We start from the raw sequence: 219,078 nt of genomic DNA on the forward strand, positions 1-219,078 counted from the left end.
TCGCGCCCCTCGAGCGCGAACCGGCGCGCGTCCACCTGCACGCTGCCGCCCCGGCCGCTCAGCTCGCAGCGCCCGCCAAGGTCCCTGACCGCCATCTCGACGAGGTTCATCGGCGGTGTGCCGATGAAGCCGGCCACAAAGGCCGAGCGCGGCCGTTCGAAGATCTCCTTGGGCGAGCCCACCTGCTCGATGCTTCCGTCGCGCAGCAGCACGATGCGGTCGGCCAGCGTCATCGCCTCGTGCTGGTCATGCGTCACGTACACGGTGGTGGTCTTCAGTGCCTGGTGCAGCCGGGCGATCTCGATGCGCATGTGGTTGCGCAGCTTGGCATCGAGGTTGGACAGCGGCTCGTCGAACAGGAAGACCTTGGGCGTCTTGATCATGGCGCGCGCAATCGCCACGCGTTGCTGCTGGCCGCCCGAAAGTTCCGCCGGCTTGCGCTGCAGATAGCGCTCCAGCCCGAGCGTGTCGGACACCTCCTTGATGCGGCTGTCGATCTCGGCCTTGGGCACCTTCAAGCGCTTGAGGCCGAAGGCAATGTTGTCGCGCACCGTCATGTGCGGATAAAGCGCGTAGTTCTGGAACACCATGGCAATGCCGCGCTCCTGCGGCGGCAGGTCGTTCACGCGCCGGCCGCCGATCAGCAGGTCGCCGTCGCTGATTTCTTCCAGCCCCGCCAGCATGCGCAGGATGGTCGACTTGCCGCAGCCCGAAGGCCCGAGGAACACGACGAACTCGTTGTCCGACACTTCCAGGTCGAACTGGTGCACGACCTGCGTGTCGCCGTAGCGCTTGATGATGTTGTTGCAGCTGATCGCGGACATGGTCTGCCTTCCGGAAAGTTGATCGGCCCGGCTCATGCGCCGTCCCTTTTGCGCTTGAACGCGGCGTTGAGAAAGCCGCTGAGCACCCCGACCATCAACAGCGGCGGCAGCGACAGCAGGATGACGGAGGCATTCAGAATGCCCCAGGGCACGTCGCGCCCCAGCTGGCTGAGCTCGAGGCGACGATGGGCAGCGTCTTGGCGTCCGAGGTGGTGAGCATCAGCGCAATGAGAAACTCGTTCCACACCAGCACAAAGCCGAAGGCAATGGCCCTGATGAGTGAACGAGCTGCAATCGGCAGCGACACGCGAAAGAAGATGGCGTAAGGCCCGTAGCCGTCGACCCTGCCGGCCTCCTCCACCTCTTTGGGCACCGCCTTGAAAGCCGGAATCGCCAGCCAGATCACGGTGGAGAGCGTGAGCAGCGTGTAGGTCACGATGAGCGCAATGCGGGTGTCGTAGAGCTCCAGTTGCAGCCAGATCACCATCAGCGGAATGGCGACAGCCACCGGCGGCAGGAATCGCATCGACAAGACGAAGAACTGGATGTCGTTGGCCCAGCGCAGCGGATAGCGCGCCAGCGCATAGGCGGCAGGCAGCCCCAGCACTGCGCCAATGACCACAGCCGAGCCGACCACCACCAGCGAGTTGACCAACCCGCTGGCCACGGAATCGCGGCCAAGCACGTAGAGGTAGTTTTCGAGTGTCGGCGTGAAGACGAACTTGGGCACCGCCGAGACGATGTCCACCCGGTTCTTGAACGAGTTGATGAACGTCCACAGCACCGGCACCAGCGCCGAGAGCCCCGCGCCCACCAGCACCAGGCGCGCGAGCAGCGTGCCAAGGGAGAACGGCTTCTTCTTGTTCACGAGGGTCGCGTCCATTTCCAGATGTAGGTGAATGCCACGGTCGAGGCGACCATCATCAGCACCGCCATGCTCGAGGCGTACGAAATGCGGCCCGACTCGATGAAGCCCTGCGAGAACGCGTACATGTCCAGCGTTTCTGTGGAAATGCCGGGCCCGCCGCGCGTCATCACGTAGATCAGGTCGAACGCGCGCAGCGACTCGACCATCTTCACGAAGGTCAGGCTGATGAGCGGCGCCTTCAGCATCGGCAACGCCACGTAGGCGTAGACCTCCCACGTCTTCGCATGGTCCATGCGCGCGGCCTCGAAAGGTTGCGGCGGCAGCGTTTCGAGCAGCTTGAGCACGATGACGGCAAAGAACAGCCCCCACTGCCACACGTCCACGAAGGCCACGGTCAGCAGCGCCGTCACCGGGCTGGCAAGCAGGTCCAGCGGCTCGCCGGTAATCGCCTTGTACGGCCAGGTCAACAGGCCGAACAACGGATGGAAGGCAAATTTCCATACGAAGGCGGCCGACACGCGCGGCAGCAGCACCGGCACGATGAACAGCATCGACAGCACGTTGCGCCAGCGCGGTGTCGCGCATTGGAAGAGCAGCACGCCCAGCAGCACGGCCAGGCCCATGGTGGCGCTGACGGTCAGCACTTCCCACGTCAGCGACACACCCACCGAGTTCAGGAAGCGCCGGTCCAAAAACAGCTGGACATAGTTCGACAACCCCACCCAGCTCGAATCGGCCTGCCCCAGCTCACGGTCCTGCAGCGAGATGACGATGGCAAACAGCGTGGGAACCAGCGCCAGAACCGCCAGCACCAGCAGCCCCGGCCCGATGAAGACGGCCGGGAGCCTTGTCTTGTTGCGCCTTGTCTTCTTCACTTCTTGCGTCGCGCGATCAGCTGCCTGGCGTAGGCGTCGAGTTCGTCCAGCCCGCCCTTGATGTCGCTGCGCGAACCGGTGATCAGTTCTTCGAGAATGATTCCCCAGCGGTCGCCCAGGTCGGGCCAGGCCGCGTCCTGCCAGAAGTTCACCGCCGTGAGCTTGCCGGTGTCCGCCAGCGCCTTGCCCAGGTCGGCGCCGTAGCGCTTGGCGAACTCGGGGCTGCCGAGCACGCTGGTGCGGTTCAGTTCGCCGAACTGGCCTTCGGCAAGGCGACGCTGCTCGTTCTTCTTGGAGGTGGCCCAGGCGATGAACAGGCCCGCGCACTTCTTCGCCTCTTCTGTCTTGTTGGCCTTGGTGCCGATGGCCAGCCCGTGGCCGTAGCCGCCGCCGGTCAGCGGCGAAGGCGGCGGCAGGTAGGCCACCTTGCCGATCACGGTAGACATCTTCGGGTCGAGCGCGTTGCCCGCCAGCGGTGTCGATTCGATCAGCATCGCCACCTTGCCGGCCAGGAATGCGCCCGTGGACTCGTCCCATCCACCGGTCTTCGTGCCCGGCGCCGAATACTTGAACAGTTCGAGATAAGTCTGCGTGGCCTTCACCGCCGCAGGCGAGTTGAACACCGGCTTGTCGCCGTCGAACCACTGGCCGCCGTTGCCGCGGAAGAACGGCATCCAGCGCCATACGTTGGCGCCCGAGCCGCGCTGGCCGCGCAAGGCCACGCCGTAGATCCCGTTGGCGGGGTCGTTGAGCTTCTTCGCGGCGGCGACAAATTCCTCCAGCGTGGCCGGTGGCTTGATGCCGGCCTTTTCGAGCAGGTCCTTGCGGTACACCAGCAGGTCGCCGCCACCGGTGAGCGGCGCGAACCAGGCCTCGCCGCCGAAGGTGGCCACCTTCTGCCGGCCGGGGTCGAAGTCCGCGTAGTCGTAGTCGGCCGGGTAGTACTTCGCTAGCGGCGCAATCCATTTCGACTGCGCGAACAGCGGCACATTGGCCTCGTCGACGTAGTACACGTTGTACTTTCCGACAGTGGAAGCGTCGGCGCGCGTCTTGGTGCGGCGGTCGTTCTCGTTGAGGTTGTCGATGCTGAAGGAGGCGCCGCTCAGGCTCTTGAACTCGTCCTTGTACTTTTCGAGCAGGGTCAGGCCGTCGCGGGGCTGCGACAGCACGCGCACGTCTTCCTTGCAGACCTGGGCCTGCGCCTGACCCCAGGTGGCCAGCGCTGCCAGCAGCATGGTGCCGGCCGTGATGCGGCGTGTGGTTCGAGTCGACATCGTTCGTCTCCTAGTGGCTTGTTGTGGATTGCCGGCAACTTGCCGGCGCGTGGACGGCAGAAGCAGGAGGGACGAAGCGTATGCAGCCGATGCCCGGCGCTGCGTACACGCAGACCGGTTGACTGATATTTTTATGACCAGCCGGCTCGGGGTTTTGCCGGGGGTCAGGGTTGTATCAGGCGAGCAGTTCCGCCATCTTCGACAACGCCGCCTCGGGCGTCGGCGCAATGTGGATCGAGCAGGCCAGCATGAGGTTCAGCGGCTGTCCGAAGTCCTCGACCGCAATGCCGCTGCCGTTTTCGCGCAGCACGCCGGCCGGATCGACCGCGCATGGCAAGGCGGACCTGGCGCGGTCCGCATAGCTGCCTTCCGGAACGCCGTAGATGCGACCGGAATGCCGAGCGCCACCGCGGCGCCAACCTCGAACACCGTGCCCGAATCGGGCTCCAGTCCACGAAAGCACGCCAGATTGGCCACCACGCCGTCGGCACCGCGAAGGCGCAGCATGTTGGCCTCGTAGATGCGCTTTTCGGGAGCTTCGGCGCTCAGCTCCTCGTTGCCGTCGGCCGGCAGCAGGGCCGCAAGCCCCAGCGCCTCGCAGGCCGCTGCAAGCCGCACGAAGTGGTCCCGCGCGTCGGGGCGAAAGACGTCCGGCCCCGCCAGGTAGATGCGCGGGCGTGACGGGGGTTGAGGGTCTTCTTTCATGGACTGCGCATTTTCAAGCCACGGCAGCAACCGGCGTGTTCTGCGCCGTGCGAAGTCCGAACCGGTCTTGCGCCTGGTGCCGGTAAGCCGAGGGTGTCATGCCCTTGAGCTGAAGAAAACGCCGGTTGAAATTGGCGAGGTTCGAAAAGCCCACCTCATAGCAGATGTCGCTCACCAGCCGGTCGGACACTTGCAGCATCTCGCAAGCTTTCGAAATGCGCAGACGGGTGACGAAGTCGGTGAACGTGCTGCCCATGTGCTTGTGAAAGTAGCGCGAGAAGCTGCTTTCGGCCATGTTGGCCACCGCGCACACCGCCGGCAGCGAGAGGTCTTCGGTGAGGTGCTGGTCGAGGTAGTCGAGCACGCGGCGCATGCGCGAGTTGGCGCTCGGGTCTTCGCCCAGCGGGCCTGCGGCACTCGAAATCTGGCGATAGTCTTCCCAGTTGGCGAGCTCGTGCAGCAGGCCGATGAACTCCGACAGCCGGGCCAAACCCTCCTGCGCCTGAACACGCGCAAAGCGCTCCCGCACACGCTCGCCGACACCGAAGAACTCGACGCCGAGCTTCGCGCGGTCGAGCATCGGCAGCACCGCCTCCAGCTCGGGGAACAAGCCCACGCCCTTGCGCAGCGGCTCGTCGCGAAAATGAATGACCATGCTGCGATCGGCAATGCCCTCGGGCGGCACGCCGTCCGAGATCCAGGTGTGCGGCAGGCGCCCGCCCACAAGCGCCACGTAGCCGGGCTCGAAGCGTCCGATGTGGTTGCCGACATAGGCATCGCCGCTGCTGCGGTTGATGATCTGCAGTTCGTACTCGTCGTGGTAGTGCCAGCAGTCGAACGGCCAGGGCACGCCGTGCTGCAGGCAGCGCACGGAGCTCCCGCCCGCCGGCTCGAATCCGAGCCGCGGATCGCGCATGAGTTCATGTTCGAGTTCCGGCTTTCGCGCGGTGTGGTGTCTGCTCATGGCATCTCTCGGGGGTGGCTTGCTTGCCTGTCAGGCCCTGTCGCCTTGCCAAGCCCGGCATCGGCCTGGCTGCGAAACTGCCGCGGCGTCACGCCGTTGCGCAACCTGAACCGGCGGCTGAAGTACACCGCGTCGCCAAAGCCGCACTGCCGCGCGATGTCGGCAATGCGCGCGTTCGACGTCAGCAGCAGTTCCTTCGCGCGCTCCAGGCGGCGTTCGGTCACCAGTTCGGTGAAGGTGCGGTGGGTCTGCTTCTTGAGCAGGTGCGCAAGGTAGTTGGGCGACAGCATGGCGGCCGCGGCGGCATCGTTGAGCGACATCTCTTCGCCCAGGTGCTCGCGCACATAGCGCATCACGCGCTGGAGCGCATCGCGGCTCGAGCAGCGGCCGGTCCGCAGCGCGGCCTGCGCGAGCAGCTGCGCCTCGTGCCGGCTGCAGGCCAGGCCCATCAGCTGCAGCAGAATGCCGCGGATCGCGCCCACGCTGCCGAAGCGCCGCTCGCGGTTCAGCACGGCAAGCTCTTCGAGCCAGCCGAGGATGCGCGCGAAATCGGCGTCGCCGAAATGAAAGTCCATGTACTCCTGGAACAGGAAGGGCGCGAGCTCGGGCTGGCGCGACACGGGCACCTCTTCGAGGTCGAGCGCCTCGACCGGCAGCTCGGGCCAGAGAAACCCCTGGTCGAAGTTCACGATGGCATAGCGGGCGCCGGGGGGTGCGGCACCACGTGCACGCGGTAGGGCAGCACAAAGCTCAGGTGCCCGGCAGTGAACGGGCGCACCGCCCCGCCCACCACCTGCTGCGAGCCGCCATGGATGCTGACCTGGATCTGGAAATACTCGTGCCGGTGCGGCCGCGCCAGCACGTCCCGCGCGCCTTCGAAGCGGATGTCGAAGTCGAGATGGTTCGCGCGCTCCTGCATGCCGTAGAGGCGAAGGCTGGATTGAAGGGCCGACATGGCGCGATGGTAAGCCTTTGCCCCGGGCCTGCCGAGCGGCGGCGGGTGTTGTTTGCGTCCTGTTTTTGCGTAGATGCGTGCGGTAGCGCCGCGCCAGCGCGCTCCAGAATGGCCCGGCTGGCCTCGGCCGGTTTTCATCGCCCAACAAAAGACTCAGGAGACAAAAATCATGTCCAGTTCACGACGCGGGCTGCTGGCCGGCTCTGCCGCCATGGCGGCCGGCGCAGTTGCCGGTTGCGCCCTGCCGGCCGGCGCATCGCGGGCGCCGCAAACGCCCTTCACGGTTGCGCAGACCACGGTTCCGATCGTCGGCAGCGAGCAGGCGTTTCCGGTGCGGCGCATCTACTGCATCGGCCGCAACTATGCGGCCCACGCGCGCGAAATGGGCTCCGACCCGACCCGCGAGCCGCCGTTCTTCTTCCAGAAGCCGGCGGACGCGATCCAGGTCGTGATGCCCGGCACCGTGGCCGACCATCCGTACCCGACGCTCACCAAGAACTATCACTACGAGGTGGAACTGGTCGTGGCCCTTGCCAAGGGCGGCCGCAACATCGCGCCCGCGGATGCGCTGGGGCTGGTCTACGGCTATTCGCTCGGCCTGGACATGACCCGCCGCGACCTGCAGCGCGAAATGGGCGACCAGAAAAAGCCCTGGGAAATCGGCAAGAGCTTCGACCATTCGGCGCCCATCGGCCCGATTCATCCGGTGGCGAAGGTCGGGCACTACACCGACGGGTCGATCTGGCTCAAGGTGAACGGCCAGACCAAGCAGAACGCCACGCTCAAGCACATGATCTGGTCGGTGGCGGAGCAGATCAGCCGCCTGTCGCAGGCGTTCGAGCTGATGCCCGGCGACATCATCTATTCGGGCACGCCGGAAAACGTGGGCCCTGTGGTGCGCGGCGACGTGATCGAGATCCACATCGACGGGCTGCCGAACCTTTCGGTCCGGATCGTCTGAGGAATTGGCCGGCTCAGCTGCCGGCCACCTTCATGCGGTTGACCAGCACCGAGCCCGTGGTCTTGGCGCCGAAGGTGTAGGCATCGGCGCCAATGGCCTCGATGCCCATCAGCATGTCCTTCAGGTTGCCGGCGATGGTGATCTCCTGCACCGGAAAGGCGATGCGCCCCTTCTCGACCCAGAAGCCGCTGGCACCGCGCGAATAGTCGCCGGTCACGTAGTTCACGCCCTGCCCCATCAGCTCGATCACGAAGAGGCCCGTGCCCAGCTTGGCGAGCATGGCGTCCAGGTCGTCGCCGGCCTTGGTGAGGCGCGAACTCAGCGTGAGGTTGTGCGAGCCGCCGGCGTTGCCGGTGGTTTTCATGCCGAGCTTGCGGGCCGAATAGGTCGACAGGAAGTAGCCTTCGAGCCGGCCGGCATCCACCACCTTGCGCGCGCGGGTTTTCACGCCTTCGTCGTCGAACGGCGAGCTGCCCTTGCCGCGCGGGATGTGCGGGTCTTCGGCCACGTCCACGTGCTTGGGCAGCACCGGTTTACCGAGCGAATCGAGCAGGAAGGTGCTCTTGCGGTAGAGCGCCCCGCCGCTCACGGCCTGCACCAGCCCGCCCAACAGGCCCACGGCCAGCGGCGACTCGAACAGCACCGGGCATTCGGTGGTCTTGATCTTGCGCGACTTCAGCCGGCTCAGCGCCCGCTCGGCGGCGTAGCGGCCCACGGCTTGCGGGCTGGCCAGCTCGTCGGCCGAGCGCATGGAGCTGTACCAGGAGTCGCGCTGCATGTCGTCGCCCTTGCCGGCGATGGGTGCAACCGAAATCGAATGCCGCGAACTGGCGTAGCCGCCGCGAAAACCGTGCGTGTGGGCGCTGAAGAAGTGGCTCTGCTGGGCCGAAACGCCCGCGCCTTCGCTGTTGGTGATGCGCTTGTCGGTCGAAAGCGCCGCGGCTTCGCATTCCAGCGCCAGCTTGGCGGCCTGCTCGCTCGTCACGTCCCAGGGATGGAACAGGTCGAGTTCGGGGTGGTCCTTGGCAATGTCTTCCTCGTCGGGAAGGCCGCTCACCGGGTCTTCGGCCGTGAAGCGGGCAATGTCGTAGGCCGCTTGCACGGTCTGGGCGATGGCGGCCTCCGAAAAGTCGGAGGTGCTGGCGTTGCCGCGGCGGTGGCCCACGTAGACCGTGATGCCCAGCGACTTGTCGCGGTTGCGCTCCACGTTTTCGAGCTCGCCTTTGCGGACCGAGACGCTGAGGCCGCAGCCCTCGGAGGCCTCGGCGCCGGCATCGGTTGCACCGAGCTTTTTGGCGTGGGCCAGGGCCGAGTCGACCAGGTTTTCGAAGAAGGAGCGGCTGTAGGCGAAGCCGGAATCGGCGCGCGAGGAAGATGTCGTCATGTGGTGGCTATGATACTTGCGCCCCCTATTTTCCGTTTCCCCGGCTCGCCCATTTGCATTGCACGCGTTGCAACGCTGCACGTGGCGGCCCAGAATCCACCCCATGTCCCGCAAACCCAAAAAGGCTATTTCGTCCGTGGCCAGTTCGTTGCCGAAGGCAGCGAGCTCGACCTGGAGCTCAAGCGCGAGCTCAAGGGCACCGACGAAGCCAGCCGTACCGACCTGAAGCGCGAAAGCGACGAACTGCAAAAGCTGGGCACCGAACTTCTCGGCCTGCGCGCCGGCCTGTTCGACGCGCTGCCGCTGGACGAAAAGCTGATCGACGCCGTGGCCGAGGCCAAGCGCATCACCAATTTCGAGGGCAAGCGCCGCCAGATGCAGTTCATCGGCAAGCTGATGCGCAAGCTCGAGCCCGAAGTGCTGGAGGCCGTGAAGCAGGCCCTGGCCGAGCAGAACACCGTGCCCGCGGCCGAAGCCGCCGCCCTGCACGAGGCCGAACGCTGGCGCGACCGGCTGATTGCCGACGACGACGCGCTGGGCGGCTGGATCGAAACCCACCCCGGCACCGATTCGCAGCAGCTGCGCGCCCTGGTGCGCCAGGCCCGCAAGGACCTGAAGGCCGGCCCGCCGGGCGAAGCGCCGCGACAGGGCAAGGCTTACCGCGAGATCTTCCAGCTGGTGCGTGCGCAGCTGGCGGTGCATGGCGGTGCGGACCACGCTGCGGCGGCCGCCGCGCAGGACCGGGAAGAGGACGCATGAGCCACTTGCCTTTCTCCCTCCCTCCCGGGGAGGGCCGGGGTGGGGGCAAGCGGCGCATCCATCAGGCACCCTGGCTGCCCCCATCCCAACCTTCCCCGGAAGGGGAAGGATCAACACCATGAGCACACCTGACTCCATCCGCATCGGCATCGTCTCCATCAGCGACCGCGCCTCCAGCGGCACCTACGAAGACAAGGGCCTGCCTTCGCTGAAAGAATGGCTCGGCCGCGCGCTGAAGAACCCGATCGATTTCGAAGCGCGGCTCATTCCCGACGAGGCGGCGCTCATCAGCGCCACACTGATCGAGCTGGTGGACGCCGGCTGCTCGCTGGTGCTGACCACCGGCGGCACCGGCCCGGCCCTGCGCGACGTAACGCCAGAAGCCACGCTGGCCGCGGCCCACAAGGAAATGCCCGGCTTCGGCGAACAGATGCGCCAGATCAGCCTGCGCTTCGTGCCCACGGCCATCCTGTCGCGTCAGGTGGCGGTCATCCGCGACAAGAGCCTGATCATCAACCTGCCGGGGCAGCCGAAGTCGATTGCGGAAACGCTCGAAGGGCTGAAGGATGCCGACGGCAAGCAGCTCGTGCCGGGCATCTTCGCGGCGGTGCCCTATTGCATCGACCTGATCGGCGGGCCGTACCTGGAGACCGACGATTCGGTCTGCAAGGCCTTCCGGCCGAAGTCGGCCATCAGGAACTGAGAACCCGGGCTTCGCGCCCGGCTTCCTCGTCGCGCCGGTGCGCCATGCGGTACAGCAGCGGCAGCACCAGCAACGTCAGAGCAGTCGACGACAGGATGCCGCCGATCACCACCGTCGCCAGCGGCCGCTGCACCTCGGCGCCGGTGCCGGTGGCAATCGCCATCGGCACGAAGCCCAGCGAAGCCACCAGCGCTGTCATCAGCACCGGCCGCAACCGCGTGAGCGCACCTTCGCGAATTGCCGCATCGAGCGGCAACCCGCCCTCGCGCAGGTTGCGAATGAACGAAATCATCACCAGCCCGTTGAGCACCGCCACGCCCGAAAGCGCGATAAAGCCCACCGCCGCCGAAATCGACAACGGTATGCCGCGCAGCCACAGCGCCACGATGCCGCCCGTGAGCGCGAACGGAATGCCGGTGAACACCAGCAAGCCGTCCTTCAGGTTGCCGAACATCGCGAACAGCAGCGTGAACACCAGCAGCAGCGACACCGGCACCACCACCTGCAGCCGCTCGGTGGCCGAGGCCAGGTTTTCGTATTGGCCGCCCCATGCGGTCCAGTAGCCCGGCGGAATGCTCACCTTGCGCATGGCCTCTTCGGCCTCGGCCACGAAGGAGCCGAGGTCGCGGCCACGCACATTGGCGCTCACCACGATGCGGCGCTTGCCGTCCTCGCGGCTCACCTGGTTGGGGCCCGGCGCAAGCTCCAGCGTTGCCACCTCGCCCAGCGGAATGAAGCTGGTGCGCTGCTGAGCCTCGGCGCCAGCGCCCCTGGGCAGTGCGATCGGCAAGCGCTTGATCGCCTCCAGGTCGGTGCGCAGGTTTTCGGGCAGGCGCACGAGGATGTCGAAGCGCCGGTCGCCCTCGAACAGCGTGCCCGCCTCGCGGCCGCCCACTGCAATGGAAATCGCCTCTTGCACCTCGCCCACGTTGAGGCCGTAGCGCGCGGTCTTGTCGCGTTCGATGTTCACGGTGAGCATCGGCAGGCCGGTGGTCTGCTCGACCTTCACTTCTGCGGCACCTGAGATCTTGCTCAACGTTTCCGACACCTCGGCCGCCGTCTTGTCCAGCACCGCCATGTCGTCGCCGAAGATCTTCACGGCCACGTCGCTGCGCACACCCGAGATCAGTTCGTTGAAGCGCAGCTGGATCGGCTGCGAGAACTCGTAGTTGTTGCCCGGCAGCTTTTCAACCTCTTCCTGCACTGCGGCCAGCAGCTCGGCGCGAGTGCGGCGAGATGCACCTTGAGGCGCCGGCCACTCGCTCTCGGGCTTCAGCATGATGTAGCCGTCGGAGATGTTCGGCGGCATGGGGTCCGACGCAATCTCGGCCGTGCCGGTGCGCGCGAACACGCGCTCGATCTCCGGAAACTTTTCTTTCAGCGTGCGTTCGATCTGCTTTTGCATTTCGACCGACTGCGTGAGGCTGGTGCCCGGTATACGCAGCGCCTGCACCGCAAAGTCGCCCTCGCCCAAGCTCGGCACAAACTCCGTGCCCAGCCGCGTGGCCAGCAGGCCCGAAAGCACCACCGCGACACAAGCCATGGTGATGACCAGCGGCTTGGCCGTCATCACGCGCGCCAGCAGCGGCTCGTAGCCGCGCCTGGCCCACTGCATCAGGCGGTTTTCCTTCTCGCTCACCCTGTTGCCGATGAAGAGCGCCACGGCTGCCGGAATGAAGGTGATCGACAGGATCATCGCGCCCAGCAGCGCAATCACCACGGTGAAAGCCATCGGGTGGAACAGCTTGCCCTCCACGCCCGTGAGCGCAAAGATCGGCAGGTACACGATCATGATGATCAGCTGGCCGAACAGCAGCGGTCGGCGCGCCTCCTGAGAGGCCGCGAACACTTCATGGAAGCGCTCGCTGCGCGTGAGCGGCCGCCCGAGCTTTGCCTGCGCATGCGCGAGGCGCCGCACGCAGTTCTCCACGATCACCACCGCCCCGTCGATGATGATGCCGAAGTCCAGCGCGCCCAGGCTCATGAGGTTGGCGCTGACCTTCTGGTTCACCATGCCGGTGAAGGTGAACAGCATCGACAGCGGAATGACCAACGCCGTGATGAGCGCCGCGCGGATGTTGCCGAGAAAGAGAAACAGCACCGCGATGACCAGCACCGCGCCTTCGAAGAGGTTCTTCTTCACCGTGGCAATGGCCTTGTCGACCAGCACGGTGCGGTCGTACACCGTGACCGCCTTCACCCCGGCGGGCAAGGTGCGGTTGATCTCCTGCATCTTTTTATCGACCGCCTGCGACACGGTACGGCTGTTCTCGCCGATCAGCATGAACACCGTGCCCAGCACCACCTCGCGGCCGTTGTCGGTGGCGGCGCCGGTGCGCAGTTCCTGGCCGATGCCCACTTCGGCCACATCCCGCACGCGCAGCGGAATGCCGTTGGCGTTGCCCAGGATCACGTTGCCGATGTCTTCGGCCGACTTGGCCTGCCCCGGCACACGAATGAGGTACTGCTCGCCGCGCTTCTCGATGTAGCCCGCGCCCACGTTGGCGTTGTTGCGCTCCAGCGCGGTGACCAGCTCGGTCATGGTGAGGCCGTGCGCCAGCAGCTTGGCGGGATCGGGCGCAACCTGAAACTCCTTGGCGTAGCCGCCGATGGAGTTGATCTCGGTCACGCCCTTCACGTTGCGCAGCTGCGGCTTGATGATCCAGTCCTGGATCTCGCGCAGGTCGGTCGGCGTGTAGGGCGTGCCGTCGGCCTTCCTTGCGCCCTCGTCTGCCTCCACCGTCCAGAGATAGATCTCGCCGAGGCCGGTCGAAATGGGCCCGATCACCGGCGAGATGCCGGCCGGCATGCTCTCGCGCGCCGACTGGATGCGCTCGTTCACCAGCTGGCGCGCAAAGTAGATGTCGGTGCCGTCCTCGAAGATCACCGTCACCTGCGAAAGGCCGTAGCGCGAAAGCGAGCGCGTCTGCTGCAGGCCGGGCAGGCCGGCCATCACCGTCTCGATGGGATAGGTCACGCGCTGCTCGGCCTCGAGCGGCGAATAGCCCGGTGCGGCCGTGTTGATCTGCACCTGCACGTTGGTGATGTCTGGCACGGCGTCGATAGGCAGCTTCTGGTAGCTGAAGATACCGAGCGCGGCCATGCCGAGCACGGCCAGCAACACCAGCCAGCGCTGTTCGATGGAAAACCGGATGACTCGTTCGAACATGCGGCGTCCTCAGTGGGTGTGCGTGGCAGAGCTCTTGCCCTGCTGCGACTTGACGACGAAGCTGCCGCTGCCCGCATGGGCTGCGCCGGGCGCAAGGCCACCCACGATCTCGATGCGCTGGCCGTCGCTGCGGCCGGTCTGCACATGCTGGGGCACAAAGCCGCCTGGCACTCGCAGGAACACGGTCGGTTTGTCTTCCACCGTTTGCACGGCTTCGGCCGACACCGCCACTGGGGCGTTCGCTTCGGACGAAACCAGCTCCACGTTCACGAACAGCCCTGGCCGCCACATGCGCTGCGGGTTGGTCAGGGTGACGCGCGCAGTGGCCGTGCGCGTTTGCGCGCCGATGAGCGAGCCCACGTACGACACCGTGCCGCTGGCCGCCTGCTCGAAGGCGCTCGATCGAATGGTCGCCGGCTCGCCGATGCGCACCAGGTTCAGCTGGTTGGCGGCCACGCTGATCTCGGCCCACACGGTCGAAAGATCGGAAATGGTGAACACGCTGGCGTCTTCCTTCACCGCTTCGCCGAGCGAGATGTGCTTTTCGACCACCATGCCGTCGAAGGGTGCGCGCAGCTCGTAGCGGCCCAGGGCCGACGAGGCCGGCGTGGCGCCCAGCGCCAGCAGCTTCTGGTTGGCGTTGGCCACGGCAATCTGCGCCTCCTGCATGGCCTGCTCCGCCTGCAGGTAGTCCTGCTGGGCAGAAATCTTTTCTTCCCACAGCTTCTTCTCGCGCTGGTAGGTGGTGCGGGCCAGCTCGAGCCGGCGCTGCGCCGTCTGCAGCTCGCTGCGCTGCTCCGACAGCGCCGGGCTGGAGAGCACGGCCAGCACCTGGCCGCGCTTCACTTCCTGCCCAAGGTTGGCCGATACGCTTTCGACCACGCCGCCCACGCGCGGCACCACGTGGGCGAGTCGGTCCTCGTTGAACTTGATCTCGCCCGGCAGTTGCAGCAACGACTTGATGCGCGCGGGGCCGGCGTTCTCCACAGCCACGCCCGCGGCCTTGATCTGCTCGTCGGTGAAGGCGATCTTTCCCTCCTGTTCGTTGCGCCCTTCCTTGCGCCCTTCCTTGCGCCCTTCCTTGTGCTCTTCCTTGTGCCCTTCCGTGTGCTCGCCCTTCTTCTCTTCCTTGCCGTCCTCGCCGGAGGCGTGGCCATGCCCGTGGTCATGGTCATGGCCGTGGTCCTTCTCTTCTCCCTTGCCTTCTTCCTCATGGTGCTCGCCCTCGGCATGCTCGGCCGCTTCCGAATGCCCCAAGCCTTCAGGCTTGGCCGGCGCGGTACGCAAGATCAGCGCGCCTGCGGCGATGCCGGCGACCAGCACGACCACGATCGCCATCCATTGCTTCTTGCCGATGCGCCCCGCGGGCGTGTTTCGCTCTTCCGTATTCATGATGTGGTTTCCTTGTCAGCGTGCGGCATCCGCCGTACGCGGGGTTTCGTCGGCCTCGGTGCCCAGCAGCCGGTCTAGCTCGCTGGCCGCGCGATGCGCGTCGGCCACGGCCATCAGGTACTGGTTGCGCACCTGGAAGTGCGTGCGCTGCGCATCGAGCGCTTCGAGAAAGCTGAACTTGCCGAACTCGAAGCCCTTGGCGGCAGCCTTGTAGGCGGCCTCGGCGCCGGGCAGTGCATCGCGCTGCAGCGTCTCGGCGGCGGCGCGCGCCGAACGCAGGCGCTCGGTGGCTTGCGCCACATCGGCACCCAGCTGCAGCTCGGCCGCGGCAAGGTCGTCCCGCGCCTTCTCTTCGCGGCTCAACGCCTCGGCCACGTTGCCGCGGTTGGTGTCGAAGATTGGCAGCGGTACCGACACGCCCACCACCACCTGGTTGCGGCCGTTGCTGCTGCCCATGCCTTCGTCGGCCGGCACACGCTTGGCGCCGAGCGACACGGTGACGTCGGGCACGCGCCGCGCCTGCTCCAGTTGCGAAAGCGCCTGGCGCCGCTCGACCTCGAGCCGTGCCTGGCGCAACATGGGCGCCGCGGCAAGCCGCCTCTCCACGTCCTGCGCCAGTGCAAGCGGCGGCGGCCGATCGACCGCACCCTCTGCCTGCGTGAAGCGCGGATCGGGGTTGCCCCACAGCGCGGCGACCTGGCGGCGCGCCGAGCGCAATGCGCCCTCGGCCTGCTGCAGTTCGACCTGGATGCCGGCCTCTGCCACGCGCGAGCGCGTCTCTTCGAGCGGCGGAACCTTGCCCGCCGCCACGCGGTTGGCGGCTGCGCGGGTGGCCGCTTGCGCAAGGCCCAACGAATCCTGCATCAGCCGCAGGCGCTCCTGCGCAGCCAGCACGTCGAAGAACAGCGTGATGGTCGATGCACGCAGCTCCGAACGCCGCGCAAGCAACGCCGATGCGGCCTGGTCGCGCGCACGTTCGGCCGCCGCCACGCGGGCTGCGCGCTTGCCGCCCAGCTCGACGGGCTGGCTCAGCAGCAGCGTGGTGGTGCGGTTGCCCCGGCGCAGGTCTTCCACCTGCGCCTCGAGCACGGGGTTAGGCCATGCGCCCGCCTGCAGCACGGCGGCATCGGTGGCCTCCTGCTCGCGCGCGGCGGACGAAAGCCCGGGGTTGGCCCGTTGTGCGAGCGCGATGGCGCTGCGCAGGTCCAGCGGGCCCGCGGGCTCCACTGTTCTTGCAGCAGCCTGCCGCAGCAGCGGCGAAGGATTGGAACCGGCATCGGTTTGTGAAAATGCCGGGGGCGCCGCCAAGGCCATGACGGCCAGCGGCACGAAGAGCGTGCGCATCGAATTCTCCTGGGTTGCAAAACAACGGGCGAGGGAATTCGGCGAGAGCTCAGCTGATGCGGGGTATCAGGGGTAAGGGTTGTCTCTCGCCGAATCAAGCGGCGAGAGGTCTTGCAGGGCGCACAGGCACTTCGGAGATATGCGAGACAAAGTGCTCCGCTCGCATGACACGCAATGCCCGCGCGAGCGCAGGCAGGCCTTGCCCCTGCTCTGCCGCTGACGGCAGATGCTGCGCATGGCCCAGGTGGCAGGCCGCGCAGTCGCCGAGCACGGCGTTGGGTTGCGTGCCCGGGCTCTTCTGCGTGTCGTCGGCACGGGTACCGCCGTGGCTGCCCGCCTCGGACGGGTGCTCATGGTGGCCCCAATGGCGGGGCTGCACATCGCGCTCGTGCTGGCAATACGCCGCAGATGCCGCCCAGCTGAACTGGAACGGCAGCAGGAACAGCAAGAAGATCTGGAGCCAGCGGCGCATGGTTCCAAAAAGTATATCGGCGGCACGTGGCACGGCTCCTGCATTGCCCCTTCGAGTCGCAGGCCCGCGGCGCAATGTATGACACGGGGCCGGCGCCCAGTCCGTCGTTCGAAACGACAGGTTCGCACCCGCCTTCCACCCACCCCCAACTAACATCCGTCGATGCGAATTCTGGTCATTGAGGGCGAGCCCCAGCTCGGCGATGAGCTGAAGAAGGGCCTGGAGGAAAACGGGTACGCAGTCGACATTGCGCGCGATGGCGCCAAGGGCCGCTACCTTTCCGCGCAGCACGACTACGCGTTGATCCTGCTCGACGCGGTGCTTCCCGGTGCCGACGGCTTTGCGCTGCTGCGCGCGCTGCGGCGGACCAGCACCGTGCCCGTGCTGGTGCTCACGGCGCGGGACAAGGTCGAAGACCGGGTGAACGGCCTGCGGCTGGGCGCAGACGATTACCTGGTGAAGCCCTTCGCCTTGCCGGAGCTGCTGGCGCGCGTACGCATCCTGGTTCAACGCGGCAAGCCGAACGAGCCGACCACCTTCCGGCTGGCTGACCTGGAACTCGACCTTGCAAGCGGCAAGTGCGTTCGCAACCACCGGCGCATCGAACTCACGGCAAAGGAGTCCGCGCTGCTGGCGGTGCTGCTGCGCAACAGGGGGCATATCGTCTTGCGCAGCACGCTCGCCGAAGAAGTGTGGGACAGCACGCTCGACAGCGACACCAACGTGCTCGAGGTGGCCATTCGCAGGCTGCGCGCCAAGATCGACGACCCTTTCGACCTGAAGCTGCTGCACACGGTGCGCGGCAGCGGCTACGTGCTCGAAGACCGTTCCTGGCCTTGAACACGCATGCTGGGCCGTACCCGCTGTTGACTAGGGCTCTGCGCGGGCCGGCGTTTCGTCTGCGGCGGCGGGCGCCTTGGTGCGGCCCATCACCAGGTTGATCAGCGGCCCCGTCATCGCGGTAGTCACCAGCGCCATCACCAGCAGCATGGTGAAGAGCTCGGGCCCGATCAAGCCGGCGTCCAGGCCGATCTTCATCACGATGAGCTCCATCAGCCCGCGCGCATTCATGAGCGAACCGGTGGCAAGGCTGTCGCGCCATCCGTAGCCCGCCATGCGCGCGCCGATGGCCCCACCGGCCAGCTTGCCGATGGTGGCCACGCCGACGATCAGCAGCATTGCGCCCACGCTCGCGCCCGTAAAGGCATTGGCGGTGGTTCCCAGCCCCGCCAGCGCGAAGAACAGCGGCATCAGCACCACGATGGAAATCGGCTCGATGCGCTCGGTGAGCGAATTCAGCAAACGGTCGTCGCGCGGCAGGCAGGCGCCGAACAGGAAGGCGCCGAACACGGCATGCAGGTGCAGCCATTCGGTTGCCAGTGCGCACACCAGGAGGCCGATCATCAGCGAGGCCATCATGGTGGTCGAAGGCTCGCCGTTGGGCGCGCGCGTGCGCAGCAGCCATGCGAAGGCCGGCTTCATGCCGAAGAACAGCACAGCCAGCAGCACGACCACGCCTGCCGTGGTCTTGAGCAGGCCGGTGTAGCCCTCGCCCGCGCCCGCGAGGGCCACCACCAGCGCCAGCAAGATCCACGCGAACACGTCGACCACCGCCGCCGCGCTCAGCGAAAGCTGGCCGAATGGCGTGCGCGTGAGCCCGCGGTCTTTCAGGATGCGCGCCATCACAGGAAACGCGGTTATCGAAAGCGCCGCTGCCATGAACAGCGCAAACGGCCAGAAGCCCACCCCCGCCGGCGCCAGCGACGGATGCAAGGCCGGCGAGATTGCAATGCCCAGCACCATCGGCACGGCAACGCTGAGCGCCCCCACGTAGCCGGCGGCCTTCAGCTGCGCGCGCACGCCCTGCGCGGCCCGCAGTTCGAGCCCCACCACGAACATGAAGAGCACCAGGCCCACCGTCGAAAGCGACGACAGCCCCTCGAGGTGGCTCTTGGAAAAGCTGCGCATGCAGCGAAGGAAACAGCGCCCCCATGACGACCGGCCCGAGCATGAGGCCGGCCGCCATTTCGCCGACCACGCTCGGCTGGCCCACGTGGCGAAGCACCCAGCCGCAGATGCGCGCTGTGCTCAGGATGACGATGAGTTGCAGCAGGAGAGAGGTGGCGGACATGGACCAGAGCGCGGGTGAAGGGGAATACGCGATGTTAGTTTTGTTCAGACGCTTCGAACCAACGATCGGCCCATTGATTGAGCGGCTTGAGCCGCTTGACGAGTTCACCGCCCGATTCGGTCAGCACGTAGCCCGCGTCGGCCAGCGCAACGATGCCGCCCGCGCGCAGTTCCTTGAGCCGGTCGTTCAGCACCGAGGGCGACATGTCACCCGTGCTCACACGCAAGGCCCTGAAGCTTTGCGGCATGCCATCGCGCAGTTCCCACAAGATGCGCAGCGTGCCCTTGCGGCCCAGTTGCTCGAGCAGCCGCATCACCGGTCGGCGCGATGCAGCAGGGGCCATTGGTTCATGCGGGGCTTCGGCTTTGCTCATGAGGCGAGTTTCAAAAAATCAGGTCCTGGGCTTCTCTTGCGCTACGCATTTCGTAGCGATAGACTGCAAACGTCGCTACGCTTTTCGTAGCGATTTGAACCGCATTCTACGAAGGATTCGACCATGACGACCCTCGCGGCAACAGACAACAGCGCGCCCCGCATCCGGCCGCTCGAAGCGCCTTACCCCGAACCGATTGCCGACCTGCTGGCGCGAATGAACCCGCCCGGAAGAGCAGAAGTTCTAGCGCTGTTCCGCGTGCTGGCCATCAACCCCGAACTGGCCGAGCGCACGCTGGGACTCGGCCGCTATCTTCTCGGCCGCAAAGCCGCAATCGACCTGCGCGACCGCGAGGTGGTGATCACGCGCGTGTGCGCGCGCTGCGGCGCGGAGTACGAATGGGGTGTGCACATCGCGGCGTTTGGCGATGCAGCCGGTTTCAGCGCCACCGACAGGCGCGTGATGGCCTCGGTCACCGAAGACCTCGAACTGCTCGCACCCCGGGACCGCCTGCTGGTTCAGCTGGTCGATCAGCTGCACGACACCAGCCATGTGGACGACGCGCTGTGGGAGGCTCTGGGCGCCCACTGGAGCCCACCGCAGCTCATCGAGCTGATGATGCTTGCGGGCTGGTACCACGCCGTGAGCTACGTGTGCAACGCGGCGCGCGTGCCGCTTGAAAAATGGGCCGCACGCTGGTGAGGCCAGGCTTTCGATCGCCTGCTCCCCGGTAGCCTCAGCCGCCGTCACTCGCCTTCGGCATGCGCATCAACCGCAGTCCGTTGGCCACCACCAGCAGGCTCGCCCCCATGTCCGCGAACACCGCCATCCACATGGTGGCGCTGCCGAACACCGCAAGCACGAAGAACACGCCCTTGATGCCCAGCGCCAGCGTGATGTTCTGCCACAGCACCGAGTGCGCCCGGCGCGACAGGCGAATGGTCTCGGGCAGGCGGCGCAGGTCGTCGTTCATGATGACCACGTCCGCCGCCTCCATGGCCGTGTCGGTGCCGGCGCCGCCCATTGCAAAGCCGATGTCCGCCTGGGCGAGCGCGGGCGCATCGTTGATGCCGTCGCCCACCATGCCGGCCACGCCGTGGCGCTGCTGGAGCGCCTTGACAGCGTCGAGTTTTTCTTCGGGCAGCAGGTTGCCACGCACGTCGTCGATGCCCGCATGCGCGCCGATGGCCCGGGCCGTGGCGGCGTTGTCGCCGGTCAGCATCACGGGCGTGACGCCGAGCGAGCGAAGCTCGGCCATGGCGGCCTGCGAAGAGGGCTTGATGGTGTCGGCCACCGCAAACAGCGCGAGCACCTCCTGGCCGGAGGCCAGCAGCGTGACGGTGCGCCCGGCTTCTTCATGGCGCTTCAGCTCGGCTTCGAGCGCCGGGGTGCACAGCCCCCGCTCCTCGATCAACCGATGGTTGCCGAGCACATAGGCTTGGCCCCCGTGCGTGGCCTGTACGCCGCGCCCCGGCAGGGCCGTGAAGTCTCCGACCTCCAGCGCTTCGATCTCCAGGCCCTCGGCAATGGCCTTGGACACGGGGTGATCAGAACGGCTTGCGATGCTTGCCGCAACCGCAAAGACCGCATCCTTGTCAGCCGCGGTCCCGATCAGGCTCGACTCGACCAGCCGCGGCTTGCCTTCGGTGATGGTGCCCGTCTTGTCGAGCGCCACCGCCTTCAGCTTGCGCGCCTCTTCGAGGTAGGTGCCGCCCTTGATCAGAATGCCGCGCCGCGCCGCCGAAGCCAGCGCGCTCACCACGGTGACGGGCGTCGAAATGACGAGCGCGCAAGGGCACGCGATGACCAGCAGCACCAGCGCCTTGTAGACGGCCTGCAGCCAGGTCCAGCCCATGAGCCAGGGCGTGAGCACCGCCACGGCAATGGCCAGCACGAAGACAGCGGGCGTATAGACCGACGCGAACTTGTCGACGAAGCGCTGCGTGGGCGCACGTGAGCCTTGCGCCTCTTCGACCGCATGGATGATGCGGGCCAGCGTGGTGTTGGCTGCCACCGCCGTCACGCGGAATTCAAGCGCGGCCGTCTGGTTGATGGTGCCCGCGAACACCGCATCGCCAGCCGACTTGTCGACCGGAATGCTCTCGCCGGTGACGGGTGCCTGGTCGATGGCGCTGGTTCCCTGGGTGACGACGCCGTCCAGCGGCACGCGCTCGCCGGGGCGGATGCGCACAACGGCGCCCAGCGCCACGGTGTCGGCCTTCGCCGTATTCCAGCTGCCGTCGGGCTGCCGCACTCGGCCTGCTCGGGCGCCAGCGCCAGCAGCCCCTGGATGGCATTGCGCGCGCGATCGACGGCACGGGCCTCGATCATTTCGGCAATGGCATAGAGCGCCATCACCATCGCGGCCTCGGGCCATTGGCCTATCAGGAAGGCACCCGTCACGGCCACGGCCATCAGTGCATTGATGTTCAGCCGCCCGCGCACCAGTGCCGCAAAGCCCTTCTTGTAGGTATCGAGCCCGGCCAGGCCGATGGCTCCGAGCGCAAGCGCCATCTCCATCGCAGTGAACCCGGCGCCCTCCGGCGCGAGAAAGGAAATCGTCTCGGCCGCGATGGCCAGCACCAGCGCGGCAACCAGCCGCATAAGTTCCGGCGTCATGAAGCCGGTGGCGCGCGCCGTTCCGTCGGCGGCAGGCTGCCCGCCCGCCACGTCGTTCAGCGGCTCGGGCTTGAACCCCGCCTTGCGAATGGCGGCCAGCGCATCGGGCAACGTGGCCTCATCGGCCGTAATGGCCATGGTGCGTTCGCCGAGCCGGAAGCGCAGCCCGCTGATGCCCTGAACGGGCTCGAGCGCGCGCCGGATTTCCGACTCTTCCACGGCGCAGTCCATCGTGGGAATACGAAAGAGCAAGGCGCCCTTCGGAACATCGGCGGTGTCGACAGCTGCGATGGGGGCGGCGGTCGTTGATCCACACGCGGAGTTGCCGCAGCAGGCCGTTTCGGCAGGCGCGTGGGCGTGCGGCGCCAAGGGTTTCAGGGCATTCTGGTTCGTCATGAAGACAATTGGAAACCCTGAAGCAGGTGTAGAGTCAAACGACAAATTCCTTCACTTCGTTCTTGCCGCATCATGAAAATCGGAGAACTGGCCAAGGTCGCGAACACGCCGGTCGAAACCATCCGCTATTACGAGCGCGAGCAGCTGCTGCCCGAGCCGGCGCGCACCGAAGGCAACTACCGCATCTACGACGACGAGCACGCGCAACGGCTGGGCTTTATCCGCCGCTGCCGTTCGCTGGACATGACGCTCGATGAAATCCGCAGCCTGCTGCGGTTCCGCGATGCGCCGGGCGAAGACTGCGGCCAGGTCAACCAGCTGCTGGACGACCACATCGGCCACGTGGCCGCCCGCATCTCGGAACTGAAGCTGCTGGAAAAGCAGCTGAAGGCGCTCCGCCAGCAATGCTGCGGGGCCGAGTCGGCGCAGAACTGCGGCATCCTGCAAGAGCTGGACACCGCCACGCTCGCCACGGAGCCCTTCGGGCAGCACGCGGGGCATGTGCACGGCTCGCTGCACAGCACATCCGCCAAACGCTCGTCTTGATATGCCCTGACGTGATCCAGGGCGCGATCACATCGACCGCGTGCTCACACGCGAAGCAACCCGCGAAAGCCTCTTGCCGCGTAGTAAGACTGGGCACCGTTGTGATACACGAACACCTTGCCATAGCGGTAGTCGCCGAAGAGCGCTCCGCCAAGTGAGCGAACGTCAGGCGGCGTCTTGATCCAGCTGGAAGTCTTCGCATCGAACTTGCCGAGCTTCTGCAGCTCCCGGTACTGCTCTTCCGTCAACAGCTCGATGCCCATGGCGGCCGCCATGCCGAGCGCGTTGTCCTGCGGCTTGTTTTCCTTGCGCGCGTCGAGCGCCTCACGGTCATAGCAGAGGCTCCGGCGGCCTGTCGGGCTCTCGGGGGCGCAGTCGCAGAACACGATTTGCCCGGTTTTCTTGTCCTGGCCGATCACGTCCGGCTCACCGCCGGTTTCTTCCATGGCGCCAATCGACTTCACCGCAGCGGGGTTGCTTTCGAGCCTTGCCTGAACGTCGGCCCATGCGACGCCCTTGTGGCGTTGCATGTGCTTCTCGAAGCGGGCTTGCAATGTCTGGAGCAGTTCTTGCGTCTTCATGGTTCTGCTATTTGCCTATGAGCTGGGTGAGCTTCTCCGCCTCGAAGCTCTCGTCGCGCGCCGCGTCGCAGGGCACGCAGTCCTTGGTGCCGGGGTGCGCGGACAGCTTCTCGATGGCCTGCCAAAGCAGCGCGATCTGGTGCTCCTGCCCCGCGGCACTGTCGATCAACCCGCGCATGGCCTGGCTGAGCGGGTCGTCCTCCTGCGTGATGCCGTAGGCCGAGAACTTCTGCGGCGCAGCGACATCGGCGCTCTCGCCCGCCTTCGACGGAATGATGCGCGCGGGAATGCCCACCGCCGTTGCCCCGGCAGGCACCGGCTTAATGACCACCGCGTTGCTGCCGATCTTGGCGCCGTCGCCAACCTCGAAGCCGCCCAGCACCTTGGCGCCCGCGCTCACCACCACGTTGCGCCCCAGCGTCGGGTGGCGCTTGGCGCCCTTGTAGAGCGAGGTGCCGCCCAGCGTCACGCCCTGGTAGATGGTGCAGCCGTCGCCGATCTCAGCGGTTTCGCCCACCACCACGCCCATGGCATGGTCGAAGAACACCCGCTCGCCGATCTTGGCGGCCGGGTGAATCTCGATGCCCGTGAGCCAGCGGGCCACATGCGCGATAAAGCGGGCCGGCCACTTGAAACCGTGCGTCCAACAAGCGTGCGCCCAGCGATGCAGCACCACGGCATGAAAGCCGGGGTAGACCGTGATCACTTCCCAGGCGCTGCGCGCGGCCGGGTCGCGTTCGAGGATGCACCGGATGTCGGCGCGCAAACGAGAGAACATCGCTGCCTTTGTTGTCGTTATATCGATAGGGGCCGCGCAGTCTAAAGCCGGCAGTCTTTCGCGCACGCGCGATGGGGTTTTAGCCCTTGCGCGGGCCGTTTGCGGCGTCGGCCATGGCCTTGGCGATGCCCCGCAGGATGTGGATCTCTTCGGGCGTGGGCTGGGCGCGGTTGAAAAGCTGCTGAAGCCGGGGCATCAGCTTCTTCGGCGCCTCGGGGTCCAGAAAGCCGATGTCCACCAATGAGCGCTCCCAGTGCTCGAGCATGCCCGCCACCGCCTTCGCATCGGCCGCCTGCACCGGCGCCGTGGCGTCGCGCACCGCGTAGCCGCCCAGCGCAAGGCGCCATTCATAGGCAATCACCTGGATGGCCGCCCCCAGGTTGAGAGAGCCGAACTTCGGGTCGGTGGGAATGCTCAGGGCCACGTTGCAGCGGTAGACGTCTTCATTGCGCATGCCAAAACGCTCGGAACCGAAGAGAAAAGCCACATGCTGGTCGCCCTGCTGTGCCAGCGGCTCCAGGTGTTCCCGCGGGGTGCGCGTGGGCGGGCCGAAGTCGCGCGGCACCATGGCGGTGGCGCACAGGTGGGTCACCCCGTCGAGCGCCTCGTCCAGCGTTTCGACGATGCGGGCGTTGTTCAGCACGTCGAGCGCGCCGCTGGCCCGCTGGATGGTTTCTTCCCGCCGCAGCACGTTGGCCCACCGGGGCGTTACCAGCACCAGGTCGTCGAAACCCATGGTCTTCATGGCGCGGGCGGCGGCGCCCACATTGCCTGCGTGGCTGGTCTGGATCAGGATAAAACGGGTGCGCATGGAGGGTTTGGAGGCACGAAACGGGCGGAGCCGGTAAAATGACCGATTCTCGCCGCCCGCATCGCCGGGCCGCAGGGTCGCCTCCAGGGGACCTCCTCCACCGTTCTTCTCACAATCCAGAATGTCGTCCCCCAACCTGCATCCCATGCTCAATGTGGCCGTCAAGGCCGCACGCGCCGCCGGCGCCATCATCAATCGCGCCGCACTCGACGTCGAAGCCGTGCGCATTTCGCAAAAGCAGGTCAACGACTTCGTCACCGAAGTCGACCACGCCAGCGAGCAAGCCATTATTGAAACGCTGCTTGGCGCATACCCGGGGCACGGCATCCTGGCCGAAGAATCGGGCACCCAGCACGGTGCAAAAGATTCCGACTACGTCTGGATCATCGATCCGCTCGACGGCACCACCAATTTCATCCACGGCTTTCCGGTCTACTGCGTTTCCATTGCGCTGTCGGTGCGCGGCAAGATCGAGCAGGCGGTCATCTACGACCCGAGCCGCAACGACCTGTTTACCGCCACCAAGGGCCGAGGCGCCTACATGAACGAGCGCCGCATCCGCGTCTCGAAGCGCACCAAGCTCAGCGAATGCCTGGTTTCGACCGGCTTTCCGTTTCGCACGGGCGACAACTTCAAGCAGTACCTGGCCATCATGGCCGACATGATGCCCCGCATGGCGGGCCTGCGCCGCCCTGGCGCAGCCGCTCTCGACCTGGCCTACGTGGCCGCCGGCTTTACCGACGGCTTCTTCGAAACCGGCCTCAACCCCTGGGACGTGGCCGCGGGCTCGCTGCTGGTCACCGAGGCCGGCGGCCTGATCGGCAATTTCACGGGCGAGCCCGACTTTCTGGAGCAGCGCGAATGCCTGGCCGGCGCCCCGCGCATCTACGGCCAACTGGTGCCGCTGCTTGCCAAGTATTCCAAGTTTGCCGGCATCGATGACAAGATGCGCGCCAGCGACCGCGTGCGCGCCGTGTCGGCCGCAGCGCGCCCCAACGCCGACGAATCGGTCGACCTGTATGCGCGCAGCACGGTGCCCGACCTGCCCGCCGCATCGCTCGACGGCGAAGCGCCCGCTCCCGCGGCCGCGCCGGCAGCACCGGTGTCGCGGAAACTCACGCGCATTCGCCGCGACGCGCCTGCCGACGGCAGCCCCTCCGAAGGCGACGCTTCCGCCAAGTGATGCAGGGGCCCGGTGCCGCCCTTCGCTTTCGTGCGGCGCTGCGTGTTGCGCTGAGCCAGTACGTCGCCAACGGCTTCAGCGTTGCGCTCGGCCTGCTGGTCATCTCGGCCGGCGCGCATTTTTGGCTCGGCACCATTGCCGCTTCCGCAGCCGCGGTGGGCGTGATCGTCACCGCCCCGCCCGACCTGCCCGGCCCGCGCCGCGGCAAGTTCTTCCAGATGCTGCCGGCCCCGCTGATCGGGCTGCCGCTCTTCTTTCTGGTGCAGCTGCTGCACACCGCGCCCATTCGCCTTGGGCTGGTGCTGGTGCCCGCCACCTTCGTCGCCTTTCTGGCCATGGCATGGGGCAAGCGCGGCATTCCCATTGCCATTGCGGTGATGTTCTCGATGGTTTTCTCGATGGCCACGCCCGCGCCGAGCGGCATGGCCGAGGCGTTGGAGCGCACCTGGCACTTTGGCCTTGGCGCCGGCCTCTACGTGATCTGGGCCAACCTGGCCAACCATGCGCTTAACGGGCGCTACCGGGTGCAGTCGGTGTCGGACGTGCTGTATTCGCTGGCCGCGCTAATGCGCACCGAGGCCACGCAGTTCACGCCGCGCGACGACACGAGCGACATCCGCGAAACCCCTGCACCCTTGCTCGGCCGGCTGCTGCGCGAACAGGCCGCGCTGGCCGACCAGCTGCAGGCCACGCGCGACATCGTGCTCGAGTCGCCGCGCACGCCGCGCCGGCAGCGGCTGGCCGCCATGCTGGTGATCGTGCTCGAAATGCGCGACCAGCTGCTTGCGAGCGAGCTCGACCTGGACGCGCTCAAGAGCCACCCCGCGCATGCCGAGGCACTCATCGAGATGCGCCGCGTGCTCGAAGAGCTGGCCGACGAAACCACCGCGCTCGGCGACTCATTGCTCATGGGCCGCCACCCCGAGCCGGTGGCCGACCGCCGGCCGCGCCTTGCATCGATTCACCTTCCCGCCGAAGAGCACGCGGCAAGCCACGGCATGCCCGGCCCCAACGCCGCCATGCTCGCGCGCGGCCTGGCAAGCCGCATCGGCCACATCAACGACGAGGTGCTGCGCCTTTCGGCCATGGCGCGCGGCGATGCCGAGCCCAACCTGGCCGTGGTGCGGGCCAACTGGCAGATGTTCGTGAGCCCGACCGACTGGTCGCTGCGGCCCTTTCTCACGCTGTGGAGCTGGGACGCGCCGCCGCTGCGGCATGCCATTCGCGCCGCGCTGGCCATTGCGGCCGGTTACGCCATTGCGGTGTCGCTGCCCTGGGGTTCGCATGACTACTGGATCTTGCTGACCATTGTGGTGGTGCTGCGCGGCAGCCTTTCGCAAACGCTGGAGCGGCGCAACAGCCGCGTGGCCGGCACGCTGCTGGGCTGCGTGCTGGCGGTGGGCCTGCTTTCCGCGCACCCGTCGCCGCTGCTGCTGCTGGCCTTCGTTACGGTGTCGCAGGCCATTGCGCACAGCTTTGCGGTGCGGCGCTACCTGATTACGGCAGTGGCGGCCACCGTGCTCGGCCTGTTGCAGGCGCACATGCTCAACACCGGCGCCGCGCCCATCTTTGCGCTCTTCGAGCGCATTGCGGATACGCTCATCGGCGCCGCGCTGGCATGGGGCTTCTGCTATGTGCTGCCGTCATGGGAGCGCGGGCAGATTCCGGCGCTGGTGGCGCGCACGCTCACGGCGCAGGCACGCCATGCACGCCTGGCGCTGGGCCTGGGCCAGCTGCAGGCAGTCGACAGCAGCCCCGAGCTCGAATGGCGGCTTGCGCGCCGCGAGGCCTACGACAGCCTTTCAGCGCTGGTGCAGGCCACGCAGCGTTCGCTGTCAGAGCCGCGTGCGGTGCAGCCGCCGCTCGAGCCGCTGGAGCACCTGCAGGCGCACAGCTACCAGTTGCTCGCGCAGCTCAGCGCCGTAAAATCGATGCTCGTGCTGCGGCGCGACCGGCTCACCCCGGGCGAAATCGAAGGCCCGCTCGCGCGCACTGCACAGCGCATCGAAGCAGCCATCGGCACCGCGCCCACCACCGGTCCCACGCTGCCCGAAAGCCCCGGCTCCACCACCGTGGGCGGCCCGATTCCCCTGCCAGACCCCTTCGACAACGACATCAGCCCCTGGCTGCTGCGCCGCCTCGATCTGGCCACGGCACTCGCTACGCAGCTGCGCGACGACGCGGCGCGCATTCTTCAACCCCTGGAGACACAAGCCACGACCACCGCTCAATGACCGAAGAGATGCTTGCCCACCCCTGGTTCGGCACCTGGCTCGCAGCCGTGATTGCCGTTCCGCTCGCGCTGCTTGTTCACCGTCTCGGCGGCCTTGTGCTGATGCGAATCACCCGTCCGGCGCCCGCGCTGCATTCGATGGTGATCAACTGCAAACCCGTGGCGCGGGTGGTGCTGCCCCTTTTGGCGCTGCTGCTGGTGTTCCAGGCCGCGCCGAGCGATCTTCGCTTCATAGGCAGCGTGCGGCACCTCAACGGCCTGCTGCTGATTGCCGCCACCACGTGGCTGGCGGTAAAGGCCATCAGCGGCTTTGCGGACGGCGTGCTCGCGCAGCACCCGTACGACGTGGAAGACAACCTGCACGCGCGCCGCGTGCTCACCCAAACCCGCGTGCTTGCGCGCACCGCCATGTCGATGGTGCTGGTGGCCGGCGGCGCGATGATGCTGATGACTTTTCCGGGCGCGCGGCAGGTGGGTGCGAGCCTGCTGGCCTCGGCGGGCGTGATCGGCATCGTGGCCGGCCTGGCGGCCAAGCCGGTGTTCAGCAACCTGATTGCCGGGCTGCAGATTGCGCTGGCCCAGCCCATACGCATCGACGACGTGCTGGTGGTCGAGGGCGAGTGGGGCCGGGTCGAAGAGATTACCGGCACCTTTGTGGTGGTGAAGATCTGGGACGACCGGCGCTTGATCCTGCCGCTGAGCTACTTCATTGAAAAACCTTTTCAGAACTGGACGCGCAGTTCGTCGCAGCTGCTGGGCGCGGTTTTCGTCTATGCCGACTACGGCATGCCACTGCAGCCGCTGCGCGCAGAGGTCGAGCGCATCGTGAAATCGGCGCCCGAGTGGGACGGCCGGTTTTTCAACCTGCAGGTAACCGACGCCACCGAGCGCACCATGCAAATTCGGGTGCTTTGCACCGCCGGCAATTCCAGCCTTGCCTTCGATTTGCGCTGCAAGGTGCGCGAAGGGCTCATCGACTTCATGCAGCGGGAGTACCCGCAGTTCCTGCCCCGGATGCGCATCGAAAGCGATGGCAAGCCGGGCCGGCAAGACACTCAGGACATGCAGCGTCAGCCCGTGCCGTCGCCGCGCTGACCCGCAGCGTGGCTGCGGCGGCGCAGCGGCGGCAGCTGCAGGTTGGTGAACGCCCGCAGCAGCCACTCCGCGGGGCCATACGCAAAGTTTTGCATCCACCAGCGGCTCAGAACCAGGTTGCCCGCAAATATGGCCAATGCGACGCCAAAGGTTGCCAGCGGCCCGATGGTGCCGATCCACCGCAGCCCGTAGGCCAGAAAGATCCACGCGCAGACCAGCGATTGCAGCAGGTAGTTGGACAGCGCCATGCGCCCCGCAGGCGCCAGCCATTGCGCCAGCACGCGGCCAGGCCCGGTCTGGAACACCAGCAGCATGCCGGCTGCATAAGCGGCCGCCAGGAACGGTGCCGTCAGCAGCGTGGCCGCCAAGCCCTGGATCTGGCGCGCCACATCGTTCAGCCGCATGGCAGGCAAGGCATAGACCAGCGCACCCGGCACGCCGACGAGCAAGCCCCAGAACAACACCCGCCGCAGCAGCTTGCCATGCGCCTCTGCATGCGCGAGCAACCCGCGCTTGCCGGCAATGAACCCCGCAAAGAACATGGCCAGCGCCTCGGGTGCCTGTACCAGCGCGGTGATCCACCACACCTGCGACAGGTCGCGCAGGTGCTGCACCATCACCATGGTCGGCGAGGCACGGTAGGCGGCCAGCGCCCTGGCCGCGTCGGCGTAGGCGGCTTCGTTGGCCAGCCGCATGTCCGCATGCGTTACCAGATAGCCAACGGCGGCCCACGCCAGCGACACAAGCAGCACCAGCCCGATGGCCGCGCACGCCATGAACACATCGCCCCGTCGCCGCAGCAACAGCAGCACCGCGCCCAGCACCGCATATGTGGTGAGGATGTCGCCGTAATAGAGCACCACGGCATGCAGCACGCCGATGACCCACAGGCCCACCAGCCGCCGCACCATGCGCGGCGCAAAGCGCTTGCCGTCGCGCTCCGCCGCCCGCATCTGCAGCGTGAAGCTGTAGCCGAACAAAAACGAGAACAGCAGGTAGAACTTGGTCTCGAACACAAACGCCCGCACGAACGAGGCGCTGCGGTCGGCCAGCGAAACAGCGAGCGGATCGGGAATGCCCAGGCCGTAGTAGGTAGATGCGAAGCTTGCGATGTTGACCACCAAAATGCCCAGCAGCGCAAAGGCCGCGCAGCGCATCGACCAGGTGCTGGCGCTCGTTCGTCGTTTCTTTCGGGGCAGGCGTCATTCAGGCTTTCTTGGCTTCAGGGGTAGATTGGCGCCACCCGCGCCGCGGCGGCCGCGGTCTGCCTTGGGCAGCACCGCCTCTTCGACCATGCGCTCCGCCCGGGCGTGCAGGCGGTGCAGCGACTCGTCGAGCCGCGCCGCGTCGTCGTCGCTCAACGCGCCCAGCAGCTCGGTGTTGATTTGCGTGACCAGCGGAAACAGCTCTTCATACAGCGCCTGCCCGCTTTCGGTGAGCCCCAGCCGCACCTGCCGCCGGTCGCCCGGCCGCACCACGCGCGACACCAGGTGCTTGGCGACCAGCGAACCGACCGCCTTGGAGGTGCGGGCCCGGTCCAGTTGCGCATGCTCGGCCAGCTCGGAAGAACTGAGCTCGCCGCGGCTTGCCAGCACCGCAACCAGCCGCCATTCGCGCCGGGTAATGCCAAAGCGCCCCTCGCACAGCCGGATGACCATGCTGCCCGCCACCGACAGCAGGCGCGACAGCCGGTACAGCAGCAAATCGTCCAGCGGGCGGCGCGGCGCGGTCATTGGGGGTTAGTCCGGGGGATGGTTGATTAGATCAATCGAATGTAGCGTCTCTAAAGTCGTTCGCAGCCGCGGCACCTGGGCCGAGCGGCGCCACCGAACGAGAACCGGAGACATCGACATGCCCTGCCCTGATTTCGACCGCCGCCAGATCGTTGCCGCCCTGGGCGGCCTTGCGCTGGCTCCGCTTGCACCATTGGCCAACGCACAGGCGTTTACGCCCGGCCAGCCCATCAAGGTGCTGATTGGCGTGCCCGCCGGCGGCACGCAAGACGTGCTGACCCGCGCCATTGCAGAGCAGGTGCGCGACACGCTCGGCCCGCTCATCGTGGACAACCGCTCGGGCGCGGCGGGCCGCATTGCGGTGGAAGCGGTAAAAACCGCGGCGCCCGACGGCCGCACCCTGCTGTTGGGCACCGCCAGCATGATGACCATGTTTCCAAGCGCCTACCGCCAGCTGTCGTACGACCCGATCAAGGACTTTGTGCCCATCATCAATGCGGCGCGCTTCGAGCTGGCGCTGGTCGTGCACAAGGACGTGCCGGCCAACACGCTGGCCGAGTTCATCGCCTGGGCCAAGGCGCAGGGCGACAAGCTGAGCTTTGCTTCTTACGGCGCCGGAACGCCTTCGCACTTCTTGGGTGAAATGCTCAACCGCGCGGCCGGGCTCAAGATGGTTCATGTGCCGTACCGCGGCTCTACGCCGGCACGGCAAGACGTGATGGGCGGCTCGGTGCCCGTGTACTTCGACACCATTGGCGGCGCGCAGCAGCTGCTGCCTTCGGGCCGCGTGAAGGTGCTGGCCACCAGTGGCGACAAGCGTTCTCCGCTGATGCCCAACCTGCCCTGCTTTGTAGAGAGCGGCTACAAGGACGTGGTGGCCACCGCCTGGTTTGCCTACTACGCGCCCCTTAAGACGCCGCAGCCCATCGTCGACAAGCTGCGCGCCGAATTCACCCGCGCCATCAATTCGCGCGAAGTGCGCCAGCAACTGCTGCAGAACGGCATGTACCCCGTGGGCGACAACAGCGACGCACTCTTGAAGACCATGCGCGAAGACACGGCACGCTGGGCAGGCATCATGAAGGCCGTGAACTTTCAGGCCAACGATTGACTGAACGACTGAACAACCAAACGACTGATCGACTGAACGAGGAGGAACCCGACATGCTGAACAACACCCCCACCAACACCCCCATCACCCGCCGCCTTGCCGCGCTGCTTGCCGCAGCCGGCCTCATGGCCTCCATGGCCGCCGTAGCGCCCCAGGCAAGCGCGCAAGCGCTCGACAGCCCGCTGCACATCGTGGTCGGCTACGCACCGGGCGGTGCCACCGACCGCGTGGCGCGCATCGTCGGCGACAAGCTGGCAGCGCGCCTGGGCGTGCCCGTGGTGGTCGACAACAAGCCCGGCGCCGGCGGCCGCCTTGCGGCCCAGCAGGTCAAGAACACCCCCGCCAGCCAGAACGTGCTGATGCTTGCCAACCCCGCCGTGATGGTGGTGGCGCCGCTCGTCTTCAAGGACAACAACTACGACCCCGAGCGCGACTTCGTGCCCGTGTCGCACGTCAACGCCTACGACTTTGCGCTGTCTGTGTCGCCCCACCTGCCGGTGCGCGAACTCAACCATTTGCTCGCCTGGATGCGCGCCAACCCCAACCAGGCCAACGTGGGCGTGCCCGCCACCGGCAGCCTGCCGCACTTCTTCGGCCTGATGGTGGGCGAAAAAGCCAAGGTGCAGACGCAGATCATCGGCTACCGCGGCTCGGCCCCGCTGCTGAACGACCTCATCGGCGGCCAAGTGCCGATTTCGGTCGACACCGAAGACGTGGTGCTGCCGCAGCACAACGCCGGCAAGCTGCGCATCCTGGCCCTTTCGGGCGCCAAGCGCTCGCCCTTTGCGCCCAACATTCCCACCTTCAAGGAAGCCGGCCTCGACCTGGCCGCCACCGGCTGGAACACCTTCTTTGCGCCCGCCAGCATGCCCAAGGACAAGGTCGAACGCCTGTCCAACATGATTCGCGACGTGATGCAAGACGCCGACACCCAGCGCAAGTTCAAGGACGCTGGCATGACCCCCGTGGTGAGCACGCAGGCGCAAACCGCCGCAATGCTCAAGGCCTACAAGGCGCAGTGGGCGCCCGTCGTTCAAAAGTCTGGCTACCAGCCCTGAACAACCGCCTCGCTTCAGACAGACCGACAGACAGACACATGAAAAGACCCAACATCATCTTCATAGTGGCCGACGACCTCGGCTACGCCGACCTTGGCTGCTATGGCGGCCGCGACGCCGCATTCGGCCCCGTGTCGCCCGTGCTCGACGGCCTGGCCGCCAACGGCTTGAAGCTCACCCAGGGCTACTCGAACTCGCCCGTGTGCTCGCCCACCCGCTTTGCCATGATTACCGCGCGCTACCAATACCGCCTGCGCGGCGCGGCCGAAGAGCCCATCAGGAGCAGCAGCCGCGGCAGCACCACGCTCGGCCTGCCCACCGACCACCCCACCCTGCCGTCATTGCTGAAGGCCGGCGGCTACCAGACCGCCCTCATCGGCAAATGGCACCTGGGCTACCCGCCCCACTTTGGCCCGCTGCGATCGGGGTACGACGAATTCTTCGGTCCCATGTCGGGCGGCGTCGACTACTTTACGCATTGCGACTCCACCGGCCAGCACGACCTGTGGTTTGGCGAAGAAGACAAGAAAGAAGACGGCTACCTGACCGACATTCTTTCGAAACGCGCAGTCGACTACGTCGAATGCATGGCCGCCAAACAGAAGCAGCAGCGAAGAAGGAAAAGAAGCCCCCTTCTTCTTGAGCCTGCACTACACCGCCCCCCACTGGCCGTGGGAAACCCGCGACGACGCAGACAAAGCGCCCACCGTCAAAGACAACCTCTTCGACCTGGCCGGCGGCAACATTCATGTGTACCGCCGCATGATCCATCACATGGACGAAGGCATCGGCTGGATCATGGCCGCGCTCGAAAAGCACGGCATGGCCGACAACACCCTGGTGGTGTTTACCAGCGACAACGGCGGCGAACGTTTTTCAGACAACTGGCCCCTGGTCGGCGGCAAGATGGACCTGACCGAAGGCGGCATCCGCGTGCCATGGATCGCGCACTGGCCCGCAGTGATCGCCAAGGGCAGCGAGAGTACGCAACTCTGCATGACCATGGACTGGTCCGCCACCATGCTCGACGCGGCCGGCGTGAAGGCCGATGCGACCTACCCGCTCGACGGCGTGTCGCTGATGCCTGTGCTGAAGGATGCGAAGCACAGCTTCCGCAGGCCGCTGCACTGGCGCATGAACCATCGCGGGCAGGAAGCGATGCGCGACGGGGACTGGAAGTACCTGAAGGTGGATGGGAACGAATACCTGTTCAACATTCCGGCTGATGAGCGCGAGCGGGCGAATCTGGGGAAGAAGGAGCCGGAGAGGCTGGCTGCGATGCGCGAGGAATGGGCGGCTTGGAACGCGACGATGCCTGGGATTCCGGAGGATGCGACTGTTAGTTTGGGGTATTCGGTTAAGGATATGCCGCAGAGGTAGGACGGAGTGGGCATGGGTCGGTGGCTGCTTAAGACTAAAAACAGTCGTTGACGTCCAAGGTTCGAGCGACCGGTATTCGTGAGACCGGGCATCTGCGCCGCTAGCATTGCCGTCGTCAACCGCTTGCGGCGATGCGGAGCAGGACCACCCGGATAGTTTCGTGCCTCGCAACCGCGGCATCCTGGCAACGACAACCCTAGACGCTCGGCAAAGTTCTGCCGCTGCAAATGATCGTCAACGACTTCGCTCCCCTGGTCATGGCGACATAAAGGTCTTTGGTACCGAGCGAGTCGGCGTCCAAGATCACCGCATGGTCGTACTCGAGCCCCTTGACCAGCAACGTCGTGCCAATGAGCTTCTGGTGCCTGATCGGCCTGCCCGTGTGCCGCATTTCCCTCTGGTACAGGTTCGCCGCTTCAAGGAACGTCGCCCCTGCCCCGTCTATGTGCAGCTTCAGGACGTTCATGAAGCGGTAGAGCAAATCCCGACGGTAGGCCGCAGTCTCAGGGTTGTCCCTCAGCAGCAAGACAAAGGCTTTGAGGTTCTTGCTCGTCGGAGTCGTGAGATACAGGTTCGCCGCCGCCAGCAACTCGGGATACTTCGTGGCCTTCGTCTCCTTGGCAAGGCGCTCTTCTCGTTCGTTAAGAAGCTTGACTCGGCGAAGACCACGAAGGCCAGGTTCCTGCACGTCGTGGACTTCGCCAAGGACTGCTTCACCGCCGTCGACAAGGCGCTGACCGCTGGCACCAAGCTTGGCAACATTGGATCCGCGAAAGCAGGCGTCAACGTCTTGAACCACTGATCACCGCGGGTTGTGTCTTTGAACCAACCTGCCTTCTTCGCCGCCAACCCAATGTCGGCTCGCAGCTTGGCACTCTCAACCCACTTTCCAATGTCTTGATCCAAATCGGCCATAAACCGCGAGCGCACCTGGTCGTATGCGGGGAAACTCAACACATCCTGCGCAAGCTCGACGCTATCGATCACGCTGGCCCACGGCAAATCCTGAAAAGCCCGTTCCTCCAACGACAACTTGCCGTCCCATACCGTCACGGGAATGCCAAGAGCAACGAGCTCGGCCACGTCAGCCGGTGAGAACTGGTCGTCAGCGTCGGCGTCGGCAAGAACCGCCACTTCATAGCAGAGCGACTTGAAGGCTTTCGCCAGTGCCCTGACCTTGTTGCCGCTGGCCGCATTGAGCAGGGACAGGCCGTGGTACGAAAACGGATCTTTGCCCTTGCCTAGCTGGTAGTCGTCAAAGCCCCTCAAGAAGCCCACCTCCGTGGCCCCCTCGCAAACGAGAACCTTCTTTGCCAAGAACGCTTCCGTGCTGGACCGAATCTTCCCCTGAACTTCGTGCTCTTTGAGACTGTCGGATGCGGCCGAAATGATCTGAACACTTCCGTCCTTGCTGTGGACTATGTAGAGCTCGCCCACGGTGAGTTCACGAAGCACGACAGGTGAATGGGTCGTCAGGAAATACTGACCCCGCTTGTCCTCTCGCACGTGCTTCAAGAGCCGAGAAATGCGGTGAGGCTCAAGCCCGAATTCAACCTCGTCAAAGAGCGTCACATGGCCTTCTTCAAGGCCCATTTTCTGAATGCCGCACAACAGCATTCGCCGTGACCCCAGACCCAACTGGCGAAGCGGAATGTCGCCGTCATGAAGAGCGAGGCCCCCGACCTTCAGGTTCACCGAACTCAGATCCAAGTGGGCCTTATAGGCGTCCACAACAGGCACCCCCAAAATCTTTGCCACCTCCTGAGACTTCACCGCAGCAGCGTCAAAGTTCTTCAAGGTGTTGGGCCTGTCAGCGTCAAGTGAGGTCCGGGCCGTTCTTGAAGCATTGGCAAGCAACTCGTTCAAGCTCTGGGCTTCAGTAAGCTTCGCCACGGTTCGTGACCCACCAAGCTATGCCGTGCTGCTTGGTCGTCTTGTCGGCCTTGCCGGTGTCAATGTGATAAATCTTGGCCGTGCCGTAGCCGGGCACTTCAACGTCCACAATCGAGAGGGACGACTTGCTGATGTCGGCAAACGAAATGGGAGTGCCGTTCAGGCTGACCTTGAAGGACGGGTTAGCAAGGAACCGACCACCAAGGAGCTCTCTGGCCTGTTCAACCGTGAGGTTGGTCTGACGGATTTCGCCTTCGCCTGTGATCGTCGTGCCATGCCCTTCAACACCCTTCTCAACGAACTCCACGAGTTCAGTGATGAGGGGCTTGTTGGCCGTGCGGCTGACCTTGTAGACGATCTTTTGGCCGTCCTTGACAGAGGTGACGACGTAGTTCTTGGTGAGGCAGAAGCTAGCGAAGCGGCCCTTGCCGTTCTTGCCGAAGACGAAGCGTGGAAGACCTTCTACACCTGGTGGGGGTGCCGCCGTGAGTCCGGTCTTGGCGATACGGTCATAGGACATGGCACGCCAGATGTAATCGAACTCGGCCTTGGTCATTCCCTTACCGTTGTCCGAAATGGAGAACTGCTTGTTCTTCTTCGAATCGGGCCAGCTTATGTCGACCTTCGTCGCATAGGCGTCCCAGCAGTTGGCAACGAGCTCAACGATGGCCGTGCTGGGGTTGGTGATGATGGAGCCAGCCCAGCTTTCAAGAAAGCGGTTTTCATAAAAAATGTCTTCCTGCTGCACAGACCGCCCCCATTTTTATTGCAATGAGATCCATCCGACGCCCACACCTTCGCTAAGCTGATGGCGGCTAGGGCCAAAGGCTAAGGTTCAATCACGAACCAATGGTTCGTCTTGTCATAGTGAGCGTATTCTCCGCCACCCACGTGTAATTCGCACTTCGGAGAACCATGCGTGGAATTTCTCGTCGGAAAAATAGCTGCTGCTCTCGGCAAGCAAGCTGTTGGCCGTGGCTCGTTCCAAGCTTGTACTGAAGTAGCTGATCTCTTGTTGCGAGATAGATCCCGCCGAACTTGAGCGTGTTTTTGCCCCTCGACATGTTTAGGAGCGTATGCACGCCATGAGCAGCAAAGCTGCTTCCCAGCCATTCGGGCGAGTGGGCCGGTCCGTTGAAGAAAGCTGCCGTTGGCGGCCCGGGATCGAAAGACGGTTCACGCTGCATACCGGACTTCGAGCCCGTCACCTCGACGCACAGCTGGGTACATGCCTCGATATATGACACACGCCAAGGCCCGCATGACGCCTCCGCGCTCCGCACGCACATGAGAGAGGAGAGGGGCAGGTCGGGACCTTCGCCGCCTTGTTCGACGTAAATGTCCATTGCCCCTCAATCCTCCCGAACCAGCACATCTCCCTCAAACCGATACCGAAAATAGAACCACTTCTCAATCTCCGACTTAGTCTCGATCCGAAAAGCCGTAATCAGCCTTTCTCCATCCGTCTTCAGATAGATCGCGCCATACACCTCGACGTTGCTGCGCGCGAGCTGTTTCACATCGGCCTTCAACTGCGCAACCTTGTCTTGCGAGAGCGTGCCGGCGGCCAGCTTGTCGATGCCGGCCATCAGCGCGTCGACGGAGCTCTTGTTCTCCATGGCGCGCGAAGAGCGCTGGAGCTCGGTCGAAAGAATGACGGGCGCGCCGCCGCGGCCGAAGCGGCCCAAGCGGCCGAGCAGGTCGGGCCTGGGGTGGATGTGGCCCTCTTCGTCTCCTGACGAAATGATGAAGGCGGCAGGGTTCACGGCATCCAGAAACGCATCGGTCACCTTTTCGGAGCCGTGGTGGCAAGACTTCATGATGTCTGACCTGAAGATGTCTCGCGCCTTGGTCACCATGTCGTCGTAGGCGGGCGTGCCTGCTTTCGGAAACTTGTTATCTACGGTGCCGGTGTAGTGCTGCAGCAAGAATTTTTCGGCGCCTTCGTTCAAATCGCCGCCGAACAACACGCTGAACTTGCCGTACTGCAGGCGCAAGATGACGGAGTGGCCGTTCTTGGTTTCGTTGTACGAGCCCAGCTGCCGCAGCGCGGGGGTGCTGTCTGGGCCTTCTTCAACCACGGGCGCAAGCACGCGTATGGTGTAGCCGCGGTCGTCCGACGGGGCAAAGCCGGGCATCCAGGCGGTGTCGTCTTCTATCGTCGCGTGCTGGGCCGAGAGCATGCAGATGTCCTGGATCTTCGGGTTGCTTAGCGCGGCCTTCATGACTTGCGGAAAGAGGTGGGTGGTGCCCGCGTTTCCGAAGATGGTCTTCACGGTGGCGTAGTCGGCGGCAAGGTCGCCAATGTAGGCAACCGATGCGCCGTTTTCCTTCACGGGTTTGCCGCCGAGCTTTTCCCACGTGCCGCTCACGGGCCGCTCGACAAGGCCGCTGTGATACACGGTGCCAAAGCCGATGCCTGGGTCGGCAAAGATGTCCTTGAAGCCCAGGTAATGGTCGCTGTCGGGGTGCGTCATTACCGCGGCGGCAAAGTCGAAGCCGCGGTAGGTCTGAAACCTGGCGGCAAGAAAGGCGCGCATGTTGCCGCCCTCTCCGGCGTCGATGACGACGATGCGTTCATCGCCGCCGGTCTCGGGCGAAATGAGCACGGCGCCGTCGCCCTGGCCCACGTCGACAAAGATGATTTCGAGCGGTCGGCGGGCGACTGTGTCTTCTTTGGGGATGTAGAGGGTGCGCCGCTTGGCGGGCGAGCGGGCGGCCCAGTCGATTTCCAGCCAGCCGTCGCCAAGATCTTTCTTGACCTTGAGGAAGTCGCCCCAGATGACTTCGCGGATCTTTTTCTTCTTGTCGTCGAAGAGGTGAACGGGGCTTCCGTCCGCGCGCAAATTGACGAATCGGTGTGCTGCCATGCGCCCGCTCCCTCTTTTTGACGAATCCCGCACTTTTAGCAGCGCGGGGGTGCAGGCGCATCACTCAAAAGCGGTATGGCAATAGGCAGGCGGCTCCGGACAATGGCGGCTGTGTTGCTGGAAGTCTGCATTCGGACTATGGGAGTTGACCCGATCCCTGAAGACATCAACATGTAACACTATAGTTGCAGCACAATTCCGGGCAGCGAAAACTACAGCCTGAGATCGCCATGACCCTGGACGAACTGTTTGCCGAAAGCCATTTGCTTCCCACGGTGCCCAAGGTGGTGTTCGACTTGATCGAGCTCTTGCGCAACGAGGACGCCTCTATTCCCGTGGTTGCACGCAAGGTCGAGCTCGACCAGGTGCTGACGGCGCGGGTGCTGCGCATGGCCAACTCTCCGTACTTCGGGCTGCGCCGCAAAATCCTCTCGATCCAAGACGCGATCCAGCTGCTGGGTTTCTCGTCGATCCGCTCGCTGGTGGTGAGCTCCGGCCTTACGGGCACGTTCCGCAAGGTCGAGGGGGTGCATCTGCCGTCTTTCTGGTCGCACAGCCTGCGCGTGGCGGCGGTGGCGCGCTACCTTGCCGGCAAGACCCGCAGCGTGGACCAGAGCCTTGCGTTCACCGTGGGCAGCATGCACGCCATCGGCCACCTGATCATGGCCGGCGCCATGAAGGAGCAAATGGCCAAGCTCAACGCCGTGCACCCGTTCGACATGATGGGCCGGCTCGAGGTCGAACGGCAGAAGTTCGGCTTTCACTACGGCGAAGTGGGCGCCCGGCTGGCTGCCCGCTGGGAGTTTGCGCCCGAGTTCATCAGCGCCCTCTCTTGCTTTGCCAACCCGATGGAGGCCGAGCAGGTCGACCCGTTGGCCAATGTTCTGCACCTTGCCGTCTGGCGCGTTGCGCTGGAGCGCGAAGGCCTGCGCATTGGCGACTCGCAGCACGTGTGGCCGGCCCAGTCGGCGGATGCCATCGGCATTTCTGAAGACGTGATGCAAGACATGCCGGCGCCCCGCGAGCTGGCGTCCGATCTGGAATCGATGATCGCCTGATCGTCGTTTGACCGTGCGTTGAGGGTGGCGCCTGCCGCCCCGTTTTGCCTGGCTTCGGCCAGCGCCTCCTTCTTTCCCTCCCCTCTGATCGAGCCTTGAACGGTGCCGCACGACGATGCGGCAGGCACAGTCGTTTGACTTTTTTAGATATATCGAAAATAATTTCGACATACTTCGAGAGGACATCGATATGCGACACCCCCACTTCGGCCACCACCATCACCACCACTGCCACACGCCCCGTGGCGAGCACGAAGACGGCCTTTCGGGTGGCCGTGGCGGGCGCGGCGGCGGGCGGGTGTTCGGCCATGGCGGCCTGCGTTTTGTGCTGCTGCGGCTCATTGCCGACAAGCCGGCCCACGGCTACGAACTCATCAAGGCCATTGAAGACCGCCTGGGCGGCAGCTATGCGCCGAGCCCCGGCGTGGTGTACCCCACGCTCACGCTGCTCGAAGAAATGGGCTACCTGAGCGTGGAAACTGCCGACACCGGCGGGCGCAAGCGCTACAGCATCACGGCCAGCGGCCAGGAGTTTCTGGCCGCCAACAGCGACACGGCCGACGCGATGATGGCCCGCATGAACGGCGGCGTAGACGGTGCCGGCCCGCGCGGCGGGCGCCCGCCGCAGGTGACGCGCGCTATTGAGAACCTGAAGCTCGCCATGCGCATGCGCCTTTCGGGCCCGCCCCTCACAGAACAACAAGCCCACGATTTCGCCGCGGTGCTCGACAGCGCCGCCCAGCAACTGGAACGCATCTAGAAAGCTTTTTCTGAAATGACCGACTTCTCGACCGACACATCTCCCGCTTCTTCTTCCCCGCCCGACCGCACGCCGCGCCGCGTGCGGCACGAGCTTCGTTTTCGGCAGCTCACGGTAAAAACGGTGCAGCGCGTCACGCCGCACCTGATCCGCGTCACGCTCACCGGCGATGACCTTGCGGGCTTTACGAGCCTGGGCTTCGACGACCACGCGAAGATCTTTTTTCCCGATGCCGCAACCGGCAAGCTCACGCTGCCTACCGTGGGGCCTGACGGCCCGGTGTGGCCCGCAAGCGGCCGGCCGACCATGCGCGACTACACGCCGCGCCGGTATGACGCACAGGCCAACACGCTGGAGCTCGACTTTGCGCTGCACGAAGCCGGCCCGGCCACCCAATGGGCCGAACGGGCCAAGCCGGGCGACATGCTCGGCGTGGGCGGGCCGCGCGGCTCGTTCATCGTGCCGACCGATTTCGACTGGCACTTGCTCATCGGCGACGACACCGCCCTGCCCGCGATCGCACGGCGCCTGGCCGAGTTGCCGGCCGGTGCGCGCGTGGTGGTGCTGGCCGAGGTAGACAGCGAGGCGGACCAGGTGCCGTTCGAAACGCAGGCCGAGCTCACGCTGCAATGGGTGCACCGCAAGGGCGCTGAACCGGGGCTGAGCCCGGTGCTGCTCGATGCACTCAAGGCAATGAAGCTGCCGGCCGGCGACTTTCACGCCTGGGTGGGGTGCGAGTCGGCCATTGCGAAGGCCCTGCGCGCGCACCTGGTGGGCGAGCGCGGCGCCAATCCGAAGTGGGTTCGCGCGTCAGGCTACTGGCGCCGCGGTGCCGTGGCTACGCACGACACGCACGACGAGTAAGCGCCTTGGTTTTGCTCCTTCCCCTTCCGGGGAAGGTTGGGATGGGGGCACGTGGCATATCAAGCGTTCGCTGCTCTCGATACGCCGCCTGCCCCCACCCCTGCCCTCCCCGGAAGGGGAGGGAGAAAGAAATTCAGAGCCAGCCGGCGCGCCTGAAGCGGTAGTAAAGATAGCTGCAGGTGCCGCCCATCAGCACCAGCGCGGCCGCATAGCCGTAGCGAAGTTTCAGCTCTGGCATGTGCTCGAAGTTCATGCCCCAGATGCCGGCAAACGCGGTGCACACCGCAAAAATGCTGGCCCAGGCGGCAAGCCGCTTGGTCACTTCGCTCTCTTCGATGGTGACCATCGACAGGTTCACCGAAATGGCCGTACCAATGGTGTCGCGCATCGCGTCTATGGAGCCGTTGATGCGCACCAGGTGGTCGGCCACGTCGCGAAAGTATTCCTGCGAACTCACGCAGATCTGCGGCACGCGTCCGCCGTGCAGCTTGCCGGCCGCCTCGGTCAGCGGAGCCACCGCGCGCTTGAGGATCATGCTGCGCCGCTTCAGGTCATAAAGCTGCTTGATCTTGTCGCGCGCCGCGCCGCCCTGGGTAAAGATCTGCTGCTCGATGGATTCAAGCTCCACCTCGAGCGCGTCGATCACCGGAAAGTAGCGGTCGACCACCGCATCCATCAGCGCATAGAGCACAAAGCCCGCGCCGTTGCGGAGCAAGTCGGGCTCGCGCTCGCAGCGCTCGCGCACGCCCAGAAAGCCCTGCTGGCTGCGGTTGCGCACTGAAAGCACGTAGTTCTTGCCGACGAACACGTCGACCTCTCCCACGTTCACGCAATGAGCGCCTTCGGTAGAGGGCTCGACGAGGTGCATCACCACGAAGAGCGAGTCGCCGTACTCCTCGACCTTGGGGCGCTGGTGGCCGTGATGGGCGTCTTCGACCGCCAGCGGATGCAGGTTGAACTCGTCCTTCATCTGCGCCAGCTCTTCCGGCGTGGCGTCGCTCAGCGCCACCCACACAAAGCAGCCGGGGCGGGTGATGTATTCGCTGATGTCCTCGACCGGGATGTCGGCGAGCTTGGCGCCGTTTTCGTAGGCCACGCAGTTGATCAGCATCGGTACTCGTCCATGGTCAATCTTTGAATCGGAGTCAGGCCGCCGCGGCCGGATTCGAAGCGGCCGCCAGCGCCGCGGTGGCGGCCAGCGAAGCTTCGATGGCCTGCGTCTCGCTCTTGAGCAGCGCCAGGCCTTTCTCGGCCAACGCAGAGTGGCTTGCAACGTCGGCCCACAGGCTGGCTGCGGCTTCGGCGCAGGTCAACGATGTGAAGCGGATGCGGCCCTTTGCCAGTTCCGTGAAGCGCTTCTCGCGCAGGGGGTCGGCCCGGTCCCAGGCGCCGCCGATGAGCACTCGCCTGCCGCGCTTGACGCGGGGTTCCAGCTCGGCAAAGAACGGCAGCTTGGCGGACACCCAGCCCAGCATTCCGGAGTTCAACGCGGTGTCGAACGCCGTTGGGGCGGTGTGGGCCTTCGCAAAGCTGCGCAATGTGCCGAGCGTGTAGAGCAGCGGGTCTTTCGGCCCGGCTGCACCGCCTTCCACCGGCCTGATGACGGGCGGGCCGTTGCCTGCGCGCCCGTCGGGCCGCTTCGATTTGCGCAAGTCGGCAAGCTGGGCAGGCGACATGCAGAGGTACAACGCGGCAAACTCTGCGGGCAAGGTGGCGGTGTCGGGCAGCGCGTCCGCTTCAGGGCCTTTGAATTCATCCGGGTGAGCCATGGGCGCCTTGTTCTTCACGCGGGGTTTGCGTCGGCGGATTTTAGAGCGGCGGGTGCGCGCCGGCCGGCCGCAACCGCCGCAATGTGCACCGGCTTGCCGCTCGCTCGTCCCCGATAATCGCCCGAGTGAAAACGACGACTGCCCAACCCTCCCCCTCGACCAGCGACTTCTCAGGCCACACGCCCATGATGGCGGGGCGTTTGCTCTAGGGAAAACCGAGAGGTCGGGCGAAAAGCAACGCTAGAAGTTACGCCGAATTGCATCGGCCAAATGCGAGCGATCAGCCGAGTTTCGGCAGTCCAAAACCGAAGCCGAAGACAGGTCCGCTCTTCTTCGTTTTGACGTGCTCGGGCTCTTCCTCGCGCGGTCCCACGTCGAGGTCGTCGATCATCTTCTGCAGCTCAAGCAGGCCGGCGGCCATGGCGGCTTTGTAGGTGCCCATCGACCTCGATTGCTGCTTGAGCACGTGCCAGTCCTCGCCGTACTGTTCGATCAGACGCCAGCGGTAGGCGCCCTCTTCTTCCTCGACGACGGTGACGGCGATTCTGCGGAGGTCAGGCATGGCCGCATGCTCCGGCAGCTTTCGACGGATCGGTGTCGGACAGGCGCGAAAGTCTGCGCCGCTGCCAGCAAAAAAATGCCCGGCGCACAGCCGGGCGGAATCGTCGTGTGTCGCAACATCAACGGCCCCAGCAATGAACGAAAAACCCCTGGGGCACCGACACCCTAAAAGGCGAAACAGGTCCCACGTGTCAGACGCGGCCGGCTTCTTCGATCATCGCCCTTGGCGAGCCGATGGCCAGCGCGACGTAGGAGAGCCACTGTCAGGAAGAAACGGCAACTGGTTACGGCCCCAGTGCTTCGACGGGGCGATTGTGCGTACAGCGCGCCCCGTTTGGCGCTGCGCCATCAGGAGCAAAACATGGCTGACGACCCGAAAAAGACCGGACTGGATCGCAAACTCATCTCCCTCGACGAGCCGCACGAGGTTCGTTCATGGACCGATAGCCTCGGCTGCACGGAAGATCAACTTCGATTCGCCGTGCAGACGGTCGGCAACTCTGCAGATGCCGTGCGGAAGTACCTCGCCGAGAGGCCAAAGTGACCCACCTCCGACGAATCGCCCTCCACGTCGACGAACCCGACCCCGGCCACTTTTATTGGGTGCTCATGGAGGAAGGCGACGACGCCAGCCAATGGTTAGAACTTGAATCGGCTGATGAGCCCACCGAGATGTGGATCGACGCGTTCCAGGCCGGCACGGCAGCACTGCTGGGCTATGTGCCAGACGAACGCATCGGCCCGCGGACTGCAGACGACGACGAAGATGCGAGCCCAGTGGGTTGACCATGTGGAAGCCGGACAACCCCATCGTCATCGCCGGCGACGTCCTGACGGACCAAGAAGCGTGGTGGCTCGAATTTTCGAGAGAGTTTCAGGAGCTGTGCGAAGGGATGGTCGACCATGAATGGCTCGCTGGATTTGCCGCGACCCTCTACCCATTGAACAGCGATCGCCCGCCGCGCGAGTCGGCTCTCGTGGCGTTCGCGACGCTGAGCTATGAGTTTCCGGAAACGGAAGCGGAGCCATCCGAGGGGCCGGCACTGGACCCCAAGACCGGCTTGCACTGATCCGACCGGCTGCTCACAGCAGCAATTGATCTTCTGGAGGCTCAGCGGCGGCCTTCTTGGGTGGGAGAGGCTCTGGAGTCATAACCAGGCGCTCGGCCGGGTACTGGCGCATGAACTCGAAGGATTCCTGCGGCGTGGCGTCGAGCCAGGGCTCGAACTGAGCCGGCGGCAGGATCACGACCATGCGCTTGTCCTGCATGTGGGGTGGCCGCTTCGGGTCTGGCCGGTGCATGTGCATGAAGAGCGGGTGCGTATCGGCGTTGATCGTGAGCATCGTGAAGCTCGACTCCCATTCACCTGTCGCCGGGTTCTTCCACGGCGACCAAAGGCCGGCCACGCCGATGGCGTCGTCGTTGGCGGCGGTGAACCGCGTGGGGATAGCTTTGCCAGGCCGCCAATCCGGCTCATAGATTGCCTCGCAGGGAATGATGCAGTGCCGCGGCTTCGCCCACGCGTTCTTGAAGCTTGCCAGCTGCGCGACCGTCTCGGTGCGAGCGTTGTATGTCCGCAGGCCGTATTTCGCGTCCTTGGCGAAGCCAGGCAACAGGCCGAAGCGTCCATCGACCAGCTCCAGATCCGGCACGGCCTCGTCGCCTGACGCCCGCTCGGGTGGCCGACGGATGAACGGGGCCATCTGAGTTGGATAGATGTGCATGCCGCCCGGCGGCGGCACCCAGTGGGGCGGCAACTTGACGCCCATTTTCTCCAGCTGGCGGCGTCGCTTTTCGGCTTGGTAGTGGGAGCACATGGCGCATTTTGGGCGTGGCGAGCTGCCGATGTCCACGTCGCCACGTAGTTCAAAGTACTGTATATTTATCCAGCATGAGAGTCCGAGTTGAGCTGCGCCGACAGGCGGGCCGTTTCATCGCCCGCTTCCGAAAGACCGAGGGGTTCACTGGCGACCTGACGACCATGCGAAAGATGGTCTGGGACCGCCAAGTACCGTATCTCACGGTCCATTTGGAGCCTCGGCAAGGCCACCCGGGACTTCACTTTCCGGGGCCCGAGCTTTTCGAAGCCAGGGTGACGGAGGTCTCGGGCGACGTGATCCGCTTCATGGGCTGGGAAATCACGCCCGAGCTGTGCTGGTGTGTGCAGGAGTGGGATTGCACGCTGTTGGATGTCCACCGGAGATGACGATGAGCAAAATGAAGGTGCTGCGCCAGGACTGGTTCGACAGGTACGTCGCCGCGATGCTCGAAATTGAGCCGCGGCTCGCCGCTGATGACATCTGGGATGAGGCGTGGGAACTCTACGAGAGCAGAGGTCACGAGGACCCGGCCGCGGTCGCGCAGGAGGTCGCGCGCGTCGATGAAGCACCGCAGGAGGAACTCGTCCTCGGCGTGAACACGCCGGCGTGGATGACGCCGGGGGCTACGGTCCCGCCCGGCTGGAGGTTCGAAGATGGGCGCTGGCGCAACGATTGAAGACGAGTTGCTCGAAATGGCGCGAAGGGTCGGTGAACTCGGCCCCGGCGAGCCGATGCGCCCTTCTCTTCGGGAGTTTGCCGACTGCGTGGCGGGCCGCTGTGCACGCATCGGCGACCTCTATGGGGACTGGGACCGCAACGCCGGCGACCACATCCGGGCGGTCATGCACGAAATGCCAGAGCTGCTGCCGGCTTCCGCAGAGGACACACCATGCGAGTGAGCATGAGGCCTCGATATCGCGGCGGCACGCGTTTGAGCAAGCGTGAGTTCTTCGACCAGCCGTGTGTGTGCGGCATGCTGACCATGCAGACAGTGGAAGGCAGGGTTCAACTCGGCCTATGGGAGGCACGCCCAGACACTTTTCCGCCACCGCTGGGCATCCTTTGGCGCCCCGAAGTGGTCGCCTGCGCATTGGGCACCATCAGCTTTGCAGGGACGGAGTTCGTTAACGGGCGCTGGTGCTATCAAGTCTGGTACTGCGAGGTGCACAGCCTGCCCGACTCCCTCGCGCAAAAGTTGCTGGAAGCGGCCGCGACAATAAACCATGAGCCAAACTGAATTTTTCCCCGAGCCCGCCACCATCCTGCGCACGCCATCTTGGCTGGGCAGCAACGTGCACGAAGACCGCGAGCTGCCAATGGCACCCGGCGACTACAAGGTGACGCCCGGCGACCGCTGGACAGTCACCTCGCTGAAGACCAACGAGATCGTCTACAGCGGCATCGGCCCTGTCGAGATCCTGCGCGAGCGCGCAGCCACCTGAGTCGAAACGATGGCAAATCTTTACCTCTCGATGACCGATGCGCTCATCAAGCACTGGAAGGCAAACGGCAACGCTTACCCCAAAAAATTCATTATCACGTCGGCACAGCACAAGGCATACGTCGAGAGCCGCCTCATGGGCATTGGCGGCCACAACGTGGACGGCAGCGTCCACATGGACGTGCCGGTCGAGATCGCTGAGGGCACGCCTGGCGTGATGGTCAATGGCGACGGTTCAGAAGTTTCGCTGCAGTAAGAGCGCCCCGCTGCCGGCAGGCTCGCAGAGCCGACTGCGCACTCCGGTATCTATTGGAGAACGCATCAAATCCAGAAGGGCGAAAAAGCGCGAGCCGAATAGCGCTGAATCTTGACTCCAATCACGAGCCTGCAATCGTGCTGCGCGCCGTAGTCACGCTCTGGCGAAGGCGGCGCCAAGAGCCGGTCAGTTGTAATCGAGATGTTGCCGACCAGCCTATCGTCTTCCATGAGACAAAAGAATGGCCTCTCGTCTTGGTCCGGTTCCAAATAGCGCCCCAACTCTTGCCTCTGGGTAGGACGCCGCAAGGCGTCAAGCAGAGTTTTCAGTCGGTTGTCCAGATCAGCGTGTTGTACGACCTGGCCCGGGTCGCCGGCCCGTAGCATCAAAATATCCAAGGACAACACCACGGCGAACGACTCAGCGACTAGCGGGACAAATCTATAGTTGTCCAACGGAAACCTCTCCCCGAGCTGTTCTATCCTGGAGTGCGGTGGGGAAAGGTTCTGTCCCTCCAAATCCCAGCTACTTAGGTCCGGGGAAATCTGCCAAAGCCTCTTCAGTTGGGCGTGAAACACCTTCCGTATCTCATGCTTGTGGTTCGCATCACTGCGATGCTTCAGCTCACCCTCATACGTAAGTCGGAACTCCATCGAATCCTCCAGGTCCAGCGTTGGGCCGGGTGGGACACGGTGTCTTCGGCCGAGAGGGTCATAGCTTATCCTCGGCGGCGCTCAGGTGCGCCAAATGCAATCTGACTTTTCTCAGGGGCGCGCTTCGCCGCCTCTCGGTGCAGACGTCTGCACGAGCTCGGCGAAGGTCACTCCGGCGCCGAGGTCGATGGCGTCACAAACAATTGCTATGGAGTTTTCCTGCACTTCGGGCACGTAAAGGGACGTGCGGACGACCTACCAGCGCTCGAAAGTAAGCCTGCTCGAAAGCCACAGTGCCCACATTCGAAATTTGCAACAACCGTAGTTTCTACGCCCGTTTGCCCAAGATTGGGGACAAGTTGGCCCGAACACATTGGGCAGCGGTTGGACGCTCGAGTCGACGCATTCACACCCACCACTGTTTTGCAGCGGGGGCAAAAACTTCCAAAGGTCAATGACGCGGCCGTCGTCATCTCAACCAATCCGCATCCCAGTTACTGATCCAGATCCATGCGAAGTCGCGGAAACTTTGGTTCCGGGTTTGATCTGGATGTTCTTCGCGTCAGGACTGATGTCCAGGCCAGTAACGGAGCCCGAACCATGGCCGACTGCCTCGATCAAGCCATCCAGAGAGATCCCCTTTTCGCTTGACTCTCGGAGCGCACTAGAAATTGCCTCGTCGATCTTGCAGAGCAAATCCAAAGCGATGTCTTGCTTGATCCGGCCCTCCTCCGCTTCCAGCGCTTCACCACGTCCCAAGAACAACTTCCCCAGTGCGCCGACCGGGTCTGAGAATACGCCCGCGAAAGCAACCCAGGCATTGCGATTCAAGACCTTCTTGCTACGCGCTTCCAGCGTTGTTGAAATTGCCTCTTGCAGTTCCAGGTTCAGCATATCTTGACTCCTTGAGACCGAATTTCAGTGTGAACTTCGGGACCAAAGCATACGCTCTAAAGGGAATCTCAAAGCGCGGGCGACACGGGCGATGGGTGCGCCCACCGTTCATCTGAACAGTCAAATGTTCTGCGGTCAGGCGAAACATTCGTGCCTTCGCGGCACATGCCGTGCGCGGCCGTGAAAGTCTCGGGCCGAGACAGCGCTCTCGCGGACCGCACGTAGTTCGGCGGTGTGGGTCATAGGTTTCACATTGAAGTGACCCCCGGTGGCGCGACGTTTCAAAGAGATGACCGTGCCGCAGCGCAAATTAGATCGACTGCTTTCGCCGTACCTGAAGCTCAAGCACGACGCGCAAAAGAGCACACAAATCCGTAAAAGCTCGTAACAAAACACCCCCATGGCGCGCCGCCACGCCAGAGCTGGCGCGGGGCGACACTCGCCGACCAAGTCGTAAAAACAACTACCCGAAGCGCGCGGGCTCGGTGGGGGTTAGACCGCGCGCCGGCGGGCGCAGGCAGCGTCGGGCCGACGGGCCGACGGGCAGGGTGCCTCGGCCTTGCGGGGAGGCGGCAAGGGGCTTAGCCGGCCCGTGGAGACGCTTTGGACACGCCGGCAAGGGCGGGAGCACTGGACGACGATCCGGTCAGGAGAGGCTGAAAGTAGACAGCCGAGCCGAAGCGTTCAATACTCTCCCGTCTTCGGCACTGAGGAGAACGGGATGAGGAAAGCGCTGGTTCTTGCCACGTTGGTCATCGCGAGCGCTGCTCAGGCGCAAACCAGACCCAGCGTTCCTTCTACGTCTGGCACATACCCCGGGTTGGTAGTCGTGCCAAACAAGCAAGGCACTCGCTTTGGCTACTACGTGAATGGCAAGCTCGTAGGCGTAGGGGCGGAGAGCCCTTGGGCAAAAGACAAGGACCCCGAGCCGGACCCTCCGCCAAAGCCCTGGCCAGATCCGCCTATGCCCCCCCGCCGCCTCCGCCTCCGCCGCCGCCGTCGTGTACGCTGCCAATGTGCTGTCGGCCGTTTTGCGACTTCGATGCCAAGCTAATGAATCCTGACATGCCTGTCGTTCAGTTTCCATCGACTCTTGATAGTCTCGCGAAGAAACATGGGCCCAGCGGACCAGTCGGGCCTATAAGGCCCGCGCCGCCACCGACGCGATAGATGGAAGACCACCCAGGAAAGGCTGAGGTCGCGCCTAGAGTCAGGCTTCGGCCGCCGCCGGCGGATCGGTGAACCGCACCAGTTCGTCCCCTGCCCAGGCGTTCAACTCACGGAATCGCTGCATCAACGGTCGGATCTCGTTGTCGACGAACACGCGCAGCGCGTCGGGTGCGTTGCCGAAGCCGCCGGCGTTGGTGGGCACGATGCCCAGCAGTCCAGGCGGCACGCGATGAGCAGCAAGCACGTCGTCTTTGCTGACGTTCTTGATCGCCGCGAAGTCGTCCTTCGCCGCCACCTCGCTGACCGGAATCAGCTTCAACCCGTCGGACTTGCCACCGGGCATGTGCAGAAACAGATTGCGAAAATTACCCGGCCCTTTCGAGTCCTTCAGTGCCTTGCGCAACGCCTCGGCATCGTCGTTGTCGACCTGGCCCTCGGTCAGGTACAAGATGAATCCGGCATGCGAGCCGTTCGCGTAATACTTGCGCCGGAACATCGTCGCGGCCTCGTTCAACCAGGCGGACTGCAGCGCGCTCAGGTACTCGGGCAGGCCGTAGATCTCCTGATTGATGTCGTCCTCGCGCAGATGGAACACCGACCCCTGCCGGAATTCGTGCTCTTCCTGCCAGCTGCGCACAAAGAAATAGCGCCCATCCTCCTGCCCGCGCCGCGTGTACTTGGCCAGCGAGTGCTGCAACGCCATGGCCCGGCCGGTGAAGGCGCGCGGCTGTTCGAGGTAGCCATTCCCGAAAACAAGAAAGTCCAGCGCCCAGGCCCCAAACGTCGCGCTAGACAGCCGCGGGTGCGGCACGAACATCGACTTCAGAAGATTCCGCTTCAGGAAGATCGCCGAACCATGGTGCGGCGATGCCCGGAACGCGTTGGCCAACCCCTCCCAAGGCAGAGGCGGCTCGTACCAGCGGCCATTGAACATGCTCTCGACATAGTCGAGCAGCTGCAGCCGGCTCACGGGCTCGGGGTCGCCGAAGCTGAACGCCTCGACCGCGCCGCCATCGCCTTGCGTCATCAACGCGGTCGACGGCACCACGGGTGGCGTGCGAGTGAGGGCCACCGCGCGCCCTTGTGTGACCTTGCTGGCCTTGCGTTTGCTCATTCAAAAATCTCCATGCGGGAACTGCCGCCGACCACGTCGCCGGCCAGCGTTTCGTTATCCAGCGCGTGCATCGTTGCCCACGCCAGGTCTGCGTGGCCGGTCTCTTCAGATCGGCCAGAGTCATAGGTCACGTTCCGGCCGCTGGCGGTCATCACGCGCTTGATCGCCATGAAGGCCGCGGCAATGTCGGTCCATCCGGCATCGAACTCGAGTCGCCCCTTGTGGATCACCTGCTGTGCTTTCAGCACCAGGCGTTGCTTCACCTCGATGCTGTATTGGTAGCCCTTCACCTGCGGAAAGAACTTCTTCACGATCTGGTGCACACCTTCGCCAAGGCCTGTCTTGTCGATGCCGATGTGAACCACGTTGTATTGCTGCGTGATGCGGCGGATCGCCTCGGCCTGCGCCTCGAAGTCCGACCCCTTGAACTGCTCGCGGTGCAGGATGCGGAACTTGCCGCCAGGCACGCGAGGCGGGGCCACTACCACCAGCGCCGCCGCGTCGCCTTTGTCCGAAGGGTCATAGCCGACCCACACAGGGTTATGCGCGTAGGGCCGCAGCCACAGCGGCTTCACGTCGGCCCAGGTCTCCCAGCTGTCGACCATGCAGGCCTGCATCTGAGCCAGCGTGAACAGCGACAGGCTGTCGTCGATGAACTGGCACATGAACAGGTTCGCGAACTCGTCGAGGCTGTATTCCTCGCGCAGCTCGGCGATGTCGAACAGATCGAAGCCCATCGCGACCGCGTCTTCCACGGTGACGATGTCGCGCCACTTCCGATCCAGGCCAAGCACGCCGCCTCGCAGCGCCTTGTGGCTCGTGTTGATGCGCACATGGTCGCGCTTCGCACGGCCCTTGTTCCGGTCGTCACCGGTCCAAAAGCCATAGGCCTCGTGCGACATCGCCGATGGCGTGCTGAAGTACGTCTTTCGCCAATGCTTGTGCGAGGCCATCGCGCTGGCCAGCTTGTTGATGGTTCTGAAGCGAGGAACCCAAAAGAATTCATCGAAGTAGAAGTCGCCGTGATACGACTGGGCCGTCATCGCGTTGGTGCCCAGGAAGATCAGCTCGGCGCCGTTCCACAGCTTGAGGTTTTCGCCCTTCAGCTCAACATCGGCTTCCTTCGCAAAGTCGACGATGTAACTGCGGAACTGGTGAGCCTGCGCCTTCGAGGCCGAGAGAAAGAGCTTGTTGCGCCCCTCCCGCGCCGCCGACAACAGGGCCTCACGCGCGAAATAGAAGGTGGCTCCGATCTGCCGAGACTTGAGCACCAGGCGCGTGCGCTGCAGCTGCTGATCGAACCAGTTCTGATGAAACGGGAAGTTGGACTCGCGCAGTTTTTCTTCCAGCAACGCGACCTGCTCGTCGCTGAACTCGTTGCGCTTGGGTTTGCGCTTCGGGCCCGCATTGCGTGCCGCAATCGCTGGATTCAGGTCACCCTCTTTGCCGGTCTGCTGGTACTTCTCGACGCGTGCGGTGCGCTCCAACTGCCGGCCCAGCAGGTCGATTTCTTTGTAGTCGCCGCCGGTTTTTTCCGTCTTCAGGATCAGCTGAATCAGCCGCACCTCAAGCGCACCATTGACGCGGTCGAGCGGCTGCGCGTCATCCCACTTGTCCGCTTCCTTCCAGCCGTACACGGTCGACGCGGGTATGCCCAGGTGCTCGGCGATCTGCTTGACCTTCCAGCCTGTCCAAGCGAGGAAGCGCGCCGCGGTGCGGGGTTGCGCCGCGGGCGTCAACGTGGCAATCTGCCCCGACTCAGTCGCCGTCACGCTGCCTGACACGGCAGCAGGTTTCGCCACCACATGAGCGCCAGCAGCTCGCACACGCTTGCGCGGCGCGACTTTCTTGGCAGCAGAAACGGCCCGGCCAACACGACCGGGCGCAGCGGATTTGATGGGCATGCCGCCGAGGTTGCCCGCGCGCGCGAAGCGTCGCCATCACCCTCAACAGTCCCCGCCACTGCCACATTCGGCGCGGCTTGAGCGCGCACGGCACCGCGGACACCATTGGCTTGCACGTCGCAACACCCTGCGGCAACCCATCAACCAGCAGCGAGCCAAGCCAATGACCACCACCGCGAAAAAGCCGGTTTCCAAGTTCTTCCGTGTTGCCGTCGAAGGCGCCACCAGCGACGGGCGCGTCATCGACCGCGCAATGCTGGAACAGATCGCCGCCACCTACGACCCGAACGTCTACGGCGCTCGCATCAACATGGAGCACATCCGCGGATTCAGTCCAAGCAGCGAGTTCGGTGCCTACGGCGACGTGCTGGCGGTGAAGACCGAGCAAGTCGAAATCGGCGGCACGAAGAAGCTGGCGCTGTTCGCGCAGATCTCCCCCACCGACGAACTGATCGCCATCAACAAGAAGCGGCAGAAGGTCTATTCGTCGCTCGAAGTCCGGCCGAAATTCGCCGACACCGACAAGGCCTACCTGATCGGCTTGGCCGTCACCGACAACCCGGCGAGCCTGGGCACGGAAATGCTGGAGTTCGCGGCCAAGAACCCGAACGCCAACCCCTTCGCCGCGCGCAAGGACCAACCCGATGACCTCTTCACCGCGGCCGAAGAAGTCACCCTCGAATTCGAGGAAGCACAGGACGAAGGCGCCGTCGCCAAGTTCCGCGCCGTCATTGCTGGCGCCCTGGCCAAGTTCGGCGCCAAGACCGCGACCGACGACGCGCGCTTCGCGGCCGTGGGCGAGGGATTCACCCAGCTCGGCGACGCCTTCGCCGAGCACGTCACGGCCACCACGGCGAAGCTGTCCGCGAGCGACCAGGTCATCGCTGAGCTGCAAAAGCAGCTCAAGGACATGCATGACAAATATGCGGCGCTCGACACCACCGCCGCCGATCCGAAGCGTCCGCCGGCCACCGGCGGCAGCGCCACCGTCAAGACCGATTGCTGACCCGCACGGCCAGCGCCTTCAACCCTTCCAGCAACACCACAGGCAGCAACCATCATGCGTAAAGAAACCCGCCTCGCACTCACCAGCTACTTCGCTCAGCTGGCCACGATCAACGACGTTTCCAGCGTCACCGAGCGCTTCAACGTCGTCCCGCGCGTGCAGCAGACCCTCGAAACCAAGATGCAGGAGTCGAGCTCGTTCCTCCAGAGCATCAACCTGATCGGTGTGACCGAGCAAATCGGCGCCAAGGTCGGCGTCGGCGTCTCGGGGCCCATCGCCAGCCGCACCGACACCAGCGTCAACGGCACCCGCCAGCCGCGCAACGTCGTTGCGCTCGACAGCAACGAATACCGGTGCGTTCAGACCAACTTCGACACCTTCATTCGCTACGCCACGCTCGACGCATGGGCCGGCTTCCCCGACTTCCAGAACCGCGTGCGCGACGCCATCATCCGTCGCCAGGCGCTCGACCGCATCGCCATCGGCTTCAATGGCACCAGCGTCGCTGCAACCACCAATCTCGCCAACAACCCGCTGCTGCAGGACGTGAACAAGGGATGGCTGCAGCAGCTGCGTGAAAGCGCGCCGCAGAACGTCGTCGCTACCGGCGACACCACGCCCGGCAAGATCATCGTCGGCACAGGCGGCGACTACGCCAACCTCGACGCCGTCGTCTTCGATGCCATCACGCTGCTCGACGAATGGCACCAGCAAGACCCCGGCCTCGTCGCCGTGGTGGGCCGCAGCCTCATGCACGACAAGTATTTCCCGATGGTCAACGCCGAAAACGCGCCGACCGAAATGCTGGCGGCCGACATCGTCATCAGCCAGAAACGCGTGGGCGGCATCAAGGCCGTCACGGTGCCCTTCTTCCCGGCCAACAAGGTGCTCATCACCACGCTCGACAACCTGTCGATCTACTGGCAGCGCGACGCCCGCCGGCGCAACCTGAAAGACGTGCCCGAGAAAGACCGCATCGAAAACTACGAGTCGAGCAACGACGCGTATGTCGTCGAAGACCTCGGCCGCGCGGCGCTGGTGGAAAACATCGAGCTGCAAGCCTAAGACACGCCCACGCTGACGCCAAAAGGCAGACATCCGTCTGCCGCGAAGCCGCCGCGCGGGCCATCACCGGCCCGCGCCTTAGCAACATCAGATCAGGACACCGACCATGCGCCCACTCAGCCCCGCTCAGCGCCACCGCGCACGCATCCTGCAGGAGCAATCCCAGCAGGCCAGCCCCTACGGCACCGAACTCACAGGCGACGCCTATGGCCTCATGCGCGTCAAGCTCTCGCAAGACAAGAGTCGCATCGGGCAGGTTCAGTCGCACGAGCGTCGCGCGGAACTCAAGGCCAAGCTGCTGCCCGAATACTTCGACTGGATCGAAACGGCCATCACCAAGGGCACCGGCGCCCAGGATCAGGTGCTGACCACGATCATGGTCTGGGCCTTCGACGCCGGCGTCTACGAACTCGGCTTGCAGATAGCCGAATACGTCATCCGCCACCGCATGCCCATGGCCGACGACTACAAGCGCAGCCCGGCCGCCATCGTCATCGACGAACTGTCCAACGCCTACCTCAAAGGCCAATGGGCGCCGAGGGCATTGCAAGTCGACGCGGACGGTACACGGCAGCTTGCCACCGTCGACGCCGCGGCCGACCCAGCTGCTGCGCGTGCGCACGCGGCGGCCCTGCTCATCGAGGCCGACAAGCTCACCGAAAGCCAGGACGCACCCGACCAGGCGCGCGCCAAGCTGCAAAAGGCCATCGCCTATGCGGCCCTCGGCAAAGTGCAGACCGCAGAAGACCCTGACCTCACCGCCATCGAGCCCGCTGCTCTGCAGGTAGCGCTCGCGCGGTTGCAGCGCGCGCTGGAACTCGACAGTAATGCCGGCGTGAAAAAGGACATCGAGCGCATCGAACGTGCGATTGCCAAGGCCGACAAAGCGGTCGACACCGAACCGCCTGCCGAGCCGCCGGCAGCAGCCACCCAACAACCCGCTACGAAGACAGCCCGTTCCACCGCCGCAGGCAAGGCCAGCGCCAAGCCACGCAGGACGGCGGCCCGCAAGTAGCGCAACCGAGCACCCCACGTGCAGGGCGGCCCGTGGCGCAACGTGAAAGGCTGACGCCTCACCACTCGCGCCACGGCCACCGCCCACCTACACACACACCGAGCCACCATGTCCCTCATCGCCGCCGCCCCGCCGCTCGTGCGCACCACGCCCCCCAGCGACCCTGCGCCGCTGGGCACGGTATCGGCGGGCGATTGGTGGCCCACGGTCGACCTCGCCGCCCTTCGCGACGCCATGCGCCTCGACGGCACCATCACGCCGCAACGCCTGTTGCCTGCTGTGCAGGAGGCTGTCGCCACCACTGTCGGCCTGCTCGCTACCTGGGCGCAAAGCCGCCAGGACGAAGGGCGCGCCAGCTTGGCCGCGGTGCCCGCGTTGCAGGTCGATGGTGAGTCCGTCAACGTCCAGCGCTACCGCCGCGCCGTGTACTGCCACGCCAAGGCCAACCTCATCGAGCGCTACAGCGACTACGACACCACCGGCCGCGCACGAAAAGACGATCAGGAAGAGTCGCGCGAGACCCAGGCCGAGCAGTACCGCCGAGATGCCACATGGGCCGTGCGCGACATCCTCGGCCACACGCGCCTCACCGTTGAGCTGATCTAGCCATGCCACGCACCGTCATCGCCCAGCAGAACGACACGGTAGATCTGCTCTGCCTACGCCACCTGGGCGCGACGGCCGGCGTCACCGAGGCCGCCTATCGGATGAATCCCGGTCTTGCCGACCTCGGCCCGATCCTGCCGCTCGGCCGCGCGGTCATCCTGCCCGACCTCCCCACCAACACCGCGCGCATCGAAACGGTGCAGCTCTGGGATTGACTCACCCATGCCAGAAGCCACCACCGCCCTCGCCATCGCCGACGCCGCGGGCTCCAAGTTCGGCCCTATCGGCTACGTCGTTGTCCTGCTCATCCTGGGCCTGGGCACCGGCATCTACTGGCTTCTCGCCCGCAATCAGCAACGCCTATCCGGCGCCGATGCCGACGGCCAGATCGAAGCCTTGTCTGTCTACAAGGAAATGCTCAAGACCGAACGCGAAGCGCGGATTGCCGCAGAAACGCGGGCCGATCAATTCGCACGAGAACTACGGGATGCCGTGCAGACGCTCGGAAAACTCGAAGGGCAGCTGCAGGCCATGACAGCCGAACTAGGACGCGTGCGGCACGAGCTTGAACTCATGAAGGGGCAGATCAATGGCAACCATCACGGATAGCCAGCTCGCCAGCCTCGAAAAAGAGGCCCGCCGCGCGCGCTGGATCGACCGGAACAAGCACGTTCTGATGCTCGTCGTCGTCGCATGCTTCGGCCTGGCTGGCGCAGTTGCAGGGATGGGCGTCGGACACTGGCTCGGCGTGCAGCAGGAACGCGCCGAGCGCGTGACCGAGATCCAGCGCCTGCAGGGGCTGCTCGACAAAGCGATTGGCCGTCTCGGCCCGATTGCGAACCAAGTGGAAGAGGCGGTCGAGACCGCGCAGCAGGCCGCGAACACCGCGAGCCAGGCCGCGGGCAAGGTCGACGACGCCGCCGTGCGTGCCGGTAGGGCCGCGGACAAAGCCTCTACCGCCGCAGCGAAGGCAGGCGCAGCAGCCAGCACCGCGCACCAGGCGGCACGCCCAGCGCCGGCGCCGGCACCGGCCACTCTCGCCACCCGCGAGGTTCTGGAAACCAACCGCCGATTGAAGGAGAACCGGAAATGAAGCGCCTCGCCGTGGCCGCCCTGCTGGCCTTTCAGCTTGCAGGCTGTGCCACTCACTCGCCGCGTTGTCCCCTGCTGCCCGAACCACCGGCACGGCCGACCGCCCAGCAACTCGACGCATACACCGCGCAGCTCGTGCGCCTCTACGGCCAGTGCGCTGGCGGCACCCCATGACCATCACACTCGCTCAACTGATCGCCACCGGCATCACGCCGGCCGTCGCGCGCGCCTTCTTGCCGTACATGGCCACCGCCTTCGAGCGCTTCGACATCAGCACCCCGCGCCGCATGGCGGCTTTCATCGGCGAGTGCGGCCACGAGTCCAGCGCCTTCACTCGGCTCGAAGAAAACCTCTACTACACCGACCCCACCCGAATCGCGAAGATGTTTAGCGCCCTGCGCCAGGTTGAGCGCGCACGCGCCTACGTCCGCCAACCCAAGGCGTTGGCCAACCTCGTCTATGCCAACCGCAACGGCAACGGCAATGCGGATTCCGGCGACGGGTGGACCTACCGCGGCCGCGGCCTCATTCAGATCACCGGTCGCGGCAACTACCGCAGCGCCGCGGCGGGCACGGGCCTGCCATGCGAAGACCAGCCCGATATCGTGGCCGAGCACGCCGGCGCCACGCTCACCGCTGCGTGGTACTGGCATGCCAACGGCCTCAACGACCTGGCTGACCGCTGGAACCTCGACGCCATCACCCGCGGCATCAACGGCTCCGCCATGGCGGGGCATGCGGATCGCGTCGAGCGTTGCAACCGCGCCCTTGAAGCGCTGCTCTCCATGCCTTCGATCCCATGAACACGCTCACCATGGCCGCAGTGGCCGTCCTCATCGCCGCCGCTGCGGGCGCGGTTGGCTACGGCACAGGGCACAGCGCCGGTGCCGCCGGCGTCCAGCAGAAATGGGACAACGCAACCACCCAGCAGGCCCAGGCCGAGACGGCCCAGGTCACCACCAGCCGCACCGAGGAAACCGCCCATGCCAATCAGATCACCAATGCCGTCGACAACTACCAAACCTCGCGTGCGCCTGCCGTTGCTGATGCTGCTGAGCGCATCGCTCGTGCTGAGCGCTTGCAGCGCACCGCCGAAGGCCGCGCCCTTCAATACCGCGCTATGTCCAAGGCCGGCGAAGCTGAGCGTGATCGTCTCGCAAGCCATGCGGCCCGACTCGATGCCAGCCTTGCGGATGGCAGACGAGTGGTTGAACAGCTCCGCTCAACTGTTGTCGAGCGAGACCAGCAGCTCCAGCTACTCGCCGATGTCATCCGAGCCGACCGAGCGCTTGCCGACGGCGACGCCAAGACCGAGCCCTGAGCGATGAAGAAGCCGCAGCTGCTGCGCGACTACATCACCCGCGCCTGCCCAGACCTCGCCACCAACCCGGAAAGACTCACGGTCTTTATCGAGCGTGGCCAGATCGTCCACACCGGGACGCCGGCGCTGTCCTTCGAATACCGATACACGCTCAACATCGTGATCACCGATTGGACCGGCAGCACCGACGTGCTCGTGGTCCCCGTCGTCGCGTGGCTCAAGCGCTTTCAGCCCGACATCTTCGACAACCCTGCGCGGCGGGAAAGGGCGTTCCGATTCGAGTCCGAAATCATCGACCACAAGACCGCCGACATCGGTATCGAGATCGACCTGACCGAAACGGTCGCGGTGAAGGGCGAGACCGTCGGCGGCGTCAACAGGCTGACCACGCGCCATATCGGCGAGCCGCTGCTGGCCGTGCCAGGCGAGTCGGAGACCATCGCCGATCTCGCCGCTGAATGGCGCATCGAAACCATGGACGATTGAGCATGTCCGACGACCTCAACCGCTTGGCCACATGGGCGGCCCCGTTGCTCGCTGGGCTCGGGCCGGCTCGGCGCCGCGCTGCGATGGTGCAGGTCTCCACCTACCTGCGCCGCAGCCAGGCCGAGCGCATCGCCGCCCAGCGCAACCCGGACGGCACGCCCTACGAAGCGCGCAAGCCGCGGTTGCGCAACAAGAAGGGCGCCATCCGCCGCACCATGTTCGAAAAGCTGCGACAAGCCAAGCGCCTGCGCAAGACGGCCACCGCCGACAGCGCCACTGTCAGCATCGGCGGCCGCAGCGCACGCATCGCGCGCGTGCACCAGTACGGCCTGCGCGATAAAGTCGACTGGCGCCGGCCCGAAACCATCAGCGTCAAATACGCGCGCCGAGAACTGCTGGGCTTCACAGCGGCCGACGAAGACGCCATCATCGACCTCGTGCTGCACCACATCACCGCCGGCGGTTGACGCCAAGCCACACAAGCCGAAGGCGCAACAGTCCCCGCCACCCGCACCCACGCCGCCGCTCGCGCACACGCGGACCCTTCGGCACAGTGGCTGCATGCCCGGTCCCGTCGATCCCGTTCAACAATTTGCCGATCTGAAACGCCAGATCGAGAACGTCGTGCGCGTCGGCACCATCTCGGCCGTCGACCACGGCGCCACGCCTCCAATGGTGCGCGTCAAGCTGTCCGAAACGGCCACCTCCGACTGGCGCCCCTACATCGAGCAGCGCGCCGGCGACACCGGCACGTGGAACCCGCCCACCGTCGGCGAATGCGTCCTGCTCTTCTCGCCCGGCGGCCTCACCGAAGGCGGCTTCGTGCTGACCGGCGTGCCGACTGCGAACCGCCCGGCGCCGAGCGCGGACCCGAACAAGACCGTGACGAAATACCCCGACGGCGCCGTCATCGAATACGACCACGTCGCGCACGCGCTCAAGATCACGCTGCCCGGCAACGGCACTGCGGATATCACGGTCCCCGACGCAATCACCGTGAAGTGCAAGACGGCCGACGTGACCGCTGACGACAGCGCCACCGTGCACTCGCAGCAAGTCACCGTCGAAGCGCAACAGATCACGCTGGACGCACCGCAAACCACCGCCACCGGGATGCTCACGGTGCAGGGCCTGCTCACCTGGCAGCAGGGAATGGTTGGCTACGGCGTCGGCCCCGGTGGCAAGGGTGCGCAGATCAACTGCGACATGGATTTCATCAACGGCCATGGCATCGCCACGGACGGGGGCGACATCGTTGCAGGCGCGATCAGCCTGCAGAACCACCGGACATCCGAAGTCGTCAAGGGCGGCGATATCAGCGGGGGCCTGTCCCATGACCGGCATTTCCAGAACCACCGGGCGAATGCTCACGCGTCGTGAACACATTCGCCAATCAATCGACGACATCCTCACCACGCCCATCGGCTCGCGCCTGATGCGTCGCAACTACGGCAGCTTTCTGCCGCAGCTGGTCGACCATCCGGCCACCGGGGCCAATCGGCTGCGCCTGATCGCAGCGACCGCGCAGGCCATCATGAAATGGGAGCCGCGCACCCGCGTGAGCCGCATCGCGATTCGTTTCAACGCGCAAGGCCGGTGCGAGATCTCCATCGCGCGCCGCGACACCCACAGCACCGAATCGGTCACATCCAGCGTCATCGTGGGAGCACAGGCATGACGATGGACATGACGCTGTTGCCGCCGCCGGCAGTCATTGAACTGCTCGACTTCGAGGTCATCCTCCAGCAGCACAAGACCCAGTTTCAGGAGCTTTGCGCAGAGGCCGGCGTCGACTACCCGCTGCTGCTCGAATCCGATCCGGTCAGCAAGCTGTTGGAACTCGGCGCCTACCGCGAAATGCTGATGCGCCAACGCATCAACGACGCCGCGAAGGCCTGCATGCTGGCCTATGCCGTCGACACGGACCTCGACAACCTGGCCGCGAACTTCAAAGTGAAGCGTCTGCTGGTCACGCCGGCCGACCCGACCGCCATCCCGCCGGTGGCCGCCGTCTACGAAAAAGATGACCGCCTGCGCGAGCGCGCACAGCTTGCGATGGAAGGCATCACGACTGCTGGCCCGAAAGAGAGCTACCGGTATCACACCCTCACCGCCAGCGCCCAAGTGGCTGACGTTGGCGTCGACAGTCCCGCGCCCGGCACCGTCCGCGTCACGATCCTGTCTGAAGCGGCGAATGGTGTGCCCGATGAGCCCTTGCTGGCGACGGTACGCAACGCGCTCAGCGCCGAGGAAATCCGACCGCTTTGCGACACGGTCATTGTTCAGGCTGTCGAAATCATCGAATCGCCCATCGTTGCCACGATGTACCGCCAACCGGGCGCCGCCGGCGAAGTCGCCGCAGCGCAGGCTCGCAAGGAACTTGACACTTGGCTGCTAAAGGTGCGGCGCCTCGGCGCCGGCCTGCCCCGCTCGGGCATCGACGCGGCGCTGCACCAGCCAGGCATGGATCGCATCGACATCGACGTGCCGCCCGCCGACATCCTGTGCACGAAAACCCAATGGGTCCGCGTCACGGGCATCACCCTGACCGAGGTTGTCGTCGATGAATAACCTCACCCCATCGCAGCGCCTGCTACCGCCTAATCGCACACCACTCGAGGCGGTACTTGCCGGCGTCACGGATCTGGAACTGTCCACCGATGGCCTGCGCCATTTGTGGAGCGCGGCGCACTGCCTTGCCGAGGCGTTGCCCTGGCTGTCGTGGACCATGTCGGTCGAAGCCTGGCATGAAGCCAAGTCCGACGACGCGCGGCGGGCGTTGATCCTCAACAGCATCGAGATTCACCGTCGCAAGGGCACCCCTGGGCGATTCGCTTGCTCATTCGTTCGCTCGGCTTCGGCGAGGTCGACATCATCGAGCGCGTCGGCGGCAGGACGCACAACGGCACGATCTACCGCGACGGCGTCTATCCGCACGCCACGCTGGAAACCACTTGGGCGACCTACATGGTTGCCTTCCAACGCCCGATCACCAACGTGCAGGCCGAGCGCCTGCGCAAGTTACTGCCGTCCGTCGCACCCGCACGCTGCCATCTGGTCGCATTGCGGTACGCGACGGTTGCCAACAGCCACAACGGCGCCACGCGACGCGATGGCGCCTTCAACCACGGAAGCGCCTGACATGGCAAACCTCAACGAAACCGACCAATGGGAAGCTGGCATCTACCAGCTGGAGGAAGATGACCCCGTCCTCGGCGGCCCCACGGGCATCGACAACCTGGCCCCGCGACAGCTCGCGAACCGCGCCCGCTATCAGCGCCTGCGCAACGTCACGCCATGGGACGCCACGCTCACCTATCCGGCGAACGTCGCCTATGTGAGCTATGGGGGCACCACGTGGAAAAGCGTTGGAGAAAGCATCAACGTGGTGCCCGGCGAGGACGCTGCGAAGTGGGTGCGCTGGGGGTTCACCGCGGCGGAACTCGATGATGCCCTGGGCGACTCGGTTGCTGCTCATGAGGCAAAGGCAAATCCACATCCACAGTACGCCACCGATGCAGATCTCGCGGCACACGTCGCCGCCGCGAACCCCCATCCAGGCTACGCCACCGATGCCGACCTTGCGGCGCACGTGGCCGCGACCGATCCGCATCCACAGTACGCGTCGGATACCGACCTGGCGAATCACGCGGCCGCAGCAAACCCTCATCCGCAGTACGCCACGGACGCCGATCTCGCGGCGCACGTCAACGCAGGCGACCCGCATCCGCAGTACGCGTCGGATACCGACTTGGCCAATCACGCCGCCGCGGCGAACCCTCATCCGGTGTACGCGCGCTTGGCCCAACTGAACCCGCCGATTGTGGCGACCCATTTCATCGCCGGCGCCAACCAAACGGTTCATGCAGAGGTGGTCTTTACCGTGCCCGGCCCGGGCCGGCTGATCGCGTTCGGCATCCGCAACAACAGTCAGCAAGCAGCTGGGACCAATGCCTGCACTCTCTATATCAATGGCGTGGCGATGCAAACCGACAACACCATCACAACCATGGCGCACATGGCCACGATGGCGGTACAGGGCGGTGCGGTCTCCGCCGGTTACACGGTGGCCGCGCAGGTGGCGTTTTCGGCCTGCGTGATGCTGATGTTCATCCCCAACATTTGAAGAAAAAATGACCGCTCAAAAATTTCTTATCTTGGATGCCGACGGCAACGTCAAGGGCACCGGATCGACGCCGGACGGGACCATTCCGCAGAGTGCGGTTGCTTGCACCGAAGAACAAGCAGCGGCCTGGCACGAGCTTCGCGTTGTCGACGGTCAGATCGTCCAGCTGGACGGCGCCGTCATGTTGGATCGCCTCAAGAAGAAGCTGATCGCCGCCGCGACAGCGCGCCGCTGGGCGGTCGAGACCGGCGGCATCACCCTGCCCAACGGCGTCCGGGTCTCCACCGGAAAAGACGATCAAGACCGCATCACGTCAGTGCTCGTGAACGCACAAGCGGCAGGCGTGGAATCCATCGAATTCAAGGCCACGTCAGGCTGGGTGAGTCTCACGCTGCCTGAGCTGCAGGTCATCGCCAACGCCATCGCCCTGCATGTTCAGGCGTGCTTCTCCGCAGAGCGCGCGCACCACGAGGCCATCGCCGCGCTGTCGTCTTCCGCTGCCGTTCAAACCTACGACCTGTCGGCCGGCTGGCCGCAGGCGTCGCTCGCCGCCCTGCCCGAGGCCTGACCTTTCACACCCTCCTAGGAGTCATCCACCATGTCCACCGAATACCACCACGGCGTACGCGTTTTTGAAGTCAACGAAGGCGGCGCCACCATCCGCGTCGTCAGCACGGCCATCATCGGCCTCATTGCCACGGCGCCCCTGGCCGACGATGACGCGTTCCCGTTGAACACGCCGGTGCTGCTCACCAATCCCGGCGGCAGTATCGGCAAGGCCGGCGCGACCGGCACGCTGGCCACAGCACTCAAGGCCATCGCACAGCAGGCGCAGACGTTCACCATCGTCGTGCGCGTCGAGCCCGGCGCCGACGATGCAACGACCACCAGCAACGTCATCGGCACCACCACCGCCAGCGGCCAGAAGACCGGCCTGCAGGCGCTGCTCGCCGCCCAGGGTCAGCTCGGCTACAAGCCGCGCATCATCGGCGCGCCTGGCTTGGACACCGAGCCGGTGGCCATCGAAATCGGCACCGTCGCCGAAGCGCTGCGTGGCTTCGGCTACGTCGCGGCGCGCAAGCCCGACGGCATGGCCTACGCGACCACCAAGGAAGACGCCACGCTGTACCGCGCAAAGTTCGGCAAGCGCGAGCTGATGGTGATCTGGCCCAACTTCCTCGCGTGGAACACCATCACGAGCGCGGCCGAGGTCATTCCGGCCACGGCCTACGCGCTGGGACTGCGCGCCAAGCTCGACCAGCAAATCGGCTGGCACAAGACCCTCTCCAACATCGTCGTGAACGGCCCGCAGGGCATCACGTCGGACGTGTTCTTCGACCTGCAGAGCCCGAGCAGCGACACCAACTACCTGAACAGCCTCGAAGTCACCACCATCATCAACCGCAGCGGCTACCGCTTCTGGGGCAACCGCACCACCGAAGCACAGGGTGGGAAGTTCTTCTTCGAGAACTACACCCGCACCGCGCAGGTGCTGGCCGACACCATGGCCGAGGCGCACTTCACGTTCGTCGACAAGCCGATGCACCCGAGCTTGGTGAAAGACATGCTCGCGAGCATCAACGCCAAGGGCCGCGATCTCGTGACCGGCGGCTACCTGATCGGCTTCGAAGCGTTCCTCAATCCCGACCTCAACCCGAAGGAAGAGCTGGCGGTGGGCCGCCTGCGCATCAGCTACCGCTACACGCCGGTGCCGCCGCTCGAAGACCTGGGCTTCATGCAGACCATCACCGACGACTTCCTGGCCAACTTCGCCGCCGCCGTTCAGGCCGCGTGAAGCGCCCATCCGCAACGCACACCGCATAGGAGCACACCATGGGCCTCCCCAAGAAACTCAAGAACTTCGCACTCTTCGGCGACGGCGAAAGCTGGATCGGCGAGATCCCGAGCGTCACCCTGCCCACCATCACCAAGAAGATGGAGGAATACCGCGCCGGCGGCATGCATGGCTCGGTCGATATCGAGCTGGGCCATGACAAGCTCGAACTGGGCATCAAGGCCGGCGGACTCAAGACCCAGCTGATTGCGATGCTCGGCGCCCAGACGGTGGGTGCCAATGTCTGGCGCTTCGCCGGCGCCTATCAAGACGACGCTACCGGGCTGGTCAGTGCCGTGGAAGTCATCGCCCGCGGCCGGCTCAGCGAGTGGAACCCCAACGATGCCGAGGCCGGCGAGAACAACGAACACGAGTTCAAGGCGAGCCTGAGCTACTACAAGGTCACCGTCGACGGCGCCGAGCTGATCGAAATCGACGTGCCCGGCATGGTGTTCAAAGTCGGCGGCTCCGACATCTACAGCGCCATCCGCTTCGCCATCGGGCTCGGCGCCAGCTTCTAAACCGCTCCGCCACGTTCGCCCATCACGCCTTTTCACTCACCACAGAACGAGCCATCACCATGAACAACGCCCCAACGCCCGAGATCAACACCGAAGACACTGCACCCAGCGCCATCGTGCCGAACACCATCGTGCTCGATACGCCCATTCAACGGGGAAGCACCAGCATCACCGAGATCACCCTGCGCAAGCCCAACTCCGGCGAGCTGCGTGGCCTCTCGCTGCAGCGGCTGCATCAGGCGGACGCCGAAGAAATCATGAAGCTGCTGCCGCGCATCACATTGCCCTCGCTGACGCCGCCCGAATGCGCCCAGCTCGACCCGGCCGACCTGTCCGAGGCCGGGGGTCACATCATCAGTTTTTTGCTCAAGAAGTCAGTGAGGGACGCGGTCTTGCAGAACGCGTAGAGGACGCCATGGCGGATCTGGCGCTGGTCTTCCACTGGCGGCCGGCCGACATGGAGGGCATGGCCATCGGCGAACTCATGGACTGGCGCGAGGCCGCCCGCAAGCGCTACGCCCCCAACAAGCACGACGACTGACCGACACACCGAACCATGGCCAACCCGCTCACCCTCAAGCTGATCCTGGCAGGCGCCGACAAGGCCGTCGCCGCGCTCAAGCCGCTCGACGCGCAGAGCCGGGCGACGGCCGCGGGCCTGAAGCAATCCCGCGATGCCCTCAAGCTGCTCAACAGCCAGATGGCCCAGGTCGACGGCCTGCGGAAACAGCAGTCCGCGCTGGCTCAGCAAGGCAACGCCCTCAAGGTGTTGCGCGCGAACCTCGACAGCGTCACCCGCACCTACGGCGCCAACAGCGCCGAAGCCGGCAAAGCTGCGCGGCCAGGTGGACAAGGCGACCGCGGCATACGACAAGCAGCGGCAGGCGCTGGTTCAGCTGCGCACCGCTGCCACAGCGAGCGGCATCGGCAAGCTCTCGGTCGATCAATCGCGCCTGAAATCAGAGATCGAGTCGACGAACGGTGCTATTGCTCAGCAAAAGGCGCGGCTCGAATCGCTGGCCAAGGTGAGCGGCCGGCGCGCCTCGCTGCGGCAGGGACTGGACCACGGCCGTGCCACGGCGGGCCACATGGCCATGGCCGGCGTCGGTGCAGTGGGCACCGCGTACGGCATTCGCCGTGCTGTCACCGAGCCGCTGCACCAGGTGCGCGATTACGAGACCACCACCGCGCGCATCGAATCGCTCGGCCTGGGCAAAAAGGAAACCGACCAGGCCGTCGCCTACGCGAAAGGCATGAAGACCTTCGGCACCAGCATGAATGACAACCTGGGCCTGATGCTTGACGCCACCACAGCCTTCGCCGACGTGCACCATGCCGAAATGGTCATGCCCACGCTGGCCAAGATGAAGTTCGCCAACAAGGCCATGTTCGGAGCGGAAAAAGGCGAAGACAACGAACGCAAGTTCCTCGACATGCTCAGGGTCATCGAGTTGCGCGGTGGCTTGTCCAGCGAACAATCGTTCAAGGGCCAGGCGGACATGGTGCAGCGTGTCATCACCGCGACCGGCGGCCGCGTCGGGCCCGAGGAATGGCTCAACTTCATCAAGACCGGCGGCGTCGCGGCCAAAGGCCTCAACGACTCCGCCATGTACTACCAGCTCGAAGCGCTGGTCAGTGAAATGGGCGGCAATCGCGTGGGTACGGCGACCATGTCGGCCTACCAGAATCTCTACCAAGGGCGCACGACAAAGCGCGCCGCCAAGAACATCGAGGCGCTGGGCCTGATCGGCGACCCCTCGAAGGTCACGCACGACAAGGCGGGGCAGATGTCCTTCCTGAACCCCGGTGCGCTCAAGGGCAGCGAGCTTTTCCGCTCCAACCAGTTTGAATGGATGGAGCAAGTCCTGTTGCCGGCGCTCGCCGCCAAGGGCATCACGGACAAGGAACAGATTCTCGATTCCATCGGAAGCATCTTCAGCAACCGCACGGCCTCGAACCTGTTCTCGCAGATGTACCTGCAGCGCGATCAGATCCACAAGAATGCCAAGCTCAATGCGGGCGCCTTCGGAATCGAATCGCTCGACGCCAGGGCGCGCACGAGTCTCAGCGGACAGGAAGGGGCCGCGCTCTCCAAGTTTCACGACACCATGCGTGAAGCAGGCGAAGCACTGATGCCGGCCTACATCAGCCTGCTCAACACGGTCTCCAGCGCTCTGGAGGGCATCACGGCGTTCGCGCGCGAGAACCCGGTGCTGGCGTCGTACATCGGCAAGGCGGTGCTATGGGTCGGTCTGCTCGCCGCAGGCTTCGGCGCCCTGTCGCTTGGCGCGGCGGCGCTGCTGGGGCCATTCGCCATCGTGCGCTATGGCATCGGCCTGTTCGGCATCAAGGCGGCTGTGCTTTCTCCGGTGCTCACACTGGTCACGCGAACGCTCGGGTTCGCCGCCTCCGCGGTCATGTGGCTGGGTCGGGCGTTGCTGATGAACCCCATCGGTTTGGCTGTCACAGGCATCGCGACAGCCGCATTCCTCATCTACAGATACTGGGGGCCGATCAGCGGCTTCTTTTCGGGCCTGTGGGAGCGCACGAAGGCGACGTTCGCCGCGTTCTGGCAGTACCTCGGCGGGTCGGTGCCGGCGGCGCTGGGCACCATCAGCGCGGCCATCCTCAACTGGTCGCCCATGGGCCTCTTCTACCAGGCCTTCGCGGAAGTGATGCAGTGGTTTGGTTTTGATCTGCCCGCGAGGTTCACGACCTTCGGCGGGCAGATGATGCAGGGATTGGTCAACGGCATCACGAACGGGCTGGGCGCGGTACGGGACGCAATCAACGGCGCAGCAGACTCCACAGTAGCCTGGTTCAAGGAAAAGCTCGGCATCCACAGCCCGTCGCGCGTGTTCATCGAGGCCGGCGGCAACATCGCGCAAGGTGCGGCAATCGGGATCGATCGCACTCTGCCGATGCTGCGTGCTGCTGCGCTCAGCATGGTCGGCGCCACCACAGCGGCCCTGCCCGCCATGGCCGGCGCCGGTGGTGCGCCTGCGCTGCAGCCCATGGTTTTCGACACGCGCGCGCCACTGGCCGCAAGCAGCGCCCGCACGTCCGGCGCCGTCACCGTGCAGGGAGACACCATCACGATTCACATCAACGCCGCGGCCGGCACCGACGCCCACGCTCTGGCCAGCGCCGTGCGCGCCGAGCTTGATCGCCGCGACGCGGCCAAGAGCGCCCGCATGCGTGCGGCGTTCATCGACTACGACAACTGACCATCCGCCATGCTCTGCCTCGGCCTCTTCGTCTTTGAACTCGACACGCTCAGCTATCAGGAGCTGCAGCGGCGCAGCAGCTGGAAGCACGCCACGCAGGCGCTCGTGGGCGCGCGCAACGCCACGCAGTACCTGGGGCCGGGGATGACATCATCACCCTCACGGGCGTGGTGCTGCCCGAGTTCAAAGGAGAACCGGCCAGCCTGGACATGCTGCGTGCGATGGCCGACCAGGGCGCGGCCTGGGTGCTTGTCGAAGGCACGGGCATCATCTACGGCGCCTTCGTCATCACTGAGCTGCAGGAGACGCGCACCCTGTTCTACGTCACCGGTGAGGCCCGGCGCATCGAGTTCACGCTCACGCTGCAGCGCGTTGACCAGGACGTGCAGGACGTGACCGAACAGATGGGCGAGCTGGGCGCCATCCTCGAAGACACCGCCGGCAACCCCAATGCCGACCTGGGGCAATACCTCGGCGTCAGCGGCGGCGCGACCGGAAGTTGAGTACGCAGCGCATGTCCGACACCGACACCATCGCCGACTCGCTGCCCACCGTCACGGCTACGCCGGGCAACGGCCGTCGACCTGCCGCGCACCTCACGCCAATCTGGCGCGTCACAGTCAACGGCAACAACGTCAGCGACCGCATCCTGCCGCGCTTCGTGAGCCTCACCATCACCGATGATCGCGCCAATGACGCGGACGAAGTCGAGCTCGTCGTGAGCGACCACGATGGCCGCCTTGAGCTGCCCGAGACGGGCGATACCGTCGAAGTGGCCATAGGCTGGCAAGCCGAGCCGGTCGCGGCGCCATACCGCCAGTTCGATAGCGACGAAATGGGTTTCCCGGTGGGTCTGATCGACAAGGGCCGCTATACCGTGCAGGCGGTCGAGTACGCTGGCACACCCGACACCATCACCATCCGCGCGCGGGCCGCCAACCTGCTCGACAGCCTGCGCGGTCTGCGTGATGAGTCGTGGCACGACACCACCGTCGGCGCCATCGTCAACAGCGTGGCCGCGCGCAACGGCATCAAGGCCACCGTCGACAAGGAAATCGCCAGCCGGAAGGTCAAGCACGCCGACCAGCTGAGCGAGTCCGACGCATCCTTTCTGCGGCGGCTCGCGCAGACCTTCGATTGCATTTGCACCGTGAAGAACGGCACCCTGCTCTTCAGCCAGGCCCGCGCCGCGCGCACACCCAGCGGCAAGCCGCTGCCGCCCGTGCTCGTCACCCGCGGCGATGGCGACCAGCACCGCTGGAGCCGCGCCGACCGCGATGCCTACAGCGGCGTGCGGGCCATGTACAACAACGTGAAGACCGGCAACCGAAGCGCGGTCATTGCTGGCATCAGCGGAAGGGCAAAGGAACTGCGCGCAACCTTTGCCAGCGAAGCGGACGCCCTTGCCGCTGCGCGCGCCGAATGGCTGCGCATACAGCGCGGGATCTTCGACTTCGAGATAACACTCGCCTATGGCCGCGCCGACATCATTCCGCAGCGCCCTGCGCGCGTGGCTGGCTACAAGCGTCAGATCGACGAAACACCGTGGATCGTCACCCGCGTGCGGCACTCGCTCGATGGCGGCGGCTACACAAGCCAGCTCACGCTGGAAACCGAGCAAGCCGAGGGCGTGGAAGGGCAGGAAGGCGCGGGCGCAGAAGGCTGACAGCAGCCCGAGTATGCAAGGGCGAGCTCAGCGTAAATGAAGCAAAGAAGAGCGCGATGTTATGCACCGCGGTCGCAGGTCAGGCATGGAGCGCTAGTATGAGCCCCTTAAGACCTGTTCGGGAGGGTAAGGCAATGGCTGGAAACGTGGTGAACCTTGACGCGATGATTCCGCGCGAAGATATGGCCGAGGTGTTTGATACGCGTGTCGGCAACCAAGAGCGGATCGATATACATCATCTTGACGACAACTTCTTTGGCGAGGCGCTTCGCAAGCCTGACTTTCAACGCGAGACCGCGCATTGGTCTCCAGAGAAAGTCGTCGATCTAATCCGGTCATTTGTTGACGGCGACCTCATACCGGCCGTGATCTTGTGGAAGCGAGCAGGCAATGTGTTCGTCATCGACGGCGCGCATCGGCTGGGAGCCCTCATTGCGTGGGTGCGCGACGACTACGGCGATCAACGCAAGTCATCAGAGTATTTCGGCGGTCGAATCCCTGAAGAGCAGCGTCGAATAGCTGAGCAAGTTCGCAAGACGGTCAACGCGCTAATCGGTCCCTACGGGGAGTTCGCTAGCGCTCGGAAAAACCCGCAGAACGCCCGCCCCGAAATCCAAGCGCGTTTAGCCAATTTGGCTGTAAACACGATAGTCGCGCAGTGGGTCCCGGCCGTTGATGCAAAAGCGGCAGAGAGTTCCTTTTTCAAGATCAATCAAGCAGCTACGCCGATTGATCCGACCGAGAGGCGGATCCTGAAGTCTCGCGCGAGCCCGAACGCTGTGGCGGCCCGCGCGATCGTCAGGGGCGGAACTGGGCACAAGTACTGGACGAAGTACGCGAGCGACGTGCAAGCAGAAATTGAACAGATCGCGAAACACGTTCACTCGGCGCTTTATGAGCCGCCTATTGGTGACGGCCCAGTTAAGACGTTAGATCTTCCGCTCGCAGGCCGTGGATACAACGCCCTGCCGTTCGTATTTGATCTGGTGAATTGGGCAAATGCTGTTCCAGAGCCGAAGGGGCAAAAGGAGACCGATGGAATCGATCCAGACGTTGATGGTTCGCAAACCATCAAGTTCCTCAAGGCCGTTAAGCGCGCAATCGACCTTTTAACTGGCAATGCACCAATGTCGCTGGGCCTTCATCCAGCCGTCTATTGCTACACCCGTGGAGGCGAGTTCCAGCCGGCAGCGTTGCTTGCGGTTGCCGAGTTCATCAGCGCACTGGAGAAAAAGGGGCAACTCAAGACATTTGCTGCTGTGCGGCGCGCCCTGGAAGATTTCTTGATCCAGCACAAAGACTTCATCACTCTGACGATCAAGAAGACTGGCGCAGGGAAGCGGAGTCAGCCCCGGATTGTTCGTTACGTTCAGTTTGTCGCTGAGCGGCTTGCGGAAGGCTTGAGTGATGGGCAAATCGTCTCGGCTCTTGAGGGCGATGACGAGTTCTCATACCTACAAGGCGCGAGCGCACCTTCTATCCGCTTGAGTGAAGCGCCTACAGGCGCACACGGAAAGGCGATGGGCAAGAGTACGAAGTCGGCTTCGTTCCTGAACGCGGCTCTTCAGAGTCCCGTTCGATGCGCTTTGTGTGGCGGTTTGATTCACAAAAATTCGATTCAGATTGACCACGTTAAACGCAAGGAAGACGGCGGCGGCGGCGACATGAAAAACGCCCAAGTTGTTCATCCGTTTTGCAACTCAACGCTCAAGAACTAGAAGGTTTTTCTTCAGGAGCTTGCGTTGACGTACACGCCGTCTGTCGGCTCAATCCTTAGATTTGCCGCGGCTGGACTTGATGGAGTGGGCATGAGCGAGCAGCACAGGCTTCAATTCCGCTGATGCGATCTGTGTCAAGCGGAGTCGATTCCATCCCGTAAACCGATCCAGCACCAAAAGGCTCAACAACTCTTGGGCCGCGCGGGCGTGGTGGCCGATTTCCCTCATGCCGTCGGCCAGTCGTCCCGCATCGGCAGCATTGCGACCTTCCAATGGGAGCGGAAGCAAATCGTCGAGATCAGCGCCAACTCCACTGCGCAATCGGTTAGCCCATTCGGCCATGAGCCTGTACTTGGTTGCAAGCAAGTGAAGCTCTGCCGCGAGTACTACATGTAGCGGCATGAGGCGCGCCACATACGCATCAAAAAGAACCGACAGTGACGGGAAGTGACTAACCAGCTTCGAGGCTACGAAGTGCTTGGCAGTGAACTCGTTCATGCCCTGCGCCGAGATGGTCCTTTGAAGAGCGTTGTGGATCGCGATGAGGTTCACTAGATCACCAGTCAGGACCATTGCAGCCGATCGCTCTTCGCGCCGCCGAGCATCTCGGGCAACCCACATGGCAGCAACAAAGGCCCCTGCGGCGCCAACTAGGGCTCCGATCACTTCCTTGCTAGCGAGATCACCCCAATTCATGCCTTCCTCACAATTCAAATATTGCGAAAGTGGGGTTCATCACTTTGGAGGATTAACCTGCAGGCCGAGGACGCGAAGAAACGCCGGATCAACGACACTGCTCCCCCTCTGGCCCAAGGTTTTCTGCATCTGTTTTGACCAGCCCCAGCCCACAAGCTCTTTAACGACGAGGTCGTCGAGGTTCTGAACGCCGATCACTTCGCGCGCGATCTTCTCGGCCTGGGCGCGCGTCATGCGGACCTGAACCGACTTGTCCTTCAGCACCTTCTCTGTCGACCCTTTGTCACTGAAGGTTTGCAGCACGGGCAGCGCGGTGACGGTCACCTCGTTCGCCTTCGTGTGGATGAACATGCGGAAGAGACCGTAGGCCAGCACCTCGGCCGTTTGCTCCACCATCACCGTTGGTGAAAGCCGGACCGTGGCGGCCTCGGCCTCGGCCTTGATCTGAATGTGCAGCGGCGACTGCTTGAGAATCTTTACCTGCCCCAGCTCGACGCTGTAGTCGCCCAGTTCATCGAAGGCCTTCTCTGCGCTCGCGAAGATCGGCGGCCCAGCCGTTTTCCCCAGCGTCGAAACCTGGGCCGCGATTGGGCCGGCACTCAAAGACAAGCCGTAGGCGAACGCCAGGGCCAATAAGACATGTCGCATCGTTCCTCCTAGTCCCCGCCATGCGTTGCGGCATCCCCCGACGTCGTCAAAAGCAAGCGGATGAGCGCCGCAATCAGCAGTCCCAATTTACCCATTCGCCCTTTTAGGCTGCGGTTGCGCGAGCGCATCAAGAACGCTGCGCGCGGCGGCGCGACCTCGCTCATCGGCCGCGTTGTAGTTGTCCAGCAGTGCTTCTTGTTCTGGAGTTAGATAGCGCGGCACTTTCCCTTTGGCATCCACCACCACCCTGTCGCCCACGGGCAACAGATGCGAAGGGGTGCGTACGCCTGTGAGCACGTACACAGCATCGAGACCAACGGTCGTCAATGCCGTTGAAAGGAACTCCACGCTAACAGAAGCGACGGCTCGCTCCCAGTCTTGATACGTACGTGGCTTCGCGCCACAGCGCGCAGCAATTTCCGCCTGCGACAGACCCAAGCGATCACGCTCTTCTCGCAAGCGGGCTGCAAATACTGCACGGTTTTCCGTATCCATTTCTATCCACGCACGGAATTCCGTGCTACATTTTGCACCACACACCACATTAACCCGTTCGGATATTAAACGTATGGCCCACACCGCCCGCCGCCGAGGTCGTCCGGAGCTTCCGCCGGAGATCCGGCTCGTCAACGAAGTGCCCATCGCGATGCGCCTGCCTCCCGCCGAGCACCAGCGCACCCAGGCGCACGCGAGCCGCGAAGGCCGATCCGTCGCCAATTTCGCGCGTCGCGTCTACCTGCTGGGCCTCGCGCAGTACGAGGCCGAGCTGGCTGGCACCACTGCTCACGCCTGAACCCAATTCCCGCTACCACTCCTTTGCCCGAAGGAAATTCAACGATGTATCCCGACACCAAGCGCATCCGCGACAACCGCCTCACCGTGCGGTTCGACGACTACGAGGACAAGCTACTGCGTGCGCTCGCCGACTACCTGGGCGAGCAGCCCACCACGCTCATCCGCGAGCTGGCCCTGCGCCAGGCCGAGGACTTGTTGGGCGTGAGCCGCGAGCCATTGGCCGACGGCAGTCTGCCGCGCAGCGCAGCCTGAAGCCAGCCGCCCAACAGCGGTCAGCAGCAAGCCATACCCCCGCCGAATGTCTGACGAAAAGATGACGCGCCACCAGATCGACCTCACCGACGCCGAGCACGAAGTGCTCGACCGGGTGCGCCGCGTGCAGGGTCTGGCCAGCGTCGAAGACACCGTCGTCTGGCTGGCCAAGACGCGCATGCGAAGGGGCACGGAACACATCACAGGCCGCCGCGGCCCCCGCTTGGCCACATCGGGAGGGAAGGCGCGATGAACGCCACACACGACATGCACGAAGCCGATGCCGAAGCGAACAACCGCTACATGCGCATCACCATCGAGTGCCCGCACTGCAACACGCGTTGCGTGGCCTGCGACAGCCGCGCAATGAGCAAGACGATGCGCGAGATCACCTACCGGTGCCGCAATTGGCGTTGCGGGTTTACGGGCGTTGCAACGCTCGAATTCCAGCGCGTGCTGGTGCTGTCGAGCATCCCCGCGGCAGACGTTTCGCTGCCGCTTTCGCGTCACATCAAACGCGGCCAGTTGGCTCTGCAGTTGGCCGATGACGGCAACCTCGCCGACGAAGAGGCCGCCTACCTGGCCAGCCTGAGCACGCCAACCAATGACTGGGGCGCCGGCACCGGCGGCGCCACGCCAGCAGCTCCGCCTGGGTAGGCCGAGCCCACGCGCCGCACGGCGCGACTGATCCCCGTTCAACCCCTCGCTACATGCCTTCCTCAAGGCGTGCGGCCCTTCTCACGCCTTTTTTCCGTCACAGGAGCCGTAGACATGTCCCACACCGCCCGCCGCTTCGCCGACAAGCCTGCGCAACGCATCGACGTGCCCAAGCTGTCCAAGGTCACACGCGAAGAGGCCCAGCACCTGCCGCTGCTGGATCGCGTTCTGCTGCAGGAGCACGAACGCCACGCTTGCCGGCTCGCAGACATCCGACGCGTGGCCGACAAGCTGGCCGCGCTCGATGCCATCGTGCGCACCGCCCAGGCCGACGGCGCCTACATCGACATCACTGCGGTGCGCCTAAGTTATGCCAGCCACCGCATCAGTGGAAATGGACGGCGCGTGAACGCCGTCGTGCTCCAGGCCGCCGACACGTTTTCCAGCTGGCGCGACCCTAAGTCTCAGAACGCTGTCGCCAATGCACTGCTGGCAGCTGGCTGGCGCGTGGTCGACGCGGAGGCAACAGGTTCGGAGATCTCCCGCGACCGGGTCATCTTCATGCACGGCCAGCGCGCGGTGGAAACCAGCTGCATGCGGCAGTGGGTCATCGACGCAATCGAGGCCGGACATATCACAGCCGCAACGCAAGGTCGCCACCCCGCAACTGACACCGGCACGCCGCTGAACGCCGGCACCGCGGGGGAAGTAGCCGCCGTGTGCGCTCCTTGAATGCATGGACCGCGAAGAGCCACCTGAACACCACGAGTTTCACGGCCCACGCCAGCAAGCCACTCGCATTCCCGATGGAAAACCAAACCCGTTCTATGCCCGCCACGCGGCCAAGCTCGCGAAGCTGCGCGAAGAGTGTGCCGTCATCGCTTTCGGCCAGCGCCGGGCGCTGCTGGAAGAGGCCGAATGGCGGGGTCTGCCGATCATGCTTCGCTTCTTCGTGCTCACCGAGGCCGGCATGGCTGACCCGGATGACGCCTTGCGTCGAGGCTGGCGCGAGTACCCGGACGCCGAGCGGAGCGCGATCCGCGCCACGCTGCGTGCGTGGATTCGCGAACTTGACGCGCTCAGCGCTTTGACGCTGTAGGCACCCCATGCGTCTCGTCACCGCGCGCCCGGCCACCCCCGATCCAGTCTTCTGGATGCGGCTTCGCTCCAGCCTTCCGAACGACCAGCACATCGACAAGGTAGCGCGGCGGATGGACGCACGCTTGCGCAAGGAGCTGCCCGCGCAGTGGGTGCCGGCGTTCGACGTGATCATGCCGCTCAAGCCCACGGTCCGGGCCATCGGTGCGGACTGGGTCAGCTGGAACCTCGGGCGCGTGGATGCCATGCGCGCCTTCGAGCACGAACACCAAGACATCCTGCACTGGACCGTAGGTGACGGCGAGGTGTGCGCGCGTGCGCGCCGCTGCGCCAACGCGCTCGACGACATGCTCAACGGCCACTCATTGCCCATGAGCCGGCAAGACAAGCTCGACACGGTGCTCGACTACTGCGAGCGCATTGGAGTGGAAAAGCCGGTCGCAACGACACCCGAAGGATTGATCGCACGTGCGGTCAATGAGCAATGGTGGCGCCGCGCGTTGCGCAAAAAGGTGGCCCGCACGGTCGAGCACGCCGCCATCAAGCTGGCCGTGGTGCACCACAAGAACGGCGGCTACGCGAGCGACGAAGCATGCCGCCGGCGCCTCGACCAGAACAAGCGCAACGCCGACCTGCTGAAGCGCGTGAAGATGCGCAATGAAGCCGGCCAGGTCTACAGCCTGGCCGAGCTGGCCGCGCTCTCGCCAAGCAATCGAGATATCCGCCGCGGCGAGCTGATGACGCGCATTCGCGGCTGCGAAGAATTTGCCGACGCCAACGGGCATCAAGGGCTGTTCCTCACGCTCACGTGCCCAAGCCGGTTTCATGCCGTGCTGTCGGGCGGCAAATCGCGCTGGGCAAAGCCTTCGCGCAACAACAAGTACGAAGGCGCCACGCCACGCGACGCACAGCAATGGCTGTGCCGCATGTGGGCCAAGGCCCGCGCCAAGATGGCACGCAAGGGCGTTGCGGCCTACGGCTTTCGCGTTGCTGAGCCGCACCACGACGGATGCCCGCACTGGCATGCGCTGCTGTGGTTTGCGACGCCCGAGCAAGCCCAGCTCGCGAAAGACATCATCAGCGGCTACTGGCTCAGCGATGCCGGCGATGAGCCCGGCGCCGTGCGCAACCGGTGCAAGTTCATCGCCATGAACCGCGGCGGGGCGGCTGGCTATGTCGCCAAGTACGTGGCCAAGAACATCGGCGCGGAGGATGGCGGCGATGCCGGTGTCGGTCAGCACACCGACACCATCGACGGCTTCGAGCACGTCATGGACACGCGCGAATTCAAGGGCTGGCAGCGCGTCGACGCATGGGCCAGCACCTGGGGCATCCGGCAGTTCCAGGCCATTGGACAGCCGAGCGTGACGGTGTGGCGCGAGATGCGCCGTGTCACGAAAGACCAGATCGAGAGCGCACAGCTGCGCCTCGACTTTGGCGACGCTGCCGCCGTGAAGGCTTGGTGGGCTTGCCACAAGCACGGCGACATCCAGGCATCGTGGGAGCGCTACGTTGGTGCGCAGGGTGGCATGTGCCGCAAGCGCCGCGAATGGATGCTGCGCACCGCCGTGCGCGTCAACGAAGGCTGCAAGAACGTTTATGACGAAACCATCACGCGCAAGACCGTGGTGGGCGTCGAAACACGGGCCGGCAACTGGCTCGTGAGCCGTCGGCAATCGTGGGCTTCCTGCGCCGGCGAAGCCGCGCAGGACAAGGGCCAGCGCGAAGCGTTGGGCCGCCCTTGACTCGTTTCAATAACTGTACGGCGCGGCTGACCCGCGAGCCGCTGCGGCAGCTCACGCAGGGTGATCGGCCATGGGCCAAGCCCTTCGATTCGGAAGAAATCCTGCCGCTGGAGCCATTCCGGCCCGCCCGAGCCACCCGCCGGCCGCCCGCCGCACTACCGAAAGAGCAGATCCACGTCATCGACGGAGAGCGAACGACCTTCCGCATGCCCGATGCGGGCATCGCCGTCGCCGCCGCACTGATCCGCCAGGCCGAAGTGCGCCCGGCCGCGCCGGCCGCGCCGGCGCCCCGCGCCATCGAGGACGCCTCGTCCCCGAGTTCGCCGCCTTGATCGCTCGCGTCAAGGCATCCGCCCCCGCCTGCGCGCCCTCGCGGCAGCTGGCCACTGATTCACCACCAACCGGAGCCGCACCACCATGCCACGCACCACCACCGCCGCGGTCGTACAGATCGCCCAACACAAGCCCTATGCGCCGCCACTGGCGCACAAGGTGCACATCACCGCGCCTTACCTGCCAGCCTGCGCGACCGACGTGCGCGCCACCATCGAGCGCGTGCGCGGCCTGCTCGCGAGCCAGCCGGCCGGCCGGCGCAAGCCGCGGCGCGCAGATGCGCTGGCCGTCCAGCAGGCCGACATGTTCCCGTCCGCCGTCCTGCGCATCGTCGCTCAGCAGCAGCGGAGGGCGGCATGAGCGGAATTCGAACAAGCCAACCGGTTGCGTTGATCCGCGGCGGCAATGGTCTGGATATCGACACCTTCGCTGACGAACTGCATTGCGTTCTGCAGCTCGTCAACACCGGTAGCCTCGGGCGTGGTGTCGATCCCAAAGCCATTGGCTGGGGAAGCGCCGCCCATAAGCAAGCGCTCCAGCGCGTCGCAGAAAAAGTCAAGACCGTGATCGAGGACATCGCCGAACAGGATCGGCGCGACCTGCTGTCACAGCAAGGCGGTGCCGAATGAACGCGCACCGCCTCAACCACCACGACATTCAAACCATCAGGGCCTTCGAAGACCGGGCCAAGAAGAAGGCGTGCGACAACCTCCGCGTCGACTGCATCACGCTGCTCGGCTGCTTGCTGGCCTTGCTCGCGCTGCTGGTGCTGGGCCTCATCGCAGGACTTCCGCAATGAGCGCCGCGCAGCACACGCCGGGCCAGATTGCCCGCAGCAACCGGGTCGAGGTGCGCAATCCGATGCTGAAGCTGCCCGAGGTGCGCGAGGCATTCGAAGCCCTGTCGCCCGAAGCGCGCGCCGCGCTGGTGGCGATGTTGCGGACGATTAGCCGTGCCTGCCGCGAAAGCGCCGACCACGCCTATCGGAAGCGCAAGCCGCCGATGTACACGTACTGGCAAGGCCTCGCTGTCAACACCCGGCACCTTGCGCTCGCTGGCCGCGCCACCATCGCCAAGGCCACCGGGGGCGCATCGTGACCGGCTTGACGCACCGCCACCCCCATGGGCAGCGCCCACTCGTCACGCCCTTTCGCGCATGCGAGCTGTGCACGCACTCTACAAGCTGCGGCGAGCGTCTTCTGTGCGACAGCCCCGCAGCGCGCCAGGGCGGCCGGCCCGAATCGCTCGACGTGGCGCGCTCGTCGACCGGCAGCTGCGGACCGAACGCGCGGCACCTCGACATGCCTGGCTGGCACTGAGAGCCGCCGCGATGGTCGCCACGAGTGAGCCCACCGACCAGCAGCTGCGCGATGCGTGCGAACGCATGGCGCGCCGCTTCCGGTGGACCGACAGCTTCGAGACGGTGATGCAGGACGCGCGTCGCAGCCGCCTCGTGCGTCTTGCGGTCGCCCATCCGAGCGCTGCCGGATTTGCGGCAGCGCGCTCGCCTCGCCACTTCGTTCGCCCCCGCTTTCAGACACCGGCCACGGCCATGCCTCTCTTCGACAGAAAGCGCGCCGCCTCGGGCGAGCGCGACGACGACTGACACCAACCCTTTTAACGAGCCCTAACCATGACCGACCAACTCGCCCCTTCTTTCATCGGAGTCGACCTTGCAGGCGGCTGCGACGCCGCCTTCGTCCAGCCACGTTCCGCTGCTCAGCGCGTCTACATCGCAGGTCCGATGACGGGCTACGCCGAACTAAACTTTCCGGCGTTCCGCATGGAAGCCACCGCGCTGCGCGCCGTGGGCCTCGAAGTCGTCAATCCCGCTGAGATCAACGTCGACCCCAGCGCGGGCTGGAGTGCCTGCATGCGCGCCGACATCGCCCAGCTCGTGACGTGTGACCGCATCCACCTGCTGCCTGGGTGGTCGCGCAGCAAGGGTGCTTCGCTGGAGCATCAAGTTGGGCGTGCCCTTGGCCTGCTCGTCACCTTGGCCGAAGGCGCCGAGGCCATGCCCGAGCACTTCAGCTTCGTGGAAAGCGACCAATACGATTGGAGGAATCAGTTTCTCAACCATGCCGCGCAGGCAGTGGATGAGCGCGGAGCCCGGCCGCCGGCGGTGGTGACAAAAGTCAGCCATGAAGCTGCACTCGCCATCTGCGAGCGGGTCGCCAACGATCACCAGACCCAGCTTAAAGCCGCGCTCGACGCGCACGGCTATCACACCGCGGTCACGCAAGCCCTTGGGTATCAGTACCTCGGCGCACGTCAGTGCATCGAGGCGATCAGCGCCGCGTCTCGTGTGGGGAGCTGAGCAATGGCGAAGAAGCCTTTGAAGCTCTGCCCGCTCGCCCAGCACATCGTGAAGATGCTGGCCGAATCTGATCGACCTGGCCACGGACCAACGTACGCCGTCGGCAAGGCGCACGAGCTGCATGGCCAAACCACCAATGAAGTGCTTGTGTGGGCGAGTCGTTCCCTCGACGGCCGCAATCGCAGCGACCTCGCTGACCTGCTGAGGGGTGCTTCGTCCGAAGATGTCGACGCCGGTGACTTGGTCGCAGTGGCAAGGGTCGAAAAGGCGATCCGTGCACTGCCGGCACTTGACCTGAAGGAGCTGCTGTCGTGAGGCCGACGAAGACTCGAGGCGGGAGCTCTCGTGCAGGCCAACTTCGCCCACGAAACCCGATCTATGGGAGGGAAGCCGCGTGACCTCAACAGCCTATTTGAAAAGCGCGAACAGCGCGATCACGACACCGCCGATGGACACGCCCAACGCGATCCAGGCAATCAGCGTTGCCTCACGCGCAGACTTTGCCTGCAGTTCTCCCGCTAGCACTTCGCGCATGCGCAAATTGCGGTCTTCCTGTTCACGAGCGGCCAGATGCTCCGCTGCGATTCGCGCGTCGTCTTTTGCGATCCAAGCTTCCGCAAGGGCTCGGCTGTTACCGCCGAAGAAATTGCCCATCGCGAGTTGCATTCCGAGCATCGCCTTGCCGTTCCCTAGTGCGTCCTGGCGCACGTACGTCTCGACGTCTTCGAGCGAAGTGAACATGTCCGGCATTTCGGTCCTCCATCATTTGGAGGCGAGAGTATCGCGCTCCTCAGTCTTCGAGGTCGTACTGCATTTGCAGCGTCCGAACAATCTGCGCGATATCAGCGCGGTGGGCTCCGCGGTCGGTGACGACGCGAACGGTCCAGTTGGGGCCGCCTTCGTCGGCGGGGATTCCGACTATCCCCCGCGGTGCACATCAGTCTGCTGGCCTCGAAGGCCCGGCAAGGCCTCAATGCGCATGAGCAGCATCTCCCGCAGCTGCTTGGCGGTGCGGGTCGGCTTGGTGTGCATCTACTTCGGCAAAGTCCGCTCTGCAAGGTAGTTCGTCGCCAGCACCTGCGCGACTTTCAGCGCTGCATTTATCTGGTCAGCCGCTTTGACACCCGGAAGTTGAGTGGCCACCAGATCTTTCGCCAGGTCGAGTTGTTCCTTGGTTATGGCTTGTGCGCGCGCGAGGGCGCTCAGCTGACCACCGACCGGCTCTCTAAGTTCTATGGGCATTTGGGCTCCTACGTTTGCGGAACTGCAGTATGAACTTCTTCGACACCTCCCCCGAGCGCGTCCGCGCCACAGAGATCCAGGCGCCGCCGATGCACCCGCAGCAGGTTGTCGGCTACGCCACTCAGCACGGAATCATCATGACCATCGCACTCGACCAAGCGCGCGAGGACGCGCTATCTGAACTGGAGAAATAGATGGGCGCACGACACTTTTATCTCGATAAGGCCGCCGTGTGCGAGGCCGTTGCGCTGTCGGAGTCGACTGTTGAAAAGCTGGTGCGGGAAAACGAGTTTCCGAAGCCCCGCGTGTTGTCCGGCCGCCGCGTGGCGTGGCTGGTGCGAGAGATTGAAGAGTGGGCGGAAAACCGCCCAGTTTCCGAATTGCTCCCCCGAAGAACACGAGTGGACGGAAGCTCAACGCTGATTCGCAAGATGTTCCAGGCGCTCACTGAGCTTCTGCAGCCACTCGCGCCGCTCGCGGTCGTAGGCATACAGGTTGTAGATGCCTTCAACGCCCGGCAGCAGGTGCCCTGAGGATCGCTTCGCCGATCTCTGCCGGGCAGCCGAGTGACGCGAGGATCGTGCGCCCAGTTCGGCGCAAGTCGTGCGGCGCCCACTTCGTCACGGGGAGCCGCGCACGCTCGTGCTCCGGATAGGTGTTGCAGTAGGGCATCCGGTAATGCACCGCCACACCAATGGTCTTCTGCTCGACGTGGCCCATCCGACCCCTTGAGGGAAAAAGATACCCCGTCGGCGTGGCCTCCAGGCGCCGGCGAACCACCTCCGCGGCTCGCCCGCACAGCGGCACGCGCAGGTCCATTGCATTCTCGTGCCGCGCATTCTTGGTCTTCGCCTTCGGCACCGTCCACCAAAGGCCATCCTTCTCGTCGGTGACCTCTTCGGCCTCTATGGCCATGATCTCGGCGCCGCGGGTGCACGTCCAGAGATAGAGCGTCAGCGCGTCGTCGGCCAGGCGCGTGAAGTTGGGAAGCCAGCGAATCAGCGTGCCTACTTCGGCATCCTTCAGGACGCGCTTCACCGGCCCCGTCGATTCGCCCTGCAGTTTGCGTCCCTTGCTGCGCAACTTGCCCCGCATGATGAGCCGCCACCAGTTCGGCGTTTCCTCTGGAATGCGACCAGCGTCCAGCGCATAGTCCCAGGCCGCACCAAGTTCGCCGCGGATACTCGCCGCCTGCACTGGCGTTTTTGCCAACCCCTCCAGGAAGTTGAACGCTTGCGACCGCTTGAGCGTAGCGGCCGCAACCAGTCCCAGCGCGCCAAGGTTCTGATCCATCATGCGTCGCACCTCGGCTGCGCCCTTCTCCTTGCGGTGCACGTCGATGTGGCCGTTCAGGTAGTCGTCGACCAGGCGGCGCACGGTATAGACGCCGGCGCGGGCCTCCTTGACCGCCACCACCTTCTTGGCTTTCTCGGCCTTCTGGTCGAGCGCAGGATCCACGCCCGTCTCGCGCAGCGCGCGCAGCTCTTCCCATGCGGCTGCCGCCTTGGGCAGCGACATCGCTGGCCAGCGCCCGATCTTGCGCTGGCGCATGTTGCCGTCGACTGGAGACTTGAAGCGGTAGACCCAGGTGCGCGTCGTGGCCGTCGCCTCAAGGCGCAGCCCGGGATATCCGTCCACCATAATGTGCTGGCCGGGCAGCAGCGCTTTCGCAGCGTGCGCGTTGAAGTGCATGGAAAGTTCCGGCGGCGTAGGTTTCCTGATGACCCATCACGCCCCTTGGCGTAACTTTGAAGGTCAGCAGCTCAAAAAGCTACGCCAGCGCCGAAAGTGTAGCCACGTTTTCTAAAGCTTCCGCAAGTTGAACAAGTCAGTCACAGATCGCGAAATTCCCAATGAAATCAAAGGGATGAATGAAAAAGGCGTTGAAAATCAAGGCCTTGGCAAAGACGCATTTTTAGGGCACACGCCAATGATGGCGCAGTACCTGGGCCTCAAGGCCAACCATCCGGACACGCTGCTGTTCTACCGGATGGGCGATTTCTACGAGCTGTTCTGGGCCGACGCCGAAAAGGCCGCGCGCCTGCTCGACATCACGCTCACCCAGCGCGGCCAGTCGGCCGGCCAGCCGGTGGTGATGTGCGGCGTGCCCTTTCATGCAGTCGATACTTATCTTGCACGGCTCATCAAGCTGGGCGAATCGGTGGCCATTTGCGAGCAGGTGGGCGAAGTCGGTGCCAGCAAGGGGCCGGTCGAGCGCAAGGTGGTGCGGGTGGTTACGCCCGGCACGCTGACCGATTCGGAGCTGCTCAACGACAAGAGCGAATCGCTGCTGCTTGCCGTGCATGCGGGCACGCGCAATTTTTGCGGCCTGGCATGGCTCAGCGTCACGGGCGCCGAGCTGCGGCTGGCCGAATGCCCGGCCGACGCGCTCGAAACCTGGATTGCACGCATCGCCCCAAGCGAGCTGCTGTACAGCGCCGAGGTAACGCCGGCTTTCGAGCAGCGCCTGAAGGCCGCACGCGCAGCCACGCCTTTCACGCTGTCCATCCGCCCGGCCTGGCAGTTCGACGGCGGCCTGGGCGAACGCAAGCTCAGCGAGCAAATGGGCAGCAAGAGCCTGGCCGCGTGGAACGCCGAATCGCTCGCCAACGCGCATGCCGCCGCCGCCGCGCTGCTGGGCTATGCCGAGCACACGCAGGGCCGCGCGCTTTCGCACCTGCAGCGCCTTTCGGTGGAGCGCGACGGCGACCTGATCGAGCTGCCGCCCACCACGCGGCGCAACCTGGAGCTGGTGCAAACGCTGCGCGGCGAAGATTCGCCCACCATGTTCTCGCTGCTCGACACCTGCATGACGGGCATGGGCAGCCGCTTGCTGAAGCGCTGGCTGCTGTCGCCCCGGCGCGACCGCAGCGAGGCGCAGGCGCGGCTCGAAGCCATCGGTGCGCTGCAGTCGACGGTGCTGGGCGGCACGGCCGCGCCCTGGCGCACGCTGCGCGAACAACTCAAGAACACGAGCGACGTGGAGCGCATTGCGGCGCGCATTGCCCTGCGCCAGGTGCGCCCGCGCGAACTGCTGGCGCTGCGGCTTGCACTGGCCAAGGCAGAACAGTTGTCGCCGCTTCTGCCCGGCTCGGCCGCGCTGCTCGACCAGATCGCCGAGCGCCTTGCGCCGCCGCCCGGCTGCGCAGCCCTGCTGACAAGCGCCATCAAGCCCGACCCGTCGGCGCTGGTGCGCGACGGCGGCGTGATTGCCACCGGCCACGACGCCGAGCTCGACGAGCTGCGCGCCATCAGCGAGAACTGCGACGACTTCCTGCTGAAGCTCGAAGTGAGCGAACGCGAGCGCACCGGCATCAGCAACCTGCGGGTGCAGTTCAACCGCGTGCACGGCTTCTACATCGAGGTCACGCAAAGCGCGCTCTCGAAGGTGCCCGACAACTACCGCCGCCGCCAGACCCTGAAGAACGCCGAGCGCTTCATCACGCCCGAGCTGAAGGCTTTCGAAGACAAGGCGCTGAGCGCGCAAGACCGGGCCCTCGCCCGCGAAAAGTGGCTCTACGAGCAGCTGCTCGATGCGCTGCAGCCCTCGGTGCCGGCGCTCACGCAACTGGCCGGCGCCATTGCCACGCTCGACGCGCTCTGCGCGCTGGCCGAGCGCTCGCACACGCTGCACTGGCGCGCGCCGAGCTTCGTTTCGCACCCCTGCATCGAGATCCAGCAGGGTCGGCACCCGGTGGTGGAAGCGCGGCTGGCCGAAAAGTCTTCCGGCGGGTTCATCGCCAACGACACGGTGCTGGGGCCGCAGCAGCGCATGCAAGTCATCACCGGCCCCAACATGGGCGGTAAATCGACCTACATGCGGCAGGTGGCGATCATCGTGCTGCTGGCTTCCATTGGCTCGCACGTGCCCGCGGCGGCCTGCCGGCTGGGGCCCATCGACGCGATTCACACCCGCATTGGCGCGGCGGACGACCTGGCCAACGCGCAGTCGACCTTCATGCTCGAGATGACCGAGGCTGCGCAAATTTTGCACAGCGCCACCGCGCAGTCGCTGGTGCTCATGGACGAAATCGGCCGCGGCACCAGTACCTTCGACGGCCTGGCGCTGGCCGCCGGCATTGCGGCCCAACTGCACGACCGCAGCAAGGCCTTCACGCTCTTTGCCACCCACTACTTCGAGCTGACCGAGTTTCCGGCCACGCACCACTGCGCGGTGAACATGCACGTGAGCGCCACGGAGGCGGGCCGCGACATCGTGTTCTTGCACGAAATGCAGCCCGGCCCGGCCAGCAAGAGCTACGGCATTCAGGTGGCGCGGCTCGCAGGCATGCCGGCCGCGGTGGTCAACCATGCGCGGCAAGCGCTCGAGGCGCTGGAGTCGCAGCACGCCCAAACGCGTGCGCAAGTCGATCTGTTTGCCCCGCCCCCGGCGGCCGAAACGCCCATGGCCAGCGCCGTAGAATCCGCCCTGGCCGCGCTCGACCCCGACGCGATGACGCCACGGGAGGCGCTCGACGCGCTCTATGCCTTACAAAAACTGAACACGCGCGAACGCGGCGCCGCGTAGCGGGCATCCTTCGTGCGAGATGAAAAAATGACTTATTGCGTAGGCATCAAACTCAACGCCGGCCTGGTGTTTCTCTCCGACTCGCGCACCAACGCGGGCGTGGACCACATCAGCACCTTCCGCAAGATGATCGTCTACGAGCAGCCGGGCGACCGTGTCATGGTGCTGCTGTCTTCGGGCAACCTGAGCATCTCGCAGTCGGTGCGCGAAATCTTGCAGATAGAAGAGCTGCGCGAAACCCGTGAAGACGGCTCGCAGGGCGACCCCATCACCATCTGGAACGCCAAGAGCATGTTCGATGCCGCGCGCGTGCTCGGCTCGGCCGTGCGCCACGTGTACGACCGCGACGCCGAGGCGCTCAAGCATGCGGGGCTCGACTTCAACGTGTCGTTCATCTTCGGCGGGCAGGTCAAGGGCGAAGGCATGCGCCTCTTCCTGGTGTATTCGGCGGGCAACTTCATCGAGGCCACCACCGAGACGCCCTACTTCCAGGTGGGCGAATCGAAGTACGGCAAGCCGGTGCTCGACCGCGTGCTCACGCCCGAAACCCCGCTCGACGAAGCCGCCAAGTGCGCGCTGGTGTCGATGGACTCGACCATGAAGTCGAACCTCTCGGTGGGCCTGCCGCTCGACCTGGTGGTGTACGAGGCCAACAAGTTCGAAACCGACCGCGTGATCTGCATCGACGCCGACAACCCCTACTACCGCATGATGCACAACAGCTGGGGCCAGAAGCTGCGCGAGGTGTTCGACAGCATTGAAGACCCGGTGTGGGACGACTCCGCCACCCAGCATCCGCTGAAGATGCCGGCCACGCGGCACAGCCCGCTGCGCAAGATTTCCACGCCCGACGAAAAGCTCATCTGAGCCCGGCGCAGCAGCCATGGCGATGCCGCCCATCGTCTTCTCGCACGGCAACAGCTTTCCGGCGAGCACCTACCGCGTCGTTTTAGACAGCCTGCGCAACCGCGGCTTCGAGGTCGACGCCATAGAGAAGTTCGGGCACGACCCGAAGTACCCCGTCACCGACAACTGGCCGCACCTGGTGCAGCAGTTGGCCGACTTTGCCAAGCAGCACGCCGACAGTGCCGGCGGCCCGGTGTTTCTGGTCGGCCATTCGCTCGGCGGATTCTTGAGCCTGATGTGCGCGGCGCTGCATCCGGCGCTCGCCCGCGGCGTGGTGCTGCTCGACTCGCCGATTCTGGGCGGCTGGCGCGCAAACACGCTGAGCCTGGTCAAGCGCACCCCGCTCATGAAGACCGTGTCGCCCGGCGCCATCAGCCGCCGGCGCAAGAACAAGTGGGAGCACCGCGAAGCCGTGTTCGAGCACTTCCGCAGCAAGAAGGCCTTTGCCAAGTGGGACGAGCAGGTGCTGCACGACTACATCGACCACGGCACCTTCGACAGCGAAGACACGCGCGAACTGAGCTTCGACCGCAACGTGGAAACGGCCATCTACAACACCTTGCCCCACAACCTGGGCGCGCTGCTGCGCCGCCATCCGCTCAAGTGCAAGGTGGCCTTCATCGGCGGGCGCCAATCGGCCGAGATGAAGCAGGTGGGCATGGCCATGACCCAGAAGGTGACCAAGGGCCGTATTGCAATGCTCGACGGCACGCACCTGTTTCCCATGGAAAAGCCGCTGGCCACGGCGGCGGCAGTCGAGGCGGCGCTGCGCAACCTGCTGGACTGATCGGAGCCCCATGTCTTCCTCCCAACCGGCAGTGATTGAAGCGGTCTCCCTGAGCCCTTCGCTGGTTGTCGAAGACGACCCCGCAATGCGCGAGCGCCTGGGCCGCGTGTTGGCCATGCTCGGCTACGGTGGCCCGCAGATCGCCTGGGCGGAGAGCATTGCCTCGGCAAAGGAACTGCTTCGCACACAGAGCTTTGGGGTCGCGCTGGTCGACATCGGCCTGCCGGACGGCAGCGGGGTCGAACTCATCGGCTGGATGCAGGCGGCGCATCCCAAGGTGCCTGCCGTGGTGATTTCAGCCTGGCGCACCGAAGAAACCATTTTCGCGGCGCTGCGAGCCGGCGCCATCGGCTACCTGCTGAAGGAGCGCGACGACCTCGAGCTCAGCATTGCGCTGCGCAGCATCGAACAAGGGGGTGCGCCGATCGACCCAGCCATTGCACGCCACATCCTCGCTTGGCTGGCAACGCAGCTGGCTTTGCCGGCGGTGGCAGCCGATGCGCCTGCCCCGCTGCCCGTGGCGCTGACACCGCGAGAGTTGAGAATTCTCGAGCTCGTGTCGCAAGGGCTCAGCAACCGCGACATGGCAGAGCTGCTGTCGATCTCGAAGCTGACGGTGGAATGCCACACCAAGAACATCTACCGCAAGCTGGCCGTCACGTCTCGCACCGAGGCCGTCTACCAGGGCCGCAGGCACGGGCTGCTGCCCTGACCGGCACCTCGCTCTTTCTTTTCTTAGCGCCTCACCAGGCGTAGCCCGCCTGCACACGGGCTGCAATGCGGTTGCTGCTGCCGCTGCTGGTCGCGGTGGAAACACCCAGCCCCAGGTTGAAGTTGTCGCTGACCTGATAGCCGAAAGCGAAGCCGACGGCCGAAGCTCCGGCGTAGTTGCCCATGGCGGCCCCCATCCATTTCTTGCCCACGGCCAAGGTCGGCATCGAAGGCATGGCCAGTGCGGCCGCAACGCCCTGCGCTGCAAAGGCGTTGGCCTGGCTGGTCGCGTTGCTCACCGCCTGCTGCAGCTGGTTGACGTTGACGGCATCGGTGCCCAGCAGGCCGGGCGCGACGTTCGCAATGCTGCGCAACAGACCGGTGGCGGCGTTGCCCACCGACACGGTGCTGTCACGGTCGGCCACCGATCCCTGGCCCAGCGCGACCGCGTTGCTGCCCGATGCCAGCGTGTTGGCTCCCAGCGCCACGGCGTTGTTGCCCGTGGCCACCGCGTTGTTGCCGACGGCCGTGGTGGGGTCTGCCAGCGCCCTGGCGCCGGCACCAATGGCTACCGAACCCGCATGGCTGGCTTGTGCACCGTTGCCGACGGCCACGGTGTCCTGGCCATTGGCCTGTGCATTGGTGCCCATCGACGTGCTGCCGGCACCGCTAGCGCCCGCCCCAGGCCCGCAGGCCACGGCGCCGCCCGCTCCCACCGCGCAGACCCCGCTGGACAGTGCCTGGTTCATCAAGGCCTGCAATGCCGTGACCTGCTGAACGGTGAAGTTGTTTGCCGTGGTGATGGCGGTCTGCTGAGCCTGCTGCACCTGTCCCACATTGGCGGCATCGGTTGCCACCTGGCCCGCACCGACGTTGCTGATGGTGGTGCCGGCGCCGCCGTTGGCATTGAGTTGCAGCGAAGTGCCGCCCGCGCCGTACTGCGCCGAGTTCTGCGCCAGGCCGAGCGCGGAGTCGGCCGTGCCTTGTGCGGCCGAGGCTGCGGATACCGCCGTGTTGGCTGTCTGCTGCACGGTGTACAGCTGGCTGCCGTTGACTGCATCGGTGCTTGCGGCGGTCACCGCTCCGGCGCTCACGTTGACCAGGCCGCGCGTCTGGCCCGCGCTCCCGAAAGACACCGTGTTGGCCGCCGTAGCGACAGAATTCGCGCCGATGGCCACGCTGCCGTTCGCGCCGCTCGCGACCCGGCTGCCGGAACCCATCGCCACGCTACCCGTGGCCAATGCGGCCGCGCCCGAGGCTCCGCCGTTGGCGCCACCGATCGCAGTGCTGCCGCTGCCGGATGCCACGGCGCCTTGGCTGGTCCCTGAAGCGCTCCCGATGGCGATCGCGGCAGTGCCCGAGGCCTGGGCCCCGCTGCCACCTGTCGGGCCGGTGTCGAGGCAGCAAGCCTCGGGGCCCACGCTTCCCGCGCCGAGCGCAATCGCACCGCTCGCCGAGGCTTGGGCCCCGCGCCCCCTGTGCCCCCGTTCCCCCGCCCCGCCGAGCGCGCCGGTTCCTCCGCCTCCGATGGCCGTTGCCCCGTTCGCAGTTGCGCTGGCCCCCGCCCCGCCCGTACCGCCGGTGCCACCGGCCGTTCCTACGCCGCCATCGCCGCCCGCACCAAGTGCGGTGGCCCCGTCTCCCGAGACACTGGCCGCGGCGCCTCCCGTTCCCGCCGTTCCGTTGATGGTTCCGGGGCCGACATTGCCCGCGGAGCCCTCGACAAATCCGGCCGCGAAAGCGCTGCTCGCACACAGCAGCGAAAGGGCTGGCAGATGCCCAAGCGCTCCCCGCGTCAGCCCTTTTCTGTTCGGCTTTTTGCGCTGCACTTCGTGCGCAACGGCAGCGCGGGTCGGGAATGCCATGGCTTCTTCTTTCTTGAAAGCAAACAAAACAATAGAGACAAAGTGTGTGTTTTCGGTCTCTACTAGGCCATCCCCGAAAATTGGTAAATGAAATGCCTGATGAAGAAGCTGCGCTGCAGGCTGGCCTTCCGTTTGCACACCGAGGCCGCCGCTTGTCGGGACCGAAGGCATGGTTTTGCAAGCTGATCGGCGCATGCGTGCTTCTCTTGGCGGCCGGCTCCGCCGTAGCGCAGCCCTCGCCTGATATCCACGTAGAAGCGGTGCGCGGCACTGGATGGAACGAGGCCGCACCTCCGGCCGACGGCTGGGCACCCGTCACCCTGCCCGACAGCTGGGCCGCGCGCTGGCCCGGCTTCGACGGCGTGGTCTGGTACCGGTTGACCTGGAACCAGCCCACGCAAGTAGCCGAAACCGGCTTGCTGCTGCACTACCTCAACATGGCCGGTGCGGTGTCGCTCAACGGCACACCCATCTGGCGCGACGAGAGCCTGGTCGAGCCGCTTACCCGTGCCTGGAACAGCCCGCGCTACTGGCTGCTGGCCCCGCCGCTGCTGCAGACGGGCCGCAACACGCTGCTGATACGGGTTTCGGGACTTTCGGCCTATCAGGCAGGGCTCGGTCCGGTCAGCCTCGGCGTACCCGCGGCCATGCAGGCGGCATACGGGCATGAGCGTCTCTTGCGCCGCGATCTCCAGATGCTCGGCCTGGCGGTGAGCGCGGCGGTGTCGGCCTTCTTCGCTGCGCTTTGGCTATTGCGGCGGCGCGAAACGGCCTATGGCTGGTTTGCTTTGATGTCGGTGCTGTGGCTGCTGTTCGGCTACAACCAGATCGCGACCAGCCCCTGGCCTTTTGCGAGCAACCACAGCTGGCAGGCGTCGAACACCTCGCTGCTGCTTCTGTTCAGCGTGTCTTATGCCGTTTTTGCGCTGCGCTTCTGCGAGCGCCGCATGCCGCGCCTGGAAGGCTTTGCGCTGCTGGTCGCGGTGGCCGGCGTGCTCGACCTGTGGCTTGCCGGTTCCGCGAACCTGGTCACCCATCGCGCCCTTTGGACGCTGGTGGGCGGCCTCACGATCATTGCCGTGAACAGCGCCTCGCTGGTTCACGCCGCGCGGCACCGGGGCAGCCCCATGCGTTCGCTTGCGCCCTTCATGGCACTGTCGGCGGTAACCGGCGCTCACGACCTGCTGGTGTTCACCCAGGTGATCGACAGCAACATCTACTACACGACCATGTCCTCATATGGCTTGCTGCTGGGCATGGCGCTGACGCAGGCCGGCCGCTTCGTGAGCAGCCTGAAGCGCATCGAGAACTTCAACACCGAGCTGATCGAAGAAGTGAACGCCGCCAAGTCGGAACTGGCCGCCACGCTTGCGCAGCAGCACGCGCTGGAGCTCGCGCATGCGCGCATCGGCGAGCGCGTCAATCTTGCGAGCGACCTGCACGACGGCCTGGGCGGCATGCTGGTCGGCAGCATTGCAACGCTTGAGCGCAGGCCGGAGGAGCTTTCGGCACCGGCCCTTCTCGCCATGCTCAAGAGCCTGCGCGACGACTTGCGGCTCATCATCGACGCCACGGGCCGTCACGACGGCGCACGCGCGTTCGGCGAGCTGCTCGCGCCCCTGCGGCATCGCACTTCGCAGCTGCTCGACGCCAACGGCATCGACTGCCGGTGGCAGGTGTCAGGCATCGAGACGCTCGAGCTGCCGCCCTCGCAAAGCCTCGACCTGCTGCGTTTTTTGCAGGAGGCGCTGACGAACACCCTCAAGCACAGCGGCGGCCGACGTGTGGATGTGGCCGTAACCTGCGCCGGCGCCGACCTGCAACTCGACGTGCGCGACGACGGCCAAGGCTTTGTCGTGGCAGACGCTGCCAAGGGCGGCGGCTCGGGTCTGCGCAGCCTGCACGCACGCGCCCGCAGGCTGGGCGCCGAGCTCCATTTGGAGTCTCGCCCGGGTGCCACTCAGCTCGCGCTGCGCATGCCTGTCAAGACGGGAATAAACGGGGCGATACAAATTGCAATCATCGGTAACAATGGACGAAAATAAGTAAAAACGTCCCAGTTCATCGGTCGCCGCTTCAAAATGTCGAGCAAATGTCAACTTCCTACCCGGAAGCCGTTGAAGCCGTTTCTCTGAGTCCGACGCTCGTCGTCGAAAACGATCCGTCGATGCAGGAACGTTTTCGCTACATCCTGTCGACGCTCGGATGCGACGAGCCCCAGATCGTCTGGACCGAGAGCGGTGAGACGGCCATGCAACTGCTCGAGAGCCAGCGTTTTGGTGTGGCTCTTGTGGACATCGGCTTGCCCGATGGCAGCGGTATCGAACTCATCGACTGGCTGCAGGCCCACCAACCGAAAGTGCCCGCCGTCGCGGTTTCCGCGAAGCGCACCGACGAAACCATTTTTTCAGCGCTGCGCGCCGGCGCGATGGCCTACCTGCTGAAGGAGCGCGACGATCTCGAGCTCAGCATCGGCCTGCGCAGCATCGAGCAAGGCGGCGCGCCGATCGACGCAGCCATTGCGCGGCGCATCCTGGCGTGGGACTCGAGTCACGCGGCCGATTCACCGGCCGATTCGGACACGACGCTGTCGCTGCGCGAACGCAAGATGCTCGAGCTGGTGGTGCAGGGGCGCAGCTACAGCGACATTGCCGAAACGCTTTCGGCGCCCAAGCTGGCGTTGGAGCGCCGCACCAAGGGCATCTACAGGAAGTTGGCGCTCGGCTCGCGGGCCGAGACGGCGCACGCGGGCGGCGAAGATTCCTTTTCGCGCTGAGGCTTACTCCGCCCAGACCACCATGCCGGTCCACGCCGTGGCCAGCACCACGATGCCGAAGGCGATGCGGTACCACGCAAAGGGAATGAAGTTGTGCGTGCTGATGTACCGCAGCAGCCAGCGCACGCAGAGCCACGCGCTCAAAAACGAAAACACCAGCCCCACCGAGAACAGCGGAATGTCGGCCACCGACAGCAGCGCGCGCTCCTTGTAGAGGCTGTAGGCCCCGGCGCCGATGAGCGTCGGAATGGCCAGGAAGAACGAAAAATCGGTGGCCGCCTGGCGCGAGAGGCCCAGCAGCATGCCGCCGATGATGGTCGAACCGCTGCGGCTGGTGCCCGGAATCATTGCAAAGCACTGCACCAGGCCCACCTTGAGGGCGTCCCACGTCGTCATGTCGTCGACATGCTCGATGCGCACCGAACCGGGCGGCCGCTTCTCGGCCCATAGGATGATGAAGCCGCCGATGATGAAAGTACTTGCCACGACCACCGGGGTGAAGAGATGCGCCTTGATCATCTTGCCGAAAATCAGGCCCAGCACCACGGCGGGCAGAAAGCCGATGACCACGTTGATGGCCAGGCGCCTGGCCTTGGGCTGCCGCGGCAGCGCCACCACGGTGGAGTGGATCTTCTGCCAGTACACCAGGATCACCGCGAAGATCGCACCCGTCTGAATGGCAATGTCGAACACCTTGGCCTTGGCGTCGTCGAAGCCGAGCAGCGAGCCCGCAAGAATCAGATGCCCGGTCGACGAGATCGGCAGAAACTCTGTCAGCCCCTCGACAATGCCCATGACAGCGGCCTTCACCAGCAAAACGATGTCCACGCTTACTCCTTTAAAGAGCGCCAATTATGGCGAGGCATCGAGTCAGGCCGGGTTCAGGCGGCCCCGTGCGGCTGCGGGCTTTTATCGGGGGCCCTGCCCGGAGCGCGCTCGCAGCGCTCGCACGGCGCTGTCTACGGTGGTGAGCACCGGCAGGCCGCTGGCTTGCTCGCAGGCGGCACGGGCGCGCGCCATGCTGAACTGTGCGAGCGCAATGCGCGTGCAGCCGCGCTCGCGCAGGGCCAGTGCCTGCGCGGCAATCAGGGCGTCGTGCCGCGCCGTATCGCCGGCATTCAGCGCGTCGAGCGCGCCTTCGGCCAAGGCGGGATCCAAATCGAAGCCGGGCGGGAACTCGAGCGGCATCGACGCCAGCGTGGCTGCGAAGGTTGCAATGAGGCCGAGCCGGCCCTGCCCTTGGCCTTGCGCCTGCACGGCCTCGGCCACCATCGCCTCGTTGGGCTTGAGCACCGGAATGCCCGCGTGCCGCTTTGCTACCGCCTCGATGCACGGGCCGAAGGCCGAACAGGTGAAGAGAATGCCCTGCGCGCCGGTGTCGACCGCGTACTGCGCAAGCCGCTGAAAGCGCTCGTGCATCGCGGCGTCGAGCCCCCGGCCGCCGCGTGCCAGGTCGGCCGAGAGGCTGTCGTCCAGCAGGTTCATGCGCTCGGCCTCGGGCCAGTCGCGCTCGAAGGCGGCGTTGATGGGCGCAACCGAATGAGAAAGCGCGTGGATCAGGGCGATGCGGATCATGCGGCAGGAATCGTCAGATGCCCTTGGACGACGGGTTGGCAAAGGCCTCCTTCGTCTCGGCGTTGAGCGGGTAGTTGATGTTGATGCCCTTGGGCGGAATCGGCGACATGAACCACTTGCTGTAGAGCTTTTCCATTTCGCCCGACTTCATCATGCCCGACACCACGCGGTCGACCAGCGCCTTGAAGGCCGGGTCGTCCTTGCGGAACATGAGCGACTGGTTCTCGGTGCGCAGGCTCTCGCCGGTAATGACAAAGTCCTTCGGGTTGCGCGCGTTCGCAATCTGCCCGGCCAGCAGGATGTCGTCGAGCACAAAGGCCTGCGCCCTGCCGCTTTCCACCAGCAGGAACGAATCGCTGTGGTCCTTGCCGCCGAGGTTGTTCACCTCGAGGTTGCGGCCCTTGTCGGCCTCGCGCAGCAGGCGGAACGAGGTGGTGCCGGTGGTGGTGACCACGGTCTTGCCCTGCAGGTCGGCAATGCTCTTGATGCCCGAATCGGCCTTGACCAGCATGCGCACGTTGTAGCGGAAGATGTCCGGTGAAAACGCCACCTGCTTCTGGCGCTCGACCAAGTTGGTGGTGGAGCCGCACTCGATGTCGACCGTGCCGTTCTGCACCAGCGGAATGCGGTTGGCCGAGGTCACGGCCTGGTATTTGATCTCGATGGCCGGCAGCTTCAGCTCGCTCTTCACCGCTTCGACGATGCGGTTGCAGATCTCGATGCTGTAGCCCACGGGCTTCAGGGCGCCGTCGAGGTAGGAGAAGCCGAACGACGACTCGCGGTACCCGAAGGTGATGGCGCCGCTCGCCTTGATCTTGGCGAGCGTGTCGTTGTTGTCCTGGGCCCGCGCGGCCGTATGCGGCAACAACAGGGCGAAGGCCACCGCGAGAGCGGCAGCACCGAAGGGAATCGGCAGACGAAGCTTGGGCATGGAAGCGCTCCTCGGAACGGCGGTTGAAAAAAACAGCGAAAGAAATTCGAGAGCGGTCGTCAGCGCGCGGCGGCGCTCGTCACCGCATCGATGGAAGCCGCGAGGCGGGCGGCGATTTCCCGCAGGTCTTGCCGCGTGGCGATAAAAGGCGGCGCGAGCAGCACGTGGTCGCCCTGTCGGCCATCTACGGTGCCGCCGAAGGGGTAGCACAGCAGGCCGCGCGCCATGGCGTCTTTCTTGATGGCTGCGTTGACCTTCAAGGACGGATCGAACGGTGCCTTGCTCGCACGGTCGGCCACGAGCTCGATGCCCCAGAAAAAGCCGCGACCGCGGATGTCGCCGACATGCGGGTGGCCGCCGAGCGCCTCGGCCAGCATGGCGCCGAACGCCACGCCGTCGTCGCGCACCTTGGCAACGAGGCCGTCGCGCCGGATCACCTGCTGCACCGCGAGCGCCGCCGCGCAGGCCATCGGATGGCCGAGGTAGGTATGGCCGTGCTGGAAAAAGCCGCTGCCCTTCGACATGGCATCGACGATCTTTCGCTGCGCCAGCACCGCGCCAATCGGCTGGTAGCCACCGCCAAGGCCCTTGGCAATGGTCATGAGGTCGGGCACCACGCCCTCCTGCTCGCAGGCGTGCAGCGTGCCCGTTCGGCCCATGCCGCACATCACTTCATCGAGGATCAGCAGCACGCCATATTTGTCGCACACCGCGCGCACGGCCTTGAAGTAGCCCGGCACCGGCGTGAGCACACCGGCCGTGGCGCCGCCCACTGTTTCGGCCACGAAGGCGATTACACGATCGGCGCCCTGCGCGACGATGGCAGCCTCGAGCTCGGCCGCGAGGCGCAAGCCGTATTGCTCGGCGCTTTCATCGGCCCGCTGCTCGCGGTACGGGTAGCACGGCGCGACGTGCGTGGCCGGCACCAGAATGGGCGCGAACGGTTCGCGGCGCCACGCATTGCCGCCCACTGCAAGCGCGCCCAGCGTGTTGCCGTGATAGCTCTGGCGGCGCGCGATGAAGTGCGTGCGCTGCGGCTGGCCAATCTCTACGAAGTACTGCCGCGCCATCTTCAGCGCCGCCTCCACCGCCTCGGAGCCGCCACTCACCAGGTACACATGGCTCATGCCTTCGGGCGCCGAGGAAATCAGCTCGTCGGCCAACTGCTCGGCCACCTCGCTGGTGAAGAAGCTGGTGTGCGCGTACGCCAGCTTGTCGAGCTGCGCGTGCATGGCGGCCAGCACTTCGGGGTGCGCATGGCCGAGCGAAGACACGGCTGCGCCGCCCGAGGCGTCGAGGTATTCGCGCCCTTCGGCGTCGCGGATGAACATGCCATTGGAGCCCGCGGCAACCGGCGGGCTCTGGCAAAGGTGGCGGTGAAAGACGTGCGTCATGGTGGCGGGTGGCAGCAAGATGGCGGATTCGCGTTTGGAACTAACGTTTCGACGGATTATTGTTTGGAACATTTGTTCCGTCAACTGCTGTTGTTCCATGTCCGGTACATTCGTTCCAACAGCAGCTGCCAAAGAGACACCGCCATGGGCGCCAGAGACCAGATCCGCCAGCGTTTCAACGAACTGAGCCCCGCCTTGCAGCAGGTGGCGCGCTATGTGCTCGACCATCCGAACGAAGTGGTGACCACGTCGATGCGCAACGTGGGCACGCGCGCGCAAAGCACGCCCGCCACGCTGGTGCGATTTGCGCAGCACCTGGGCTATGCGGGCTGGCCGCAGCTGAAGGAAGCCTTTGCCGGCGACATGGGCCTGGGCACAGAAACCTACGGCGGGCGCGCCAAGCAGCTCATCGGCCGCGCGCAGGACAGGAGCCTCACGGGCGAGATGTTCGAAGTGCAGCGCCGCAACCTGGAGGCCACGCACCAGCAGAGCGAGCAGGCGCTGCAAAAGGCCTGCGCATTGATCGAGAAGGCGCCCGCGGTGCACGCGGCGGGGTTCAGGGCCTGCTTTCCGATCGCGTTCTCGTTCGTCTACGTGTACCGGCTCTTCCGCGCCAGCGTGCACCTGGTCGACGGCCAGGGCGGCTCGCTCGAAATGCAGCAGCGCGCCTTTGCCAAGGGCGATGCGCTGGTGGTGGCCAGCTTCATGCCCTACTCGCGCGAGGCGCTGCAGGTGACGGAGGCGGCCAAGGCGGCGGGCTGCCGCATCGTTGCCATTACCGACAGCGTGGCTTCGCCGCTGTCGCTGCTGGCGGACGAAACGCTGCTCTTCACGATCAACAGCCCCTCGTTCTTTCCCTCGGTGGCGGCCGGCGTGGCCGTGACAGAGGCGCTGGTCGAACTGCTCGCGAGCCGCGCGGGCAAGCCGGTGATCCGGCGCATCGACCAGGCGGAGGCGCAGCTGTTCGAATCAGGCGCGTACCTGGTGCCGCCGGTGGCGCGCGGTAGCTAGAAAAATAGGTGCGGCCAACCAATCGCATGCTGCGGTGCCGCATTGCGGAACCCGCGCAAAACCGCCCGGTCAAACAGCTGTCGCGGCTTTGTGCTGCGACAGGAGGTAATGACCATGAAGCAAGTGAAACACTGGCAAGACCCGGTCAACATCGTTCTGGGTGTGTGGCTGATCGTCTCGCCCTGGGTCCTGGGTTTCCAGGACGTGACCTTCGCGATGTGGAGCACGGTAGTGACCGGTATCGCACTGGGCGCCGTGGCGCTGGGGGCGACCCTGGTTCCGCGTGCTTGGGAAGAGTGGACCGAAGGCGCGCTCGCGATCTGGCTGGCCGTATCCCCCTGGGTACTCGGCTTTGCCACCGTCGAGAACGCAATGGTCAACGCGGTGCTCGTGTCCGCGGCCATCCTGGTGCTTGCGCTCTGGGTGCTTGTGACCGACAAGGACTACCTGGGCGGGTCGATGGACCGTCACGCGCACTGAAGGCACGTTGATTACGTTGCCCCAGCCTGCCAGCCGCCGCCGAGGGCTTGGATGAGCGCCACTGCGGCGGTCTGGCGATTTACAAGCAGCTGCACCAGCGTGCGGCGTGCGTTCAACGCGGCTGCCTGCGCAGTGACCACCTCGGTGTAGCTGACCTGGCCGGCGCGATAGCGGTTGAGCAACTGCTGCTCGGTCTTGTCGGCCGCGGCCGAGGCTTCGCGCCGCAGGCCTTCCTGCTGTGCCAGCGCGGCACCGGCGGTGAGCTGGTCTTCCACGGCCTGGAAAGCGGTGAGCACCGTCTGCCGGTAACGCGCCACGCTGGCTTCGTGGCCCGCCTTGGCCGAATCGACGCTCGCGCCGATGGCGCCCGCGTCGAACACCACCTGCGCCACCGAAAGGCCGAGCGCCCACAGCGTGTTGGATGCGTTGAACAGGTCTTTCACGCGGCTTGCGTTGCCGCCCACCGAGGCGCTGAGCCCGAAGTTGGGAAAGTACGCCGAGCGCGCAATGCCGATCTGCGCATTGGCGGCCGCCACCGCGCGCTCGGCCGCCGCGATGTCGGGCCGGCGCTGCAGCAGCGTCGATGGCACGCCAGTCGGAATCCCCGGTACCGTGGGCGTCCACTGCGCCGCGGGCAGGCTGAAGTCGGCCGGCGCCACGCCCACCAGCATGGCGATGGCGTGCTCCAGCGTGGCGCGGGTGCGCTGCAAGCCCACGCGCTCGGCCTGGGCGCTGACGAGCTGGGTCTGTGCCTGCAGCACGTCGGTCTGCGCGGCAATGCCGGCCTTGTATCGGTTGTTCGTGATCTCGAAGGCGCGCTGGTAGCCCTCGATGGTCTGGTCGAGCAGCACGATCTCGGCATCGGTTTCGCGCAGCGAGAAGTAGTTGGTGGCCAGGTCGCCAATGGCCGAGAGTCGCGCCGAAGCGAGATCGGCCTCGCTGGCCTCTGCATTGGCCTGCGCGCTGCTCACGGCCTGACGCAGCCGGCCCCACACATCGGGCGCCCAATCGACACCCAGCGTTGCGGCAAAAGTGCTGCTTGCGTTGCTGGTGCTGCCGGCGTTGCCGCTCCGCCTGCCGCTGCCGTCGAGCGACACCGTCGGGAACAGCGCGGCGCGCTCTCCGCGCACCAGTGCCTGGGCCTGCGCGTAGTTGGCCACGGCCGCGGCAATGTTCTGGTTCGACACCTGCACGCGGGCAGCCAGCTCGTCGAGCGTCGCATCGCCGAAAAGCTTCCACCATTCGCCGCGGTCGAGCGCGTCGGCCGGCGCGGCGGGCAGCCAGCCTTCGGCGGCCTTCTGCTCTTTCCATTCGACAGGAGCGGCCGAGCTTGGCACCTGGTATGTGGGACCTACGGCGCAGCCGGCCACCATGGCGGCCAACACGAGTGCGGACAGCCTGCCGGGCAGATGCGAGCGAATGCGTGGTCGTTGTTTCATGGCAGGTTCGTTCATTCTTCTGTTCATGTCGGCGAGCTTGCGGCGCGGCTCAGGTGGCGCTCGTTGCCGGAGCGGCGGCGCAGCTTGTCGAGCAGCACATAGACCACAGGCGTTGTCAGCAGCGTAAGCAGCTGGCTCGCCACCAGGCCGCCGATGATCGCGACGCCCAGCGGCTGGCGCAGCTCGGAGCCCTGGCCGAAGCCGATGGCCAGCGGCAACGCGCCCAGCGCGGCAGCGAGCGTGGTCATGAGAATCGGCCGGAAGCGCAGCAGGCAGGCCTCGCGCACCGCTTCCACGGCCGAAATGCCGCGCGCACGCTCGGCCTCGAGCGCAAAGTCGATGATCAGGATCGCGTTCTTCTTCACGATGCCGATCAGTAGGAAGAGCCCGATCAGCGCAATGATCGAAAACTCCATGCGGAACAGCAGCAGCGCCAGCACCGCGCCCACGCCCGCAGAAGGCAGCGTGGTGAGCACGGTGATCGGGTGGATCAGGCTTTCATAAAGCACGCCCAGCACGATGTAGATGACCACGATGGCGGCCACGATGAGCGCCAGCTGCTGCCCCTGCGATTGCTGCGCCGCCAGCGCCGTGCCCTGGAAGCTGCCGCGCACATTCACGGGCATGGCAATGTCCGCCTCGGCCTGCGCGACGATGCGCCGCGCATCCTGCAGCGTGACGCCCTCGCCCAGGTTGAACGAGACGGTGCTCGCGAGCTCGGTGTCCTGGTGGTCGATGGAGCTGGGCACCGCCCGCTCGCTCACCTTGGCAATGGCCGAGAGCGGCACCATGAGCGTGGTGTTGGCCGCCAGCGCCTGGCCCGTGGAAGCGGTACGCAGCCCCGGGTTGGCCGACGTGGTGGTCGATGTGCCGGTGCTCGCGTCGGTGGTGTTGGCCAGCGAGCTCACGGTGGTGGCGCCGCTCGCGGTGGTGCTGGTGGTGAGCGTCGAAGGCACGTACAGGTCCTTCAGCACCACGGGCGCGCGCTGGTAGCGCGGGGCCCATTCCATGATGACGGAATACTGGTTGAGCTCGTCGTAGATGGTGGCAACCGAGCGCTGGCCGTAGGCGTTGTAGAGCGCGTTGTCGACCGCGCTCGAGGTCACGCCCAGCCGCGCGGCGCTGTCGCGGTCCACGTCGACGAAGGTTTCCACCCCGTTGTCGGCTTGGTCGCTGTCCACGTCGGTGAGCGCGGTTTCCTGGCGCAGCCGGTCGGCCAGCTTCGCAGTCCAGGTGCGCAGGTCGGCAAGGTTGTCGCCTTTCAGCGTGTACTGGTAGGTCGAATTGCTCGAACGCCCGCCCATGCGCAGGTCTTGCACCGGGCTCAGGAACACGCGCAGGCCGGTCAGCTGGTTGAGCTGCGGCCGCAGCCGGTTGACGACCGCCGCGGTCTTTTCGGTGCGCTGCGACAGCGGCTTGAGATTGACGAACATGAAACCGCCACCCGAGCGGCTGCCGCCCGCAAAGCCCACCACGGAATCGACGGCCGGGTCCTTGTGAATGATGTCGACCGCCTGGCGCAGCTTTTCGCTCAGTGCCACCGATGAAATGCTCTGGTCCGCGCGCAGGCCCGCATTCAGCTGTCCATTGTCCTGCTCGGGGAAGTAGCCCTTGGGAATGGCGGCGAACAGGTAGAAGTTCAGGCCGACCACCGCCAGCAGCACCACCATGACCACGGCCTTGCTCGCGAGCGCCCAGTCGAGGCTGTGGGCATAGGTGCGCAGGCTCCACTGGTACACGCCTTCCGACATGCGCGCCAAGCGCCCCGGCGGCTTGGCATTGGGCTCCTCGGGCTTGAGCAGCATGGCGCAGAGCATCGGCGTGGTGGTGAGCGATATGACCAGCGAGATCAGCACTGACACCGACAGCGTGACCGCGAATTCGCGGAACAGCCGGCCGATCTGCCCATCCATGAACAGCAGCGGAATGAACACCGCCACCAGCGAGAGGCTGATCGACAGCACGGTAAAGCCCACCTCGCGCGCACCGCGCAGCGCAGCCTCCACGCGGCCCATGCCGGCCTCGATGTGGCGGCTGGTGTTTTCGAGCACCACGATGGCGTCGTCCACCACAAAGCCGGTCGCCACGGTGAGCGCCATCAGGCTCAGGTTGTTGAGGCTGTAGCCCAGCAGGTGCATCACGCCGAAGGTGCCGAGCAGCGACACCACCGTGGCAACCGCGGGAATGATGGTGGCGCGCGCCTTGCGCAAGAAGAGGCCGACTACCAGCACCACCAGCGCAATGGAGATCATGAGCGTGGCCTCGATCTCGCGCAGCGAGGCGCGGATGGAGTTGGTGCGGTCCGAAGCCACCTGCACCTCGATGTCCTGCGGCAGCTGCGCGCGGAGTTCGGGCAGCAGTTCGCGCACGCCATCCACGGTTTCGATGATGTTGGCGCCGGGCTCCTGCGTCACCAGCACGATCACCGCAGGCTGGCCGTTGAAGAGGCCCAGCGTGCGCGTGTTCTCCACGCTGTCGATCACCCGCGCCACATCTCCCAGCCGCACGGCCGCGCCGTTGCGCCAGGCAATGACCATGTCGCGGTACTCCACGGCGTGGCGGCCCGGCGAGGGCGTGTAGATCTGCAGCCGGCGGTCATCGTTCTCGATCGCGCCTTTGGGCCGGTTGGCGTTGTTGGCCTGGATGGCGGCGCGCACGTCTTCGCTGCTGATGCCGAACCGGTTGAGCGAGAAAGGCTCCAGTTCCACCCGCACGGCCGGCAGCGAGCCGCCGCCGATCTCGACCTCGCCCACGCCTTCCACCTGCGAGAGCTTCTGGCTCACGATGTTGGACACGGCCTCGTAGATCTGCCCCGGCGTGCGCGTCTTGGAGGTGAGCGCCAGGATCGCAATGGGCGCGGCCGTCGGGTTGCGCTTGCGGTAGGTCGGGTTGCTGCGCAGGGTGGCCGGCAGGTCGGCCCGCGCCGCGTTGATGGCCGCCTGCACCTCGCGCGCGGCGCTGTCGATGTTGCGCTTCAGGTCGAACTGCAGGCTGATGCGGGTCGAGCCGTTCGAGCTGGTCGAGGTGAGCTCGTTCACGCCAGCAATTACGCCCAGCCGCCGCTCCAGCGGCGTGGCAACGCTCGACGCCATGGTGCTCGGGCTCGCACCCGCGAGGCTGGCGGTCACCGAAATGGTCGGAAAGTCGACCTGCGGCAGCGGCGACACAGGCAGCACGAAGAACGCCGCAATCCCGGCCAGCGCGATGCCGACGGTCAACAAGACCGTGGCGATCGGGCGTTCGACGAAAGGCCTGGAGAGGTTCATTCGGCCACAGCCTCCCGCTTGCGCCCGAATCGGCGGCCCATGCGGTCAAAGGCCAGGTACACCACCGGCGTGGTGAACAGCGTGAGCACCTGGCTCACCACCAGGCCGCCGAAGATGGCCAGGCCCAGCGGCCGGCGCAGCTCTGCGCCCTCGCCCCAGCCGAACATCAGCGGCAGCGCCGCAAAAAGCGCCGCCAGCGTCGTCATCAGAATGGGCCGGAAGCGCAGGAGCGCCGCCTGGTGAATGGCCTCCTGCGGCGACTTGCCCTCGCGACGCTCGGCGTCAATGGCAAAGTCGATCATCATGATTGCGTTCTTCTTCACGATGCCGATCAGCAAGATGATGCCGATGATGCCGATCACGCCCAGGTCGTTGCCCGTGACCATGAGCGCAAGCAACGCGCCCACGCCGGCCGAAGGCAGCGTCGAGAGAATCGTGAGCGGATGGATGTAGCTCTCATACAGCACGCCCAGCACGATGTACACGCACACCACCGCCGCCAGAATGAGCCACAGCTGGTTGGAGAGCGACTTTTCGTAGGCCCCCGCCGCACCCAGGAAGCTCATCGTCATGCTCGCCGGCATGCCGATTTCCTTTGCCGCCGCGCGAATGGCCGCCACCGATTTGCCGAGCGCCACGTTCTCGGCCGTGTCGAAGCCCACCGTGGCCGCAGGGTACTGCGCCACGTGCGTCACTTGCAGCGGCGCGGACTGCTCGCGCACCGTGGCAATCGACGACAGCGTGGTCGGCGCGCCGCTGCCGGTGCGCAACTGCAGGTTGCCCAAGAGCTGCGGCGAGGCCAGGGCTTCGCGCTGCGCTTCCAGGATCACGCGGTACTGGTTGGTTTCGGTGAAGATGGTCGAGACGATGCGCTGGCCGAATGCGCTGTAGAGCGTGTCGTCCACCGAACTGGCCGTGACCGAGAGACGCGACGCCGTGTTGCGGTCGATGTCCACATAGGCAGCCAGGCCCTTCGCGCCTGCGTTGGTGGTGGCATTGCGCACCAGCGGTTCGGAGCGCAGGCGCTCCACCAGCTTTTGCGCCCAGGCATCGACGGTGTTGGTGTCCACCCCTTCGAGCGAAACGCGGAACTCGGTCGGACCGGTTTCGGCATCGATGGTCAGGTCTTGCGTGGGCTGCAAATACAGCGTCACGCCCGCCACGGCGCGCACCCGCTCGCGCAGGCGCTGCATCGTGTCTTCCTGGTTGCCGCGGTCGGCGCGCATGTTGATGAGCATGCTGCCGGTGTTCAGCGCCGTGTTGTTGGCCGCGTCCACGCCCACCACCGAGCTCACGCTCGCCACCTCGGGGTCGGCCAGGATGGCATTGGCGGCTTGCTGCTGCAGCTCGGCCATGCGCGTGTACGACACGTCCTGTGCCGCCTCGATGCGCGCCTGCAGCTGCCCGGTGTCCTGCGTCGGAAACAGGCCCTTGGGAATCACCACATAAAGCAGCACGGTAAGCGCCAGCGTGGCCACCGCCACGATGAGCGTCAGCGGCTGGTGGCGCAGCACCCATTGCAGCCACACGTCGTAGCGGGCAATCACGCGGTCGAAGAAGCGCTGCACGCTGGCACCGAAGCGCCCGCCCTCTTCGGCTTGCGGCTTGAGCCAGCGCGCCGACATCATCGGCACCAGCGTGAGCGACACCACGGCGGAAATCAAAATGGTGATGGCCAGCGTGACGGCGAACTCGCGGAACAGCCGGCCCACCACGTCGCCCATGAACAAGAGCGGAATCAGCACCGCGATGAGCGACACCGTGAGCGAGATGATGGTGAAGCCGATTTGCGTGGCCCCCTTGAGCGCGGCCTTGAACGGCGGGTCGCCCTCTTCCAGGTAGCGGGCGATGTTCTCGATCATGACGATCGCGTCGTCCACCACGAAGCCGGTGGCAATGGTCAGCGCCATCAGGCTCAGGTTGTTGAGGCTGTAGCCCAGCAGGTACATCAGCCCGCAGGTGCCGATGAGCGAGATCGGCACCGCAAGGCTGGCGATGATGGTCGCGCGCACGCTGTGCAAAAAGAAGAAGATCACCAGCACCACCATCACCACGGCCAGCCCGAGTTCGAGCTGCACGTGCGAGACCGAGGCGCGGATGCCGGTGGTGCGGTCGCTCAGCACTTCCACCTTGAGCGAGCCCGGCAACGAGGCCTGGAGTTCGGGCAGCTGCTTCTTGATGGCGTCCACCGTGCCGATCACGTTGGCGCCCGGCTGGCGCTGCACGTTCAGGATGATGGCCGGGTACAGCGCGGGTTGCTGCTCGCCGGTGCGCAGCGCGGCCCAGGCGCCCAGCTGCGTGTTCTCGGCACCGTCGACCACGCGCGCCACGTCGGTCATCTTCACCGGCGCGCCGTTCTTCCACGCGACGATGAGGTTCTTGTAGTCGTCCGCCGTCACGAGCTGGTCGTTGGCGTTGATGGTGTAGGCCCGCCGCGGGCCGTCGAAGCTGCCCTTGGCGCTGTTGGCGTTGGCCGCGGTGATGGCGCTGCGCAGCGTGTCCAGCCCAATGCCGACCGAAGCCAGCGCATTGGTGTCGGCCTGGATGCGCACGGCCGGACGCTGCCCGCCCGAAAGCGACACCAGCCCCACGCCGCTGACCTGGCTGATCTTCTGCGCGAGCCGCGTGTTCACGAGGTTCTGCACCTCGGTGAGCGGCATGGTCTCGGAGCTCACCGCCAGCGAGAGAATGGGCGCGTCGGCCGGGTTCACCTTGGCGTACACGGGCGGCGCCGGCAGGTCGGCCGGCAGCAGCGAGCCGCCGGCATTGATGGCGGCCTGCACCTGCTGTTCGGCCACGTCGAGGGTCTGGTCGAGCGCGAACTGCAGCGTGACGATCGACACGCCCGCTGAGCTCACCGAGCTCATGCGGTTGAGCCCGGCCATTTGCCCGAACTGACGCTCGAGCGGCGCGGTAACGGTGCGGCTCATCACCTCGGGGCTGGCGCCGGGGTAGAGGGTCTGCACCTGGATGGTCGGGTAGTCGACCTGCGGCAGTGCGGCCAGCGGCAGCAGCCGCAGGCCCACGAAGCCGGCCAGCACAATGGCCACCATCAGCAGCGCCGTGGCCACCGGCCGATCGATAAAAGGGCGTGAGGGGCTCATCGCGAACGCGCTCGCTTGTTCCGTGGGTTGATGCCGATGCTCTTCATTGCGGCGGGCGCTGGCGCCGCCGCTCTCCACCGCCTTCGCCGCGCTCTCCGCGCGGGCCCGATGCCGCACCGCGGGGCCCCGAGGCGCCGCCGCGCGGGCCCATGGCCGGGCGCTCGCCCTGCAGCTGAACAACGGCGCCGTCCTTGATGCGGTCGCCGCCTTCGGTCACCACGTTCTCGCCGGCCTGCAGGCCTGAAGTGATGGCGACCACATCGACATTCGCCTCGCCGCGCTTCACCTGGCGCATCGAGACGGTGCGGTCCTGGTTGATGACATACACATAGTCGCCATTGGGGCCGGTGCGCACCGCCGTGACCGGTACCACCACCGCGCGCACCTTGCGCAGCAGCATCTGCACGTTGACGAACTGGCTCGGGAACAGCGTGGTCTGCGCATTGCCGAAGCGGGCCTTGGCCTTGACGGTGCCGGTGGTGGTGTCGACCACGTTGTCGAGCGTGGAGAAGGTGCCCGTGTCGAGCGTTGCCGCGCGGGTGCGGTCGAACGCGGTAACCGGCAGCGGCTCGCCCTTGGCAAGCTGCGTCTGGATGTCTGGCACGCGATCTTGCGGCACCGAGAACTGCACATCGATGGGGTTCATCTGCGTGATGACCGCAATGCCCGTGGTCGCGTTGGCCGTGACGGTGTTGCCCGCGTCCACCGCGCGCAGGCCGATGCGGCCGGCCACTGGCGCTGTGATGCGGGTGTAGTCGAGGTTCAGCTTGGCGGCGGCTTCGGCGGCCAGGTCGGTGGTGACCGTGCCTTCGAGCTGCCGGACCAGCGCGGCCTGGGTGTCCACGTCTTGCCGGGCGATGGAGTCTTGCCCCAGCAGCGTGCGGTAGCGAGCGAGGGTGACGCGCGCGGCCTCGAGCTGCGCCTCGTCGCGCTGGCGCGTGCCGCGTGCCTGCATCAGCGCCTGCTCGTAGGGCCGGGGGTCGATGCGCGCGAGCAGCTGGTTCCTGGCGACGGTCTGCCCTTCGGTGAACAGCACCTCGGTGAGCACCCCGCCCACCTGCGCCCTGAGCGTGATGGTTGCGAGCGGCGTGACCGTGCCGAGCGCGTCGATGGTCACCGGCAGCTCGATCTCGCGCGCCATCGCATTGCCAACGGTAACGGTGGCGCCGCCGAAGCCCGGCCCGCCGGCGGTGCTGGCCTTGCGGTTGATGAGGTACCAGGCGCCGCCTCCCAGCAGCAGCAATAACAGCAGCGCAATCAGGCTGCCAAGCCAGAGCCGGCGGCGCGAAGGCGGCCGGGGCGGCGGGGACGAGGCGGGGTGTACCGGTTGAACAGCAGGCGAATCGCCGGAAGAAGGCTCGGAGTTCGGTGATTCCATGTGTGGTGTGGCAATGCGCAAGTACGGCCGCTAGTGGAGCGCTGGATCGTAGCGCTCCTGTCTTATGAACCGTAAAGCATCGGTAAAGCTTCGGAAAACGGTGCGTTTCGCGCCCGTTGGCTGCATTCCGCGCGCCCGGCCTGCATTTCGTCGCAGACCCATGGCCCGGGCTCGCATGCGCCGGCACAGTCCGGCCCATCGAATCATCTTTTCACCGGAGAAACGCCATGCTGCTGCAGATCATTCTTCATACCCCGAAGTGGGTCTTTGCCGTTTTTGCGCTGCTCCTGTGGCTTGGCTGCAGGCAGTTGCTGACCGGCCAAGTCAGCCTGGCCAAGGTGACGGTGATGCCCGTTGCCATGACCGGCCTTTCGCTGGCGGGCGTGATCTCGGCCTTCGGCGATTCGCCGGGTGCCCTGCTCGGCTGGGCCGTGGCCGCCGCCGCGCTGGTGCTGGTGGTGCTTCAGCAGCCCCTGCCCGCCACCACGCGCTATGACCGCGACGCTCGCAAGTTTCACGTGGCCGGCAGCGCCGTGCCGCTGGTGCTGATGATGGGCATCTTCTTCACCAAGTACGCGGTCGGCGTGTCCCTCGCCATGCACCCTGAACTGCGCCAGCAGGCCAGCTTCGCCGCTGCAATCCCGATGCTGTACGGCGCCTTCAGCGGCATCTTCGCGGCGCGCGCCGTGCGGCTCTGGAAGCTGGCCATCCGCACCGACGCCATGGCCGTGCAGGCCCGTGCGGCCTAAGATCGCCAGCCGGCCCCACCTTCCAGAACCACCACGCCCGTGAACCTTCAACCATCCCACCTGGCATTTGCGGCCGGCACCGCCGTCTACCTGGCGATTCGCGCCGTGTTCCAGCATCGCGCCGCGTCCAGCCGCAAGGCGGTCAGCCGTGCCGACACGCGCGACCGCCTGCTGATCGTTCTCGCGGGGGCGTGCCAGATCGGCCTGCCGTTGATCCTGATGCTGACGCCTTGGCTCGATGCAGCAAGCTACACGCAACCCGTCGCACTGACTTGGGCGGGCGCGCTGGTCATGGTGTGTGCGCTGTGGTTGTTCTGGCGCTCGCACGCAGACCTTGGCACCAACTGGTCCGTGACGTTGGAGCTCAGCCAGAATCATCGTCTGATCACGCAGGGCGTCTATCGCCGCATCCGGCATCCCATGTATGCGTCATTCTTTGCCATGGGACTCAGCCAAGCCTTGCTGCTGAACAACTGGATCGCCGGCTGGGCTGCACTGTTGGCGGTTGGCGTGCTCTATGGGATCAGGACGCCGCACGAGGAGCGAATGATGCTCGAGTCGTTCGGCGACGAATACCGCGCCTACATGCAGCGCACCGGCGGCATCTTGCCGCGCTTCGTGCCACGCGCTACTACCACCAATTCCTGATCCGATTTTGTCCTCCTGAGGAGCCTCGCCATGAACCTCCATACTTCTTCGAACCCGACCCTTTCCGACATCGAAAAGCGCGCCCGCCGCCGCGCCGGCGCCAAGATGGGCTGGTACATCCATGCCTTCGTCTATGTACTGGTCAACCTCGGGCTGGTGGCCATCTCCGCGTCGCGCGGCCACACCTGGGCGATGTATCCGCTCATGGGCTGGGGCCTGGGCCTGCTGATTCACGGCGCCGTCATCTGGTTCATTGCGCCCGGCGGCAGTTTTTATGACCGGCTGGTGGAGCGCGAACGGCGCGTGCTGCGAGCGGGGGAACGCGGATGAGCGTCGGCGCGCTCTCTCGCTTTCGCGCAGAGAACATCCGCGGCATGCTTCGGCATGGCCTGATCACCGTCGTCTTCTGCTGCTTCATTGCCGCGGCACTGGCCATCACCCAGCACGAGCCTTGGGGCGCGCAGATGGTGTATTCGCTGTCGATTGGGCTGATCAGCTGGCTCTTCATCGACGTGGGCCGGCTGCTGATCAGCGGCCACCGCGAAATCCTCTGGCCGTCCGGCCCCTGGGGCTATCTGCTGGTTGCGGGTGGCGTGACGGTCGGCTTTCTGGGGGGCAATGCCATCGGCGACGCGTGGACTCATCAGCCCCTGCTCAATTTCCGCAGCTTCGCCGAACGCAAGCTCGCGACCACGATCATCATCACGCTGACAGCCACCGTCTGCATGTGCTTCTTTTTATACAGCCTTGGCAGAAGCAAGCACATGCGGGGCCAGATCGAGCTGGCGCAGCGCAACGCCACGGAAGCGCGGCTCAAGCTGCTCGAAACGCAACTCGAGCCGCACATGCTCTTCAACACGCTGGCCAACCTGCGCGTGCTGATCACGGCCGACCCGCCGCGCGCCGTGGCCATGCTCGACCGCCTCAACAACTACCTGCGCATGACGCTCAGCGGCTCGCGCGCTCTTGCGCATCCGCTGTCGGCCGAGTTCGAACGGCTGGCCGATTACCTCGAGCTGATGTCGGTTCGAATGGGCGCCCGCCTGCGCTACACGCTCGATCTGCCCGAAGATTTGCGCGACACGCCGGTGCCGCCGCTGCTCTTGCAGCCGCTGGTTGAAAACAGCATTCGCCACGGGCTCGAGCCCAAGGTGGAGGGCGGCAAGATCGTTGTGCGCGCGCGGCAGGACGCCGGCCGCCTGGTCATCGAAGTGAGCGACACCGGTGTCGGCCTCGACGCGGCCCGGCCCTCGCCGATCGACGGTGACGAAGGCGAAGGCAGCGGCTTCGGGCTCGAACAGGTGCGCGAACGGCTTGCCACCATGTACGGCGACCAGGGCCGCATGAGCCTGGCCGCCGCGCCCGCGGGCGGAACCCGCACCACGCTCAGCTTTCCCTTGCCCACAGCCGCATGAAACCCACTGCCCTCATTGCCGAAGACGAGCCCCTGCTCGCCCACGCCCTCAAGGCCGAACTGGCCGCGGCGTGGCCTGAACTGCAGGTGCTTGCCACCGCGGGCGATGGCCGCAGCGCCGTGCGCGAGGCGCTGCGGCTGCTGCCCCAGGTGCTGTTCTTCGACATTCGCATGCCTGGGCTGGACGGCCTGGGTGCCGCGGCCGAACTGGCCGACCGCTGGCCCACCGACGAGGCGCCCATGCCGCAACTCGTCTTCGTGACCGCCTACGACGAATATGCCGCCCGCGCCTTCGAGACCCAGGCCATCGACTACGTGCTCAAGCCCGTGCAGCCCGAGCGCCTGCGCAAGACCGTGCTGCGGCTCCGGCAGGCGTTGGCGGCGCAGCAACAGGCCAACCTGGCTTCGGCCGTTGCCGACGAGGCCCTGGAGAGAACCCTTGCGCAGTGGCGCCAGGTGCTTGCCGCTGCGGGTAACGGCGGATCGCCGCCGCCCGCCTCCGCCGCCCCGCTGAAGATGATTGCCGCCAGCGAAGCCGGTGGAAGCACCGTGCGCATGGTTCCAATCGACGAAGTGCTGTACTTCGAGGCGGCCGACAAGTACATCCGCGTGCTGACCGCCAGGCATGAATACCTGATCCGCACGCCGCTGAAGCAGCTGCTGACCCAGCTCGACCCCGAGGTCTTCTGGCAGGTGCACCGCGCGGTGGTGGTGCGCAGTGCGGCCATCGAGGCCGTGCACCGCGACGAGGCCGGCAAGCTGCACCTGGACCTGAGGGGCCGGCCCGAAAAAATTCCGGTCAGCCGGCTTTACGGCCACCTCTTTCGCGCCATGTGAAATCGACAGTCGAACGCGCATAAAAAAGCCGGCTCCCCTTCAAGGGAGCCGGCTTTTTAGACTTTGCGAATCGCGCCTTGAAGGCGCTATGGCTTAACGCCAGTGGCGATGGCCGTGGCCGTGCCCATGACCGCGGTAGTAGCCACGCGGTGCGTAATACGCCGGGGGAGCGTAGTACACCGGTGCCGGGCGGTAATACACCGGCGGCGGCGGACGGTAGTACACCGGGGGCGGCGGCGCGTAATACACAGGCGCGGGGGCTGCATAAACCGGGGCCGGGTAGTAGGCCGGAGCGCCCACGCCCACGGACACGCCCGGAAGGCCCACGCCCACAGACCAGCTCACGTCGCCGCGGGCACTGGCCGAAGTGGCCGCAAACAAAGCGCCGGCTGCCACGACACCCGCGGCGGCCCATTTGAAGAAGGTTGAACGTGTGAGGCTCATGATCTTTGAACTCCTGGTTGGGGCGTTATCCGCCCATGTAGATATTGAACGCGCCAAATGCAAAGCGGTTGCCCGCCGTAATGTGAAGAACGTTGCCAAAAGTAACCGGGAGGGGGTGCCCTCTAGAATGCCGCAATGACCTCCCCGACCGACAAAGACAGCGCGAAAACGGCCGCTGCACCGAGTAATTTCTTGCGCCACGTGATCGAAAACGACCTTGCGCAGGGTGCCTATTCTGGCCGCAAGTGGGGTGGCTCGCCCGGCGACGCCGCCCATCACGCCCAAGGCATGCCCGACCCGGCCAAGGTTCGCATGCGCTTTCCGCCGGAGCCCAATGGCTACCTGCACATCGGCCATGCCAAGAGCATCTGGCTCAACTTCGAGCTGGCCAAGGAATACGGCGGCGTGTGCCACCTGCGCTTCGACGACACCAACCCGGAGAAGGAAGAGCAGGAATACGTCGATTCCATCCGCGACGCGGTCAAGTGGCTCGGCTACGAAACCTACCTGGCAGACCGCCCCAGCGCCCCTGGCACCCTACAGCCGCACGAGTATTTTGCGAGCGACTACTTCGACTTCATGTACCGCGCCGCCGAATACCTGATTGGCGCCGGCCTGGCCTATGTGGACGAGCAAAGCGCCGAAGAGATCCGCGCCAACCGCGGTGACTTCAACACGCCCGGCACCGACAGCCCCTTCCGCAGCCGCAGCGCGGAAGAAAACCTCGCCCGCTTCCGCGCCATGCGGGACGGCCAGTTGCCCGACGGCGCCGCCATCCTGCGCGCCAAGATCGACATGGCGAGCCCCAACATCAACATGCGCGACCCCGCGCTGTACCGCATACGGCGTGCAACGCACCACAACACCGGCGATAAATGGTGCATCTACCCGATGTACACCTTTGCGCACCCGATCGAAGACGCGCTGGAGCAGATCACCCACTCCATCTGCACGCTGGAGTTCGAAGACCAGCGCCCCTTCTACGACTGGCTGCTCGACCGCCTGGCCGAAGGCGGCCTCATCGCGAGCCCGCATCCGCGCCAGTATGAATTTGCTCGCCTGAACGTCACCCACGTGCTCACCAGCAAGCGCAAGCTGCGCCAGCTGGTCGAAGAAAAGCACGTCGACGGCTGGGACGACCCGCGCATGCCCACGCTGGCGGGCCTGCGCCGCCGCGGCTACACGCCCGAGGCGCTGCGGCTGTTCTGCGAACGCAGCGGCACCACCAAGTCCGGCGGCTGGATCGACTACGCCAGCCTGGAAGCCGCGCTGCGCGACACCCTGGACCCCATCGCGCCGCGCGCCATGGCCGTGCTCGACCCCGTGAAGCTGGTCATTACCAACTGGGGCGAACTCATGGGTGGCGACGAGGTACTCGACGACTGCTCGGCTCCCGTGCACCCGCATCACCCTGAAATGGGCAAGCGCGAGTTCAAGCTCGGCCGCGAGGTGTGGATCGAGCGCACCGACTACGAGGAAGTGCAGCCCAAGGGTTTCTTCCGCCTGTTCCCCCGCAACAAGGTGCGGCTCAAATACGGCCACGTCATCGAATGCACCGGCGGCACCAAGGACGCGAGCGGCAAACTCATCGAAGTGCAGGCCACGCTGGTGCCCGACACCAAGAGCGGCACGCCCGGCGCCGACGCCATCAAGGTGAAGGGCAACATCACCTGGGTGGCCGCGGCTGATGCGGTGCAGGCCGAGGTGCGCTTGTATGAGCGGCTGTTTGCGGCGGCCAACCCGGGCAGCGGGGAGCTGATGGATGAGCTCAACAAGGCCAGCCTTGAAGCTTGCACGGCCTATGTAGAACCGTCACTCGCAAAGGCCGAGCCCGGCGTCGGCATCCAGTTCGAGCGGCATGGGTACTTCGTGCGCGACACCAAGGCGAGTACCGACGGCAAGCCGGTGTTCAATCGCGCCGCTGGCATGCGGGACAGCTGGGGCAAGTAATCCCTCAAGGACTTAGGCGAATTAATCCACCACACTAAAAAATCATGGAACAACTGCTCGCCAAACTCACGAATCTCGGGTACGAGTTTTTTGGAATCATCTTGCCCGGCATTGTTGCGTTTGTTTTTCTAGTTATGTGGTGGGTCGCGCTGGGTCAACTCGCGCCCTATTTATCGTCCAATTTCTTCCCACACCTCACGTCCAACAACGCATCTTTAATTATAGAGTCAATCAGCGTAAGAACCGGAATTGGGATCGCACTCCCAACCTTAATAATTACATATTTTCTGGGACATATTTTGCAGTGGACCGCAAGATCGGGAAAGGCCAGCGAAAAGAATCTAAAAGATGCATTTCAAAGAACCATCCGATCTCTATTTTTCAAAATTCCCAAGCACGAAGATTCATTTGAGCCGAGTTTAAAACCTTTTTTTGAAGCAGTTCAAGGAAAATTTTCCCAAAATGGCACCCCTTTGACTTGGGTGCAATTCTATCCAATCGCAAAGTGCTATCTTGCGCGAAATTTCAACCAATCCCTAGTCTCCAATTATCAAAATAAATATACGCTACATCGATCAATCACGCTTGCTTCGGCCTGTTTATTTTGGTTGAGCCTCTTCGGGATCATGGCCGGAGCGGTGACAATTCATTACATTCAAATCCAACCTCGCTGGTGGCTTCTCAGTTTTCTTGCTGGATTTTCGCTAGTATCAGTCTGGGGATTTTCCGATAGCTACGCATACAACTGGCGTCTCTTTGGCAACTCCATTGTTACGGAAACCTATTCTTTGATTTTCGGCCCCAATGATCAATCTAAGCCATAAAAATCTAGTAGCCATTGATGTTGAAACCAGTGGGGCTAATCCATTCAAACATGAGGTCTTAGCAATTGGTTTTTCTCCAATCGATGAGAGCATTCCCTCGAAAACCGTTTACATCCGCCATAACGAGATCGAGTGGAGCCCTCATGCGCATGAAATTTTCCTGAACTACTCTGAAGAATGGGAAAAGCAATCAGTAAATCCAACATTGGCGCACAAAGAAATCGAGAATTATCTTTCTCAACACTTCAGAGATCATGCCATCACACCCGTCGGTCACAATATTGGATTTGACTTGGCTTTTCTTCGAAAATTAGCTTTTCAAAGCGGGCACGAGCATATATCCGGCATCTCTCACAGGGCTGTCGATACTCACACGTTACTTTACGTACTCGCGCTTAAAAATATAATACCAATCTCTGCCACGACGTCTGACGGTGCTTTTTCTTATTTTGGGATAGGAATAGAAGACAAGGATCGCCACACGGCAATTGGAGATGCAGAAGCGACAAGCGACCTCTTGAAGAAAATTCTCAAGAAATTCAGCGAAATTAGCAGCTAAAAAGCAGAAAGCATGTAGCATCCACAGCAACGAAGTGCCGCTGCGTGCAGTCGTCAGGCACATGGTGTCGTAGGGTTAAATGAATCCTCCCAACCCTCCCCGCCTCATCCGCTTCAACAAGCCCTATGGCGTGCTCAGCCAGTTCACGCCCGAGGGCCGCTGGCGCGGGCTGAAAGACTTCATCGATATTCCCGGCGTCTACGTCGCCGGGCGCCTCGATGCCGACAGCGAAGGCCTGCTGCTGCTCACCAATGACGGCCAGCTCCAGGCGCGCATTGCCGATCCGCGCTTCAAAATGGAGAAGACCTATTGGGTGCAGGTGGAAGGCGTTCCCACCGAGGAGGCGCTGGCCGCGCTGCGCGAAGGCGTGCAACTCAACGATGGCCTTACGCGGCCCGCCCGCGCGCGTCTGCTCCATCCACCGCCCGATGTGTGGGCGCGGCAGCCGCCCATCAGGGAACGCAAGAGCATTCCGACCGCGTGGCTGGAACTGGCGATCAGCGAAGGCCGCAACCGCCAGGTGCGGCGCATGACCGCCGCCGTGGGGCTTCCCACCCTGCGCCTGATTCGCGCTGCCATCGGGCCGCACACGCTGGACGGACTGGCGCCCGGCGCCTGGGCGGAGTAGCGCAGCGGCACACCTTTCATTCATTCGATCTCTTATGCGCAGCAACCGCTCCCATTTCTCCGATCTCCTCTCGCCCACTCTGCTGAAGCGCCGCCGCGCGTTGCTCGGCACGCTGAGCCTGCTGGCGCTGCCTGCTGCAACGCATGTCAGCGCCGCGCCCCTTGCGAAGCCGAAGCAACAGCGCTCCGAGGTCTGGCCGCATGCGTCCCAGGTGCCGGGCGGCATCGCACGCCTGTCGCTCGGTCCGAGCGCCAAGCGGCCGACCGCCTTTTCAGGCGATGTGCCGTTGCTTGTGCTGGGCGACGCCATCGAGTGGACGGCGCTGGTGGGCATTCCGCTTGCGGCGACGCCGGGCGACGCAAACATCGTCGTGCGCCCCGAGAGCGGCGCCGACAAACAGGTGGTCTACACCGTAGCTCCCAAGCAGTACCGCGAGCAACGCCTGACGGTGCCACCGCGCACCGTCGACCTCTCGCCCGAAGACGAGGCGCGCTACGAGCGCGAACGCGCGCACCTGGCCACCGTGATGGCCACGTTCACCGACCTGCGGCCCGACGCCTCGCTGCAGATGCGCGTCCCCGTGCCGGGCCGCCGCTCCAGCTCATTCGGCCTGCGCCGCGTGTTCAACGGCCAGTCGCGCAATCCGCACAGCGGCATGGACATCGCTGCCGGCACCGGCACGCCCGTGCTGGCACCGCTGCCGGGGCGCGTGATCGATACAGGCGACTATTTCTTCAACGGCGGCACGGTGTGGCTCGACCACGGCGGCGGCCTGCTGACGATGTATTGCCACCTGAGCCGCGTCGACGTGAAGGTGGGCGATGTGCTGAAGACCGGCGAGCAACTTGCCGCCGTGGGCGCTACCGGGCGCGTGACGGGGCCGCATCTGCACTGGTCGGTGATGTTGAACCGGGCAATGGTGGATCCGGCGCTGTTCATTGCGGCTTGAGTACTCACCCTGAGGCCCGAATTCCGCTCTCCTCATAAACTCGCGCCACTCAAAAGCAGGGGTGGGCAATGGCCAAGCAGACAAGAGCCGAGCGACGCCGGGAGCGCGCACGAAAAGAACTGGCGGGCAAGGGCTGGACGGTGATCATCGTCGGCGTTCTGCTGCTGGTAGGACCGACCTTCATGCAGGGCTCGATCGTTGGCACCATCGGCCCCGCACTTCGACCGGCCGGCTGGGCAGCGCTGGCGCTCGGGGCGGTCCTGCTCGGACTGCACTACTTCGCCGCCCGGAAGACGGCGCTCCCGGAGGTGAAGCGCGCTGCACAACAGCCGCCTATCGCCAAAGCGACGGCGCCCACACCACCACCTTCTGGCGCCGCGCGACGCGAGCCTGTATTTGCGTCAACGCCTTCCGAACCAAGCCACTCTCCCCAGAACTCGCGCCCCAGCATGCGCAGCAGTGGAGCCCAGCCGTACTCGCAGCCATCGAATGGCGCCGCTTCGAGGCCCTGTGCGAAGCGCTCTATGCGCAGGCCGGGTTCACCACACGCAGCCAATCGCACGGTGCGGACGGTGGCGTCGACATCTGGCTTTACTCCAAGCACAGCGACGTGCCACGCATCGTCCAGTGCAAGCACTGGCAAGGCAAAGTGGTGGGAGTGAAGGAGATGCGGGAGTTCTTCGGCGTGATGGCGTCGCATCAACTGAAGAGCGGCACTTACGTTACGAGCGGAGCGTTCTCCGCCGACGCCAAGGCGTTTGCGAAGGCCAATGGCATTCATGCACAGGATGGCGCCGCGTTGTTGGAACTGGTCGGCAAGCGCACGCCCGAGCAGCAAGCCGCATTGCTGGCCGTGGCCTACGAAGACGACTATTGGCGGCCCACCTGTGCAAGCTGCGGCACCAAAATGGTGGAGAGATCGTCGACCAAGAGCGAAGGCAGTTTCTGGGGCTGCGCCAACTTCCCAAGTGCCGCGGCAGGACGATTCCAAAGCTGAAAAAGTCCGCCGCGTAGCCGGTCTCAAATCGGCTTCGTCAGATACACCGCCTCGCGCCCCACGATCACGTGCTGCGCGGGCATGAAGATCGTGCACTCATCGCATGGCGCGCGAATCTCGTCAGGCCCGTTGGTGGCAATCAGCTCGCCCTTGGCAAAGGTTTCGAAGCCGATCAGCGGGCGCACGAACGCAAACTCTTCGGACTTGATGATGTGCGTCTGCAGCAGCTCGAAGCGGCGCTGCGGGCCGGGCGCGGGCACGGCCGGGTCTTTGTCGATGAGGCCGAAGTGCGCCAGAAAGTCGAGCGAAATGGCAATGGCCAGCTCTGACGCTGAGCGCAGGAAGTGCTGGCCGCATTCGGCGACCAGCGCCACGCCCTTGCCATCGGGCTGGCCGTGGCGGCCATGCTGGATCAGCGGCGTGCCGGAGCCCAGGCCGTCGGGCATGACCAGGTGCACCGGGGGCGGCCGAGGGCGAGTGCCGCTTCGGCATTGCGCTCATAGGCCGGGTACACCCAGAACGGAACCACAGGCTGGCTGGTGGAGTGAATGTCCAGGATGTGGTCGGCCGCGCTCACCACCGGGCGCAGCACGCGGGCGCGGCGCAGCTCGGGGCTGTCTTCGGGGCCGTCAAGCCATTCGGGCGACCAGATGCGGTTGAGGTTATGCACCAGCTGGCGGCTGTCGGAGGGCAGCGCCTCGTTGAACGACTCGTACGCCTCCACGTTGGCAAAGCTCACGGTGAGCGTGCCGATCTTGGGGCGCACGTTGGTGTCGAGCAGGTGCGTGGCGGCGGTCATGCCGCAGATTTCGTTGCCGTGCGTGAGCGCGTTGATCAGCACGTGCGGGCCGGGCTTGCCGGACTCGAAGCGGTGCACGTAGTCGATACCGATGTTGCCCTTGCGGTAGGCGGAGATGTCGCGGGGGAGGACTTCGAAGGCGGGGGCGTTTGGGTCATGGGGCGGTGGTGAACATTCAAGCGGAGGGGTCTGGCGAGTTTGCTACAGGGCGCACTTTCTTGCTCTTGTGCTGGCCGCAGCTACATCGGGCGAACAAGTGCGTACCGGGTTGCTTTGCCCTGCCCTGTTCTTTCGAGCAAACCCGATGTCACCAACTCGGTCAGCTCCCGATACGCGGTGGCGCGCGACACGCCTGCAATAGCGACGTATTTCTCTGTGCTCATGCCACCCAGAAATCCACCGGGACCCGCGTCATAAAGTTTTTTCAACACCTTGCGCTGGCTTGGCGTCAGTTGCGGATGCGCAGTGTCCAGAACCGCCCAGAAGCCAGCCTTGGCGCCCGCGGCCTGGATCTGGGCCAGCGTTGCGAGGCACGCCTTTTCAACACAGCCGACAAACCAGCGTACCCACGGTGTGACATCCATGCTTTCCTGGGCACTGGCGGCCTGCAATTGGTTGTAGTAACCCGCGCGGTCGAGCCATAGCTGCTGAGACATGCTGAAGAGACGCTGGCTACTGCGGAGATCCTGCGCCAGCGCCAAGTCGCTCAGAGCGCGGCCGATCCGGCCATTGCCATCTTCGAATGGATGGATGGTTTCGAACCACAAGTGCGCGATGGCGCTGCGCACGATGCCGTCCATTGCGGGCTGCTCCCGACTGTGCTCGAACCATTCGAGCAACGCTCTCATCTGAGCCGGCACATCACGTGAAGGCGGCGCTTCATAGTGCACCGTGTCCGGCTTGCCGATGCGCGGGGTAACGATCTGCATGGGGTCTGCGTGGACACGGTAGCCACCCGTCACGATGCGTGTGATGCCGCTTCGTCCGTTCGGGAAAAGCGCGGCGTGCCAATCGAGAAGTCGCTCTTCTGAAAGTGGCTCATCCCAACGCGCAACGGCTGCTTCAACAATGTCGAGCGTGGCTTCCGTACGCGCATCTCTTGGCATGCGATCGGCCGGCGTGAGCCCATGCCGCCGGGCCGCCGAAGCGCGCACCGAATTGATCTGGAGTGTTTCGCCCTCGATCTGGGCGGTAGAGATGGCTTCTTGCGTCCACTCGCCAAGTTGGAGTTCGCTCAGGTCGACGAGTTGAAGGTTGCCCGCCACGCCCAGCATGCGCCCCTGTGCAAGGCGCGCAGCCGACAGCGCCGGTTGCAGTGCCTGCGCGTCGACTTCAAAGCGCGGCCATTTTTTGGCTTGCCAGATCCACATGAAGCGCATTCTAGCCAAATACGCTTCATATTTGAAGCGTATTTGCCGAAAATACGCTTCAGCCCGGCTTCGCTTACCAGTTCACCTCGCGCTCCGGCGTAGCCGAAATATGGTGGATCGACAGATCCGCGCCGTCGTATTCCTCTTCCTGCGTGAGCCGCAGGCCCATCGCGGCCTTGAGCACGCCGTACACCGCCGCGCCCGCAAGGGCTGCCCACGCCACGCCCATCAAGGTGCCGATGAGCTGCGCCCACACGTTGACCCCGCCGATGCCGCCCAGCGCCTGCGTGCCGAAGACGCCGGCTGCGATGCCGCCCCAGGTGCCGCACAGGCCGTGCAGCGGCCACACGCCGAGCACGTCGTCGATCTTCCATTTGTTCTGCGTGAGGGTGAACATGAAGACGAAGATGCCGCCGGCCACGCCGCCCACCACCAGCGCGCCCAGCGGATGCATCAGGTCGGAGCCGGCGCACACGGCCACCAGCCCGGCCAGCGGGCCGTTGTACACAAAGCCGGGGTCGTTCTTGCCCATGGCCAGCGCCACCAGCGTGCCGCCCACCATGGCCATGAGCGAATTGACGGCCACGAGCCCGGAAATCTTGTCGATGGTCTGCGCGCTCATCACATTGAAGCCGAACCAGCCCGCGCACAGGATCCACGCGCCGAGCGCCAGAAAAGGAATGTTCGAAGGCGGATGCGCGCTCAGCGAGCCGTCGCCCCGGTAGCGGTTGCGGCGCGCTCCCAGCAGCAGCACGGCCGGCAACGCGAGCCAGCCGCCCACCGCGTGCACCACCACCGAACCCGCGAAGTCATGAAACTCGTGGCCGGTGGCCGAGGCAATCCACTCCTGGATGCCGAATGCCTTGTTCCACGCAATGCCCTCGTACAGCGGATAGACAAGGCCGACGATGACCGCCGTGGCAATGAGCTGGGGCCAGAACTTGGCGCGCTCGGCAATGCCGCCCGAAATGATGGCCGGAATGGCCGCGGCAAAGGTCAGCAGAAAGAAGAACTTCACAAGCTCGTAGCCGCTCTTGGCCGCCAGCTCGGTCGCGCCCACAAAGAAGTGGGTGCCATAGGCCACGCCGTAGCCGACCAGGAAGTACACGACGGTCGAGACCGAGAAATCGACCAGGATCTTGACCAGCGCATTGACCTGGTTCTTCTTGCGCACGGTGCCCAGTTCCAGAAAGGCAAAGCCGGCATGCATGGCAAAGACCATGATGGCGCCGAGAAGGATGAACAGCGCATCTGCGCCCTGTTTGAGTGCGTCCATGGGAGCTTCTTGCAGTTTTTGGTTTGAATTGGTGCGTCGCACCCGAATCGCTCGGGGCAGCGCCGCAAGGAAGCAAAAATGGTGCCTGAAGGCTCTTTCATGGTGCGTATCGCCGGAAAATGAGCGTTCTCAGTGCAGACGCCGCACCGGAACAGGACGCGCGAAGAGGCGGCCCGTCGTAGGCTTCGTCAGCTCAGGCCCGCGCGCAGCGCATCGCGATAGCGCCGGCTGCACGGCACGGTGGAACCATCGTGCATGTGCAGCCGGGCGTCGCCGCCGTCGAGCGGCTCTATCTCCTTGATGCGCCCCAGGTTGACCGCGTGGCTGCGGTGCACGCGCACGAACCGGGCGGGGTCGAGCTGGGTCAAAAAGTCGGTGAGCGTGGCGCGCAGCAGGTAGTCGTGGCCGTTGACGTGCAGGCCGACATAGTTGCCTTCGGCCTGGAGCCAGTCGATGTCGTCGGCGGCAATCAGGAATTCGCGCCGCAGCTTGCGCACCAGAAAGCGCTCAGGCCGCGAGGGCTGCGCGGGCGGCGCCGGTTGATGCACGTCAGGCTCGGCGGGCGCCGCCTCGGGCGGGTCGAGCACGCGCGCCTCGCCCTGCAGCCGCAGCATGAAGACGCCATAGACCCAGATGCCGAACACCATCGACAGGTAGGCGCGCACGTCCTTCAGGTATTCGTAGCCCCAGCGCCCGGTCCAGCCCGCGAAGTCGTAGCGCTCGCCCATGGCCGAATAGACCATGGCCCGCAGCGCGAACATCGCGGCCACGTGCACCAGGCTGAAGACGACGCTGGCAGCCAGGTGCCAGGCCAGGTAGCGCAGCAGGTGCGTGCGCGCGAGCGGCGACAGCCTGCGCTGGACGGCGACCACCGCCGGCACCAGCGCCAGCAGCACCAAGTGGCTGGACACCTCCCAGGTCACGATCTCCCAGGCGGCGCGGGGCACCGCGCGGTCACGCGCATCGATCAGCGCCACGGTGGTGTTGAAGACCGCCTGCAGCGCCATGAAGACGACCCAGAAGCCCACTTCCACCCAGCGGCGGATGGGCTCGTAGCGCTCGTACAGGTTCTTTCGGGAGTCTCCCATGCCCGGGATTCTCGCGATGATCCGCGCACCGGCGGGCGAATTTCGTCCCTGGTGGGCACCGCTCGTCACAAACAGGGGGCGATCCGTCCCTTTGGTGCGCGGCGGCGGCGGCCGGACAGGACCATCGCGGCTTCTCTCTTGTGTTGTTCGAGGAGTTTCGATGCCCGCACCCTCCGCCGATCGCCGGCACGACATCGATGCGCTGCGTGCGCTGGCCTTCCTGCTCGTCATCCTGTACCACGTGGCGATGTACTACGTGGCCGACTGGCCCTGGCACCTGAAGAGCCCGCATGCAGCCGAATGGCTGCAGTGGCCGATGCGCGTGCTCAACCTCTGGCGCATGGACCTGGTGTTCCTGATCTCGGGCGTATCGCTGGGTTTTTTGAGCCGCAACCAGGGCACCTGGCAGTTGCTGCGCAGCCGCGGCGCCCGGTTACTGCTGCCGCTGGTCTTCGGCATGGCGGTGATCGTGCCCTACCAGGCCTATGCCGAAGGCGTGGCCAGCGGACTGGTGGCGCCGGGCTTCGGCGCCTTCTTGCTGCGCTACCTGCCCATGAACGACCCATGGCCCAAGCAGGCGTTCGCCGGCGCGGAGTTCGGCATTACCTGGAACCATCTTTGGTACCTGCCCTATCTGTTCACGTACACGGCGCTCATCGCGCTGACGCTGCCGATATGGCGCTCGCGCGCGGGCCAGTGGATGCGCCGCAGCTTCAACGGGCTGCGCGGCTGGAAGCTGCTGTGGCTGCCGGCGCTTCCTTTATTGCTCTGGACGATGCTGCTGGCCCGGCACTTTCCGCCGACGCACAACCTGATTCGCGACTTCTACCTGCACAGCATCTTCTTCACCGTGTTTCTGTACGGCTACTGGATGGGCGCGGACACCGGCGTGTGGCGCGAGCTGGCGCGCGTGCGCCGCGTGTCGCTCGCGCTGGCCGCGGCGGCGATTGCGGCTTTCATCGTGCTGCGGCTCGGCGCGAAGGGCCCGCCTTCGGGCGTGCTGATGGACACGCTGCGCATGCTCTACCTGTGGCTGGCGGTCGCCACCATCCTTGGCCACGGCCACCGCTACCTGAACAGGCCCTGGCCGTGGCTGCGCTGGGCCAACGAGTCGGTGTACCCGTGGTACGTGCTGCACCAGACGCTGATCATCGCGGGCATTGCGCTGCTGGCACCGCTCGCGCTGGGGCCGGTGCTGGAGCCGATGTTGCTGGTTGTGCTCACCATCGCCGGCTGCTGGCTGCTCACCGACGGTCTGATTCGCCGCTTCAACTGGCTGCGGCCGCTGTTCGGGCTCAAGCCCCGGAGCATCGGTGGCAACACGGAAATCACTTCGCCGGCGGAGCCTCTTCCACCGGAACCAGGATGGCGCTCCCGGTCGCCACGAGCTTGAGACTGTCGCCCTCGCCTTGGCCGTAGAGCTCGGCGGTGGTGAACACCTGCTTGCGGCCTGCCTTCACGACCTTGCCCCTCGCAATGAAGGCGCGGCCCAGCGCGGGCGAGAGGCAGTTCACCGAAAAGTGCGATGCCAGCACCCGTCCCGCCACGGTCGACGCCGCAAAGCCGCAGGCCGTGTCGAGCATTGCGCCGATGAGCCCCGCGTGCAGAAACCCGGAGTACTGGCCCATGTCCTCCTCGCGCCATTCCATGCGCAGTTCGGCTTCGCCCCCGGCGGCGCGGGTCACTTCGAAACCCGCCCAGCGATTGAAGGCAGCGGTTTTGTTGATGGCCTGGATGGTGTCGAGCATGGCGGTCTTTCAAAAAGAAAGGATGGAGCGTCGAAGACGATGAAAGATACGGAGAGCCACTCTACGAAGCGGCTCCGCCGGGCGCCGTCGCGCGGGAGACCCGCACCGCTTCGACAGTTGCCTTGGCGACAGCGCACTTTTTTTGCCGAGACTTAACCCCGGTTTGGAAGCCCCGCCGTATGAGTGAAGGAACGATCCACTACCGAGGCTCCGATGAAAGCAATCTCTTCTTCCTCCTTCTTCTTCCGTGCCGACCTGCGCGCCACCGTCATTGCCGCAGCCTGCCTGGTGCTCGGCACCGGCGCGTATGCACAGGCCGTGGCCACCGCGGCCGGCGCGGATGCGTCGCGCATCACGCAAGTCAAGGTGTACCCCGGCAGCGCAACGGTGGAGCGCGTGGCGCGGGTCGCGGCCGGCAGCCGATCGGTCACCTTTGCCTGCCTGCCCGCCGGGCTTGACGTGCAGAGCCTGCAGGTGTCGGCTGGCGCTTCGGTGCGCCTGGGCGAAACCTCGGTGCTCAATGAGCCGCGCGAACTCTCGGCACGTTGCGCGACCAGCGCGCTCGACGGCCGCATTCGCGACCTGGAGGACCAGAAGGCTGCGCTGCAGGCCGAGAGCGATGCACTCGGCCTGGTCACCGGCTATCTCAAGGGCCTCTCGGGCGGCAGCGAACCGGCCCAGGGCGCCCGCGCTCCGGTGGACGCGCGCAACCTTGCCGCGATGACCGATGCGATGCGCCGCACCGGGCAGGATTCGCTGCTGAAGCAGCACCAGATCCAGCGCAAGCAGACCGACATCGACCGCCAGCTCAACCCGCTCCTGGCCGAGCGCACGCGCACACAGGGCAACGGCACGCAGGTCGTGGCCGTAACCGTCACGCTGGCGGCCAGCGCAGATACCGACGTGAAGCTCAGCTACCAGGTCAACGGCCCGGGCTGGACGCCCACCTACCGCGCGCTGCTCGACACCGCCACACGCAAGGTGCGCATCGAGCGCCAGGCGCTGGTGGCGCAGGCCACGGGCGAAGACTGGCGCGGCGTGAAGCTGGTGCTTTCCACCGGCCAGCCGCGCCGCGAAACCACGGGCCGCACGCCAAGCGCGTGGCGCATCGGCATCGAGCAACCGCAGCGTGCGCCCGCAAGCCCGGCCGTTGCCATGATGGCAGCGCCGGCACCCGCTGCATCGCTCGACCGCAAGCGCGCCATGGCTGAAGCTGCGGAGCCGCTTTTCGACGTGGCCGTGTTCGACAACAGCTTTTCCACCGAATTCGCGGTGCCGCAAAGCATCGACGTGCCGTCCAACGGCCAGCGCGTGACATTGGCGCTGGGCCAGCATGAAGACACGGCGAAGCTCGCGGCGCGCACCAGCCCGCGCGTGGACGCCAGCGCCTTCCTGGTCGCCGAACTCGCGCAACCCTCAGGTGTGTGGCCGGCTGGAGCACTGCAGCTGTACCGCGATGGCAACTTCGTCGGCAGCGGCCGATGGAATGCACCCAGCGATGCAAAGCTCACGCTCTCCTTCGGCCGCGACGAACTCGTGCGCGTGCAGGCCGAGCCCGAGCAAGACAGCCAGGGCACGGGCGGCTTTGTCGGTTCGCGCGCCGAGCGCAAGGTGCAGCGCGCCTATGTGGTGGAGAACCGCCACCGCACGCCCATTGCGGTGCAGGTGCTCGAGGCCGCGCCGGTTTCCGTCGACGAGCAGGTGCGCGTGGCCGCGCAGTTCTCGCCGCAGCCGGGTGAGCTGGCCTGGAACAAGCAGCCGGGCCTGGCCATGTGGAGCTTCGACTTGGACGCCGGCAAGACCGCGCGCGTCGCGGCCGACTACACCATCAGCTACCCGAAGGACGCGCGCCTGCAGATGCGCTGAGCGAGCGCGACGTGTTCAGCGCGGCTCGGGCGCCTGGCCTTCCGAAGGCTCGGCGCCCGGCTTGCGCTTCTTGCCGCGTGCGGCTTTCTTGGCCGCGCGCTCGGCATCGATACGCTGGCCCTCTGCCAGCCACTGCAAGAACTCTTCAGGCGTCTCGAGCGTGATGCGCCCGAGGTTGCCGGCGCGAAACTCGTGCATGACGATTTCCGCGGCCTTTTGCAGGTTGACGCGGCCCTTGCCCAGCAGCGCGCCGCGCTTGCGGCCGATGGCGTCGAGCAGCTCTTCGTCCTTCATGGCGGCAATGGCGGCGGCATCATGCTCCGCCAGCTTGAAGCGCGCGGTAATGCCCTCCGCATAGTTCGCCTTGAGGTAGTTGAGCAACTCCAGCGCCACTTCTTCCTCGTCGAAGGCATTGCGTCCCACGGCGCCGCTGGCCGCCAGGTTGTAGCCGCTCTTGGGCACCACGATGCGCGGCCACAGCATGCCGGGCGTGTCCCACAGGTAGAAGTCGTCGGCCAGCGTGATGCGCTGCTCCAGCTTGGTAATGCCGGCCTCGTCGCCGGTCTTGGCCTTGCGGCTGCCGGTCAGCGTGTTGATGAGGGTCGACTTGCCCACGTTGGGAATGCCGCAGATCAGCACGCGCATCGGCTTGGCCATGCCGCCGCGGTTGGGCGAAAGCTCGTGGCAGGCACGCACGATGGCCTGCGCCGGCGTCGTCTGGCTCGCGTCGAGTGCAATGGCGCGCGTGGCCGGCAGCGCGTTGTAGTGCGCGAGCCAGAGCGCGGTGCGCGCGGGGTCGGCCAGGTCCTGCTTGTTGAGCACCTTCAGCGAGGGACGCCCGGCCGTGAGTTCGGCCAGCATCGGGTTGGCGCTGGAGCCCGGCAGCCGCGCGTCGAGCAGCTCGATGACCACGTCGATGTCCTTCACCCGCTCGGTGATGGCCTTCTGGGTCGTGTACATGTGCCCGGGGAACCACTGGATCGCCATCGATGGATGCTCTTTCTTTCGCTCTGTCTGGGAGGGGCAGGCCTGAAGGCCGGGTGCGCATTGTCGACGGGGAACGTGCGGCAGATCACACCGCTACGTTTTCCATAGCTGCAGGCGGCCATTTTGCCTGCGCTGCGGCGCGGCGCGCCCCTAGAATCCGCGCGCTGCACCCGCAGCCGCTTTCAAATAATCATCCGAGGGAAATCCATGCTCAAGCGCCTTGCCGCTGCCGCCCTGCTGGCAGCCACCGTTGGTTCCGCGACAGTCGCAACAGTTGCCCATGCCCAGCGCCCCACGCCGCCGCAGGGCCCGATGATCGACGGCTACCTGTGCTGCAACATGCGCACCTATGGCAGCTCCATCAGCGACATCAACTATGACGAGCAAGGCACCAGCATCGTGGCCGTGGGCACGCCGGCCCGCATCACGGCCTACGACATGCGCTGGTTCAGCGCCGACCTGGCCGGCAAGCCGCAGCGCATCAAGAACGACTACAGCCGCAACATCACGCTGGTCGACTTTGCCAAGCGTTACGTGGTGACCGAAGACCCCAGGCAGAAGATGGCGGCCTTTCCGCCCGCGATCCGCAATGCCATTCTTGCCGTGAAGGTGATGCCCGGCATGACGCGCGAGCAGGTGCTGATGGCCATCGGCTACCCCGTTGCCGCCGAGAACCCCAGCCTCGACGCACCCATGTGGCGCTACTGGCGCGACAGCTGGTCCGAGTACCAGGTCAACTTCGACGAGAAGGGCCTGGTCAAGTCGGTGGTGGGCGACCCGGTGGCGCTCAGCCGCGTGTTGGCACCAACACCTTAGTTCGCGTTGGCGCGCGTCTCGGCGAGACACGTGCAATCCACTAGATGTTTTGCATTGCGGGGGGCGGTTCCGCCCCTATCATTTGACTGAACGCGGCGCATCGGCGCGTCGGTCGAATTGAAACTTTTGATGGAGTTACCGCGATGAAACCCGTCTCCGAACTGCTCAAGCGCCACGACTCCGCGGCCTGGCGCACCTCGCCGGACGCCAGCGTGTTCGATGCGCTGGCCACGCTGGCGCATTTCGAAGTGGGCGCGCTCATGGTGATGGACGGCGAGAAGCTGGTGGGCTTTCTCTCCGAGCGCGACTACACCCGCAAGGTGGCGCTGCAGGGCAAGAACTCCAAGGAGATGAAGGTCTCGGAGATCATGACGCCCGACGTGATGACCGTGACCCCGCAAACCCGCACGCGCGCCTGCATGGCGCTCATGAGCCAGCGCAAGTTCCGCCACCTGCCGGTGGTCGACGGCGACAAGGTGGTGGGAATGATCTCAATCCAGGACTTGATGGACGACATCATTGCCGACCACGAAGTGACCATCGCGCAGCTCACGACCTATATCCAGAGTTGATCCCATGCCTGCCCCAAGGTGGGGAACACGCCTACGCGCGCCCGGCCTGTTTAGGGCGCACAGTAGGGGCTCGTTCATCCATCAGCAGGAACACGGCATGCAGATTCAGGTCAACACGAGCAACGGTGTCAACAACAAGGACGCGCTGGAGCGCTGGGCCGATACGGAAATCAAGCAACAGCTGAACCGTTTTGTCGAAGATGTGACGCGCGTCGAAGTCCATCTGAGCGACGAGAACCACGACAAGGCCGGTGCGGGCAACAAGTGCTGCGTGATGGAAGCACGGCTTGCGCACCACCAGCCGCTGGCCGTGACGCAATACGCCACCACCCTGGACGAAGCCTTCAGGGGCGCGGCCGAAAAGCTCAAGCGCCTGCTCGACAACACGCTGGGCCGGTTGAACAACCACCGCGACCGCGACTCCATCCGCAAGGACGCGGGCTTTATCGCGGAATAGCTCCGGCAAGCGCCTGCGCTTACCGCCGGGCGCGGGGCTTCCGCGCGGGAGCCTTGGGGCCGGGTGTCTCGACCGGAATCAACGGCGGGCGGTGGCCGGTCTGCATCCACTCGTCGTAGAAGTCGATCTTGCGGTCGACCAGCGACAAGGCGCGCTTCCACTCGGCAATGGTTTCGGTCACGCGCGCGCGGTGCGCCGCGAGCAGGTCGCGCCGCTGCGGCAGCGTGGTCTTGCCCTGCAGCGCGAGCGCGGTGTACTCCCGCATCTCGGCAATGCTCATGCCGGTGCGGCGCAGCCGGTCCATCAGATCGAGCCAGCCCACGTGCAGTTCGCCGTAGAGGCGCCGGCCGCCCTCGTCGCGCGAAACGCCGGGCACGAGGCCTTGCGCCTCGTACCAGCGAATGGCGTGCACCGTGCGGCCGGTGCGCGTGGCAAGCTCGCCGATGTGGAACGGGGTGCCGCCGTCAGCCGGCATGGGCGGCGGCGGACGGCGCCTGCAGCGCCTCCTGCACCAGTGCGGTGTCGAAGTACTCGGTCAGCTCTTTCACCTTGCCTCCTTCGAGTCGATAGACGTAGCAATAGCGGTTGTTGTAGCGCTTGCCGGCCTTGGTGGGCACGTCGCCGCTGAACAGCACCACCACCCGGTCGCCTTCGGCAATGATGCGCTCGGTCTTGCTCCGGTAAGGGCCCGCGAACTGCGCGAACAGCGGCTTGATCAGCTCTTCGCGGATGGCCGCCTTGCCCGCATAGGTGCGCGACCATGGCGTGGTGCCTTCGAGCGTCCAGGCGGCGTCGTCGGCCAGGCTGTCGATGAAGAGCTGGCCGTTGCCCTCGTCCAGCGCGGCATGGATGCGCTGCACCAGCGCCTTGTTGTCTGTCGTCGTGTTCATGGCTGCATTTCCTCTTGGAATGAATGAACCGGATGTCCCGGTGAATTCATTGGAAATGCTCGAGTGCACTCTAGGTCAAGCGCCGTGAACAGGTTGCGTCAGCCCTTGCCCGCGTTGGCCATGGCCTTGCCCACTTCGTTGCTGCCCTGGGCCGAACCGCTCTGGGGCACGATCTCGCCCTCGCGCGAGGTCACCTCGGCAAGCCGCGCGGCCAGTTGCTCGGGCGTGTCCGCGCCGATGCCCAGCCAGGCGCCCTGCGTAAGGGTGATGTGCGCGGCCTCGAAGGTGCCTGCGCCAGCGCAAAGAATGGTGCGGTTCGGCGCGTCGGCGGAGGCCAGCACCAGCATGGCGGGCACCACCGCCTCGGGCTTGAGGGCTTCGAGCACTTCCTTCGGCATCAGGCCCTCGGTCATCCGCGTGGCCGCGGTGGGCGCCAGGCAATTGACGCGGATGTCGTTCTTGGCGCCTTCGATGCTCAGCGTTTGCATGAGCCCCACCAGCGCGAGCTTGGCGGCGCCGTAGTTGCTCTGGCCGAAGTTGCCGTAGAGCCCGGAAGACGAGGTGGTCATCACGATGCGGCCGTATTTCTGCTCGTTCATGAGCGCCCAGACGGCCTTGGTGCAGTTCACCGCGCCCATCAGGTGCACGTCGACCACCAGCTTGAAGTCGGCAAGGTCCATCTTGGCAAAGCTCTTGTCGCGCAGGATGCCGGCGTTGTTGACCAGGATGTCGACCCGGCCCCAGGCATCGACGGCCTGCTGCACCATCGCCTGCACCGCCTCGAAGTCGGTCACCGAGGCGCCGTTGGCCATGGCCTCGCCGCCCGCGGCCTTGATCTCGTCCACCACGGCTTGCGCGGCGCTCACCGAGCCGCCGGAACCGTCCGCCGCGCCGCCCAGGTCGTTGACCAGCACCTTGGCCCCGCGCGCCGCCAGGGCCAGCGCATGCTGCCGGCCGAGGCCGCCGCCCGCGCCGGTCACGATGGCCACTCGGCCCTTGAAGTCGATGGTGCTTTGGGTCATCTCTTGCTCTCTTGCTTTCTTTCCGTGGGGAATGGGGGTGTAGCCGATGGCCGCCGCTGGCGGCCGCGTGGCGTTTTACCCTAGAAAAGCACGCCGGCGCGAGCGGCCGCGTGCGCGCTCAGTCACGCGCGTGACGCAGCGTTTCGCAGTAGGCCACCAACTGGTCGAGCTCGGCCGATTTGTCGAAGAAGGCATCGGCGCCCAGTTGGGCGGAGCGCTGGCGCATGTCGGAGGTGGCGTAGTTGCTCAGCACCACGACTTTCTGGCCGGCCATGCGGTCGCGGCAGGCCCTCACCACGCCGAGGCCGTTGCCGCGCTCCAGGAAAAGATCGACGATGGTCAGGTCCCACTCGTTGCGATGCTGGCGCAGCCAGCGCACCGCCTCTTCCTCGCTGCTGGCGCAGGCCACCACGTCCGCATCGGCCACGTCGTGCAGAAAGCCGACGAGGTTTTCACGGATGAGGGCGCTGTCCTCGACAAGATAGGCCTTGAAGCTCATGCCGGGATCTCCGGCCGAGCCACGGGCCGGAATACGAATCTGTTGCTGCTTGCGGGGTGCATGCTGCCCATGGTCTCCGGCGCGGCGGCGCGCGCGGTGAGTCATGCAGGCCAATGCCTGTAGGCCATAGGCGCCCGCGCCTGTCGTCAGGCGGGCTGCACCCTGGTGAGACGCGTAGGACAGCCAGCCGGTCAGGCCGCGACGGCCATCCGCCCACGGCCGAGCCCCAGGCGAGCCGGCGACACGTACTGCTCGCGATAGATCTCGAAGGGCATGGTGTCGGCGGCCTCGATGCGCTTTTGCTCCTGGATCGATTCTTCGGTCATGCGCTCGAACTCAGCCTGCTGCTCGGGCGGGAACGGCAGGGCCAGAAGCGCCGCGCGAGTCTGCTCGGACTGCGCGCGAATGAAGCCGATGAACGAGTTGCCGTGGCGTTGCTCCACCGCCGCCAAGACGCGAGCCGAAGGCAGGCTGTCCGGGTTTTGCAGGGCGGCAAGCGCCGCTTGCACCGCGTCGGCATGGTGCGTGCCGCCGTTCGCGGCGTCGAGCGCGGCGGCAATGGGCAGGCACTGCTCCACCAGTTCGATGCCCCAGTCGGCCAGCGCCACTTCGCGCCCGCCCCGCAGCAGGTGCAGGCCCGGCTCGCGCCCGCGCGCGGCGGTGAGGTGCTGGTTGTGGGCCAGCTCGGCAATTTCCTGCGGGGTGTCGGCCGGGCTGTCGCTCAGCAGGCACTGCAGCAGGAACACATCGATGAAGCGCATCGTCTGCGCGTTGATGCCCACCGGCTCGAAGGGGTCGAGGTCCATCAGCCGCACCTCGACGTATTCGACGCCGCGCTCGCGCAGCGCATGCAGCGGGCGCTCGCCGGGGTTGATCACGCGCTTGGGGCGGATGGTGCCGTAGAACTCGTTCTCGATCTGCAGCAGGCTGGTGGCAAGCTGGTTGTAGTCGCCGCCCAGGTTGCGGATGCCAATGGCTTCGTAGGCCGGCCAGGGGCGCGTGAGTGCGTCCTGCAGCGAGGCGCCATAACCTTCGAGGCTGTTGTAGCTCACGGCCAGCGAGGCCTGCGCGTCGCTCTGATAGCCCAGGCGCCCCATGCGCAGCGAGGTGCCATGCGGCATGAACATGCTGCCGTCGCCCAGCGGCTGGAGCTCGTGCGGGCGGCCCGCGACAAAGCTCGAACACAGCGCCGGCGAAGCGCCGAACAGGTAGAGCAGCAGGAAGGCGTGGCGCCGGAAATTGCGGATGAGCGCGAAATACTGTTCGCTGGACACATCGGGCAGCGACCAGTTGTAGTGAATGCCCGAAATGGTCTGCATGCGCCGCCCGTAGCGGTGGCTCAGGCCCATGCGGTAGACGCTCTTGGCGCGCCCCACGTTGGAGGAGCCGTAGCGCCCGATGGGAATGGTCTCGTCCGTCGGCAGGCCGCAGGGCATGCTCGACACCCACAGGCGCTCGTCGCCGAGCGAGTCGAGCACGCGGTAGGTGAACTGGTGCACGCGGGTCAACTCATCGAGCGCCGACTCCACATTGGCATGCACGCCCGTGATGAGCTCGAGCTGCGATTCGCTGAAGTCGGTGGTGATGTGCGGATGGGTGAGCGCCGATCCGAGCGCAATCGGATGCGGTGTGAGCGCGAGTTTGCCGTCCGGCAGGGCGCGCAGGCTTTCTTTCTCGATGCCGCGCCGCATCCCCTTCAACCTCGCGGTTGAGAGCGCACCCAACCTCTCCTGCAATCTGCTGCTCATATTGTTATACCCGTCGATCTTCTGAGGGGCTGGAAGGTAGCACGCCCGCGCGGGCACTGCTCGTGCAGGGAATCCCTCCTTCCGCTATGCTGGCCACTGCTATCGTTTTGCTAGCAGGGTTCATGGGGCTTGCGCTTTCGAAGTGGCCGGATGGGAGGCTGGAGCCAGTCGCAGGGCGCCGCGTTATGCCGCCAGCACGCGCAGCAAAAACCGGTTCAGGTCGGCAATTTCTTCCATGCAGACCGAATGCGCCATCGGGTATTCATGCCACTCCACGGTGTAGCCCAGCGCGGTGAGCGCGTCGCGCGACATCAGCGCCCTGTCGAACGGCACCACCGGGTCTTGCCGGCCATGGGCCAGGAAAACCGGGGTTTCGTGGTTGGCCGCATGGCGCTCCGCCGCGGTGGTGGCCGCAATGGGCAGGTAGCCCGAGAGGCCGACGATGCCCGCCAGCCGCTCCGTATGGCGCAGGCCGGTCATCAGCGCCATGGCGCAGCCTTGGGAGAAACCGGCCACCACGATGCGCTCGGCCTTGATGCCGCGGGCTTTCTCGTTGGCAATGAGCGTTTCGATGGTGGCCTGCGAGCGGCGAAGGCCCGCCTCGTCTTCGCGCGCGGCCAGGTCGGCCACCGCAATGTCGTACCACGCCGGCATCTGGTAGCCGCCGTTGATGGTGACCGGGATCACCGGCGCATTCGGGAACACGAAGCGCACGGGGCCCACGCTCGACAGGTCGAGTTCGTTGGCAATCGGCACGAAGTCGTTTCCATCGGCGCCAAGGCCGTGCATCACGATCACCGTGGCGGTGGGATGGGGAGCGGTTTCGATTTCGATCGGGGAGCGGGACATGGTCGGTAGAAGGTATTCAGAGACGCCAAAAACCAGACCTTAGCGCATTCGGGCCGGCCGGGGCGCGGTCTCACGGAATGCAACACAATGGCGGTTCACGCAAAACCCATGAGCCCACACCCCAAGCCCTCCCTCGCCGCCGCCGCCGTAGCCGCCGCGGCATCAGGCAGTGAAGCCCTGCTGCGCAGCAGCGGCCTGCGCGTGACGCGCGCCGCGCAAACCGTGCTGGACCTGCTGGAACGCGCCCCGCAGCCCCTGACGCACGACGACGTGGTTGCCGCCTACACCGGCGCCACCGGAGCCCCGCCCGACCGCGTGACGATCTACCGCGTGCTCGACCGCCTCGTCGAAGCCGGCCTGTGCGACCGCCGCGTGGGCGCGGACCGCATCAACCGCTTTGCACGCCATGTGGAAGCCGCTTCAGGCAACATATTCGAGTGCGACCAGTGCCACAAGGTGCTGGCGCTGCCTTCGGACCCGGAACTGCCCAAGGTGATGAGCCGGCTGGGCCGCGAACTGCGCAAGCAAGGCATCGACACGCGCCATACCGCGCTCACGCTGCACGGCACCTGCGGAGATTGCAGGGGCTGAGCTCTGCAGGGCGGCTACACGTTCCAGGACGGAAAAGGGTCCGGAAGGTTCGCCCACCACGAAGCGCCGTAGCGCATTTCGCTCTCGGTCAGAAGGCAGGCATCGAGTCGCGCGCGCAGGTCGGCTTCGTCCATTCCAATGCCGATCAGCACCAGCTCCTGCCGCGCATCGCCGGTGGCCGGATCCCAGTTCTTGCGGATGATCTCCAACGCTTCTTCATCGACGGGCCAGTGTTCGCGTGGCACCGCGGCCCACCACAGGCCGGCCACGCCATAGCGGCAGGCGCCGCCGGCTTGCGACCAGGAGCCCGCGCGCGTGGCCCGGCTTGCAAGCCAGAAGAACCCCTTGGAGCGCACCACGCCCTCCCACTCGCCTTGCACCAGGTCCCAGAAGCGCTGCGGATGAAACGGCAGCCGCGCGCGGTACACGAAGCTGCGAATGCCGTAGGTGTCGCTCTCGGGCGAATGCTCGCCGCGGAGTTCGGCCAGCCAGCCGGGTGCCTGCTCGGCCTGCTCGAAATTGAACAGGCCCGTGTCCAGCACGCGGTCGAGCGCAACGCGGCCGAACTCCGACGTCTCGATGCGCGCACGTGGGTTGAGGCTGCGCAGAATGGCCATCAGGCGGCCGCGCTCTTCAGCGGTGACGAGATCGGTCTTGTTGACCACCAGCACGTCGCAGAACTCGATCTGCTCGATCAGCAGGTCGACCACGGTGCGCGTGTCTTCATCGCCGAGCGACTGGCCGCGCTCGCCCAGGCTGTCGGGCGAGCCGTAGTCGCGCAGAAAGTTGAAGGCATCGACCACCGTCACCATGGTGTCCAGCCGCGCCACGTCGGCCAGGCTCTTGCCGTCTTCGCCGGCAAAGGTGAAGGTCTCGGCCACCGGCAGCGGCTCCGAGATGCCGGTCGATTCGATCACGAGCTGGTCGAAGCGCCCTTCCTTCGCGAGCCGGCTCACCTCGATGAGCAGGTCTTCGCGCAGCGTGCAGCAGATGCAGCCGTTGCTCATCTCGACCAGCTTCTCGTCGGTGCGCGAAAGCTGGGCGCCACCGCCCCGCACCAGCGCTGCGTCGATGTTGACCTCGCTCATGTCGTTGACGATGACCGCCACGCGCCGCCCCTCGCGGTTGTGCAGGATGTGGTTGAGCAGCGTGGTCTTGCCGGCGCCGAGAAAGCCGGACAGCACGGTAACGGGAAGGCGTTGGTTCATGGGCGTGGCTTTATATGCAACAGAATTGCATTATATGAAGCATTGCAACCATGTTGCGTTTAATCCGAGCAGCAATTCCCGGCCCCGCATAGACTCCTGTCTTCGATGCAACACCCGAGCCTCCCCGTTCTCTACAGCTTTCGCCGTTGCCCGTACGCAATGCGCGCCCGCCTGGCGCTGGCCGCCAGCGGCGAGCCGTGCGAACTGCGCGAAGTGGTCTTGAAGAACAAGCCCGCCGAGATGCTCGCCGCATCGCCCAAGGGCACGGTGCCCGTGCTGGTGCTGCCCGAGGCGGCGGTGCTGGAGCAAAGCCTCGACATCATGCTGTGGGCCCTGCGCCGCAACGACCCGCTGCGCTGGCTCGAACCCGAGGCGGGCACGCTCGACGACATGCTCGCGCTCATCGCCACCTGCGACAACGACTTCAAGCCGCAGCTCGACCGCTACAAATACCCGGGGCGGTTCAGCGAATTGCCGGAGAACGCATGCGAAAGCGGCTCCCGGTTTCTTTCGCAGCTCGAGGCAAGGCTTGCCGCCGGTTCCCAGCTTTTCGGCACGCGGGCCACGTTGGCCGATGCCGCCGTCATGCCCTTCGTGCGGCAGTTCGCGATGGTCGATCCCGCATGGTTCGAAAGCCAGCCCTGGCCGCAGCTGCGCAGCTGGCTCGCGGGTTGGACCGGGTCGCAACTGTTCGAGCGCGCGATGCGGAAGTACTCGCCGTGGGTATCGGGCGCGGCCGGCGTCGCCTACCCGCCCGCCTGATCAGCCGAAGTTCGGCGCCCGCCGTTCGCGCAGCGAGGCCACGCCCTCGCGCACGTCGGCACCGGCAAAGCCCATGAATTCGAGCGCCAGCGAGGCGTCGAACGTCGGCCCGGCCTGGCGCAGCCAGTTGTTGAGCGCGTACTTGGTGAGGCGAATCGCGCTCTGGCTGCCGGCCGCCAGCCGGTCAGCCACTTCATAGGCGCGCGGCAGCAGGTCGGCCTCGTCCACCGCGAGCGACACCAGGCCGATGCGCTCGGCCTCCTCGCCGCTCACCGGCTCGCACAGCAGCAGGTGGTACTTGGCCTTGGCCATGCCGCACAAGAGCGGCCAGACGATGGCCGCATGGTCGCCCGCCGCCACGCCCAGGCGCGTGTGGCCGTCGACGATCTTCGCGCCCTTGCTCGCAATGGAAATATCGGCCAGCAGCCCCGCCACCAGCCCGGCGCCCACGGCCGGGCCGTGCATGGCGCTGACGATCGGCTTGTCGCAGTTGATGATGTTGTAGACGAGGTCGCGCGCTTCTTTCCACACACGCTGGCGCACCGCGTCGTCGGTGGTCATGTCTTGCACCATGGCCAGGTCGCCGCCGCCGGAAAAGCCGAGCCCTTCGCCCCGCAGCACCGCGCAGCGCACCGTGTCGTCGACCGCCAGGTCGCGCCAGATTTCGGCAAGCTCGCGGTGGCCGTCATGGCCGGCCGTGGGCAGCTTGCCGTTGGCCGCACGCATCTGGATGTCGAGCACCGCATCGTGGATGCCGCGGCGCGTGATGGCAAGGGTCTGGTAGCGGGTGTAGTCCATGCGTGTCTCCGCCCCGCATGCGTGCGGGGATTTTCTTTTTCGTCGAAAGACGGGAACGCTATTTTCGCGCGGCAAGCTCGCGGCAGCGCTGCACGTTGGCTTCGAAGCGCGGTGCCAGCCCGGGCTCGCACACGTCGCCCGAGGGGTTGAGCTTGCACATGCCGACCACCGCGTAGTCCATCACGGCCTCGGTGCACATCGGGTATTTCGCCAGGTCGGGGTTGGCCTGGGCCTTGAAGCCCCAGCGCTCGGAGAACTGCACCACGCGGGCGGTGGCGCCGTGGAAAAAGCTGCGGTCGCGGGCCGCGATGGCGGCCTCCATGCGGGGCAGTTCCTCGTTGAGATAGCCCACGGCTTCCAGCGGGAAACCCGAAGGATCAGGCTGTGCGGCGGCAAGGGTTGCGGCCAGCGCAAGCGGCACGGCAGCGAAGCTGCGCAGCAGCGAAAACCTGGAGAAGATGGGCGCGCGGTTGTATTGCATGGGTTCCCATTTTGCAGTGGCGGCGTAACCATGTGTATGCTCATGGAAAGCCGCCCCCCTGCGGGCCACGCCCGCGTCGCCCCTGCACAACGCCCGCTGGCGCATTCGCTCGCTCCAGACGCCCCGGTCACTTGCCCTTTTTCTGCCGGTCGAACTTGCGCCAGTACTGGAACTCGTCTTCGTGCACTTCGAGGTCGACCTCCGAGATGCGAGCCTGCAGGCGCTCCTGCACGTCGGCCACCGCCTTGTTGTAGACGATGGGCCCGACTTCCTCGAGAAAGAAGCCGAGCAGCGCGCCGGCGGCGATGTTGCCGATCGGCTCTTCCATGTTCTCGCGGAAGTAGCGTTCGATCGACGCGATGGCCTGTTGCCGTGCTTCCTTGGCGATCTCGATGGTCATGCGGTTCCTTGGGGGTTTTGCCGTTCGATTCTGCAGCGCATTCGTCTTGCGACAATGGCGCACCTGCCGATCTTCACCAGCGACTCACGACACCATGGCTTCAAGACAACTCCGCACGCTCGAACGCGGCATTCTTTGCGTATTGATCGGCGCCGCCGTGCTGCTGGGGCCGCGCTTCCTGCAAGGCACGCGCTGGTTCGAGATGGTGGCGGGCGCGTCGGTGGTCGGCTGGTTCGCCCTTGCGCTGGGCGTGGCGCTGATCGTGGTCGACCTGGTGCAGCGCGCCAAGGCGCGGCGCTAGTAAAAAGCCGCGCCGCGCTCAGCGGCGGAGCTTCTTGATGAGCTCGACCACCGCAAGCACCACGGCGCCGGCAACAAGGCCGACACCCGCGTTCACGCCCATCGATCCGAGTGCGCCGAACACACCGCCGGTGGCTTCGGCCCAGTGTTCGACCGCATGGCCGAACGCGGGAACGCCGTGCACCAGGATGCCGCCGCCCACGAGGAACATGGCGGCGGTGCCCGCAATCGACAGCCCCTTCATGAGCCAGGGCGCCGCAACCAGGATGCCGCGGCCCAGGGCCTGCGCGGCCTTGCTGGCCTGCTGGCTAAGGTAAAGGCCCGCGTCGTCGAGCTTGACGATGCCCGCCACCAAGCCGTAGACGCCCACGGTCATGATGAGCGCAATGCCCGCGAGCACGGTGAACTGCGTGACGAAGGGCTGGCCCTGAACGGTGCCCAGCGTGATGGCGATGATCTCCGCCGAAAGAATGAAGTCGGTGCGCACCGCGCCCTTGATCTTGTCCTTTTCGACGGCAACCACGTCGATGGTCTCGTCGGCCACCGCCCGCTCGTGGCGCGCCGTGTCGGCTTCATGCTCTTTCTTGTGCAGGAACTTGTGGGCCAGCTTCTCGCAGCCTTCGAAGCACAGGAACGCGCCGCCGATCATCAGCAGCGGCGTGACCAGCCAGGGCAGCCAGGTGCCGATGGCCAGTGCCGCGGGCACCAGGATGAGCTTGTTGACGAACGAGCCCTTGCACACCGCCCAGACCACCGGCAGCTCGCGGTCGGCCTTGACGCCCGAAACCTGCTGCGCATTGAGCGCGAGGTCGTCGCCCAGAACGCCGGCCGTTTTCTTGGCGGCTACCTTGGTGAGGATCGAGACGTCGTCCAGAACGGTGGCGATGTCGTCGAGCAGCAGAAGCAGGCTGGTGGCCATGGCAATGGTCGGTGTAAAAAAAGAATCGGCGAGCTTAGCCGCAACCGCGGCCCGCGCCGGCAATACCCGTACGCGGCAGGCGCGTCAGACGACGTTGCGCTTGAGGCGGATTTCTTCGACGCGCACCGTGCCGAGCGCCGTGGTCTTGGCGGTCTTCATTTCGCGCTTGAAACCGGCAAGCTCGAAAAAGCGCATGGCGCGGTCGTTGCGAATCGGCACCCACGCGGTCACGGTGGTGCAGCCTTCTTCCTCAAGGCCCTCGCGGGCGGCGTCCCAAAGCGCCACGCCCAGGCCCTTGCCCCAATGCTCGGGCTTGACATAAAGGGCCCAGATCTCGCCCGCGGTGGAAGGCGTCTTGGGATCGCGCGAGCGGTCGAAGCCGACGAAGCCGACGATTTCGCCGCCCAGCACCGCCACCTGCACCTGCGGCTCGCTGAACTCGATGGCTTCGCGCCACTTGGCCTCGCGGGTGGCGGGGGCCAGCGTGCGCAGCTCTTCCTCGGGCAGGATGCCCTGGTAGGCAGCCTGGGCGGCCAGGGTGTGGACTTCGGCGACGGCCTTGGCGTCGCGCATCGTGGCGGGGCGAACTTCGTAATCTGACATGAATGCGGAAAATCAAATGGAACCGCGTATTGTCGCCGCACCGCTAAACTGCTTGTTGCACACGCACCAGACACACATCAACAGGAGGTAGATATGGCCAAGGGTCAACAACGCGCGAACAAGGAAGCCAAGAAACCGAAGAAGGACACTTCGCCGCCCAAGCCCGCGGGCACTGGCGGGATCGAGCCGGTCCGCACGATCACCACCGCGGTCATTCCGCGCGGCAAGCTCAAGAACAAGTGACCGACGAAAAGCCAGCGCCCGCCAAGCCGGCCCAGCCGCGGAACCCGTTGCACGGGCTCACGCTGGAAGCCATCGTCACGGCGCTGGCCGACTACTACGGCTGGGAACAGCTCGGCCATCTCGTTCCCATCCGCTGCTTCACCTTCGAGCCGAGCGTGGGCTCCAGCCTCAAGTTTCTGCGCAAGACGCCGTGGGCGCGCGAGAAGGTCGAAAGCCTTTATCTCTTCATGCTGCGCGAACAGCGCCGCGAGCAGCAGCAACAGCAACAATCCCCGCAGCGATGAGGGTTCGGCTCGAACCTTCGGGCCTTGGTTTCGAGGCCGAGACCGGCACCACGCTCCTGAAGGCGGCCGAGGCGGCCGGCATCGAAATGCCGAGCTCCTGCCGCAACGGCACCTGCCGCACCTGCATCTGCCAGCTGCTGTCGGGCTCGATACGCCACACCGTCGAATGGCCCGGCCTGAGCGCCGAGGAAAAGGCCGAGGGCTGGATACTGCCCTGCGTGGCCGAGGCGCAGAGCGATCTTTCGATCGATGCGCCCAAGGCGTTCTCGGTGTTCTGAGAGCCGACCTGTTCAGCCTTGCTTGACGGCCTGAGCCGGCGCCGCGACCACCAGACGGTCGCGCTGCGCGAGCGATGGGAACAGCTTGAACCAGCCCAGCGCCACCATCATCGTTCCCACGCCGCCCAGCACCACCGAGCCCACCGGCCCCAGCAGCGCAGCCGTGGCGCCGGATTCGAACTCGCCCAGCTGGTTGCTGGCGCCGATGAAGATCGAATTGACCGCGCTCACCCGGCCTCGCATGGCGTCGGGCGTTTCGAGCTGCACGAGCGTCTGCCGGATCACCACGTTGACCATGTCGGCCCCGCCGGACACCGCCAGCGCAATCAGCGAAACGACGAAGCTGCGCGAAATGCCGAACACCACCATGCACAGCCCGAAGAGCCCGACGGCGATCAGCAGGGTGCGGCCGATGTGGCGCTCGATGGGCCGGCGCGTGAGCGCAATCGACATCACGAGCGCACCCGCGGCGGGCGCGCTGCGCAGCAGCCCGAGGCCCCATGGCCCCGTGTGCAGGATGTCCTTGGCGTAGATGGGCAGCAGCGCCACGGCGCCACCCAGCAGCACCGCGAAAAGATCGAGCGACACGGCGCCGAGCACGGGCTTGCGCCTCCAGATGAAATTGACCCCCGCGAACACCGTGGCCAGCGTGACCGGCTCGCGCGCTGCCGGGGTATGGGCATAGCGCAGCCGCAGCACCAGCACGCAGGCAATGGCAAAGCACAGCACGCTTGCGCCGTACACCACCGCCATGCCCGCCACGAACAACAGGCCGCCGAGCGCCGGCCCGCCGATGATCGCGCCCTGCATGCCGGCCGAACTGAACGCCATGGCCCGCGGCAGCATGGTGGGCGGCACCAAGAGCGGCGTCAGCGCCTGCTGCGCCGGCATCTGGAAGGCACGCACCGCGCCGAGCACCAGCGACAAGCCCAGCAGCAGGCCGCGCGTATCGAAACCCTGCGCCACCGCGAGCAGGAGCACCAGCGCCACCACCCCCTGCACCGCAAAGCAGGCCGCCACGATGCGGCCGCGATGGCGGCGGTCGACCACGTGGCCGGCCAGCAGCGCCAGCAGCAATGCGGGAACGAATTGATAGAGGCCGACCAGGCCAAGGTCCCAGGCACTGCCGGTGAGCTCGTACATGTGCCAGCCGATGGCCACCAGCAGCATCTGCGACGCCGCGGTGCCGAAAAGCCGCGCCACCCACAACTGCATGAACGGACGCTCGCGCCTGAGTTGGGAAAAGCTCGGAGGCGCGGGAACGGCGGCGGAAATGGGAGAAGGAGAGGCAGGAGAAGCGGGGCCGGACATTCGTTCGAGGATAGCCGAGGCTTCATGAGCCTCGCATGAGGGCGGGCTCTCCGCCCTGCCCCCTGCTGCCGGCCTTCTCTCTACACTCTGCCGCATCCATGCCCGACACCGACCTTGCCATCGACCTCGTCCACGAAGACGCCCACCTGCTGGTGCTGAACAAGCCTGCGGGCCTGCTTTGTGTGCCCGGGCGCGGCGAAGACAAGCAGGACTGCCTGAGCGCGCGCGCCATGCGGCGGTGGCCCGACGCGCTGATCGTTCACCGGCTCGACATGGCGACCAGCGGGCTGGTGCTGATGGCTCGCGGGGCCGCCATGCAGCGCGCGCTCGGCGATGCGTTTGCCAACCGGGTGATGCACAAGCGCTACGAAGCCATCGTCGACGGTGCCATGCCGGTGCGCGATGAATGGTCGGTCATCGACGCACCGTTGATGGCCGACTGGCCGCGGCGCCCGCTGCAGAAGGTGGATCCCGCGGGCAAGCCCAGCCTCACGCGGTGGCGGGCGCTTTTCTCAACAATCAATGAAGAAACTGCGGCCACGCATGTGCTGCTGGAGCCGCTCACGGGCCGCTCGCATCAGCTGCGCGTGCACCTGCTGTCGGTCGGCCATCCGATCCTGGGCGATGCGCTCTATGGCAGTGCCGAAGTGCAGGCGCGCGCCCCTCGCCTGCTGCTGCATGCGAGCGAGCTGGGCTTTGTGCACCCAGCGACGCAGCAGATGCTTCGCTTTCAGAGCCGGCCGGACTTCGCTCTTCCTTCTTCTTCTCTTTTTTCTACAGCCCGCCCTTGACCACGAGCACCGGCATCGGTGCGTCCTGGAGCACACGCTGGGTCACGCTGCCGAGCAGCAGCTTCTCGATGCCGCTGCGGCCATGCGAGCCCATCACGATCAGGTCGGCCGCAATGGCAATCGCGGTGTCGACGATGCCTTCGTGCACCACATGGCCGTCGATCACACGCTGGTCGCTGTGCAGGCCTTCGGCCGCCAGCGCGGCCACGCCGCGCGCGAGTGCTGCATTGGCGCTTGCGGTGGCCGCGGCCAGGTATTCGTTCTGGCCGAGCGCGTAGTCCGCGCCCACGCCGATGAAGGGATAGTTGTCGATCACGTGGATCAATGTGATGCGGCTTCCGAACGCCAGCGCCAGGCCACTGGCCTTGCTGACCGCGAGCATGGAAGTTTCGGAGCCGTCGATCGGAACCAGGATGTGATTGAACATGGCGGACCTCACTTTCGTTCGTTCGCAGACAGGCGCGGCTCGCAACCGAACCGGGCCTCCAATTTAACCCCTAGGCCGGGGCGTGACTGTAGGACTCAAGCCAGCGGGGTCAATCCCCCTGGAAACCCTGAGCGCGGCAGGTAACCACGAGGGTGTCGCGCCAGCCGGCGGCCCCCTCTTCGGTCGGCTGGATGGGCGTGGACTCGTGGATCACGCGTGCGTCGTCGAGCAGCAGCAGCGTCCACGGCTCGGTCATGGTGAACCGCTCGCCGCGCCTTCCGTTGGCTTCGAACACGCGCGTTTCGCCGCCCTTGATTCCGCTGCGTCCCACCAGCGCCACCGCCACCAGGTCGACACCGTCGCGGTGCGCGCCTTCAGGCGTGGGCCGGCCGATGCCGCCTGCGGTGTCGATGCGGAACTGGTGCGCCTCGACAAACCACGGTTGCGCCGCGGTATTTCGCATGCCGCTTGCCGCTTCGCCCAGGCGCTGCAGCAGGCGCTGCCACACCGGCTGCGCCACCGTGGCCTCGTGCATGGGCGCAAACCAGCGCTGCATGCCGCCGTGCAGCGCGTTGTATTCGACCGGCTGCCAGTGCGCACGGTGCGGCACCTGCGCAATCGCCTCGCCCTCGACGGTGAAGCACGCATGGCGCCGCGTGCGGTAGCGGCCGCCGTCCTTCAGGTATTCGTCCGGTGGAAGATCGTTCCAGTCGGCGTGCAGCGCTTCGAGTTCGTCGAGCGGCACGCCGAGCCACTCGCTCACGCCTTGAGGGCTGAGCACGGCATAGCCCTGTTCGCGCAGCGCAGGCAGCAGCTCGGCCGGCTGGATGAACGGCGGTGCGAATGCAGCGTTGGTCACGACGCGGTGACCTTCACGTCCTTCCAGAACGCGACGCGATCACGGATTTCTTCGGCTTCGGGCTTGGGGTCTGCGTAGTACCAGGCGGCGTCCGTATGGAGCTCGCCGTTGACCAGCAGCGAGTAGTAGCTGGCCGTGCCCTTCCAGGGGCAAGTGGTCTTGTGGTTGCTGAAGGTGACGTGGTCGCGGTTGAGCGCGCTCATCGGGAAATAGTGGTTACCTTCGACGAGCACGGTGTCGTCGCTTTCGGCGATGGTGACGCCGTTCCAGGTTGCTTTCATGTGTTGCTCTCCACGGGGAAGGGATATTGTGCCCTTTGGCATTGTTTGTTTCCCGGGACCGGGCCTCGCCCAGCGGGCGCCCAACCATGTGGCGCGCAGCGCCGCAATGGCTTGGCCGAGCGAAGCAAAGGCCCGTTCGGTTTCCAAGCCCCTCTGTATGCGCCGAGGAGCGGAGGGTTTTGCGGATCAGGGCTCGCAGCTGTTTGAGCGAAGCGAGTTCTGCGAGACCCCGCGAAACCCGAGCACCGCAGGTTGCCCGCAGCGAAGCGGAGGGTCGCAGACAGTGGGGTCGCTCTTTCTTTTGCCTACGTTTCTTTGGCGAAGCAAAGAAAAGTAGGTCGCCCGCCGGGGCGACACCCGGCCTCGGAACTCAAAAAACAAAAAGAAGAATCACGCCCCCAACCAATGCACACTAAAAAGCCGCTCAGGATCCGTCCAAACCGCCAACGGCCGGAACCCCGCCTTCACAGCCAGCGCCCGCAGCCCATCCACAGTGAACTTATGCGAGTACTCGGTATGAATCGTCTCCCCTTCCTCGAACCCGAACCGCTCACCGTGCAGTGAAACAGCCTGAGCCCGACGGCTCACCAAGTGCATCTCGATCCGCTGTCTCGGCGCGTTGTAGAACGCCGAATGCGCAAAGCCATCCAGATCAAAATCGGCATCGAGCTCGGCATTGGCGCGCCGCAGCAAATTCAAGTTGAACGCAGCCGTCACCCCTTGCGCATCGTTGTAAGCAGCATGCAACCGAGCCGGGTCCTTCACCAGGTCGACGCCGATCAGCAGCCCGCCCCCTCGCAGCATCCGCGCCGCAAGCTGCAGAAACGCCAGCGCCTCTTCAGGCTCGAAATTCCCGATCGTCGAACCCGGAAAAAACCCGACGCGCTTGCCCGCACCGGGCATCGGCGCCGGCAGCACCAGCGGCATGGTGTAGTCCGCCGCAATCGGCTGCACCACAAGTTCGGGGTAGTCGGCCTTCAGCCGCGCGGCGGCGGCCTGCAGGTGTTCGCCCGAAATGTCGATGGGTAAATAGCGCTTGGGCGCCTCGAGCGCATCCAGCAGCAGCCGCACCTTGGTAAGGGAGCCGGCACCGAACTCCACGATCTCGGCACCGGGGCCGATCTGCTCGGCGATTTCCCCGGCGCATTCGCCGAGGATGCGCAACTCGGTTCGCGTGGGGTAGTAATCGGGCAATTCGCAGATGCGGTCGAACAGCTGCGAGCCGGCCGCGTCGTAAAAAAACTTGGGCGAAATGCTGCGCGGCTTGCGCGCAAGGCCCGCCAGCATCGCGCGGCCGAATTCGCAGAGCGGCTCACTCGTTGCCGCTGCGGCGGTGGCCGGCGCCGCAGGCTTGCGCTGCTGCTGTGCGGCGGCGAACGAGAAGGAGGACGAGGATGTTGGATTGCGCATGATTCAGACGTCTTTCGCGAGCCTTAGCCCCGAGAACTGCCAGCGCGCCGCCGGCGGAAAAAAGTTGCGGTAGCTGGGCCGCGTGTGCCCGGCCGGGGTGGCCACGCTGCCACCGCGCAACACCAGTTGACCCACCATGAACTTGCCGTTGTATTCGGCGGCAATGCCGGGCATGGGCCTGAAACCGGGATACGGGTCGTACGACGAACGCGTCCACTGCCAGACGTGGCCGGTCATCTGCGAGATGCCGGGCGCGTCGAAGGCGGCCTCCCATTCGAACTCGGTGGGCAGCCGCGCGCCGGCCCATTCGGCATACGCGGCGGCTTCATAAAAACTCAGCTGCGAGACGGGCGCATCGGCTTCCATGGACCGAACGCCGTGCGGGCCGAACACTTGCCAGCCGCTTTGGTGCTGCTGCGGGCCGAGCCGCGGATCGTCGGGCGCGAGCCAGTAGGCCGGATGCTGCCAGCCCTGCGCCTGCACCGCGGCCCAGCCGTCGGACAGCCAGAGCTCGGGCCGCTTGTAGCCGCCGTCGGCAATGAACTGGGCGTAGTCGCCGCAATTCACCAGCCGGTCGGCAATGGCATAGGGCTGCAGCAGAGCTGCGTGGCGCGGCGTTTCGTTGTCGAAGGCAAAACCCAGCTGCGGCCCCTCATGGCCGACCTGAACCACCCCGCCGGTCTGCGGCAGCCAGCGCATTGCTGGCGGCACCGCGGCCAGCCGCAACGCGGGGCCCGCCGCGGGCTTGTAGGCGGGCAGCAGCGGGTTGCATGACAGCGCATGAAGAATGTCGGTGAGCAGCAGCTCCTGGTGCTGCTGCTCGTGGTTGAGGCCCAGCGTGACGATGGGCTCGATGGCGGCCCAGTCCTGCTCGCCGATGTCGCGGTCGAGCAAGGCGAGCACCGCCTCGTCGACGTGGCTGCGATAGGCATGCACCTCGTCCACCGAGGGGCGCGTGAGCAGCCCCCGCTGCGGCCGCGGGTGGCGCGGGCCGAGCGCCTCGTAGTACGAGTTGAAAAGGTAGTGAAAGCGCACGTCGAAGGGCCGGTAGCCCGCAGCGTGAGGCTGGAGCAGCACGGTCTCGAAGAACCACGTGGTGTGCGCAAGATGCCACTTGGTGGGGCTTGCATCAGGCATCGACTGGATGCACTGGTCTTCGGCGGACAGCGGCGCGGCGAGCGCCAGGCTGGCAGCTCGCACTTCGCGGAACTTGTCGCGCAATGCGCTCGCCGCCTGGGTGATCGGCCGGGAAAGCGTCATGGAGTCTCCAGTCGGGTCAGCCGCTCGTTGTAGCCGATTCGTATTGCCGCAGCACGTAGGACAAGTTCTCGCCCTGGCTCTCTTGCGGGGGGGCGTCAAATCGGTGGGGGAGCCACTTTGGCACAAGACGCGCCGGCGTGCAGGGCGGCTGCGTATCATCCGTTCGATGCAAACGAACAACGCCTCCGCCCGCCCCCACGTCGTCATCGTCGGTTGCGGATTCGGCGGGCTCGAAGCGGCCCGCAGGCTCGACAGCGCCGACGTGGACGTGACGGTGATCGAAAAAACCAATCACCACCTGTTCCAGCCCCTGCTTTACCAGGTGGCGACCGCCGGGCTGGCCGCGCCGTCGATCGCGGCGCCGGTGCGCGCCCTGTTCCGCAAGCAGCCACGCATCACCACGCTGCTGGGCGAAGTGAGCGCCATCGACGCGGCGGGCCGCGCGGTTCAGCTGACCAACGGCAGCCGGGTGAGCTACGACCACCTGATCGTCGCGGCCGGCGCCACCCACAGCTATTTCGGCCACGACGAATGGGCACCCCTCGCGCCGGGCCTCAAGACGCTGGCCGATGCGTTCGAGATCCGCCGGCGCGTGCTGATGTCTTTCGAGGCGGCCGAGACCGCTACCGACCCGCAGCGCCGCCGCGCGCTGCTGACCTTCGTGGTGATCGGCGCCGGGCCGACCGGCGTCGAAATGGCCGGCACCCTGGCCGAAATTGCCAAGCACACCCTTTCCGGGGAGTTCCGCCACATCGATCCGGGCAGCGCGCAGGTGCTGCTGGTCGAAGGCGGCCCGCGCGTGCTGCAGGCCATGCCCGAAAGCCTGAGCCAGAAGGCGCTGGAGCAGCTCGAGAAACTCGGCGTGGAAGTGCGGCTCAATGCGCGCGTGACCGCCATCGACGCCAACGGACTCGAGGTGCAGTCAGGCGGCGGCGCAGACGGCGCGCCGGCCACCAGCTACCGCATCGAGAGCAGTTGCGTGGTGTGGGCGGCCGGCGTTGCGGCCTCGCCGCTCGGCCGCATGCTGGGCGAAGCGACCGGCGCTGAATGCGACCGCGCGGGCCGCATCAAGGTCGAGCCCGACCTGAGCCTGGCCGGGCACCCCGAAATCAGCGTGGTCGGCGACCTTGCGGCCGCCATGAGCTACGCGCCCGGCAAGCCGCCCAAGCCCGTGCCGGGCGTGTCGCCCGGCGCCAAGCAGATGGGCCGCGCCGCCGCCTCGAACATTCTTCGCCGCATCGCCGGCACGCCCACGGTGCCCTTTCGCTACCGCGACTACGGGAACCTGGCGACCATCGGCCGCAACTCGGCCGTGGTCGACCTGGGCACACCCTTCGGTCCGCTGCGCTTCAGCGGGCGGCTCGCATGGCTGTTCTGGCTGTTTGCGCACGCGTATTTCCTCATCGGCTTTCGCAACCGCATCGTGGTGATGATGGACTGGGCCAGCGCGTACTGGAGCTTCCAGCGCAATGCGCGCGTGGTGGCGGACGTGCAGGGCAAGAGCGAGTCTTAGCCGCAAAGCCCCGCGAGGGCCTGCCCGACATGTCATTGACCCTGTGGATTGCCGTGCATGCGCTCGATGCGGTGTTCTGGCTGTGGGTCTTGCGCTGGGGCGGCGCGGCATGGCTCGAAGGCACCTTTGCCTCGGGCTTTCTGATCAGCATCTTTGCACCTCGGTGGAGCGCCGAGGGCATTCGCATGTTTGCGCTACTGATGCTGGTGGTGTGCGCCATCAGTTTTCTCGCGGGTGTTTTCGTGCCCTCGCTGCGCTGCTTTTACGGCGGGGCCTGCTAGGCGCTTTTCCAGCGGCCGCGCTCGAACGGCTCAGAACAGCAAGTCGTTCGACGATGCGTTCTCGCGCTGGCGACGCCGCCACTCCCACGGCGCGGTCGGCTTGGCACCGGCCCACAGGCCCAGGCGCTGCTCACGCGCGCTTTCCTGCAGCTTGAACAAGCCGCCGCCGCGCCGCGTGGCGATGCCGTTGAAGTCGTACACCCAGGCCCAGCCCTCGGCCACCATCCGCGTTCCGGCGTCCTGCCCGTCGCAGTTCACGTCGGCCACCGTGCGGCCATAGCGGTCGGTGTCGCGTTCGGTGATCACGGCCTGCTCGAAGTAGCACAGGCGGCTCAACGCCTGCCGACTGCGCTGTCCGTAGGGCTGGGCCCGTTCCGGTGCGTCGATGGCGGCAATGCGTACCTTCACTTCCTCGTAGGAGCCGAAGCGCCCGCAGCGGGCGGTGAGCGTGTCGCCGTCGCTGATGCCCACGACGAGGCAGGTTCGCGGCGAAGCCGCGTGCGACAACTGGGGCGAAAGCAGCGGAAGGAGCGCGAGGCAGACGGCGGCGAGAGAACGCAAACGCATGGAGCAGAGAGAGAGAAGGAACGTGGCGGAGAAAGCCACGGATTCTCGTTGCGAACTGCCCCGGCCCTCGCCCACGAACCCGCTGTTACGCGGCGGCCTCGTTCTCGTCTTCCTGCAGCAGCCGCCACATCACCTTGCCGCTGCCGCTCTTGGGCAGTGCGTCGACGAACTGCACCTTGCGCGGAATCTTGTAGACGGCCATGTTCTCGCGGCACCAGTCGATGATTTCCTGCTCGGTGGTGTTCTTGTGCGTGGCGCGCAGCACCACCACGGCCTTGACCGATTCGCCGCGGTAGCTGTCCTTGGTCGAGATGACGCAGGCCTCCTGGATGGCGGGGTGGCGGAACATCAGCAGCTCGACTTCGGCGGGCCACACCTTGAAACCGCTCGCGTTGATCATGCGCTTGAGCCGGTCGGTGATGAAGAAATAACCGTCCTCGTCCATGCGGCCCATGTCGCCTGAGCGGAAGAAGCGCTTGCCCTCGAATTCGACAAAAGCGGCCTTCGTCGCGTCAGGCCGTTTCCAGTAGCCCTGGAACACCTCGGGGCCGTGGATGATGATCTCGCCCGATTCACCGACGGGCATTTCCTTCAACGTGTCGGGGTCGACCACGCGCGCGTCGGTGCTCATGAAGGGAATGCCCAGGCACTGCTGCTTGGGGTGGTCCGACGGATTGGTGTGCGACGGCGCCGCGGTCTCGGTGAGGCCGTAGCCCTCCTGGTACTTGAGGCCGTATTGCTCGAAGAGGCGCTGCGCCACGGCCTGCGGCATGGCGGCGCCACCTCCGCCGATGTGCGTGATGCTCGACAGGTCGTAGCTCGCGAAGTTGGGGCTGGCCATGAGGTCGATCACCATGGTGGGGATATTGGTCCAGCTCGTGACCTTCCAGCGCGAGATGAGCCGCCCGGCCACCTCGCGGTCCCAGCGCGGCATGATGACCAGCGTGCCCGCCGCGAGGATGGAGGTGTGCATCATGCTCACCACGCCGGTAATGTGGAACATCGGCACCACGGCCAGCACCACCGCTTCCGACGTGGCCTGGCCCCAGAGCTGGCCGGCCACCGCGTTGTGCATGAGGCTCGAATGGTGGTGAACGCACCCCTTGGGAAGGCCGGTGGTCCCGCTGGTGTAGGGCAGCAGTGCCATGTCGTTGGCGCCCACCACATGCTCGGGCGCCGCGTGGCCCGCCGCCAGCGCATCGGTCCAGGCCATGGCCTTGCCTTGCGCCAGTTCGGGCAGCGGATGGCGGGTGGTGAGCCATTCTTTCCATGCCGGCGCGGGCGCATCGTCGCCGGTTGCATCGGCGTCGAAGGCATCGGTGAACTGGGTCACTATGAGGTGGTCGAGCTGCTGCTCGGGCGGCAGCGCGTTGCTGGCCTTGGCCAGCTCGCCGGCAAGATCGCCGGTGGTGATGGCCACCTTCGCATCGGGGTCGACGATGTAGTGCTTGAGCTCTTCGGCCCGGTTCATCGGGTTGACCGGCACCACCACCGCATTGGCGCGCAGGATCGCGAAATGGGCGATCACCAGCTGCGGGCAGTTCTGCATATTGAGCACCACCCGGTCGCCGCGCTTCACGCCCAGGGCATGCAGCGTGCCTGCCAGGCGTTCGACCTGCTCGGCGAATTCGCGGTAGTTCATCACCCGGCCGAAGAACACGAGCGCGGCCTTGTCGGGGTAGCGCGCCGCCGAGGTCGCGAGGTTGTGCCACAACGAGGTGGCGGGAACGGTGATCGAATGCGGAAGGCGCTTGGGCCAGAACTTGTGATGCGGGCGTTGTTGCATGGTCAAGGCGGGCGGACGAAGAGAGAAAGAAAAAGGCAGCCCGCAGCCTAAGCCGCCCCGGCCGCGGCTCCCATCGGGGAAGCCCCGGAGCGTCACCTTGGTGACGCCCATTCTTCTCACTTTGGACATACCGCGCACGCGCCGTGCGACTACAGACACGGCGGGCTTTTCAGGCGATACCTGTCGGTCCCTCCATCCACCCACCGCAAAGAAGGAACTCTCATGGCAGCAGACAAGCACGCAAGCGTTCACTGGGAAGGCGCCGGCAAGACCGGCAAGGGCCAGATCAGCACCGAGACCGGCGCCCTCAAGGACTACCCCTACGGCTTCGCGAGCCGCTTCGAGGACGACAAGCGCGGCACCAACCCCGAGGAGATTGTCGGCGCGGCCCATGCGGCCTGCTTCACGATGGCTTTTGCCTTCGCGCTCGAGAAAGAAGGTTTCACCGCTACCAAGGTAGACACCAGGGCCGCGGTGCGGCTGGCGAAGGACGGCGAGGGCTTCAAGATCGACCGCATCGCGCTCGAGCTCGACGCCACCGTGCCGAACCTGGAAGAAGCCAAGTTCCAGCAGATCGCAGCCGCCGCCAAGGCCGGCTGCCCGCTGTCGAAGGCGCTGGCCAGCGTGCCGGAGATCACGCTGACGGCGACCCTGGCGGGCTAGCGCTGCTGCTTATGATCGTCTCCACTAAAAAGAGGAGACGATCCATGGCTCACCCCGTCCGCGCCGCCATCCTGGCGGCTTTTTCCATCGCGTCGTTCGGCGCGGCCGCCCCCGCCCTGGCCGCCTATCCAGACAAGCCGATCAAGGTGGTCATCGGCTTTCCGGCCGGCGGCCCTCTGGACCAGCATGCGCGCCTCTTGACCGACAAGCTGCAGGCCGTGCTCGGCCAGCCGCTGATCGTCGACTACAAGCCTGGCGCGGGCGGCTCGGTGGGCGCCGACGCTGTCGCCAAGAGCCCGGCCGACGGCTACACGCTGATGCTGGCCAACACCGGCGTGGCGGTGATCAACGGCGCGCTCTACAGCAAGCTGCCCTACAACACGCAGCGAGACTTCGTGCCCATTGCGCGCACCGCAATGCAGCCGCTGGCCCTGCTGGTCACGCCCAAGCTGCCGGTGCAGAACCTCAAGCAGTTCGTCGACTATGCCAAAACGCGGCCCGGCCAGGTCAACTACGGTTCGGCCGGCAATGGCGGCATCAGCCACCTGGTGCCGGAGATGTTCAAGACGGCGACAGGCATCTTCATGGTGCACATTCCGTACCGCGGCAGCGCCCCGGCGTTTACCGACCTGATGGGCGGGCAGGTGCAGTTCATGGCCGAGTCGATTCCGCAGGCCGCCAACTATCACAAGCAGGGCAAGGTCCGCGCCTTGGCTGTGACCAGCCGCGAGCGTAACCCTGCCCTGCCCGATGTACCGACGGTCATCGAATCGGGCATCAAGGGCTTCGAGGTGGTGGGCTTCTACGGCTTCTTCGCCCCAAAGGACACGCCCAAGGACGTGGTCGCCAGGCTCAGCGATGCGTTCAAGCAGGTGCTGACCAGCCCCGAGGTGCGCGACCGCATGGTGAGCCAGGGGGCAGACCCGGCCTATCTGGGCAGCGAGGACTTCGCGCGCTTTCTTGCCACGGAGACGCCGCGCTGGGACAAGGCGGTGAAGGCTTCGGGCGCTCGGATGGATTGATTGGCTGGCGGTTTTTGGTGCTGTCGTTCGGGGCGTGTGCAAAGGCCACCGGGTACTCCCCTCCGCGAATGTCCCCGGGCTTCGCCCTCCTCCTTTATTTCGCTGCGGGGAGTACCCGATGCCCTGTGCACTGGGGCACGCTCTGGGTGTACCGCTGATCAACGACTGCTCTGAATCACGCTCCCGCTGGCGGGGTGCCTTGCGCAGCGAAATAAAGGAGGAGGCCGCAGGCCGGGGGACATTCGCGGAGAAAGGTACCCCGTCGGCGGGAGCGCCGCCCTGAACAGCGGCGCCCCAAACAAGCGCCCCGAAACGAGTACCTTGAACCAAGCGCCACGCACCACCGGCATGCAGCGCAAACCCATTTCGGTGCACATATCTTGCATACCAGTTGGCACAAAAGCTGCTGATATGCAGACCAATGTCTACATCCGCATCCGAAATCAGTGCACGCATCGTCGAAGCGGTGATGGCGCAGAAGCTCGCCCCCGGTTCGCGCCTGGGCGAGCAGCAGCTGGCCATGCTCTTCGATTGCAGCCGCACCATCGTGCGCGAAGCCCTCACCCGGCTGGCGGCGCGCGGCATCGTGACGGTGAGCGCGCGGCGTGGCTGGTTCGTCATTGAACCTTCGCAGGAAGAAGCGCGCGAAGCCTTCGAGGCGCGCCGCGTCATCGAGCTTGGCCTGATTCGCAGTACGGGCAGCACCGGCAAGATCGACAAGACCGCGCTGCGCCAGTTGAAGGCGCACCTTCAGCGTGAAAAGGCGGCGCTGAAGGAAAGCGACGTCGGGAACCGAAGCTTTCTCTTGGGCGACTTTCATGTGTGCTTGGCCGAATGCCTGGGCAACACGCTGCTGGCAGACACGCTGCGCGACTTCACCGCGCGCACCACGTTGATCGCCATGCTCTATCAGAGCACGCACGACGCAGTGCAGTCTTGCGAAGACCACGTGCAGATCGTTGCCGCACTCGAACGAGGCGACCACGCCGGCGCCGAAGCCCTGATGGCTGCGCACATCGGCACCGTGCAGTCCGCATTGCGCGTGCAGGCGCCTACGGATCCGCTCGCGCAACTTCGCGACGCGCTGGCGCCACTGCAACAGAACACCGCGGCCAGGCCCAAGCGGCGCAAGGCGGCCGCGTCTTCTCCCAACGACACCGATTCTTCGACTTACCTAGGAGCCCTGCTATGACTTTCTCTTCGTCCAAACGCCACCTCACGCTCGCGCTTGCTTCCGTTGCCATGCTGGCCGCAGCCGGCACCGCCCAAGCCCAGAACGCGCTCGACAACGTGCTGAAGGCCAAGACCATCAAGATCGCCGTGCCGACCGACTACCCGCCGTACGGCTCGGTCGACAAGAACATGAAGCCGCAGGGCCTCGACGTTGAAATGGCCGAACTCATCGCCGCCAAGCTGGGCGTGAAGGTCGAGCTGGTGCCCGTGACCAGCGCCAACCGCATTCCCTACCTGCAGACCCGCAAGGCCGACCTGGTGATCTCCACGCTGGGCAAGAATGCCGAGCGCGAGAAGGTTATCGAGTTCTCTTCCGCCTACGCCCCCTTCTTCCAGGCCGTGTATGCGGCCAAGAGCATGAAGCTCACCAGCTTTGCCGACATGGCCGGCAAGACCGTGGCCGTGACGCGCGGTGCGATGGAAGACCAGGAACTGAACAAGGTGGCGCCGCCCAACGTCGACTACCGCCGCTTCGAAGACAACAACGCGACCATCGCCGCCTTCGTGGCCGGCCAGACGCAAACCCTTGCAACCAGCGCCGCGGTGGCGGGCGACATGCTCGCCAAGAACCCGAAGGTGAGCGCCGAATTCAAGCTGCTGCTGAAAGACAGCCCCTGCTTCATCGGCATTGCCAAGGGCGAAACCGCATTGAAGGCCAAGGTCAACGAGATCATTGCCGCGGCCAAGAAGGACGGCACGCTGGACACCATGTCGAAGAAGTGGCTGGGCAAGGCCGCCGGCGACCTGCCGGTCTGACCGACCACCGCTGAACCCCGACAAGCAAAGAAGAAGGCGCGGCCATGGAATTCGACTTCGGTGCAGTTCTTGTCGACTGGCGGCTGCTTGCCAAAGGGGTGGCCTGGACGGTGGGCCTCACGGCCATTGCCACCCTCATCGGCATGGCCGTGGGCGTGGCCTGCGCCTGGGCGCGCGCCAGCGGGCCCGCGTGGCTTCGCTGGCTGGTCGGCAGCTATGTGGAGCTGATCCGCAACACGCCCTTCATCGTGCAGCTGTTCTTCATCTTCTTCGGGCTGCCCGCGGCAGGCGTCAAGCTCACGCCGGAGACGGCGTCGATCATTGCGATGGTGCTGAATCTCGGCGCCTACGCCACCGAAATCATTCGCGCCGGCATCGAGGCGACGCCCAAGGGACAGATCGAAGCGGCCGTGAGCCTGGCGCTCAACAAGGTGCAGGTGTTCACCCGCGTCATCTTGCCGCCGGCACTCAAGAAGGTATGGCCCGCCATGGTGAGCCAGATCATCATCGTGATGCTGGGCTCCGCGGTGTGCGGACAGATTTCCACCGAAGAGCTGAGCTACGCCGCCAACCTCATCCAGAGCCGCAACTTCCGCGCGTTCGAGGCGTTCATTGTCGCCACGCTGGTGTACCTGGCGCTCGCCGTTGGGCTGCGCAGGCTGCTCAATTGGGCCGGGCCCAGATTCTTCTTCGGCCGCTGAAAGAAGAGGGAAAACACATGGTCGATTTTTCTCTCTGGGACATCCTGCGCAACCTGCTCATGGCACTGCGCTGGACCGTGGTGTTGTCGCTCATCGCCTTCATCGGCGGCGGGCTGATGGGCGGCCTGTTGCTGTTCCTGCGCTTGCGCGGGGGCAGCGTCATGAACCGGGCCGTCGGCTTGTACGTGCAGCTTTTCCAGGGCACGCCGCTGCTGATGCAGCTGTTTCTCGCCTACTTCGGCATTGCGTTGTTCGGCGTCGATGTGTCGGCATGGACCGCGGCCAGCGTGGCGCTCACGCTCTACACCAGCGCCTTTCTTACTGAAATATGGCGTGGCTGCGTGGCCTCCATTCCCAAGGGCCAATGGGAGGCTTCAGGCAGCCTGGCGCTGAGCTTTGCCGAGCAGATGCGCCACGTGATCCTGCCGCAGGCGGTGAAGATCGCCATTGCGCCGACAGTCGGCTTTCTGGTGCAGGTCATCAAGGGCACGGCGCTCGCCTCGGTGATCGGCTTTGTCGAACTCACCAAGGCCGGCAGCATGATTTCGAACGCCACCTTCCAACCCTTCGTGGTGTTCAGTTGCGTGGCGCTGCTTTATTTCGTGCTGTGCTTCCCGGTAAGCCTGTACGCCAAGAACCTCGAGAGGAAATCCCATGGCCGCCGTGCTTGACCCCCAGACTTCCGCCGCGCCGATCGTGCGCGTGACCGCGCTGCGCAAATCGTACGGTGCCAACGAGGTGCTCAAGGGCATCGACCTTGAAGTGAAGCGCGGCGAGGTGATCGCCATCATCGGCAAGAGCGGCTCAGGCAAGAGCACCCTGCTGCGCTGCATCAACGGCCTCGAGGTGTTCCAGGAAGGCTCGCTCACCGTCGATGGCAAGCCGCTGCTGCACGAGAGCGCCATGGCCATGCGCGAGCTGCGCCAGCGCGTGGGCATGATCTTCCAGAGCTTCAACCTTTTTCCGCACCTCACCGTCGGCAAGAACGTGATGCTCGCGCCCACGCTGGTGAAGAAGCGCAGCAGCCTGGAAGCTGCCTCGCAAGCGCGCAAGCTGCTCGATCGCGTGGGCCTGGCCGAAAAATTCGACGCCATGCCCGACCAGCTTTCCGGCGGCCAGCAGCAGCGCGTGGCCATTGCACGCGCGCTGGCGATGGAGCCGGCGGTGTTGCTGTGCGACGAGATCACCTCCGCGCTCGACCCCGAACTGGTCGGCGACGTGCTGCGCGTAGTGGAGTCGCTGGCCGACGAGGGCATGACGCTCCTGATGGTCACGCACGAGATGAGCTTTGCACGCAAGGTGAGCGACCGCTTGATCTTCATGCACCAGGGCCGCGTGCATGAGATGGGGCCGCCGGCGGAACTGTTCGGCAATCCGCAGACGGCCGAGCTGAAGCAGTTTCTCTCGTCGTTGCACGACTAAGGCGACTAAGGCGACTGAGGCGGAAGCTGTCGCTACTTGCGAGCCCGCGCCCTCGTACGCTTGCCCACAACCATTCCGGGCGGCGGATCGAAGTTGTCGTCGGGCCCGATGCCGGTCTCCACGCCGAGCCGGGCCGCCAGGTGCGCGGCATCGTATGGTGCATGCACCTTCACGTCGTTGTCGAAGTAGCAGTACACATCGCGCCCCTTCTTGCGTGACAGCAGGCGCGAGGGTTCGGCCAGCCTTGCGTCCTTGACCTGCCGCCCGTTGCGCCAGGCATCGATGCGCTCGGCCCAGCGATCGAGCGCCTCGTCGCTGTAGCCACTCGCGTAGAGCTCCTTGTCGCCATGCAGCCGCATGTAGACGAAATCGGCGCAAAGGTCTTCGAGCAGGGGCCAGCGCCCCGCGGTGTCGGCAACCACCAGCGCAACGCCGTGGCGGCGCAGCATTGCAATGAAGGCCGGGTTCTCGAAGCTCGCATGCCGCACCTCCATCGCATGACGGATCTGCAGCTTCGCAGGCACCTTCAGAAACGCGCGGTCGTCGTCCAGCTTTTCGTTGTGCTGCCGTGCCAGCGCAAGGGCGGATCGGCCGTCCCGCGGCAAGAGCGCCAGAAACTCCTCGAGCCGATCGGCGTTGTAGACGAAGGACGGCGGCAACTGCCACAGAATCGGTCCCAGCTTGGCGCGCAGCGCGAACACGCCCGAGGCAAAGAAGTTGGCCAGCGCGGTACGCGGCTCCTTGAGGCGAAGGTTGTGCGTGATGTAGCGCGGCCCCTTCACTGCAAAAACAAAATCGTCGGGCGTCGCGTCGTGCCACGCCTGGTACGACACGGGGCGCTGCAGCGAATAGAACGAGCCGTTGATCTCGATGGTAGGGAGCATGCGCGAGGCAAAGTCGAGCTCGAGGCGCTGCGCCAGCCCCTTCGGGTAGAAACGACCCCGCCATGGCGCATAGCGCCAGCCTGAAATTCCGATTCGCGTTGCGCCCTGCATCGTTTGCTCGTGCTCTTCTGCCGAAGCCTCGAAACTCGCTTGCCGGGCAGCATCGTGGCGTAGGAGATTTTCCTTTTCGCATAGCAGCATGCGCAACGTGCAACGCCTTTCGTGCGAATCGGCAGGCGGGCCATGCTTAAGATCCCTCCCGATGCACATCGACCCAATCCACCCCTTGGGCTGCTAGCAGCCTCGCACCGCCATGCAGTTCAAATGGATGGAAGACTTCATCGCATTGGCGCAGATGCGCAGCTTCACGCGCGCCGCGGAGCTTCGCCATGTCACACATCCGGCCTTCGGGCGCCGGATTCGCGCACTTGAATCATGGGCCGGCACGGTGCTGATCGAGCGCGGCAGTTCGCCGGTGGTGCTGACGGCCGCGGGCGAGAGTTTTCTGGACCACGCGAGCCAGGTGGTGCGCAGTGTCGAAGGCTCGCGCGAGGAAATGCGCAACGTGGCGGGCCGGCAGGCGCGCACGGTCACGCTGGTGACCGGCCGCACGCTCGCGCGCACGGTGATGGCCGACTGGCTGGTGCGCCTTCGGCCCATATTGCGGCAGGGCGAGGTGCGGGTGCTGACCGGCGCGCTGGCTGAAACGGTGCGTATGCTGGAGCACAACGAGGTGGATTTCTCGCTGATCTTTCACCACGCCGCGCTCACCGTCCGGCTCGACGGGCGGCAGTTTTCCCATGTGACGGTGGCTTCCGACAAGCTCGTTCCCGTGTCGCTCGCAGACGCGCAGGGCCGCGCGATGCACAGCTTCGAGGGTGCCGGCGAAGTGCCGTTTCTCTCGTACGTCCGCACGCTTGCGATGGGCCGCATGGTGGAAGACCTGCTGGCCAACAATCCCCAGGCGCCGCGCCTCAAGCGTTGCATCGAATCCGATTCGGCCGATGCGCTCTATGAATATGTGCTGAGAGGCCTTGGCGTGGCGTGGCTGCCGTGGTCCATGGTGCAGGGCGATTGCAAGGCCGGCCGGTTGGTGCCGGCCGGCGGGCGACGCATGGAAGTGCGATTCGAAGTGCGGCTCTACCGACCCAAGCGCCGCCTGGGCACACTGGCCGAAAACGTTTGGCAAGCCATGGCGCCACGTTGACGCAAGGCTCCATCGGCACGGGTTCGTGCCAATACGGCACACGCCAGAGCGAAGGGCCGCACAGAATTCTCGGGATTACTACACCCCCGAGGCAACGATGCGTCTTCCCCGTGCTTTCTCTTCGAGCCTCGCCCTGGCTCTGTGCGGCCTCGCCTGCGTGGCATCTGCCCCGGCCAATGCCCAGGCGTACCCGAGCAAACCGATCACGCTGGTGGTGGCCTACCCGCCCGGCGGCTCCACCGACCTCACCGGGCGTGCGCTCGGCGTCGAGTTGTCGAGCCGGCTGGGCGTGCCAGTGATCATCGAGAACGTGGGCGGAGCCGGGGAGCCATCGGCGCGCAAAAGGTTGCCAATGCCGCGCCCGATGGGTACACGCTGCTGGTCGGCGCCAGCAACGAAGTGGCGATCAACAAGCTGGTCAACGGCAACGTGAAGTACGAACTGAAGGACTTCACCGCCATCGGCCTGATCGCCTCCCAGCCGTTGGTGCTGGTGGCGGCCCCGTCGGCCGGGGTGAAGAGCTCCGGCGAATTTCTTGCGCTGCTGAAGAAGAACCCCGGCAAGTACAGCTACGGCAGCTCCGGCGTCGGCACCTCCCTGCACCTGGCGGGCGAGATGCTCAAGCAGCAGGGTGGCATCTTCATGACGCATGTGCCCTATCGCGGCGTGGCGCCGCTGACCAACGACCTGCTGGGCGGCAACATCGACTTCGGCGTGTTCGTTCTTTCTAGCGCATTGCCCTACATCCGCAGCGGCAAGATGGTGGCGCTGGGCACCACCGAGGCCAAGCGGTCGGCCGTCACGCCAGACCTGCCCGCCCTCAACGAGAACCCCAACCTGAAGGCCCTGGACATCGGCGTCTGGTTTGCGCTGATAGGGCCCGCAAAGCTGCCGGAGCCGGTGGCGGCAAGACTGAAGAAGGCATTGGGCGAAACGCTGCAGTCGCCCGACTTCCGCAAGAAGATGGAAGCCGCCAGTTCGGTTGTCCCGACTTCGGATGTGGAGATCGACAAGTTTCTTGTCAGCGAAACCGCCAAGTACAAGACCATCGTCAAATTCGCCAGCATCAAGGAATGAGCTTGTCCGCGTCTCTTGTTTTTGAACTCCCCGCCCCCGACATTGCCGCATGGCGCGCCGGCAACACCGGCACCGAAGGCGTCTGGCAATTCGAATCCGCGGTGCCCGGCCGGCACGTGATGATCAGTGCGCTCGTGCATGGCAACGAAGTGTGCGGCGCCTGGGCGCTCAAGGGCCTGCTGGAAGCGGGTGTTCGCCCCCAGAGCGGCCGACTCACGCTGGCGTTTTGCAACCTGGAGGCCTTCGAGCGCTTCGATCCCGCGGACCACGATGCCTCCCGCTTCGTCGACGAAGACCTCAACCGCCAATGGTCGCCGGAACGCCTGGAGGCCGCCACCACGCGGGAGCGGCGGCGCGCCGCGGCGCTGCAGCCCTTTGTAGCCCAGGCCGACTGGCTGCTGGACCTGCATTCGATGCACGAGCCCTCCGCGCCGCTGACCCTTACCGGCACGCAGCCGCGCAACCTGCGGCTGGCGCAGGCGATGCGCAGCCCGGAGCATGTGGTCATCGACGCCGGCCACAAGGACGGCGTACGCATGCGCGATGTCGGCCGGTTCGGCATGCCCGACGCGCAAAGCGACGCCCAAGCGCTGCTGGTGGAGTGCGGCTTCCACGGCGACCCCGCCAGCCGCACCGTGGCCCAAGACCAGTGCGCGCGCTTCCTGCGAGCGGCCGGCACCCTGGACGATGCCGCCATCGCGCAGCAACTGCCCGGTTGGCTGCAGCCGGACGCACCGCGCCAATGGGCGCTGGACGTGACCGGACCGGTGGTGGCGCGCGGCAAGGATTTTCGCTTTGCACAGCCCTTTACCGGCCTGGAAGTGATCGAGCACGCGGGCACCGTCATCGGCTGGAACGAGGGCGAACCCGTGACCACGCCCTATGACGATTGCGTGCTCGTCATGCCCTCGACGCGCCAGGCCAAGCCAGGCGTGACGGTGGTGCGCTACGCCCGTCGCCGGCTGCTCTGAACCTGAACCTGGGCCTGAACCGGGGCCGGGTGGCGGGAGCTTTCGGGCTGTGGCAAGCTCCGAGGAGTATGCAAACCCGCCCCCTGCCCCACTCCCGCCGCTGGATGCTGCGTGCTCTCCTGGGCGCCGCGGCCCTGCAGTCGCCGCTCTCGGCACTGGCCGGCTTCAACTTCTTTACCAGCGAATACACCGCAACCCGCGATGAGCTGCAAACGCAGATCGCCAAGCGCTTTCCGGTGGCCGAGCGCTATGCCGAGATTTTCATGGTCGGCCTGCGCGACCCGCAGCTGGGCCTTGACGCACGCGGCAACCGCGCGGCCATCACAGCCACGCTGACCATCGCGAGCCCGCTGCTGGCCACATCGCCCGTGCAGGGCGTGGTCTCGGTCAGCAGCGCGCTGCGCTACGACGCCGCCACGCGCGCGCTGCGGCTCGATCAGCCCAAGGCCGAGCGGCTCGAGCTGCAGGGCGTGGAGGGGCGCGATGCCGAGCGGCTGCAGAAGATGGGCGCGGTGGTGGCGCAAGAGCTGTTGCAGGGCCAGGTGCTGCGCAGCTTTACCGCGGACGAGCTCACGGTCGGACGCAAGACCTACGAGATCGGCGACATCACCGTGCAGGACGACGGCATCAAGGTGCAGCTGAAATGAAATACCCACTGCTTGCCGCCGCATTGCTCGTTGCGGGCTGCGCGGCGATTCTCCCCACGGCCAAGCAGCACTTCGACCTGCAGGCCCACCGGGGCGGGCGCGGCCTTGCGCCCGAGAACACCCTCGCGGCGTTCTCCAAGGCCATCGACCTGGGCGTGACCACGCTCGAACTCGACATCGGGCTCACGGCCGACGGCGTGGTCGTCATCTCGCACGACACCGCGCTCAATGCCGACCACACGCGCGACGCGAACGGCGCATGGCTTGCATCGAAGACGGGCCCGGCTGTTCGTTCGCTCACGCTGGCGCAGCTTCAGAGCTACGACGTGGGCCGGCTGAACCCCGCGAGCAACTATGGCAAGCAGTTCGCGCTGCAGCAGCCGCGCGACGGCGAGCGCATTCCCACGCTGGCGGCCCTGTTCGAACATGTGCGCGCACGCGGCGCGAGTGCGGCCACGGTCCGCTTCAACATCGAAACCAAGATCGACCCGACCAAGCCCGACGACACCGCCGCGCCCGAGCCGATGGTGCGCGCCCTGCTCGCAGAAATCGACAAGGCGCAGATGGGCGGCCGGGTGACGGTGCAGAGCTTCGACTGGCGCACGCTGGCGCTGGTCGGCCAGCTTGCGCCTCAATTGCCGCGGGCTTACCTGAGCTCTCCGCGCACGCTCAAGGACAGCCGCTGGACAGCGGGCTTCAACGCGGCCGACTTCGCTTCGACACCGCAACTGGTCAAGGCCGCCGCCGGTACCTCCGGCGCGCCCGTGGCCTGGTCCCCGGCCTATGCCGATCTGACGCCGGCCGCCATCAAGGAAGCGCAGAAGCTCGGCTTCAAGGTGCTGCCCTGGACCGTGAACCAGCGCGCCGACATGCTGCGGCTCATGGACTGGGGCGTGGACGGCATCATTACCGACTACCCTGACGTGCTGCGCGACCTGATGCGCGAGCGCGGCCTCTCGCTGCCGCCGCCCGGAAAGGCCGGCACATGAGCGCCGCAGTGCAACTCGACGCCATTGGCGCGCGCATCGACGCGCTGCGCAGCGGCCGCGGCGAATCGATCACCGCACTGTCGAACGAAGCGCGCGCAAGCAGCGAACTGCTGGCAGCCCTGCCGCCGCGCTATGGCGAACTGCTGCTGAACCTGCTCGACCGGCTGGAATCGAGCGCGCTGTTCAGCGAAGAGAGCTGTTCCTTCAGCCAGAAGGACCTGCTCGACAACCTGCAGGTATGGGTCGACAAGGCCCGTGCGCAACTGACGTCTTGAGGAGAACCCACATGCAAAGACGAACTCTTCTTCTGCGTGCCGCGCCGGTGCTGGCGCTCGCATCGACGACGGCATGGCCCCTGGCCGCATTGGCCGCCGCTCCGATGGTCGAAATCTGGAAAGACCCGAACTGCGGTTGCTGCCAGGACTGGGTGAAGCACCTCAACGCGAACGGCTTCGCCACCCGCGTGCACGACAACGGCAACGATGCCGCACGCACGCGGCTCGGCATTCCGGCCAAGCTGGGCTCGTGCCACACCGGCTTCGTCGGCGGCTATGCGCTCGAAGGCCACGTCCCGGCGCGTGAGGTGCACAGGCTGTTGAAGGAAAAACCCAAGGCCGTCGGCCTTGCCGTACCGGGCATGCCGGTCGGCTCGCCCGGCATGGACGGCGCCGCCTACGGGGACCGGCGCGATCCGTACGACGTGCTGCTGGTGCTCGCCGATGGTGGCAGCCGCGTCTACCAGAGCTACCGCTGAGGCGGAACTGCGCCGCCGGAACCCGACGGTCAGCTGAAGCGGCCAGGGTCGAATGGAGCGAGCGGCGTCTCGGGCGCAGTGCCCGCAAGCAATTGCGCCGCGAGCTTTCCGGTGCGCGCGGACCCGCACAGGCCGACGTGCCCATGCCCGAAAGCCAGCACCACATCCGCACTGGCCTTTGAGGCGCCGATGCATGGCAGGCCATCGGGCAGGCTGGGCCTGTGGCCGAGCCAGTGCTTCACAGAAACCGATTCCGCTGCCCGGTCGCCGAGCGCGGGGAACATCGATTGCAGGTGCCGGTGCAGGATCTCGGCGCGGCGCCAGTCGGGCGAGGCTTCGAGCCCGCCGATCTCGACCTGCCCTGCGGCGCGCAGCCCGCCATCCATCCAGTGCGCGATGAGTTTGCCGTCGGCCACCATCGTCGGCGTGCGCGGCCCCACTGCGGCGCCTTCGATGACGACGTGATAGCCGCGCTCCGATTCCAGCGGCACCGGGGAACCGGCGGCAGCGGCCAGCGGACCCGATCGCGCTCCGGCGCAGATGGCGGCGGCATCGCAGGTGATTTCACCGGCCTCGGTCAGCACCGCGCGCAGCCTGCCTCCTTCGATACGAAAACCCGTCGCGCGCGTTGCCATGCGTTGCGCACCGGCCTTGAGCGCATGCTGCGCGACCGCGGCTACGTAGGCGCCCGGATTGCGGCAATGCCCGGCCTCGGGCACGAAGATGCCGAGCGTGTAGCGGGCGTCCAGGTCGGGCTCGCGCTCTCTCAGCGTGGGCTCCAGCCATTCTTCCCATTGCACGCCGGTGCGCCCGCGCACGCGCCAGCCGAGCGCATCGCCCTCGAACTCTTCGCGCGAACGGTACGCATGCAACAGCCCGCGCTGTTCGATGAGCTGCGGTACGCCGGCCTCGGCGGCAAGCCGGGCATGCAGTGCCGGTGCATCGGCGAGCAGCGTGCGCAGCGCGTCGGCGGTGCGCTGCACGCGTGCCTTGGTCCAACCGGAAGCCAAGTAGCGCAGCAGCCACGGCAACGCGCGCGGCAGGTAGCGCCAACGCAGCGCCAGCGGGCCGAGCGGATCGGCCAGCCAGCCCGGCACCTTGCGCCATGCACCCGGCAGCGCGGGCGGCACCACCGAATGCGAGGACAACCAGCCCGCATTGCCATAGCTCGTGGCATGCGGGCCGCCGGGTTCGCCGGGCTCCACCACCGTCACGCGCAGGCCCGCGCGCAGTGCCTCGATGGCGGTTGCGCTGCCCACGGCGCCCGCACCAATCACGACTGCGTGGCGCACAGCACCGTCTGCGGAGAAACTTCTTGCAACTGTCATGGCGCCTATCGTAGAGGGCGCGGTCCCATAATCGGCCGCCATGCCTGCTTCGTCATCCGCACCCGCTTCTCTTTCTTCGTCTTCAGGTGCCATCACCGATGTTGTCGGCATCGAAGTGGGCCACTTCTCCGACACGCGCCGGCCCACGGGCTGCACCGTGATCCTCGCGCGCGAGGGCGCGGTGGCCGGTGTCGACGTGCGCGGCGCCGCACCGGGCACGCGCGAGACCGACCTGCTCTCGCCCGGCAACCTGGTGCAGCAGGTGCACGGCATCATGCTGGCAGGCGGCAGCGCCTGGGGCCTGGCTGCCGCCGACGGCGCAATGCGCTGGCTCGAGGAGCGCAACATCGGCATGGACGTGCGCTTTGGCACCCTGCCCATCGTGCCGGCCGCCGTGCTGTTCGACCTGCCCATGGGCGATGCGCGCATTCGCCCCGATGCCGCGGCCGGCTATGCCGCCTGCGACGCGGCGAGCAACAGCGCCCCTGCAGAAGGCAACGTGGGCGCCGGCAGCGGCGCGCTCGTGGGCAAGCTCTTTGGCGTGCACCGCGCGATGAAGGGCGGCATCGGCACGGCCTCGATCACCGTGGGCGGCGTGACGGTGGGCGCGCTCGTCGCGGTCAATGCGCTGGGCGACGTGATCGACCCCGACACCGCGCAACCGGTGGCCGGCGCGCGCACCGAAGACGGCCTTGCCCTGCTCGACACACGCCGCGCCCTCTTGCGCGGCGACCTGCCCAAGCCGCTGCTCGCCGGCACCAACACCACGGTCGGCGTGATCGCGACCGATGCGGTGCTGACCAAGGTGCAGGCCAACCGCCTTGCCAGCGTGGCGCACGACGGCCTCGCGCGCGCCATCAACCCGGTGCACACCATGAGCGACGGCGACACGCTGTTCGCGCTGGCCACCGGCCGTGTTCCGCTCGAAGGCCCCGGCGCCGAATCCAGGCCCGGCATGACCGTGCTCGGCACCATGGCGGCCGAGGCGGTGGCGCGCGCCACCTTGCGCGCGGTGCTGGCGGCACGCGCCGTCACCGTCGGCGAATTGCATGTTCCCTGCGCGGGCGACCTCGCAGCTACGAAAGGTTGAACTCCTCATGGCCATGCCCAAGACGCTGAAGCTGATCCTGCTGTCGATACGCGACCTGATCGCCTCTGCCGGTCCTGTCGTGTTCCTTGTGATCGGCGTGCTGATTGCCGCCTACTGGTGGCTGCAGCCGCAGCCGCCCAAGCACGTGACGCTGGCCACCGGCCCCACCGGCAGCGCGTACGCGCAGTTCGGCAAACGCTATGCCGAGGTGCTCAAGAGCAGCGGCATCGAGGTGGAGCTCAAGGCCACCACGGGATCGACCGAGAACCTGCAGCTGCTGCGAACCGGCGGCGCCGACGTGGGCTTTGTGCGCGGCGGCAGCGCCGACCCGGTGGCCGACGAGGAAGCCGGGCTCACATCCCTCGGCAGCCTGTTCTTCGAACCGATATGGCTCTTCTATCGCGCCGACACCGCGCAGAAGATCGACCGCAAGACAGCCACGCTGACCTCGCTCACGCAGCTGCGCGGCTTGCGCGTGAACGTCGACATGCCCGGCAGCGGCCTGCCGGAGATCATGGACAGGCTCTTCAAGGCCAACCACCTGGAGGCCGACGCGCTGCAGCTGTCGAACCTCGAGCAGGCGGCCGCGGCCGAAGCGCTGCAGGCCGGCCTGCTCGACGTTATCGTGCTGGCTTCGGCGCCGCAGTCGCCGCAGGTGCAGCGCCTGCTGCGCGCACCCGACATCAAGCTGATGGACTTCGGCCAGGCCGACGCCTACTCGCGGCGCTTTCCCTTTCTTTCAGCGGTGACGCTGCCGCGCGGCGTGGTCGACCTGTCGAAAGACCTTCCGCCCTCGGATGTCACGCTGCTCGCGGCCACCACGTCGATGCTTTCGCGCGACGAAACGCACTCGGCGCTGCGGCAGCTTTTTGCGCAGGCCGCCCAGGGCTTGCACAGCGATGCGGGCTGGTTCAACCGCGCGCGCGACTTTCCGAACACCCGCACCAGCGAACTGCCGGTGAGCCCCGAGGGCGACCGCGCCATCAACGGCACGCCGCCGTTCTGGCAGCGCTACCTGCCGTTCTGGGCCAGCAACCTGATCGAGCGCATGTGGCTGGTGCTTGGCGGCCTCTTGGTGCTGATGCTTCCGCTGAGCCGCGTGGTGCCGCCGCTCTATCAGTTCCGCGTGCGGCGGCGCGTGTTCCGCTGGTATGCGCGGCTGCGCGACATCGAAGCCAAGATCGATGCGCAGCAAGGCGGGCGCGAGGAATTGCTGAGCGAGCTCGAAGAGCTCGACCGCGTGGTGAACAAGGTGGCCGTGCCGCTTTCCTACGCCGACGAACTCTATGCGCTGCGCAACAATATCCACACGGTGCAGCGGCGCGTGCAGTTGCGCTGGCCGCAGCCGGGCGACTTCGCGCCCCGGACACCGCCGCCAAAGGAATCCATAGAAAGCGCTTGACTTGGAGCGCGCTCCAGGTTGCGACCCGCGTCGCGGGCACAGCTTGATCTGTCTGAAAAGCGCCGGCCGCGCCGTCAGCGCTGAAGGCGCAGCAGCTTGCCGTTATCGGTCAGCACATAGAGCCAGCCGTCCGGGCCCTGGCGAACATCGCGCACGCGCTCGCCGCGGTCTGCGAGCAGGCGCTCGCGGCCGATGACAGTGTCGCCGCTCAGCGTGAGCCGCCAGAGCGCGGTACCGGCCAATGCCCCGACGAACAGGTTGCCCTGCCACTCCGGGATGTTCGTCGCGGTGTAGAAGGCCATTCCGCTCGGCGCGATCGACGACTTCTGCGTGCCTGGGGTCCAGACCGAGCCGTCGATCTTTTCCCACCAGGTCGCAGGCTGCTCCATGCCCGCCTTGCTGGTGCCCTCGCCCACCTGGGTGAGGGTGCCGTACTCCTGGCCATAGCTGATCACCGGCCAACCATAGTTGCGGCCGGCCTGTGTGAGGTTGATCTCGTCGCCGCCCTGCGGTCCGTGCTCGCTGGTCCAGAGCTGATCCGTGCCCGGCCGCATCGCGGCGCCCTGCGGGTTGCGGTGGCCGTAACTCCACAGCTCTGGCTGCGCGCCAGCGACGCCGAAGTTCGGATTGCCGGGCGCCGGGGCGCCTCCGTCGTAAGGCGTGCCACCTTGCCGTTGCCGCGCGACAGGTCTTGCGCGAATCCGCGCTGTGTGTCGATCTGGCGATCGCCCATGGTCACGAACAGATAGCCCAGGCGGTCGAATGCCAGGCGTGAGCCGTAGTGCCCACTGCTGCCGCTCACCTTGGGAGCCTGCCGGTAGATCACCGCGACGTTGCTCAGCGTGCGATTGGCGGTATCGAGTTGGGCGCGTGCCACGGCCGTGCCGTTGAGCGCGGCGTTCGCACTGTCGCGCTCGGCGAAGCTCAGATAGATGCGGCCGTTGCTGGCAAAGGCCGGATCGAGCGCCACATCGAGCAGGCCGCCTTGGCCGTCGGTATCGACCACCGGTACACAACACACTGTGTCGGCCCCACCATTGGCAGGCGTGCCATCGGCGTTGCGTAGCCGCAGTTGACCGCCGCGCTGAGTGACGAGCATTCGGCCATCCGGCAGAAAAGCCACGCTCCAGGGGTTCGACAAGTCGGTGGCCAGTTCCGTCACGCGGAGCGGGCCGGAAGGCGGTGCAGGCGCGGCGCCGGAAACGGGTTGGGGCGCCGGTGCCGGGGATGGGGTCGTGACCGCGGCCGGCGGACCCAACGCGGCAAGCGAAAAGTTGCCGCCCCCGCCGCCCCCTCCGCCGCAACCGGCCAGCCATATCGGTGCGGTGAACCAGAGGATGCGTGTCGACATCGTCATGACCGGCCTCTTTCGACAGAATGGACCGCACCATGGTGACACCGCGACCGACCGGGCGCAAAGAAAAACCGCCCGAAGGCGGTTTCATTTGGTAAGCACCGCGGCAGCGTTACTTGAGCGCCTTGTAGCGCATGCGCTTGGGCTTGGCGCCTTCTTCGCCAAGGCGCTTCTTCTTGTCGGCTTCGTACTCCTGGTAGTTGCCGTTGAAGAAGGTCCATTGGCTGTCGCCTTCTGCCGCGAGGATGTGCGTGGCGATGCGGTCGAGGAACCAGCGATCGTGGCTGATGACCATCACGGTGCCGGCGAACTCGAGCAGTGCATCTTCCAGGGCGCGCAGGGTTTCCACGTCCAGGTCGTTCGACGGTTCGTCAAGCAGCAGCACGTTGCCGCCCGCGATCAGCGTCTTGGCCAGGTGCAGGCGGCCGCGTTCACCGCCCGACAGCGTGCCGACCTTCTTCTGCTGGTCGGCGCCGTTGAAGTTGAAGCGGCCCGCATACGCGCGGCTCGCCATCTGGAACTTGCCGACATTGATGATGTCCAGGCCGTTCGAGATGTCTTCCCACACGGTCTTCTCGGACGCCAGCTCGTCGCGGTGCTGGTCGACGAAGGCCATCTTCACGGTCTGGCCGATGATGACCTCGCCCGAATCCGGCTTCTCCTTGCCCGCGAGCAGCTTGAACAGCGTCGACTTGCCGGCGCCGTTCGGGCCGATGATGCCGACGATGGCGCCCGGCGGCACGGTGAAGCTCAGGTTGTCGATCAGCATGCGGTCGCCGAAGGACTTGCTGACGTTGTGGAACTCGAACACCTGCTGGCCCAGCCGCTCAGCCACAGGAATGAAGATTTCCTGCGTCTCGTTGCGCTTCTGGTATTCCATGTCGCTCAGCTCTTCGAAGCGGGCCAGGCGGGATTTGCTCTTGGCCTGGCGTGCCTTCGGGTTCTGGCGCGACCACTCGAGTTCCTTCTTCAGGGCCTTGGCGTGGGCCTCTTCGCTCTTTTGCTCCTGCGCCAGGCGTTCGCCCTTCTGCTCGAGCCAGGTGCTGTAGTTGCCCTTCCAGGGAATGCCGCGGCCGCGGTCCATTTCCAGGATCCACTCGGCCGCGTTGTCGAGGAAGTAGCGATCGTGGGTAATGGCCACCACGGTGCCCGTGAAGCGCTGCAAGAACACTTCGAGCCACTCCACCGATTCGGCGTCCAAGTGGTTGGTCGGCTCGTCGAGCAGCAGCATGTCGGGCTTGGACAGCAAGAGGCGGCACAGCGCCACGCGCCGCTTTTCGCCGCCTGACAGCAGGCCGATCTTTGCGTCCCACGGCGGAAGGCGGAGGGCATCGGCGGCAATTTCCAGCTGATGCTCGGAATCGGTGCCGGCGGTGGCAATGATGGCTTCGAGCTGGGCCTGCTCGGCCGCCAGCGCGTCGAAGTCGGCGTCTTCGGCACCATAGGCGATGTACACCTCTTCGAGGCGCGCCTTGGCGGCAAACACCGCGCCCATGGACTCCTCGACCGATTCGCGCACGGTGTGCTCGGGGTTGAGCTTGGGTTCCTGCTCCAGATAGCCGATCGTCATGCCCGGCATGGGCAGCGCCTCGCCCTCGAACTCCTTGTCCACGCCCGCCATGATCTTGAGCAGCGTGGACTTGCCCGAGCCGTTCAGGCCGAGCACGCCGATCTTGGCGCCGGGGAAGAAGGAGAGCGAAATGTCTTTCAAGAGCTGCCGCTTGGGCGGCACGGTCTTGCTGACACGGTTCATCGAATAGACGTATTGGGCCATCTGTGGATAGTTACCTTGGGTAGCGGAAATTGGGGGAAAAGTGCGGGCGCCAGAAGAAGCTTTCGGACGCGGCAAACCATGGATTATCGACTCATGCGACAATAAGCACCGTTGCCGGGTCCAGTTGCCCGCAACACCGGCTCTCTGCCGGGGACGAAGAAAGACCTTTCCAACCCTTTTGCGAGGGCGGACTTTCCGGCTCCCACCCCTGACCTTCATCTGCCTTGACTGGCTCGGCGTTACCAAAAGACGCCTAGCGGGCCGATGCCACTGCGCCGTGTATGGCGCTTATTGTTTCCAATGAATTTTGATGAACTGAAGCTGGCCCCCGCCATCTTGAAGGCTGTGCACGAGCACGGTTACGACACCCCCACCCCCATCCAGGCGCAAGCCATTCCCGCGGTTCTCGAAGGCCACGACCTTCTGGGCGGCGCCCAGACCGGCACCGGCAAGACGGCCGCCTTTACCCTACCGATGCTGCACAAGCTCAGCATGGGCGCCAGCGCCACCAACAAGTTCGGCGGCATCGGCATTCGTGCCCTGGTGCTCACCCCCACGCGTGAACTCGCGGCCCAGGTCGAAGAGTCGGTCCGCACCTACGGCAAGTACCTGGAGCTCGACTCCACCGTGATCTTCGGCGGCGTGGGCATGAACCCGCAGATCAGCAAGCTCAAGAAGGGCGTCGACATCCTCGTGGCCACCCCCGGCCGCCTGCTCGACCTGCAGCAGCAAGGCATGCTCGACCTGAGCCAGGTGCAGATGCTGATCCTCGACGAAGCCGACCGCATGCTCGACATGGGCTTCATCCACGATGTGAAGAAAATTCTCGCCCTGGTGCCCCGGGAAAAGCAGAGCCTGCTGTTCTCGGCCACCTTCAGCGACGAAATCCGCGACTTGGCCGCCACGCTGCTCAAGAACCCGCAAAGCATCCAGGTCACGCCGCGCAACACCACCGTGCAGCGCATCACCCAGGTGATCCACCCCGTGGGCCGCGGCAAGAAGAAGGCGCTGCTCGCGCACATCATCAACGAGAACAAGTGGAGCCAGGTGCTCGTGTTCACGCGCACCAAGTTCGGCGCCAACAGCGTGGCCGAGTTCCTGACCAAGAACGGCATCGAGGCGATGGCGCTGCACGGCAACAAGAGCCAGAGCGCACGTACGCAGGCGCTGGCCGGCTTCAAGAGCGGCGACATCCGCGCGCTGGTGGCCACCGACATCGCGGCCCGCGGCATCGACATCGACGAGCTGCCGCACGTCGTCAACTACGAAATCCCGAACGTCAGCGAAGACTACGTGCACCGCATCGGCCGCACCGGCCGCGCCGGTTCGAGCGGCGAGGCCGTGAGCTTTGTCTGCCTGGACGAAGAAGGCTTCATGCAGGAAATCGAACGCTTCACCAAGCAGACGATTCCGGTGCAGTTCATCGAAGGCTTCGGCCCTGAAGACGGCGAACGCGCCGAGCCCATCGCCATGGGCCGCCAGACGATCTGGGGCGGCGCAGGCCGTCCGCCAAGCCGCGATGTGATGCAGGCAGCCGCCAAGGCCGCCCGCACCGAAATGCTGCAACGCATCCGCGAGAACAAGGCCGGCCAGGGTGGCGGCGAACGCGCCGGCGGTGGTGGTGGCGGCAACGGCGGCGGTCAACGCCGCGGCGGCGGCCAAGGTGGCGGCGGTCAAGGCCGCAACGCCAATGGCGGCGGCCAAGGCCAAGGCCCGCGCGGCCAGGGCGCTGCCCGCCCGGCACAAGGCCGCGGACCGCAAGGCCCGGCGCGCGCACCGCACCACGCGCCCCAGCATCATCAACAGCAGAATCACCTGCCGCATGACGAGCGCCAACCGCGCCATCACGGCAACAGCCACAGCCCGACGCAAGCCAACCAGGTTGCGCACCTGCGCGCCGAAGCGGTCGCGGGTGGCGACGGCCAGCCGGATCCGTTGCGCACGAGCGTCGACCACATGGGTGGCGGCCGCGGTCGCGGCGGCCGTTCAGGCGGCGGCGGTGGCGGCTACGGCGGCAACCGTTCGGGCGGCGGTGGTCGCTCGGGTGGTGGCGGCTACGGCGGCGGCGGTGGTGGCAACCGCTCCGGCGGTGGCGGCGGCCGCTCGTTCGGCCGTTGAGCCGAAGCGCGGTTAGAACAGCTACCGCGTAATTGAAAAAAAGGGCACCTCGGTGCCCTTTGTTTTTTTCCGGGTCGCTCAGAGCTTTCCGCTGTCGGCCGGGTTGTGCACGATCTGGATCAGCACGTCCGGCGTGTAATTCCTGGTGCGCGAAATCTCGGCGATTTCTCCGCCCGCCGTGCCGGCGAAGACGAGCACGCCCTGCCCCTTGTAGGCCAGGTAGTGACGCCAGCGGTCGGTGCCGTTGTAGGTGGGAATCCAGGCTTTGCCCGTGTTCCTGACGGTCTCGGCGTTGGGCTTGCCCGCGATCTTGATGACTTCGGCGTAGCTCATGCTGGGCCGCAGCTGGGCGAAGGCCGTGCCGGGCACCGGCTGGCCGACGACAGTGCGCTCCTCGTCTTCTTCCGCCGCAACCAGCGCGCGCCGGCTCGGCTCGTACAAAGGGGCGGACCGGCAGGCGGCAAGTGCGATGCACGCCAGCAAGATGGCGCAGGTCGATCGAATCTTCATGTCTATTTCCTCCCGTTCGGAATTTGATGCAGCGCTGGATTGTCGTTTTACAAGTGTCGACACGAACGTTGCAAGAACGCAAATTCCGCACATTTCTCGCGCCTTTTGTCAGCTGCGCAACAAAGCGCCATTGATCGTGTTTTCTCCCGTTAATACCAAAGGCGTCGCGCCGCGCGGCATGCGGGCCCGACACAATCCGAAGCCATGCAATACATCCCACCCAACTACGCGACGCTCTTCGTTGCCACGTGCAACCTGCTGAATCTCGCGAACCCGCACCGCGTGTATTACGAGAACCAGGACGCCTACGACGAGCGCGAATACGACCGCAAGATCGGCTGGATCGGCGAGCGCTTTCACGCGCTGAATGCCGATGTACTGGCGGTGCAGGAGGTCTGGGACGAGAGCGCGCTGAAGGCTGCCATCGGGCGCAGCGGCCTGCGTTATGACTTCGTTTCGGTACCGGGCGCCGAGAACACGCCGCCGCACAACGGTGCACAAGGCACGCCGCGGGTCGGCATTGCCACGCGGCTGCAGGTGGACCATGCGCAGTCCTTCGTCGACTTTCCGGCCGGCTTCGGCGTCGATGTGCCCGGCTTGGGCCCGCACACGCGCTTCGAGCGCCCGCCCTTCCTGGTCACGCTGCGCATGAAGCATGGGCAGCAGGTGCACGTGCTCACGGCGCACCTCAAATCCAAGCGTCCGAAGTTTTTGCAGGACGCACAAGGCAACCACCTCGAGGACCGGGAAGACCGCAAGGTGGGCGCCATGGCTTCGCTGCGCTCGCTCGTCATGCGCGGCGTTGAAGCGGCTGCCCTGCGCTGCATCGTGATCGACCTGCTGCAGGGCACGGACACGCCGCTGGTGGTGATGGGCGACTTCAACGACGAGCCGCACAGCGTGACCACGCAACTGGTGGCCGCCACTTCCGATGTGGCCTACGACAAGGCCGCGCGCGATGTGGCGCTGTTCAACGCCTACGAGATGCAGGGCGAATCGGCGCTCAAGAAAGACGTGGCCTATTCGCACATCCACCAGGGCTTTCCGGCGGTGCTCGACCAGATCTTCGTGAGCGAGGAGTTCGTTGCGGCCAGCCGGCGCAGCCTTGGCGACGTGCGCCGGGTCGACTATTTCAACGACCACCTGCACGAAGGGCGCGACCGTTCACGCTCGGACCACGGTTTTGTGCGGGCGCTGCTGAGGCTGCGCACCGATTGAGCGTCGGCCGCAACGAAGCTCGGTCAGAGCTTCGAAACCCGCACCATCGCGTCGGCCCGCTTGTGCAGGTCTGGCAGCAGTTCCAGGCCGAGCCCGGGCTTGTCGTTCAGGCTGATCATGCCGTTCTCCACCTTCGGCAGCTCGGTAACGAGCTCCTTGTACCAGCCGGTGAAGAAGGCGCGCACGCTCTCCTGGATGAGCGCGTTCGGCGCATGCAGGCTCAGGTGCGTCGACGCGGCCCAGACCACGGGGCCGGTGCAATCGTGCGGCGCCACCGGCAGTTGCCAGGCATCGGCCATGGCTGCGATCTTGCGCGCTTCGGTAAGGCCGCCGCACCAGCTCAGGTCGAGCATGGCCACGCCGGCCACTCCGGTCTGCAGGTAGTCCTTGAAGCCCCACTTGTAGCTGAGCGTCTCGCTCGCGCAGATGAGCGCATCGCAATCCTTCGCGTACTGCTTGAGCAGGTCGAGGCTGTCCATGCGGATCGCGTCTTCGTGCCAGAAGGTGTCGAACTCCTTCAGCGCACGGGCGATCTTTGAGCCATCGGTAGGCGCCACAGGCTGTGGAACTCGACCATGATGTCCATCTTGCTGCCGACGGCGTTGCGGATCTTTCGGAATGGCTCCAGTGCGGTGTCGAGATCGGCATTGCTGATGTACTGGCCGTGGCTCTTTTCCGCGGCCGGGTCGAAGGGCCAGATCTTCATGGCCGTGATGCCTTCGGACAGCAGCGATTCGGCCAGTTCGTCGGCATGATTCAGGAAGCCCTGCAGGTCTTCGTAGGGCCCGTTGTTGTTGGCCAGGCCCCAGTTGGAGCTGGTCTGGTTGGTGGCGCTGCGGATGTACTGGTAGCCGGCACAGGTGTTGTAGATACGGATCGCATCGCGGCTCTTGCCGCCCAGGGCGGTGTGCACCGGCATGTTGGCGGCCTTGCCGAACAAGTCCCACAGCGCAATGTCGATGGCCGAGTTGCCGCGCGTTTCCACGCCCGACCCACGCCAGCCCAGGTAGCCGGTGATGTCGCGGTTGCGCGCCTCGATCTGCAGCGGATCGGTACCGAGCAGCTTCAGCGCCGCCCATTCATGCAGATAGGCTTCGACCGCCTCGGCGCCCATGAAGGTTTCGCCAAGGCCGACCAGGCCCTCGTCGGTGTGCAGGCGCACCCACACGATGTTGGGAAACTCGCCCAGGCGGATGGTTTCGACTTCGGTGATCTTCAATTTTTGAAACTCCACAAGAAAAAGGGCCGCGGCAGCTTGCGCTGCGCGGCCCCGATACCACGTCAGGAATCGATCAGCCGCCGCGCGCCTTCTTCAGCGCGTCGGTCACCACGCCCACGGCTTCGGCGCCGATGTTGGGCACGTTCTTGTCGTACACGGGCTTCACCTTGTCCAGCATGCGCTTCTGCTCGGCCGGCGACACGTCGTTCACCGTCATGGTCTTGCGCAGGTTGGCAAGCGCCTTCTCGTTGAGCGCGCGATTGGCTTCGCGCTGGACCTTCTGGCCTTCCTTGGCGGCTTCGCGCAGCACGGCCTGCTCTTGCGGGTTGAGCTGGTCCCACAGTTTCTTGCTGTAGAGAATGAGGAAAGGCGTGTAGGCATGGCGCGTCACGCTCAGGTACTTCTGCACTTCACTGAACTTCGAGGTCTCGATGGTCACGAAGGGGTTTTCCTGGCCGTCGATGGTGCGGGTTTCAAGTGCGGTGAACACTTCGCCAAAGGCCATAGGTACGGCATTGGCGCCCAGCGTCTTGAACGAGTCCAGGAAGATGTTGTTCTGCATCACGCGCAGCTTCACGCCTTCGAAGTCCTCGGGCTTGGCTACCGGCTTCTTGCTGTTGGTCAGGTTGCGGAAGCCGTTCTCCCAGTAGGCCAGGTTCACCAGGCCCGCGGCTTCGAGCTTCTTGTTGAAGTATTCACCGGCTGGGCCGTCGAGCACCGCATCGGCCTCCTTCTCGTTCGCAAACAGGAACGGCAGGTCGAACGCGCCGAGCTCCTTCACAATGCCGACCAGCGGCGAGCTGGAGGTGCACACCATTTCTTGCGTGCCGGCGCGAAGCGCCTGCGTGGCCGGCAGGTCGCCGCCGGCGGCGCCGCCCCAGAAGGCGACGATCTTCATCTTGCCGCCGGTCTTGGCGGCCAGCACCTCTTGCATCTTCTTGACGCCCACGCCCACCGGGTGGTCTTCGTTCACGCCATTGGTGAACTTGATGGTGCGCTCGGCAAATTGCGCAATGGCACCGGTCGATGCCAGCAGGCCGCCGGCCACGAGGGCGGCGGTCATCAGGGTTCTGCGGAACAACATGGTTTGTCTCCTTCGATTGAGGTTGAATGAACTGACGAAAAAAGCAACTAGCGACCCATCCACCACTGGAGCGGAACGGTCACGATCTGAGGGAAGAACACCAGCGTGAACAACACGACCAGGTGAGCGATGAAGAACGGCATCACGCCCTTGAAGGCGTCGTCCATCGAGATGCGCGCCACGCCGCTCACCACGTTGAGCACCGTACCCACGGGCGGCGTGATGAGGCCGATGGCGTTGTTCATGATGAACAGCACGCCGAAGTACACCGGATCGATCCCGGCCTTGAGCACCACCGGCATCAGCACGGGCGTAAGAATCAGCACGGTGGGCGTGAAGTCGAGCGCGGTGCCCACGATGACGATGAGCACCATCATCACGAACATCAGCAAGACCTTGTTGTCCAGGAACGGCTCGAGCAGCGACACCACTTCGCCCGGGATGTTGGCTACCGTGATGAGCCACGCGCTCACCATCGCGGCCGCCACGAGAAACATCACCACGGCGGTCGTCTTGCCGGCGGCCAGCGTGAGCCGGTACAGGTCTTTGAACTTGAGCTCGCCGTAGACGAAAAGGCCGACGATCAGCGAATAGACCGCCGCCACCACCGCCGCTTCGGTCGGAGTGAAGATGCCGAACTTCATGCCGCCGATGATGATGAGGGGCAGCGCCAGCGCCAGGCTGCCCTGCGCCGTGACCTTGAGCCGTTCGCCCCAGCCCACGCGCGGCGCGGACTTCACGTCCTCCTTCTTGGCGACGATCCACCAGGCGATGCCCACGGCGACGCCCATCAGGATGCCCGGCACGATGCCGGCCAGAAACAGCTTGGTGATCGACACGTTGCCGGCCACACCGAACACGATGAGACCGATCGACGGCGGAATGACCGGCGCGATGATGCCGCCCGCGGCAATCAGGCCGGCCGAGCGATCGAGCCGGTAGCCGGCTGCCTTCATCATGGGAATCAGCAGTGCGGCCAGCGCGGCCGTGTCGGCCACGGCAGAGCCCGACAGCGACGCCATGATGATGGCCGCCAGCACCGCCACGTAGCCCATGCCGCCCCGGTAGTGACCGACCCACGCCATCGCCAGGTTGACGATGCGCCGGCTCAGTCCGCCGGCGTTCATGAACTCGCCGGCCAGAAGGAAGAACGGTACGGCGAGCAGCGGAAAGTTGTCGGCGCCGTCGACGAAGCGCTGCGCAATGATCTGGCTGTCGAACGCCGGCAGGCCACCGGTGTAGGCAAGCCAGCCCATCAGCGATACGCCGCACACCAGCAGCGAATACGAAATTGGAATACCCAGCGCCATTGCACCGAGCAGCGACACGATGAAGATGGTGACTGTCATTGCGCCACCTTGCCGTGTGCGGACACTTCGAGCACTTGCTCTTCGGATTCCATGACCTGAATCAACTCCTGCTCCGGGACCCTTCCGCGGAACAGCCGCCACAGCTTTTCGATATTGAAGATGCCCATGACCACGGCAACCACGTAGCCGATGCCGTAGATCCAGATCATCGAGATGCCGACCACCGGAGATATGTTGGTGACTTGCAGCTCGTGCATTTCATACGTGCCCATGAGGAACAGCACGTTGCAGAACAGCATGAGCGACTGGCTCATGAAGAAGCAGAACTTCTTGCCGCCCAGCGGCAGCCGCTTGATGAGCGTGTCGACGCCCAGGTGCGCGCCTTCGCGCATTGCCACCATGGCACCGATGTAGGTGAGCCAGATGAAGCAGTAGCGCGACATCTCGTCGGACACAGAGATGCCCGAGTTGAAGCCGTAGCGAAGCACCACGTTGCCGAACACCATGACGACCATGGCCACCATGCACACCACTACCAGGAATTCCAGCACACGGAAAAATCCATCGATCACCCTATTCATGAGTCCATCTCCTTTTTGCTTCTGCTGTTGTTATGAATCTTTTGCTCGCTAGAGCGGAAACGCCTTGAGCCTGGTGGCCGGACGGCTGATGCGCGGGAGCTTCTTGCGCGAGGCGAGCACCTGCTCGATGTCGTGGCGCGCACCGTCGATCAGCACCAGCACGGCTTTTTCGGCGCGTGCGGAGTCTCGCGCAATCACGGCGTCGAGCACCGCGCGATGCAGCGGCAGCGAACTGGCGGGCCCGTTCTTGCGGCTGGTCGATATTTCGAAGCTCGTGCGCAGCAGCGCCCCCAGCGCGCGGCTCATCTGCACCAGCATGCGGTTGTGGCTGGAGCGGATGAGCCCTTGATGAAAACGCAGGTCGGGCGTGATGTAGTCGCCGCCGAACTCGATGGCGCGCTTCATGCCCGCGTAGGCTTCCTCCATGTCGGCGATGTCTTCGGCCGTGGCGCGCAGAGCGGCCAGCCCCACGGCGGCGGGCTCGACCACGCGGCGCAGGTCCTGCAGGTCGCGCAAAAACTCGGCCGACAGGCCCGCCTCGGTCTGCCAGACGATCACGTCGGCATCGAACCAGTTCCACTGGTCCGCCGGCTGCACACGCGTGCCGACCTTGGGCCCGCTGGTGACAAGCCCCTTGGCAATCAGCGACTTGATCGATTCGCGAATCACGGTGCGGCTGACGCCGAGCTCCTCGCACAGAAGAGGTTCCGGCGGAATGGACGCGCCAGGCGCATAGCGGCCAGCGACGATGTCGCTTCCGATGCGGTCGACGGTATTGCCGTGAACGTTCTTGATCATGCGTGCCTGTTGTTTGTCTTTGTTGGGTTTTCTTGCTCTTGCTTCTTGGCGTTAATGACCGGCCGCGCACACCGCCAGCCACTCGAAAACCCTGAACGCCGTGACAGCGTCTCACGCTTATCATATGATGATTGAAAACGCATTTCGGCAGGAAAAACCCTGACCTGCCGGCACACTTCCAGTTACCCGGAGACAAGCGATGACCACCCCGCCGAAGAAGAAAAATCCCGAAGACCTGCGCAGCCAGCAATGGTTCGGCCGCAATGACCGCGACGGCTTCATCTATCGAAGCTGGATGAAGGGCAAGGGTGTGCCGCACGACCAGTTCGACGGGCGTCCGGTCATCGGCATTTGCAACACCTTCAGCGAACTCACGCCCTGCAATTCGCACTTCCGTACGCTTGCCGAGCAAGTGAAGATCGGCGTGTACGAGGCAGGCGGTTTTCCCGTCGAGTTTCCGGTCATGTCGCTCGGCGAAACGCTGCTGCGCCCCACGGCCATGCTGTACCGCAACCTTGCGAGCATGGACGTGGAAGAAAGCATTCGCGGCAACCCGCTCGACGGCGTGGTGCTGCTCATGGGCTGCGACAAGACCACGCCCGCGCTCATGATGGGCGCGGCCAGCGTCGACCTGCCGACCATCGGTGTCTCGGGCGGCCCCATGCTCTCGGGCAAATGGCGCGGCCAGGAACTGGGCTCGGGCACCGGCGTGTGGCAAATGAGCGAGCAGGTGCGCGCCGGCACGCTCAAGCTCAAAGACTTCTTCGAAGCCGAGAGCTGCATGCACCGCAGCCACGGCCACTGCATGACCATGGGCACCGCAAGCACCATGGCCTGCATGGTCGAATCGCTCGGCATCGGCCTGCCGGGCAATGCGGCGTATCCGGCGGTCGACGGCCGCCGCAACGTGCTGGCGCGCATGGCCGGCCGCCGCATCGTCGACATGGTCCATGAAGACCTCAACATGTCGAAGATCCTCACGCGCCAGGCCATCGAAAACGCCATCAAGGTCAATGCGGCCATCGGCGGCTCGACCAACCTGGTGATTCACCTGCTGGCCATTGCGGGCCGCATCGGCGTCGATCTTTCGCTCGACGACTTCGACCGGCTGGCTTCCGAGTTGCCCTGCCTGGTCGACCTGCAGCCCTCGGGCCGCTTCCTGATGGAAGACTTCTGCTACGCGGGCGGCCTGCCGGTGGTCATCAAGGAGATTGCGGAGCACCTGCACAAGGACGCCATCACCGCCAACGGCCAGACGCTGTGGGACAACGTGAAGGACGCCGAAAACTACAACCCGCAGGTGATCCGTCCGCTGGCAGAGCCCTTCAAGGACAAGGCCGGCATCTGCGTGCTGCGCGGCAACCTCGCGCCCAACGGCGCCATCATCAAGCCGAGCGCCGCCACGCCCGAACTGCTGGTGCACAAGGGCCGCGCGGTGGTGTTCGAAAACGCCGACGACCTGCACAAGCGCATCGACGACGAGAACCTGGACATCGACGAGCACTGCGTCATGGTGCTGAAGAATTGCGGTCCGCGCGGCTATCCCGGCATGGCGGAGTCGGGCAACATGCCGCTGCCGCCGAAGGTGCTGCGCAAGGGCATTACCGACATGGTCCGCATCAGCGATGCGCGCATGAGCGGCACGGCCTACGGCACGGTGGTTCTGCACACGTCGCCCGAAGCCGCCGCGGGCGGCCCGCTCGCGCTGGTGCAGGACGGTGACATCGTCGAGCTCGACGTGCCCAACCGCAAGCTGCACCTGCACGTGAGCGACGAAGAACTGGCCAAGCGGCTCGAAAAATGGGTCGCGCCCAAGGCGCCGCTCGATTCGGGCTACTGGAAGCTCTATGTCGACACGGTGCTGCAGGCCGACCAGGGGGCCGACCTGGCCTTCCTGCGCGGCCGCCGCGGAAGCTTTGTGCCGCGCGACAATCACTAGGATGACAAGACTGGTAGCCATCGACTGGGGCACGAGTTCCCTGCGCGGCGCATTGCTCGACGCGGGTGGCAAGGTGCTCGAAGAGCGGAGCGACACGCGCGGCATTCTCAAGGTGCCCGCGGGCGGCTTTCCTGCGGTGTTCGATGAGCTGTTCGGCGACTGGATGCAGCCAGAAGGCACACGCTGCCTGATCTCCGGCATGGCCGGCAGCAAGCAGGGCTGGGTCGAGGCGCCGTATTGCGCCTGCCCCGCAGGCCGCGTCGAAGTGGGCCGCAAGATCATCGACATCGATGCGCGGCCGGGTTCGCGCATTGCCATCGTGCCGGGCCTCAGCGACGAGCACGACGGCGTTCCCGATGTCATGCGCGGCGAAGAAGTGCAGATCTTCGGCGCCATGGCATTGATGGATGTCGACAAAGGCGTCTTCGTTCTGCCGGGAACCCACAACAAGTGGGCCACGGTCAAGAAGGGCCGCGTCACGGGCTTTCGCACCTTCATGACCGGCGAGTTCTATGCGCTGCTGAGCCAGCATTCGATTCTTGCGCGCACGCTTGCCGTCGATGCACCGCTCGACGAAGCCGCTTTTGTGCAAGGCGTTACCCGCGCCGACAACGGCCAGGGCTTGCTGCACAACGCTTTCGGCGCACGCACGCTGGCGCTGTTCGAACGCATGCCCACGCAGGAGCTTGCGAGCTATCTCTCGGGCCTGTTGATCGGCGAAGAGCTGCGCACGCAATCGCTGCATGCCTTCGGCGAAGTGGTGCTGATCGGCTCCCCTGCGCTGACGCAGCGCTACACGCTCGCGCTGAGCGCCACCGGCACCGCCACCCGCACGCTCGGCGCCGAAGCCACCTGGGCCGGGCTGCACGCGCTGTCCGGTTTTCTCGACGCAGACAGAACACCCTCATGACGACTCCCCAAGAAAAATTCGACGCCGCGATGCGCGAGCTGCCGCTGGTCGCCATCCTGCGCGGGCTCACGCCGCCCGAGGCCGCCGATGTGGGCGACGCGATCGTCGAATCGGGCTTCCGGCTGCTCGAAGTGCCGCTCAATTCGCCCAAGCCCTACGCCAGCATCACGCTGATGCGCACGCGCTTTCCGCAAGCGCTCGTGGGCGCCGGCACGGTGCTCGATGCGCAGCAGGTGCGCTATGTGCATTCGGCCGGCGGCGAGCTCATCGTCTCTCCCAACTTCAACGCCGAAGTCATCGCCGAAGCGGTGCGGCTCGGCATGGTCTGCCTGCCCGGCGTGATGACGCCGACCGAAGCCTTCGGCGCACTGGCGGCGGGCGCGACCGGGCTCAAGCTCTTTCCGGCCGAACTGGCTTCGCCCGCGGTGGTGAAGGCATTGCTCGCCGTGTTGCCCACCGGCACGCCGCTGATGCCCGTGGGCGGCATCACGCCAGCCAACATGGCCGAGTGGCGCGCGGCTGGCGCGTCCGGCTTCGGCATCGGATCGGCGTTGTACAAGCCGGGCAAGCAAGCCTCGGAGGTGCGCGCCGATGCTCAGAGGTTCGTTGCGGCCTATGCGGGTGCAATCCACGCCTGAAGCACTTTTTTCTTTCAACCACATCCACGAGGCCCCGTCGATGTCCGCAGATTCAGACTACGCCAGCCCCGCCGTGCGCAAGTTGCGCGAAGACCTTGCGCTCGCATTGCGCGCAGCCGCACACCACGGCCTGTCCGAAGGGGTCTGCAACCATTTCAGCGTGATGCTCCCGGGCGCGCAAGACCGCTACCTGATCAACCCTCGCGGCCTGCACTGGAGCGAGATCGGGCCCGACGACATCGTTCTGATCGACGTGCACGGCGAGGTGCTTGCCGGCCGCCACCGGGTGGAACCGACCGCCCTCTTCATCCACGGCGCGGTGCACCGCATTACCGGCCACGCCGTCGTGCTGCACTGCCACATGCCCTACGCGACCGCGCTCACGCTCACGGTCGATCGCGCGCTCGATCCCACGCTGAGCCAGAACGCCATGCGCTACATGAACCGCATCGCGATCGACGCGGTGTACAACGGGCTCGCGCTCGACGATGCCGAGGGCGAGCGCATCGCACGCGCCATGGTGGGAAAAGACGTGGCCTTTCTCGCGAACCACGGCGTCGTCGTGGCGGGCGCCACCATTGCGCACGCTTACGACGATCTCTACTATCTCGAACGCGCAAGCCTGCACCAGGTGATTGCGCAATCGACCGGTCGCCCGCTGGTTCCTGTCGACCCCGAGATGGCCGCCCACGCAGCCGCGCAAATCCAGGGCGAACGCGAGCAGTCCGACCTGTTCTTCGAAGCGCTCCGGCGCATGCTGCCTCCGCCACACGGCTGACGTCCGTTCGGCCGGTTCCGGCCACGGCACAGGGCGCCTAGGATGGCGGAACGGCTGCGCAGCGGCTTACAGCTCTTTATCGGATTTCGCTCCAGCCTTACAAAGCGTTCACATGGAGCCACGACGATAGGGCTTCCAACCACTCCATTGGAGTTGCCATGAAAAAGCTCATCTTTGCAATCAGCGCCGCTGCCCTGCTCTCGCTGACCGCCCTCAGCGCTCCGGCCCAAGCCCAGACCGGCGGCCGCTTCATTCAGGCCCAGGTGTATGTCGTGCCCGCGCCGCCGCCGCCGCGCCATCACTACTATGCTCCGCCGCCTCCGCGCCACCACTACTACGGCCCGGGCTACCACCGCGGCCACGACCGCTACGAGCACCGCCGGCATCGCCATTGGGAAGAGCGCCGCTACGGCCGCAGGGACTACGACGGCGACGGCGTTCCCAACCGCTACGACCGCCGGCCCGAGAACCCCTACCGCTATTGATTTCGCGGGCCGGGCCTTGCCTGGGCCCGAGCCGGCTCAGGCTTGTGCCGCCACGCGCCGCAGCAGGTTTGCGGGCGAGCGCGGCCAGCCGACGCGGCCGAACCACGCGCCGCCTGCAATTGCCGACGCGATGACGATGCCGTACACCACCAGCGCCACGCCTTGCGCGGCGAACACGCCGGTCAGCCCGCCGCCCCAGCGCAACGCCAGCCAGCCGCCGATGCCGGCCACGGCCAGCCGCGCGATGTTGCCGAGCACGGGCCACAGCAGGCGACCTGCTCCCTGCGAAGCAAAGTACAGCACCAGGCCCACACCGAAGAAGCCGTAGAGCGGCCCCACCACGCGCAAGTAGTGCGCGCCGGTTTCGAGCATGGCGGGGTCATTGCCGAACAGCAGCAGCCAGGGGCGCGGAAACAGCGCCGCGGCTAAGCCGATGGTTTCGGTCAGCGCAAAAGCCAGCGCGGCACCGGCCCATGTGGCGCGCAGCGCGCGTTCGCGCTGGCCGGCGCCCATGCAGGTGCCCACCATCGCGACCAGAGGCGCGCCAAGTCCGAACACCAGCGGCACCAGCAAATATTCGAGCCGCGATGCGGTTCCGTAGCCCGCCAGTGCGCCTGAACCGAAATGGCCGGTCAGTGCAGTGGCAATGCCGATCGACAGGTTGGTTGCCACCGTGGACACCGCACCCACCAGCCCGATGCCCAGGATGTTGCGGAACAGCGGCCAGCGCAGCTTCAGCGCGGCGAGCGTCGGGCGCAGCAAGCTGCGCGGCGAGCGCAGGTACACGATGAGCGCCGCCGAGCCCAGCAGGTAGTACAGCAGCAGCGCCATCGCGCCGCCCGCAATGCCCATGCCCGGCAGCGGACCCCAGCCGAAGATCAGCAACGGCGATGCGGGAATGAGGAACACCACGCCCGCCACCGTTACGTTCGCCGGCACCGCCATGTTGCCGGTGCCGCGGATGATGGCCGACAGCGAGTTGAAGAGCCACACCAGCACCGCGCCCGCGAACACCCAGTTCGAGTACGTCAGCGCCGCCTCGAGCGCGGCACCGGTGCCGCCCATGATTCCGTACAGCCAGCGCCCGCCGGCCAGCAGCGCGAGCGAGAAGAGCAAGCCGAAGCCGATGGCAATGACTACCGCGTGCCACACCAGCGCGTCGGCATCATCGCGGCGGCGCGCTCCCAGCGCGCGTGCAATGGACGAGGCAATGCCGCCGCCCATGGCGCCGCTCGACGTCATCTGCATCAGCATGACGATGGGAAACACCAGCGCCATGCCCGCGAGCGCATCGGTGCCCAGCTTGCCGACGAAGTAGGTTTCGATGAGCCCGACGGAAGCCTGCGCCACCATCACGAGCACATTGGGCGCGGCCAGGCGCAGGAGCGTCGGCACGATGGGCGCTTCGAGCAGCCGCCGCGTGCGCGGATCGAGTTCCTGGTTCATTCATCGACCCCTGTGCCTTGCACGCGGTGCGCACTCATGCGGCCGCCAGCTTCGAACGCACGAGCCGCGCTTCGCGGATCGGCAAGTGCACCAGCGCGGCACCGGCGGCGAGCGCGATGTCGATGTACCAGACGATGTCGTAGTTGCCCGTGGCCTGGAAGACGTAGCCGCCCAGGAACGCGCCCAGGAAGCCGCCGACCTGGTGCGCCAGCATCACGATGCCGAACAGCATTGCCATGTTGGCCGGCCCGAACATCTTGGCGACCAGGCCCGCGGTCGGCGGCACGGTCGACAGGAAGGTCACGCCCATCACCGCGGCAAACACCAGCATCACCGCGGTCGTCTTCGGCGCCAGCAGGAACACCAGCACGGCGATACCGCGCGTGGCATAGACCAGCGACAGCAGCGACTTCATGCGCCAGCGCCCCACGGCCCAGCCCATGGCCAGGCTGCCGACAATGTTGAAGAGCCCGATCATCGCCAGCGCCCAGCCGCCGACTTCGGCCGGCAGCCCGCAGGCTGCGACGACACCGGGCAGGTGCGTGGTCAGAAAGGCGACGTGAAAGCCGCAGACCAGGAAGCCCAGGCTCAGGTAGCGGTAGCTGGGCGTCGCGAGCGCCTGGCCGATGGCCTGGCGCGCACTCAGCGGCTTGGTGCCCGATGCGGCCGCCGAGGCCGCGGCCATGGCGTTCGAATTGCCCTTGAGCACCCATGCGGCCGGCAACGCCAGCAGCACCAGTACGCCGAGCCACTGCATCGCGCCAGCCCAGCCCACCGCCGCCGTCAGGCCGACGGCGATCGGCGCCATCGCGAACTGTCCGAAGGAGCCACCGGCATTCACCATGCCGGTGGCCAGGCCACGCTTGTTCGCCGGCACCAGGCGCGTGGTCGCGGCCATCAGCACCGAAGGGCCCGCCATGCCGGCGCCGCCGGCCGCCAGCACGCCAATGGCGAAGATCAGGCCGGCCGTGCTCGTCATGAGCGGCGTGATGAGCGTGCCGATGGCCACCAGCAGCACGCCGATGAACACCACGCGCCCGGTGCCGATACGGTCGGCCACGGCCCCCGCGAAGGGCTGCGTGAGGCCCCACCAGAGCTGCCCGAAGGCGAAGGCGAGACTGATGCTGCCGATGCCGAGTGCGGTCGAGGTGTTGAGTGCCGAGAGGAACAGTCCCATCGTCTGGCGCACGCCCATCGTGAGCGCGAAAGCGCCCGCGGCCGCCAGCAGCACGAGCCAGAGCGCATGGCGCCGTACAGAGGTTTCATTCATCGCGGGCTCCTGTTGGGTCTTCCGGCTGTGCATCGCCCAGCCCGGCACGCTGCAGCAATTCCAGGCTTTCGTCGAGAAGGGCATGCAGCGCCAGCACGCGCTCCGTGCCGAGGATGTCGTTGAGCGCCAGCTGCGCGCCGCGCCACAAGCGCTGCGCCTCGGCCCGCTTTTCGCGGCCCGCGTCGGTGATCGACAGCATGCGGCTGCGCGCATCGGGGCCTTCGGTCTGCACCAGGAAGCCCGCCGCCAGCATCGGCTTGAGATTGCGCGTGAGCGTGGAGGCGTCGACGTTCATCTCACGCGCCAGGTCGACCGGGCGCAGCGGCCCGAAGTGCAGCACATGCGAGAGCAGTGAATACTGCGTGGTCTTGAGCCCGCTGGGCGCAACGTGCGCGTCATACAGGCGCGACGCCAGCCTGGAGAGCCGCCGCAAGCGGAAATTGGTACATCCCTGGGGCTTCAGCTGAGGGGGCTTCAGAGCGGTGTTCATTTTTTGATTGTAGCTACAATAATTGCATCTACAACCATCAAGGAGATTTCATGTCCGAGCCCCACTCCATCGACGCCTGGATCGCCCAAGAGGCGGAGATCGTCCAACGCCTCGATGCGGGACCCGGCCCCGGCCTGGCACGCCCCGAGCAGATCGCCGGCAAGACCGGGCTGCAGATGATGGAAGCGATGCTGCGCGCCGAAATCCCCTACGCCGCCATCGCCAAGACGCTCGACTTCACGCTTCTTTCGGTGAGCCCCGGCGTGGCCGTGTTCCAGGGCACACCGCTGCCACAGCATCTGAACCCACTCGGCACCATCCATGGCGGCTGGGTTGCCACGCTGCTCGATTCGGCGCTGGGCTGCTCGGTCCACACCATGATGCCGGTCGGCCGCGCCTACACCACCGCCGAGCTGAGCGTGAACTACGTGAAGGGCCTCACGCCCAAGGTGCAGCGGGTTCGAGCCGAGGGCAAGGTCATTCATTGCGGCCGGCAACTGGCCACCGCCGAGGCGCGGCTTTTCGGACCGGACGGCACGCTGTACGCACACGCCACCACCACCTGCCTGGTGTTCGAGATGCCTTCTCCCCGGTAAGCCGGGCCGCCGCCATGCCATCCACGCCCCTCGACCCCGGCCTTGCTCCGGCCTTCAAGACTCTTCTTTCGGAGAGATACAGCTGCCGGGCCTACCTTGCAGAACCCGTCGTGCGCGAAACCATCGACACGATCCTGCAGATGGCGCAGCGCACCGCCTCCTGGTGCAACTCGCAGCCATGGCAGGTGATCGTGACCAGTGCCGAAGCCACCGAGCGGCTGCGCCAGGCCTTCGATTCGGACGAAGCCGCAACCGATGCCGCCTTCGACATCGCGCCTCCGGCGGAATACCGCGGCGTGTACCAGGAGCGCCGCCGCGAATGCGGTTTTCAGCTGTACGAAAGCGTCGGCATCGCGCGCGGCGATCGCGAGGCTGCGGCGCGGCAGGCCAAGGAGAACTTCAGGTTCTTCGGGGCACCGCACCTGGCCCTCGTGACCACCGAGGCAGTGCTCGGCACCTACGGCGCGCTGGATTGCGGCGCCTATGTCGGCAACTTCATGCTGGCGGCACGCAGCCTGGGCGTGGCCAGCATCGCGCAGGCGGCCGTGGCGTCGCGCTCGAGGTTCCTGCACCGCTGGTTCGAGATTCCGGACGACCGCCAGATCGTCTGCGGGATCTCGTTCGGCTATGAGGATCCGTCGCACCCGGCCAACCGCTTTCGCACCACGCGCGCAGCGCCGGGCGAGGCTTGTCAATGGGTGGATTAACCGGCGCGGCCCGGTGCTTCTTGTAAGTGCAAGGACGTAAAACCGCCTCAATGGCAGTGATAATGATTCGCATCGTTGCCATGCGGCCGCGATGCTTCTCTCGAAACCTGTCCCTGCACCTGGAGGATCCTTCATGACCGACCGCCTCGGCGTTCAAGGCCGCGCCGCCCGCGCATTGCTCGGCGTCTCCGCCGCCTGGCTGGCCGCTGCCGCCCTGCCTGCCTTCGCCGCCAACGACGAACTCACGCTCTACACAACGCGTGAACCCGCGTTGATCCAACCGTTGATCACGGCCTTCAGCACGCAGACCAACATCAAGGTCAACACCGTGTTCGTGAAGGACGGCCTGCTGGAGCGCGTCAAGGCCGAAGGCGCACGTTCGCCGGCCGACGTGCTGATGACGGTGGACATCGGCAACCTGATGGACCTGGTGGACGGCGGCGTGACGCAGCCGGTGAAATCGGCCGCGCTCGAATCGGCCATTCCCGCCAACCTGCGCGGCGCCGATGGGCAGTGGTTCGCGCTCTCGCTGCGCGCGCGCGTGCTCTACGCCGACAAGAACCAGCCGCTCACCCGCTTCAGCTATGAAGACCTGGCCAACCCGAAGTGGAAGGGCAAGGTCTGCATCCGCGCAGGCCAGCACCCCTACAACACGGCGCTGATCGCATCGATGATCGCGCATGACGGCGAAGCCAAGACCGAACAGTGGCTGCGTGGCGTCAAGGCCAACCTGGCCCGCAAGGCCACCGGCGGCGACCGCGACGTGGCGCGCGACATCCTGGGCGGCATCTGCGACATCGGCCTGGCCAACTCGTACTACGTCGGCCAGATGAAGAGCGCCAAGGAAGGCACTGACGCACGCAAGTGGGGCGACGCCATCAAGGTGATCCGCCCGACCTTCGCGGGTGGCAAGAGCGGCGGCACGCACGTCAACATCAGCGGCGCGGCCGTGGCCAAGAACTCGCCGCAGCGCGCCAACGCGGTCAAGCTGCTCGAGTTCCTCGTGTCGGAGCCGGCGCAATCGCTGTACGCCCAGGCCAACTACGAATACCCGGTGCGCAAGGGCGTGGCGCTCGACCCGATCATCGGCGAGACCATCGGCGAGCTGAAGGTCGACCCGCTGCCGCTCACCGACATTGCCAAGTACCGCAAGCAAGCCAGCGCGCTCGTGGATAAGGTCGGCTTCGATCAGTGATGAACACGGCCGGGCACGCCTTGCCGGTGCCTGAATGCTGATCGCGCGGAGGCGGTTGCCGGGCCTGCACGCTGCAGGCCCGCTCTGGCGCAGCGCCTCGTTCGCAATTGCCGTCGGCGTGCTTGCGCCGGTGCTCACGCTCGCCTGGCTCGCGTTCGGCTCCGGCGTGGCGCACTGGGGGCCGCTGTTCGCGCACGTGCTGCCGCAGGCGGCGCTCAATACGGCCGTGCTGCTCGCAGGTGTCGGCGTGCTGGTGCTGGTGATCGGCACCGGCTGCGCCTGGCTGGTCACGGCCTGCGACTTTCCGGGGCGTCGCGTACTGCACTGGGCACTGCTGCTGCCGCTGGCCATGCCGACCTACATCGTCGCCTTCGCCTACCTGGACCTGCTGCACCCCATCGGCCCCGTGCAGGGTGCGATCCGCTGGGCCCTGGGCTTCGACAGCCCACGCCAGTTCCGCCTGCCCGACCTGCGCTCGATGCCCGGTGCAATCTTCGTGCTGGGCTTTGTGCTCTACCCGTACGTCTACATGACGGCGCGCGCGATGTTCATGACGCAGCCAGCCCACTTGATGGAAGCCGCCCGCACGCTGGGCGAAAGCCGGCGCGGTGCGTTCTTTCGGGTGGCGCTGCCGCTGGCACGTCCGGCGCTTGCCGTGGGGCTGAGCCTTGCGCTGCTCGAAACGCTCAACGACATCGGCGCCTCCGAATTCCTGGGCGTGAACACGCTCACCGTGGCGGTCTACACCACGTGGATCACGCGCTCCGACCTGGCCGGCGCGGCGCAGATTGCCTGCGCAATGCTGTTCGTGGTGGTGGCCCTGGTCTGGCTCGAACGCAACGGCCGCCGGCATCAGCGTTTCGGCTCAACGCAGCGCATGCGCCCGATGCAGCCGCGCCGCCTGCACGGCTGGACGGCATGGCTGGCCACCGCCACCGCCGCGTTGCCGGTGATGATCGGATTCGCGGCGCCTGCTCTCTACCTCGTCTGGGAAAGCAGCAAGCGCCTGCGCCAGGGCGGCGGCATTTCGCAAGGCCTGCTCTCCAGCCTCGGCAACACGCTGGCACTGGCCGCGGGCGTGACCGTCGTCGCCGTGGCCGCCGGGCTGGTGGTGGCATGGGCGGCCCGCAGCCAGGGGTCGCGGCCCAACCGCGCGCGCTGGCAGGCACGCGTGGCCGCGCTGGGCTACGCAGTGCCGGGTACGGTGCTCGCCATTGGCCTGCTCACGCCCGCGCTGGCATTCGACGCCGCATTGGCAAACACGTTCGGCCTCGCGGGCCTGCCGCTGATGGGCGCGGGTGTGGTGCTGGTGGTGGCCTGCGCCATCCGTTTTCTCGCCATGCCGGTGGGTGGCATCGAAGCCGGGCTCGCCCGTATTCCGCCGGCCATCGAACAGGCCTCGCGGCTGCTGGGTGAAACCACCGGCGGCACGCTGCGCCGTGTGCATCTGCCGCTGCTGCAGCCCGCCATCGCTACGGGGGCGCTGCTGGTCTTTGTCGACGCCATGAAAGAGCTGCCCGCCACGCTGCTGCTGCGTCCCGCCAATTTCGACACGCTGGCCACATGGCTCTATGCCGAGGCCGCCCGCGGCACGTACGAGGAAGGCGCCATTGCCGCGCTGGCCATCGTCGCGGCCGGGCTGCTGCCCGTGGTGCTGCTGGCACGCAATCAACTGGGCACGCCATCGGCCTTGCCCGGTCCGGACAAAACATGAGTTCCCCTCTTTCCCTCGAGTCGATCCAGCTCGCCTACGAAACACCGCGCGGCCTGCACACCGTGGTGAACGACTTTTCGCTGTCCCTGGCCGCGGGCGAAATAGCCTGCCTGTTCGGCCCCTCGGGCTGCGGCAAGACCACCGTGCTGCGGGCCATCGCCGGCTTCGAGCCCGTGCGCGCCGGCACGATCCGGCTCGGCGACGTGCTGCTGTCTTCGACCCAGGTGCACCTGCCGCCCGAGCAGCGGCGCGTCGGCATGATGTTCCAGGAGTACGCGCTGTTTCCTCACCTCTCGGCAAGCCAGAACGTGGCTTTCGGCTTGCGCCGCGCGGGCCGCGTGCAGCAGCAGTCGCGCACGGCCGAAATGCTCTCGCTCGTCGGCCTCGCGGACGCCGGTGAACGCTTTCCGCACGAGCTCTCTGGCGGCCAGCAGCAACGCATTGCGCTGGCCCGCGCGCTGGCGCCTTCGCCCGCGCTGCTGTTGCTCGACGAGCCTTTTTCGAACCTCGATGGCGGCACGCGCGAACGCCTGACGGCGGAGGTGCGCGGCATTCTCAAGCGCGCCGGGCAGACCGCCATCCTAGTCACCCACAACGATGCCGAAGCCCATGCCATGGCCGACCGCATCGGCGTGATGCACGCAGGCCGCATCACGCACTGGCTGGACACCGCCAAATAGCACAAGGCGCCCATTCGGCGAATGGGCTTTTCGGGAAAAGGTTGTTCGGGATCGCAAGAATGCGGCGCTCCCACCTTCCTATTTTCCGGAGCACGCCAATGGCCCAACCCCTTACCCTCGTCAGCCACCTGCTGTGCCCCTATGTGCAGCGCGCAGCCATTGCCCTGGCCGAGAAGAACGTGCCTTTCGAACGCGTGGTGATCGACCTCGCGGACAAGCCGGACTGGTTCATTGCGATCTCGCCGCTCGGCAAGGTTCCGCTACTGCGCCTTCAGCGGCCTAGCGGCGGCGAGGCAGTGCTGTTCGAAAGCAACGTGATCTGCGAATACCTCGAAGAAACCCAGCCGGGCCCGCGCCTGCATCCTGAAGACCCGCTCACCCGCGCCGAGCACCGCGCGTGGATGGAATTCGGCTCGGCCATATTGGGCGACCTGTGGGGCTACGAGACCACGCGCGATGCCGAAGTGTTCGAGCAGAAGCGCCTGGCGCTCGCCGCCAAGTTCGAACGCGTCGAAGCGGCGCTGGGCGCCGGCCCGTACTTCGCGGGCGAAAACTTCAGCCTGGTCGATGCGGTCTTCGCGCCCGTCTTTCGCTACTTCGAGGTGTTCGACGAGATCAGCGACTCGCACATCTTCGATGCCCTGCCCAAGGTGAATGCATGGCGCAAGGCCCTGGCCGCGCGGCCCAGCGTGCGCAGCGCGGTGGTGCCGGAGTATCCGCAGCACCTGCGCGAATTCCTGAAGAAGCACGAGGCGCACTTGCTCACGCTCGCGTAAAACCGACAATCGAATCCTTCCCACAACAACGAACAGGCACCCACGAGATGCGACTTCTCCACACCATGCTGCGCGTCGGCAATCTCCAGCGTTCCATCGACTTCTATACGAAGGTGCTGGGCATGAACCTGCTGCGCACCTCCGAGAACCCCGAGTACAAATACAGCCTCGCTTTCGTCGGCTATGGCAACGGCAACCCCGACCAGGCAGAGATCGAGCTCACCTACAACTGGGGCACCGAAAGCTACGAACTCGGCACGGCCTACGGCCACATCGCGCTCGGCGTGCCCGATGCCTATGCAGCCTGCGAAAAGATCAAGGCGGCCGGCGGCAACGTCACGCGCGACGCCGGCCCGGTAAAGGGCGGCAGCACCGTGATCGCTTTCGTGACCGATCCGGACGGCTACAAGGTCGAGCTGATCCAGGAAAAGTCGAAGGCCTCCGGCGACAAGGCAGAAGCCGCCGCAGACGCTTTGCGCGCACCTTGATCAGCCGCCGCAATGAGTGCCGGCCACCGGGCCGGCACCGCCAGGTTGCAAGCAACCGTAAGAAACGCGAGGCCTGGAATGCGCGGGCGAATTAACGAGACAAAATAGCCGCCTTCGCAGGGGCGACCGGCATATTCTTTGCTGCTGTTCCTTGGCAAGAAGCGTTAATGCTTAACGCTTCAGACGCCCGAATTTGCAACAAGAACTTTCATGCTTGAACGCGGATAGCAGTTCAAAAGTATTGAAATGGCCCGTTGATTTTCGCCCCGTCTTCCAAATGAGCGCTTTCTTCTAAAGCGGAACGAATTTGACCAGTTTAAGTATCCGCGGCAAGGCGATCGACCCGGCAATATCGCTCATCGTATTTCTATTTGCCGCGCTCGTCGTTGGAGCCATTCCGTTCGCGTATCACGACACGGCAGCCCAGATCTTTCCGGACGAAGACACGCTGCTGAGCTTCTTCGGCGCCGATTCATGCCAGCTGACCTCCACCACCATCGAGGAAAGAAACTCCTACGCCTGCAGCGCGTTCCTTCTTGAATCGGTGGGGTTGAGCGCTGGCACCGCGCCATTGGCGGGCGCCCTGCTGAGCGTGTCGCTCACCTTGATTCCCATCTTTCAGTTCGCCCGCATTCCCTTGGGCGTATTTCTCGCGTCGCTGGCCTGGGGCGTCATCCGGGCGATTTTTCTTTCGGTTCTCTCCAAGGACATGCTGTCCGCCGCCGTGGTCCTCGTTTCGGTCATGGCTGCCCGGCAACCATGGTTCGGGCTCACGTGGCTGTTGTCCGCCACGATTTACGGCTGGGTCGTCAGAAAGTACTGGCTGCTGGTCAGCGGCGTCTGGTTCGGGCTGAGGCTCCTCAGAAAGCAGCTCACCGTGTTCAGGCTGCTGGTCGTCATTGTTCTGGTTTACATCGCACTGGCGCTGACATTCCAGATTGCGCTGGGCGTCACGCTGGACTTTGCCCGCCTCGCCGTCAATGAAAACCGGGAGGTTGGTGCCGAAGGATCGCGAACGGTGATCGAGGCGGTCATTGCTTCCGACAATGCACTGCTGCAAGCGCTCAATGCAACGATCACATTTTTCAGGCTCGCATTCCCGCTCGAGCTTCTGCGCTTTGGATCGGTCAGCCAGCTGGCATTTATTTCGATCATGCCTTTCACCTTCATCTGGATGGTGAAGGTCATTGTCAAGAGCGCGAAGTCCGACGATAAAAGGATCATCCAGGCCGGCAAGATTGCCTTGGCGCCTTTGTCTTTTCTCATTATCGAAGGCGTGTTCGAGCCTGATTTCGGCTCCTTTGCCCGTCACTTCGCCATTGTGAGCCCGCTTGTTTTTTCCGCCATGGCAATGCTGCAGAAAGCCGAACTGCGTGAAGAAAAGCGGCTGCGGCGCAGCAGCAATGCCGCCCCTTCCGGCGCACCGGCTCTCGTTGGCGCCATTCAGCAGGATCGCATCTCGTGAAGTCCCAATCCATTGCGGTCGACCAGCCCCAGTACGTCGAATCCATCCAGGCGGGAAGAGGCATTGCCGCTCTCTTGGTGGTGGTTCATCACATCGCGCAGAAATCGCACGCGCTTTCGGGCGGCGCCATTCCGTTGTTCGATTTCGGGATCGTCGGGGTTGATATCTTTTTCATGATCAGCGGCTTCATCATCTACTTCGTCACCGCGAGCAAGACGATGACGCATGTGGAGTTCATGGAAAAGCGGATCGTGCGGGTGTTTCCGCTGTATTGGGGGCTCTCGTTGCTGGCATTGCTGGTTCTGATCTTCAAGCCGAACCTGATCAACAGCAACGCGCAGCAAGCAACGGATATTGCCGCCTCGTTTTTCTTGTGGCCCACCACCGCGCCATACCTGGTGAACAACGGCTGGACGCTGACCTACGAGATCATCTTCTATGCGCTCTGGGCACTCGTCGCGCTGCCGACAGCCAATCGAAAAACCGCAACCATTGCGTGCCTGGTACTGGCTGCGGGTTCATTCATGGGGCTGCTTTTCAACGTAGATCCCAAGGTCATCAATTTTTCGCTGTTCGTGGAATTTGCCTTTGGCGTGGCCGTTGGCGTCGCGTTCAAGAAGGGGTGTTCCGGCAACACATTCCTGCTGCCATCGGCCTGACCGTGACGGGCGCTTTTCTCGCCCACCTGGCCATATCCCAGGGCCTTGGCAGCGGCCAACTGCGGGGATTTGCGCTGGCAATTCCTTCGGCCATGATGTTCATGGGAATCATCCTGCTCGGGCCGTTCTGGAAAAGAATGCGCACGGTGCTGGCCATTGGTGACAGCTCCTATTCGCTGTACCTCTTTCATCCGTTCATCCTGGTCGGCATTCCCATCACGGTGAAGCTGCTCGGCATTTCCTCGCCGGTGCAGATACTCGCCATTTCCGCCGCGGTCGGCGTTGCGGCCATTGCGGCTTCGCACATGGTCTACAAGCTGGTGGAATTTCCGCTCACGCAAATGATGCGCGGAATGATCAAGTCCGCGAAGTCGCTTGGCGCAGCAAGAGCAAGGTAATTGCGGTCCGCTGAGCCTCGGCGCGATCAGCAGCCCAGCAGATCGGCCAATTGATTGATGTCTCGCGCATGCAGGTTGTTCTCTGCGTTCGGCGAAACATCCTTGGGCTGCGCGCGGCCGTATTCATGGGGCCGCTCGATGTAGGCGGTCTTCAGGCCGCACACGCGCGCCGCGGCAAGGTCGTCATGGTGCGCCGCCGCCAGCATGACCTGGCCCGGCGTTGCGTCGAACACGCCTGCCACTCCAAGGTAAGTGCGCGGATCGGGCTTGTAGGCCTTGAACACTTCGGCCGAGAGCACGCAGTCCCATGGCAGGCCGGCGCGTTTGGCCATTTCGGTGAGCAGGCCGATGTTGCCGTTGGACAACGTGCAGATGGTGAACTTCTTCTTCAGGCGCGTGAGCCCCTCGACCGCATCGGGCCAGGCGGGCAGCCTGTGCCAGGCACGGCTCAGGTGACGCTTGGCGGCGGTGTCGAGTTGCTCGGTCAGGCCGAAGTCATGCAGCACCTGCTCGAGCATGCTCAGGTGCAGTTCGTCGAGCAGCGTGAAGCCGCCCTCGCCCGCGGCAATGCGCTCCATCACCGATTTCATTGCGGGCTGGTAGCCGGCGCGCCACGCCAGCGCGAAGGTGGCGCCGTCCACACCCGGCAACGCGAGTTCGGCCTCGGCGGCAATGCCGCTGTGCCAATCGACCACCGTGCCGAAAACGTCGAACGCGATGACCTTCAGGTCGCTCGCGTCGAAATCCGCGCGCATGGTCAGCGCTGCAGTTGGCTCGCGGCGCGTGCCAGCTGCTCGATCAGCGCCCAGTTGCCTTCGCGGATCGCGTCGGTCGGCACGATCCACGAGCCCCCGACGCAAGCCACGTTCGAGAGCGCGAGAAACTCGGCCGCGTTGCCCGCATGGATGCCGCCGGTGGGGCAGAAGGTGACGTCGCCGAACGGCCCTTGCCAGGCCTTGAGCATCGGCAGCCCGCCCGCTTGCAGCGCGGGAAAGAACTTGAGCTCGGTGTAGCCGTCTTCCTGTGCCGTCATGATCTCGCTGCCGGTGGCCACACCGGGCAGCAGCGGCAAGCCGAGATCGTGGCAGGCCTTGCCCACCGCGCGCGTGTAGCCCGGACTCACGCCGAACTTGGCCCCGGCCAGCGCCGAGGCTTGCGCATCGGCCGCGCTGCGGATGGTGCCGGCGCCGGCCACGGCTTCGGGCACGTCCTTGGCAATGGCTTCGATGCACTCGAGCGCCTGCGGCGTGCGCAGCGTGACTTCAAGCATGCGGATGCCGCCGGCCACCAGCGCGCGCGCCAGTGGAATGGCATGTTTCACGTCGTTCAGCACGATGACCGGGATGACCGGCGCATCGCGCATGACGTCGAGTGCGGTGAGTTTGTCTGTCATTTCATTGCTCCATTGTTCACAGCCACGAGCATGCGCCCTCTTCCGCGGTCAGTGCATTGCGCCGCATGCCGGCGAACAGTTCGCGGCCGAGGCCGTGGCCGTCGGCGATGCGCTTGGCCTCGGGCAGCTTGGCAAGCTCGCGTTCGGCCCATTCGTCGTCGGGCACCAGCACGGCAAGCGTACCCGCTACCGCATCCAGGCGTATGACGTCGCCGTCGCGCACCTTGGCGAGTGGGCCGCCCGCGGCGGCTTCGGGCGAGACATGAATCGCGGCCGGAATCTTGCCCGATGCGCCGCTCATGCGGCCGTCGGTGACCAGCGCCACGCGAAAGCCCTTGCCCTGCAGCACCGACAGCGGCGGCGTGAGCTTGTGCAGCTCGGGCATGCCGTTGGCCTGCGGGCCCTGCCAGCGCACCACGCACACCACGTCGCGCTCGAGTTCGCCGGCGGTAAAGGCCTGCTGCAGCGCGGCCTGCGAATCGAAAACGCGCGCCGGCGCTTCGATCACGTGGCGGTCGTCGGGCACCGAAGACACCTTGATCACGCTGCGCCCCAGGTTGCCGTTGAGCAGCTTCAGGCCACCAGTGGCGCTGAAAGGGTTCTCGACGGGCCGAGCCACCGCCTCGTCCTTCGAAGGCGCGGCGGATTGCCACACCAGGCGCTTGTCGCCGGCCATGGTGGGCACGTTCGCAAATTCGCGAATGCCGCCGGCGCGCACGGTCAGCACGTCGGCATGCATCAGGCCTGCGTCGAGCAGCTCGCCGATGACGAAGCCCGGACCGCCCGCCGCCTGGAATGCGTTCACGTCGGCGCTACCGTTGGGGTACACGCGCGTCAGCAGCGGAATCACGTCGGAGAGGCGCGAAAAGTCGTCCCAGTCGATCACGATGCCGGCCGAGCGCGCCACGGCCACCCAGTGGATCAGGTGGTTGGTGGAGCCGCCGGTGGCAAGCAGCGCCACCATGGCGTTGACGATGCAGCGCTCGTCCACGACTTCGCCGATGGGCGGGCAATTGAATGCGGTTTCGCTCGCGCGGCCGAGCACCGTGCGAACGGCCTCGCGCGTGAGCGTTTCGCGCATGGCGTCGCCAGGCTGGATGAAGGCCGTGCCGGGCACATGCAGGCCCATGGCCTCGAGCAGCATCTGGTTGCTGTTGGCGGTGCCGTAGAAGGTGCAGGTGCCCACGGTGTGATAGGCCGCCATCTCGGCGTCGAGCAGGCCCTGCCGGCCAACCAGGCCCTGTGCAGCCTGCTCGCGCACCTTGGATTTTTCGCCGTTCGACAGGCCCGAGGGCATAGGGCCCGCAGGCACGAACACGGTGGGCAGGTGCCCGAAGTGCAATGCGCCGATCAACAGGCCCGGCACGATCTTGTCGCACACGCCCAGAAGCAGCGCGCCATCGAACATGTCGTGCGTGAGCGCCACCGCGGTGCCCATGGCGATCACGTCGCGGCTGAAGAGGCTCAGCTCCATGCCGGGCGTGCCCTGGGTCACGCCGTCGCACATGGCGGGCACGCCGCCGGCCACCTGCGCCGTGGCGCCGAGGCTGCGCGCCTCGTTCTTGATGATGTCGGGGTAGCTCTGGTACGGCGCGTGGGCCGAGAGCATGTCGTTGTAGGCGGTGACGATGCCGATGTTGGGTGCGCGCTCCGTCACCACCCTGAACTTGTCGTTGGCCGGAATGCCGGCCACGGCGTGCGCGACGTTGGCGCAGCCCATGCGATCGGAGCCGCGGTCGCGGTTGCGGATTTCGGTGAGGCGCTGGAGGTACGCGCTGCGCGGCCCCCGGCTGCGTTCGCGAATGCGATCGGTAACGTCAAGGACGGTGGGATGTGTGCTCATGGGGATGTATTCGGTCGCACTGCCGGCATCTGGCCAATGTCACTTTTGCGACCTTCGACTTGGAAGTGAATAGTACCAAGACAGCAAAACCAAGGCCGATCGAAAACGGCCTTCCGGCAATACGCATTTACATCCCGCATCGAGATCCACGGGCTGATTGGGCGGAGACCGCTCAATCGATGAGCTTGACTTCGACGCGGCGCGCCTCTGCGTTGTTGCCCGAACCCGCCGTGACAGCGGGCTTCTGCAGGTCGACCTTGCTCGCCGGAACGCCCAGGCCCACCAGCACGTCGCGGATCATCTCGGCGCGCTTCTTGGCAAGCTGCTCGTTGATGGCCGCGTCGCCGGTGGTGTCATGAAAACCCGAGACCACGGCCTTGCGGCCGCTTTCCACGCCCTTGATGACGGCGGCCAGCGCCTCGGCGGCACCGGGTGCGAGATCGGCGCTGCCGGTCGCGAAATAGAAGTTCACCACGCCGTTGGCCACGCGGATGCTGGCGCCGTCGGGGATCACGACTGTGACCGTTTCGGTGACCTCGGCCACGGTGGTGGTGGGCGCCGGCGCAGCGGGGGCCGCTGCAACCGCTACGGCGGGCCTGGCCTTTGCCGCCGCGTTCTTGCCCTTGTGCCAGAACGCGATGCCCAGTACGAAGGAGATCACCAGCGCGATCAGTATCACGAGAAACCCGAGGGCGAATTTTTGCTGGCTGTCGTCTTCATTCATGGGTCTGCGTTCTCCGTAGGGAAGAGGTCGGTAAATAATGGTGCGGTGAACCATGATCGCCAAATTGTAGGCGCCGGCCCGTCGGGCCCCGCACCCGACCGCGGGCCGCCGGGGCTGGACCCGATGCCCCGGCCGTTGCGCGACCCGCAGCCGATGCTCGAACAGGCCATTGCCGACTGGGGCGGCCGCGAGGACCTGTGGCTCTTCGGCTACGGCTCGCTCATCTGGCGCCCCGAGTTCGACTTTGCCGAGCGGCGCTTTGCCTGGGTGCATGGCTGGCACCGCGCGCTGAAGATGTGGAGCCGCATCAACCGCGGCAGCGTGCAGACGCCGGGCCTCGTCTTCGGCTTGCTGTCAGGCGGCAGCTGCCGCGGCATGGTGTTCCGCGTGCCGGCTGCACAGGGCCTCGAAACGCTGCGCAGGCTCTGGCTGCGCGAAATGCCCACCGGCGTGTACGACCCGAAGTGGCTCAAGTGCGTCACCCCCGAAGGCCCGGTGCGCGCGCTTGCCTTCACGCTCTCCAGGCGCAGCCCCAATTTCACTGGGGAGCTCAGCGACGAGCGTTATCGCCACATCTTCACCCATGCGGTCGGCCGCTACGGCAGCTCGCTCGACTACGCACGCCAGACCTTGCTGGAGTTGCGCCGCCACTCGATCCACGATGCGGCACTGGCCCGGCTGGTTGCTCTGGCGCACGAGAGGCAAGAGCAGCAGGAGCAACACGACCGTGAGGCGCAGCAAGCGCAATCCGGCGCCGCGGCTGATTGCGGCACGCCTCCTGCTCCGGTATATGTTCCGGGGTCTCCGGACAAAAAAACTTCTTCTTCCCGTTCCTTTTCTTCCCAACAATCTTCCGGACCGTCCAAGGAAAAACCATGAACCATCGTCTCTCGATCGCCACCGGCACCGCCCTTCTCGCCAGCGCCCTGCTCTCGGCCTGCGGCGGCATGATGGGCGGCAAGCCGAGCGCGGCCGCCGAACTGATGCCCACCGCGGCGATCTCGCCCAACCCCACGCGCGGCACGGTGACCTTCACCGCGCTGGACCACGGCGTGCGTGTGGCCGGTGAAGTGCGCGGCCTGGCACCGGGCAGCGAGCACGGGTTCCACATTCATGAGAAAGGCGACTGCGGCGACAACGGCAACGCCTCGGGCGGCCACTTCAACCCCACCGGCGGCACGCACGGCAAGTTCGGCGCGCCGGGCAGCCACGCCGGCGAGCTCCCCAGCCTCGTGGCCGATGCCAGCGGCGTGGCGCGCTTTCGCGTCGACATCCACTCGATCTCGCTGACCGAAGGCGCCGCCAACAACGTGGTGGGCCGCGCGCTCGTCGTGCATCGCGACCGCGACGACTTCACGACCCAGCCAGCCGGCAACTCCGGCCCGCGCACGGCATGCGCGGTGATCGCGCGGCGCTGATCGCCGGTTAAGCCAACCCCGCCGAGCGCTCCCGCCAAAGGGCCTCGGCGTGCGCCAGGGCCTCCGGCGTGTCGATGTCGGTCACGATGCCCACGTCGTCCACCACAAGGTCTGCGACCGCGTCGATGGCGCGCATCGCCTTGAGGATGGGCGCGGCGCCGAAGTTTCCCTGCAGCGCCGCGAGCTGTGCGCGGCATCCGGCCGCAAAGCCCACCGGATGGCCGCGCTCGCCCTTGTATTGCGGCTGCGCGGCGCACGTGCGGCCGGTGAGGGCCCCCGCCACCGCGCGCAGGGTTTCAGGGCGCACCAGCGGCAGGTCGCCCGGCAGGATCAGCCAGCCGGCGGCGTCGGGCGTGGCCCGCACCGCGGCGGCAATCGAATCGCCCATGCCCGGGTGGCCGGCGTCTTCCAGGCGCCAGGGCAATCCGCTGGCGCGAACGGCATCGAGCGTTCGCTCGAGCACCGGCTTGCCCGCGAGCGGCGCCTGCAGCTTAGAGCCCACGCCACCGGCCGCGTTGAAACGCTCGCCGCGCCCCGAAGCCAGCACGATCACCCACGGAGAATTAGCCTTTGTCACCATGGGCCGAGTATGTGCGCGGAATGGCGGCGGGCAAGGCTTGCGCAACAATGTCGGCATGACCTCTTCTCCAACCAACGAAACGTTGGCCGCGCTGCGCAAGAGCTACGAGCGGGCCGAACTCGGCGAAACCCACAGCGCCGACGATCCGCTGAAGCAGTTCGAACGCTGGCTCGGCGAAGCCATCGACGCGCAGGTGCCCGAGCCCAATGCGATGACCCTGTGCACCGTGGGCAGCGACCTGCGGCCTTCGAGCCGCATCGTGCTCATCAAGGGCTACGACGCACGCGGAGTCGTCTGGTACACCAACTACGAAAGCCGCAAGGGCCGGGAGCTGTCGGGCAATCCGTATGCGGCGTTGCAGTTCCACTGGGTCGAGCTCGAACGCGTGGTGCGCATCGAGGGCCGCGTCGAGAAAACCAGCGCCGAGGAAAGCGATGCCTACTTTGCCAGCCGCCCGCTCGACTCGCGCATCGGCGCCTGGGCCAGCCCGCAAAGCGAAGTGATCAGCGGCCGCGACGTGCTGGTGAAGAACGCCGCCGTGGCCGCCGCCAAGCACCTGCTCTCGCCGCCGCGCCCGCCGCATTGGGGCGGCTACCGGCTCGTGCCCGACCGCTGGGAATTCTGGCAAGGCCGCAAGAGCCGCCTGCACGACCGGCTGCGCTACCGGCTCGAAGGCGGCAACTGGGTGCGCGAACGGCTCGCACCCTGAGCCTGGTCAAGCCTCGCAGGCTGCGACCTTGAATTCGACGCGGCGGTCGAGCGCATCGCTTGCGTCGTCCGCCCCGGTGCCCACGATGTTCTCGCGGAATCCCATACCCGATTCGCGCAGCTTTCTCGACAGCGGCGGCGCCTCGCCGACGAGGCGGGTCTTCACGCTCACGGCGCGCTGCAGCGACAAGCGCTCGTTGACCGCCTCCGGGCCGGTGCGGCTCGTGTGGCCCGTCACCACCACGCATGAATCGATCTGCGCCGCCTGGCGCGCGATCTGCCGCAGCCACATCGGATAGGCAGCGCTGATCTTCGGGTCGGCCAGGAAATCGGTCGAGCCGGGCTTGAACAGGAACTTCACGCTCAGGTTGTTGGTTTCCAACCCGAGCCGCGCAAGGGTGCCGAAGGTTTTTTCCGCATCGGCCGCGCGGCCCAGATGCGCCTGCGTGAGGTACAGGCCGCTGTAGATGCGCAACTGCTGGCCATCGGGCCGGCGCGATGCGGCTTCGTAACGGCTGAGCGCTTCGCTCATGCGGCCCGCTTCGTAAGCCGCGGTGGCTTCCTGCAGCACGGTCGAAGTCGGCAGACGCTCCAGGTACAACGCGTCGGCGGCTTGCCCGGGCTGCGTTTCGGCGGTGCGGATGTAGCCTTCCACACCGCGGTCCTTGCCGTTCACCGGGCTGTCGCGAAAGAAGGCCGTCGGCCGCGTATCCAGCGTCGGGTCGCTGATGCGCGCCACCGATTGCGCGATGACCACGCCGCTCTTGATTTCCGTCAGCGCCAGGTTGAGGCGGTAACGCCCATCGGACGAATCCTTGTCGCGCACCAGCGTGCCGTTCAGCACGTACTGGGCGCGCTCGATCTCGGCGCTGTTGAACGGCGTGACGGTGAACTGCTTGAACTGCGACTGCATGCGCTGCACCACGCGCTGCTCGGCCACGCGCGTCACTTCGGTCTGCTGGCCGCTCGATCCCTCGAGCAGCGGGTCGATCACGATGCGGCTCTGCTTGATGGTCGACTCCACCTTGGCCAGGAAGGCCGGCAGCTTCTGCGTTTGCACGATCAGGTCGTCCACCGCCTGGTTGACGGCCTGGTCGAAAGGCATGGCGTTGCCCGGCGCGGGCCGGTGCGCACACGCAACGGAAAGCGCCGCGGCGCACAGCGCGAGCACGCGCAGCACGGTCCCGATCGGGTGGATGGTGGTTTTCATCATCAGCATTGGCTCCTCAAGATCTTCATGTCTTCGTCCGACAGCGGCTCACCCACCGCTGCCCGCATGTTGATTTCGCTGCAGCGCCTGGAGAGCGGCGGCTTTTTGGGAGCCGCGGACTTCTCCACCTCCGGCACTGGCAGCGGCGACGGCTGCGCGGCCACCGCTACGGCCTGCGGCCTGGGCCGCGTTGCCGCAGCCGGCTTTGGCCCCGCTGGCCTGGCTGCCGGTAGCCCGGCTGTCGGCGGCACCGCCTCCCTCGGTACCCCCGCCGAAAGGCACGGCGTTCTGCACGGCTTGGTATCGGCCGTGGCCGTTGCGGCAAAGGCGGCACAGCACAGTGCGACCACCATCGCGATCGGCGCCATGGCGGGAAACGGCGAAGACCGCACCTGGTAAATCATCAGCCGGCAAATGTAGAGCGGCAGGCGCCGCTCGCCATCTCGCCAAATGGCCACCCTGCCGAACGGCATAGGCGCCGGGGGCTACAAGAACTTCAGGGAAGCCACTGCACCAGCGTCATCACCAGCGTGAGCGTGGCAAGCGCGAGCACCGTCGACACCGCCACGCTGGCCGTTACCAGGTCTTCGGCCGTGCGGTAGCGCTGCGAAAAGAGAAAGACGTTCGCGCCGATGGGCAGTGCCGCCGCCACCACCATCACGGTGAGCGGAATGCCGCGCACGCCCAGCAGCCAGCCGATGCCGGCCACGAGCAGCGGATGCAGCAGGTTCTTCACCAGGGCCTGCACCGTGGCACCGCGCCAGTGCCGACCGATGGGCGTCAGCGCGAGCGTGATGCCCACCATCACAAGTGCCACCGGGCCGAAGGCCTGCCCGAGCAGCATGATCGGCTTGTCGAGAAAGTCGGGCATCACGAGCCCGGTCTGCGCAAACAGCAGCCCCGCGATGATCGGCATCGGCACCGGGTGGATGATGGCGTTGCGGAGAGCCCGCAGCACCGTGCGAACCATGGAACGCTTCTCCTCCCCGCTCACCACCGCATGCTCGCGCGCGACGGCCAGCTCCAGCACCACGGTGGCGCTCGTCAACAGCACCAGCGAATGCAGCGAGATCAGCGTGAGCAGCACCACCATGCCTTGGTCGCCATAAGCAAGGCCGACCAGCACGATGCCGATCATCACGGTGTTGCTGTAGGTGTTGGCCAGCGCAATGACGGCTGCCGTGCGGTTGAAGCCGCGCAGCGCCAACGTGCCCGCGAACAGCAGGCCCGAGGCGATGAAGTACGCCGCCACGGGCTTGAGGCTGAGTTCTTCCACGTGCACCGTGCTCATCGCGCGGAACAGCAGCGCGGGTGCAAGCAGCAGGAAGATCAGGTTGGAGAGGTCCTTGACGGCGTTGCCGCCGATCCAGCGGCGCCGGCCTGCCAGGTAGCCTGCTGCGATCAGGACGACGACCGGCAGCAGCGAGGAAATGACGAACGGGTTCACCCGGTCGAGGATAGCCGAGGGTGCGTTCAGCCCGGCCTGCCCTTTCCTTTCCAGAAAGAGCAGGCCTGATGGGCTTCAGGTCAGAACGTCACGCGCAGGCCGACCTTCAGCGAACGTCCCGGCAGCGGTGCGTTCGGGTACACCGTCGTCGTCAGGATCGACGTCGGGCTGTAGGCCAGCTTGTTGGTGATGTTGTCGACGCGCGCATACCAGGTGAGATTGGCGTGCTGCACCTTCATGCGGTAGGTAACGGCGGCATTCCACAGCGTGTAGGAGTCGGTCTCGCGCGCGCCCACGCTCGGCACCCGGCGCTGCGCCGCGTTGTAGTCGAAGCCCAGGCGCGCACCCCACGGGCCGTTGCCGTAGGCCAGCGTGGCGCCCAGGCGCAGCGGCGCAATGCGCGGCAGCGGCTCGCCGGTGTCGAGGTTCTTGGCGCGCACGATGTCGCCGCGCCACTCCAGGTCGAGCGTGGAGCCGTCGGCCGAACGCGCAAAGCCGTCGGTGCCCAAGAGGCGCAGGTTGCCGTTCGCCTCGATGCCGGTGAACCGCGCGCGCACGCCGCTGTAGAGGTACTCGGCCAGCGTGTCCGTCGCTTCCGGGTCGGTCACCACCTGGCCTTCTTCATCGAGCGTGCGGCCCGATGCCGTCAGGCCGATGTAGTTGCGAAAACGCGTGACGTACGCGTTGACGCGGGCCGTGTTGGCGCCCGACTTCCATTGCGCCCCCAGGTCGAACCCGGTCGACTTTTCCTTGTCGAGGTTCGGATTGCCGACCTCCCATGCGGCCGTTGCCACGTGCGGGCCGTTGGCGAGCAGTTCATAGTCCTTAGGTGCCCGCTCGGTGTAGGCCAGGTTCGAGGTGAGCTGCCACTGCGGCGTCAGGTTCACCAGCGCTCCCAGGGCCGCGCTGTGCGGGTTGAAGGTGCGCTCGCCGACGGCAAAGCGCGTCACCGTCGGATCGTCCGGATAGCCGAGCGAAGTGACGCGAACCTTCTCGGTGCGCGCGCCAAAGCTCAGCCGGCCCCATGAGGTCCCGAGTTCTTCATACATGAACAGCGCGTTGGAGCGCGTGCGGCTGTGCGGCGCAAAGGCTTCCGCGCCATCCGCGGCGAAGCGGTTGGTCTCGCTGCTGAAACCCACCAGGCCTTCGAGGTTGCCGATCTTCTGGTGGCGCGCCTCGATGCGCACATCGTTGCTCATGTTCGAGAACGTGGTACCGGCTTCGCGGCCTTCGAACTCGGTGTGGCGGTAGTCGGTGTGGCTGAGCTTGGCGTGAACGCTGCTGATGATGCCGCCCGGGCGCCATTCGCCTTCGATGGCATAGCGGTCGGACTTCATGCCGATGGTCACGTCGTCTTCGGCCACCGTGCCGTAGTTGCTGCGGTAGGTGCTGGCCGAGGCGCCGATCCAGCCCTGATCGAAGAACAGCGTGCCGCCCACGGCGCCGCCGTGCGCCTCGTTGGCCGAGTTGCAGATCTTGCGCGCCAGCGTGGGACGGCCGGGCTTGGTGCACTCCAGTTCGATGGGCACCGAGACGTCCTTGGAGTCGCGGTTGAACGCATCCACGTGCAGCGCCAGGCGGCCGTTGCCGCCCTCGAAGACCACGCCGCCGTTCTTTTCCTTGTTGCCGGTCGAAAAGCCCAGGTCGGCACGGCCGCCGAAGCCGTCGATCGGCTCGGTCGGAATGCGGTTGTCGATGACGTTGACCACGCCGCCCACCGCGCTGCCGCCATATTGCAGCGCAGACGGCCCGCGCAGCACTTCGACGCGGTCGGTCACCAGCGAATCGACCGGCACCGCGTGGTCGTAGCTCAGCGCCGAAGCATCGGGCGCGCCGCCGCCGTTCTGCAGGATGCGGATGCGGTCGCCGTCCAGGCCGCGAATGATCGGCCGGCTCGCGTTGGGGCCGAAGTAGCTGCTGCTCACGCCGGGCAGGTTGTTGAGCGTTTCGCCGAGCGTCGATTCGGAGCGCATCAGGAGCTTGTCGCCCGAGAGCGTGGTGGTGGGCGCAATCAGGTCGGCCGCACCCAGCGGATTGCCGGTGACGGCAATCTCAGGCAGCGAGGCTGCGGGCATTTCGGCGGGTTGCGCCCGGGGAGCCGGCTGGGGTTGCGCCTGGGCCATGGCCGCGAAAGATGCCAGCGAAAGAACGGCAGCGCCGATGGCGTTGCGACGGAAATTGGGAATCATGAATGAGCACTCGTTGAATCAAGGGACGATCTGCCGCCACCGCAGGAAAGCGCGGTGCAGCAACCGGAACACGGAGGGATTCAGCGAGTGGAAGGCGGGCCGCGCGCGTCGAACAGCGCAACCCAGCGGGCGATGGCTTCGCCCTGCAGATAGGCAAAGGTGGCCGACGGCAGGAGCACCGGCAGCACCAGCGTAGGAACGCCCAATGCGCCCGAGCCGTGCGACAGCTGGTCGTACAGCCGGCATTCGGCGTCGGTGTGGTCGCCGAACAGGCTGGCAATGCCGTGAGACGCGTGGGGCAGGTGCGACACCTGGGCCGCGTGGGCTGCGTGCCCGCGCCCCTCTTCGCCATGGCTGGCCTGCGCCGCCGCGGCCGGCTGGCCAAGGCCCGGCACGTGCAGCGACCGGTGAATCAGCCCGAGCGTGCCCGCGAACCACAACGCCACCACCAGCGCGATGGCGATCACACGGGTCGACAGGATCGACCGATGCGGAGCCTGGCTGGCGGTGATGTGCACGGGAGCGGGCCTTGGCGAAAAATCAGGCCTTGACGCGCGAAGCGAAGGTCTTCTGGAACTTCTCGACCTTGGGCCCGACCACGAAGGCGCAGTAGCCCTGGTTCGGGTTGTTCAGGAAGTAGTCCTGGTGGTAGGCCTCGGCGGTCGAGTAGTTGGCGAGCGGCACCACCTCGGTCACCACGGGGGCGCTGTAGGTCTTGCCGGCCTCGATTTCGCGGATGACCGCCTGGGCCACTTCCTTCTGCCCGTCGTTCGTGAAATAGATGCCGCTGCGGTACTGCGTGCCAACGTCGTTGCCCTGGCGGTTCAGCGACGTGGGGTCGTGCACCACAAAGAAGATCTCGAGAACTTCGCGCAGGCTGATGGCGGCGGGGTCGAATTCGACCTTCACGACCTCCACATGGCCCGTGCGGCCTGTGCAAATCTGCTCGTAGGTCGGGTTGACGGTCTGGCCGTTGCAGTAGCCCGACTCCACGTCCACCACGCCCTGCACGCGGTCGAAAACCGCCTCGGTGCACCAGAAGCAGCCGCCGCCCAGCACGATGGTTTCGGTTTGCGACGGTGAAGAAGACATGGGCTGCTCCGGCAGGTAGGAAAAAAGCGAACCCGATATTGTCGCGGCTTGACGGGCCGGATGCTGGTCACTACATTACTAACCCGCGAGTCATTAATCTCATGCCCACCCCCCGTTCCTTTGTCGACAAGATCTGCCCGGTGCGCTCCAAACGCGAGCGCCGCAAGGAGGCGCGCCCCGGCGAACTGCTGGCGGCGGCCCTCGATCTCTTCGTCGAAAAAGGCTTTGCCGCCACCCGCGCGGAGGAAGTGGCGGCGCGCGCCGGCGTCTCCAAGGGCACGCTTTTTCTTTATTTCCCGAGCAAGGAAGAGCTCTTCAAGGCCGTGGTGGTCGAAAACCTCAGCGGCCGGTTTTCCGAGTGGAACGAAGAATTCGAGACCTTCGAGGGCACCTCGGCGGACATGCTGCGCTATTGCATGCGCGTCTGGTGGGAGCGGGTCGGCATGACCAAGGCTTCGGGCCTGACCAAGCTCATGATGAGCGAAGGCGCCAATTTCCCCGACCTGGCGGAGTTCTACCGCAAGGAAGTCATCCGGCCGGGCCATTCGCTGTTGCGGCGCATCCTGCAGCGTGGCATCGACAAGGGCGAATTCGCGCCGGTCGACATCGACCACGCCATTTACTCGGTGGTGGCGCCCATGGTCTTCCTGATGCTGTGGAAGCATTCGGCCATGGTGTGCGTCGACGAAGACACCGCGCTCGACCCTGAAAAGTACCTCGCCACCCAGGCCGAGACCGTGCTCTACGGCCTCACCCGCCGCCCGGAGAGCGCGGCATGAAGCGTGCATGGACGGCCGGGCTTCCGCGAGCGGGCGCGGCGCAACCTAAAATTGAAGGTTTGTCCTGAGCCCCACAAGGAAAAGCCCCCAATGAACCCGACCCCCACCCTCGAGCGCTTGCGCTTCAACATGATCGAGCAGCAGATCCGGCCCTGGGATGTGCTGGACCTGGAAATTCTCGACCTGCTGGCCGCCATCCGGCGCGAAGACTACGTGCCGCCCGCGCACCGCGGCCTGGCCTTCTTCGACATGGAAATTCCGCTCGGCGACGGCTCCGTTCCCGGCCAGGTGATGCTCTCGCCCAAGGTCGAGGCACGCATGCTGCAAGACCTGCACGTGCAAAAGCACGAGTCGGTGCTCGAGATCGGTACCGGCTCCGGCTTCATGGCCGCCCTGCTCGCCCATCGCGCGGCCCAGGTGCTGTCGCTCGAAATCGACCCCGTGCTGGCCGCCCGCGCCGCCGAGACGCTGCGCCAGAACGGCGTTGCCAACGTGGAAGTGCGCAACGCCGATGGCGCCGTGCCGCTGCCGAGCGGCCCCAGCTTCGATGTGATCGTGCTCAGCGGTTCCGTCGCCCGCATTCCGCAGAACCTGCTTGGCTCCCTCAAGGTGGGTGGCCGCCTGGCCGCCATCGTGGGCGAAGAGCCGATGATGCGCGCGCACTTCGTCACCCGCACCAGCGAAAGCAAGTGGGACACCATCCAGCCGTGGGACACCGTGGCGCCGCGCCTGCTCAACTTCCCCGAGCCTTCGCGCTTCTCGTTCTGAACGGGACTTCCGAATGATCGATCAAGTCCACCCCGCCGATCTCGCAGCCTGGTTTGCGCAAAACCCCGATGCGGCGCCCGTGCTGCTCGACGTGCGCGAACCCTGGGAGCTGCAGACGGCAAGCGTCGCGCCCCAGGGCTTCACGCTGGTCGCCATCCCGATGAACGAAATTCCGGGCCGGCTTTCCGAACTCGACGAAGGCCAGCGCATTGCGTGCCTGTGCCATCACGGCGCGCGCAGCCAGCGTGTGGCGGCCTTCCTGAGCCAGAACGGCTTTGCCGAACTGGCCAACGTGGCCGGCGGCATCGACGCCTGGTCCGCACAGCACGACCCTGCCGTGCCGCGCTACTGATTCTTTCTTCAAGGACGTTCAATGCCTTCCAGGCCCAGGCTTTTGCCTCTTTCCGCAGCGCTCGCAAGTCTCTTTGCCACCCTGCTCGCACTGCCGGCCCAAGGCCAGACACTGAACGAACTCTACGAATCCGCCCGCGGCTTCGACGCCACCTACCAGGGCGCGCGAGCCCAGTACGAAGCGAACGTGGCGCGTGCCGCCCAGGCCAAGGCGGGCATTCTTCCCGCGGTGGGGCTCACGGCCGGCGCCACGCGCAACAACCTCGACATCGACACCCTGACCGGCCCCGGCCGCGGAACCAGCACGCCGCGCGACTTCACCACGCAGAACGTCGGCATCAATGCCACGCAGCCGATCTACCGGCCTGCCAACTGGGCGACCTACGAGCAAGGCAAGCGCCAGGCCGAGATTGCCGAGGCGGTGCTCACCGCGGCCGAGCAGGACCTGATCGTTCGCGTGAGCCAGGCGTATTTCGACGTGCTCGCCAGCCAGGACAGCCTGACGCTGGTGCGCGCGCAAAAGGTGGCCGTGGCCGAGCAGCTCGCATCGGCCAAGCGCAATTTCGAGGTCGGCACCTCCACCATCACCGACACGCGTGAAGCGCAGGCGCGCTACGACCTCGTCATTGCGCAAGAGATTGCCGCCGAGAACGACCTGCAGGTCAAGAAGATCGTCCTCGACCAGTTGGTCGGCCGGCCCGGCAGCGTGCCGGTTCCGCTGGCGCAGCCGGTGGTGCTGCCGACGGCCATGCCGGCAAACATCGAAGCCTGGGTGGCGCAGGCCGAAGAAGCGCACCCCTCCATCCGCCAGGCGCGGCTCGGCCTCGATGTGGCCGGCCTCGAAATCCGCAAGGCCGAAGCCGGCCACAAGCCCACGCTGGATGCCAACCTGGGCTACAACATCACGCGCAATCCGCACGGCACCAGCACCAGCACGGTGGGCACGCGCATCGATGCCGCGTCGGTGGGCGTGGTGTTCAACATGCCGCTCTTCGCGGGCTTTGCCACCGAGAACCGCATCAAGGAAACGCTGGCGCTCGAAGACCAGTCGCGCAGCGTGCTCGAAGGCACCCGCCGCAGCGTGGCGCAGGCCACGCGCGCGGCCTACCTCGGACTGGTGTCCGGCGCGGGCCAGGTGAAGGCGCTCGAAGCCGCCGAGGCCTCGAGCCAGAGCGCGCTCGACGCCAACCGGCTTGGCTACCAGGTGGGCGTGCGCATCAACATCGACGTGCTCAATTCGCAAAGCCAGCTGTACCAGACCAAGCGCGACCTTGCGCAGGCGCGCTACAACGTGCTGCTGGGCAACCTCAGGCTGCGCCAGGCCAACGGCACGCTGACTGTGGACGACATGAACGCGATCAATGCGACGCTGGCGAAGAACGGAGGCGCGTCTGCGCAACCTTCGCTGGGCGAACGACCGCAGACGGCGCCTTCGACCGTGGTGCCGGTCACGCCCCCGAGCATTCCCGTGGTGCCGCCCGTGCCCGTGCCGCCGTTCAATCCGCCGGCACCGACGATGCCTTCGGCACCGCCGCCACCGGTCATCCTGAATCCCCCGGCTCGCTGAGGATCTGGCCTCCGCGGCTACTCGAGCGTAGGTTCAGCTCTCGCGTCTTCTTCCAGAGGCGCGGCGCCGGTCGGCACGGGGTCCGCGGCCTGCGCAATGGCCAGCACCGCCGCGGCGGTGCGTTCGGCCGCCCCGCGGTTCGACGATGAGAAGGCCAGCGCGGCCTGCGCCATCGCAGCGCGGCGCTCGGGGTTCTCGACCAGCTTGAGGGCCGCGGTCACGGCCTGCTCCATGTTTTCGACACGCAGCGAGGCACCGGCCGCAAGCGAAAGCTGCGCGGCTTCGGCAAAGTTGAAGGTCGAGGGACCCATGACCACCGGGCAGCCGCATGCGGCAGGCTCGATGAGGTTCTGGCCGCCCAGCGGTTCGAAGCTTCCGCCCAGCAGCGCGACATCCGCCAGGCCGTAGTAAAGCGCCATTTCCCCGAGCGAATCGCCGAGCCATATCTCGGCATCGGTCGGCTGGCCGGCCGCGCTGCGGCGCGCCACGGCAAAGCCTTGCGATTCGATGAGCGCGGCCACTTCATCGAAGCGCTGCGGATGGCGCGGCACGATCATCCATTGCACGTCGTGCACGCGCTTGGCAATCGAGCGAACCGCGCCCTGCTCCGGCGGCACCGGCGACGTGGCGCCGAAGCGCTTGAGCACCTCGAGCAGCATGCGCTCTTCGCCGTCGCGCGAGCTCGCAAGCACCACCATGGGCTTGGGCAGCCGCTCGCGCAACGCCACGGCCGCGGTGAGCTGGCGCGCGTCGGGCGAGGCATCGAACTTGAGGTTGCCGTAGATGCCGGCCACCTTGGCGCCAAGCGACACCAGCCGGTGCGCGTCGGCCTCCGTCTGTGCCCACACGGCGGCCAGCGCCGAATACGCGGGCCGCGCAAGCCAGCTCAGGCGCTCGGCAGCGGCCAGCGACTTTTCGTTGAGGCGCGCGTTGGCCAACACCAGCGGAATGCGGCGCTCGGCGCAGGCGGCGGCCATCTCGGGCCAGACCTCGGTTTCCATCAGCACGCCGATGCGCGGCTGAAAACGATCGAGAAAACGCGCCACCGCGCCCGGCGTGTCCCACGGCTGCCAGACCTGCGTGTCGCCGGGCTCGAGCAGCTTGGCGCCCTCTTCACGGCCCGTAGCGGTGCCGTGCGTGAGCAGGATGGGGATGCCCGGATACTGCCGCCGCAATTCCGCGATCAGGATGGCTGCCGCGCGTGTTTCGCCAAGCGAAACCGCATGCACCCAGCACTGCCCCTCGCCGGTGGTTGCGTCGTCGTAGTAGCCGAAGCGTTCCTCCACGGCCACGCCATAGCCGGGCTCGGCCACCGCGCGGCGCCGCAGCTTGCGGCGAACCAGCGGTTGCACAACGGTGGTGAAGACGCCGTACAGGCGCAGCAGCAGCGAACGCACGGGGTTCAGTGCGACGCTTCGGCCAGCGTCGCGTCGGCCTTGACGGTTCTGAGGAGCGCGAGCATCTCGGCTTCGATGCGCTTCAGGGCCGCATCGGTCTGGCCTTCGAAACGCAGCACCAGCACCGGCGTGGTGTTGGAAGCGCGAATCAAGCCGAAGCCGTCGGGCCAGTCGACGCGCAGTCCATCGATGGTCGAGACCACGGCCGGTGCCGCGAAGCTGGCGCCTGCAACCAGCTTTTCGACCACGGCGTGCGGCTCGCCTTCGGCGCACTTCACGTTGAGTTCGGGCGTGGAGAAGCTCGTGGGCAGCGCGTTGAGCGTGTCGCTCGCGTTCGGCGTCTTGCTCAATATCTCGAGCAGGCGGCAGCCCGCATAGGTGCCGTCGTCAAAGCCGAACCAGCGCTCCTTGAAGAAGATGTGGCCGCTCATTTCGCCGCCGAGCGGCGAATCGATCTCCTTCATCTTGGCCTTGATGAGCGAATGGCCGGTTTTGAAGATCATCGGCTTGCCGCCCGCGGCCTCGATGGCCGGCGCCAGGCGCTGCGAGCACTTCACGTCGTACACGATGGTGCCGCCCGGCACGCGCGAAAGCACGTCCTGCGCAAAGAGCTGCATCTGGCGGTCGGGGAAGATGTTCTGGCCGTCTTTCGTGACGATGCCCAGCCGGTCGCCGTCGCCATCGAAGGCCAGGCCCAGCTCGGCGTCGCCCGTGGCCAATGCGGCCATCAGGTCCTTCAGGTTCTCGGGCCGGCTCGGGTCGGGATGGTGGTTGGGAAAGTCGCCGTCGACCTCGCTGAACAGCTCGGTCACTTCGCAACCGATGGCGCGAAAGATGGCGGGGGCCGAAGCGCCCGCAATGCCGTTGCCCGAATCGACCACGATCTTCAGCGGCCGCGCCAGCTTGATGTCGCCGACGATGCGCTTCACGTAGGCCTCGGTCACGTCGACATTGCGCACGCTGCCGCCGGGTGCGAGCTTGGCGGTGCCCTCTTCCATCACCTTGCGCAGGCCCTGGATCTCGTCGCCGTAGATGGCGCGCCCCGCCAGCACCATCTTGAAGCCGTTGTAGTCCTTCGGGTTGTGGCTGCCGGTCACCTGGATGCCGCTGCTCGACAGCGTGTGCGCCGCAAAGTACAGCATGGGCGTGGTCACGGCGCCCACGTTGATGACCTCGATGCCGGTGGCAACAAGCCCCTTGATCAGTGCTTCGGCGAGCGCAGGGCCCGACAGGCGGCCGTCGCGGCCCACGGCCACGGTTTTTTCACCGGCGGCACGGGCGGCGCTGCCGAAAGCCCGGCCGAGCGCTTCGGCGACCTCGGCATCGAGCGTGACGGGCACCACGCCGCGAATGTCGTAGGCCTTGAAAATCGACGCACTGAGTTGCATGAGAAGGCATTCCCTGTAGTTCTAAAGACCGAGCCATTGTAGGCAAGCAGTCTGGTGCCCACATGTCCGAAAACGGCCAGTTGAAACGAGTCGAAACCGTATCATTTGTCCATGCTTTCCACACCTGCCTCCACCGAAGTGCTCGAGAGCGATGCCTGCTACCTGGCAATGAAGACGCACGACGCGCGCTTCGACGGCTCGTTCTTCACCGCGGTGACCTCCACCGGCATCTATTGCCGGCCGGTCTGCCGCGTGAAACCGCCGCGCCGCGAGAACTGCCGGTTCTTCCGCCATGCAGCGCAGGCGGAGGCGGAGGGCTTTCGCCCTTGCCTGCGCTGCCGGCCCGAACTGGCGCCGCGCGCGGCAAGCTGGTCCACCGAAGATGCCTCGCGCATTCTCGCGCTGCAGGCCGCGCGCCTCATCGACGAGCCCGATGCATGGGCCGAAGACGGCCCGGGTGCCGCGCAGATCGCGGCACGGCTCGGCGTGAGCGACCGCCATCTGCGGCGCATCTTCGAGGCGCAGTTCGGTGTCTCGCCCCTGCAATATCTGCAAACACGCCGCCTGCTGGCCGCCAAGCAATTGATCGCCGACACGCGCCTGCCCATGACGCAGGTGGCCCTGGCCAGCGGCTTTGCGAGCGTGCGCCGCTTCAACGCCGCATTTCTGGAGCACTACGGCCTCAACCCGAGTGCGCTGCGGCGCGCGGGCGGCGCCGAGGGCGGCGAAGGCAAGGCGATCGAAGTGCGCCTGGGTTTCCGTCCGCCCTATGACGTGAATGCGATGCTGGGCTTCTTCGCGCGCCGCGCGCTGCGAGGTGTCGAGGTTGCATTCACGGCCGACGGCAAGGAGCCCGCCAAGGGAAGCACGCCTGCTTATGTGCGGCTGGCCCGCACGCTGCGCGTGCAGCAAGGCACGCAAACGCACGCCGGGTGGCTGCAGCTGCGCTTCGACATGGAACGCGAGCAGATGCTGCTCTCGGTCAGCGATTCGCTTGCCGCCGTGCTGCCGATCGTGATCAGCCGCGCGCGGGCCATGCTCGACCTCGATGCCGAGCCGATGGCCATCAACGCCGCGCTGCACGAAGCCTTTCCGCATGGCGACGGGCTGCGCGTGCCGGGCACGGTCGACGGCTTCGAGCTCGCGGTGCGGGCGGTGCTCGGCCAGCAGATCACGGTGGCCGCGGCGCGCACGCTGGGCTCGCGGCTGGTCGCGGCATTCGGCGAACCCATTGCCACGCCCATCGAGGGCCTGGACCGGCTGTTCCCCACGCCTGCAGTCGTGGCAGCCGCGAGCGGAGATGCGCTCGGTCAGCTCGGCATCGTGCGCCAGCGGCAGGCCGCGCTGCAGGCCATTGCCCGCGAGGTCGCGGCCGGCAAGCTGGCGCTGCATGCGGGTGCCGACGTGCCTTCGACCATCGCCGCGCTGCAGGAGTTGCCCGGCATCGGCGCCTGGACCGCGCAGTACATCGCCATGCGCGCGCTGCGCTGGCCCGATGCGTTTCCGGCGGGTGACATCGCGCTGCAAAAAGCATTGGCCGTGACCACCGCGCGCGCGGCCAGCGAGGCATCGCAGGCATGGCGGCCATGGCGCAGCTACGCGGTGCTGCGCGCATGGCATGCACCGTCGCCATCACCGGCAACCGCGCCGGCCGCGGAATCACCCGCGGCAGAGCCTTCTTCCAGCAACATCGCAACGGCAGGCGCCTCCGCCTGAAATGTCATGAAGTTCAAGACCAAAGTCATCTACACATCGCACATCGAAACGCCGCTCGGCGGCATCACCATGGCGGCCACGGACGAAGGCTTGGCGGGTGTCTGGTTCGACCAGCAGCGCCACTGGCCCGACACCACGGGCTGGCAGACCAAGGACGATCATCCCGCGCTCGTCGAAGCCGGCGCGCAATTGCGCGACTACTTTGCCGGCAAGCGCGACACCTTCGACGTGAAGCTCGACCTCTCGCACGGCACCGCGTTCCAGCAGAGCGTATGGCAGGCACTGCTTGCCATACCCGCGGGCAAGACCATGACCTACGGCGCACTGAGCGCAAACGTGGGCAACCCGACCGCGGTGCGTGCGGTGGGTGCGGCCGTGGGACGCAACCCGATCAGCGTGATCGTGCCCTGCCATCGCGTACTCGGTGCGAACGGCTCGCTGACCGGTTACGCTGGCGGGCTCCACCGCAAGACCGCCTTGCTGGAACTCGAATCGAAATAGCGCCGGCTCCGGCCGCGCGCACCATCAAGAGAACGCATGAGCATGACAACGAAAGACAACACCACAGCTCCCGACTCGCCGAAGCCCAAGGCCTGGCTCATCGATCTGGTGCTGCTGGGCGCGCTCTGGGGCGCGTCTTTTCTTTTCATGCGCATCGGCGCGGCCGAGTTCGGTGCCTTGCCTGCGGCCGCGGTGCGCGTCGGCGTGGCCACGCTCTTCTTGTTGCCGCTGCTGTTCATGCGCGGCCACGGCGAGGCGCTGGCTCAGCACTGGAAGGCGTCCATGGCCATCGGCGTGCTGAACTCCGGCATTCCGTTCGCGCTGTTCTGCTTTGCGCTGCTCACCATCAACAGCGGCCTGGCCGCGGTGATCAACGCCACGGTGCCGATGTTCGGCGCGCTGGTGGCGTGGGCCTGGTTTCGCGACCGGCCCGATGGCTCGCGCATCGTCGGACTGATCATCGGCTTTGCGGGCGTTGCCATGCTGGCAAGCCGCAGCGCAGGCTTGCACGCCGATGCAGGCGGCAATGCCGCGCTGTGGGCCGTGCTGGCCTGTCTTGGCGCCTGCGCAAGCTATGGCGTGGCGGCCAGCGCCACG

General features: G+C 65.7%; 231 protein-coding genes and 14 pseudogenes (1 of these 245 only partly in view). 145 read left to right on the top strand and 100 right to left on the bottom strand.

What is annotated here, in order from left to right:
* The 8 genes and pseudogenes from M0765_RS00240 to M0765_RS00275 form a co-directional block, all read right to left on the bottom strand.
* The coding region (locus tag M0765_RS00240) for an ABC transporter ATP-binding protein (protein WP_258501338.1) at positions 1-824 on the bottom strand (824 nt) is incomplete at its 3' end.
* Between the two features lie 32 nt (positions 825-856).
* Positions 857-1,707: pseudogene (locus M0765_RS00245) on the bottom strand (carbohydrate ABC transporter permease).
* Positions 1,689-2,567 (bottom strand): carbohydrate ABC transporter permease, encoded by an 879-nt coding sequence (locus M0765_RS00250; RefSeq protein ID WP_258501340.1) that lies wholly within the window; start codon positions 2,565-2,567, stop codon positions 1,689-1,691. The pseudogene M0765_RS00245 and the gene M0765_RS00250 overlap by 19 nt, the downstream one beginning before the upstream one ends.
* Positions 2,564-3,841 (bottom strand): ABC transporter substrate-binding protein, encoded by a 1,278-nt coding sequence (locus M0765_RS00255; RefSeq protein WP_258501341.1) that lies wholly within the window; start codon positions 3,839-3,841, stop codon positions 2,564-2,566. The genes M0765_RS00250 and M0765_RS00255 overlap by 4 nt, the downstream gene beginning before the upstream one ends.
* A gap of 175 nt (positions 3,842-4,016) precedes the next feature.
* Complete coding sequence (locus tag M0765_RS29355) at positions 4,017-4,151, bottom strand: hypothetical protein (RefSeq protein WP_258501343.1); 135 nt, start codon at positions 4,149-4,151, stop codon at positions 4,017-4,019.
* Positions 4,097-4,546, bottom strand: coding sequence for a nucleoside 2-deoxyribosyltransferase (locus M0765_RS00265; protein WP_258501344.1), 450 nt, complete (start codon positions 4,544-4,546; stop codon positions 4,097-4,099). Before M0765_RS00265 ends, M0765_RS29355 begins: the two co-directional genes overlap by 55 nt.
* Positions 4,547-4,559: 13 nt before the next feature.
* Positions 4,560-5,510: an AraC family transcriptional regulator gene (locus M0765_RS00270; RefSeq protein ID WP_258501345.1), complete on the bottom strand. Its 951-nt coding sequence runs from the start codon at positions 5,508-5,510 to the stop codon at positions 4,560-4,562.
* A pseudogene (locus M0765_RS00275) lies at positions 5,507-6,429 on the bottom strand (AraC family transcriptional regulator). The gene M0765_RS00270 and the pseudogene M0765_RS00275 overlap by 4 nt, the downstream one beginning before the upstream one ends.
* 205 nt (positions 6,430-6,634) lie before the next feature.
* Between M0765_RS00275 and M0765_RS00280 the strand changes: the two are divergent.
* Positions 6,635-7,426 (top strand): fumarylacetoacetate hydrolase family protein, encoded by a 792-nt coding sequence (locus M0765_RS00280; RefSeq protein ID WP_258501347.1) that lies wholly within the window; start codon positions 6,635-6,637, stop codon positions 7,424-7,426.
* Positions 7,427-7,439: 13 nt separating this feature from the next.
* Here M0765_RS00280 and pmbA read toward each other — a convergent pair whose 3' ends face one another.
* Positions 7,440-8,810 carry a metalloprotease PmbA gene (gene pmbA, locus M0765_RS00285; protein WP_258501348.1) on the bottom strand — a complete coding sequence of 457 codons (1,371 nt, stop codon included), beginning with the start codon at positions 8,808-8,810 and terminating at the stop codon, positions 7,440-7,442.
* A gap of 103 nt (positions 8,811-8,913) precedes the next feature.
* On the opposite strand from pmbA, the pseudogene yjgA reads away from it, so the two are divergent.
* A pseudogene (yjgA, locus tag M0765_RS00290) lies at positions 8,914-9,569 on the top strand (ribosome biogenesis factor YjgA).
* 118 nt (positions 9,570-9,687) lie between these two features.
* Positions 9,688-10,272: a molybdopterin adenylyltransferase gene (mog, locus tag M0765_RS00295; RefSeq protein ID WP_258501349.1), complete on the top strand. Its 585-nt coding sequence runs from the start codon at positions 9,688-9,690 to the stop codon at positions 10,270-10,272.
* Here the strand turns inward: mog and M0765_RS00300 are convergent.
* The 4 genes from M0765_RS00300 to M0765_RS00315 form a co-directional block, all read right to left on the bottom strand.
* Positions 10,262-13,441 carry a CusA/CzcA family heavy metal efflux RND transporter gene (locus M0765_RS00300; protein ID WP_258501351.1) on the bottom strand — a complete coding sequence of 1,060 codons (3,180 nt, stop codon included), beginning with the start codon at positions 13,439-13,441 and terminating at the stop codon, positions 10,262-10,264. The genes mog and M0765_RS00300 overlap by 11 nt on opposite strands.
* A 9-nt stretch (positions 13,442-13,450) precedes the next feature.
* Positions 13,451-14,833: an efflux RND transporter periplasmic adaptor subunit gene (locus M0765_RS00305; protein ID WP_258501352.1), complete on the bottom strand. Its 1,383-nt coding sequence runs from the start codon at positions 14,831-14,833 to the stop codon at positions 13,451-13,453.
* 15 nt (positions 14,834-14,848) lie between these two features.
* Positions 14,849-16,177 (bottom strand): TolC family protein, encoded by a 1,329-nt coding sequence (locus tag M0765_RS00310; RefSeq protein ID WP_258501353.1) that lies wholly within the window; start codon positions 16,175-16,177, stop codon positions 14,849-14,851.
* 94 nt (positions 16,178-16,271) lie between these two features.
* Positions 16,272-16,649 carry a hypothetical protein gene (locus M0765_RS00315; protein ID WP_258501355.1) on the bottom strand — a complete coding sequence of 126 codons (378 nt, stop codon included), beginning with the start codon at positions 16,647-16,649 and terminating at the stop codon, positions 16,272-16,274.
* A gap of 162 nt (positions 16,650-16,811) precedes the next feature.
* Between M0765_RS00315 and M0765_RS00320 the strand changes: the two genes are divergently transcribed.
* Positions 16,812-17,489: a response regulator gene (locus M0765_RS00320; protein WP_258501356.1), complete on the top strand. Its 678-nt coding sequence runs from the start codon at positions 16,812-16,814 to the stop codon at positions 17,487-17,489.
* A gap of 30 nt (positions 17,490-17,519) precedes the next feature.
* Here the strand turns inward: M0765_RS00320 and M0765_RS00325 are convergent, their stop codons facing one another.
* Positions 17,520-18,617 carry a cation:proton antiporter gene (locus M0765_RS00325; RefSeq protein ID WP_258501357.1) on the bottom strand — a complete coding sequence of 366 codons (1,098 nt, stop codon included), beginning with the start codon at positions 18,615-18,617 and terminating at the stop codon, positions 17,520-17,522.
* Positions 18,618-18,814: 197 nt separating this feature from the next.
* Positions 18,815-19,153: a winged helix-turn-helix transcriptional regulator gene (locus M0765_RS00330; RefSeq protein WP_258501283.1), complete on the bottom strand. Its 339-nt coding sequence runs from the start codon at positions 19,151-19,153 to the stop codon at positions 18,815-18,817.
* A 123-nt stretch (positions 19,154-19,276) separates the two neighbouring features.
* Here M0765_RS00330 and M0765_RS00335 point away from each other — a divergent pair, with 123 nt between their 5' ends.
* The gene (locus M0765_RS00335; RefSeq protein WP_258501285.1) at positions 19,277-19,855 is read left to right on the top strand and encodes a carboxymuconolactone decarboxylase family protein; all 579 of its coding nucleotides are present in this window, start codon (positions 19,277-19,279) and stop codon (positions 19,853-19,855) included.
* A 34-nt stretch (positions 19,856-19,889) separates the two neighbouring features.
* Here the strand turns inward: M0765_RS00335 and M0765_RS00340 are convergent.
* Positions 19,890-22,168: pseudogene (locus M0765_RS00340) on the bottom strand (heavy metal translocating P-type ATPase).
* 72 nt (positions 22,169-22,240) lie between these two features.
* On the opposite strand from M0765_RS00340, the gene cadR reads away from it, so the two are divergent.
* The gene (cadR, locus tag M0765_RS00345) at positions 22,241-22,714 is read left to right on the top strand and encodes a Cd(II)/Pb(II)-responsive transcriptional regulator (RefSeq protein WP_258501287.1); all 474 of its coding nucleotides are present in this window, start codon (positions 22,241-22,243) and stop codon (positions 22,712-22,714) included.
* A 44-nt stretch (positions 22,715-22,758) separates the two neighbouring features.
* Here cadR and M0765_RS00350 read toward each other — a convergent pair whose 3' ends face one another.
* Genes M0765_RS00350 through M0765_RS00360 form a run of 3 tightly spaced genes read right to left on the bottom strand, consistent with a single transcriptional unit; the run spans position 22,759 to position 24,884 of the window.
* On the bottom strand, positions 22,759-23,295 hold the full coding sequence (locus tag M0765_RS00350; protein ID WP_258501288.1) for a DUF4256 domain-containing protein: 537 nt from the start codon (positions 23,293-23,295) through the stop codon (positions 22,759-22,761).
* A 7-nt stretch (positions 23,296-23,302) separates the two neighbouring features.
* Entirely contained in the window at positions 23,303-24,094 is a 792-nt protein-coding gene (gene cysE, locus M0765_RS00355; protein WP_258501334.1) for a serine O-acetyltransferase, read from the bottom strand.
* 58 nt (positions 24,095-24,152) lie between these two features.
* A complete protein-coding gene (locus M0765_RS00360; protein WP_126746107.1) occupies positions 24,153-24,884 on the bottom strand; it encodes an RNA methyltransferase in 732 nt (243 codons plus the stop codon).
* A 121-nt stretch (positions 24,885-25,005) separates the two neighbouring features.
* Here M0765_RS00360 and M0765_RS00365 point away from each other — a divergent pair, with 121 nt between their 5' ends.
* From M0765_RS00365 to M0765_RS00375, 3 genes are read left to right on the top strand one after another with little or no spacing between them, the layout of a single operon-like run.
* Positions 25,006-26,067: an inositol monophosphatase family protein gene (locus tag M0765_RS00365; protein ID WP_258501358.1), complete on the top strand. Its 1,062-nt coding sequence runs from the start codon at positions 25,006-25,008 to the stop codon at positions 26,065-26,067.
* The gene (locus M0765_RS00370) at positions 26,067-28,301 is read left to right on the top strand and encodes an FUSC family protein (RefSeq protein ID WP_258501293.1); all 2,235 of its coding nucleotides are present in this window, start codon (positions 26,067-26,069) and stop codon (positions 28,299-28,301) included. Before M0765_RS00365 ends, M0765_RS00370 begins: the two co-directional genes overlap by 1 nt.
* Entirely contained in the window at positions 28,298-29,395 is a 1,098-nt protein-coding gene (locus M0765_RS00375; RefSeq protein WP_258501294.1) for a mechanosensitive ion channel family protein, read from the top strand. Before M0765_RS00370 ends, M0765_RS00375 begins: the two co-directional genes overlap by 4 nt.
* Here M0765_RS00375 and M0765_RS00380 read toward each other — a convergent pair.
* Together M0765_RS00380 and M0765_RS00385 are read right to left on the bottom strand one after the other, a co-directional pair.
* Entirely contained in the window at positions 29,371-30,552 is a 1,182-nt protein-coding gene (locus tag M0765_RS00380; RefSeq protein ID WP_446751524.1) for a DUF418 domain-containing protein, read from the bottom strand. The genes M0765_RS00375 and M0765_RS00380 overlap by 25 nt on opposite strands.
* Before the next feature lie 45 nt (positions 30,553-30,597).
* Positions 30,598-31,128, bottom strand: coding sequence for a MarR family winged helix-turn-helix transcriptional regulator (locus M0765_RS00385; protein ID WP_258501298.1), 531 nt, complete (start codon positions 31,126-31,128; stop codon positions 30,598-30,600).
* A 118-nt stretch (positions 31,129-31,246) separates the two neighbouring features.
* Here M0765_RS00385 and M0765_RS00390 point away from each other — a divergent pair, with 118 nt between their 5' ends.
* From M0765_RS00390 to M0765_RS00400, 3 genes and pseudogenes are all read left to right on the top strand, one after another.
* The gene (locus M0765_RS00390) at positions 31,247-32,239 is read left to right on the top strand and encodes a Bug family tripartite tricarboxylate transporter substrate binding protein (protein WP_258501299.1); all 993 of its coding nucleotides are present in this window, start codon (positions 31,247-31,249) and stop codon (positions 32,237-32,239) included.
* Between the two features lie 53 nt (positions 32,240-32,292).
* Positions 32,293-33,297, top strand: coding sequence for a Bug family tripartite tricarboxylate transporter substrate binding protein (locus M0765_RS00395; RefSeq protein ID WP_446751523.1), 1,005 nt, complete (start codon positions 32,293-32,295; stop codon positions 33,295-33,297).
* A 38-nt stretch (positions 33,298-33,335) separates the two neighbouring features.
* Positions 33,336-34,677 (top strand): annotated as a pseudogene (locus M0765_RS00400) (sulfatase family protein).
* A 196-nt stretch (positions 34,678-34,873) separates the two neighbouring features.
* Here M0765_RS00400 and M0765_RS00405 read toward each other — a convergent pair.
* The 5 genes from M0765_RS00405 to M0765_RS00425 form a co-directional block, all read right to left on the bottom strand.
* On the bottom strand, positions 34,874-35,203 hold the full coding sequence (locus tag M0765_RS00405; RefSeq protein WP_258501359.1) for a hypothetical protein: 330 nt from the start codon (positions 35,201-35,203) through the stop codon (positions 34,874-34,876).
* Entirely contained in the window at positions 35,194-36,474 is a 1,281-nt protein-coding gene (locus M0765_RS00410; protein ID WP_258501361.1) for an ATP-dependent nuclease, read from the bottom strand. The genes M0765_RS00405 and M0765_RS00410 overlap by 10 nt, the downstream gene beginning before the upstream one ends.
* A 79-nt stretch (positions 36,475-36,553) precedes the next feature.
* Positions 36,554-37,318 (bottom strand): ATP-binding protein, encoded by a 765-nt coding sequence (locus tag M0765_RS00415; protein WP_258501303.1) that lies wholly within the window; start codon positions 37,316-37,318, stop codon positions 36,554-36,556.
* 91 nt (positions 37,319-37,409) lie between these two features.
* A complete protein-coding gene (locus M0765_RS00420) occupies positions 37,410-37,916 on the bottom strand; it encodes a hypothetical protein (RefSeq protein ID WP_258501362.1) in 507 nt (168 codons plus the stop codon).
* Positions 37,917-37,922: 6 nt separating this feature from the next.
* On the bottom strand, positions 37,923-39,440 hold the full coding sequence (locus tag M0765_RS00425; protein WP_258501305.1) for a ComEC/Rec2 family competence protein: 1,518 nt from the start codon (positions 39,438-39,440) through the stop codon (positions 37,923-37,925).
* A gap of 230 nt (positions 39,441-39,670) precedes the next feature.
* On the opposite strand from M0765_RS00425, the gene M0765_RS00430 reads away from it, so the two are divergent.
* The 3 genes from M0765_RS00430 to M0765_RS00440 all read left to right on the top strand — a co-directional run bounded on the left by M0765_RS00430 (position 39,671) and on the right by M0765_RS00440 (position 42,122).
* A complete protein-coding gene (locus M0765_RS00430) occupies positions 39,671-40,498 on the top strand; it encodes an HDOD domain-containing protein (RefSeq protein ID WP_258501363.1) in 828 nt (275 codons plus the stop codon).
* A gap of 190 nt (positions 40,499-40,688) precedes the next feature.
* A complete protein-coding gene (locus M0765_RS00435; protein ID WP_126746121.1) occupies positions 40,689-41,258 on the top strand; it encodes a PadR family transcriptional regulator in 570 nt (189 codons plus the stop codon).
* Between the two features lie 15 nt (positions 41,259-41,273).
* Positions 41,274-42,122 carry a siderophore-interacting protein gene (locus M0765_RS00440; protein WP_258501308.1) on the top strand — a complete coding sequence of 283 codons (849 nt, stop codon included), beginning with the start codon at positions 41,274-41,276 and terminating at the stop codon, positions 42,120-42,122.
* Positions 42,123-42,255: 133 nt separating this feature from the next.
* On the opposite strand, the gene M0765_RS00445 is transcribed toward M0765_RS00440, so the two are convergent.
* The 3 genes from M0765_RS00445 to M0765_RS00455 all read right to left on the bottom strand — a co-directional run bounded on the left by M0765_RS00445 (position 42,256) and on the right by M0765_RS00455 (position 44,453).
* Positions 42,256-43,233: a magnesium and cobalt transport protein CorA gene (locus M0765_RS00445; protein ID WP_258501310.1), complete on the bottom strand. Its 978-nt coding sequence runs from the start codon at positions 43,231-43,233 to the stop codon at positions 42,256-42,258.
* 34 nt (positions 43,234-43,267) lie between these two features.
* On the bottom strand, positions 43,268-43,891 hold the full coding sequence (locus M0765_RS00450; protein WP_258501312.1) for a hypothetical protein: 624 nt from the start codon (positions 43,889-43,891) through the stop codon (positions 43,268-43,270).
* A 280-nt stretch (positions 43,892-44,171) separates the two neighbouring features.
* Positions 44,172-44,453, bottom strand: coding sequence for a hypothetical protein (locus M0765_RS00455; protein ID WP_258501364.1), 282 nt, complete (start codon positions 44,451-44,453; stop codon positions 44,172-44,174).
* A 360-nt stretch (positions 44,454-44,813) separates the two neighbouring features.
* On the opposite strand from M0765_RS00455, the gene M0765_RS00460 reads away from it, so the two are divergent.
* The 3 genes from M0765_RS00460 to M0765_RS00470 are packed head-to-tail and all read left to right on the top strand — an operon-like array spanning position 44,814 to position 45,522.
* The gene (locus M0765_RS00460) at positions 44,814-44,996 is read left to right on the top strand and encodes a DUF3606 domain-containing protein (protein WP_258501365.1); all 183 of its coding nucleotides are present in this window, start codon (positions 44,814-44,816) and stop codon (positions 44,994-44,996) included.
* The gene (locus M0765_RS00465) at positions 44,993-45,238 is read left to right on the top strand and encodes a hypothetical protein (RefSeq protein ID WP_258501366.1); all 246 of its coding nucleotides are present in this window, start codon (positions 44,993-44,995) and stop codon (positions 45,236-45,238) included. Before M0765_RS00460 ends, M0765_RS00465 begins: the two co-directional genes overlap by 4 nt.
* A 2-nt stretch (positions 45,239-45,240) precedes the next feature.
* A complete protein-coding gene (locus M0765_RS00470; RefSeq protein WP_258501367.1) occupies positions 45,241-45,522 on the top strand; it encodes a hypothetical protein in 282 nt (93 codons plus the stop codon).
* A gap of 13 nt (positions 45,523-45,535) precedes the next feature.
* On the opposite strand, the gene M0765_RS00475 is transcribed toward M0765_RS00470, so the two are convergent.
* Positions 45,536-46,306, bottom strand: a complete 771-nt coding sequence (locus tag M0765_RS00475; RefSeq protein WP_258501369.1) for an SOS response-associated peptidase — start codon at positions 46,304-46,306, stop codon at positions 45,536-45,538.
* A gap of 38 nt (positions 46,307-46,344) precedes the next feature.
* Here M0765_RS00475 and M0765_RS00480 point away from each other — a divergent pair, with 38 nt between their 5' ends.
* Genes M0765_RS00480 through M0765_RS00505 form a run of 6 tightly spaced genes read left to right on the top strand, consistent with a single transcriptional unit; the run spans position 46,345 to position 47,970 of the window.
* Complete coding sequence (locus M0765_RS00480; RefSeq protein ID WP_258501371.1) at positions 46,345-46,659, top strand: hypothetical protein; 315 nt, start codon at positions 46,345-46,347, stop codon at positions 46,657-46,659.
* Between the two features lie 2 nt (positions 46,660-46,661).
* The gene (locus M0765_RS00485; protein ID WP_258501372.1) at positions 46,662-46,949 is read left to right on the top strand and encodes a hypothetical protein; all 288 of its coding nucleotides are present in this window, start codon (positions 46,662-46,664) and stop codon (positions 46,947-46,949) included.
* A complete protein-coding gene (locus tag M0765_RS00490; RefSeq protein ID WP_258501374.1) occupies positions 46,927-47,172 on the top strand; it encodes a hypothetical protein in 246 nt (81 codons plus the stop codon). Before M0765_RS00485 ends, M0765_RS00490 begins: the two co-directional genes overlap by 23 nt.
* Entirely contained in the window at positions 47,163-47,510 is a 348-nt protein-coding gene (locus M0765_RS00495) for a hypothetical protein (RefSeq protein WP_258501376.1), read from the top strand. The genes M0765_RS00490 and M0765_RS00495 overlap by 10 nt, the downstream gene beginning before the upstream one ends.
* Entirely contained in the window at positions 47,497-47,715 is a 219-nt protein-coding gene (locus tag M0765_RS00500) for a hypothetical protein (protein WP_258501377.1), read from the top strand. Before M0765_RS00495 ends, M0765_RS00500 begins: the two co-directional genes overlap by 14 nt.
* Positions 47,716-47,724: 9 nt before the next feature.
* A complete protein-coding gene (locus M0765_RS00505) occupies positions 47,725-47,970 on the top strand; it encodes a hypothetical protein (protein WP_258501380.1) in 246 nt (81 codons plus the stop codon).
* Positions 47,971-49,097: 1,127 nt separating this feature from the next.
* Here M0765_RS00505 and M0765_RS00510 read toward each other — a convergent pair.
* The 3 genes from M0765_RS00510 to M0765_RS00520 form a co-directional block, all read right to left on the bottom strand.
* Entirely contained in the window at positions 49,098-49,517 is a 420-nt protein-coding gene (locus tag M0765_RS00510; protein WP_258501381.1) for a hypothetical protein, read from the bottom strand.
* 1,210 nt (positions 49,518-50,727) lie between these two features.
* Complete coding sequence (locus tag M0765_RS00515) at positions 50,728-51,801, bottom strand: phage portal protein (protein ID WP_446751525.1); 1,074 nt, start codon at positions 51,799-51,801, stop codon at positions 50,728-50,730.
* A complete protein-coding gene (locus tag M0765_RS00520) occupies positions 51,798-53,573 on the bottom strand; it encodes a terminase large subunit domain-containing protein (protein ID WP_446751583.1) in 1,776 nt (591 codons plus the stop codon). Before M0765_RS00520 ends, M0765_RS00515 begins: the two co-directional genes overlap by 4 nt.
* Before the next feature lie 295 nt (positions 53,574-53,868).
* On the opposite strand from M0765_RS00520, the gene M0765_RS00525 reads away from it, so the two are divergent.
* From M0765_RS00525 to M0765_RS00650, 27 genes and pseudogenes are all read left to right on the top strand, one after another.
* Positions 53,869-54,711, top strand: a complete 843-nt coding sequence (locus tag M0765_RS00525) for a GPO family capsid scaffolding protein (RefSeq protein WP_258501383.1) — start codon at positions 53,869-53,871, stop codon at positions 54,709-54,711.
* 54 nt (positions 54,712-54,765) lie between these two features.
* The gene (locus M0765_RS00530; protein ID WP_258501384.1) at positions 54,766-55,776 is read left to right on the top strand and encodes a phage major capsid protein, P2 family; all 1,011 of its coding nucleotides are present in this window, start codon (positions 54,766-54,768) and stop codon (positions 55,774-55,776) included.
* Between the two features lie 106 nt (positions 55,777-55,882).
* Positions 55,883-56,791 carry a phage terminase small subunit gene (gpM, locus tag M0765_RS00535; protein ID WP_258501385.1) on the top strand — a complete coding sequence of 303 codons (909 nt, stop codon included), beginning with the start codon at positions 55,883-55,885 and terminating at the stop codon, positions 56,789-56,791.
* Between the two features lie 108 nt (positions 56,792-56,899).
* The gene (locus tag M0765_RS00540) at positions 56,900-57,397 is read left to right on the top strand and encodes a head completion/stabilization protein (protein WP_258501386.1); all 498 of its coding nucleotides are present in this window, start codon (positions 56,900-56,902) and stop codon (positions 57,395-57,397) included.
* A 2-nt stretch (positions 57,398-57,399) separates the two neighbouring features.
* A complete protein-coding gene (locus M0765_RS00545) occupies positions 57,400-57,612 on the top strand; it encodes a tail protein X (protein ID WP_258501387.1) in 213 nt (70 codons plus the stop codon).
* Between the two features lie 7 nt (positions 57,613-57,619).
* Complete coding sequence (locus M0765_RS00550; RefSeq protein ID WP_258501389.1) at positions 57,620-58,006, top strand: hypothetical protein; 387 nt, start codon at positions 57,620-57,622, stop codon at positions 58,004-58,006.
* A complete protein-coding gene (locus tag M0765_RS00555; RefSeq protein WP_258501390.1) occupies positions 57,987-58,490 on the top strand; it encodes a hypothetical protein in 504 nt (167 codons plus the stop codon). Before M0765_RS00550 ends, M0765_RS00555 begins: the two co-directional genes overlap by 20 nt.
* Complete coding sequence (locus M0765_RS00560) at positions 58,487-58,663, top strand: hypothetical protein (protein ID WP_258501391.1); 177 nt, start codon at positions 58,487-58,489, stop codon at positions 58,661-58,663. Before M0765_RS00555 ends, M0765_RS00560 begins: the two co-directional genes overlap by 4 nt.
* A complete protein-coding gene (locus tag M0765_RS00565; RefSeq protein WP_258501392.1) occupies positions 58,660-59,292 on the top strand; it encodes a glycoside hydrolase family 19 protein in 633 nt (210 codons plus the stop codon). Before M0765_RS00560 ends, M0765_RS00565 begins: the two co-directional genes overlap by 4 nt.
* Positions 59,289-59,810, top strand: a complete 522-nt coding sequence (locus M0765_RS00570) for a DUF2514 family protein (protein ID WP_258501393.1) — start codon at positions 59,289-59,291, stop codon at positions 59,808-59,810. The genes M0765_RS00565 and M0765_RS00570 overlap by 4 nt, the downstream gene beginning before the upstream one ends.
* 3 nt (positions 59,811-59,813) lie before the next feature.
* Complete coding sequence (locus M0765_RS00575) at positions 59,814-60,296, top strand: phage tail protein (RefSeq protein WP_258501395.1); 483 nt, start codon at positions 59,814-59,816, stop codon at positions 60,294-60,296.
* Positions 60,297-60,298: 2 nt separating this feature from the next.
* Positions 60,299-60,763, top strand: a complete 465-nt coding sequence (locus M0765_RS00580) for a phage virion morphogenesis protein (RefSeq protein ID WP_258501396.1) — start codon at positions 60,299-60,301, stop codon at positions 60,761-60,763.
* Between the two features lie 94 nt (positions 60,764-60,857).
* Positions 60,858-61,676 (top strand): phage baseplate assembly protein V, encoded by an 819-nt coding sequence (locus M0765_RS00585; RefSeq protein ID WP_258501397.1) that lies wholly within the window; start codon positions 60,858-60,860, stop codon positions 61,674-61,676.
* Positions 61,660-61,974: a GPW/gp25 family protein gene (locus M0765_RS00590; protein WP_258501399.1), complete on the top strand. Its 315-nt coding sequence runs from the start codon at positions 61,660-61,662 to the stop codon at positions 61,972-61,974. The genes M0765_RS00585 and M0765_RS00590 overlap by 17 nt, the downstream gene beginning before the upstream one ends.
* Positions 61,971-62,867, top strand: a complete 897-nt coding sequence (locus M0765_RS00595; protein ID WP_258501400.1) for a baseplate assembly protein — start codon at positions 61,971-61,973, stop codon at positions 62,865-62,867. The genes M0765_RS00590 and M0765_RS00595 overlap by 4 nt, the downstream gene beginning before the upstream one ends.
* Positions 62,860-63,111 (top strand): annotated as a pseudogene (locus M0765_RS29360) (phage tail protein I); the annotation flags it as partial. The gene M0765_RS00595 and the pseudogene M0765_RS29360, both read left to right, overlap by 8 nt.
* A 20-nt stretch (positions 63,112-63,131) precedes the next feature.
* Entirely contained in the window at positions 63,132-63,437 is a 306-nt protein-coding gene (locus M0765_RS29110) for a hypothetical protein (RefSeq protein ID WP_342455946.1), read from the top strand.
* A 1-nt stretch (position 63,438) separates the two neighbouring features.
* Positions 63,439-64,422, top strand: a complete 984-nt coding sequence (locus M0765_RS00605; RefSeq protein ID WP_258501401.1) for a hypothetical protein — start codon at positions 63,439-63,441, stop codon at positions 64,420-64,422.
* Between the two features lie 7 nt (positions 64,423-64,429).
* Positions 64,430-64,990, top strand: a complete 561-nt coding sequence (locus M0765_RS00610) for a DUF4376 domain-containing protein (RefSeq protein ID WP_258501402.1) — start codon at positions 64,430-64,432, stop codon at positions 64,988-64,990.
* Positions 64,991-65,020: 30 nt separating this feature from the next.
* On the top strand, positions 65,021-66,217 hold the full coding sequence (locus tag M0765_RS00615) for a phage tail sheath protein (protein WP_258501404.1): 1,197 nt from the start codon (positions 65,021-65,023) through the stop codon (positions 66,215-66,217).
* 38 nt (positions 66,218-66,255) lie between these two features.
* On the top strand, positions 66,256-66,777 hold the full coding sequence (locus M0765_RS00620; protein ID WP_258501405.1) for a phage major tail tube protein: 522 nt from the start codon (positions 66,256-66,258) through the stop codon (positions 66,775-66,777).
* A gap of 59 nt (positions 66,778-66,836) precedes the next feature.
* Positions 66,837-67,184 carry a phage tail assembly protein gene (locus M0765_RS00625; RefSeq protein WP_258501407.1) on the top strand — a complete coding sequence of 116 codons (348 nt, stop codon included), beginning with the start codon at positions 66,837-66,839 and terminating at the stop codon, positions 67,182-67,184.
* Between the two features lie 8 nt (positions 67,185-67,192).
* Positions 67,193-67,318, top strand: coding sequence for a GpE family phage tail protein (locus M0765_RS00630; protein ID WP_258501409.1), 126 nt, complete (start codon positions 67,193-67,195; stop codon positions 67,316-67,318).
* Positions 67,319-67,622: 304 nt separating this feature from the next.
* Positions 67,623-70,004, top strand: coding sequence for a phage tail tape measure protein (locus M0765_RS00635; RefSeq protein WP_258501411.1), 2,382 nt, complete (start codon positions 67,623-67,625; stop codon positions 70,002-70,004).
* A 9-nt stretch (positions 70,005-70,013) separates the two neighbouring features.
* Positions 70,014-70,507 (top strand): annotated as a pseudogene (locus M0765_RS00640) (phage tail protein).
* A gap of 11 nt (positions 70,508-70,518) precedes the next feature.
* Positions 70,519-71,670, top strand: a complete 1,152-nt coding sequence (locus M0765_RS00645; RefSeq protein WP_258501412.1) for a contractile injection system protein, VgrG/Pvc8 family — start codon at positions 70,519-70,521, stop codon at positions 71,668-71,670.
* A 134-nt stretch (positions 71,671-71,804) separates the two neighbouring features.
* Positions 71,805-73,388 carry an HNH endonuclease signature motif containing protein gene (locus M0765_RS00650; RefSeq protein WP_258501413.1) on the top strand — a complete coding sequence of 528 codons (1,584 nt, stop codon included), beginning with the start codon at positions 71,805-71,807 and terminating at the stop codon, positions 73,386-73,388.
* Between the two features lie 48 nt (positions 73,389-73,436).
* Here the strand turns inward: M0765_RS00650 and M0765_RS00655 are convergent, their stop codons facing one another.
* The 3 genes from M0765_RS00655 to M0765_RS00665 form a co-directional block, all read right to left on the bottom strand.
* Complete coding sequence (locus M0765_RS00655) at positions 73,437-74,084, bottom strand: hypothetical protein (protein ID WP_258501415.1); 648 nt, start codon at positions 74,082-74,084, stop codon at positions 73,437-73,439.
* Between the two features lie 39 nt (positions 74,085-74,123).
* A complete protein-coding gene (locus M0765_RS00660; RefSeq protein ID WP_258501417.1) occupies positions 74,124-74,732 on the bottom strand; it encodes a hypothetical protein in 609 nt (202 codons plus the stop codon).
* Between the two features lie 87 nt (positions 74,733-74,819).
* Positions 74,820-75,227 carry a helix-turn-helix domain-containing protein gene (locus M0765_RS00665; RefSeq protein WP_258501418.1) on the bottom strand — a complete coding sequence of 136 codons (408 nt, stop codon included), beginning with the start codon at positions 75,225-75,227 and terminating at the stop codon, positions 74,820-74,822.
* A 73-nt stretch (positions 75,228-75,300) separates the two neighbouring features.
* Here M0765_RS00665 and M0765_RS00670 point away from each other — a divergent pair, with 73 nt between their 5' ends.
* From M0765_RS00670 to M0765_RS00745, 16 genes are all read left to right on the top strand, one after another.
* A complete protein-coding gene (locus M0765_RS00670; RefSeq protein WP_258501419.1) occupies positions 75,301-75,525 on the top strand; it encodes a hypothetical protein in 225 nt (74 codons plus the stop codon).
* A gap of 44 nt (positions 75,526-75,569) precedes the next feature.
* Positions 75,570-75,779 (top strand): hypothetical protein, encoded by a 210-nt coding sequence (locus tag M0765_RS00675; protein WP_258501421.1) that lies wholly within the window; start codon positions 75,570-75,572, stop codon positions 75,777-75,779.
* 46 nt (positions 75,780-75,825) lie between these two features.
* Positions 75,826-76,032, top strand: a complete 207-nt coding sequence (locus tag M0765_RS00680; RefSeq protein ID WP_258501422.1) for a hypothetical protein — start codon at positions 75,826-75,828, stop codon at positions 76,030-76,032.
* On the top strand, positions 76,029-76,436 hold the full coding sequence (locus tag M0765_RS29115) for an ogr/Delta-like zinc finger family protein (protein WP_342455947.1): 408 nt from the start codon (positions 76,029-76,031) through the stop codon (positions 76,434-76,436). The genes M0765_RS00680 and M0765_RS29115 overlap by 4 nt, the downstream gene beginning before the upstream one ends.
* A gap of 114 nt (positions 76,437-76,550) precedes the next feature.
* Positions 76,551-77,168 carry a hypothetical protein gene (locus M0765_RS00690; protein WP_258501423.1) on the top strand — a complete coding sequence of 206 codons (618 nt, stop codon included), beginning with the start codon at positions 76,551-76,553 and terminating at the stop codon, positions 77,166-77,168.
* Positions 77,169-77,172: 4 nt separating this feature from the next.
* Positions 77,173-77,535: a hypothetical protein gene (locus M0765_RS00695; RefSeq protein ID WP_258501424.1), complete on the top strand. Its 363-nt coding sequence runs from the start codon at positions 77,173-77,175 to the stop codon at positions 77,533-77,535.
* A gap of 7 nt (positions 77,536-77,542) precedes the next feature.
* Complete coding sequence (locus tag M0765_RS00700) at positions 77,543-79,279, top strand: replication endonuclease (protein WP_258501426.1); 1,737 nt, start codon at positions 77,543-77,545, stop codon at positions 79,277-79,279.
* Positions 79,276-79,611 carry a hypothetical protein gene (locus M0765_RS00705; protein ID WP_258501428.1) on the top strand — a complete coding sequence of 112 codons (336 nt, stop codon included), beginning with the start codon at positions 79,276-79,278 and terminating at the stop codon, positions 79,609-79,611. The genes M0765_RS00700 and M0765_RS00705 overlap by 4 nt, the downstream gene beginning before the upstream one ends.
* 85 nt (positions 79,612-79,696) lie before the next feature.
* Entirely contained in the window at positions 79,697-79,972 is a 276-nt protein-coding gene (locus tag M0765_RS00710; RefSeq protein WP_258501429.1) for a hypothetical protein, read from the top strand.
* On the top strand, positions 79,969-80,241 hold the full coding sequence (locus M0765_RS00715; protein WP_258501431.1) for a hypothetical protein: 273 nt from the start codon (positions 79,969-79,971) through the stop codon (positions 80,239-80,241). The genes M0765_RS00710 and M0765_RS00715 overlap by 4 nt, the downstream gene beginning before the upstream one ends.
* Entirely contained in the window at positions 80,238-80,411 is a 174-nt protein-coding gene (locus M0765_RS00720; RefSeq protein ID WP_258501432.1) for a hypothetical protein, read from the top strand. Before M0765_RS00715 ends, M0765_RS00720 begins: the two co-directional genes overlap by 4 nt.
* Positions 80,408-80,710: a hypothetical protein gene (locus tag M0765_RS00725; RefSeq protein WP_258501433.1), complete on the top strand. Its 303-nt coding sequence runs from the start codon at positions 80,408-80,410 to the stop codon at positions 80,708-80,710. The genes M0765_RS00720 and M0765_RS00725 overlap by 4 nt, the downstream gene beginning before the upstream one ends.
* On the top strand, positions 80,707-80,931 hold the full coding sequence (locus M0765_RS00730; protein ID WP_258501434.1) for a hypothetical protein: 225 nt from the start codon (positions 80,707-80,709) through the stop codon (positions 80,929-80,931). The genes M0765_RS00725 and M0765_RS00730 overlap by 4 nt, the downstream gene beginning before the upstream one ends.
* 11 nt (positions 80,932-80,942) lie before the next feature.
* Positions 80,943-81,218 (top strand): hypothetical protein, encoded by a 276-nt coding sequence (locus tag M0765_RS00735; protein ID WP_258501436.1) that lies wholly within the window; start codon positions 80,943-80,945, stop codon positions 81,216-81,218.
* A gap of 27 nt (positions 81,219-81,245) precedes the next feature.
* Positions 81,246-81,932 carry a DUF4406 domain-containing protein gene (locus tag M0765_RS00740; protein WP_258501438.1) on the top strand — a complete coding sequence of 229 codons (687 nt, stop codon included), beginning with the start codon at positions 81,246-81,248 and terminating at the stop codon, positions 81,930-81,932.
* Between the two features lie 3 nt (positions 81,933-81,935).
* Positions 81,936-82,247, top strand: coding sequence for a hypothetical protein (locus tag M0765_RS00745; protein WP_258501439.1), 312 nt, complete (start codon positions 81,936-81,938; stop codon positions 82,245-82,247).
* Between the two features lie 93 nt (positions 82,248-82,340).
* Here M0765_RS00745 and M0765_RS00750 read toward each other — a convergent pair whose 3' ends face one another.
* Positions 82,341-82,673, bottom strand: coding sequence for a hypothetical protein (locus M0765_RS00750; protein ID WP_258501440.1), 333 nt, complete (start codon positions 82,671-82,673; stop codon positions 82,341-82,343).
* Between the two features lie 291 nt (positions 82,674-82,964).
* Positions 82,965-83,174, bottom strand: coding sequence for a hypothetical protein (locus tag M0765_RS00755; RefSeq protein WP_258501441.1), 210 nt, complete (start codon positions 83,172-83,174; stop codon positions 82,965-82,967).
* 29 nt (positions 83,175-83,203) lie between these two features.
* Here M0765_RS00755 and M0765_RS00760 point away from each other — a divergent pair, with 29 nt between their 5' ends.
* A complete protein-coding gene (locus M0765_RS00760; protein ID WP_258501442.1) occupies positions 83,204-83,368 on the top strand; it encodes a hypothetical protein in 165 nt (54 codons plus the stop codon).
* Positions 83,369-83,518 (top strand): annotated as a pseudogene (locus M0765_RS00765) (helix-turn-helix transcriptional regulator); the annotation flags it as partial.
* 69 nt (positions 83,519-83,587) lie between these two features.
* Here M0765_RS00765 and M0765_RS00770 read toward each other — a convergent pair.
* Positions 83,588-84,866, bottom strand: a pseudogene (locus M0765_RS00770) (tyrosine-type recombinase/integrase).
* A 175-nt stretch (positions 84,867-85,041) separates the two neighbouring features.
* Between M0765_RS00770 and mutS the strand changes: the two are divergent.
* The 4 genes from mutS to M0765_RS00790 are packed head-to-tail and all read left to right on the top strand — an operon-like array spanning position 85,042 to position 90,107.
* Positions 85,042-87,702, top strand: a complete 2,661-nt coding sequence (gene mutS / locus M0765_RS00775; RefSeq protein ID WP_446751526.1) for a DNA mismatch repair protein MutS — start codon at positions 85,042-85,044, stop codon at positions 87,700-87,702.
* 27 nt (positions 87,703-87,729) lie between these two features.
* Positions 87,730-88,569: a proteasome-type protease gene (locus tag M0765_RS00780; RefSeq protein WP_157614818.1), complete on the top strand. Its 840-nt coding sequence runs from the start codon at positions 87,730-87,732 to the stop codon at positions 88,567-88,569.
* 16 nt (positions 88,570-88,585) lie between these two features.
* Positions 88,586-89,395 carry an alpha/beta fold hydrolase gene (locus M0765_RS00785; RefSeq protein ID WP_258501443.1) on the top strand — a complete coding sequence of 270 codons (810 nt, stop codon included), beginning with the start codon at positions 88,586-88,588 and terminating at the stop codon, positions 89,393-89,395.
* Positions 89,396-89,405: 10 nt separating this feature from the next.
* Positions 89,406-90,107, top strand: coding sequence for a response regulator transcription factor (locus tag M0765_RS00790; protein ID WP_258501315.1), 702 nt, complete (start codon positions 89,406-89,408; stop codon positions 90,105-90,107).
* Between the two features lie 31 nt (positions 90,108-90,138).
* Here M0765_RS00790 and M0765_RS00795 read toward each other — a convergent pair whose 3' ends face one another.
* On the bottom strand, positions 90,139-91,413 hold the full coding sequence (locus tag M0765_RS00795) for a YadA family autotransporter adhesin (RefSeq protein WP_258501316.1): 1,275 nt from the start codon (positions 91,411-91,413) through the stop codon (positions 90,139-90,141).
* A gap of 710 nt (positions 91,414-92,123) precedes the next feature.
* Between M0765_RS00795 and M0765_RS00800 the strand changes: the two genes are divergently transcribed.
* Complete coding sequence (locus tag M0765_RS00800) at positions 92,124-94,016, top strand: sensor histidine kinase (protein ID WP_258501317.1); 1,893 nt, start codon at positions 92,124-92,126, stop codon at positions 94,014-94,016.
* 47 nt (positions 94,017-94,063) lie between these two features.
* Entirely contained in the window at positions 94,064-94,747 is a 684-nt protein-coding gene (locus M0765_RS00805; protein WP_258501318.1) for a response regulator transcription factor, read from the top strand.
* A gap of 3 nt (positions 94,748-94,750) precedes the next feature.
* Here the strand turns inward: M0765_RS00805 and M0765_RS00810 are convergent, their stop codons facing one another.
* From M0765_RS00810 to M0765_RS00825, 4 genes are all read right to left on the bottom strand, one after another.
* A complete protein-coding gene (locus M0765_RS00810; RefSeq protein ID WP_258501319.1) occupies positions 94,751-95,575 on the bottom strand; it encodes an undecaprenyl-diphosphate phosphatase in 825 nt (274 codons plus the stop codon).
* A gap of 81 nt (positions 95,576-95,656) precedes the next feature.
* Positions 95,657-96,322 carry an aspartate/glutamate racemase family protein gene (locus tag M0765_RS00815; protein ID WP_258501320.1) on the bottom strand — a complete coding sequence of 222 codons (666 nt, stop codon included), beginning with the start codon at positions 96,320-96,322 and terminating at the stop codon, positions 95,657-95,659.
* A gap of 13 nt (positions 96,323-96,335) precedes the next feature.
* A complete protein-coding gene (locus M0765_RS00820; protein ID WP_258501322.1) occupies positions 96,336-97,253 on the bottom strand; it encodes a transporter substrate-binding domain-containing protein in 918 nt (305 codons plus the stop codon).
* 59 nt (positions 97,254-97,312) lie between these two features.
* Positions 97,313-98,647 carry an aspartate aminotransferase family protein gene (locus M0765_RS00825; RefSeq protein ID WP_258501337.1) on the bottom strand — a complete coding sequence of 445 codons (1,335 nt, stop codon included), beginning with the start codon at positions 98,645-98,647 and terminating at the stop codon, positions 97,313-97,315.
* Positions 98,648-98,791: 144 nt separating this feature from the next.
* Here M0765_RS00825 and M0765_RS00830 point away from each other — a divergent pair, with 144 nt between their 5' ends.
* Both M0765_RS00830 and M0765_RS00835 read left to right on the top strand, forming a co-directional pair.
* Entirely contained in the window at positions 98,792-99,658 is an 867-nt protein-coding gene (locus M0765_RS00830; RefSeq protein WP_258501324.1) for a MurR/RpiR family transcriptional regulator, read from the top strand.
* A gap of 114 nt (positions 99,659-99,772) precedes the next feature.
* The gene (locus M0765_RS00835) at positions 99,773-100,138 is read left to right on the top strand and encodes an SPW repeat protein (protein WP_258501325.1); all 366 of its coding nucleotides are present in this window, start codon (positions 99,773-99,775) and stop codon (positions 100,136-100,138) included.
* A gap of 11 nt (positions 100,139-100,149) precedes the next feature.
* On the opposite strand, the gene M0765_RS00840 is transcribed toward M0765_RS00835, so the two are convergent.
* From M0765_RS00840 to M0765_RS00855, 4 genes are read right to left on the bottom strand one after another with little or no spacing between them, the layout of a single operon-like run.
* The gene (locus tag M0765_RS00840) at positions 100,150-101,592 is read right to left on the bottom strand and encodes an efflux transporter outer membrane subunit (RefSeq protein ID WP_258501326.1); all 1,443 of its coding nucleotides are present in this window, start codon (positions 101,590-101,592) and stop codon (positions 100,150-100,152) included.
* Positions 101,593-101,600: 8 nt separating this feature from the next.
* Entirely contained in the window at positions 101,601-104,843 is a 3,243-nt protein-coding gene (locus M0765_RS00845; protein ID WP_258501445.1) for an efflux RND transporter permease subunit, read from the bottom strand.
* Entirely contained in the window at positions 104,840-107,947 is a 3,108-nt protein-coding gene (locus tag M0765_RS00850) for an efflux RND transporter permease subunit (protein ID WP_258501446.1), read from the bottom strand. Before M0765_RS00850 ends, M0765_RS00845 begins: the two co-directional genes overlap by 4 nt.
* A gap of 43 nt (positions 107,948-107,990) precedes the next feature.
* Positions 107,991-109,325 (bottom strand): efflux RND transporter periplasmic adaptor subunit, encoded by a 1,335-nt coding sequence (locus M0765_RS00855; protein ID WP_258501330.1) that lies wholly within the window; start codon positions 109,323-109,325, stop codon positions 107,991-107,993.
* A gap of 227 nt (positions 109,326-109,552) precedes the next feature.
* Between M0765_RS00855 and M0765_RS00860 the strand changes: the two genes are divergently transcribed.
* From M0765_RS00860 to M0765_RS00880, 5 genes are read left to right on the top strand one after another with little or no spacing between them, the layout of a single operon-like run.
* Complete coding sequence (locus M0765_RS00860; protein WP_258501448.1) at positions 109,553-110,074, top strand: DUF6622 family protein; 522 nt, start codon at positions 109,553-109,555, stop codon at positions 110,072-110,074.
* 39 nt (positions 110,075-110,113) lie between these two features.
* Entirely contained in the window at positions 110,114-110,722 is a 609-nt protein-coding gene (locus M0765_RS00865) for a protein-S-isoprenylcysteine O-methyltransferase (protein ID WP_258501331.1), read from the top strand.
* A gap of 30 nt (positions 110,723-110,752) precedes the next feature.
* Positions 110,753-111,052, top strand: coding sequence for a 2TM domain-containing protein (locus M0765_RS00870; protein ID WP_258501450.1), 300 nt, complete (start codon positions 110,753-110,755; stop codon positions 111,050-111,052).
* Positions 111,049-112,137: a sensor histidine kinase gene (locus tag M0765_RS00875; protein ID WP_258501451.1), complete on the top strand. Its 1,089-nt coding sequence runs from the start codon at positions 111,049-111,051 to the stop codon at positions 112,135-112,137. Before M0765_RS00870 ends, M0765_RS00875 begins: the two co-directional genes overlap by 4 nt.
* Positions 112,134-112,973, top strand: coding sequence for a LytR/AlgR family response regulator transcription factor (locus M0765_RS00880; RefSeq protein ID WP_258501453.1), 840 nt, complete (start codon positions 112,134-112,136; stop codon positions 112,971-112,973). The genes M0765_RS00875 and M0765_RS00880 overlap by 4 nt, the downstream gene beginning before the upstream one ends.
* Before the next feature lie 93 nt (positions 112,974-113,066).
* On the opposite strand, the gene M0765_RS00885 is transcribed toward M0765_RS00880, so the two are convergent.
* Entirely contained in the window at positions 113,067-113,417 is a 351-nt protein-coding gene (locus tag M0765_RS00885) for a hypothetical protein (RefSeq protein WP_258501455.1), read from the bottom strand.
* A gap of 135 nt (positions 113,418-113,552) precedes the next feature.
* Between M0765_RS00885 and M0765_RS00890 the strand changes: the two genes are divergently transcribed.
* The 6 genes from M0765_RS00890 (at position 113,553) to M0765_RS29120 (ending at position 119,324) form a co-directional block, all read left to right on the top strand.
* Complete coding sequence (locus tag M0765_RS00890; RefSeq protein WP_258501456.1) at positions 113,553-115,367, top strand: glutamine--tRNA ligase/YqeY domain fusion protein; 1,815 nt, start codon at positions 113,553-113,555, stop codon at positions 115,365-115,367.
* A 44-nt stretch (positions 115,368-115,411) separates the two neighbouring features.
* Entirely contained in the window at positions 115,412-116,191 is a 780-nt protein-coding gene (locus M0765_RS00895; protein WP_258501458.1) for a hypothetical protein, read from the top strand.
* Positions 116,172-116,750: a 3'-5' exonuclease gene (locus M0765_RS00900; RefSeq protein WP_258501460.1), complete on the top strand. Its 579-nt coding sequence runs from the start codon at positions 116,172-116,174 to the stop codon at positions 116,748-116,750. Before M0765_RS00895 ends, M0765_RS00900 begins: the two co-directional genes overlap by 20 nt.
* A gap of 79 nt (positions 116,751-116,829) precedes the next feature.
* The gene (locus tag M0765_RS00905) at positions 116,830-117,378 is read left to right on the top strand and encodes a pseudouridine synthase (protein WP_258501461.1); all 549 of its coding nucleotides are present in this window, start codon (positions 116,830-116,832) and stop codon (positions 117,376-117,378) included.
* Positions 117,379-117,412: 34 nt separating this feature from the next.
* Positions 117,413-118,327, top strand: a complete 915-nt coding sequence (locus M0765_RS00910) for a M23 family metallopeptidase (protein ID WP_258501463.1) — start codon at positions 117,413-117,415, stop codon at positions 118,325-118,327.
* Positions 118,328-118,388: 61 nt separating this feature from the next.
* Complete coding sequence (locus M0765_RS29120) at positions 118,389-119,324, top strand: restriction endonuclease (protein ID WP_258501464.1); 936 nt, start codon at positions 118,389-118,391, stop codon at positions 119,322-119,324.
* A 23-nt stretch (positions 119,325-119,347) separates the two neighbouring features.
* Here the strand turns inward: M0765_RS29120 and M0765_RS00920 are convergent.
* The 4 genes and pseudogenes from M0765_RS00920 to M0765_RS00935 form a co-directional block, all read right to left on the bottom strand.
* A pseudogene (locus M0765_RS00920) lies at positions 119,348-120,240 on the bottom strand (succinylglutamate desuccinylase).
* 122 nt (positions 120,241-120,362) lie between these two features.
* A complete protein-coding gene (locus tag M0765_RS00925; RefSeq protein WP_258501465.1) occupies positions 120,363-121,493 on the bottom strand; it encodes a Fic family protein in 1,131 nt (376 codons plus the stop codon).
* Positions 121,494-121,566: 73 nt separating this feature from the next.
* On the bottom strand, positions 121,567-122,769 hold the full coding sequence (locus M0765_RS00930) for an ammonium transporter (protein ID WP_258501467.1): 1,203 nt from the start codon (positions 122,767-122,769) through the stop codon (positions 121,567-121,569).
* 188 nt (positions 122,770-122,957) lie between these two features.
* The gene (locus M0765_RS00935; RefSeq protein ID WP_258501468.1) at positions 122,958-123,857 is read right to left on the bottom strand and encodes a LytTR family DNA-binding domain-containing protein; all 900 of its coding nucleotides are present in this window, start codon (positions 123,855-123,857) and stop codon (positions 122,958-122,960) included.
* 160 nt (positions 123,858-124,017) lie between these two features.
* Between M0765_RS00935 and M0765_RS00940 the strand changes: the two genes are divergently transcribed.
* Complete coding sequence (locus tag M0765_RS00940) at positions 124,018-125,250, top strand: acyltransferase family protein (RefSeq protein WP_258501469.1); 1,233 nt, start codon at positions 124,018-124,020, stop codon at positions 125,248-125,250.
* Here M0765_RS00940 and M0765_RS00945 read toward each other — a convergent pair.
* A complete protein-coding gene (locus M0765_RS00945; RefSeq protein WP_258501470.1) occupies positions 125,186-125,605 on the bottom strand; it encodes a PaaI family thioesterase in 420 nt (139 codons plus the stop codon). The genes M0765_RS00940 and M0765_RS00945 overlap by 65 nt on opposite strands.
* Positions 125,606-125,818: 213 nt before the next feature.
* On the opposite strand from M0765_RS00945, the gene M0765_RS00950 reads away from it, so the two are divergent.
* Positions 125,819-127,471, top strand: coding sequence for a DUF4139 domain-containing protein (locus M0765_RS00950; RefSeq protein ID WP_258501471.1), 1,653 nt, complete (start codon positions 125,819-125,821; stop codon positions 127,469-127,471).
* A gap of 15 nt (positions 127,472-127,486) precedes the next feature.
* Here M0765_RS00950 and ylqF read toward each other — a convergent pair whose 3' ends face one another.
* Positions 127,487-128,458 carry a ribosome biogenesis GTPase YlqF gene (gene ylqF / locus M0765_RS00955; protein ID WP_258501472.1) on the bottom strand — a complete coding sequence of 324 codons (972 nt, stop codon included), beginning with the start codon at positions 128,456-128,458 and terminating at the stop codon, positions 127,487-127,489.
* A 207-nt stretch (positions 128,459-128,665) separates the two neighbouring features.
* Between ylqF and M0765_RS00960 the strand changes: the two genes are divergently transcribed.
* The 3 genes from M0765_RS00960 (at position 128,666) to M0765_RS00970 (ending at position 130,303) form a co-directional block, all read left to right on the top strand.
* Positions 128,666-129,274 carry an outer membrane protein assembly factor BamE gene (locus tag M0765_RS00960; protein WP_258501473.1) on the top strand — a complete coding sequence of 203 codons (609 nt, stop codon included), beginning with the start codon at positions 128,666-128,668 and terminating at the stop codon, positions 129,272-129,274.
* 143 nt (positions 129,275-129,417) lie between these two features.
* The gene (locus tag M0765_RS00965; RefSeq protein WP_126746152.1) at positions 129,418-129,846 is read left to right on the top strand and encodes a CBS domain-containing protein; all 429 of its coding nucleotides are present in this window, start codon (positions 129,418-129,420) and stop codon (positions 129,844-129,846) included.
* 97 nt (positions 129,847-129,943) lie between these two features.
* Positions 129,944-130,303 (top strand): HPF/RaiA family ribosome-associated protein, encoded by a 360-nt coding sequence (locus M0765_RS00970; RefSeq protein WP_258501474.1) that lies wholly within the window; start codon positions 129,944-129,946, stop codon positions 130,301-130,303.
* 19 nt (positions 130,304-130,322) lie between these two features.
* Here M0765_RS00970 and M0765_RS00975 read toward each other — a convergent pair whose 3' ends face one another.
* The 6 genes from M0765_RS00975 to M0765_RS01000 form a co-directional block, all read right to left on the bottom strand.
* Positions 130,323-130,778, bottom strand: a complete 456-nt coding sequence (locus M0765_RS00975) for a MerR family transcriptional regulator (RefSeq protein WP_258501475.1) — start codon at positions 130,776-130,778, stop codon at positions 130,323-130,325.
* Positions 130,768-131,193 carry a nuclear transport factor 2 family protein gene (locus tag M0765_RS00980; RefSeq protein ID WP_258501476.1) on the bottom strand — a complete coding sequence of 142 codons (426 nt, stop codon included), beginning with the start codon at positions 131,191-131,193 and terminating at the stop codon, positions 130,768-130,770. Before M0765_RS00980 ends, M0765_RS00975 begins: the two co-directional genes overlap by 11 nt.
* 98 nt (positions 131,194-131,291) lie before the next feature.
* Positions 131,292-132,215: an SDR family NAD(P)-dependent oxidoreductase gene (locus tag M0765_RS00985; protein ID WP_258501478.1), complete on the bottom strand. Its 924-nt coding sequence runs from the start codon at positions 132,213-132,215 to the stop codon at positions 131,292-131,294.
* A gap of 118 nt (positions 132,216-132,333) precedes the next feature.
* Positions 132,334-132,714 carry a response regulator gene (locus M0765_RS00990; protein ID WP_258508080.1) on the bottom strand — a complete coding sequence of 127 codons (381 nt, stop codon included), beginning with the start codon at positions 132,712-132,714 and terminating at the stop codon, positions 132,334-132,336.
* Between the two features lie 191 nt (positions 132,715-132,905).
* The gene (gene gshA / locus M0765_RS00995; RefSeq protein WP_258501479.1) at positions 132,906-134,462 is read right to left on the bottom strand and encodes a glutamate--cysteine ligase; all 1,557 of its coding nucleotides are present in this window, start codon (positions 134,460-134,462) and stop codon (positions 132,906-132,908) included.
* A 183-nt stretch (positions 134,463-134,645) separates the two neighbouring features.
* Complete coding sequence (locus M0765_RS01000; protein ID WP_258501481.1) at positions 134,646-135,311, bottom strand: alpha/beta hydrolase; 666 nt, start codon at positions 135,309-135,311, stop codon at positions 134,646-134,648.
* Between the two features lie 108 nt (positions 135,312-135,419).
* Here M0765_RS01000 and M0765_RS01005 point away from each other — a divergent pair, with 108 nt between their 5' ends.
* A complete protein-coding gene (locus tag M0765_RS01005; protein WP_258501482.1) occupies positions 135,420-135,902 on the top strand; it encodes a Fur family transcriptional regulator in 483 nt (160 codons plus the stop codon).
* Positions 135,903-135,916: 14 nt separating this feature from the next.
* Here M0765_RS01005 and zigA read toward each other — a convergent pair whose 3' ends face one another.
* Positions 135,917-137,110, bottom strand: a complete 1,194-nt coding sequence (gene zigA, locus M0765_RS01010; protein ID WP_258501483.1) for a zinc metallochaperone GTPase ZigA — start codon at positions 137,108-137,110, stop codon at positions 135,917-135,919.
* Between the two features lie 105 nt (positions 137,111-137,215).
* On the opposite strand from zigA, the gene M0765_RS01015 reads away from it, so the two are divergent.
* On the top strand, positions 137,216-137,872 hold the full coding sequence (locus M0765_RS01015; RefSeq protein WP_258501484.1) for a glutathione S-transferase: 657 nt from the start codon (positions 137,216-137,218) through the stop codon (positions 137,870-137,872).
* On the opposite strand, the gene M0765_RS01020 is transcribed toward M0765_RS01015, so the two are convergent.
* The 3 genes from M0765_RS01020 to M0765_RS01030 form a co-directional block, all read right to left on the bottom strand.
* Positions 137,873-138,670 carry an enoyl-CoA hydratase/isomerase family protein gene (locus M0765_RS01020; protein WP_258501485.1) on the bottom strand — a complete coding sequence of 266 codons (798 nt, stop codon included), beginning with the start codon at positions 138,668-138,670 and terminating at the stop codon, positions 137,873-137,875.
* Between the two features lie 58 nt (positions 138,671-138,728).
* Positions 138,729-139,151: a hypothetical protein gene (locus tag M0765_RS01025; RefSeq protein WP_126746164.1), complete on the bottom strand. Its 423-nt coding sequence runs from the start codon at positions 139,149-139,151 to the stop codon at positions 138,729-138,731.
* Positions 139,152-139,278: 127 nt separating this feature from the next.
* Positions 139,279-139,551 carry a DUF2164 domain-containing protein gene (locus M0765_RS01030; RefSeq protein WP_126746165.1) on the bottom strand — a complete coding sequence of 91 codons (273 nt, stop codon included), beginning with the start codon at positions 139,549-139,551 and terminating at the stop codon, positions 139,279-139,281.
* A 94-nt stretch (positions 139,552-139,645) separates the two neighbouring features.
* Between M0765_RS01030 and M0765_RS01035 the strand changes: the two genes are divergently transcribed.
* On the top strand, positions 139,646-139,852 hold the full coding sequence (locus M0765_RS01035) for a hypothetical protein (RefSeq protein WP_126746166.1): 207 nt from the start codon (positions 139,646-139,648) through the stop codon (positions 139,850-139,852).
* An 18-nt stretch (positions 139,853-139,870) separates the two neighbouring features.
* Here M0765_RS01035 and M0765_RS01040 read toward each other — a convergent pair whose 3' ends face one another.
* On the bottom strand, positions 139,871-140,770 hold the full coding sequence (locus M0765_RS01040; RefSeq protein WP_258501487.1) for a DUF808 domain-containing protein: 900 nt from the start codon (positions 140,768-140,770) through the stop codon (positions 139,871-139,873).
* An 84-nt stretch (positions 140,771-140,854) separates the two neighbouring features.
* Positions 140,855-141,373, bottom strand: coding sequence for a GNAT family N-acetyltransferase (locus M0765_RS01045; RefSeq protein WP_258501488.1), 519 nt, complete (start codon positions 141,371-141,373; stop codon positions 140,855-140,857).
* 93 nt (positions 141,374-141,466) lie between these two features.
* On the opposite strand from M0765_RS01045, the gene M0765_RS01050 reads away from it, so the two are divergent.
* From M0765_RS01050 to M0765_RS01060, 3 genes are read left to right on the top strand one after another with little or no spacing between them, the layout of a single operon-like run.
* A complete protein-coding gene (locus M0765_RS01050) occupies positions 141,467-141,616 on the top strand; it encodes a hypothetical protein (protein WP_164547877.1) in 150 nt (49 codons plus the stop codon).
* Positions 141,613-141,900 (top strand): VF530 family protein, encoded by a 288-nt coding sequence (locus M0765_RS01055; RefSeq protein WP_258501490.1) that lies wholly within the window; start codon positions 141,613-141,615, stop codon positions 141,898-141,900. Before M0765_RS01050 ends, M0765_RS01055 begins: the two co-directional genes overlap by 4 nt.
* Positions 141,897-142,178: a 2Fe-2S iron-sulfur cluster-binding protein gene (locus tag M0765_RS01060; protein WP_258501491.1), complete on the top strand. Its 282-nt coding sequence runs from the start codon at positions 141,897-141,899 to the stop codon at positions 142,176-142,178. Before M0765_RS01055 ends, M0765_RS01060 begins: the two co-directional genes overlap by 4 nt.
* A gap of 12 nt (positions 142,179-142,190) precedes the next feature.
* Here M0765_RS01060 and M0765_RS01065 read toward each other — a convergent pair whose 3' ends face one another.
* Complete coding sequence (locus M0765_RS01065; protein WP_258501493.1) at positions 142,191-143,489, bottom strand: MFS transporter; 1,299 nt, start codon at positions 143,487-143,489, stop codon at positions 142,191-142,193.
* A 98-nt stretch (positions 143,490-143,587) separates the two neighbouring features.
* Between M0765_RS01065 and M0765_RS01070 the strand changes: the two genes are divergently transcribed.
* The gene (locus M0765_RS01070; RefSeq protein WP_258501494.1) at positions 143,588-144,280 is read left to right on the top strand and encodes an RluA family pseudouridine synthase; all 693 of its coding nucleotides are present in this window, start codon (positions 143,588-143,590) and stop codon (positions 144,278-144,280) included.
* Here the strand turns inward: M0765_RS01070 and M0765_RS01075 are convergent.
* From M0765_RS01075 to egtB, 5 genes are all read right to left on the bottom strand, one after another.
* Positions 144,264-144,707, bottom strand: a complete 444-nt coding sequence (locus tag M0765_RS01075; RefSeq protein WP_015866434.1) for a universal stress protein — start codon at positions 144,705-144,707, stop codon at positions 144,264-144,266. The genes M0765_RS01070 and M0765_RS01075 overlap by 17 nt on opposite strands.
* A gap of 109 nt (positions 144,708-144,816) precedes the next feature.
* On the bottom strand, positions 144,817-145,566 hold the full coding sequence (locus M0765_RS01080; RefSeq protein WP_258501497.1) for a 2OG-Fe dioxygenase family protein: 750 nt from the start codon (positions 145,564-145,566) through the stop codon (positions 144,817-144,819).
* Positions 145,563-145,847, bottom strand: a complete 285-nt coding sequence (locus M0765_RS01085) for a DUF427 domain-containing protein (protein WP_258501498.1) — start codon at positions 145,845-145,847, stop codon at positions 145,563-145,565. Before M0765_RS01085 ends, M0765_RS01080 begins: the two co-directional genes overlap by 4 nt.
* Positions 145,848-146,237: 390 nt before the next feature.
* Complete coding sequence (gene egtD, locus M0765_RS01090) at positions 146,238-147,257, bottom strand: L-histidine N(alpha)-methyltransferase (RefSeq protein ID WP_258501499.1); 1,020 nt, start codon at positions 147,255-147,257, stop codon at positions 146,238-146,240.
* Positions 147,258-147,260: 3 nt separating this feature from the next.
* The gene (gene egtB / locus M0765_RS01095; protein WP_258501500.1) at positions 147,261-148,517 is read right to left on the bottom strand and encodes an ergothioneine biosynthesis protein EgtB; all 1,257 of its coding nucleotides are present in this window, start codon (positions 148,515-148,517) and stop codon (positions 147,261-147,263) included.
* Between the two features lie 166 nt (positions 148,518-148,683).
* On the opposite strand from egtB, the gene M0765_RS01100 reads away from it, so the two are divergent.
* Together M0765_RS01100 and M0765_RS01105 are read left to right on the top strand one after the other, a co-directional pair.
* Positions 148,684-150,030, top strand: a complete 1,347-nt coding sequence (locus M0765_RS01100) for an NAD(P)/FAD-dependent oxidoreductase (RefSeq protein WP_258501501.1) — start codon at positions 148,684-148,686, stop codon at positions 150,028-150,030.
* 29 nt (positions 150,031-150,059) lie between these two features.
* Entirely contained in the window at positions 150,060-150,311 is a 252-nt protein-coding gene (locus M0765_RS01105; RefSeq protein ID WP_258501503.1) for a hypothetical protein, read from the top strand.
* A 30-nt stretch (positions 150,312-150,341) separates the two neighbouring features.
* On the opposite strand, the gene M0765_RS01110 is transcribed toward M0765_RS01105, so the two are convergent.
* Both M0765_RS01110 and M0765_RS01115 read right to left on the bottom strand, forming a co-directional pair.
* The gene (locus tag M0765_RS01110) at positions 150,342-150,878 is read right to left on the bottom strand and encodes a thermonuclease family protein (RefSeq protein ID WP_258501504.1); all 537 of its coding nucleotides are present in this window, start codon (positions 150,876-150,878) and stop codon (positions 150,342-150,344) included.
* 85 nt (positions 150,879-150,963) lie between these two features.
* A complete protein-coding gene (locus tag M0765_RS01115; protein ID WP_258501505.1) occupies positions 150,964-152,664 on the bottom strand; it encodes a long-chain fatty acid--CoA ligase in 1,701 nt (566 codons plus the stop codon).
* Between the two features lie 222 nt (positions 152,665-152,886).
* On the opposite strand from M0765_RS01115, the gene M0765_RS01120 reads away from it, so the two are divergent.
* The 7 genes from M0765_RS01120 (at position 152,887) to M0765_RS01150 (ending at position 158,461) form a co-directional block, all read left to right on the top strand.
* Positions 152,887-153,327: an OsmC family protein gene (locus M0765_RS01120; RefSeq protein ID WP_258501506.1), complete on the top strand. Its 441-nt coding sequence runs from the start codon at positions 152,887-152,889 to the stop codon at positions 153,325-153,327.
* Positions 153,328-153,371: 44 nt separating this feature from the next.
* Complete coding sequence (locus M0765_RS01125) at positions 153,372-154,349, top strand: Bug family tripartite tricarboxylate transporter substrate binding protein (protein WP_258501507.1); 978 nt, start codon at positions 153,372-153,374, stop codon at positions 154,347-154,349.
* Positions 154,350-154,770: 421 nt separating this feature from the next.
* On the top strand, positions 154,771-155,541 hold the full coding sequence (locus M0765_RS01130; RefSeq protein ID WP_258501508.1) for a GntR family transcriptional regulator: 771 nt from the start codon (positions 154,771-154,773) through the stop codon (positions 155,539-155,541).
* Positions 155,538-156,338 (top strand): transporter substrate-binding domain-containing protein, encoded by an 801-nt coding sequence (locus M0765_RS01135; RefSeq protein WP_258501509.1) that lies wholly within the window; start codon positions 155,538-155,540, stop codon positions 156,336-156,338. Before M0765_RS01130 ends, M0765_RS01135 begins: the two co-directional genes overlap by 4 nt.
* 44 nt (positions 156,339-156,382) lie before the next feature.
* The gene (locus M0765_RS01140) at positions 156,383-157,039 is read left to right on the top strand and encodes an amino acid ABC transporter permease (protein ID WP_258501510.1); all 657 of its coding nucleotides are present in this window, start codon (positions 156,383-156,385) and stop codon (positions 157,037-157,039) included.
* 17 nt (positions 157,040-157,056) lie between these two features.
* On the top strand, positions 157,057-157,710 hold the full coding sequence (locus M0765_RS01145; protein WP_258501512.1) for an amino acid ABC transporter permease: 654 nt from the start codon (positions 157,057-157,059) through the stop codon (positions 157,708-157,710).
* Positions 157,694-158,461 (top strand): amino acid ABC transporter ATP-binding protein, encoded by a 768-nt coding sequence (locus M0765_RS01150; RefSeq protein ID WP_258501513.1) that lies wholly within the window; start codon positions 157,694-157,696, stop codon positions 158,459-158,461. Before M0765_RS01145 ends, M0765_RS01150 begins: the two co-directional genes overlap by 17 nt.
* Positions 158,462-158,493: 32 nt before the next feature.
* Here M0765_RS01150 and M0765_RS01155 read toward each other — a convergent pair whose 3' ends face one another.
* Positions 158,494-159,456, bottom strand: a complete 963-nt coding sequence (locus M0765_RS01155; RefSeq protein ID WP_258501514.1) for a DUF72 domain-containing protein — start codon at positions 159,454-159,456, stop codon at positions 158,494-158,496.
* A gap of 202 nt (positions 159,457-159,658) precedes the next feature.
* Between M0765_RS01155 and M0765_RS01160 the strand changes: the two genes are divergently transcribed.
* The 7 genes and pseudogenes from M0765_RS01160 (at position 159,659) to M0765_RS01190 (ending at position 164,990) form a co-directional block, all read left to right on the top strand.
* The gene (locus M0765_RS01160; RefSeq protein WP_258501515.1) at positions 159,659-160,552 is read left to right on the top strand and encodes a LysR family transcriptional regulator; all 894 of its coding nucleotides are present in this window, start codon (positions 159,659-159,661) and stop codon (positions 160,550-160,552) included.
* A 97-nt stretch (positions 160,553-160,649) separates the two neighbouring features.
* Positions 160,650-161,629, top strand: a pseudogene (locus M0765_RS01165) (Bug family tripartite tricarboxylate transporter substrate binding protein).
* Positions 161,626-162,600 (top strand): succinylglutamate desuccinylase/aspartoacylase domain-containing protein, encoded by a 975-nt coding sequence (locus M0765_RS01170; RefSeq protein ID WP_258501517.1) that lies wholly within the window; start codon positions 161,626-161,628, stop codon positions 162,598-162,600. The pseudogene M0765_RS01165 and the gene M0765_RS01170 overlap by 4 nt, the downstream one beginning before the upstream one ends.
* Before the next feature lie 104 nt (positions 162,601-162,704).
* Positions 162,705-163,247 (top strand): DUF1439 domain-containing protein, encoded by a 543-nt coding sequence (locus M0765_RS01175; RefSeq protein ID WP_258501519.1) that lies wholly within the window; start codon positions 162,705-162,707, stop codon positions 163,245-163,247.
* Positions 163,244-164,236 carry a glycerophosphodiester phosphodiesterase gene (locus M0765_RS01180; protein WP_258501520.1) on the top strand — a complete coding sequence of 331 codons (993 nt, stop codon included), beginning with the start codon at positions 163,244-163,246 and terminating at the stop codon, positions 164,234-164,236. The genes M0765_RS01175 and M0765_RS01180 overlap by 4 nt, the downstream gene beginning before the upstream one ends.
* Positions 164,233-164,511: a hypothetical protein gene (locus tag M0765_RS01185; RefSeq protein ID WP_258501522.1), complete on the top strand. Its 279-nt coding sequence runs from the start codon at positions 164,233-164,235 to the stop codon at positions 164,509-164,511. Before M0765_RS01180 ends, M0765_RS01185 begins: the two co-directional genes overlap by 4 nt.
* Positions 164,512-164,522: 11 nt before the next feature.
* The gene (locus tag M0765_RS01190) at positions 164,523-164,990 is read left to right on the top strand and encodes a DUF411 domain-containing protein (RefSeq protein ID WP_258501524.1); all 468 of its coding nucleotides are present in this window, start codon (positions 164,523-164,525) and stop codon (positions 164,988-164,990) included.
* 29 nt (positions 164,991-165,019) lie between these two features.
* Here the strand turns inward: M0765_RS01190 and M0765_RS01195 are convergent, their stop codons facing one another.
* Positions 165,020-166,318, bottom strand: coding sequence for an NAD(P)/FAD-dependent oxidoreductase (locus M0765_RS01195; RefSeq protein WP_258501525.1), 1,299 nt, complete (start codon positions 166,316-166,318; stop codon positions 165,020-165,022).
* Positions 166,319-166,358: 40 nt separating this feature from the next.
* Here M0765_RS01195 and M0765_RS01200 point away from each other — a divergent pair, with 40 nt between their 5' ends.
* Both M0765_RS01200 and M0765_RS01205 read left to right on the top strand, forming a co-directional pair.
* Complete coding sequence (locus M0765_RS01200; protein WP_258501526.1) at positions 166,359-167,408, top strand: P1 family peptidase; 1,050 nt, start codon at positions 166,359-166,361, stop codon at positions 167,406-167,408.
* A gap of 7 nt (positions 167,409-167,415) precedes the next feature.
* Positions 167,416-168,810 (top strand): TAXI family TRAP transporter solute-binding subunit, encoded by a 1,395-nt coding sequence (locus M0765_RS01205; protein ID WP_258501527.1) that lies wholly within the window; start codon positions 167,416-167,418, stop codon positions 168,808-168,810.
* Positions 168,811-168,884: 74 nt separating this feature from the next.
* On the opposite strand, the pseudogene M0765_RS29365 reads toward M0765_RS01205, so the two are convergent.
* Positions 168,885-170,167 (bottom strand): annotated as a pseudogene (locus tag M0765_RS29365) (PQQ-dependent sugar dehydrogenase).
* A 109-nt stretch (positions 170,168-170,276) separates the two neighbouring features.
* Positions 170,277-171,938, bottom strand: coding sequence for an energy-dependent translational throttle protein EttA (gene ettA / locus M0765_RS01220; protein ID WP_126746195.1), 1,662 nt, complete (start codon positions 171,936-171,938; stop codon positions 170,277-170,279).
* 300 nt (positions 171,939-172,238) lie between these two features.
* Here ettA and M0765_RS01225 point away from each other — a divergent pair, with 300 nt between their 5' ends.
* On the top strand, positions 172,239-174,056 hold the full coding sequence (locus M0765_RS01225) for a DEAD/DEAH box helicase (protein ID WP_258501529.1): 1,818 nt from the start codon (positions 172,239-172,241) through the stop codon (positions 174,054-174,056).
* A 78-nt stretch (positions 174,057-174,134) separates the two neighbouring features.
* Here the strand turns inward: M0765_RS01225 and M0765_RS01230 are convergent, their stop codons facing one another.
* Complete coding sequence (locus M0765_RS01230) at positions 174,135-174,566, bottom strand: hypothetical protein (protein WP_258501531.1); 432 nt, start codon at positions 174,564-174,566, stop codon at positions 174,135-174,137.
* Between the two features lie 204 nt (positions 174,567-174,770).
* On the opposite strand from M0765_RS01230, the gene M0765_RS01235 reads away from it, so the two are divergent.
* Positions 174,771-175,784 (top strand): endonuclease/exonuclease/phosphatase family protein, encoded by a 1,014-nt coding sequence (locus M0765_RS01235; RefSeq protein WP_258501532.1) that lies wholly within the window; start codon positions 174,771-174,773, stop codon positions 175,782-175,784.
* Positions 175,785-175,807: 23 nt separating this feature from the next.
* Here the strand turns inward: M0765_RS01235 and M0765_RS01240 are convergent.
* The 5 genes and pseudogenes from M0765_RS01240 to M0765_RS01260 all read right to left on the bottom strand — a co-directional run bounded on the left by M0765_RS01240 (position 175,808) and on the right by M0765_RS01260 (position 180,776).
* A pseudogene (locus tag M0765_RS01240) lies at positions 175,808-177,003 on the bottom strand (mandelate racemase/muconate lactonizing enzyme family protein).
* A gap of 73 nt (positions 177,004-177,076) precedes the next feature.
* Positions 177,077-178,087, bottom strand: a complete 1,011-nt coding sequence (locus tag M0765_RS01245; protein ID WP_258501533.1) for a TRAP transporter substrate-binding protein — start codon at positions 178,085-178,087, stop codon at positions 177,077-177,079.
* Between the two features lie 47 nt (positions 178,088-178,134).
* Entirely contained in the window at positions 178,135-179,436 is a 1,302-nt protein-coding gene (locus M0765_RS01250) for a TRAP transporter large permease (RefSeq protein WP_258501534.1), read from the bottom strand.
* On the bottom strand, positions 179,433-179,978 hold the full coding sequence (locus tag M0765_RS01255; protein WP_258501537.1) for a TRAP transporter small permease: 546 nt from the start codon (positions 179,976-179,978) through the stop codon (positions 179,433-179,435). Before M0765_RS01255 ends, M0765_RS01250 begins: the two co-directional genes overlap by 4 nt.
* A 48-nt stretch (positions 179,979-180,026) precedes the next feature.
* Positions 180,027-180,776, bottom strand: a complete 750-nt coding sequence (locus M0765_RS01260; protein ID WP_126746203.1) for a FadR/GntR family transcriptional regulator — start codon at positions 180,774-180,776, stop codon at positions 180,027-180,029.
* A 199-nt stretch (positions 180,777-180,975) separates the two neighbouring features.
* Between M0765_RS01260 and M0765_RS01265 the strand changes: the two genes are divergently transcribed.
* The 5 genes from M0765_RS01265 to M0765_RS01285 all read left to right on the top strand — a co-directional run bounded on the left by M0765_RS01265 (position 180,976) and on the right by M0765_RS01285 (position 185,526).
* On the top strand, positions 180,976-182,715 hold the full coding sequence (locus M0765_RS01265; RefSeq protein ID WP_258501538.1) for an IlvD/Edd family dehydratase: 1,740 nt from the start codon (positions 180,976-180,978) through the stop codon (positions 182,713-182,715).
* A 1-nt stretch (position 182,716) separates the two neighbouring features.
* The gene (locus M0765_RS01270; protein WP_258501539.1) at positions 182,717-183,625 is read left to right on the top strand and encodes a 2-dehydro-3-deoxygalactonokinase; all 909 of its coding nucleotides are present in this window, start codon (positions 182,717-182,719) and stop codon (positions 183,623-183,625) included.
* Complete coding sequence (locus tag M0765_RS01275) at positions 183,622-184,263, top strand: 2-dehydro-3-deoxy-6-phosphogalactonate aldolase (protein ID WP_258501540.1); 642 nt, start codon at positions 183,622-183,624, stop codon at positions 184,261-184,263. Before M0765_RS01270 ends, M0765_RS01275 begins: the two co-directional genes overlap by 4 nt.
* Before the next feature lie 40 nt (positions 184,264-184,303).
* Positions 184,304-185,041 carry an aldolase gene (locus M0765_RS01280; protein WP_126746207.1) on the top strand — a complete coding sequence of 246 codons (738 nt, stop codon included), beginning with the start codon at positions 184,304-184,306 and terminating at the stop codon, positions 185,039-185,041.
* 158 nt (positions 185,042-185,199) lie between these two features.
* Positions 185,200-185,526 (top strand): hypothetical protein, encoded by a 327-nt coding sequence (locus tag M0765_RS01285; protein WP_258501542.1) that lies wholly within the window; start codon positions 185,200-185,202, stop codon positions 185,524-185,526.
* A gap of 36 nt (positions 185,527-185,562) precedes the next feature.
* Here M0765_RS01285 and M0765_RS01290 read toward each other — a convergent pair whose 3' ends face one another.
* The 3 genes from M0765_RS01290 to M0765_RS01300 are packed head-to-tail and all read right to left on the bottom strand — an operon-like array spanning position 185,563 to position 188,732.
* Positions 185,563-186,972, bottom strand: coding sequence for an MATE family efflux transporter (locus tag M0765_RS01290; protein WP_258501543.1), 1,410 nt, complete (start codon positions 186,970-186,972; stop codon positions 185,563-185,565).
* Positions 186,973-187,006: 34 nt separating this feature from the next.
* On the bottom strand, positions 187,007-188,242 hold the full coding sequence (locus M0765_RS01295) for an MFS transporter (protein ID WP_258501544.1): 1,236 nt from the start codon (positions 188,240-188,242) through the stop codon (positions 187,007-187,009).
* Positions 188,235-188,732 carry a MarR family winged helix-turn-helix transcriptional regulator gene (locus M0765_RS01300; protein WP_258501546.1) on the bottom strand — a complete coding sequence of 166 codons (498 nt, stop codon included), beginning with the start codon at positions 188,730-188,732 and terminating at the stop codon, positions 188,235-188,237. Before M0765_RS01300 ends, M0765_RS01295 begins: the two co-directional genes overlap by 8 nt.
* A 50-nt stretch (positions 188,733-188,782) precedes the next feature.
* On the opposite strand from M0765_RS01300, the gene M0765_RS01305 reads away from it, so the two are divergent.
* The 9 genes and pseudogenes from M0765_RS01305 (at position 188,783) to M0765_RS29130 (ending at position 197,410) form a co-directional block, all read left to right on the top strand.
* On the top strand, positions 188,783-189,328 hold the full coding sequence (locus M0765_RS01305) for a PaaI family thioesterase (RefSeq protein ID WP_126746212.1): 546 nt from the start codon (positions 188,783-188,785) through the stop codon (positions 189,326-189,328).
* A gap of 14 nt (positions 189,329-189,342) precedes the next feature.
* Positions 189,343-190,035: a nitroreductase gene (locus M0765_RS01310; RefSeq protein ID WP_258501547.1), complete on the top strand. Its 693-nt coding sequence runs from the start codon at positions 189,343-189,345 to the stop codon at positions 190,033-190,035.
* Between the two features lie 133 nt (positions 190,036-190,168).
* Positions 190,169-191,230, top strand: coding sequence for a Fe(3+) ABC transporter substrate-binding protein (locus M0765_RS01315; RefSeq protein ID WP_258501548.1), 1,062 nt, complete (start codon positions 190,169-190,171; stop codon positions 191,228-191,230).
* A 34-nt stretch (positions 191,231-191,264) separates the two neighbouring features.
* On the top strand, positions 191,265-192,944 hold the full coding sequence (locus M0765_RS01320; protein WP_258501550.1) for an ABC transporter permease: 1,680 nt from the start codon (positions 191,265-191,267) through the stop codon (positions 192,942-192,944).
* Complete coding sequence (locus M0765_RS01325; protein ID WP_258501552.1) at positions 192,941-193,624, top strand: ABC transporter ATP-binding protein; 684 nt, start codon at positions 192,941-192,943, stop codon at positions 193,622-193,624. The genes M0765_RS01320 and M0765_RS01325 overlap by 4 nt, the downstream gene beginning before the upstream one ends.
* 98 nt (positions 193,625-193,722) lie before the next feature.
* On the top strand, positions 193,723-194,400 hold the full coding sequence (locus tag M0765_RS01330) for a glutathione S-transferase family protein (protein ID WP_258501554.1): 678 nt from the start codon (positions 193,723-193,725) through the stop codon (positions 194,398-194,400).
* A 47-nt stretch (positions 194,401-194,447) separates the two neighbouring features.
* Positions 194,448-194,888 carry a lactoylglutathione lyase gene (gene gloA, locus M0765_RS01335; protein WP_258501556.1) on the top strand — a complete coding sequence of 147 codons (441 nt, stop codon included), beginning with the start codon at positions 194,448-194,450 and terminating at the stop codon, positions 194,886-194,888.
* 307 nt (positions 194,889-195,195) lie between these two features.
* The gene (locus M0765_RS01340; RefSeq protein WP_258501558.1) at positions 195,196-196,353 is read left to right on the top strand and encodes a hypothetical protein; all 1,158 of its coding nucleotides are present in this window, start codon (positions 195,196-195,198) and stop codon (positions 196,351-196,353) included.
* A gap of 80 nt (positions 196,354-196,433) precedes the next feature.
* Positions 196,434-197,410: pseudogene (locus M0765_RS29130) on the top strand (acyltransferase family protein).
* A 26-nt stretch (positions 197,411-197,436) separates the two neighbouring features.
* On the opposite strand, the gene M0765_RS01355 reads toward M0765_RS29130, so the two are convergent.
* From M0765_RS01355 to M0765_RS01370, 4 genes are all read right to left on the bottom strand, one after another.
* Positions 197,437-198,165 (bottom strand): haloacid dehalogenase type II, encoded by a 729-nt coding sequence (locus M0765_RS01355; protein ID WP_126746221.1) that lies wholly within the window; start codon positions 198,163-198,165, stop codon positions 197,437-197,439.
* A 2-nt stretch (positions 198,166-198,167) separates the two neighbouring features.
* Positions 198,168-198,803 carry a bifunctional 4-hydroxy-2-oxoglutarate aldolase/2-dehydro-3-deoxy-phosphogluconate aldolase gene (eda, locus tag M0765_RS01360; protein ID WP_258501562.1) on the bottom strand — a complete coding sequence of 212 codons (636 nt, stop codon included), beginning with the start codon at positions 198,801-198,803 and terminating at the stop codon, positions 198,168-198,170.
* Positions 198,804-198,819: 16 nt separating this feature from the next.
* Positions 198,820-200,646, bottom strand: coding sequence for a phosphogluconate dehydratase (gene edd / locus M0765_RS01365; protein WP_258501563.1), 1,827 nt, complete (start codon positions 200,644-200,646; stop codon positions 198,820-198,822).
* A 172-nt stretch (positions 200,647-200,818) separates the two neighbouring features.
* Positions 200,819-201,370, bottom strand: coding sequence for an OmpA family protein (locus M0765_RS01370; RefSeq protein ID WP_258501564.1), 552 nt, complete (start codon positions 201,368-201,370; stop codon positions 200,819-200,821).
* Positions 201,371-201,415: 45 nt separating this feature from the next.
* Here M0765_RS01370 and M0765_RS01375 point away from each other — a divergent pair, with 45 nt between their 5' ends.
* Positions 201,416-202,249: a gamma-glutamylcyclotransferase gene (locus tag M0765_RS01375; protein ID WP_446751527.1), complete on the top strand. Its 834-nt coding sequence runs from the start codon at positions 201,416-201,418 to the stop codon at positions 202,247-202,249.
* Positions 202,246-202,788: a superoxide dismutase family protein gene (locus M0765_RS01380; protein ID WP_258501565.1), complete on the top strand. Its 543-nt coding sequence runs from the start codon at positions 202,246-202,248 to the stop codon at positions 202,786-202,788. Before M0765_RS01375 ends, M0765_RS01380 begins: the two co-directional genes overlap by 4 nt.
* A 7-nt stretch (positions 202,789-202,795) precedes the next feature.
* Here M0765_RS01380 and M0765_RS01385 read toward each other — a convergent pair whose 3' ends face one another.
* Positions 202,796-203,368, bottom strand: a complete 573-nt coding sequence (locus M0765_RS01385; RefSeq protein WP_258501566.1) for a nucleotidyltransferase family protein — start codon at positions 203,366-203,368, stop codon at positions 202,796-202,798.
* 55 nt (positions 203,369-203,423) lie between these two features.
* Between M0765_RS01385 and pdxH the strand changes: the two genes are divergently transcribed.
* Positions 203,424-204,077, top strand: coding sequence for a pyridoxamine 5'-phosphate oxidase (gene pdxH / locus M0765_RS01390; RefSeq protein ID WP_258501568.1), 654 nt, complete (start codon positions 203,424-203,426; stop codon positions 204,075-204,077).
* Between the two features lie 6 nt (positions 204,078-204,083).
* Here the strand turns inward: pdxH and M0765_RS01395 are convergent, their stop codons facing one another.
* Positions 204,084-205,295: an OmpA family protein gene (locus M0765_RS01395; RefSeq protein WP_446751528.1), complete on the bottom strand. Its 1,212-nt coding sequence runs from the start codon at positions 205,293-205,295 to the stop codon at positions 204,084-204,086.
* A gap of 18 nt (positions 205,296-205,313) precedes the next feature.
* Between M0765_RS01395 and M0765_RS01400 the strand changes: the two genes are divergently transcribed.
* Entirely contained in the window at positions 205,314-205,685 is a 372-nt protein-coding gene (locus M0765_RS01400; RefSeq protein WP_258501571.1) for a hypothetical protein, read from the top strand.
* A gap of 97 nt (positions 205,686-205,782) precedes the next feature.
* On the opposite strand, the gene M0765_RS01405 is transcribed toward M0765_RS01400, so the two are convergent.
* From M0765_RS01405 to msrA, 4 genes are all read right to left on the bottom strand, one after another.
* Positions 205,783-206,733 (bottom strand): AEC family transporter, encoded by a 951-nt coding sequence (locus M0765_RS01405; protein WP_258501572.1) that lies wholly within the window; start codon positions 206,731-206,733, stop codon positions 205,783-205,785.
* Between the two features lie 80 nt (positions 206,734-206,813).
* Positions 206,814-208,922, bottom strand: coding sequence for a TonB-dependent receptor (locus tag M0765_RS01410; RefSeq protein WP_258501573.1), 2,109 nt, complete (start codon positions 208,920-208,922; stop codon positions 206,814-206,816).
* A gap of 80 nt (positions 208,923-209,002) precedes the next feature.
* Positions 209,003-209,440, bottom strand: coding sequence for a hypothetical protein (locus tag M0765_RS01415; RefSeq protein WP_258501574.1), 438 nt, complete (start codon positions 209,438-209,440; stop codon positions 209,003-209,005).
* Positions 209,441-209,462: 22 nt separating this feature from the next.
* Positions 209,463-210,014 (bottom strand): peptide-methionine (S)-S-oxide reductase MsrA, encoded by a 552-nt coding sequence (gene msrA, locus M0765_RS01420; protein ID WP_258501575.1) that lies wholly within the window; start codon positions 210,012-210,014, stop codon positions 209,463-209,465.
* Between the two features lie 101 nt (positions 210,015-210,115).
* Here msrA and M0765_RS01425 point away from each other — a divergent pair, with 101 nt between their 5' ends.
* From M0765_RS01425 to M0765_RS01440, 4 genes are all read left to right on the top strand, one after another.
* On the top strand, positions 210,116-210,793 hold the full coding sequence (locus tag M0765_RS01425) for a TetR/AcrR family transcriptional regulator (RefSeq protein ID WP_258501577.1): 678 nt from the start codon (positions 210,116-210,118) through the stop codon (positions 210,791-210,793).
* Between the two features lie 90 nt (positions 210,794-210,883).
* On the top strand, positions 210,884-211,561 hold the full coding sequence (locus tag M0765_RS01430; protein WP_258501579.1) for a protein-L-isoaspartate O-methyltransferase family protein: 678 nt from the start codon (positions 210,884-210,886) through the stop codon (positions 211,559-211,561).
* 13 nt (positions 211,562-211,574) lie between these two features.
* Positions 211,575-211,913: a rhodanese-like domain-containing protein gene (locus tag M0765_RS01435; RefSeq protein WP_258501580.1), complete on the top strand. Its 339-nt coding sequence runs from the start codon at positions 211,575-211,577 to the stop codon at positions 211,911-211,913.
* A gap of 21 nt (positions 211,914-211,934) precedes the next feature.
* Complete coding sequence (locus tag M0765_RS01440) at positions 211,935-213,479, top strand: TolC family outer membrane protein (RefSeq protein ID WP_258501581.1); 1,545 nt, start codon at positions 211,935-211,937, stop codon at positions 213,477-213,479.
* Positions 213,480-213,496: 17 nt separating this feature from the next.
* Here the strand turns inward: M0765_RS01440 and M0765_RS01445 are convergent, their stop codons facing one another.
* Together M0765_RS01445 and M0765_RS01450 are read right to left on the bottom strand one after the other, a co-directional pair.
* The gene (locus M0765_RS01445; protein ID WP_258501582.1) at positions 213,497-214,876 is read right to left on the bottom strand and encodes a 3-deoxy-D-manno-octulosonic acid transferase; all 1,380 of its coding nucleotides are present in this window, start codon (positions 214,874-214,876) and stop codon (positions 213,497-213,499) included.
* 5 nt (positions 214,877-214,881) lie between these two features.
* Complete coding sequence (locus M0765_RS01450) at positions 214,882-216,264, bottom strand: phosphomannomutase/phosphoglucomutase (RefSeq protein ID WP_126746240.1); 1,383 nt, start codon at positions 216,262-216,264, stop codon at positions 214,882-214,884.
* A 111-nt stretch (positions 216,265-216,375) separates the two neighbouring features.
* On the opposite strand from M0765_RS01450, the gene M0765_RS01455 reads away from it, so the two are divergent.
* The 3 genes in view from M0765_RS01455 to M0765_RS01465 are tightly spaced (at most 36 nt apart) and all read left to right on the top strand, a layout consistent with a single transcriptional unit that may run on beyond the window.
* Positions 216,376-217,980 carry a DNA-3-methyladenine glycosylase 2 family protein gene (locus M0765_RS01455; RefSeq protein WP_258501583.1) on the top strand — a complete coding sequence of 535 codons (1,605 nt, stop codon included), beginning with the start codon at positions 216,376-216,378 and terminating at the stop codon, positions 217,978-217,980.
* Positions 217,981-217,986: 6 nt separating this feature from the next.
* The gene (locus M0765_RS01460; protein WP_258501584.1) at positions 217,987-218,481 is read left to right on the top strand and encodes a methylated-DNA--[protein]-cysteine S-methyltransferase; all 495 of its coding nucleotides are present in this window, start codon (positions 217,987-217,989) and stop codon (positions 218,479-218,481) included.
* Between the two features lie 36 nt (positions 218,482-218,517).
* Positions 218,518-219,078, top strand: the 5' portion of a protein-coding gene (locus M0765_RS01465; protein WP_258501586.1) for a DMT family transporter. Its footprint extends 408 nt past the window's final position; the window shows 561 of its 969 coding nt (coding positions 1-561); the start codon lies at positions 218,518-218,520; the stop codon falls past the right edge of the window.

It is taken from the genome of Variovorax sp. S12S4, assembly GCF_023195515.1.
GTDB lineage: Bacteria > Pseudomonadota > Gammaproteobacteria > Burkholderiales > Burkholderiaceae_C > Variovorax.

What these genes read in the sequence shown, in the direction of transcription:
- M0765_RS00670 (WP_258501419.1), top strand. Translation starts at nt 75,301, where the DNA reads ATGGCCCACACCGCCCGCCGCCGAGGTCGTCCGGAGCTTCCGCCGGAG.
- M0765_RS00990 (WP_258508080.1), bottom strand. Translation starts at nt 132,714, where the DNA reads ATGAGCTTCAAGGCCTATCTTGTCGAGGACAGCGCCCTCATCCGTGAA.
- M0765_RS01395 (WP_446751528.1), bottom strand. Translation starts at nt 205,295, where the DNA reads ATGCTGATGATGAAAACCACCATCCACCCGATCGGGACCGTGCTGCGC.
- M0765_RS00760 (WP_258501442.1), top strand. Translation starts at nt 83,204, where the DNA reads ATGAACTTCTTCGACACCTCCCCCGAGCGCGTCCGCGCCACAGAGATC.
- M0765_RS01410 (WP_258501573.1), bottom strand. Translation starts at nt 208,922, where the DNA reads ATGATTCCCAATTTCCGTCGCAACGCCATCGGCGCTGCCGTTCTTTCG.
- M0765_RS00845 (WP_258501445.1), bottom strand. Translation starts at nt 104,843, where the DNA reads ATGAACCTCTCCAGGCCTTTCGTCGAACGCCCGATCGCCACGGTCTTG.
- M0765_RS01250 (WP_258501534.1), bottom strand. Translation starts at nt 179,436, where the DNA reads ATGACAGTCACCATCTTCATCGTGTCGCTGCTCGGTGCAATGGCGCTG.
- M0765_RS00755 (WP_258501441.1), bottom strand. Translation starts at nt 83,174, where the DNA reads ATGCCCATAGAACTTAGAGAGCCGGTCGGTGGTCAGCTGAGCGCCCTC.
- M0765_RS00910 (WP_258501463.1), top strand. Translation starts at nt 117,413, where the DNA reads ATGCGCAGCAACCGCTCCCATTTCTCCGATCTCCTCTCGCCCACTCTG.
- M0765_RS00900 (WP_258501460.1), top strand. Translation starts at nt 116,172, where the DNA reads ATGATCAATCTAAGCCATAAAAATCTAGTAGCCATTGATGTTGAAACC.
- M0765_RS01460 (WP_258501584.1), top strand. Translation starts at nt 217,987, where the DNA reads ATGAAGTTCAAGACCAAAGTCATCTACACATCGCACATCGAAACGCCG.
- M0765_RS00455 (WP_258501364.1), bottom strand. Translation starts at nt 44,453, where the DNA reads ATGCCTGACCTCCGCAGAATCGCCGTCACCGTCGTCGAGGAAGAAGAG.
- M0765_RS00680 (WP_258501422.1), top strand. Translation starts at nt 75,826, where the DNA reads ATGTCTGACGAAAAGATGACGCGCCACCAGATCGACCTCACCGACGCC.
- M0765_RS00745 (WP_258501439.1), top strand. Translation starts at nt 81,936, where the DNA reads ATGGCGAAGAAGCCTTTGAAGCTCTGCCCGCTCGCCCAGCACATCGTG.
- M0765_RS01120 (WP_258501506.1), top strand. Translation starts at nt 152,887, where the DNA reads ATGGCAGCAGACAAGCACGCAAGCGTTCACTGGGAAGGCGCCGGCAAG.
- M0765_RS00630 (WP_258501409.1), top strand. Translation starts at nt 67,193, where the DNA reads ATGGCGGATCTGGCGCTGGTCTTCCACTGGCGGCCGGCCGACATGGAG.
- M0765_RS01435 (WP_258501580.1), top strand. Translation starts at nt 211,575, where the DNA reads ATGATCGATCAAGTCCACCCCGCCGATCTCGCAGCCTGGTTTGCGCAA.
- M0765_RS00650 (WP_258501413.1), top strand. Translation starts at nt 71,805, where the DNA reads ATGGCTGGAAACGTGGTGAACCTTGACGCGATGATTCCGCGCGAAGAT.
- M0765_RS00375 (WP_258501294.1), top strand. Translation starts at nt 28,298, where the DNA reads ATGACCGAAGAGATGCTTGCCCACCCCTGGTTCGGCACCTGGCTCGCA.
- M0765_RS00330 (WP_258501283.1), bottom strand. Translation starts at nt 19,153, where the DNA reads ATGAGCAAAGCCGAAGCCCCGCATGAACCAATGGCCCCTGCTGCATCG.
- M0765_RS00510 (WP_258501381.1), bottom strand. Translation starts at nt 49,517, where the DNA reads ATGCTGAACCTGGAACTGCAAGAGGCAATTTCAACAACGCTGGAAGCG.
- M0765_RS00940 (WP_258501469.1), top strand. Translation starts at nt 124,018, where the DNA reads ATGCCCGCACCCTCCGCCGATCGCCGGCACGACATCGATGCGCTGCGT.
- M0765_RS01270 (WP_258501539.1), top strand. Translation starts at nt 182,717, where the DNA reads ATGACAAGACTGGTAGCCATCGACTGGGGCACGAGTTCCCTGCGCGGC.
- M0765_RS01290 (WP_258501543.1), bottom strand. Translation starts at nt 186,972, where the DNA reads ATGAACCAGGAACTCGATCCGCGCACGCGGCGGCTGCTCGAAGCGCCC.
- M0765_RS00805 (WP_258501318.1), top strand. Translation starts at nt 94,064, where the DNA reads ATGTCAACTTCCTACCCGGAAGCCGTTGAAGCCGTTTCTCTGAGTCCG.
- M0765_RS01015 (WP_258501484.1), top strand. Translation starts at nt 137,216, where the DNA reads ATGCAACACCCGAGCCTCCCCGTTCTCTACAGCTTTCGCCGTTGCCCG.
- M0765_RS00820 (WP_258501322.1), bottom strand. Translation starts at nt 97,253, where the DNA reads ATGCCCAAGCTTCGTCTGCCGATTCCCTTCGGTGCTGCCGCTCTCGCG.
- zigA (WP_258501483.1), bottom strand. Translation starts at nt 137,110, where the DNA reads ATGAACCAACGCCTTCCCGTTACCGTGCTGTCCGGCTTTCTCGGCGCC.
- M0765_RS01455 (WP_258501583.1), top strand. Translation starts at nt 216,376, where the DNA reads ATGCTTTCCACACCTGCCTCCACCGAAGTGCTCGAGAGCGATGCCTGC.
- M0765_RS00425 (WP_258501305.1), bottom strand. Translation starts at nt 39,440, where the DNA reads ATGGCAGCACACCGATTCGTCAATTTGCGCGCGGACGGAAGCCCCGTT.
- M0765_RS01035 (WP_126746166.1), top strand. Translation starts at nt 139,646, where the DNA reads ATGGCTTCAAGACAACTCCGCACGCTCGAACGCGGCATTCTTTGCGTA.
- M0765_RS01275 (WP_258501540.1), top strand. Translation starts at nt 183,622, where the DNA reads ATGACGACTCCCCAAGAAAAATTCGACGCCGCGATGCGCGAGCTGCCG.
- M0765_RS01225 (WP_258501529.1), top strand. Translation starts at nt 172,239, where the DNA reads ATGAATTTTGATGAACTGAAGCTGGCCCCCGCCATCTTGAAGGCTGTG.
- M0765_RS00665 (WP_258501418.1), bottom strand. Translation starts at nt 75,227, where the DNA reads ATGGATACGGAAAACCGTGCAGTATTTGCAGCCCGCTTGCGAGAAGAG.
- M0765_RS01260 (WP_126746203.1), bottom strand. Translation starts at nt 180,776, where the DNA reads ATGATCAAGAACGTTCACGGCAATACCGTCGACCGCATCGGAAGCGAC.
- M0765_RS01430 (WP_258501579.1), top strand. Translation starts at nt 210,884, where the DNA reads ATGAACCCGACCCCCACCCTCGAGCGCTTGCGCTTCAACATGATCGAG.
- M0765_RS00850 (WP_258501446.1), bottom strand. Translation starts at nt 107,947, where the DNA reads ATGAGCCCCTCACGCCCTTTTATCGATCGGCCGGTGGCCACGGCGCTG.
- M0765_RS00740 (WP_258501438.1), top strand. Translation starts at nt 81,246, where the DNA reads ATGACCGACCAACTCGCCCCTTCTTTCATCGGAGTCGACCTTGCAGGC.
- M0765_RS00560 (WP_258501391.1), top strand. Translation starts at nt 58,487, where the DNA reads ATGAAGCGCCTCGCCGTGGCCGCCCTGCTGGCCTTTCAGCTTGCAGGC.
- M0765_RS00905 (WP_258501461.1), top strand. Translation starts at nt 116,830, where the DNA reads ATGAATCCTCCCAACCCTCCCCGCCTCATCCGCTTCAACAAGCCCTAT.
- M0765_RS00880 (WP_258501453.1), top strand. Translation starts at nt 112,134, where the DNA reads ATGAAACCCACTGCCCTCATTGCCGAAGACGAGCCCCTGCTCGCCCAC.
- gshA (WP_258501479.1), bottom strand. Translation starts at nt 134,462, where the DNA reads ATGAGCAGCAGATTGCAGGAGAGGTTGGGTGCGCTCTCAACCGCGAGG.
- M0765_RS01425 (WP_258501577.1), top strand. Translation starts at nt 210,116, where the DNA reads ATGCCCACCCCCCGTTCCTTTGTCGACAAGATCTGCCCGGTGCGCTCC.
- M0765_RS01310 (WP_258501547.1), top strand. Translation starts at nt 189,343, where the DNA reads ATGCCATCCACGCCCCTCGACCCCGGCCTTGCTCCGGCCTTCAAGACT.
- M0765_RS00615 (WP_258501404.1), top strand. Translation starts at nt 65,021, where the DNA reads ATGTCCACCGAATACCACCACGGCGTACGCGTTTTTGAAGTCAACGAA.
- M0765_RS00660 (WP_258501417.1), bottom strand. Translation starts at nt 74,732, where the DNA reads ATGCGACATGTCTTATTGGCCCTGGCGTTCGCCTACGGCTTGTCTTTG.
- pmbA (WP_258501348.1), bottom strand. Translation starts at nt 8,810, where the DNA reads ATGACGACATCTTCCTCGCGCGCCGATTCCGGCTTCGCCTACAGCCGC.
- gpM (WP_258501385.1), top strand. Translation starts at nt 55,883, where the DNA reads ATGCGCCCACTCAGCCCCGCTCAGCGCCACCGCGCACGCATCCTGCAG.
- M0765_RS00380 (WP_446751524.1), bottom strand. Translation starts at nt 30,552, where the DNA reads ATGCGCTGCGCGGCCTTTGCGCTGCTGGGCATTTTGGTGGTCAACATC.
- M0765_RS01300 (WP_258501546.1), bottom strand. Translation starts at nt 188,732, where the DNA reads ATGAACACCGCTCTGAAGCCCCCTCAGCTGAAGCCCCAGGGATGTACC.
- M0765_RS00305 (WP_258501352.1), bottom strand. Translation starts at nt 14,833, where the DNA reads ATGAATACGGAAGAGCGAAACACGCCCGCGGGGCGCATCGGCAAGAAG.
- M0765_RS01135 (WP_258501509.1), top strand. Translation starts at nt 155,538, where the DNA reads ATGACTTTCTCTTCGTCCAAACGCCACCTCACGCTCGCGCTTGCTTCC.
- M0765_RS00815 (WP_258501320.1), bottom strand. Translation starts at nt 96,322, where the DNA reads ATGATCCGCATCGCCCTGATCCACGCGCTTTCTCATTCGGTTGCGCCC.
- M0765_RS00825 (WP_258501337.1), bottom strand. Translation starts at nt 98,647, where the DNA reads ATGACGCACGTCTTTCACCGCCACCTTTGCCAGAGCCCGCCGGTTGCC.
- M0765_RS01370 (WP_258501564.1), bottom strand. Translation starts at nt 201,370, where the DNA reads ATGAATGAAGACGACAGCCAGCAAAAATTCGCCCTCGGGTTTCTCGTG.
- M0765_RS01105 (WP_258501503.1), top strand. Translation starts at nt 150,060, where the DNA reads ATGTCATTGACCCTGTGGATTGCCGTGCATGCGCTCGATGCGGTGTTC.
- M0765_RS00435 (WP_126746121.1), top strand. Translation starts at nt 40,689, where the DNA reads ATGCGACACCCCCACTTCGGCCACCACCATCACCACCACTGCCACACG.
- M0765_RS01150 (WP_258501513.1), top strand. Translation starts at nt 157,694, where the DNA reads ATGGCCGCCGTGCTTGACCCCCAGACTTCCGCCGCGCCGATCGTGCGC.
- M0765_RS00385 (WP_258501298.1), bottom strand. Translation starts at nt 31,128, where the DNA reads ATGACCGCGCCGCGCCGCCCGCTGGACGATTTGCTGCTGTACCGGCTG.
- M0765_RS01085 (WP_258501498.1), bottom strand. Translation starts at nt 145,847, where the DNA reads ATGAAAGCAACCTGGAACGGCGTCACCATCGCCGAAAGCGACGACACC.
- M0765_RS00855 (WP_258501330.1), bottom strand. Translation starts at nt 109,325, where the DNA reads ATGGAATCACCGAACTCCGAGCCTTCTTCCGGCGATTCGCCTGCTGTT.
- M0765_RS00440 (WP_258501308.1), top strand. Translation starts at nt 41,274, where the DNA reads ATGACCGACTTCTCGACCGACACATCTCCCGCTTCTTCTTCCCCGCCC.
- M0765_RS00315 (WP_258501355.1), bottom strand. Translation starts at nt 16,649, where the DNA reads ATGCGCCGCTGGCTCCAGATCTTCTTGCTGTTCCTGCTGCCGTTCCAG.
- M0765_RS00750 (WP_258501440.1), bottom strand. Translation starts at nt 82,673, where the DNA reads ATGTTCACTTCGCTCGAAGACGTCGAGACGTACGTGCGCCAGGACGCA.
- M0765_RS00550 (WP_258501389.1), top strand. Translation starts at nt 57,620, where the DNA reads ATGCCAGAAGCCACCACCGCCCTCGCCATCGCCGACGCCGCGGGCTCC.
- M0765_RS00725 (WP_258501433.1), top strand. Translation starts at nt 80,408, where the DNA reads ATGAGCGCCGCGCAGCACACGCCGGGCCAGATTGCCCGCAGCAACCGG.
- pdxH (WP_258501568.1), top strand. Translation starts at nt 203,424, where the DNA reads ATGACCTCTTCTCCAACCAACGAAACGTTGGCCGCGCTGCGCAAGAGC.
- eda (WP_258501562.1), bottom strand. Translation starts at nt 198,803, where the DNA reads ATGACAGACAAACTCACCGCACTCGACGTCATGCGCGATGCGCCGGTC.
- M0765_RS00540 (WP_258501386.1), top strand. Translation starts at nt 56,900, where the DNA reads ATGTCCCTCATCGCCGCCGCCCCGCCGCTCGTGCGCACCACGCCCCCC.
- M0765_RS01195 (WP_258501525.1), bottom strand. Translation starts at nt 166,318, where the DNA reads ATGACAGTTGCAAGAAGTTTCTCCGCAGACGGTGCTGTGCGCCACGCA.
- M0765_RS00460 (WP_258501365.1), top strand. Translation starts at nt 44,814, where the DNA reads ATGGCTGACGACCCGAAAAAGACCGGACTGGATCGCAAACTCATCTCC.
- M0765_RS00335 (WP_258501285.1), top strand. Translation starts at nt 19,277, where the DNA reads ATGACGACCCTCGCGGCAACAGACAACAGCGCGCCCCGCATCCGGCCG.
- M0765_RS00370 (WP_258501293.1), top strand. Translation starts at nt 26,067, where the DNA reads ATGCAGGGGCCCGGTGCCGCCCTTCGCTTTCGTGCGGCGCTGCGTGTT.
- M0765_RS01320 (WP_258501550.1), top strand. Translation starts at nt 191,265, where the DNA reads ATGCTGATCGCGCGGAGGCGGTTGCCGGGCCTGCACGCTGCAGGCCCG.
- M0765_RS01280 (WP_126746207.1), top strand. Translation starts at nt 184,304, where the DNA reads ATGTCCGCAGATTCAGACTACGCCAGCCCCGCCGTGCGCAAGTTGCGC.
- M0765_RS00595 (WP_258501400.1), top strand. Translation starts at nt 61,971, where the DNA reads ATGACGATGGACATGACGCTGTTGCCGCCGCCGGCAGTCATTGAACTG.
- M0765_RS00720 (WP_258501432.1), top strand. Translation starts at nt 80,238, where the DNA reads ATGAACGCGCACCGCCTCAACCACCACGACATTCAAACCATCAGGGCC.
- M0765_RS00835 (WP_258501325.1), top strand. Translation starts at nt 99,773, where the DNA reads ATGAAGCAAGTGAAACACTGGCAAGACCCGGTCAACATCGTTCTGGGT.
- M0765_RS00485 (WP_258501372.1), top strand. Translation starts at nt 46,662, where the DNA reads ATGAGCAAAATGAAGGTGCTGCGCCAGGACTGGTTCGACAGGTACGTC.
- M0765_RS01175 (WP_258501519.1), top strand. Translation starts at nt 162,705, where the DNA reads ATGCTGCGTGCTCTCCTGGGCGCCGCGGCCCTGCAGTCGCCGCTCTCG.
- M0765_RS00895 (WP_258501458.1), top strand. Translation starts at nt 115,412, where the DNA reads ATGGAACAACTGCTCGCCAAACTCACGAATCTCGGGTACGAGTTTTTT.
- M0765_RS00470 (WP_258501367.1), top strand. Translation starts at nt 45,241, where the DNA reads ATGTGGAAGCCGGACAACCCCATCGTCATCGCCGGCGACGTCCTGACG.
- M0765_RS01075 (WP_015866434.1), bottom strand. Translation starts at nt 144,707, where the DNA reads ATGTTCAATCACATCCTGGTTCCGATCGACGGCTCCGAAACTTCCATG.
- M0765_RS00320 (WP_258501356.1), top strand. Translation starts at nt 16,812, where the DNA reads ATGCGAATTCTGGTCATTGAGGGCGAGCCCCAGCTCGGCGATGAGCTG.
- M0765_RS00570 (WP_258501393.1), top strand. Translation starts at nt 59,289, where the DNA reads ATGAACACGCTCACCATGGCCGCAGTGGCCGTCCTCATCGCCGCCGCT.
- M0765_RS00365 (WP_258501358.1), top strand. Translation starts at nt 25,006, where the DNA reads ATGTCGTCCCCCAACCTGCATCCCATGCTCAATGTGGCCGTCAAGGCC.
- M0765_RS00960 (WP_258501473.1), top strand. Translation starts at nt 128,666, where the DNA reads ATGCTCAAGCGCCTTGCCGCTGCCGCCCTGCTGGCAGCCACCGTTGGT.
- M0765_RS00350 (WP_258501288.1), bottom strand. Translation starts at nt 23,295, where the DNA reads ATGAAGACGCAAGAACTGCTCCAGACATTGCAAGCCCGCTTCGAGAAG.
- M0765_RS00980 (WP_258501476.1), bottom strand. Translation starts at nt 131,193, where the DNA reads ATGAACACGACGACAGACAACAAGGCGCTGGTGCAGCGCATCCATGCC.
- M0765_RS01045 (WP_258501488.1), bottom strand. Translation starts at nt 141,373, where the DNA reads ATGTCAGATTACGAAGTTCGCCCCGCCACGATGCGCGACGCCAAGGCC.
- M0765_RS00495 (WP_258501376.1), top strand. Translation starts at nt 47,163, where the DNA reads ATGCGAGTGAGCATGAGGCCTCGATATCGCGGCGGCACGCGTTTGAGC.
- M0765_RS00270 (WP_258501345.1), bottom strand. Translation starts at nt 5,510, where the DNA reads ATGAGCAGACACCACACCGCGCGAAAGCCGGAACTCGAACATGAACTC.
- ettA (WP_126746195.1), bottom strand. Translation starts at nt 171,938, where the DNA reads ATGGCCCAATACGTCTATTCGATGAACCGTGTCAGCAAGACCGTGCCG.
- M0765_RS01115 (WP_258501505.1), bottom strand. Translation starts at nt 152,664, where the DNA reads ATGCAACAACGCCCGCATCACAAGTTCTGGCCCAAGCGCCTTCCGCAT.
- M0765_RS00860 (WP_258501448.1), top strand. Translation starts at nt 109,553, where the DNA reads ATGCTGCTGCAGATCATTCTTCATACCCCGAAGTGGGTCTTTGCCGTT.
- M0765_RS01235 (WP_258501532.1), top strand. Translation starts at nt 174,771, where the DNA reads ATGCAATACATCCCACCCAACTACGCGACGCTCTTCGTTGCCACGTGC.
- M0765_RS00500 (WP_258501377.1), top strand. Translation starts at nt 47,497, where the DNA reads ATGAGCCAAACTGAATTTTTCCCCGAGCCCGCCACCATCCTGCGCACG.
- M0765_RS00655 (WP_258501415.1), bottom strand. Translation starts at nt 74,084, where the DNA reads ATGAATTGGGGTGATCTCGCTAGCAAGGAAGTGATCGGAGCCCTAGTT.
- M0765_RS00480 (WP_258501371.1), top strand. Translation starts at nt 46,345, where the DNA reads ATGAGAGTCCGAGTTGAGCTGCGCCGACAGGCGGGCCGTTTCATCGCC.
- M0765_RS00975 (WP_258501475.1), bottom strand. Translation starts at nt 130,778, where the DNA reads ATGCCGGCTGACGGCGGCACCCCGTTCCACATCGGCGAGCTTGCCACG.
- M0765_RS01130 (WP_258501508.1), top strand. Translation starts at nt 154,771, where the DNA reads ATGTCTACATCCGCATCCGAAATCAGTGCACGCATCGTCGAAGCGGTG.
- M0765_RS00870 (WP_258501450.1), top strand. Translation starts at nt 110,753, where the DNA reads ATGAACCTCCATACTTCTTCGAACCCGACCCTTTCCGACATCGAAAAG.
- M0765_RS00715 (WP_258501431.1), top strand. Translation starts at nt 79,969, where the DNA reads ATGAGCGGAATTCGAACAAGCCAACCGGTTGCGTTGATCCGCGGCGGC.
- M0765_RS01110 (WP_258501504.1), bottom strand. Translation starts at nt 150,878, where the DNA reads ATGCGTTTGCGTTCTCTCGCCGCCGTCTGCCTCGCGCTCCTTCCGCTG.
- M0765_RS00450 (WP_258501312.1), bottom strand. Translation starts at nt 43,891, where the DNA reads ATGGCTCACCCGGATGAATTCAAAGGCCCTGAAGCGGACGCGCTGCCC.
- M0765_RS01450 (WP_126746240.1), bottom strand. Translation starts at nt 216,264, where the DNA reads ATGCAACTCAGTGCGTCGATTTTCAAGGCCTACGACATTCGCGGCGTG.
- M0765_RS01185 (WP_258501522.1), top strand. Translation starts at nt 164,233, where the DNA reads ATGAGCGCCGCAGTGCAACTCGACGCCATTGGCGCGCGCATCGACGCG.
- M0765_RS01245 (WP_258501533.1), bottom strand. Translation starts at nt 178,087, where the DNA reads ATGTTGTTCCGCAGAACCCTGATGACCGCCGCCCTCGTGGCCGGCGGC.
- M0765_RS00390 (WP_258501299.1), top strand. Translation starts at nt 31,247, where the DNA reads ATGCCCTGCCCTGATTTCGACCGCCGCCAGATCGTTGCCGCCCTGGGC.
- M0765_RS01305 (WP_126746212.1), top strand. Translation starts at nt 188,783, where the DNA reads ATGTCCGAGCCCCACTCCATCGACGCCTGGATCGCCCAAGAGGCGGAG.
- M0765_RS01160 (WP_258501515.1), top strand. Translation starts at nt 159,659, where the DNA reads ATGCAGTTCAAATGGATGGAAGACTTCATCGCATTGGCGCAGATGCGC.
- M0765_RS00430 (WP_258501363.1), top strand. Translation starts at nt 39,671, where the DNA reads ATGACCCTGGACGAACTGTTTGCCGAAAGCCATTTGCTTCCCACGGTG.
- M0765_RS29115 (WP_342455947.1), top strand. Translation starts at nt 76,029, where the DNA reads ATGAACGCCACACACGACATGCACGAAGCCGATGCCGAAGCGAACAAC.
- M0765_RS01125 (WP_258501507.1), top strand. Translation starts at nt 153,372, where the DNA reads ATGGCTCACCCCGTCCGCGCCGCCATCCTGGCGGCTTTTTCCATCGCG.
- M0765_RS00875 (WP_258501451.1), top strand. Translation starts at nt 111,049, where the DNA reads ATGAGCGTCGGCGCGCTCTCTCGCTTTCGCGCAGAGAACATCCGCGGC.
- M0765_RS00925 (WP_258501465.1), bottom strand. Translation starts at nt 121,493, where the DNA reads ATGTGGATCTGGCAAGCCAAAAAATGGCCGCGCTTTGAAGTCGACGCG.
- M0765_RS01070 (WP_258501494.1), top strand. Translation starts at nt 143,588, where the DNA reads ATGCCCGACACCGACCTTGCCATCGACCTCGTCCACGAAGACGCCCAC.
- M0765_RS00675 (WP_258501421.1), top strand. Translation starts at nt 75,570, where the DNA reads ATGTATCCCGACACCAAGCGCATCCGCGACAACCGCCTCACCGTGCGG.
- M0765_RS00690 (WP_258501423.1), top strand. Translation starts at nt 76,551, where the DNA reads ATGTCCCACACCGCCCGCCGCTTCGCCGACAAGCCTGCGCAACGCATC.
- M0765_RS01145 (WP_258501512.1), top strand. Translation starts at nt 157,057, where the DNA reads ATGGTCGATTTTTCTCTCTGGGACATCCTGCGCAACCTGCTCATGGCA.
- egtB (WP_258501500.1), bottom strand. Translation starts at nt 148,517, where the DNA reads ATGACGCTTTCCCGGCCGATCACCCAGGCGGCGAGCGCATTGCGCGAC.
- M0765_RS00625 (WP_258501407.1), top strand. Translation starts at nt 66,837, where the DNA reads ATGAACAACGCCCCAACGCCCGAGATCAACACCGAAGACACTGCACCC.
- M0765_RS01200 (WP_258501526.1), top strand. Translation starts at nt 166,359, where the DNA reads ATGCCTGCTTCGTCATCCGCACCCGCTTCTCTTTCTTCGTCTTCAGGT.
- M0765_RS01440 (WP_258501581.1), top strand. Translation starts at nt 211,935, where the DNA reads ATGCCTTCCAGGCCCAGGCTTTTGCCTCTTTCCGCAGCGCTCGCAAGT.
- M0765_RS00735 (WP_258501436.1), top strand. Translation starts at nt 80,943, where the DNA reads ATGGTCGCCACGAGTGAGCCCACCGACCAGCAGCTGCGCGATGCGTGC.
- M0765_RS00885 (WP_258501455.1), bottom strand. Translation starts at nt 113,417, where the DNA reads ATGAGCCTCACACGTTCAACCTTCTTCAAATGGGCCGCCGCGGGTGTC.
- M0765_RS00325 (WP_258501357.1), bottom strand. Translation starts at nt 18,617, where the DNA reads ATGCGCAGCTTTTCCAAGAGCCACCTCGAGGGGCTGTCGTCGCTTTCG.
- M0765_RS00580 (WP_258501396.1), top strand. Translation starts at nt 60,299, where the DNA reads ATGTCCGACGACCTCAACCGCTTGGCCACATGGGCGGCCCCGTTGCTC.
- M0765_RS01020 (WP_258501485.1), bottom strand. Translation starts at nt 138,670, where the DNA reads ATGGACTACACCCGCTACCAGACCCTTGCCATCACGCGCCGCGGCATC.
- M0765_RS00530 (WP_258501384.1), top strand. Translation starts at nt 54,766, where the DNA reads ATGCGTAAAGAAACCCGCCTCGCACTCACCAGCTACTTCGCTCAGCTG.
- M0765_RS01170 (WP_258501517.1), top strand. Translation starts at nt 161,626, where the DNA reads ATGAGCTTGTCCGCGTCTCTTGTTTTTGAACTCCCCGCCCCCGACATT.
- M0765_RS00360 (WP_126746107.1), bottom strand. Translation starts at nt 24,884, where the DNA reads ATGCGCACCCGTTTTATCCTGATCCAGACCAGCCACGCAGGCAATGTG.
- M0765_RS00645 (WP_258501412.1), top strand. Translation starts at nt 70,519, where the DNA reads ATGTCCGACACCGACACCATCGCCGACTCGCTGCCCACCGTCACGGCT.
- M0765_RS00710 (WP_258501429.1), top strand. Translation starts at nt 79,697, where the DNA reads ATGCCACGCACCACCACCGCCGCGGTCGTACAGATCGCCCAACACAAG.
- M0765_RS01190 (WP_258501524.1), top strand. Translation starts at nt 164,523, where the DNA reads ATGCAAAGACGAACTCTTCTTCTGCGTGCCGCGCCGGTGCTGGCGCTC.
- M0765_RS01400 (WP_258501571.1), top strand. Translation starts at nt 205,314, where the DNA reads ATGTCTTCGTCCGACAGCGGCTCACCCACCGCTGCCCGCATGTTGATT.
- M0765_RS00970 (WP_258501474.1), top strand. Translation starts at nt 129,944, where the DNA reads ATGCAGATTCAGGTCAACACGAGCAACGGTGTCAACAACAAGGACGCG.
- M0765_RS01155 (WP_258501514.1), bottom strand. Translation starts at nt 159,456, where the DNA reads ATGCAGGGCGCAACGCGAATCGGAATTTCAGGCTGGCGCTATGCGCCA.
- msrA (WP_258501575.1), bottom strand. Translation starts at nt 210,014, where the DNA reads ATGTCTTCTTCACCGTCGCAAACCGAAACCATCGTGCTGGGCGGCGGC.
- M0765_RS01295 (WP_258501544.1), bottom strand. Translation starts at nt 188,242, where the DNA reads ATGAATGAAACCTCTGTACGGCGCCATGCGCTCTGGCTCGTGCTGCTG.
- M0765_RS00945 (WP_258501470.1), bottom strand. Translation starts at nt 125,605, where the DNA reads ATGCTCGACACCATCCAGGCCATCAACAAAACCGCTGCCTTCAATCGC.
- M0765_RS00605 (WP_258501401.1), top strand. Translation starts at nt 63,439, where the DNA reads ATGGCAAACCTCAACGAAACCGACCAATGGGAAGCTGGCATCTACCAG.
- M0765_RS00840 (WP_258501326.1), bottom strand. Translation starts at nt 101,592, where the DNA reads ATGAACGAACCTGCCATGAAACAACGACCACGCATTCGCTCGCATCTG.
- M0765_RS00490 (WP_258501374.1), top strand. Translation starts at nt 46,927, where the DNA reads ATGGGCGCTGGCGCAACGATTGAAGACGAGTTGCTCGAAATGGCGCGA.
- M0765_RS01285 (WP_258501542.1), top strand. Translation starts at nt 185,200, where the DNA reads ATGAAAAAGCTCATCTTTGCAATCAGCGCCGCTGCCCTGCTCTCGCTG.
- M0765_RS01060 (WP_258501491.1), top strand. Translation starts at nt 141,897, where the DNA reads ATGAGGGTTCGGCTCGAACCTTCGGGCCTTGGTTTCGAGGCCGAGACC.
- M0765_RS00445 (WP_258501310.1), bottom strand. Translation starts at nt 43,233, where the DNA reads ATGCTGATCAACTGCGTGGCCTACGAAAACGGCGCCAAGCTCGCCGAC.
- mutS (WP_446751526.1), top strand. Translation starts at nt 85,042, where the DNA reads ATGAATGAAAAAGGCGTTGAAAATCAAGGCCTTGGCAAAGACGCATTT.
- M0765_RS00395 (WP_446751523.1), top strand. Translation starts at nt 32,293, where the DNA reads ATGCTGAACAACACCCCCACCAACACCCCCATCACCCGCCGCCTTGCC.
- M0765_RS00950 (WP_258501471.1), top strand. Translation starts at nt 125,819, where the DNA reads ATGAAAGCAATCTCTTCTTCCTCCTTCTTCTTCCGTGCCGACCTGCGC.
- M0765_RS00420 (WP_258501362.1), bottom strand. Translation starts at nt 37,916, where the DNA reads ATGGACATTTACGTCGAACAAGGCGGCGAAGGTCCCGACCTGCCCCTC.
- M0765_RS01230 (WP_258501531.1), bottom strand. Translation starts at nt 174,566, where the DNA reads ATGAAGATTCGATCGACCTGCGCCATCTTGCTGGCGTGCATCGCACTT.
- M0765_RS01040 (WP_258501487.1), bottom strand. Translation starts at nt 140,770, where the DNA reads ATGGCCACCAGCCTGCTTCTGCTGCTCGACGACATCGCCACCGTTCTG.
- egtD (WP_258501499.1), bottom strand. Translation starts at nt 147,257, where the DNA reads ATGCGCAATCCAACATCCTCGTCCTCCTTCTCGTTCGCCGCCGCACAG.
- M0765_RS01315 (WP_258501548.1), top strand. Translation starts at nt 190,169, where the DNA reads ATGACCGACCGCCTCGGCGTTCAAGGCCGCGCCGCCCGCGCATTGCTC.
- M0765_RS00255 (WP_258501341.1), bottom strand. Translation starts at nt 3,841, where the DNA reads ATGTCGACTCGAACCACACGCCGCATCACGGCCGGCACCATGCTGCTG.
- M0765_RS00515 (WP_446751525.1), bottom strand. Translation starts at nt 51,801, where the DNA reads ATGAGCAAACGCAAGGCCAGCAAGGTCACACAAGGGCGCGCGGTGGCC.
- M0765_RS01205 (WP_258501527.1), top strand. Translation starts at nt 167,416, where the DNA reads ATGGCCATGCCCAAGACGCTGAAGCTGATCCTGCTGTCGATACGCGAC.
- M0765_RS00545 (WP_258501387.1), top strand. Translation starts at nt 57,400, where the DNA reads ATGCCACGCACCGTCATCGCCCAGCAGAACGACACGGTAGATCTGCTC.
- M0765_RS01355 (WP_126746221.1), bottom strand. Translation starts at nt 198,165, where the DNA reads ATGCGCGCGGATTTCGACGCGAGCGACCTGAAGGTCATCGCGTTCGAC.
- M0765_RS00935 (WP_258501468.1), bottom strand. Translation starts at nt 123,857, where the DNA reads ATGGGAGACTCCCGAAAGAACCTGTACGAGCGCTACGAGCCCATCCGC.
- M0765_RS00985 (WP_258501478.1), bottom strand. Translation starts at nt 132,215, where the DNA reads ATGACCCAAAGCACCATCGACTTCAAGGGCCGAGTGGCCATCGTGACC.
- gloA (WP_258501556.1), top strand. Translation starts at nt 194,448, where the DNA reads ATGCGACTTCTCCACACCATGCTGCGCGTCGGCAATCTCCAGCGTTCC.
- M0765_RS00555 (WP_258501390.1), top strand. Translation starts at nt 57,987, where the DNA reads ATGGCAACCATCACGGATAGCCAGCTCGCCAGCCTCGAAAAAGAGGCC.
- M0765_RS00575 (WP_258501395.1), top strand. Translation starts at nt 59,814, where the DNA reads ATGAAGAAGCCGCAGCTGCTGCGCGACTACATCACCCGCGCCTGCCCA.
- M0765_RS01330 (WP_258501554.1), top strand. Translation starts at nt 193,723, where the DNA reads ATGGCCCAACCCCTTACCCTCGTCAGCCACCTGCTGTGCCCCTATGTG.
- M0765_RS00620 (WP_258501405.1), top strand. Translation starts at nt 66,256, where the DNA reads ATGGGCCTCCCCAAGAAACTCAAGAACTTCGCACTCTTCGGCGACGGC.
- M0765_RS00965 (WP_126746152.1), top strand. Translation starts at nt 129,418, where the DNA reads ATGAAACCCGTCTCCGAACTGCTCAAGCGCCACGACTCCGCGGCCTGG.
- M0765_RS01050 (WP_164547877.1), top strand. Translation starts at nt 141,467, where the DNA reads ATGGCCAAGGGTCAACAACGCGCGAACAAGGAAGCCAAGAAACCGAAG.
- cadR (WP_258501287.1), top strand. Translation starts at nt 22,241, where the DNA reads ATGAAAATCGGAGAACTGGCCAAGGTCGCGAACACGCCGGTCGAAACC.
- M0765_RS01140 (WP_258501510.1), top strand. Translation starts at nt 156,383, where the DNA reads ATGGAATTCGACTTCGGTGCAGTTCTTGTCGACTGGCGGCTGCTTGCC.
- M0765_RS00585 (WP_258501397.1), top strand. Translation starts at nt 60,858, where the DNA reads ATGCCCGGTCCCGTCGATCCCGTTCAACAATTTGCCGATCTGAAACGC.
- M0765_RS00785 (WP_258501443.1), top strand. Translation starts at nt 88,586, where the DNA reads ATGGCGATGCCGCCCATCGTCTTCTCGCACGGCAACAGCTTTCCGGCG.
- M0765_RS01255 (WP_258501537.1), bottom strand. Translation starts at nt 179,978, where the DNA reads ATGAATAGGGTGATCGATGGATTTTTCCGTGTGCTGGAATTCCTGGTA.
- M0765_RS00300 (WP_258501351.1), bottom strand. Translation starts at nt 13,441, where the DNA reads ATGTTCGAACGAGTCATCCGGTTTTCCATCGAACAGCGCTGGCTGGTG.
- M0765_RS01065 (WP_258501493.1), bottom strand. Translation starts at nt 143,489, where the DNA reads ATGTCCGGCCCCGCTTCTCCTGCCTCTCCTTCTCCCATTTCCGCCGCC.
- M0765_RS00525 (WP_258501383.1), top strand. Translation starts at nt 53,869, where the DNA reads ATGACCACCACCGCGAAAAAGCCGGTTTCCAAGTTCTTCCGTGTTGCC.
- M0765_RS01025 (WP_126746164.1), bottom strand. Translation starts at nt 139,151, where the DNA reads ATGCAATACAACCGCGCGCCCATCTTCTCCAGGTTTTCGCTGCTGCGC.
- M0765_RS01380 (WP_258501565.1), top strand. Translation starts at nt 202,246, where the DNA reads ATGAACCATCGTCTCTCGATCGCCACCGGCACCGCCCTTCTCGCCAGC.
- M0765_RS00280 (WP_258501347.1), top strand. Translation starts at nt 6,635, where the DNA reads ATGTCCAGTTCACGACGCGGGCTGCTGGCCGGCTCTGCCGCCATGGCG.
- M0765_RS01385 (WP_258501566.1), bottom strand. Translation starts at nt 203,368, where the DNA reads ATGGTGACAAAGGCTAATTCTCCGTGGGTGATCGTGCTGGCTTCGGGG.
- M0765_RS00565 (WP_258501392.1), top strand. Translation starts at nt 58,660, where the DNA reads ATGACCATCACACTCGCTCAACTGATCGCCACCGGCATCACGCCGGCC.
- M0765_RS00930 (WP_258501467.1), bottom strand. Translation starts at nt 122,769, where the DNA reads ATGGACGCACTCAAACAGGGCGCAGATGCGCTGTTCATCCTTCTCGGC.
- M0765_RS00505 (WP_258501380.1), top strand. Translation starts at nt 47,725, where the DNA reads ATGGCAAATCTTTACCTCTCGATGACCGATGCGCTCATCAAGCACTGG.
- M0765_RS00790 (WP_258501315.1), top strand. Translation starts at nt 89,406, where the DNA reads ATGTCTTCCTCCCAACCGGCAGTGATTGAAGCGGTCTCCCTGAGCCCT.
- M0765_RS01100 (WP_258501501.1), top strand. Translation starts at nt 148,684, where the DNA reads ATGCAAACGAACAACGCCTCCGCCCGCCCCCACGTCGTCATCGTCGGT.
- M0765_RS00780 (WP_157614818.1), top strand. Translation starts at nt 87,730, where the DNA reads ATGACTTATTGCGTAGGCATCAAACTCAACGCCGGCCTGGTGTTTCTC.
- M0765_RS00590 (WP_258501399.1), top strand. Translation starts at nt 61,660, where the DNA reads ATGCTCACGCGTCGTGAACACATTCGCCAATCAATCGACGACATCCTC.
- M0765_RS01030 (WP_126746165.1), bottom strand. Translation starts at nt 139,551, where the DNA reads ATGACCATCGAGATCGCCAAGGAAGCACGGCAACAGGCCATCGCGTCG.
- M0765_RS00830 (WP_258501324.1), top strand. Translation starts at nt 98,792, where the DNA reads ATGGGCGCCAGAGACCAGATCCGCCAGCGTTTCAACGAACTGAGCCCC.
- M0765_RS01265 (WP_258501538.1), top strand. Translation starts at nt 180,976, where the DNA reads ATGACCACCCCGCCGAAGAAGAAAAATCCCGAAGACCTGCGCAGCCAG.
- M0765_RS00265 (WP_258501344.1), bottom strand. Translation starts at nt 4,546, where the DNA reads ATGAAAGAAGACCCTCAACCCCCGTCACGCCCGCGCATCTACCTGGCG.
- M0765_RS01000 (WP_258501481.1), bottom strand. Translation starts at nt 135,311, where the DNA reads ATGTCCCGCTCCCCGATCGAAATCGAAACCGCTCCCCATCCCACCGCC.
- M0765_RS01325 (WP_258501552.1), top strand. Translation starts at nt 192,941, where the DNA reads ATGAGTTCCCCTCTTTCCCTCGAGTCGATCCAGCTCGCCTACGAAACA.
- ylqF (WP_258501472.1), bottom strand. Translation starts at nt 128,458, where the DNA reads ATGGCGATCCAGTGGTTCCCCGGGCACATGTACACGACCCAGAAGGCC.
- M0765_RS00610 (WP_258501402.1), top strand. Translation starts at nt 64,430, where the DNA reads ATGACCGCTCAAAAATTTCTTATCTTGGATGCCGACGGCAACGTCAAG.
- M0765_RS00695 (WP_258501424.1), top strand. Translation starts at nt 77,173, where the DNA reads ATGGACCGCGAAGAGCCACCTGAACACCACGAGTTTCACGGCCCACGC.
- M0765_RS01180 (WP_258501520.1), top strand. Translation starts at nt 163,244, where the DNA reads ATGAAATACCCACTGCTTGCCGCCGCATTGCTCGTTGCGGGCTGCGCG.
- M0765_RS00890 (WP_258501456.1), top strand. Translation starts at nt 113,553, where the DNA reads ATGACCTCCCCGACCGACAAAGACAGCGCGAAAACGGCCGCTGCACCG.
- edd (WP_258501563.1), bottom strand. Translation starts at nt 200,646, where the DNA reads ATGAGCACACATCCCACCGTCCTTGACGTTACCGATCGCATTCGCGAA.
- mog (WP_258501349.1), top strand. Translation starts at nt 9,688, where the DNA reads ATGAGCACACCTGACTCCATCCGCATCGGCATCGTCTCCATCAGCGAC.
- M0765_RS01005 (WP_258501482.1), top strand. Translation starts at nt 135,420, where the DNA reads ATGAGCCCACACCCCAAGCCCTCCCTCGCCGCCGCCGCCGTAGCCGCC.
- M0765_RS00700 (WP_258501426.1), top strand. Translation starts at nt 77,543, where the DNA reads ATGCGTCTCGTCACCGCGCGCCCGGCCACCCCCGATCCAGTCTTCTGG.
- M0765_RS00310 (WP_258501353.1), bottom strand. Translation starts at nt 16,177, where the DNA reads ATGCGCACGCTCTTCGTGCCGCTGGCCGTCATGGCCTTGGCGGCGCCC.